Annotated in this window: 219 protein-coding genes, 2 tRNA genes and 2 pseudogenes (1 of these 223 running past the window's edge); 108 read left to right on the top strand and 115 right to left on the bottom strand. The window is 69.6% G+C overall.

The genetic code is table 11. From position 1 onward, the window contains the following. Positions 1 to 283: the 5' portion of an endonuclease domain-containing protein gene (locus tag BR39_RS26270; RefSeq protein ID WP_231499541.1), read on the bottom strand. The gene continues 80 nt to the left of window position 1, outside the view; only the first 283 of its 363 coding nucleotides appear in the window; it begins with the start codon at positions 281 to 283; its stop codon lies beyond the left edge, outside the window. A gap of 242 nt (positions 284 to 525) precedes the next feature. Between BR39_RS26270 and BR39_RS0122125 the strand changes: the two genes are divergently transcribed. Then, positions 526 to 1,113, top strand: a complete 588-nt coding sequence (locus tag BR39_RS0122125) for a hypothetical protein (RefSeq protein WP_029916252.1) — start codon at positions 526 to 528, stop codon at positions 1,111 to 1,113. A gap of 77 nt (positions 1,114 to 1,190) precedes the next feature. Here BR39_RS0122125 and gatA read toward each other — a convergent pair whose 3' ends face one another. Both gatA and gatC read right to left on the bottom strand, forming a co-directional pair. Next, complete coding sequence (gene gatA, locus BR39_RS0122120) at positions 1,191 to 2,663, bottom strand: Asp-tRNA(Asn)/Glu-tRNA(Gln) amidotransferase subunit GatA (RefSeq protein ID WP_029916250.1); 1,473 nt, start codon at positions 2,661 to 2,663, stop codon at positions 1,191 to 1,193. After that, positions 2,663 to 2,950, bottom strand: a complete 288-nt coding sequence (gatC, locus tag BR39_RS0122115) for an Asp-tRNA(Asn)/Glu-tRNA(Gln) amidotransferase subunit GatC (protein WP_029916248.1) — start codon at positions 2,948 to 2,950, stop codon at positions 2,663 to 2,665. Before gatC ends, gatA begins: the two co-directional genes overlap by 1 nt. A gap of 115 nt (positions 2,951 to 3,065) precedes the next feature. Here gatC and ruvX point away from each other — a divergent pair, with 115 nt between their 5' ends. The 10 genes from ruvX (at position 3,066) to BR39_RS0122070 (ending at position 12,418) form a co-directional block, all read left to right on the top strand. After that, complete coding sequence (gene ruvX, locus BR39_RS0122110) at positions 3,066 to 3,551, top strand: Holliday junction resolvase RuvX (protein ID WP_029916246.1); 486 nt, start codon at positions 3,066 to 3,068, stop codon at positions 3,549 to 3,551. Positions 3,552 to 3,624: 73 nt separating this feature from the next. Further along, positions 3,625 to 4,626 (top strand): aspartate carbamoyltransferase catalytic subunit, encoded by a 1,002-nt coding sequence (locus BR39_RS0122105; protein WP_029916244.1) that lies wholly within the window; start codon positions 3,625 to 3,627, stop codon positions 4,624 to 4,626. A 154-nt stretch (positions 4,627 to 4,780) separates the two neighbouring features. Next, positions 4,781 to 6,085 carry a dihydroorotase gene (gene pyrC / locus BR39_RS0122100; protein WP_029916241.1) on the top strand — a complete coding sequence of 435 codons (1,305 nt, stop codon included), beginning with the start codon at positions 4,781 to 4,783 and terminating at the stop codon, positions 6,083 to 6,085. A gap of 10 nt (positions 6,086 to 6,095) precedes the next feature. Continuing rightward, positions 6,096 to 6,557, top strand: coding sequence for a hypothetical protein (locus tag BR39_RS25940; protein WP_051696020.1), 462 nt, complete (start codon positions 6,096 to 6,098; stop codon positions 6,555 to 6,557). A 173-nt stretch (positions 6,558 to 6,730) separates the two neighbouring features. Next, positions 6,731 to 7,393 carry a glycerol-3-phosphate 1-O-acyltransferase PlsY gene (plsY, locus tag BR39_RS0122090; protein ID WP_029916237.1) on the top strand — a complete coding sequence of 221 codons (663 nt, stop codon included), beginning with the start codon at positions 6,731 to 6,733 and terminating at the stop codon, positions 7,391 to 7,393. After that, the gene (dprA, locus tag BR39_RS0122085; protein WP_029916235.1) at positions 7,393 to 8,493 is read left to right on the top strand and encodes a DNA-processing protein DprA; all 1,101 of its coding nucleotides are present in this window, start codon (positions 7,393 to 7,395) and stop codon (positions 8,491 to 8,493) included. Before plsY ends, dprA begins: the two co-directional genes overlap by 1 nt. A 27-nt stretch (positions 8,494 to 8,520) precedes the next feature. Further along, entirely contained in the window at positions 8,521 to 8,760 is a 240-nt protein-coding gene (locus BR39_RS27490; protein WP_081916952.1) for a DUF4160 domain-containing protein, read from the top strand. After that, positions 8,753 to 9,160: a DUF2442 domain-containing protein gene (locus tag BR39_RS0122080; protein ID WP_029916233.1), complete on the top strand. Its 408-nt coding sequence runs from the start codon at positions 8,753 to 8,755 to the stop codon at positions 9,158 to 9,160. Before BR39_RS27490 ends, BR39_RS0122080 begins: the two co-directional genes overlap by 8 nt. A gap of 163 nt (positions 9,161 to 9,323) precedes the next feature. Then, positions 9,324 to 11,999, top strand: coding sequence for a type I DNA topoisomerase (topA, locus tag BR39_RS0122075; protein ID WP_029916231.1), 2,676 nt, complete (start codon positions 9,324 to 9,326; stop codon positions 11,997 to 11,999). A 50-nt stretch (positions 12,000 to 12,049) separates the two neighbouring features. Then, positions 12,050 to 12,418 carry a hypothetical protein gene (locus BR39_RS0122070; RefSeq protein ID WP_029916230.1) on the top strand — a complete coding sequence of 123 codons (369 nt, stop codon included), beginning with the start codon at positions 12,050 to 12,052 and terminating at the stop codon, positions 12,416 to 12,418. 42 nt (positions 12,419 to 12,460) lie between these two features. Here BR39_RS0122070 and BR39_RS0122065 read toward each other — a convergent pair whose 3' ends face one another. Further along, entirely contained in the window at positions 12,461 to 13,210 is a 750-nt protein-coding gene (locus tag BR39_RS0122065; protein WP_029916229.1) for a glucose 1-dehydrogenase, read from the bottom strand. A 114-nt stretch (positions 13,211 to 13,324) separates the two neighbouring features. Then, entirely contained in the window at positions 13,325 to 13,627 is a 303-nt protein-coding gene (locus BR39_RS0122060; RefSeq protein ID WP_081916951.1) for a helix-turn-helix transcriptional regulator, read from the bottom strand. 77 nt (positions 13,628 to 13,704) lie between these two features. Here BR39_RS0122060 and rnr point away from each other — a divergent pair, with 77 nt between their 5' ends. Beyond that, positions 13,705 to 16,026, top strand: a complete 2,322-nt coding sequence (rnr, locus tag BR39_RS0122055) for a ribonuclease R (protein ID WP_029916227.1) — start codon at positions 13,705 to 13,707, stop codon at positions 16,024 to 16,026. A 3-nt stretch (positions 16,027 to 16,029) separates the two neighbouring features. After that, complete coding sequence (locus tag BR39_RS0122050; protein WP_029916226.1) at positions 16,030 to 16,221, top strand: hypothetical protein; 192 nt, start codon at positions 16,030 to 16,032, stop codon at positions 16,219 to 16,221. A 127-nt stretch (positions 16,222 to 16,348) separates the two neighbouring features. Here BR39_RS0122050 and BR39_RS0122045 read toward each other — a convergent pair whose 3' ends face one another. After that, the gene (locus BR39_RS0122045) at positions 16,349 to 17,398 is read right to left on the bottom strand and encodes an SGNH/GDSL hydrolase family protein (RefSeq protein ID WP_231499540.1); all 1,050 of its coding nucleotides are present in this window, start codon (positions 17,396 to 17,398) and stop codon (positions 16,349 to 16,351) included. Positions 17,399 to 17,448: 50 nt separating this feature from the next. Continuing rightward, positions 17,449 to 18,744 carry an amidohydrolase gene (locus BR39_RS0122040; protein WP_029916223.1) on the bottom strand — a complete coding sequence of 432 codons (1,296 nt, stop codon included), beginning with the start codon at positions 18,742 to 18,744 and terminating at the stop codon, positions 17,449 to 17,451. Positions 18,745 to 18,915: 171 nt separating this feature from the next. Between BR39_RS0122040 and BR39_RS0122035 the strand changes: the two genes are divergently transcribed. The 4 genes from BR39_RS0122035 (at position 18,916) to BR39_RS0122020 (ending at position 21,253) form a co-directional block, all read left to right on the top strand. Next, complete coding sequence (locus tag BR39_RS0122035; protein WP_029916220.1) at positions 18,916 to 19,644, top strand: NUDIX hydrolase; 729 nt, start codon at positions 18,916 to 18,918, stop codon at positions 19,642 to 19,644. A gap of 21 nt (positions 19,645 to 19,665) precedes the next feature. Beyond that, positions 19,666 to 20,115: a DUF6265 family protein gene (locus BR39_RS0122030; protein ID WP_029916218.1), complete on the top strand. Its 450-nt coding sequence runs from the start codon at positions 19,666 to 19,668 to the stop codon at positions 20,113 to 20,115. 81 nt (positions 20,116 to 20,196) lie between these two features. Beyond that, a complete protein-coding gene (rpmG, locus tag BR39_RS0122025; protein ID WP_010920317.1) occupies positions 20,197 to 20,364 on the top strand; it encodes a 50S ribosomal protein L33 in 168 nt (55 codons plus the stop codon). A gap of 103 nt (positions 20,365 to 20,467) precedes the next feature. Continuing rightward, a complete protein-coding gene (locus tag BR39_RS0122020) occupies positions 20,468 to 21,253 on the top strand; it encodes a glutaminyl-peptide cyclotransferase (RefSeq protein WP_029916215.1) in 786 nt (261 codons plus the stop codon). An 86-nt stretch (positions 21,254 to 21,339) separates the two neighbouring features. On the opposite strand, the gene BR39_RS0122015 is transcribed toward BR39_RS0122020, so the two are convergent. Further along, complete coding sequence (locus BR39_RS0122015) at positions 21,340 to 22,704, bottom strand: PleD family two-component system response regulator (RefSeq protein WP_029916213.1); 1,365 nt, start codon at positions 22,702 to 22,704, stop codon at positions 21,340 to 21,342. A 3-nt stretch (positions 22,705 to 22,707) separates the two neighbouring features. Beyond that, positions 22,708 to 23,076 (bottom strand): cell-cycle response regulator DivK, encoded by a 369-nt coding sequence (gene divK, locus BR39_RS0122010; protein WP_029916211.1) that lies wholly within the window; start codon positions 23,074 to 23,076, stop codon positions 22,708 to 22,710. A gap of 123 nt (positions 23,077 to 23,199) precedes the next feature. Between divK and BR39_RS0122005 the strand changes: the two genes are divergently transcribed. From BR39_RS0122005 to BR39_RS0121995, 3 genes are all read left to right on the top strand, one after another. After that, on the top strand, positions 23,200 to 23,847 hold the full coding sequence (locus BR39_RS0122005) for a hypothetical protein (RefSeq protein ID WP_029916205.1): 648 nt from the start codon (positions 23,200 to 23,202) through the stop codon (positions 23,845 to 23,847). Next, entirely contained in the window at positions 23,844 to 25,127 is a 1,284-nt protein-coding gene (locus BR39_RS0122000) for a DNA polymerase IV (protein WP_029916203.1), read from the top strand. The genes BR39_RS0122005 and BR39_RS0122000 overlap by 4 nt, the downstream gene beginning before the upstream one ends. 100 nt (positions 25,128 to 25,227) lie before the next feature. Then, entirely contained in the window at positions 25,228 to 25,707 is a 480-nt protein-coding gene (locus tag BR39_RS0121995; RefSeq protein WP_081916950.1) for a DUF3224 domain-containing protein, read from the top strand. A 12-nt stretch (positions 25,708 to 25,719) separates the two neighbouring features. Here BR39_RS0121995 and rodA read toward each other — a convergent pair whose 3' ends face one another. The 6 genes from rodA to BR39_RS0121965 all read right to left on the bottom strand — a co-directional run bounded on the left by rodA (position 25,720) and on the right by BR39_RS0121965 (position 32,905). Then, positions 25,720 to 26,877: a rod shape-determining protein RodA gene (gene rodA / locus BR39_RS0121990; RefSeq protein ID WP_029916199.1), complete on the bottom strand. Its 1,158-nt coding sequence runs from the start codon at positions 26,875 to 26,877 to the stop codon at positions 25,720 to 25,722. Then, positions 26,874 to 28,931, bottom strand: coding sequence for a penicillin-binding protein 2 (gene mrdA / locus BR39_RS0121985; RefSeq protein WP_029916197.1), 2,058 nt, complete (start codon positions 28,929 to 28,931; stop codon positions 26,874 to 26,876). Before mrdA ends, rodA begins: the two co-directional genes overlap by 4 nt. 4 nt (positions 28,932 to 28,935) lie before the next feature. Beyond that, on the bottom strand, positions 28,936 to 29,445 hold the full coding sequence (locus BR39_RS0121980) for a hypothetical protein (RefSeq protein ID WP_029916195.1): 510 nt from the start codon (positions 29,443 to 29,445) through the stop codon (positions 28,936 to 28,938). A gap of 1 nt (position 29,446) precedes the next feature. Next, positions 29,447 to 30,556 carry a rod shape-determining protein MreC gene (mreC, locus tag BR39_RS0121975; RefSeq protein WP_029916194.1) on the bottom strand — a complete coding sequence of 370 codons (1,110 nt, stop codon included), beginning with the start codon at positions 30,554 to 30,556 and terminating at the stop codon, positions 29,447 to 29,449. 48 nt (positions 30,557 to 30,604) lie between these two features. Next, positions 30,605 to 31,648, bottom strand: coding sequence for a rod shape-determining protein (locus BR39_RS0121970; protein ID WP_004623009.1), 1,044 nt, complete (start codon positions 31,646 to 31,648; stop codon positions 30,605 to 30,607). Positions 31,649 to 32,020: 372 nt separating this feature from the next. Beyond that, positions 32,021 to 32,905 (bottom strand): DMT family transporter, encoded by an 885-nt coding sequence (locus BR39_RS0121965; protein WP_029916193.1) that lies wholly within the window; start codon positions 32,903 to 32,905, stop codon positions 32,021 to 32,023. A 127-nt stretch (positions 32,906 to 33,032) separates the two neighbouring features. On the opposite strand from BR39_RS0121965, the gene BR39_RS0121960 reads away from it, so the two are divergent. Continuing rightward, positions 33,033 to 33,506, top strand: coding sequence for a hypothetical protein (locus tag BR39_RS0121960; protein WP_029916192.1), 474 nt, complete (start codon positions 33,033 to 33,035; stop codon positions 33,504 to 33,506). Between the two features lie 63 nt (positions 33,507 to 33,569). Here the strand turns inward: BR39_RS0121960 and BR39_RS0121955 are convergent, their stop codons facing one another. Both BR39_RS0121955 and BR39_RS0121950 read right to left on the bottom strand, forming a co-directional pair. Further along, positions 33,570 to 35,144 (bottom strand): 2-isopropylmalate synthase, encoded by a 1,575-nt coding sequence (locus tag BR39_RS0121955; RefSeq protein ID WP_029916191.1) that lies wholly within the window; start codon positions 35,142 to 35,144, stop codon positions 33,570 to 33,572. A 320-nt stretch (positions 35,145 to 35,464) separates the two neighbouring features. Next, a pseudogene (locus BR39_RS0121950) lies at positions 35,465 to 36,183 on the bottom strand (TVP38/TMEM64 family protein); the annotation flags it as partial. A gap of 234 nt (positions 36,184 to 36,417) precedes the next feature. Here BR39_RS0121950 and BR39_RS0121945 point away from each other — a divergent pair. The 3 genes from BR39_RS0121945 to BR39_RS0121935 all read left to right on the top strand — a co-directional run bounded on the left by BR39_RS0121945 (position 36,418) and on the right by BR39_RS0121935 (position 38,545). Then, positions 36,418 to 37,083, top strand: coding sequence for a ParA family protein (locus BR39_RS0121945; RefSeq protein ID WP_029916188.1), 666 nt, complete (start codon positions 36,418 to 36,420; stop codon positions 37,081 to 37,083). 188 nt (positions 37,084 to 37,271) lie between these two features. Continuing rightward, entirely contained in the window at positions 37,272 to 37,940 is a 669-nt protein-coding gene (locus BR39_RS0121940) for an AAA family ATPase (protein WP_337687675.1), read from the top strand. A 62-nt stretch (positions 37,941 to 38,002) separates the two neighbouring features. Further along, positions 38,003 to 38,545 carry an NADPH-dependent FMN reductase gene (locus BR39_RS0121935; RefSeq protein ID WP_029916183.1) on the top strand — a complete coding sequence of 181 codons (543 nt, stop codon included), beginning with the start codon at positions 38,003 to 38,005 and terminating at the stop codon, positions 38,543 to 38,545. Between the two features lie 2 nt (positions 38,546 to 38,547). On the opposite strand, the gene BR39_RS0121930 is transcribed toward BR39_RS0121935, so the two are convergent. Next, positions 38,548 to 39,144 carry a carbohydrate binding domain-containing protein gene (locus BR39_RS0121930; RefSeq protein WP_029916181.1) on the bottom strand — a complete coding sequence of 199 codons (597 nt, stop codon included), beginning with the start codon at positions 39,142 to 39,144 and terminating at the stop codon, positions 38,548 to 38,550. A gap of 261 nt (positions 39,145 to 39,405) precedes the next feature. Here BR39_RS0121930 and BR39_RS0121925 point away from each other — a divergent pair, with 261 nt between their 5' ends. From BR39_RS0121925 to BR39_RS0121890, 7 genes are all read left to right on the top strand, one after another. Then, entirely contained in the window at positions 39,406 to 40,608 is a 1,203-nt protein-coding gene (locus tag BR39_RS0121925) for a pyridoxal phosphate-dependent aminotransferase (RefSeq protein WP_029916179.1), read from the top strand. Between the two features lie 123 nt (positions 40,609 to 40,731). Further along, on the top strand, positions 40,732 to 40,872 hold the full coding sequence (locus BR39_RS26840; protein ID WP_197026746.1) for a hypothetical protein: 141 nt from the start codon (positions 40,732 to 40,734) through the stop codon (positions 40,870 to 40,872). Between the two features lie 92 nt (positions 40,873 to 40,964). Continuing rightward, on the top strand, positions 40,965 to 41,558 hold the full coding sequence (locus BR39_RS0121915; protein WP_051696018.1) for a CAP domain-containing protein: 594 nt from the start codon (positions 40,965 to 40,967) through the stop codon (positions 41,556 to 41,558). An 89-nt stretch (positions 41,559 to 41,647) separates the two neighbouring features. Then, positions 41,648 to 42,580 carry a DUF4019 domain-containing protein gene (locus tag BR39_RS25935; protein WP_231499534.1) on the top strand — a complete coding sequence of 311 codons (933 nt, stop codon included), beginning with the start codon at positions 41,648 to 41,650 and terminating at the stop codon, positions 42,578 to 42,580. A 120-nt stretch (positions 42,581 to 42,700) separates the two neighbouring features. Then, complete coding sequence (locus BR39_RS0121900; RefSeq protein ID WP_029916175.1) at positions 42,701 to 44,830, top strand: TonB-dependent siderophore receptor; 2,130 nt, start codon at positions 42,701 to 42,703, stop codon at positions 44,828 to 44,830. A gap of 2 nt (positions 44,831 to 44,832) precedes the next feature. Further along, the gene (locus BR39_RS0121895) at positions 44,833 to 45,423 is read left to right on the top strand and encodes a hypothetical protein (RefSeq protein ID WP_029916173.1); all 591 of its coding nucleotides are present in this window, start codon (positions 44,833 to 44,835) and stop codon (positions 45,421 to 45,423) included. A gap of 10 nt (positions 45,424 to 45,433) precedes the next feature. Next, the gene (locus BR39_RS0121890; protein WP_051696014.1) at positions 45,434 to 46,930 is read left to right on the top strand and encodes a PepSY domain-containing protein; all 1,497 of its coding nucleotides are present in this window, start codon (positions 45,434 to 45,436) and stop codon (positions 46,928 to 46,930) included. A 10-nt stretch (positions 46,931 to 46,940) separates the two neighbouring features. On the opposite strand, the gene BR39_RS0121885 is transcribed toward BR39_RS0121890, so the two are convergent. Next, complete coding sequence (locus tag BR39_RS0121885; protein WP_029916169.1) at positions 46,941 to 47,582, bottom strand: glutathione S-transferase family protein; 642 nt, start codon at positions 47,580 to 47,582, stop codon at positions 46,941 to 46,943. Between the two features lie 89 nt (positions 47,583 to 47,671). Further along, a complete protein-coding gene (locus tag BR39_RS0121880; RefSeq protein ID WP_029916167.1) occupies positions 47,672 to 47,908 on the bottom strand; it encodes a DUF2171 domain-containing protein in 237 nt (78 codons plus the stop codon). A 178-nt stretch (positions 47,909 to 48,086) separates the two neighbouring features. On the opposite strand from BR39_RS0121880, the gene BR39_RS0121875 reads away from it, so the two are divergent. Both BR39_RS0121875 and BR39_RS26260 read left to right on the top strand, forming a co-directional pair. Further along, positions 48,087 to 49,091, top strand: coding sequence for a DUF6807 family protein (locus BR39_RS0121875; RefSeq protein WP_029916165.1), 1,005 nt, complete (start codon positions 48,087 to 48,089; stop codon positions 49,089 to 49,091). A gap of 3 nt (positions 49,092 to 49,094) precedes the next feature. Then, positions 49,095 to 49,271 (top strand): DUF4169 family protein, encoded by a 177-nt coding sequence (locus BR39_RS26260; protein ID WP_081916948.1) that lies wholly within the window; start codon positions 49,095 to 49,097, stop codon positions 49,269 to 49,271. A gap of 206 nt (positions 49,272 to 49,477) precedes the next feature. Here the strand turns inward: BR39_RS26260 and BR39_RS0121865 are convergent, their stop codons facing one another. Both BR39_RS0121865 and BR39_RS26630 read right to left on the bottom strand, forming a co-directional pair. Further along, a complete protein-coding gene (locus tag BR39_RS0121865; RefSeq protein ID WP_081916947.1) occupies positions 49,478 to 50,689 on the bottom strand; it encodes a PQQ-binding-like beta-propeller repeat protein in 1,212 nt (403 codons plus the stop codon). A gap of 95 nt (positions 50,690 to 50,784) precedes the next feature. Continuing rightward, the gene (locus BR39_RS26630; RefSeq protein ID WP_156035867.1) at positions 50,785 to 50,946 is read right to left on the bottom strand and encodes a hypothetical protein; all 162 of its coding nucleotides are present in this window, start codon (positions 50,944 to 50,946) and stop codon (positions 50,785 to 50,787) included. A 95-nt stretch (positions 50,947 to 51,041) separates the two neighbouring features. Between BR39_RS26630 and BR39_RS0121855 the strand changes: the two genes are divergently transcribed. After that, positions 51,042 to 51,959 carry a LysR substrate-binding domain-containing protein gene (locus tag BR39_RS0121855; protein WP_029916160.1) on the top strand — a complete coding sequence of 306 codons (918 nt, stop codon included), beginning with the start codon at positions 51,042 to 51,044 and terminating at the stop codon, positions 51,957 to 51,959. Here BR39_RS0121855 and modA read toward each other — a convergent pair. The 3 genes from modA to BR39_RS0121840 form a co-directional block, all read right to left on the bottom strand. Further along, positions 51,956 to 52,720 carry a molybdate ABC transporter substrate-binding protein gene (gene modA / locus BR39_RS0121850; RefSeq protein ID WP_029916159.1) on the bottom strand — a complete coding sequence of 255 codons (765 nt, stop codon included), beginning with the start codon at positions 52,718 to 52,720 and terminating at the stop codon, positions 51,956 to 51,958. The genes BR39_RS0121855 and modA overlap by 4 nt on opposite strands. 125 nt (positions 52,721 to 52,845) lie before the next feature. Beyond that, positions 52,846 to 53,238: a nuclear transport factor 2 family protein gene (locus BR39_RS0121845; protein WP_029916153.1), complete on the bottom strand. Its 393-nt coding sequence runs from the start codon at positions 53,236 to 53,238 to the stop codon at positions 52,846 to 52,848. A gap of 8 nt (positions 53,239 to 53,246) precedes the next feature. Further along, the gene (locus BR39_RS0121840; RefSeq protein WP_231499533.1) at positions 53,247 to 53,981 is read right to left on the bottom strand and encodes a ubiquinone biosynthesis protein COQ4; all 735 of its coding nucleotides are present in this window, start codon (positions 53,979 to 53,981) and stop codon (positions 53,247 to 53,249) included. 159 nt (positions 53,982 to 54,140) lie between these two features. Here BR39_RS0121840 and BR39_RS0121835 point away from each other — a divergent pair, with 159 nt between their 5' ends. Further along, complete coding sequence (locus BR39_RS0121835) at positions 54,141 to 54,368, top strand: ribbon-helix-helix domain-containing protein (protein WP_029916149.1); 228 nt, start codon at positions 54,141 to 54,143, stop codon at positions 54,366 to 54,368. Here BR39_RS0121835 and BR39_RS0121830 read toward each other — a convergent pair. Both BR39_RS0121830 and BR39_RS0121825 read right to left on the bottom strand, forming a co-directional pair. After that, on the bottom strand, positions 54,365 to 54,598 hold the full coding sequence (locus BR39_RS0121830; protein ID WP_029916147.1) for a hypothetical protein: 234 nt from the start codon (positions 54,596 to 54,598) through the stop codon (positions 54,365 to 54,367). The two genes, BR39_RS0121835 and BR39_RS0121830, sit on opposite strands and share 4 nt — an antisense overlap. Before the next feature lie 12 nt (positions 54,599 to 54,610). Then, positions 54,611 to 54,811 (bottom strand): hypothetical protein, encoded by a 201-nt coding sequence (locus tag BR39_RS0121825; RefSeq protein ID WP_029916145.1) that lies wholly within the window; start codon positions 54,809 to 54,811, stop codon positions 54,611 to 54,613. Between the two features lie 122 nt (positions 54,812 to 54,933). Between BR39_RS0121825 and BR39_RS0121820 the strand changes: the two genes are divergently transcribed. The 4 genes from BR39_RS0121820 to BR39_RS0121805 all read left to right on the top strand — a co-directional run bounded on the left by BR39_RS0121820 (position 54,934) and on the right by BR39_RS0121805 (position 59,563). After that, positions 54,934 to 57,327, top strand: coding sequence for an ATP-dependent helicase (locus BR39_RS0121820; protein WP_029916142.1), 2,394 nt, complete (start codon positions 54,934 to 54,936; stop codon positions 57,325 to 57,327). 84 nt (positions 57,328 to 57,411) lie between these two features. Further along, positions 57,412 to 57,840 (top strand): hypothetical protein, encoded by a 429-nt coding sequence (locus tag BR39_RS0121815; RefSeq protein WP_029916140.1) that lies wholly within the window; start codon positions 57,412 to 57,414, stop codon positions 57,838 to 57,840. A gap of 64 nt (positions 57,841 to 57,904) precedes the next feature. Continuing rightward, on the top strand, positions 57,905 to 58,654 hold the full coding sequence (locus BR39_RS0121810; protein WP_029916139.1) for a DNA polymerase III subunit epsilon: 750 nt from the start codon (positions 57,905 to 57,907) through the stop codon (positions 58,652 to 58,654). Between the two features lie 72 nt (positions 58,655 to 58,726). Then, the gene (locus tag BR39_RS0121805; RefSeq protein WP_029916137.1) at positions 58,727 to 59,563 is read left to right on the top strand and encodes an AraC family transcriptional regulator; all 837 of its coding nucleotides are present in this window, start codon (positions 58,727 to 58,729) and stop codon (positions 59,561 to 59,563) included. 146 nt (positions 59,564 to 59,709) lie between these two features. Here the strand turns inward: BR39_RS0121805 and BR39_RS0121800 are convergent, their stop codons facing one another. From BR39_RS0121800 to BR39_RS0121785, 4 genes are all read right to left on the bottom strand, one after another. After that, entirely contained in the window at positions 59,710 to 60,267 is a 558-nt protein-coding gene (locus BR39_RS0121800; RefSeq protein WP_304413051.1) for a sugar O-acetyltransferase, read from the bottom strand. Between the two features lie 72 nt (positions 60,268 to 60,339). Next, positions 60,340 to 60,606 (bottom strand): DNA-binding transcriptional regulator, encoded by a 267-nt coding sequence (locus tag BR39_RS0121795; protein ID WP_029916135.1) that lies wholly within the window; start codon positions 60,604 to 60,606, stop codon positions 60,340 to 60,342. 92 nt (positions 60,607 to 60,698) lie between these two features. Continuing rightward, positions 60,699 to 61,169 carry a hypothetical protein gene (locus BR39_RS0121790; protein ID WP_035018860.1) on the bottom strand — a complete coding sequence of 157 codons (471 nt, stop codon included), beginning with the start codon at positions 61,167 to 61,169 and terminating at the stop codon, positions 60,699 to 60,701. A gap of 91 nt (positions 61,170 to 61,260) precedes the next feature. After that, on the bottom strand, positions 61,261 to 64,077 hold the full coding sequence (locus BR39_RS0121785; protein ID WP_029916132.1) for an ATP-dependent DNA helicase: 2,817 nt from the start codon (positions 64,075 to 64,077) through the stop codon (positions 61,261 to 61,263). 104 nt (positions 64,078 to 64,181) lie between these two features. Here BR39_RS0121785 and BR39_RS0121780 point away from each other — a divergent pair, with 104 nt between their 5' ends. Then, complete coding sequence (locus BR39_RS0121780; protein ID WP_029916130.1) at positions 64,182 to 64,955, top strand: SIMPL domain-containing protein; 774 nt, start codon at positions 64,182 to 64,184, stop codon at positions 64,953 to 64,955. Positions 64,956 to 64,965: 10 nt separating this feature from the next. Here the strand turns inward: BR39_RS0121780 and BR39_RS0121775 are convergent, their stop codons facing one another. Beyond that, positions 64,966 to 65,904 carry a tetratricopeptide repeat protein gene (locus BR39_RS0121775; protein WP_197026745.1) on the bottom strand — a complete coding sequence of 313 codons (939 nt, stop codon included), beginning with the start codon at positions 65,902 to 65,904 and terminating at the stop codon, positions 64,966 to 64,968. 161 nt (positions 65,905 to 66,065) lie between these two features. On the opposite strand from BR39_RS0121775, the gene BR39_RS0121770 reads away from it, so the two are divergent. The 3 genes from BR39_RS0121770 (at position 66,066) to BR39_RS0121760 (ending at position 69,908) form a co-directional block, all read left to right on the top strand. Continuing rightward, positions 66,066 to 68,633 (top strand): ligase-associated DNA damage response DEXH box helicase, encoded by a 2,568-nt coding sequence (locus BR39_RS0121770; protein WP_029916126.1) that lies wholly within the window; start codon positions 66,066 to 66,068, stop codon positions 68,631 to 68,633. Between the two features lie 25 nt (positions 68,634 to 68,658). Next, on the top strand, positions 68,659 to 69,363 hold the full coding sequence (gene pdeM / locus BR39_RS0121765; protein WP_035018889.1) for a ligase-associated DNA damage response endonuclease PdeM: 705 nt from the start codon (positions 68,659 to 68,661) through the stop codon (positions 69,361 to 69,363). A 68-nt stretch (positions 69,364 to 69,431) separates the two neighbouring features. Beyond that, the gene (locus BR39_RS0121760) at positions 69,432 to 69,908 is read left to right on the top strand and encodes a hypothetical protein (RefSeq protein WP_029916122.1); all 477 of its coding nucleotides are present in this window, start codon (positions 69,432 to 69,434) and stop codon (positions 69,906 to 69,908) included. On the opposite strand, the gene BR39_RS0121755 is transcribed toward BR39_RS0121760, so the two are convergent. After that, complete coding sequence (locus tag BR39_RS0121755) at positions 69,909 to 70,388, bottom strand: DUF3429 domain-containing protein (RefSeq protein WP_029916120.1); 480 nt, start codon at positions 70,386 to 70,388, stop codon at positions 69,909 to 69,911. Between the two features lie 172 nt (positions 70,389 to 70,560). After that, the gene (locus BR39_RS27395; protein WP_304413050.1) at positions 70,561 to 73,470 is read right to left on the bottom strand and encodes a peptidoglycan-binding protein; all 2,910 of its coding nucleotides are present in this window, start codon (positions 73,468 to 73,470) and stop codon (positions 70,561 to 70,563) included. A gap of 297 nt (positions 73,471 to 73,767) precedes the next feature. Here BR39_RS27395 and BR39_RS0121745 point away from each other — a divergent pair, with 297 nt between their 5' ends. After that, positions 73,768 to 73,980, top strand: a complete 213-nt coding sequence (locus tag BR39_RS0121745) for a hypothetical protein (RefSeq protein ID WP_029916117.1) — start codon at positions 73,768 to 73,770, stop codon at positions 73,978 to 73,980. Here BR39_RS0121745 and BR39_RS0121740 read toward each other — a convergent pair. Next, positions 73,940 to 75,613 (bottom strand): bifunctional lysylphosphatidylglycerol flippase/synthetase MprF, encoded by a 1,674-nt coding sequence (locus tag BR39_RS0121740; protein ID WP_029916116.1) that lies wholly within the window; start codon positions 75,611 to 75,613, stop codon positions 73,940 to 73,942. The genes BR39_RS0121745 and BR39_RS0121740 overlap by 41 nt on opposite strands. Before the next feature lie 207 nt (positions 75,614 to 75,820). Here BR39_RS0121740 and BR39_RS0121735 point away from each other — a divergent pair, with 207 nt between their 5' ends. The 6 genes from BR39_RS0121735 (at position 75,821) to BR39_RS0121710 (ending at position 80,669) form a co-directional block, all read left to right on the top strand. Continuing rightward, positions 75,821 to 77,026, top strand: coding sequence for an acyl-CoA dehydrogenase family protein (locus BR39_RS0121735; protein WP_029916115.1), 1,206 nt, complete (start codon positions 75,821 to 75,823; stop codon positions 77,024 to 77,026). Between the two features lie 4 nt (positions 77,027 to 77,030). After that, a complete protein-coding gene (locus BR39_RS0121730) occupies positions 77,031 to 77,657 on the top strand; it encodes a 2-hydroxychromene-2-carboxylate isomerase (protein ID WP_029916114.1) in 627 nt (208 codons plus the stop codon). 1 nt (position 77,658) lies between these two features. Further along, positions 77,659 to 78,792, top strand: a complete 1,134-nt coding sequence (locus BR39_RS0121725; protein ID WP_029916113.1) for an acyl-CoA dehydrogenase family protein — start codon at positions 77,659 to 77,661, stop codon at positions 78,790 to 78,792. A 66-nt stretch (positions 78,793 to 78,858) separates the two neighbouring features. Then, complete coding sequence (locus BR39_RS0121720; RefSeq protein WP_029916112.1) at positions 78,859 to 79,359, top strand: pyridoxamine 5'-phosphate oxidase family protein; 501 nt, start codon at positions 78,859 to 78,861, stop codon at positions 79,357 to 79,359. Positions 79,360 to 79,593: 234 nt separating this feature from the next. Then, the gene (locus BR39_RS0121715) at positions 79,594 to 80,328 is read left to right on the top strand and encodes a Crp/Fnr family transcriptional regulator (protein WP_231499532.1); all 735 of its coding nucleotides are present in this window, start codon (positions 79,594 to 79,596) and stop codon (positions 80,326 to 80,328) included. Positions 80,329 to 80,366: 38 nt separating this feature from the next. Beyond that, a complete protein-coding gene (locus BR39_RS0121710) occupies positions 80,367 to 80,669 on the top strand; it encodes a hypothetical protein (RefSeq protein WP_029916110.1) in 303 nt (100 codons plus the stop codon). A 42-nt stretch (positions 80,670 to 80,711) separates the two neighbouring features. Here BR39_RS0121710 and pyk read toward each other — a convergent pair whose 3' ends face one another. From pyk to BR39_RS0121675, 7 genes are all read right to left on the bottom strand, one after another. After that, entirely contained in the window at positions 80,712 to 82,142 is a 1,431-nt protein-coding gene (pyk, locus tag BR39_RS0121705) for a pyruvate kinase (protein ID WP_029916108.1), read from the bottom strand. Positions 82,143 to 82,398: 256 nt separating this feature from the next. After that, positions 82,399 to 83,418 (bottom strand): LacI family DNA-binding transcriptional regulator, encoded by a 1,020-nt coding sequence (locus tag BR39_RS0121700; protein ID WP_029916106.1) that lies wholly within the window; start codon positions 83,416 to 83,418, stop codon positions 82,399 to 82,401. Between the two features lie 146 nt (positions 83,419 to 83,564). After that, complete coding sequence (gene glk / locus BR39_RS0121695; RefSeq protein WP_029916104.1) at positions 83,565 to 84,554, bottom strand: glucokinase; 990 nt, start codon at positions 84,552 to 84,554, stop codon at positions 83,565 to 83,567. Between the two features lie 13 nt (positions 84,555 to 84,567). After that, on the bottom strand, positions 84,568 to 86,382 hold the full coding sequence (edd, locus tag BR39_RS0121690; protein WP_029916102.1) for a phosphogluconate dehydratase: 1,815 nt from the start codon (positions 86,380 to 86,382) through the stop codon (positions 84,568 to 84,570). A 4-nt stretch (positions 86,383 to 86,386) separates the two neighbouring features. After that, positions 86,387 to 87,079: a 6-phosphogluconolactonase gene (pgl, locus tag BR39_RS0121685; protein WP_029916099.1), complete on the bottom strand. Its 693-nt coding sequence runs from the start codon at positions 87,077 to 87,079 to the stop codon at positions 86,387 to 86,389. 11 nt (positions 87,080 to 87,090) lie between these two features. Beyond that, positions 87,091 to 88,554: a glucose-6-phosphate dehydrogenase gene (gene zwf / locus BR39_RS0121680; RefSeq protein ID WP_029916098.1), complete on the bottom strand. Its 1,464-nt coding sequence runs from the start codon at positions 88,552 to 88,554 to the stop codon at positions 87,091 to 87,093. 242 nt (positions 88,555 to 88,796) lie between these two features. Further along, positions 88,797 to 89,099 carry a hypothetical protein gene (locus BR39_RS0121675; RefSeq protein ID WP_029916097.1) on the bottom strand — a complete coding sequence of 101 codons (303 nt, stop codon included), beginning with the start codon at positions 89,097 to 89,099 and terminating at the stop codon, positions 88,797 to 88,799. Between the two features lie 175 nt (positions 89,100 to 89,274). On the opposite strand from BR39_RS0121675, the gene BR39_RS0121670 reads away from it, so the two are divergent. Then, positions 89,275 to 90,138 carry a sigma-70 family RNA polymerase sigma factor gene (locus BR39_RS0121670; RefSeq protein ID WP_029916096.1) on the top strand — a complete coding sequence of 288 codons (864 nt, stop codon included), beginning with the start codon at positions 89,275 to 89,277 and terminating at the stop codon, positions 90,136 to 90,138. 19 nt (positions 90,139 to 90,157) lie between these two features. Here BR39_RS0121670 and BR39_RS0121665 read toward each other — a convergent pair whose 3' ends face one another. The 6 genes from BR39_RS0121665 to fliL form a co-directional block, all read right to left on the bottom strand. Next, positions 90,158 to 90,565 carry a hypothetical protein gene (locus BR39_RS0121665; protein WP_029916094.1) on the bottom strand — a complete coding sequence of 136 codons (408 nt, stop codon included), beginning with the start codon at positions 90,563 to 90,565 and terminating at the stop codon, positions 90,158 to 90,160. A gap of 70 nt (positions 90,566 to 90,635) precedes the next feature. Next, positions 90,636 to 93,560, bottom strand: a complete 2,925-nt coding sequence (locus BR39_RS0121660; RefSeq protein WP_029916092.1) for an endoglucanase — start codon at positions 93,558 to 93,560, stop codon at positions 90,636 to 90,638. Between the two features lie 21 nt (positions 93,561 to 93,581). Further along, positions 93,582 to 94,355: a MotE family protein gene (locus tag BR39_RS0121655; protein ID WP_029916090.1), complete on the bottom strand. Its 774-nt coding sequence runs from the start codon at positions 94,353 to 94,355 to the stop codon at positions 93,582 to 93,584. Beyond that, the gene (locus BR39_RS0121650) at positions 94,352 to 94,975 is read right to left on the bottom strand and encodes a DUF6468 domain-containing protein (RefSeq protein ID WP_029916087.1); all 624 of its coding nucleotides are present in this window, start codon (positions 94,973 to 94,975) and stop codon (positions 94,352 to 94,354) included. The genes BR39_RS0121655 and BR39_RS0121650 overlap by 4 nt, the downstream gene beginning before the upstream one ends. After that, the gene (gene fliM / locus BR39_RS0121645) at positions 94,972 to 96,108 is read right to left on the bottom strand and encodes a flagellar motor switch protein FliM (protein ID WP_029916085.1); all 1,137 of its coding nucleotides are present in this window, start codon (positions 96,106 to 96,108) and stop codon (positions 94,972 to 94,974) included. The genes BR39_RS0121650 and fliM overlap by 4 nt, the downstream gene beginning before the upstream one ends. A gap of 27 nt (positions 96,109 to 96,135) precedes the next feature. Next, positions 96,136 to 96,750, bottom strand: a complete 615-nt coding sequence (fliL, locus tag BR39_RS0121640; RefSeq protein WP_029916084.1) for a flagellar basal body-associated protein FliL — start codon at positions 96,748 to 96,750, stop codon at positions 96,136 to 96,138. Between the two features lie 224 nt (positions 96,751 to 96,974). Here fliL and flgF point away from each other — a divergent pair, with 224 nt between their 5' ends. From flgF to BR39_RS0121615, 5 genes are all read left to right on the top strand, one after another. Next, positions 96,975 to 97,712 (top strand): flagellar basal-body rod protein FlgF, encoded by a 738-nt coding sequence (gene flgF / locus BR39_RS0121635; protein WP_029916083.1) that lies wholly within the window; start codon positions 96,975 to 96,977, stop codon positions 97,710 to 97,712. A 12-nt stretch (positions 97,713 to 97,724) separates the two neighbouring features. Beyond that, positions 97,725 to 98,513 carry a flagellar basal-body rod protein FlgG gene (gene flgG, locus BR39_RS0121630; protein WP_029916082.1) on the top strand — a complete coding sequence of 263 codons (789 nt, stop codon included), beginning with the start codon at positions 97,725 to 97,727 and terminating at the stop codon, positions 98,511 to 98,513. 4 nt (positions 98,514 to 98,517) lie between these two features. After that, on the top strand, positions 98,518 to 99,279 hold the full coding sequence (gene flgA, locus BR39_RS0121625; protein WP_029916081.1) for a flagellar basal body P-ring formation chaperone FlgA: 762 nt from the start codon (positions 98,518 to 98,520) through the stop codon (positions 99,277 to 99,279). Positions 99,280 to 99,293: 14 nt separating this feature from the next. After that, positions 99,294 to 100,010, top strand: coding sequence for a flagellar basal body L-ring protein FlgH (gene flgH, locus BR39_RS0121620; RefSeq protein ID WP_029916080.1), 717 nt, complete (start codon positions 99,294 to 99,296; stop codon positions 100,008 to 100,010). Positions 100,011 to 100,139: 129 nt separating this feature from the next. Continuing rightward, complete coding sequence (locus BR39_RS0121615; protein ID WP_029916079.1) at positions 100,140 to 100,649, top strand: hypothetical protein; 510 nt, start codon at positions 100,140 to 100,142, stop codon at positions 100,647 to 100,649. A gap of 233 nt (positions 100,650 to 100,882) precedes the next feature. Here BR39_RS0121615 and BR39_RS0121610 read toward each other — a convergent pair whose 3' ends face one another. After that, positions 100,883 to 102,760 carry a hypothetical protein gene (locus BR39_RS0121610; RefSeq protein WP_029916077.1) on the bottom strand — a complete coding sequence of 626 codons (1,878 nt, stop codon included), beginning with the start codon at positions 102,758 to 102,760 and terminating at the stop codon, positions 100,883 to 100,885. Positions 102,761 to 102,942: 182 nt separating this feature from the next. After that, positions 102,943 to 104,154, bottom strand: a complete 1,212-nt coding sequence (gene manD, locus BR39_RS0121605; protein ID WP_029916075.1) for a D-mannonate dehydratase ManD — start codon at positions 104,152 to 104,154, stop codon at positions 102,943 to 102,945. 146 nt (positions 104,155 to 104,300) lie between these two features. Here manD and BR39_RS0121600 point away from each other — a divergent pair, with 146 nt between their 5' ends. From BR39_RS0121600 to BR39_RS0121585, 4 genes are all read left to right on the top strand, one after another. Beyond that, positions 104,301 to 105,062 carry a FadR/GntR family transcriptional regulator gene (locus BR39_RS0121600; protein WP_029916073.1) on the top strand — a complete coding sequence of 254 codons (762 nt, stop codon included), beginning with the start codon at positions 104,301 to 104,303 and terminating at the stop codon, positions 105,060 to 105,062. Between the two features lie 340 nt (positions 105,063 to 105,402). Continuing rightward, the gene (locus BR39_RS0121595; protein ID WP_029916071.1) at positions 105,403 to 106,548 is read left to right on the top strand and encodes a glycoside hydrolase family 105 protein; all 1,146 of its coding nucleotides are present in this window, start codon (positions 105,403 to 105,405) and stop codon (positions 106,546 to 106,548) included. A gap of 49 nt (positions 106,549 to 106,597) precedes the next feature. Then, positions 106,598 to 107,041: a thioredoxin TrxC gene (trxC, locus tag BR39_RS0121590; RefSeq protein WP_029916069.1), complete on the top strand. Its 444-nt coding sequence runs from the start codon at positions 106,598 to 106,600 to the stop codon at positions 107,039 to 107,041. A gap of 73 nt (positions 107,042 to 107,114) precedes the next feature. Then, positions 107,115 to 108,458 (top strand): sorbosone dehydrogenase family protein, encoded by a 1,344-nt coding sequence (locus BR39_RS0121585; RefSeq protein WP_029916067.1) that lies wholly within the window; start codon positions 107,115 to 107,117, stop codon positions 108,456 to 108,458. Between the two features lie 61 nt (positions 108,459 to 108,519). On the opposite strand, the gene BR39_RS26835 is transcribed toward BR39_RS0121585, so the two are convergent. Genes BR39_RS26835 through BR39_RS0121570 form a run of 3 tightly spaced genes read right to left on the bottom strand, consistent with a single transcriptional unit; the run spans position 108,520 to position 110,461 of the window. Further along, positions 108,520 to 108,666: a hypothetical protein gene (locus BR39_RS26835; RefSeq protein ID WP_197026744.1), complete on the bottom strand. Its 147-nt coding sequence runs from the start codon at positions 108,664 to 108,666 to the stop codon at positions 108,520 to 108,522. A gap of 48 nt (positions 108,667 to 108,714) precedes the next feature. Then, the gene (locus BR39_RS26625) at positions 108,715 to 109,023 is read right to left on the bottom strand and encodes a hypothetical protein (RefSeq protein WP_156035864.1); all 309 of its coding nucleotides are present in this window, start codon (positions 109,021 to 109,023) and stop codon (positions 108,715 to 108,717) included. Positions 109,024 to 109,081: 58 nt separating this feature from the next. Continuing rightward, positions 109,082 to 110,461, bottom strand: coding sequence for a dicarboxylate/amino acid:cation symporter (locus BR39_RS0121570; protein ID WP_029916061.1), 1,380 nt, complete (start codon positions 110,459 to 110,461; stop codon positions 109,082 to 109,084). A gap of 536 nt (positions 110,462 to 110,997) precedes the next feature. Here BR39_RS0121570 and BR39_RS0121560 point away from each other — a divergent pair. Next, positions 110,998 to 111,255, top strand: coding sequence for a GlsB/YeaQ/YmgE family stress response membrane protein (locus BR39_RS0121560; protein WP_028040338.1), 258 nt, complete (start codon positions 110,998 to 111,000; stop codon positions 111,253 to 111,255). A 79-nt stretch (positions 111,256 to 111,334) separates the two neighbouring features. On the opposite strand, the gene BR39_RS0121555 is transcribed toward BR39_RS0121560, so the two are convergent. The 3 genes from BR39_RS0121555 to BR39_RS0121545 form a co-directional block, all read right to left on the bottom strand. Next, positions 111,335 to 111,847, bottom strand: coding sequence for a CinA family protein (locus tag BR39_RS0121555; protein WP_029916058.1), 513 nt, complete (start codon positions 111,845 to 111,847; stop codon positions 111,335 to 111,337). 46 nt (positions 111,848 to 111,893) lie between these two features. Then, a complete protein-coding gene (locus BR39_RS0121550; RefSeq protein ID WP_029916056.1) occupies positions 111,894 to 112,424 on the bottom strand; it encodes a hemerythrin domain-containing protein in 531 nt (176 codons plus the stop codon). Between the two features lie 219 nt (positions 112,425 to 112,643). After that, a complete protein-coding gene (locus BR39_RS0121545; RefSeq protein ID WP_051696011.1) occupies positions 112,644 to 114,008 on the bottom strand; it encodes a sugar MFS transporter in 1,365 nt (454 codons plus the stop codon). Between the two features lie 196 nt (positions 114,009 to 114,204). Between BR39_RS0121545 and BR39_RS0121540 the strand changes: the two genes are divergently transcribed. Next, the gene (locus tag BR39_RS0121540; RefSeq protein ID WP_029916054.1) at positions 114,205 to 114,384 is read left to right on the top strand and encodes a hypothetical protein; all 180 of its coding nucleotides are present in this window, start codon (positions 114,205 to 114,207) and stop codon (positions 114,382 to 114,384) included. 5 nt (positions 114,385 to 114,389) lie between these two features. Here BR39_RS0121540 and BR39_RS0121535 read toward each other — a convergent pair whose 3' ends face one another. The 3 genes from BR39_RS0121535 to BR39_RS0121525 all read right to left on the bottom strand — a co-directional run bounded on the left by BR39_RS0121535 (position 114,390) and on the right by BR39_RS0121525 (position 118,504). Beyond that, complete coding sequence (locus BR39_RS0121535) at positions 114,390 to 115,739, bottom strand: FAD-dependent oxidoreductase (RefSeq protein WP_035018850.1); 1,350 nt, start codon at positions 115,737 to 115,739, stop codon at positions 114,390 to 114,392. A gap of 117 nt (positions 115,740 to 115,856) precedes the next feature. Further along, positions 115,857 to 118,037, bottom strand: a complete 2,181-nt coding sequence (locus tag BR39_RS0121530; RefSeq protein ID WP_029916052.1) for a xanthine dehydrogenase family protein molybdopterin-binding subunit — start codon at positions 118,035 to 118,037, stop codon at positions 115,857 to 115,859. A gap of 2 nt (positions 118,038 to 118,039) precedes the next feature. Next, complete coding sequence (locus tag BR39_RS0121525; RefSeq protein WP_029916050.1) at positions 118,040 to 118,504, bottom strand: (2Fe-2S)-binding protein; 465 nt, start codon at positions 118,502 to 118,504, stop codon at positions 118,040 to 118,042. Between the two features lie 203 nt (positions 118,505 to 118,707). Here BR39_RS0121525 and BR39_RS0121520 point away from each other — a divergent pair, with 203 nt between their 5' ends. The 5 genes from BR39_RS0121520 to BR39_RS0121500 all read left to right on the top strand — a co-directional run bounded on the left by BR39_RS0121520 (position 118,708) and on the right by BR39_RS0121500 (position 122,524). Further along, complete coding sequence (locus tag BR39_RS0121520) at positions 118,708 to 119,352, top strand: DUF47 domain-containing protein (RefSeq protein WP_029916049.1); 645 nt, start codon at positions 118,708 to 118,710, stop codon at positions 119,350 to 119,352. Beyond that, a complete protein-coding gene (locus BR39_RS0121515; RefSeq protein ID WP_029916047.1) occupies positions 119,352 to 120,353 on the top strand; it encodes an inorganic phosphate transporter in 1,002 nt (333 codons plus the stop codon). The genes BR39_RS0121520 and BR39_RS0121515 overlap by 1 nt, the downstream gene beginning before the upstream one ends. Beyond that, a complete protein-coding gene (locus BR39_RS0121510) occupies positions 120,350 to 120,919 on the top strand; it encodes an NUDIX hydrolase (RefSeq protein WP_029916044.1) in 570 nt (189 codons plus the stop codon). Before BR39_RS0121515 ends, BR39_RS0121510 begins: the two co-directional genes overlap by 4 nt. Positions 120,920 to 120,994: 75 nt before the next feature. Further along, positions 120,995 to 121,723, top strand: a complete 729-nt coding sequence (gene nth / locus BR39_RS0121505; protein WP_029916042.1) for an endonuclease III — start codon at positions 120,995 to 120,997, stop codon at positions 121,721 to 121,723. A gap of 63 nt (positions 121,724 to 121,786) precedes the next feature. Then, positions 121,787 to 122,524: a DUF72 domain-containing protein gene (locus BR39_RS0121500; protein WP_029916040.1), complete on the top strand. Its 738-nt coding sequence runs from the start codon at positions 121,787 to 121,789 to the stop codon at positions 122,522 to 122,524. On the opposite strand, the gene BR39_RS0121495 is transcribed toward BR39_RS0121500, so the two are convergent. The 6 genes from BR39_RS0121495 to BR39_RS0121470 form a co-directional block, all read right to left on the bottom strand. Continuing rightward, positions 122,499 to 123,470 (bottom strand): M15 family metallopeptidase, encoded by a 972-nt coding sequence (locus BR39_RS0121495; RefSeq protein WP_081916946.1) that lies wholly within the window; start codon positions 123,468 to 123,470, stop codon positions 122,499 to 122,501. The genes BR39_RS0121500 and BR39_RS0121495 overlap by 26 nt on opposite strands. A gap of 28 nt (positions 123,471 to 123,498) precedes the next feature. Further along, positions 123,499 to 124,995, bottom strand: a complete 1,497-nt coding sequence (locus BR39_RS0121490; RefSeq protein ID WP_029916037.1) for a CoA-acylating methylmalonate-semialdehyde dehydrogenase — start codon at positions 124,993 to 124,995, stop codon at positions 123,499 to 123,501. Positions 124,996 to 125,091: 96 nt separating this feature from the next. Then, positions 125,092 to 125,613: a flavin reductase family protein gene (locus BR39_RS0121485; protein WP_029916036.1), complete on the bottom strand. Its 522-nt coding sequence runs from the start codon at positions 125,611 to 125,613 to the stop codon at positions 125,092 to 125,094. 788 nt (positions 125,614 to 126,401) lie between these two features. After that, positions 126,402 to 127,664 (bottom strand): RNA polymerase sigma factor, encoded by a 1,263-nt coding sequence (locus tag BR39_RS27390; protein WP_029916035.1) that lies wholly within the window; start codon positions 127,662 to 127,664, stop codon positions 126,402 to 126,404. A gap of 43 nt (positions 127,665 to 127,707) precedes the next feature. Continuing rightward, on the bottom strand, positions 127,708 to 128,067 hold the full coding sequence (locus BR39_RS0121475) for a YciI family protein (RefSeq protein WP_029916034.1): 360 nt from the start codon (positions 128,065 to 128,067) through the stop codon (positions 127,708 to 127,710). Positions 128,068 to 128,175: 108 nt separating this feature from the next. Next, positions 128,176 to 128,763, bottom strand: coding sequence for a CDP-alcohol phosphatidyltransferase family protein (locus tag BR39_RS0121470; protein WP_029916033.1), 588 nt, complete (start codon positions 128,761 to 128,763; stop codon positions 128,176 to 128,178). 349 nt (positions 128,764 to 129,112) lie between these two features. Between BR39_RS0121470 and BR39_RS0121465 the strand changes: the two genes are divergently transcribed. Then, complete coding sequence (locus BR39_RS0121465) at positions 129,113 to 130,027, top strand: serine protease (protein WP_156035863.1); 915 nt, start codon at positions 129,113 to 129,115, stop codon at positions 130,025 to 130,027. 7 nt (positions 130,028 to 130,034) lie between these two features. Here the strand turns inward: BR39_RS0121465 and BR39_RS25930 are convergent, their stop codons facing one another. From BR39_RS25930 to BR39_RS0121440, 5 genes are all read right to left on the bottom strand, one after another. Continuing rightward, on the bottom strand, positions 130,035 to 130,586 hold the full coding sequence (locus tag BR39_RS25930; RefSeq protein WP_051696007.1) for a hypothetical protein: 552 nt from the start codon (positions 130,584 to 130,586) through the stop codon (positions 130,035 to 130,037). Further along, positions 130,580 to 131,152 carry a hypothetical protein gene (locus BR39_RS0121455; protein WP_029916028.1) on the bottom strand — a complete coding sequence of 191 codons (573 nt, stop codon included), beginning with the start codon at positions 131,150 to 131,152 and terminating at the stop codon, positions 130,580 to 130,582. The genes BR39_RS25930 and BR39_RS0121455 overlap by 7 nt, the downstream gene beginning before the upstream one ends. Before the next feature lie 94 nt (positions 131,153 to 131,246). Beyond that, on the bottom strand, positions 131,247 to 132,404 hold the full coding sequence (locus BR39_RS0121450) for a glutathionylspermidine synthase family protein (protein WP_029916026.1): 1,158 nt from the start codon (positions 132,402 to 132,404) through the stop codon (positions 131,247 to 131,249). Positions 132,405 to 132,587: 183 nt separating this feature from the next. Then, the gene (locus tag BR39_RS0121445; protein ID WP_029916024.1) at positions 132,588 to 133,310 is read right to left on the bottom strand and encodes a PspA/IM30 family protein; all 723 of its coding nucleotides are present in this window, start codon (positions 133,308 to 133,310) and stop codon (positions 132,588 to 132,590) included. 30 nt (positions 133,311 to 133,340) lie between these two features. Beyond that, positions 133,341 to 133,778: a YjfI family protein gene (locus tag BR39_RS0121440; protein ID WP_029916022.1), complete on the bottom strand. Its 438-nt coding sequence runs from the start codon at positions 133,776 to 133,778 to the stop codon at positions 133,341 to 133,343. Between the two features lie 178 nt (positions 133,779 to 133,956). On the opposite strand from BR39_RS0121440, the gene BR39_RS0121435 reads away from it, so the two are divergent. Genes BR39_RS0121435 through BR39_RS0121425 form a run of 3 tightly spaced genes read left to right on the top strand, consistent with a single transcriptional unit; the run spans position 133,957 to position 135,665 of the window. Further along, entirely contained in the window at positions 133,957 to 134,598 is a 642-nt protein-coding gene (locus BR39_RS0121435) for a YjfK family protein (protein WP_029916021.1), read from the top strand. Between the two features lie 21 nt (positions 134,599 to 134,619). Then, on the top strand, positions 134,620 to 135,030 hold the full coding sequence (locus BR39_RS0121430; protein WP_029916019.1) for a DUF350 domain-containing protein: 411 nt from the start codon (positions 134,620 to 134,622) through the stop codon (positions 135,028 to 135,030). Positions 135,031 to 135,038: 8 nt separating this feature from the next. Next, entirely contained in the window at positions 135,039 to 135,665 is a 627-nt protein-coding gene (locus BR39_RS0121425; RefSeq protein WP_029916018.1) for a DUF1190 domain-containing protein, read from the top strand. A gap of 97 nt (positions 135,666 to 135,762) precedes the next feature. On the opposite strand, the gene BR39_RS0121420 is transcribed toward BR39_RS0121425, so the two are convergent. Next, a complete protein-coding gene (locus BR39_RS0121420) occupies positions 135,763 to 136,473 on the bottom strand; it encodes a class I SAM-dependent methyltransferase (protein WP_231499531.1) in 711 nt (236 codons plus the stop codon). A gap of 202 nt (positions 136,474 to 136,675) precedes the next feature. Next, a complete protein-coding gene (locus tag BR39_RS0121415; RefSeq protein WP_029916016.1) occupies positions 136,676 to 138,169 on the bottom strand; it encodes an amino acid permease in 1,494 nt (497 codons plus the stop codon). 258 nt (positions 138,170 to 138,427) lie between these two features. Here BR39_RS0121415 and BR39_RS0121405 point away from each other — a divergent pair, with 258 nt between their 5' ends. Next, positions 138,428 to 140,047 (top strand): GMC family oxidoreductase, encoded by a 1,620-nt coding sequence (locus BR39_RS0121405; RefSeq protein WP_029916015.1) that lies wholly within the window; start codon positions 138,428 to 138,430, stop codon positions 140,045 to 140,047. Here BR39_RS0121405 and BR39_RS0121400 read toward each other — a convergent pair. Beyond that, the gene (locus BR39_RS0121400; RefSeq protein WP_029916014.1) at positions 140,044 to 140,874 is read right to left on the bottom strand and encodes a DUF2306 domain-containing protein; all 831 of its coding nucleotides are present in this window, start codon (positions 140,872 to 140,874) and stop codon (positions 140,044 to 140,046) included. The genes BR39_RS0121405 and BR39_RS0121400 overlap by 4 nt on opposite strands. Positions 140,875 to 141,030: 156 nt before the next feature. Between BR39_RS0121400 and BR39_RS0121395 the strand changes: the two genes are divergently transcribed. Continuing rightward, complete coding sequence (locus BR39_RS0121395; RefSeq protein WP_051696005.1) at positions 141,031 to 142,029, top strand: AraC family transcriptional regulator; 999 nt, start codon at positions 141,031 to 141,033, stop codon at positions 142,027 to 142,029. Between the two features lie 39 nt (positions 142,030 to 142,068). After that, positions 142,069 to 142,773 (top strand): DUF2185 domain-containing protein, encoded by a 705-nt coding sequence (locus BR39_RS0121390; RefSeq protein ID WP_051696003.1) that lies wholly within the window; start codon positions 142,069 to 142,071, stop codon positions 142,771 to 142,773. 81 nt (positions 142,774 to 142,854) lie between these two features. Here the strand turns inward: BR39_RS0121390 and alaS are convergent, their stop codons facing one another. Both alaS and recA read right to left on the bottom strand, forming a co-directional pair. Further along, positions 142,855 to 145,503, bottom strand: a complete 2,649-nt coding sequence (gene alaS / locus BR39_RS0121385) for an alanine--tRNA ligase (protein WP_029916010.1) — start codon at positions 145,501 to 145,503, stop codon at positions 142,855 to 142,857. A gap of 456 nt (positions 145,504 to 145,959) precedes the next feature. Then, positions 145,960 to 147,033: a recombinase RecA gene (gene recA / locus BR39_RS0121380; protein ID WP_029916009.1), complete on the bottom strand. Its 1,074-nt coding sequence runs from the start codon at positions 147,031 to 147,033 to the stop codon at positions 145,960 to 145,962. A 286-nt stretch (positions 147,034 to 147,319) separates the two neighbouring features. On the opposite strand from recA, the gene BR39_RS0121375 reads away from it, so the two are divergent. Beyond that, complete coding sequence (locus BR39_RS0121375; RefSeq protein ID WP_029916007.1) at positions 147,320 to 148,924, top strand: EAL domain-containing protein; 1,605 nt, start codon at positions 147,320 to 147,322, stop codon at positions 148,922 to 148,924. 143 nt (positions 148,925 to 149,067) lie between these two features. Here the strand turns inward: BR39_RS0121375 and BR39_RS0121370 are convergent, their stop codons facing one another. Together BR39_RS0121370 and BR39_RS0121365 are read right to left on the bottom strand one after the other, a co-directional pair. Then, the gene (locus BR39_RS0121370) at positions 149,068 to 150,894 is read right to left on the bottom strand and encodes a DUF885 family protein (protein WP_029916004.1); all 1,827 of its coding nucleotides are present in this window, start codon (positions 150,892 to 150,894) and stop codon (positions 149,068 to 149,070) included. A gap of 142 nt (positions 150,895 to 151,036) precedes the next feature. Beyond that, positions 151,037 to 151,414, bottom strand: coding sequence for a DUF4440 domain-containing protein (locus BR39_RS0121365; RefSeq protein WP_029916003.1), 378 nt, complete (start codon positions 151,412 to 151,414; stop codon positions 151,037 to 151,039). A gap of 77 nt (positions 151,415 to 151,491) precedes the next feature. On the opposite strand from BR39_RS0121365, the gene BR39_RS0121360 reads away from it, so the two are divergent. After that, positions 151,492 to 152,010: a GNAT family N-acetyltransferase gene (locus BR39_RS0121360; RefSeq protein WP_029916000.1), complete on the top strand. Its 519-nt coding sequence runs from the start codon at positions 151,492 to 151,494 to the stop codon at positions 152,008 to 152,010. A gap of 5 nt (positions 152,011 to 152,015) precedes the next feature. Here the strand turns inward: BR39_RS0121360 and BR39_RS0121355 are convergent, their stop codons facing one another. From BR39_RS0121355 to BR39_RS0121345, 3 genes are all read right to left on the bottom strand, one after another. Beyond that, positions 152,016 to 152,447 (bottom strand): hypothetical protein, encoded by a 432-nt coding sequence (locus tag BR39_RS0121355; RefSeq protein ID WP_035018844.1) that lies wholly within the window; start codon positions 152,445 to 152,447, stop codon positions 152,016 to 152,018. A gap of 106 nt (positions 152,448 to 152,553) precedes the next feature. Then, the gene (gene cckA / locus BR39_RS0121350; RefSeq protein WP_035018879.1) at positions 152,554 to 154,653 is read right to left on the bottom strand and encodes a cell cycle histidine kinase CckA; all 2,100 of its coding nucleotides are present in this window, start codon (positions 154,651 to 154,653) and stop codon (positions 152,554 to 152,556) included. A 150-nt stretch (positions 154,654 to 154,803) separates the two neighbouring features. Continuing rightward, positions 154,804 to 155,241: a MarR family winged helix-turn-helix transcriptional regulator gene (locus tag BR39_RS0121345; RefSeq protein ID WP_029915994.1), complete on the bottom strand. Its 438-nt coding sequence runs from the start codon at positions 155,239 to 155,241 to the stop codon at positions 154,804 to 154,806. An 82-nt stretch (positions 155,242 to 155,323) separates the two neighbouring features. On the opposite strand from BR39_RS0121345, the gene BR39_RS0121340 reads away from it, so the two are divergent. Beyond that, complete coding sequence (locus BR39_RS0121340) at positions 155,324 to 155,677, top strand: hypothetical protein (protein ID WP_029915992.1); 354 nt, start codon at positions 155,324 to 155,326, stop codon at positions 155,675 to 155,677. Between the two features lie 109 nt (positions 155,678 to 155,786). Continuing rightward, positions 155,787 to 157,199 (top strand): glycoside hydrolase family 28 protein, encoded by a 1,413-nt coding sequence (locus tag BR39_RS0121335; RefSeq protein WP_081916945.1) that lies wholly within the window; start codon positions 155,787 to 155,789, stop codon positions 157,197 to 157,199. Positions 157,200 to 157,346: 147 nt separating this feature from the next. Here the strand turns inward: BR39_RS0121335 and flhB are convergent, their stop codons facing one another. From flhB to BR39_RS0121285, 10 genes are all read right to left on the bottom strand, one after another. After that, the gene (gene flhB, locus BR39_RS0121330) at positions 157,347 to 158,429 is read right to left on the bottom strand and encodes a flagellar biosynthesis protein FlhB (protein WP_029915988.1); all 1,083 of its coding nucleotides are present in this window, start codon (positions 158,427 to 158,429) and stop codon (positions 157,347 to 157,349) included. Between the two features lie 12 nt (positions 158,430 to 158,441). Further along, a complete protein-coding gene (fliR, locus tag BR39_RS0121325) occupies positions 158,442 to 159,197 on the bottom strand; it encodes a flagellar biosynthetic protein FliR (protein ID WP_029915986.1) in 756 nt (251 codons plus the stop codon). A gap of 9 nt (positions 159,198 to 159,206) precedes the next feature. Then, positions 159,207 to 159,470: a flagellar biosynthesis protein FliQ gene (gene fliQ, locus BR39_RS0121320; RefSeq protein ID WP_029915984.1), complete on the bottom strand. Its 264-nt coding sequence runs from the start codon at positions 159,468 to 159,470 to the stop codon at positions 159,207 to 159,209. Positions 159,471 to 159,744: 274 nt separating this feature from the next. Beyond that, on the bottom strand, positions 159,745 to 160,236 hold the full coding sequence (locus BR39_RS0121315; protein WP_029915982.1) for a RidA family protein: 492 nt from the start codon (positions 160,234 to 160,236) through the stop codon (positions 159,745 to 159,747). A gap of 61 nt (positions 160,237 to 160,297) precedes the next feature. Beyond that, positions 160,298 to 160,690 carry a cytochrome c gene (locus tag BR39_RS0121310; RefSeq protein ID WP_029915981.1) on the bottom strand — a complete coding sequence of 131 codons (393 nt, stop codon included), beginning with the start codon at positions 160,688 to 160,690 and terminating at the stop codon, positions 160,298 to 160,300. Positions 160,691 to 160,731: 41 nt separating this feature from the next. Continuing rightward, positions 160,732 to 162,336: a flavin monoamine oxidase family protein gene (locus BR39_RS0121305; protein WP_029915979.1), complete on the bottom strand. Its 1,605-nt coding sequence runs from the start codon at positions 162,334 to 162,336 to the stop codon at positions 160,732 to 160,734. A 303-nt stretch (positions 162,337 to 162,639) separates the two neighbouring features. Then, positions 162,640 to 165,072 carry a TonB-dependent siderophore receptor gene (locus BR39_RS0121300; RefSeq protein WP_231499530.1) on the bottom strand — a complete coding sequence of 811 codons (2,433 nt, stop codon included), beginning with the start codon at positions 165,070 to 165,072 and terminating at the stop codon, positions 162,640 to 162,642. 472 nt (positions 165,073 to 165,544) lie between these two features. Then, positions 165,545 to 168,106: a family 20 glycosylhydrolase gene (locus BR39_RS0121295; RefSeq protein ID WP_029915975.1), complete on the bottom strand. Its 2,562-nt coding sequence runs from the start codon at positions 168,104 to 168,106 to the stop codon at positions 165,545 to 165,547. Positions 168,107 to 168,198: 92 nt separating this feature from the next. Continuing rightward, entirely contained in the window at positions 168,199 to 169,875 is a 1,677-nt protein-coding gene (locus BR39_RS0121290; RefSeq protein ID WP_029915973.1) for an alkaline phosphatase family protein, read from the bottom strand. A gap of 66 nt (positions 169,876 to 169,941) precedes the next feature. After that, positions 169,942 to 170,304, bottom strand: coding sequence for a VOC family protein (locus tag BR39_RS0121285; RefSeq protein ID WP_029915971.1), 363 nt, complete (start codon positions 170,302 to 170,304; stop codon positions 169,942 to 169,944). 135 nt (positions 170,305 to 170,439) lie between these two features. Between BR39_RS0121285 and BR39_RS0121280 the strand changes: the two genes are divergently transcribed. Further along, positions 170,440 to 170,913, top strand: a complete 474-nt coding sequence (locus tag BR39_RS0121280; RefSeq protein WP_029915969.1) for an Lrp/AsnC family transcriptional regulator — start codon at positions 170,440 to 170,442, stop codon at positions 170,911 to 170,913. Between the two features lie 88 nt (positions 170,914 to 171,001). Here the strand turns inward: BR39_RS0121280 and BR39_RS27385 are convergent, their stop codons facing one another. Both BR39_RS27385 and BR39_RS0121270 read right to left on the bottom strand, forming a co-directional pair. Continuing rightward, positions 171,002 to 172,546, bottom strand: coding sequence for a glycine betaine ABC transporter substrate-binding protein (locus BR39_RS27385; RefSeq protein ID WP_029915967.1), 1,545 nt, complete (start codon positions 172,544 to 172,546; stop codon positions 171,002 to 171,004). Next, positions 172,539 to 173,303 (bottom strand): ABC transporter ATP-binding protein, encoded by a 765-nt coding sequence (locus tag BR39_RS0121270; protein ID WP_029915965.1) that lies wholly within the window; start codon positions 173,301 to 173,303, stop codon positions 172,539 to 172,541. Before BR39_RS0121270 ends, BR39_RS27385 begins: the two co-directional genes overlap by 8 nt. A gap of 136 nt (positions 173,304 to 173,439) precedes the next feature. Between BR39_RS0121270 and BR39_RS0121265 the strand changes: the two genes are divergently transcribed. The 3 genes from BR39_RS0121265 (at position 173,440) to BR39_RS0121255 (ending at position 176,143) form a co-directional block, all read left to right on the top strand. Next, a complete protein-coding gene (locus BR39_RS0121265) occupies positions 173,440 to 173,706 on the top strand; it encodes a hypothetical protein (protein WP_029915964.1) in 267 nt (88 codons plus the stop codon). 270 nt (positions 173,707 to 173,976) lie between these two features. Next, positions 173,977 to 175,797 (top strand): hypothetical protein, encoded by a 1,821-nt coding sequence (locus BR39_RS0121260; RefSeq protein WP_051696002.1) that lies wholly within the window; start codon positions 173,977 to 173,979, stop codon positions 175,795 to 175,797. 61 nt (positions 175,798 to 175,858) lie between these two features. After that, a complete protein-coding gene (locus tag BR39_RS0121255; protein ID WP_029915956.1) occupies positions 175,859 to 176,143 on the top strand; it encodes a hypothetical protein in 285 nt (94 codons plus the stop codon). Between the two features lie 42 nt (positions 176,144 to 176,185). Here BR39_RS0121255 and fliE read toward each other — a convergent pair whose 3' ends face one another. The 3 genes from fliE to flgB form a co-directional block, all read right to left on the bottom strand. Then, positions 176,186 to 176,494, bottom strand: coding sequence for a flagellar hook-basal body complex protein FliE (fliE, locus tag BR39_RS0121250; RefSeq protein ID WP_029915954.1), 309 nt, complete (start codon positions 176,492 to 176,494; stop codon positions 176,186 to 176,188). 12 nt (positions 176,495 to 176,506) lie between these two features. Beyond that, positions 176,507 to 176,926 carry a flagellar basal body rod protein FlgC gene (flgC, locus tag BR39_RS0121245; RefSeq protein ID WP_029915952.1) on the bottom strand — a complete coding sequence of 140 codons (420 nt, stop codon included), beginning with the start codon at positions 176,924 to 176,926 and terminating at the stop codon, positions 176,507 to 176,509. Positions 176,927 to 177,025: 99 nt separating this feature from the next. Further along, on the bottom strand, positions 177,026 to 177,475 hold the full coding sequence (flgB, locus tag BR39_RS0121240; protein WP_029915951.1) for a flagellar basal body rod protein FlgB: 450 nt from the start codon (positions 177,473 to 177,475) through the stop codon (positions 177,026 to 177,028). A gap of 142 nt (positions 177,476 to 177,617) precedes the next feature. Between flgB and BR39_RS0121235 the strand changes: the two genes are divergently transcribed. From BR39_RS0121235 to BR39_RS0121225, 3 genes are read left to right on the top strand one after another with little or no spacing between them, the layout of a single operon-like run. Further along, entirely contained in the window at positions 177,618 to 177,959 is a 342-nt protein-coding gene (locus BR39_RS0121235) for a flagellar biosynthetic protein FliO (protein ID WP_029915949.1), read from the top strand. After that, positions 177,959 to 178,759, top strand: a complete 801-nt coding sequence (gene fliP / locus BR39_RS0121230; protein WP_029915948.1) for a flagellar type III secretion system pore protein FliP — start codon at positions 177,959 to 177,961, stop codon at positions 178,757 to 178,759. Before BR39_RS0121235 ends, fliP begins: the two co-directional genes overlap by 1 nt. Positions 178,760 to 178,791: 32 nt before the next feature. Further along, positions 178,792 to 179,703, top strand: a complete 912-nt coding sequence (locus tag BR39_RS0121225; protein ID WP_029915945.1) for a ribokinase — start codon at positions 178,792 to 178,794, stop codon at positions 179,701 to 179,703. 4 nt (positions 179,704 to 179,707) lie between these two features. Here the strand turns inward: BR39_RS0121225 and BR39_RS0121220 are convergent, their stop codons facing one another. Together BR39_RS0121220 and BR39_RS0121215 are read right to left on the bottom strand one after the other, a co-directional pair. Next, positions 179,708 to 180,814 carry an endonuclease/exonuclease/phosphatase family protein gene (locus tag BR39_RS0121220; RefSeq protein WP_051696001.1) on the bottom strand — a complete coding sequence of 369 codons (1,107 nt, stop codon included), beginning with the start codon at positions 180,812 to 180,814 and terminating at the stop codon, positions 179,708 to 179,710. Positions 180,815 to 181,021: 207 nt separating this feature from the next. Further along, positions 181,022 to 181,795 carry a LuxR family transcriptional regulator gene (locus tag BR39_RS0121215; protein WP_029915942.1) on the bottom strand — a complete coding sequence of 258 codons (774 nt, stop codon included), beginning with the start codon at positions 181,793 to 181,795 and terminating at the stop codon, positions 181,022 to 181,024. A 93-nt stretch (positions 181,796 to 181,888) separates the two neighbouring features. On the opposite strand from BR39_RS0121215, the gene BR39_RS0121210 reads away from it, so the two are divergent. Next, positions 181,889 to 183,091 (top strand): acyl-CoA dehydrogenase family protein, encoded by a 1,203-nt coding sequence (locus BR39_RS0121210; RefSeq protein WP_029915940.1) that lies wholly within the window; start codon positions 181,889 to 181,891, stop codon positions 183,089 to 183,091. A gap of 120 nt (positions 183,092 to 183,211) precedes the next feature. Then, entirely contained in the window at positions 183,212 to 185,647 is a 2,436-nt protein-coding gene (locus tag BR39_RS0121205; protein ID WP_029915938.1) for a TonB-dependent receptor, read from the top strand. A gap of 77 nt (positions 185,648 to 185,724) precedes the next feature. Here the strand turns inward: BR39_RS0121205 and BR39_RS25925 are convergent, their stop codons facing one another. From BR39_RS25925 to BR39_RS0121180, 5 genes are all read right to left on the bottom strand, one after another. Next, positions 185,725 to 186,987, bottom strand: coding sequence for a calcium-binding protein (locus BR39_RS25925; protein WP_051696000.1), 1,263 nt, complete (start codon positions 186,985 to 186,987; stop codon positions 185,725 to 185,727). An 88-nt stretch (positions 186,988 to 187,075) separates the two neighbouring features. After that, the gene (locus BR39_RS0121195) at positions 187,076 to 187,357 is read right to left on the bottom strand and encodes a DUF5985 family protein (protein WP_029915934.1); all 282 of its coding nucleotides are present in this window, start codon (positions 187,355 to 187,357) and stop codon (positions 187,076 to 187,078) included. Continuing rightward, positions 187,354 to 187,623 carry a DUF5985 family protein gene (locus BR39_RS0121190; protein ID WP_029915931.1) on the bottom strand — a complete coding sequence of 90 codons (270 nt, stop codon included), beginning with the start codon at positions 187,621 to 187,623 and terminating at the stop codon, positions 187,354 to 187,356. Before BR39_RS0121190 ends, BR39_RS0121195 begins: the two co-directional genes overlap by 4 nt. Further along, complete coding sequence (locus tag BR39_RS0121185; protein WP_029915928.1) at positions 187,620 to 187,994, bottom strand: hypothetical protein; 375 nt, start codon at positions 187,992 to 187,994, stop codon at positions 187,620 to 187,622. The genes BR39_RS0121190 and BR39_RS0121185 overlap by 4 nt, the downstream gene beginning before the upstream one ends. Before the next feature lie 114 nt (positions 187,995 to 188,108). Then, positions 188,109 to 188,627 carry a PAS domain-containing protein gene (locus tag BR39_RS0121180; RefSeq protein ID WP_156035870.1) on the bottom strand — a complete coding sequence of 173 codons (519 nt, stop codon included), beginning with the start codon at positions 188,625 to 188,627 and terminating at the stop codon, positions 188,109 to 188,111. Positions 188,628 to 188,993: 366 nt separating this feature from the next. Between BR39_RS0121180 and BR39_RS0121175 the strand changes: the two genes are divergently transcribed. Further along, a complete protein-coding gene (locus BR39_RS0121175; protein WP_051695998.1) occupies positions 188,994 to 189,407 on the top strand; it encodes a hypothetical protein in 414 nt (137 codons plus the stop codon). 8 nt (positions 189,408 to 189,415) lie between these two features. Then, the gene (locus tag BR39_RS0121170; RefSeq protein ID WP_029915921.1) at positions 189,416 to 190,426 is read left to right on the top strand and encodes a 2-hydroxyacid dehydrogenase; all 1,011 of its coding nucleotides are present in this window, start codon (positions 189,416 to 189,418) and stop codon (positions 190,424 to 190,426) included. 4 nt (positions 190,427 to 190,430) lie between these two features. Here BR39_RS0121170 and BR39_RS0121165 read toward each other — a convergent pair whose 3' ends face one another. The 3 genes from BR39_RS0121165 to BR39_RS0121155 form a co-directional block, all read right to left on the bottom strand. Beyond that, complete coding sequence (locus tag BR39_RS0121165) at positions 190,431 to 190,850, bottom strand: MucR family transcriptional regulator (RefSeq protein WP_029915919.1); 420 nt, start codon at positions 190,848 to 190,850, stop codon at positions 190,431 to 190,433. A 216-nt stretch (positions 190,851 to 191,066) separates the two neighbouring features. Next, the gene (locus tag BR39_RS0121160; protein ID WP_029915917.1) at positions 191,067 to 192,287 is read right to left on the bottom strand and encodes a DUF2336 domain-containing protein; all 1,221 of its coding nucleotides are present in this window, start codon (positions 192,285 to 192,287) and stop codon (positions 191,067 to 191,069) included. Positions 192,288 to 192,412: 125 nt separating this feature from the next. Further along, positions 192,413 to 193,891 (bottom strand): methyl-accepting chemotaxis protein, encoded by a 1,479-nt coding sequence (locus BR39_RS0121155; RefSeq protein ID WP_029915915.1) that lies wholly within the window; start codon positions 193,889 to 193,891, stop codon positions 192,413 to 192,415. Positions 193,892 to 194,036: 145 nt separating this feature from the next. Here BR39_RS0121155 and BR39_RS0121150 point away from each other — a divergent pair, with 145 nt between their 5' ends. The 4 genes from BR39_RS0121150 (at position 194,037) to BR39_RS0121135 (ending at position 196,124) form a co-directional block, all read left to right on the top strand. Beyond that, the gene (locus tag BR39_RS0121150; RefSeq protein ID WP_029915913.1) at positions 194,037 to 194,381 is read left to right on the top strand and encodes a helix-turn-helix transcriptional regulator; all 345 of its coding nucleotides are present in this window, start codon (positions 194,037 to 194,039) and stop codon (positions 194,379 to 194,381) included. 31 nt (positions 194,382 to 194,412) lie between these two features. Beyond that, positions 194,413 to 194,892: an SRPBCC family protein gene (locus tag BR39_RS0121145; protein WP_029915911.1), complete on the top strand. Its 480-nt coding sequence runs from the start codon at positions 194,413 to 194,415 to the stop codon at positions 194,890 to 194,892. A gap of 23 nt (positions 194,893 to 194,915) precedes the next feature. Then, on the top strand, positions 194,916 to 195,590 hold the full coding sequence (locus BR39_RS0121140; protein ID WP_029915909.1) for a DNA alkylation repair protein: 675 nt from the start codon (positions 194,916 to 194,918) through the stop codon (positions 195,588 to 195,590). Between the two features lie 111 nt (positions 195,591 to 195,701). Further along, positions 195,702 to 196,124 carry a hypothetical protein gene (locus tag BR39_RS0121135; RefSeq protein WP_051695997.1) on the top strand — a complete coding sequence of 141 codons (423 nt, stop codon included), beginning with the start codon at positions 195,702 to 195,704 and terminating at the stop codon, positions 196,122 to 196,124. 196 nt (positions 196,125 to 196,320) lie between these two features. Here the strand turns inward: BR39_RS0121135 and BR39_RS0121130 are convergent, their stop codons facing one another. The 6 genes from BR39_RS0121130 to BR39_RS0121105 form a co-directional block, all read right to left on the bottom strand. Then, on the bottom strand, positions 196,321 to 196,761 hold the full coding sequence (locus BR39_RS0121130) for an AprI/Inh family metalloprotease inhibitor (RefSeq protein ID WP_029915905.1): 441 nt from the start codon (positions 196,759 to 196,761) through the stop codon (positions 196,321 to 196,323). A gap of 246 nt (positions 196,762 to 197,007) precedes the next feature. Next, positions 197,008 to 198,039, bottom strand: coding sequence for a hypothetical protein (locus BR39_RS0121125; RefSeq protein ID WP_197026743.1), 1,032 nt, complete (start codon positions 198,037 to 198,039; stop codon positions 197,008 to 197,010). After that, the gene (locus BR39_RS0121120; protein ID WP_029915900.1) at positions 197,922 to 198,842 is read right to left on the bottom strand and encodes a glycosyltransferase family 2 protein; all 921 of its coding nucleotides are present in this window, start codon (positions 198,840 to 198,842) and stop codon (positions 197,922 to 197,924) included. The genes BR39_RS0121125 and BR39_RS0121120 overlap by 118 nt, the downstream gene beginning before the upstream one ends. Before the next feature lie 24 nt (positions 198,843 to 198,866). Continuing rightward, positions 198,867 to 200,003 (bottom strand): GNAT family N-acetyltransferase, encoded by a 1,137-nt coding sequence (locus BR39_RS0121115; protein ID WP_029915898.1) that lies wholly within the window; start codon positions 200,001 to 200,003, stop codon positions 198,867 to 198,869. 89 nt (positions 200,004 to 200,092) lie between these two features. After that, positions 200,093 to 200,587: a GAF domain-containing protein gene (locus tag BR39_RS0121110; RefSeq protein WP_029915896.1), complete on the bottom strand. Its 495-nt coding sequence runs from the start codon at positions 200,585 to 200,587 to the stop codon at positions 200,093 to 200,095. A 289-nt stretch (positions 200,588 to 200,876) separates the two neighbouring features. Further along, positions 200,877 to 201,761 carry a crotonase/enoyl-CoA hydratase family protein gene (locus BR39_RS0121105; protein ID WP_029915894.1) on the bottom strand — a complete coding sequence of 295 codons (885 nt, stop codon included), beginning with the start codon at positions 201,759 to 201,761 and terminating at the stop codon, positions 200,877 to 200,879. Between the two features lie 166 nt (positions 201,762 to 201,927). On the opposite strand from BR39_RS0121105, the gene BR39_RS0121100 reads away from it, so the two are divergent. The 8 genes from BR39_RS0121100 to BR39_RS0121065 all read left to right on the top strand — a co-directional run bounded on the left by BR39_RS0121100 (position 201,928) and on the right by BR39_RS0121065 (position 208,085). After that, positions 201,928 to 203,598: a GMC family oxidoreductase gene (locus tag BR39_RS0121100; protein ID WP_029915892.1), complete on the top strand. Its 1,671-nt coding sequence runs from the start codon at positions 201,928 to 201,930 to the stop codon at positions 203,596 to 203,598. Continuing rightward, on the top strand, positions 203,598 to 205,136 hold the full coding sequence (locus BR39_RS0121095) for an acyl-CoA synthetase (RefSeq protein ID WP_029915890.1): 1,539 nt from the start codon (positions 203,598 to 203,600) through the stop codon (positions 205,134 to 205,136). The genes BR39_RS0121100 and BR39_RS0121095 overlap by 1 nt, the downstream gene beginning before the upstream one ends. 123 nt (positions 205,137 to 205,259) lie before the next feature. Next, entirely contained in the window at positions 205,260 to 205,694 is a 435-nt protein-coding gene (locus tag BR39_RS0121090) for a hypothetical protein (RefSeq protein WP_029915889.1), read from the top strand. Further along, complete coding sequence (locus BR39_RS0121085) at positions 205,691 to 206,371, top strand: HTTM domain-containing protein (RefSeq protein WP_029915886.1); 681 nt, start codon at positions 205,691 to 205,693, stop codon at positions 206,369 to 206,371. The genes BR39_RS0121090 and BR39_RS0121085 overlap by 4 nt, the downstream gene beginning before the upstream one ends. An 81-nt stretch (positions 206,372 to 206,452) precedes the next feature. Then, positions 206,453 to 206,902, top strand: coding sequence for a MaoC family dehydratase (locus tag BR39_RS0121080; RefSeq protein ID WP_029915884.1), 450 nt, complete (start codon positions 206,453 to 206,455; stop codon positions 206,900 to 206,902). Positions 206,903 to 206,992: 90 nt separating this feature from the next. Beyond that, entirely contained in the window at positions 206,993 to 207,310 is a 318-nt protein-coding gene (locus tag BR39_RS0121075) for a DUF1272 domain-containing protein (RefSeq protein WP_029915882.1), read from the top strand. A gap of 13 nt (positions 207,311 to 207,323) precedes the next feature. Next, entirely contained in the window at positions 207,324 to 207,797 is a 474-nt protein-coding gene (locus BR39_RS0121070; protein WP_029915881.1) for an OsmC family protein, read from the top strand. 27 nt (positions 207,798 to 207,824) lie between these two features. Continuing rightward, positions 207,825 to 208,085, top strand: coding sequence for a hypothetical protein (locus BR39_RS0121065; RefSeq protein WP_156035861.1), 261 nt, complete (start codon positions 207,825 to 207,827; stop codon positions 208,083 to 208,085). Positions 208,086 to 208,175: 90 nt separating this feature from the next. On the opposite strand, the pseudogene BR39_RS26620 reads toward BR39_RS0121065, so the two are convergent. After that, positions 208,176 to 208,357, bottom strand: a pseudogene (locus tag BR39_RS26620) (CsbD family protein); the annotation flags it as partial. 99 nt (positions 208,358 to 208,456) lie between these two features. Then, positions 208,457 to 209,311: a serine protease gene (locus BR39_RS0121055; RefSeq protein ID WP_029915875.1), complete on the bottom strand. Its 855-nt coding sequence runs from the start codon at positions 209,309 to 209,311 to the stop codon at positions 208,457 to 208,459. 106 nt (positions 209,312 to 209,417) lie between these two features. On the opposite strand from BR39_RS0121055, the gene BR39_RS0121050 reads away from it, so the two are divergent. From BR39_RS0121050 to BR39_RS0121030, 5 genes are all read left to right on the top strand, one after another. Further along, on the top strand, positions 209,418 to 211,625 hold the full coding sequence (locus BR39_RS0121050) for a S9 family peptidase (protein WP_029915872.1): 2,208 nt from the start codon (positions 209,418 to 209,420) through the stop codon (positions 211,623 to 211,625). Further along, entirely contained in the window at positions 211,622 to 212,173 is a 552-nt protein-coding gene (locus tag BR39_RS0121045; RefSeq protein ID WP_029915870.1) for a GNAT family N-acetyltransferase, read from the top strand. Before BR39_RS0121050 ends, BR39_RS0121045 begins: the two co-directional genes overlap by 4 nt. An 83-nt stretch (positions 212,174 to 212,256) precedes the next feature. After that, positions 212,257 to 212,604, top strand: a complete 348-nt coding sequence (locus tag BR39_RS0121040; RefSeq protein WP_029915868.1) for a hypothetical protein — start codon at positions 212,257 to 212,259, stop codon at positions 212,602 to 212,604. Positions 212,605 to 212,665: 61 nt separating this feature from the next. Further along, positions 212,666 to 213,979 carry a hypothetical protein gene (locus BR39_RS0121035; protein WP_029915866.1) on the top strand — a complete coding sequence of 438 codons (1,314 nt, stop codon included), beginning with the start codon at positions 212,666 to 212,668 and terminating at the stop codon, positions 213,977 to 213,979. Positions 213,980 to 214,038: 59 nt separating this feature from the next. Continuing rightward, on the top strand, positions 214,039 to 214,806 hold the full coding sequence (locus tag BR39_RS0121030) for a hypothetical protein (protein ID WP_029915864.1): 768 nt from the start codon (positions 214,039 to 214,041) through the stop codon (positions 214,804 to 214,806). 79 nt (positions 214,807 to 214,885) lie between these two features. On the opposite strand, the gene BR39_RS0121025 is transcribed toward BR39_RS0121030, so the two are convergent. After that, entirely contained in the window at positions 214,886 to 215,314 is a 429-nt protein-coding gene (locus BR39_RS0121025) for a MucR family transcriptional regulator (protein WP_012285398.1), read from the bottom strand. A 600-nt stretch (positions 215,315 to 215,914) separates the two neighbouring features. Continuing rightward, positions 215,915 to 215,988 (bottom strand) — tRNA-Gln (locus BR39_RS0121020). A gap of 151 nt (positions 215,989 to 216,139) precedes the next feature. On the opposite strand from BR39_RS0121020, the gene BR39_RS0121015 reads away from it, so the two are divergent. After that, positions 216,140 to 216,216 (top strand) — tRNA-Pro (locus BR39_RS0121015). A 189-nt stretch (positions 216,217 to 216,405) separates the two neighbouring features. Next, positions 216,406 to 218,193, top strand: coding sequence for a signal peptide peptidase SppA (gene sppA / locus BR39_RS0121010; RefSeq protein ID WP_029915862.1), 1,788 nt, complete (start codon positions 216,406 to 216,408; stop codon positions 218,191 to 218,193). The last annotated feature ends 449 nt before the right edge of the window (positions 218,194 to 218,642 follow it).

Genomic DNA, 218,642 nt, shown 5'->3' with positions numbered 1-218,642 from the left:
GACAAATCACGTCCATGACCGCGTCAATATCCTCATGCACCGCACGGGTCGTGAAGCGCAAGGTTTGGAAGCCGGAGCGATGGAAAACTTGGTCACGGCGAGCGTCGTGATTCAATTGTTCCAGCTCCTCGTGATGAGGCCCGTCGATTTCGACAACCAGCCTTCGGCTCAGACAGATGAAGTCGGGATAGTAGCCCAGCAAGGGCGCGTGTCGTCGAAAGTGGAAACCTTCGGTTCGCAGGGCGCGCAGTCGCACCCACAAGCGAACCGCCTGTCCGCTCATCGCCTTCCGCAGCGCCCGTGCTCGGCCAACGCTCATGGCGTGATCCCCCACCCGACCCGCTTCGCGGGCCACCCTCCCCGCAAGGGGAGGGACAGACAGGAATTGGGCGCTGAGACCGCCGTTCGCGCAATCCTCAAAAATGACCACTTCTAGGCAACACCGAGGTCATTCCTGGCCAACCGGAACCAGTGACAAACCCTCCCGTTGACTCCCCCGAAGCGAACAACTCGCAGGAGGAAATCATGGCTGTTCTGAACCTCGACGCCAGCGAACCTTATGTCGCGCCCGCGACCAGCGCCGACTCCTCGGCTCTGTTTCCCAGCGCGCCTATCTATGCTCGTACGCCCACGAAGAAGTCTTCGCGGAACCTGCCGCTGATCGTCGGCCTGCCGGTGCTGGCGATCGCCGCGGGCGGCCTGGCCTGGGGGCTGATGAGCAACCCGGCCCAGACCCCGACCACCGACGAGGCGGCGCCCGCCAAGGTGGCCGAGGCCCAGCCGCTGCCGACCACCGCGGCGCCGGCTCCGATGCCGACCCCGGCTCCGGTGGAGGCAAAGGCCGCCGCGCCGACCCAGGTCGCCCGCGCCGAGACCACCGCCCCGCCGCGCGTGACCGCCCCGGCCAAGCGCGCCGCCGCCCCGGCCCGCCGCGCGGCGCCGGCGACCGCGCCCGACGCCGAGTCGGCCTCGTCCAACGTCAGCGCGACCGTCCCCGCGCCGGTCGCCGCGCCGGCGCCGACGCCGGTGATCGCGGCCCCGGCAGCCCCGGTGGTCGCGGCTCCGGCGCCTGCGCCGGCCACGACCCCGGCCACGCCCGACGCGCCGATGTAGCGGCGGCCTAGGGCCCAAAAGCAAAGGGCGGCTCCTCGCGGAGCCGCCCTTTTTCGTTTCCGTCTAGCGGCGGCGGATCACCACCACTTGTCGGCCTTGGCCTTGAAGCCCGCGGCCTTCTCGATGGCCCCGGCCACCGAGAACACCGTGCCTTCGTCCAGCGGCTTGCCGATGATCTGCAGCCCCAGCGGCAGGCCGTTGGCGTCGAGGCCGGCCGGCAGCGACAGTCCCGGCAGGCCCGCCAGGTTCGTCGTCACCGTGAACACGTCGTTCAGGTACATGGCGATCGGGTCGTTGCTGTTCTCGCCCAGGCCGAACGCCGCCGACGGGGCGGTCGGGGTCAGGATGGCGTCGACCTTCTGCCAGGCGTTGTCGAAGTCCTCGGCGATGCGGCGGCGCACCTTCAGGGCCTTCAGGTAGTAGGCGTCGTAATAGCCGGCCGACAGCACGTAGGTGCCGATCAGGATGCGGCGCTTGACCTCGTCGCCGAAGCCGGCGGCGCGGGTGTTCTCGTAGACCTCGGTCAGGTTGCCGCCCTCGGCCCGCAGGCCGTAGCGCATGCCGTCGTAGCGGGCGAGGTTCGACGAGGCCTCGGCCGGGGCCACGATGTAGTAGGCCGGCAGGGCGTACTTGGTGTGCGGCAGGCTGATCTCGACGATCTCGCAGCCGGCCTCCTTCAGCCATTCGATCCCGTCGGCCCACAGCTTCTCGATCTCGGCCGGCATGCCGTCGACGCGGTATTCCTTGGGAACGCCGATCCGCAGGCCCTTGACCGACTTGCCGACGAAGGCGGCGAAGTCCGGAACCGGGACGTCCAGGCTGGTGGAGTCCTTCGGGTCATGGCCCGACATCGACCTCAGCAGGATCGCGGCGTCCTCGACGGTCTTGGCGATCGGGCCGGCCTGGTCCAGCGAGCTGGCGAAGGCCACCGTGCCCCAGCGCGAGCAGCGGCCGTAGGTCGGCTTGATGCCCACGGTGCCGGTGAACGAGGCGGGCTGGCGGATCGAACCGCCGGTGTCGGTGGCGGTGGCGCCCAGGCACAGGTCGGCGGCCACGGCCGCGGCGCTGCCGCCCGAGCTGCCGCCCGGGGTCAGGGCCTGGTTCGAGCCCGACTTGCGCCAGGGATTGACCACGGGGCCGTAGGCGCTGGTCTCGTTCGACGAGCCCATGGCGAACTCGTCGAGGTTCAGCTTGCCCAGCATCACCGCGCCGTCGCGCCACAGCTGGCTGGTGACGGTCGACTCGTATTCCGGCACGAACGGCTCGAGAATCCGCGAGGCGGCCGTGGTCGGCGTGCCCTCGGTGCAGAACAGGTCCTTGATGCCCAGCGGGATGCCGTCCAGCGGACGGCCCGCGCCAAGAGCTCTGCGGGCGTCCGAGGCGGCGGCCATCGACAGGGCCTGCTCGGGCGTCTCGAACAGGAAGGCGTTCAGGCCGCGCGCGGCCTCGACGGCCTCGATGTGGGCCGTGGTCAGCTCGACCGAGGTGAACTCGCCCGCTTCCAGGCCGTCCAGCGCGCCCTTCAGGGTGAGAGAGGTCAGCGCGCTCATTATTCGACCACCTTGGGGACCACGAAGAAACCGCCCACCGACTTGGGGGCGTTGGAGGTGACCACCTCGGCGTCGCCGCCCATGGTCACCACGTCGTCGCGCAGCGGCAGGCCGGCGTGCACGACGCTGGTCAGCGGCTCGACGCCGTCGGTGTCGACCTCGGCCAGCTGCTCGATCCACGTCATGATGCCGTTGAGCTCCTGGGCCAGGGCCTCGATGCGCTCTTCGGGTTCGGCGATGCGCGCGAGCCGCGCGACCTTCCGCACGGTGGCGGCGTCAATGGCCATGGGGGCCTCCTGAATTCCAAGCGCGTGGGTTAGCCGTGCGAGGGGCGCTTTGACAAGCGTTCCCTTGTTCGCGGTTCTCTTGTCGGGGGAGCGCTTCCCCGTGATATGAGGACGAATGCCCGTTCTCGACATCGCCGAATTCGCCGCCGCCATCCCCGACTACAAGCCGATCGTCGGTCTGGACCCTGGCGAGAAGACCATCGGCGTGGCCGTGTCCGACGTCACCCTGACCGTCGCCAGCCCCCTGGCCACCATCGCCCGGGCCAAGTTCACCCAGGACGCCGAGACCCTGTTCAAGCTGATGGACGGCCGCAAGGCGGCGGGGATCGTCATCGGCCTGCCGATCAACATGGACGGCACCGAGGGGGTGCGCTGCCAGTCGAACCGCGCCCTGGGCCGCAACCTGCTGCGCCTGCGCCCCGACCTGCCGATCACCTTCTGGGACGAGCGCCTGTCGACGGCGGCGGTGACCCGCGTGCTGATCGACGAGCACGACGTCAACCGCAAGCGCCGCGGCGAGGTCGTCGACAAGATGGCCGCCGGCTGGATCCTGCAGGGCGCGCTGGAGCGGATGCGGGGAATCCGCGAGGCGTCTTCCTAAGCCCTCTCCCAGAGGAGAGGGTTTCACGCACCGCCCTTCCCCGCGACGCCAAACCCGCCTATGACGCGCACTCATGACGGCAAAACCCCCGCCCCGTGAGCCCGCCGATCCGATCGAGACGATCCGTCAGCGCATCTTCTCGTTCCCCCGCCGCCACTTCCTGTCGGCCGGCGACCTGAACGCCCCGCAGGCGACCGACCTGCTGGACCTGGCCGACGCCTTCGTCGACTTCAATCGCCAGACGTCCCGCTCCCTCGACATCCTCAAGGGGCGGACGCTGATGAACCTGTTCTTCGAGAACAGCACCCGCACCCAGAGTTCGTTCGAGATCGCCGGCAAGCGCCTGGGCGCCGACGTGGTCAACATGAGCCCGCGCACCTCGTCGATCACCAAGGGCGAGACCCTGATCGACACGGCCGTCACCCTGAACGCCATGCGCCCCGACCTGCTGGTGGTGCGCCACGCCTCGTCGGGCGCCGCCTCGCTGCTCAGCCAGAAGGTCAGCGGCAGCGTGATCAACGCCGGCGACGGCCAGCACGAGCACCCCACCCAGGCGGTGCTGGACTCCCTGTCGATCCGCCGCGCCTTCGGCCGGGTCTCGGGCCTGACGGTGGCCATTTGCGGCGACGTGCTGCACAGCCGCGTGGCCCGCTCGAACGTGGCCCTGCTGCACACCCTGGGCGCCAGCGTCCGCCTGGTCGGCCCGCCCACCCTGATGCCGGCCCAGGCCGAGCGCTGGGGCGTGACCGTCCATCACGACATGAAGGCCGGCATCGCCGGGGCCGACGTGGTGATGATGCTTCGCCTGCAGCTGGAGCGCATGCAGGGGGCCTTCGTGCCCTCGACCCGCGAGTACTTCCGCTTCTACGGCCTGGACCGCGAGAAGCTGGCCCGCGCCGCGCCCAAGGCCAAGGTCATGCACCCGGGCCCGATGAACCGAGGCGTCGAGATCGACTCCGACGTCGCCGACGATCCCGAGATCAGCCTGATCCAGGACCAGGTCGAGATGGGCGTCGCCGCCCGCATGGCCGTCCTGGCCTCCCTTGCGCATCGACTTGAGGAGCATGGGAAGTGAGATCCCTTCCTTTATTTTCCGCTCATCCCGGCGAATGCCGGGACCCAGATCCCAAGGCCGAGGGGATGATTGGAAGAACTCGGCGTTCATGGAACCCGCCTCAAAGCCATTCCATCTGGGTCCCGGCATTCGCCGGGATGAGCGGAGGTTTTTGATGACCGGTTCATCGCCTCCCCTCGCCCTGATCAACGCCCGCCTGGTCGATCCCGAGAGCGGCTATGACGGCCCCGGCGGCGTCATCGTCTCCGAGGGCGTGATCTCCGACGTCGCCAAGGGCCGCGAGTTCGGCAAGCTTTCCAAGGACGTCCGCGTCGTCGACTGCGGCGGGGCCATGCTGGCCCCCGGCCTGATCGACCTGCGGGTCAAGACCGGCGAGCCCGGCGCCGAGACCAAGGAGACCCTGGCCAGCGCCGCCAAGGCCGCGGCGGCCGGCGGGGTGACCAGCTTCGTCGTCCAGCCCGACACCGACCCGGCCGTGGACGACCCCAGCGTGGTCGACTTCATCCTGCGCCGCTCGCGCGACATCGACGCCGCCCGCATCCTGTGCGCCGGGGCCGCGACCAAGGGGCTGAAGGGCGAGCAGATGGCCGAGATTGGCCTGATGCGCGAGGCCGGCTGCGTCTATGTGACCGACGCCGACAAGCCGATCGTCGACAGCAAGGTCATGCAGCGCATCCTGACCTACGCCAAGGGCTTCGACACCCTGCTGGCCCACCGGCCGATGGACCCCTGGCTGGCCAAGGGCGGCGCGGCGACCGGCGGCGAGTTCGCCGGCCGCATGGGCCTGCCCTCGATCTCGCCGATGGCCGAGCGGATCATGCTGGAGCGCGACGTCGCCCTGCTGGAGGCCACCGGCGGCCGCCTGCTGGTCGACCAGGTCACCAGCGCCCAGGCCCTGGAGACCCTGGCCCGCGCCAAGCAGAAGGGCCTGAGGGTCCACGCCAGCGTGTCGATCAACCACCTGTCGTTCAACGAACTGGACATCGGCGACTACCGCAGCTTCGCCAAGGTCACCCCGCCCCTGCGCGGCGAGGACGACCGCCAGGCGCTGATCGAGGCGCTGGCTAGCGGTCTGATTGACATCGTCGTCAGCGCCCACGCCCCGGCCCCGGCCGAGGACAAGCGCCTGCCCTATGACGAGGCCGCCCCCGGCGCCGTGGGCCTGGAGACCCTGCTGCCGGCCCTGCTGAGCCTCTATCACGACGAGCGCCTGCCGCTGGTCGACCTGATCCGCACCGTCACCCTGGCCCCGGCCGGCCTGATCGGCCTGCAGTCGGGCCGCATCGCCCCCGGCGCCCCGGCCGACCTGGTGCTGTGCGACCTGGACGCCCCGCTGATCATCGACGCCGGCAAGCTGCTGTCGAAGTCCAAGAACTCGCCGTTCGACGGGCGGAGGCTGCAGGGCCAGGTGCTGATGACGATCGTCGACGGCCGCGTGGTGCATCGGGCGGAGGGGTAGCCTAACCAGGATGGCCGATCCGCTCGAAGACCGGAAGAACATGGGGGCCTTGAGAGGCGCGAAGGGCTTCTACGTGATCGCCCTTTTTGTCGTGCTCGGACCGCTAGTTGGCTACGTCTCCATGCTTCCTTGGGATTTGCTGAGCGGCGAGGACTCGTTGGCTCGGCGACTTCTGGCCTCGCCGTGGCTGCTCCTGGGAGTGTCGCTCTACAGCTATCTCTTCGGCGGCTTGCCGGCGCTTCTGACGGGCCTGGCGGCGGTCCATCTTTTCGAGGACCTGAGAGCGCCTTGGTTCATATTGGCCTGTGGCGTCGCCGGCGCCGTGGCGACAGGTCTTGTCTGCATCGCGCCTCTTCTCAGCGCCCCCGTCCAAATGGCGCCGCTACTCGCCATAGGCGGGGTGTCGGGCCTGGTTTGCGGTGCCTTGGCGACCCCACTACGCAATCGGGTCGAGAAACCAAGGCTGGACTGACGAGATCAGTGCGCGCCCAGACTGGGCGAGCAAACCCCTTCAACATCAACGCCGCCCCGAAAACGCTAGAGCCCTCGCCCCGAGCGCCGCTATAAAACCCGAAACCGGCGTTTTCGCCCTTGCCATGCGCCCGTCTCGCCGGGCAGCTTCACCACATCCATAGGTCGCATTCCGTGCAAGATCTCGCCCAAGCCGTCTACCTGACCCTCGGCCTCACGATCCTCGGCGGTTATCTGCTGGGCTCGATCCCGTTCGGGCTGATCGCCACGCGGCTGGGCGGGGCCGGCGACATCCGGCAGATCGGCTCGGGCAACATCGGCGCGACCAACGTGCTGCGCTCGGGCCGCAAGGACCTGGCGGCCATCACCCTGATCGGCGACGCCGGCAAGGGGATCGTGGCGGTGCTGCTGGCCCGCTGGCTGAGCCACGGGAACCCGGCGATCATCGCCCTGGCCGGCGGCGCGGCCTTCACCGGCCACCTGTTCCCCGTCTGGCTGAAGTTCAAGGGCGGCAAGGGCGTGGCCACCTTCTACGGCGTGCTGCTGTCGGCCTGCTGGCCGGTGGGCCTGCTGGCCGCCGTCACCTGGCTGGCCGTGGCCGCCCTGTTCCGCATCAGCTCGCTGGCCGCCCTGGTCGCCGCCGCCCTGGCCGCGCCCTTCGCCCTGGCCACCGACCAGGCGGCGCCGTTCACGGTGCTGTGCCTGTTCATGGCCGTGCTGATCTTCATCCGCCACAAGGACAACATCAGCCGGCTGCTGAAGGGCCAGGAGCCCCGCATCGGCAAGAAGAAGACGGCTGAAGAGCCGCCGACCCCAGACACAGACTTGGCCGGCTGATGACGCGGGGCCTCTCGGACACAGAGCGCCTGGCCTGGCTCAGGCTGGCGCGCACCGAGACGGTCGGCCCCGTCGCCTTCGACCATCTGATCTCGCGCTTCGGCTCGCCCGAGCGGGCCCTGGCCGCCCTGCCCGACCTGGCCCGTCGCGCCGGCCGCGCCACGCCCCTGCGTCCGCCGCCCGAGTCCGAGATCCTCCAGGAGCTGGAAAGCGGCGCCCGCCTCGGCGCGCGGCTGATCTGCGCCTGCGAGCCCGACTACCCGCCCCGCCTGGCCGCCCTGGACCCGCCGCCGCCGGTGCTGTGGGCCCTGGGCCGCGCCGAGCTCCTGTCCCAGCCCAGCCTGGCCATCGTCGGGGCGCGGATCGCCTCGGCCGGCGGCCAGCGCTTCGCGCGCCAACTGGCCGCCGAGCTGGGCCGGCACGGCTATGTGGTGGTGTCGGGCCTGGCCCGCGGCGTCGACGGCGCGGCCCACGAGGGCGCCCTGGCCACCGGCACGATCGCCGTGCTGGGCGGCGGGGTCAGCGACATCTACCCGCCCGAGCACGCCGCCCTGCACGCCCGCATCGCCGGCGAAGGCGGCTGCGTGGTCAGCGAGAGCGCCCCCGACCGCCGGGCCATCGCCAAGGATTTCCCGCGCCGCAACCGCATCATCTCGGGCCTGTCCCTGGGCGTGATCGTCGTCGAGGCCGAGCTGAAGTCCGGCTCGCTGATCACCGCCCGCCTGGCCGCCGAACAGGGCCGCGACGTCTTCGCCGTGCCCGGCTCGCCGCTCGATCCCCGCGCCAAGGGCCCCAACGACCTGATCCGCCAGGGCGCGATCCTGTGCGAGGGCGTCGATGACGTGCTGCGCTCGCTGTCGGGCCAGGCCCACCTGCGCGAGCGCGAACGGCCCTACGTTCCCGAGGACGAGGGCGCCGAAGTCGACCACGACGCCCTGCGCGAGGACCTGGCCCGCCTGCTCTCCCCCACCCCGGTTTCCCGCGACGAACTGGTCCGCGCCACCAGGGCCCCGACCTCGGCGGTGATGGCGGCCCTGGTCGAACTGGCCCTGGCCGAACGGGCCGAACTGCTGCCGGGCGGGATGGTGGCGGGAACTTGAAAACCGAACGTGATGGGTTAAATTGAGATGGTCACCGTCCACCGAGCGTCGGGGATGAGGGTCGTCATCTATCTGGAGGACCATCCTCCGGCTCATGTTCACGTGTTCGGAGATGGAGAAGCAAAGATCGAACTCCTGGGTCCCGACGAAGAGCCAAGAGTGGTTTGGACCAAAGGCATGAACCGAGCCGAGGCCCGCCGAGCCCTGGCGATTATCCGCGCGCAGCGGGACGACCTGCTACTGCGATGGAACGAACTTCATGGCTGACCCAACCGACGCTGAACTCGACGCAGCCGCAGCGCTTGGCGAGCAACTCGCCTTGACCGAACCCAGAGCCGCTTCCGCCCGCTACGACCGGGCGACGGGACGTATCCTCATCGAGCTGACCAACGGTTCTGCCTTCGCCTTTCCCGCGCGCCTGGGGCAGGGGCTCGAAAACGCCACCGACGAACAATTGGCCCAGGTCGTCATCCTTGGCGCCGGTTACGGCCTGCACTGGGAAGACTTGGACGTCGATCTGTCGATTCCCGGTCTGGCCGCCGGGGTCTTCGGCACGAAGGCCCATATGGCCCGGATCGCCGGTCGCGGCACGTCTCCCGCCAAGGCCGCCGCCGCCCGCGCCAATGGGGCCAAGGGCGGTCGCCCCCGCAAGACCGCCAGCCGCTGAGCGACGCCCAAATATTCCTCTCTCTATAGAGAGAGCCGGGAACCAAATGCGCGGTCGGCCACGGCCGCCGTTGACAGACCCCTGGGGACGCCCCCACTTTCCGGCCCTCGCCGCCTCGGTTCGCCCTGGAGGACGAACCCTTTTCCCAGGCATCAAGGTCCTAATGAACGTCGTCGTCGTCGAGAGCCCGGCCAAGGCCAAGACCATCAACAAGTACCTCGGGTCCGACTACAAGGTTCTCGCCTCGTACGGTCACATCCGGGACTTGCCGTCGAAGGACGGTTCGGTCGAGCCGGACAACGACTTCGCCATGAGCTGGGAGGTCGACGGCAAGGCCACCAAGCGCGTGTCCGACATCGTCGACGCCCTGAAGGGGGCCGACCGCCTGATCCTGGCCACCGACCCCGACCGCGAAGGGGAAGCCATCAGCTGGCACGTGCTGGAGGTGCTGCAGAAGAAGAAGGCGCTGAAGGACAAGGCCGTCCAGCGCGTCACCTTCAACGCCATCACCAAGGCGTCCGTCCTCGACGCCATGGCCAATCCGCGCGACATCGACATGGAGCTGGTCGAGGCCTACCTCGCCCGCCGCGCCCTGGACTACCTGGTCGGCTTCACCCTCTCGCCCGTGCTGTGGCGCAAGCTGCCCGGCAGCCGCTCGGCCGGCCGCGTGCAGTCGGTCTGCCTGCGCCTGATCGTCGACCGCGAGCTGGAGATCGAGCGCTTCAAGACCCAGGAATACTGGACCGTCGAGGCCGACGTCACGGCCGGCGCCGAGCCGTTCCTGGCCCGCCTGGCCAAGCACGAGGGCAAGAAGCTCACCAAGTTCGACCTGGCCAACGAAGGCTCGGCCCTGGCCGCCAAGGCCGCCGTGCAGAAGGCCGTGTTCAAGGTCGCCGCCGTCGAGAAGAAGCCCGGCAAGCGCTCGCCCGCCCCGCCCTTCACCACCTCGACGCTTCAACAAGAAGCCGCCCGCAAGCTGGGCTTCTCGGCCCAACGCACCATGCAGGCCGCCCAGAAGCTGTACGAAGGCATCGACATCGGCGGCGAGACCGTCGGCCTGATCACCTACATGCGGACCGACGGCGTGTCGGTCGAGCCCGAGGGCATCGCCGAGGCGCGCAGCGTGATCGGCAACGTCTACGGCGAGACCTACGTCCCCGAAACCCCCCGCTACTACAAGGCCAAGGCCAAGAACGCCCAGGAGGCCCACGAAGCCATCCGTCCGACCAGCCTGCGCCGCAACCCCGGCTCGCTGCGCCTGGAGCCCGACCTGGGCCGCCTGTACGAGCTGATCTGGAAGCGGATGATCGCCTCCCAGATGGAGAGCGCCCGCATCGAGCGCACGACGGTCGACCTGGAGAGCGCCGACGGCCAGACCGGCCTGCGCGCCACGGGCCAGGTCGTGCTGTTCCCCGGCTACCTGGCCGTCTACGAGGAAGGCCGCGACGACGAAGGCGACGAGGACAGCGCCCGCCTGCCGGCCATCGAGGAAGGCGCCGCCGCCAAGGTGCTGGACGCCCGCGCCGACCAGCACTTCACCGAGCCGCCGCCGCGCTACTCGGAAGCCAGCCTCGTCAAGAAGATGGAAGAGCTGGGCATCGGCCGCCCCTCGACCTACGCCTCGGTCCTGACCGTGCTGCGCGACCGCGCCTATGTCCGCATGGAGAAGCAGCGCTTCATCCCCGAGGACAAGGGCCGGCTGGTCACCGCGTTCCTCGAGCAGTTCTTCCGCCGCTACGTGGAGTACGACTTCACCGCCGCCCTGGAAGAGCAGCTGGACCTGGTGTCGGACGGCAAGCTGGACTGGAAGCAGTTCCTGCGCGACTTCTGGAAGGACTTCGCGGCCGCCGTCGGCGAGATCGCCGAGCTGCGCACCACCAACGTCCTGGACGCCCTGAACGAGGCCCTGGGCCCGCACATCTTCCCCGACAAGGGCGACGGATCGAACCCGCGCGCCTGCCCGACCTGCGGCACGGGGCAACTGTCGCTGAAGACCGGCAAGTTCGGGGCCTTCATCGGCTGCTCGAACTATCCGGAATGCCGCTACACCCGCCAGCTGGCCACCAGCGGCGAGGGCGAAGGCGAGGCCGAGACGGCCGACAAGGAGCTGGGGATCAATCCCGAGACCGGCCGCGCTGTGTGGCTGAAGAACGGCCGCTTCGGCCCCTATGTCGAGGAACTGGCGGCGGCCGACAGCGGCGACAAGCCCAAGCGCTCCAGCCTGCCTAAGGGCTGGACGGCGGCGGCGGTCGACCTGGAGAAGGCCCTGCGCCTGCTGTCCCTGCCCCGCGAGGTCGGCAAGCACCCGGACGACGGCAAGGTCATCACGGCGGGCCTCGGACGCTTCGGGCCGTTCGTGCTGCACGACGGCACCTACGCCAACCTGGAGAACCCGGAAGACGTCTTCGACATCGGCCTGAACCGCGCCGTCAGCCTGCTGGCCGACAAGCGGGCCGGCGGCGGGCGTCCGCAGCGCGGCCAGGCGGCCGCTCTGGCCGAGCTGGGCAACCACCCGGAAGACGGTAAGCCGGTCCGCGTGCTGTCGGGCCGCTTCGGCCCCTACATCAAGCACGGCGACACCAACGCCAACGTGCCCAAGGGCGCCGATCCGGCGGCCCTGACCCTGGAAGAAGCGGTGGCCCTGATCGCCGACCGCGTCGCCAAGGGCGGCGGCAAGAAGCCGGCGAAGAAAGCGGCGGCGAAGAAGGCTCCGGCCAAGGCGAAAGCCGCGACCGACGGCGAGGCTCCGGCCAAGAAGGCCCCCGCCAAGAAGCCGGCCGCGAAGAAGCCCGCGGCGGCCAAGAAGCCCGCCGCCAAGAAGGCCAAAGCCGAGGCGTGACGCGCCTCGGCGCCCTTGGTCGGGGGAAAATTGGGGGTTAAGCTCAGTCCATGACGTCGCTCGAACGCCCCCTGCCGCTGCCCCTCGTGGTCGTGATCCTGTCGGCCGTCAGCGTCGGCGGCTTCGTGTTCGGCCTCAAGGGCGCCCTGGACAAGACCGACCACCAGGCGGTCTCGACCGCGCCCCTGGCCGAGGTCTCGGGCGTGCCGGTGCGCGACGCCACCCCGGCGGTCGCCGAGGCCGCCCCGCCCCCGCCGCCCGTCGTCGAGAAGCCCAAGCCGGTCGAGGAGGTCGCGGAGACCCCCGCCGATGAGGCGCCGGTCGTAGAGACCCCGCCCGCGACGCCGGCTCCCGTCGAGAAGAAGCCCGAACCGCCGCCGGCCCAGGCCACGCCGCAGCGGATCGAGGACCTGTACTGAAGGCCGCGCCGAGCGGACGCTCGGCGCGCCTCCACCGGCCGGCTAGCGGTTGCCGCCGGCCACGGCGATGATCTCGCCGGTGATCCAGAAGCTCTCGGGCGAGGCCAGGAAGACCGCCACCGGCGCGATGTCGGACGGCTGGCCCATGCGGCCCAGCGGGGTCTGGGCGACCATCTGGGTCTCGAGATCGCTGCCGATGATGCCCATGGCGTGGGTGCCTTCGGTCTCGACCGCGCCGGGCGAGAGGCTGTTGACCCGGATCTTGCGCGGACCCAGCTCCTTGGCCAGCACGCGGGTGATGGAGTCCACCGAGGCCTTGGTGGCCGTGTAGACCGAGGCGGTCGGGATATCGACCGTGGTCGCCGCCGAGCTGATGTTGATCACGCTGCCGCCGTCCGGACCGAAGCGCTTGGCCGCTTCCCGGGTGGCCAGCAGGACGCCCAGGACGTTGGTGTCGAACTGGCGGCGGTACTCGGCCTCGGTCACCTCCTCGATCGGCGCGAAGGCGTAGACGCCCGCGTTGTTGACCAGGATGTCGACGCCGCCGAACGCCTTCTGGGTTTCGTCGAACAGGCGCACGATGTCCCCGTCCTTGCCCACCGAACCCTGGACGGCGATGGCCTTGCCGCCGGCGGCGATGATCTCGGCCACCACCTTGTCGGCGCCCTCGCGGCTGGAGGCGTAGTTGACGGCCACCGCCGCGCCTTCCGCGGCCAGGGCCTTGGCGATGGCGGCCCCGATGCCCTTGGACGCGCCCGTGACGACGGCGGTCTTGCCTGAAAGCTTGCTCATGATCTCTCTCCGTTCGGCCGTTGGCCGGTCGCCTTAAGCGGCGAACGCTTCGATACTTAGATATGTATCGAAGTGATTCAACGGACGGGGCCGCGAGTTTTTTCGCGGGCGGAGTCAGATTTCGGCGAGCTGGGCCAGATAGGCGTTCAGGACGTCGCGCTGCAGGACCAGGAAGGCGAACTTGCCCTGGCGGCAGATGCGGATCAGCCCCGCCGTCTCCAGTTCCTTCATGTGGTGCGAGAAGGTGGCGGCGCTGACGGCGACATGCTGGGCCACCGCGCCGCACGGCGTGGGCTCGCTGGCGGCGCCGACTTCCTTGAGGATCTGGCGGCGGCGCGGTTCGGCCAAGGCCTTGGCGATCAGGTTCACCTGGCGTTCGTCCAGCACGATGCGCGGCGCGTCTTCCATGTCCCTCATATGCGATGCGCCCGCGCCGGAAGCAAATGGCCCCGGGGAGTGACGACATCGGGACCTCGACGCGCTAGACGTGCGTCATGGCCAAACCCCGTACGCCCAAGTCCTCCAAGTTCCCCGCCGCGTCGAAGAGCGCGAAGCCGCCCGCCGGCCTGCCGGATCGCGAGACCCTGCTGGCCTTCCTGCGCGACGCCGGCGAGAGCGGCAAGGCCGACATCGCCCGCCACTTCGGCCTGAAGGGCGCCGACCGCCGGGCCCTGCGCGAGATGCTGCGGGCCATGGAAGCCGACGGCAGCCTGGGCAAGCGCGGCCGCAAGGGCTTCGCCCAGGCCGGCGCCCTGCCCCCGGTCGGCGTGGTCGACGTGGTGGAGCGCGACGCCGACGGCGACCTCTATGTGCGCCTGACCAAGGATTCCGACGACACGCCCCAGGTCCGCCTGGCGCCCGGCAAGGGCGAGGCGGCCGGCGGCGCGCCGGGGATGGGCGACCGTCTGCTGGTCCGCTTCGAGACGCTGGAGAACGGCGAGACCGAGGCCCGGCTGATCAAGCGCCTGGGCCAGAGCGCCCACAAGATCCTGGGCGTGGTGCGCAAGGCGCGTCGCGAGACCCGCATCGAGCCGGTCGACCGCAAGTCCAAGGAAAGCCTGCTGATCGACAACCAGGCCGCCGCCGACCTCAAGGAGGGCGACCTGGTCCTGGCCCAGGTCAGCGGCGCCGGCTCGCGCTACGGACCCAAGTTCGGCAAGATCCTGGAGGTGCTGGGCAGCGAGGACGACCCGCGCGCCGCCTCGCTGATCGCCATCCACAGCCACGGCATCCCGACCGGCTTCTCGGAAGAAGCCGAGGCCGAGGCCAAGGCCGCCCAGCCGCCGACCCTGCAGGGCCGCGACGACCTGCGCGACCTGCCGTTCGTGACCATCGATCCGGTGGACGCCCGCGACCACGACGACGCCGTCTACGCCCATCCCGATCCGGACGCCTCGAACGTCGGCGGCTGGATCGTCTGGGTGGCCATCGCCGACGTGGCGGCCTATGTGCGCCCCGGCTCGGCCCTGGACCGCGACGCCCGCGAGAAGGGCAACAGCGTCTACTTCCCCGACCGGGTGGAGCCGATGCTGCCCGAGACCCTGTCCAACGGCCTGTGCTCGCTCCGCGAGGGCGAGAACCGCGCGACCCTGGCCGTGCGGATGGTGTTCGACGCCGGCGGCCGCAAGAAGGGCCACAAGTTCGTGCGCGGCCTGATGCGTTCGGCCGCCAAGCTGTCCTACGAGCAGGCCCAGGCCGCCATCGACGGCGTGCCCCCGCCCGCCGGCCAGGACCCCGACAAGGCCGGACCGCTGCTGGACCCGATCCTGAGGCCCCTGTGGGCCGCCTTCCGCCTGATGGGCAAGGGTCGCGAGGCCCGCTCGCCCCTGGCCATCGAGAGCGACGAGCGCCGGATCGTCATCAAGGAGGGCGAGATCCAGTCGATCACCCGCCGCGCCAGCCTGGAAGCGCACAAGCTGATCGAGGAGATGATGATCCAGGCCAACGTCTCGGCCGCCGAGACGCTGGAAGCCAAGCGCATGCCGCTGATCTACCGCGTCCACGACACGCCCAGCGACGAGAAGGTGATGAACCTGGGCGAGTTCCTGCAGACGCTGGAAATCCCCTGGTCCAAGGGCCAGGCCCCGACGACGGCGCGGTTCAACAAGCTGCTGGACGACACCCGCGAGAGCCCGCACGCGGCGATCATCAACGAGGTGGTCCTGCGCACCCAGATGCAGGCCCACTACTCGGCCGACAACATGGGCCACTTCGGCCTGAACCTGGCCCGCTACGCCCACTTCACCAGCCCGATCCGCCGCTATGCCGACCTGATCGTGCACCGGGCCCTGATCCGTGCCCTGGGCCTGGGCGACGACGGCCTGACCGACCAGGACATCGCCCAGATCAAGGACACCGCCGAGGTCATCACCCACGCCGAGCGCCGGGCCATGGCGGCCGAGCGCGACGCCACCGACCGCTACATCGCCGCCTTCCTGGCCGACCGGGTGGGCGCGACCTTCACCGGCCGGATCACCGGCGTCACCCGCTTCGGCCTGTTCGTGAAGCTGGACGAAACCGGGGCCGACGGCCTGGTGCCGGTCTCGACCCTGGGCGAGGAGTATTTCGTCCACGACGACCGCATGCACGCCCTGGTCGGCGAGCGCACCGGCAAGCGCTTCCCCCTGGGCCTGGCGGTCGAGGTGCGGCTGCGCGAGGCCACGCCCGTGACCGGCGGCCTGGTGTTCGAGATGCTGACGGACGCGCTGCCGCGCGATCCGAAGGCGCCGCAACCCCGACTGGGCGTGCGGGCGCGGACGCCGGTCAAGCCGCGCGGCGGCCTGCCGAAGGGCGTCCGGCGCGGGAAGCGGCGGTAGGGTATGGCTCGGTCGAGCTACATTTGCGGCTTCTGCGGCTCGGATATCGCATCCGATGACATCGCGTTGTCGCTCGCGATCAGCGGCTTGAACGTCGAGGACGGAGCGACGCAAGGCATCGTGGTTCACGGCGCTTGTCTCGCGGAACGACTGCACCCCTCCGTGCCGTTCATCGCCGAGGCCTTTGAGGACTAAGGCGCGCCTTTTTCGTTGTCATCCCGGAAAGCGCGCAGCGCTTGTCCGGGACCCAGGTGAACCGCAAGACCTCAGTCCAGTCCCCTGGGTCCCGGACAGCCTCTGCGAGGCTTCCGGGATGACAACCTTAGTGTGCTGAAAACGCCGGAACCGCCTTCGCCGCTTCCTCCAGCCGATCCGCCATCATCCTCTGGTCGGCCACAGACGGGTGCCAGTCGCACGCCCCCAGGTCCATGCCGGTGATCCGCACCGGGGTCGCCAGGCCGGGCGTCGTCGCGTCCACCGTCTTGGCCACCGCCTCGACGTCGGCGGCGAAGCTGTCGCCGGCGATCAGCAGGAAGCGCGCCTGAGGCTGACGCTTGGCCAGGTCGCCGATGAAGCGGACATAGGCCTGGCGGTAGTCGGCGTGCAGGGCCTCGGCGTCCGCCCAGGCCTCGCCGGGCGCGACGGGCGTCGAGAAGTCGTTGGTGCCCAGACCGATCACGATCAGGTCGGGCCGCCAGGCCTCGGCCGGATCGACGACCGGCGCCGCCTCGCCCGGGATCATCCGCGGATAGAGCGCCGGCAAGGTCTGGCCCGGCGCCGCGCCGCCGTAGTTGCGCACCACGCCCCGTCCGGAGAACGCGACGATGCGGTAATCGGCGTCCAGCCGGCGCGCCAGCAGCGGACCGAAGGTCAGGCTGGTGTCGGTCTGGTCGTGAATCTCGGCCTGGGTGCAGCTGTGCTTGGTCGCCCGCACGCCGTAACCGACGGTGTGGGAGTCGCCGATGAACTCGATCCTGCGCGCGCGGACCGGCGGCGGCAGGGCCTGGCCGCGCTTGCCGACGGTGAAGCCCAGGAACCGCGCCGAACCGGTCTGGCTCTCGGTCAGCTTGTCGACCCGCACCACGTGCTCGCCCGGTCCCAGGTCGTCGTAGGTCAGGTGCGCGACGCCCGGCATGGCCACCTCGTTGCGGACCTTGCCGTCGATGCTGACGGCCAGCACCTCGAGCTGCGGATCGATCGCCACCTCAACGGACCGCCCCGTGAAGCGCCCCTCGAAATAGACGCCGGGCCAGCCGAAGGCGTAGACGCCGTCGGGCTGGGCCACGACCCGCCCGCCGATGTTGGGCGTCAGGGCGGTCTGGGCCGAGACGGGGCTCGCCAGGCACAGGGCCGCGACGGCGGCCAGGAACACGTATCTCAAGCGGATCTCCTCGAAGCGCCCCAAGACGCCGATTCCAGGCGCTACTTCCGGGCCAGATAGTCCAGCGCCAGCAGCACCTCGGCCTTCACCCCGGTCTCGAACACCGCCTCGTCGACGTCGAAATAGGGCGAGTGGTTGGCCGAGGCCGTGGCGGCGGGCACGTTGGCCGGGCGGCCGCCCAGCTGGATGAACACGGCCGGCACCTTCTCGCCGTAGCGCGAGAAGTCCTCGGCCCCGGTGACCAGGGCCGCCTGGTCGTCGACCTTGCCCGGCGAGGCCTGCTCCAGCACCGGCTTGACCCAGGCCGACAGGGCCGGGTCGTTGCGGGTGACCGGATAGGGCTGGGTGAACACCGCCTGGGCCTTGGCGCCATAGCGGTCGCCGATGGCGGCCACGGCCTTCTCGACCTTGTCGATCACCTCGGCCCGGCGCTCGGGATTGAAGGTGCGCAGGGTGCCGGTCATGGTCAGGTCTTCGGGGATGATGTTGTTGCGCACCCCCATGTTGATGGTCGCCACGGTCAGGACGGTGGGCGAGGCGCCGACGTCCACCTGGCGCGCGGCGATCTGGTTGAAGGCCTGGACGATGTCGGCGGCGACGCTGGCCATGTCGACGCCGGCCCAGGGCCGCGCCCCGTGGGTCTGCTTGCCCTTGACCGTGATGGTCAGGCGGTCGGAGCCCGCATAGAAGCCGCCGGTCCGGTAGTTCAGGGCGTGGGCGTCGCCGGGGCCGATGTGCAGGCCGAAGATGGCGTCGACCTTGGGATGGTCCAGGGCCCCGTCCCGGATCATCAGGCCCGCCCCGCCCTCCTCGCCGGCCTGGGAGCCCTCCTCGGCCGGCTGGAACAGCACCACGACGGTCCCTGGGATGTCGGCCTTCATGCCGGCCAGCACGGTCGCCGCGCCCAGCAGCATGGCCACGTGGGTGTCGTGGCCGCAGGCGTGCATGACCGGCAGGGTCCGGCCCTCCCACTGGGCCGTGGCCTTGGAGGCGAACGGCAGGCCGGTCTTCTCCTCGACCGGCAGGGCGTCCATGTCGGCGCGCAGGGCTACGACCTTGCCGGGCTTGCCGCCCTTCAGCACCCCGACCACGCCGGTGCGGCCCACGCCCTCGCGGACCTCGAAGCCCAGGGCGCGCAGTTCCTTGGCCACCAGGGCCGCCGTGCGGACCTCCTGGTTCCCCAGCTCGGGATGTTCGTGGATGTCGCGCCGCCAGGCCACGGCCTTGGGCTGGACGGCCTTGGCGGCGGCGGCCACCTGGGCGGTCGAGGGGGCGGCCATGGCCGGCGCGGCCGATAGCGCGGCGATCAGAGCCAGCGCCGAAACCCTTGCGAACATGCCATCCCTCGATTTCTGAAATCCCCGGAGGAGCTTGAGACGGTTTGGGGACACGCCGCAAGGGCATGTCCCCGTCTCGAGCTGGGGACATGCCCTCGGGCGTGTCCCCAAAGCACTCCTTGCCCCTACGGACGGCTGGCGTCCGCCCGAGTCGGGTCTAAGCTCCTCCGCATGGACGAGCCGATCGACGCCAAATTCGACACCCGCAACGACGGCGACGTCCGCGATCCGGCCGCCGGCGTGCTGAAGCCGCGCCACGCCGCCACCCTGATCGTCGTGCGCGACGATGGGGAGAAGCCCCGCATCCTGATGGGTCGCCGCAACCGGGGCCTGGCCTTCATGGCCGACAAGTGGGTGTTCCCCGGCGGCCGCGTCGACCGCGCCGACTACGCCGCGCCCTCGGCCAGCGAGCTGCCCCCCGACACGACCGCGCGCCTGGGCCTGGAACCCCGCCACGCCAACCCCGCCCGCCTGGCCCGCGCCCTGGCCCTGGCGGCGGTGCGCGAGACCTTCGAGGAGACCGGCCTGCTGCTGGCCAAGGAAGCCCCGGCAAGACCCGCCGGCGGCGCCTGGCGGCCGTTCCTGGCCCAGGGGGCCCTGCCCGACCTGGCGCCGCTGGCCTTCGTGGCCCGGGCCATCACCCCGCCCTATCGCACCCGCCGCTTCGACGCCCGGTTCTTCATGGCCCCAGCCAGCGCCCTGCTGAGCCTGGAGCGCCAGCCCGACTGCGGCGAGCTGGACGAGATCGGCTGGTTCGACTTCGACCAGGCCCGCGAACTGGACCTGCCCAACATCACCCGCTTCGTGGTCCACGAGGTGGCCCAGCGCCTGGCCGACCCTGGACGCCCGGCCCCGTTCATGCGCTTCCTGCGCGGGGCGCGGCAGTTGAGTTATCTCTAGAGCGCCCTTACGAGGCCGCCCATGCTCGCTCTAGCCCTCGCCGCCGCCCTCGCCGGCCCGTCCGCGACCATCGACCAGATGGCCTGGCTGAAGGGCTGCTGGATCCAGACCAAGCCGAACGGCGGCGTCGTCGAGGAACTGTGGATGCCCCCCGGAGGCGGCGTGATGCTGGGCCTGGGCCGCACGACGCGCGACGGCAAGCTGCGCGAGTACGAATACACCCGCATCGTCGAGGCCGACGGATCGCTGGCCTACATGGCCGAGCCCTCGGGCCAGGAGAAGGCGACCTTCCCGCTCAAGAGCCTGTCGGCGGACGAGGCGGTGTTCGAGAACCCGGCCCACGACTTCCCCCAGCGGGTGATCTATCGTCGCCTGGGGCCCGACGCCGTGACCGGCCGGATCGAGGGCCAGATGGGCGGCCAGGCCAGGAGCGTCGATTTCCCGTACAAACGATGCGCGACCGGCAATTGACTTTGGCGCGCCGCTGAGTATGTTCCGCGCCTCTTAATTCGACCGCGTAGGGACCTGCGCGACCATCGCAGGGATTCGACCATGGCCAAACCGGCTTCCATCAAGATCCGCCTGAACTCGACGGCGGACACCGGCTTCTTCTACGTGACCAAGAAGAACGCCCGCACCAAGACCGAGAAGATGGTGCTGAAGAAGTACGATCCGGTCATCCGCAAGCACGTCGAATTCCGCGAAGGCAAGATCAAGTAGGTCTGCCGACCCTTCGTGATGCGACAAGACGCCCGGCCGCAAGGTCGGGCGTTTTTCGTTCAGTCGTCTTGTTTTCGCCGTCAGGGAAAGGCCTAGCTGGGCCATGCGTCGACTCCCGCTTCAGGCCCTCCGGCTGGCCGCTCTCTTGCTTGTTGGCGCTGGTTCGCCGCTGGCTCACGCCCATGCCGCCACGCCGGTCTACGGCTACGAGGTGGTGCGCACCTATCCCCACGATCCCAACGCCTTCACCGAGGGGCTCTTCCTGCGCGACGGGTTCCTGTACGAGAGCACCGGCCTGCAGGGCGCCTCGTCGATCCGCAAGATCGTGCTGGAGACGGGCAGCGTCGAGAACGAGCGCCAGATCTCCAGCCAGTACTTCGGCGAAGGCATCGTCGACTGGAAGGACAAGCTGATCGAGCTGACCTGGAAGGACCAGATCGGCTTCGTCTACGGCATCGACGACTTCGAGACCCGCGGCGAATTCGCCTACCAGGGCGAAGGCTGGGCCCTGACCCGCGACGACAAGCGGCTTATCATGAGCGACGGGACCTCGCGCCTGCGGTTCATCGACCCCGAGACCCTCAAGGAGACCGGCGGCGTCACCGTCACGGACGAAGGCCGGCCGGTGGACCAGCTGAACGAGCTGGAATGGGTCAAGGGCGAGATCCTGGCCAATATCTGGCAGACCGACCGCATCGCCCGCATCGACCCTGCCACGGGCAAGGTGAAGGGCTGGATCGACCTGACCGGCCTGCTGCCGCCCGAGGAGCGGGCCCGGGCCGACGTCCTGAACGGCATCGCCTACGACGCCAAGGCCGACAAGCTGATCGTCACGGGCAAGCTGTGGCCGCGGCTGTACGAGATCAGGCTGGTGGCGCCGAAGCGCTGACGGGGACATGCCCTTGCGGCGTGTCCCCAATTCCAGGCTCAGCGGATGCTGATGGGGACACGCCCGAGGGCATGTCCCCGGCCCTGCTAGGCCGCCTTCCCCACCACGAGGTTCCGGCCGGACTTCTTGGCCTCGTACACCGCCTCGTCGGCCCGCTTCATCAGGGTCTCGGGGGTGTCGTTGGGGCCGCTGCTGGCCGAGACGCCGACCGAGATGGTCACGGTCAGGACCTCCGCGCCCTGGGCGACGTGGAAGGGCGAGCCGGAGACGTGCATGCGGATCCGCTCGGCGATGCGCAGGGCGTCGGCCAGCTGGGTGTCGGGCATGATCACCGTGAACTCCTCGCCGCCGTAGCGGCAAGGCAGGTCGACGGCGCGGACGTTGGAGGCCAGGCGCAGGGCGAACTCGCGCAGCACCTCGTCGCCGACGTCGTGGCCGAAGGTGTCGTTGATCTTCTTGAAGTGGTCGATGTCGATCAGCAGGGCCGAGACCGGGTCGCCGCCCAGGGCCGCGCGTTTGACCAGCGAGTCCAGCTGGCCGGCCATGTAGCGGCGGTTGTGCAGCCCGGTCAGCTGGTCGGTGACGGCCAGCTCCAGGCTGTGGTCCAGGTTCTGGCGCAGATAGTCGGTGTAGCGCTTGCGCTGGATCTGGGTCTTGACCCGGGCCGACAGCTCCTGCGGGTCGATCGGACGCGGCAGGACGTCGTTGATCCCGATCTCCAGCGCCTTGACGATGCGCGGGCGCTCGTCCGGATCGACCATGGCCAGGATCGGCAGGTGGCGGGTGCGCTCGTCCGAACGCAGGCCGGCGGCGAAGCGCAGGCCGTCGAAGCCCTTGGCCGCCGCGTTGATGATCACCAGGTCGACCGGCCCGCCGGCGCTGATCTGGGCCTTGATCGGATCGGATTCGACCACCGGGCGGTGCTCGACCGCCAGCTCGGCGGCCACGCGCTGGGCCTGGCGCTCGTTGTCGTCGACCACCAGCACCCGGCCGCCCAGGCCGTCCAGGCGCGAGGCGGCGCCGGCGATCACGCCCATGCGGCGGCCCGAGGCCTCGCGCTGGCGCAGTTCGTCGAGGACCAGCTTGAAGCGGGTCAGGCTGCGCACCCGGGCGAACAGCATGACGTCGTCGATGGGCTTGGTCAGGAAGTCCGAGGCGCCCGCCTCCAGGCCCTGGATGCGGTCGGCGCGGCCGTCCAGCGCCGTGACCAGCACCACCGGGATGTGGCGGGTGGCGGGGTCTTCCTTGAGTTTCTTGCAGACGGTGAAGCCGTCCATGCCGGGCATCATCACGTCCAGCAGGATCACGTCGGGCAGCTCGCTGGCCGCCAGGGCCAGGGCGGTGGGGCCGTCATAGGCGACCGAGACCTGGTAGTACTCGGCCGTCAGCTTGGCCTCGAGCAGGCGGACATTGGCCTCGATGTCGTCGACGACCAGGATGCGCGCGCTCACGGCCTACCTCTCCAGCAACCGGCGGATGGTGTCCAGGAAGTGCGACACCGAGATGGGCTTGGAGATATAGGCCTCGCACCCGCCCTCACGGATGCGCTCCTCGTCGCCCTTCATGGCGAATGCCGTAACGGCGACGACGGGGATATGTGACAGATCGTCATCCTCCTTGAGCCACTTGGTGACTTCAAGGCCGGAGATCTCGGGCAGCTGGATGTCCATCAGGATCAGGTCCGGACGGTGCTCGCGGGCGATCGACAGCGCCTGCAGCCCCTCGCGGGTCTGCAGGGTCTCGTAACCCTGGGCCTCGAGCAGGTCATGAAAGAGTTTCATGTTCAGCTCGTTATCCTCGACGATGAGGACCTTCTTCGTCATCCTGACCCCGACCATTCCGGTCCGTGGCGATGCGTGAGGGATTCGCGTCGCTTCTGGATTCCAGATCGCACGAATATCCTTAAGCCCGCGCTAATCGCGTTTTACCCCCGCCGACCGTAGATCATGGAACCCTGTTTTTCAGACCTCGAAGCCTGCACGGTGCGCCCTGACGCGCCCCTGGTCATCGTCGATGTGGACGAGGTGCTCGCACGTTTCATGCATGGCTTCGGAACGTTCATCGGGCGCCATGGATTCGAGCTGCGATTCGACCGCTTCGCCCTGTTCCAGAACATCTACCGCCCGGGCGAGACCGAGCACCTGGACCTGATCGCCGGCCGGGCCCTGTTCAACGACTTCTTCCGCGACGGGGCCGACGATCTGCTGCCCGCCGAGGGCGCGGCCGACGCCCTGGCCGACCTGTCGGCCCGCGCCGACGTGGTGATCCTGACCAACGCCCCCGAGCACGGCCGCCAGTCGCGCGCCCGCTGGCTGAAGACCCACGGCTTCGACTATCCGCTGGTGATCAACAGCGGTCCCAAGGGACCGTCGGCGGCGCACCTGTCGCAGCGCACGGCCTCGCCCTCGGTGTTCGTCGACGACCTGCTGCCGCAACTGGATTCGGTGGCCGAGAGCGCGCCGTGGGTCACCCGCTTCCAGATGGTGGCCGACGAGCGCCTGCGTCCTCTCGCCCCCTCCGATCCCGAGCGGCACGCCCGCATCGACCTGTGGCCGGACCTGAAGACGGCCATCGAGCGCACGCTGTTCAAATGAAAGCGCTCTGCCGCGACTGCCTGGCGACGGGCGAGGCCAAGGTCTCGCGCTGTCCGGCCTGCGGTTCGCCGCGCGTGGTGTTCCACGAGGAGCTGGGCCGGCTTTCCATGGCCCACATGGACTGCGACGCCTTCTACGCGTCGGTCGAGAAGCGCGACGACCCGTCCCTGCGCGACAAGCCGGTGATCGTGGGCGGCGGCAAGCGCGGGGTGGTGACGACGGCCTGCTACATCGCCCGCATGAGCGGCCCGCGCTCGGCCATGCCGATGTACAAGGCGCTGAAGCTGTGCCCGCAGGCCGTGGTCATCAAGCCCAACTTCGCCAAGTACAAGCACGAGAGCCGGCGGATCATGGCCAAGCTGGAGGCCCTGACGCCCCTGGTGCAGCCGCTGTCGCTGGACGAGGCCTGGATCGACCTTTCGGGCACCGAACGCCTGCACGGCGCGCCGCCGGCGGTGATGCTGGCGCGGGTGCAGAAGGCGATCGAGGAAGAGGTGAACATCACGGTCTCGATCGGCCTGGCCCCCAACAAGTTCCTGGCCAAGATCGCGTCCGAGCTGGACAAGCCGCGCGGTTTCTCGGTGATCGGGGCGACCGGGATCGAGGCGTTCCTGGCCCCGCGACCGGTGTCGATCCTGCCCGGGGTGGGCCCGGCCACGGTGACCGCCCTCGCCCAGGAGGGCCTGCGCACCGTGGGCGACATCGCCAACGCCGACCTCAAATGGCTGGTCAAGGTGCTGGGCTCGGGCGGCCTGCGCCTGCACCACCTGGCCCACGGGCGCGACACCCGGCTGGTCGATCCCGACCAGGAGCGCAAGACGATCAGCGCCGAGACCACCTTCAACGACGACCTCTACAAGCGCGAGGACCTCGAGGACGAGCTGTGGCCCCTGTGCGAGAAGGTCGCCCGCCAGGCCCGGGCCGGCGGGGTGGCGGGACGGGTGGCGACGCTGAAGCTGCGCACGCCCGACTTCAAGATCCACACCCGCCGCCGCACCCTGCCCGTCCCGACCCAGACCGCCCGCACCCTGTTCCAGGTGGCCCGCGAACTGCTGGCGGCGGAACCCAAGGGCCTGCACTACCGCCTGATCGGCGCGGGCCTGACCGACTTCGTCCCCGCCGAGGGCGCGGCCGACGACTTCTTCGCCGGCGACGAGCGCCGGGCGCTGAAGAGCGAGACGGTCATCGACGGGCTGCGGGGCAAGTTCGGCGCGGCGGCCGTGGTCACGGGACGGGCGCTGAAGGGCGCGGCGCCGGCCAAGACGCCGCCCGAGGAGTGACGCGCCGCCGTTGGCGGGCGGGATCGCGCCGTTCGCAGCATTCCGGTTGAAAGACCCTTGCGGTCCCGCAAGGGTTTCGGCGTCCAACCTGGAGCGCCCGATGATCTTCCGCCACCTGACCTTCGCCGCCCTGGCCGCCGCCGCCCCGGCCGTCTCGTCGCCCGCCCTGGCCGCCACGCCGCATCACGCCACGGGGACCTTCGAGGTCAGGATCGTCCCGGCGACCGAGGACAAGGGCCCTGATGGGGGCTCGACGCTCAGCCGGCTGACCCTGGACAAGACCTATGCCGGCGCCCTGACGGCGACCAGCAAGGGCGAGATGCTGGCGGCCGGCGGGTCGGTGCCGACCTCGGCGGCCTATGTGGCGGTGGAGCGGATCACCGGAACCCTGGACGGCCGCGCCGGCAGCTTCGCCGTCGTCCAGCACGGCTGGATGCAGGGCGACCAGCGGGTGATGGACGTGATGATCGTGCCCGACTCCGGCGGCGGCGCGCTGAAAGGGCTGGCCGGCACGTTCAGGATCGAGATCAAGGACGGCAAGCACTTCTACGTCATGGACTACACGCTGGACGGCCAGTAGCCCCCCGGCCGACTACATCAGCGAGCCCTTGCCGCTGGTCACTTCGGTATAGCGGTGCACCCGCACGGCCTGGACCAGGCCGAAGCCGACCATGACCGTCAGCATGACGGTGCCGCCGTACGACAGCATCGGCATGGGCACGCCCACCACCGGCGCCATGCCCATCACCATCGCGCCGTTGATCAGCACGTAGAGGGCGAAGGTGGCGGTCACACCGGCGGCCGACAGGCGTCCGAAGTGGCTGTGGCTGATCGAGGCGATGCGCAGGGCCATGAAGATCGCCACGCCGTACAGGAACAGCACGCTGACGCAGCCCAGGAAGCCGAACTCCTCGGCCAGGGTGGCGAAGATGAAGTCGGTCTGCTTTTCCGGCAGGAAGTTCAGCTGGCTCTGCGAGCCCAGGCCGAAACCCTTGCCCAGCAGGCCGCCCGAGCCCAGGGCGATCTTGGACTGCATGATGTGGTAGCCGTTGCCCGACGGGTCCTTCTCCGGGTCCATGAAGGTCAGGATCCGGTTGCGCTGGTAGTCGTGCAGCACGAAGAAGATGAACGGCGGCAAGGCGGCCAGGCCGGCCACGATCCCGACGATGATCAGGCGCAGCGATAGGCCGGCCAGCACCATCACCGCCAGGCCCGGCAGGGCGATCAGCACCGCGGTGCCCAGGTCGGGCTGGTGGGCGACCAGCAGGGTCGGCGCGCCGATCAGGGCGGCGGGGATCAGCAGCTTCCACGACAGCCGGGCGCTGTCGGCCGACAGGCCGTGATAGTAGCGGGCCAGGGCCAGGACGACGCCGATCTTCATGATCTCGGACGGCTGGAAGCGCAGCGGCCCGATGGCCAGCCAGCGCTGGGCGCCCAGAGACACGTCGCCGACCGCCTCGACCGCCACCAGCAGCAGCAGGGCCACGCCGTAGATCGGATAGGCCAGGGTGAACCAGACGCGCAGGTCCACCATCGCCAGCAGGATCATCATCACGAAATAGATGCCGAAGCGCAGCAGGTGCTTGTCGGCCCACGGCTCCCACGAGGCGCCGGCGATCGAGAACAGCATCAGCGCGCCGGTGCCGGCGATCAGGCACAGGACCAGACACAGGGTCCAGTCGATCTCCATGAACTTGATGATCGGCCGGTCGCGTTCGCCGGGCCGGCTGAGGCCGCCGCTGAGGGTCATCGGGGAGCTCCAGGGACGGGAGGCGCGGGAACGATAGGCGTGGCGGGGGCCCCACCACTCGGAAATGGCGGCGGCGCGCCCACGGTCGGATCGTCGGGGGCGGCGCCCTCGACCGAACCGTCCGCGGCGGCGTCATCCGGTTCCGGCGGCAGCGGCATGGGACGCTCGATACGGGCGCGGACCTCGGGGTCCTTCAGCAGCGCGACGCGCATCACCTCGCGGGCCCGCGGGGCGCCGGCGGTGGCGCCGCCCAGGCCGCCGTGCTCGATGATGACGGCCACGGCGTAGCGCGGATCGTCGTAGGGAGCGAAGGCCACGAACAGATTGTGGTCCTTCAGCCGCCAGGCGACGTTGGTGCTCTTGCGGTCGGCGACCTTGTCGTAGCTGCGGACCTGGGCCGTGCCGGTCTTGCCGGCCATCTTGACGTCGCCCAGGCCCAGCTGGCTCTGGCGATAGGCCGTGCCGCGCACGTCGTTGGCCACGGCCTCCATGCCGCCGCGCACATAGGCCAGATGCTCGGGCGTGAACGGCAGGTCGGGCACGGCCGCGCCGCTGGGCTGCTCGACGCCGCCGACCGACTTGATCAGGCGCGGATTGAGCGCCTTCTTGCTGTTGGCCAGGCGCGAGGTCATCACCGCCAGCTGCAGGGCGTTGACCAGCAGCGCGCCCTGCCCGATCCCGTAGGACGGCGTCTCGCCCGGAAACCAGATCTGGTTGGCCGGATTCTTCTTGAAGGCCCGCTTCTTCCACTCGCGGTCGGGCACCAGGCCCTTCTTCTGGCCGGGGATGCCGATGTCGAACACCTGGCCGAAGCCCATGGCCCGCGCGGCGCTGGCGATGGCGTCCGGCCCGATCTTCAGGGCCGTCTGGTAGAAGTAGATGTCGCAGCTGTTCTTGATGGCGTCGTGCAGGTTCTGCGAGCCGTGGCCGCGCTTCTCCCAGCACCGCCAGGTGCGGCCGCCATAGTACCAGCTGCCGCCGCAATTGACCCGCACCTCGGGGTCGACCCCGGCGGTCAGGGCGGCCAGGCCCACGGTCGGCTTGAAGGTCGAGCCGGGCGGGAAGTTGCCGGTCAGGGCCTTGTCCAGCAGCGGCTTGCGCTCGTACTCGGCCAGGGCCTTGTACTCGGGGCCGGACAGGCCCTTCACGAAGCGGTTGGCGTCGAAGCTCGGGGCCGAGACCATGGCCAGCAGGTCGCCGTTGCGGATGTCCATCACGACGATGGCGCCGCTCTCGTCGCCCATCACCTCCAGCGCCCGGTTCTGGATATCGGCGTCCAGGGTCAGGCGCACTTCCTTGCCTGGGGTGGGCGGGATGTCGCCCTCGGGGTCCAGGCGGACCACGCGGCCCTGGGCGTCGACCTCGGCCTTGGTGGCGCCGGGGCGGCCGCGCAGCTCGCGGTCCAGGGCCTTCTCCACGCCCTGCTTGCCGATCCGGAAGCCCGGATGGTGCAGCAGGTCCTGGTCGGGCTCGTCCTTGGCCTTCTCCAGGTCGCGGTCCGAGACCTTGGCCACGTAGCCGATCACATGGGCGAAGGCGCCGCCGAACGGATAGACCCGCACCTCGCCCATGTCGGCGGTCACGCCGGGCAGCTCGGGCGCGCGGATGTTGACGCGGGAGAACTCCTCCCAGGTCATGTCCTCCATCACCGCCACCGGGGCCTTCTTCGGCGCGCGGGCGATGTCCTTGATCAGGCGGGCGCGACGGGTGCCGTCGATCGGCACCAGCTTGGCCAGGTCGTCCAGCGTGGCCTCGACGTCGAAGTCCTTGGACTCCTTGCTGACCATCAGCCGGAAGTTCGGGCGGTTCGAGGCCAGGGCCACGCCGTTGCGGTCCAGGATCAGGCCGCGCGGCGGCGGCGTCAGGCGGTAGTTGAACTGGTTGCCTGCCGACAGCTTCTGGTACCGACGGGCCTCGACCAGCTGCAGCTGGGCCAGGCGTCCGCCCAGGGCCAGCAGGCCGCCGCCGGCCAGGCCGCCCATCAGGAACGCCCGGCGGTGGAACACACCCTGACGTTCGTTGACCTCGAAGAAGAAGATTGACGGTTCGCTCATGGCGTCACCGGAACCGAACGTCCGCGTCCTCGAACCGGTCGATCAGCCGGTGGGCGAACGGGAACAACAGGGCCGTGACCAGGAACTGCCAGAACACGGCCAGGAGGCTGGGCATGGCCAGGCTGTCCAGCATGCTGAACAGGAAGCCGCCGGCCATGGCCACGGCGGTGACCCCGGCGAACCAGGCCCACATCATCGGCCGGCTCTGGCCGGTCATCATGTTGCGGCCGGTCAGGGCCGTGGCGTAGGCGATCAGCAGCGACAGGCCCCACAGGCCGGTCGGTCCGCCCCAGAACATGTCCAGGAACAGGCCCAGCAGCAGCAGGGCGAAGGGCGCCAGGATCGAGGGGCGGATCAGGGCCCAGGCGAAGGCCGGGACCATGGCGAACACCGGCTCGGGCAGCTGCAGGCCGAAGATGCGGATCGGTGCGGCGAAGGCGATGGTCGCCAGCACGCAGAACAGCGCGGGCACGCCCAGCCAGCGGCCGGGATGCAGAGGCCGCGCGCCGCCCATCCTAGATCGCCCCGCCGGCCGGCTGGCCCGCGGTCGGCTTCGGCGTCGGCTTCGGCGTCGCGGGTTTCGGGGCCGGGGTGGTCGGCGGCTTGGCGGCGGGCGCGACCGTCGTCGCACCGGGGGCGGCCGGCGGCGTGGAGGTCGCCGGAGCGGTCTGGGCCGGCGGCTTGGCCGGAGCGGTCGCGGTCGGTCCCAGGATCGAGACGTCGGGGTCCTCGGTGGTGACCGGCGGCAGGCTGCGGGTCAGCAGCGCCTTCTGGTCGGCCAGCTGCGAGAAGTCCTTGAACAGCAGGATGCGGACATAGTCGATGGCCGCGTCGTCGGCGAACAGCACCACGCGCCAGCGGCCGTCCAGGCCCTTGACCGCCGCGCCCACCGGCAGGCCGCGCGGCACCACGCCGCCGTCGCCCGAGGTGACGACCCGGTCGCCTTCCTTGATCGGGTCGACGCCGCGCAGATATTCCAGCTTGGGATTGGGGCCGCCGTCGCCGGTCAGGATGGCGCGGGCGTTGGTGCGGTCGATCATCACCGGCGTGCGCGAGGCGATGTCGGTCAACAGCAGCACCCGGCTGGCCCCGTGAGCCACGCCGACCACGCGGCCGACCAGGCCGCGCTCGTTCATCACCGGATTGCCGACCACCACGCCCTTTTCCGAGCCGCTGTCGGCCAGGCGGGTGTTGGCGAACGGTCCGCGGGTGTCGCTGACGACGCGGGCGGCGACCATCGGAATCGGCGGATCGGTGCGCAGGCCCAGCAGCGACTGGTAGCTCTGGTTCTTGTCGACCTCGGCCAAGTACATGTCGCGATAGCCGCGCATCTCCTTCAGCTCGGCCTTCAGCCGGCGGTTCTCGGAGGCGGTGAAGAAGTAGCTGCTGATGAAGTCGACGCCCAGGCCGGTCCAGCGGCCGGGCGCGGCGATCACGCCGCTGACCGGCTTGGACACCGTGTCGACCGTCTGGCGGGTGACGCCATAGGCCTGTTGCTGAAGGGTCTCGCGCCGATCGGCCAGCAGGAACGCCACCGCGATCACGACCGCGACGATCAACGCCACGGCCGCGGTCCACGTCAGCGGCACTTTCAGGTCACCGAGCGGACCTTCGCGAAAGGGCACGTACTAGTTCTCCCGACGCCCCCCGCGGCGTCCAGACTGAATTGACGCCTAGGCGAGAGTCGATTCAAGCACGCCCTTCATCCACTTGGGATGCTCGAGCACCTTGCCGCAGCCCAGGGCCACGCACGACAGCGGATCGTCGGCCACGGTGACCGGCAGGCCGGTGTGGTCGCGGATCTCGGCGTCCAGGCCGCGCAGCAGCGCGCCGCCGCCGGTCAGCATGATGCCCTTGTCGGCGATGTCGCTGGCCAGTTCCGGCGGGGTGGCTTCCAGGGCCACCTTCACGGCCTCGACGATCTGCCCGACCGGTTCGGCCAGGGCGTCGGCGGCCTGCTTTTCCGAGATGCGGACTTCGCGCGGCACGCCCTGCATCAGGTCGCGGCCCTTGACGTCGATCGACAGGCCTTCGCCGTCGGCCGGGGCGCGGGCGGTGCCGATTTCCTTCTTGATGCGCTCGGCGGTCGTCTCGCCGATCAGCAGGTTATGGTGGCGGCGCATGTAGCTGATGATCGCCTCGTCCATCTTGTCGCCGCCGACGCGGACCGAACGCGAATAGACGATGCCCGACAGCGACAGCACGGCCACTTCGGTGGTGCCGCCGCCGATGTCGACGACCATCGAGCCGGTCGGCTCGTGGATGGGCAGGCCGGCGCCGATCGCGGCGGCCATCGGTTCGTCGATCAGGCCCACGCGGCGGGCCGAGGCGTTCAGGCAGCTGTCGTTGATGGCGCGGCGTTCCACGGCGGTGGCGCCCGACGGCACGCACACGATCACCTTGGGGTTCACGAAGCCCTTGCGGTTGTGGACCTTGCGGATGAAGTACTTGATCATCTCCTCGGCGACTTCGAAGTCGGCGATGACGCCGTCGCGCATCGGGCGGATGGCTTCCATGTGGCCCGGCGTGCGGCCCAGCATCTGCTTGGCCTCGATCCCCACGGCGTGGACGATCTTGCGGCCCCCGACATTACGCAGCGCGACCACCGACGGCTCGTTCAAGACGATGCCCTTGCCCTTCATGTAGATGAGGGTGTTGGCGGTGCCCAGGTCGATGGCGATGTCGTTGGAGATGACGCCGAAGAGGGAAGAAAACATTGAAAGCCCTGACTGAGGGATAGGGGGGCGAAGGCGACGGGTCTTTAGAAAGAGAAGATGGCGGTAGGCGGAAACGGAGCCATTTGCGTCGCCGAAGCGACGAAGGCGAAGGGAAAAGATGGCTCCTACTTCAATTCCAAAGGAGGACAACATGATTCCCGCAAAATGCGGGCTTATGTCCCATTGACGAGCGCCTGCCGCACGACGGGAGCGCAGGCTCCCCGCCGCGCCGTCGTCTGACTGCCACAAAGCTGCCGACGAAGCCCGTTTGCCCTGCGAAAGCGTTGAATTCAAGGTCTATTACAGCCCCTGGATCACCTGTTTTCGCAGAACGGCGGCGCCGGGGGTTTCATCCCAGAAACATGGCGTTTTCTAGCCGAGCGCGGCCATGGCCACCCCGGCCGCCGCGATCAGGCCGAAGATCATCTGAACGGCGGTCAGTCTCTCGGCGAACAGGCGGCGTCCCGCGAAGGCCGCGATGGGCGCCTCGACCACCCCGACCGCCCTCACCTGCCCCGCCGGCGCCAGGGCCAGGGCGATGAACCAGCCGGCCGAGGCCGCCGCGCCCCAGAACCCCGCCCCCAGCGACGGCCGCCAGGCCCGGGCCACGGCGACCAGGGCGGCGCGATCGGTGATCGCCAGGAACGCGCCCAGGGCCAGGGTCTGGGCGATCTGCACGGTCATCAGGGTGACCACCGCGGCGAAGATCGGATGGCCGGGCTCCAGGGCGTGGCCGGCCTGGCGGAAGGCGTTCAGGCAGAAACCGAACGCCAGGCCCGACAGCAGGGCGAAGACCGCGCCGCTGACGGGCTTCTCGCCCGACGCGCCGGTGCGGGGCCAGGTGACCACCAGCAGGGCCACGCTGGCCAGGCCCACGCCGGTCCAGCCCAGGGCGCTCAGCTTCTCGCCATAGACCAGCAGGCCCAGCAGGGCGGCCAGGGGGATCGAGCTCTGCTGGACCGCCGTGGCCACCGCGAAGCCGGCGCGGCGCATGGCCACCAGCAGGGCGGCGGTGGCGGCGATCTGGCTGGCCCCGCCCAGCAGGGCCGCCGCCCAGAAGGCCGGGGTCGCGTGCGGCTGCTCGCCCCGCGTCAGGGCGAAGGCGACCGCCACGAACACCGCCGTGAACGGCAGGCCGAACAGGAACCGCACCAGGGTCGCGCCCCAGGGCCCCGTGTCGCCCATGACCGAGCGCTGGGCGGCGTTGCGGGCCACCTGGGCGAACGAGGCCGCGATGGTGATGGGAATCCAGATCATCGGATCATCCTTATGCCGCCCTTATGCGGACGGCGTGTTTCCGAATGGAGGTCTTAGGCCGCTTGGGCGCACACCCTGGCCGTCGGCCCGTCCGGTGACGGGCGCGACCAGTCAGAGGTTCTCGACCATGTCGTCCCATCCGTTCCGTCAGGCCGCGCAGTTCCTGCTCGGCGTTCCGACCGAGGGGATCCACAACACGCTCGGGCGCATGCTCGCCGTCGCCCAGGCCACGCCGCTGTGTTTCGTCGCGGTGACCGGGCCCGAGGCGGGCGAGGCGATGAGCGTGCTCTGGCGCAAGGGCTACGACCGGGTCGAGGCGGCCCGCCGGGCCACCTGCCGCGCGGCCGACGAACAGAGCGACGTGCTGCTGATCGTGGGCTGCTCGACCGTGGCCGACGCGCGCGCCGCCGCGGCCTCGACCCTGACCATGCTCCGCCCGGGCGGGGCGATGGTCATCGACGCCGGCGCGTTCCTGGATCAGGAGCCGCGCCGGGCGCTGTGCGAGGATCTGCGGGCCCTGGGCCTGGAGGTGGAACCCCAGGCCTGCCTGTCGGCGGAGCTGTTGGCGACGCGGCCGTTCTCGAAGCGGGAAGCGGCCTAGAGCCTTCCTTCGGAAGGCTCCACGTCAAGCACTTGGAGCGCGTTCAGCGCGCTCCAGCGGTGGCTAGAAGCCGCTGGCGATCGCCGCTTCCGGCCGGCTCTTTTCCTTGCGCGCCATGAGGTTGTTCAGGGCGTTCACATAGGCCTTGGCCGAGGCGGTCAGGGTGTCGGTGTCGGCCGCCTGCCCCGTGGCGATGCGGCCGTCTTCCTCGAGGCGGACCGAGACCTGGGCCTGGGCGTCGGTGCCTTCGGTCACCGCGTGCACCTGGAACAGGCGCAGGGCGGCGTTGTGCGGCACGATCGCCAGGATCGCGTTGAACACGGCGTCCACCGGACCGTCGCCCGAGGCCTCCGAGGTCTTGGTCTCGCCGTCGACTTCCAGGGTCAGCTCGGCCGACTGGCCGTCGGTGCCGGCCACCACGCGCAGGTGGGTGACGCGGATGCGCTCGGAACCGCGCGCCAGGGCGTCGTCGACCAGGGCGATGATGTCGTCGTCGTAGACGTGCTTCTTGCGGTCGGCCAGGTCCTTGAAGCGGCCGAAGGCCTCCTTCAGGGCGTTCTGGCCCAGCTCGTAGCCCAGGTCCTTCAGCTTGGCGCGGAAGGCGTGGCTGCCCGAATGCTTGCCCATGACCAGGCTGGACGGCGCCTGGCCGACCGATTCCGGGGTCATGATCTCGTAGGTCTCGCGGTTCTTCAGCATCCCGTCCTGGTGGATGCCGCTTTCATGCGCGAAGGCGTTCTTGCCGACGATGGCCTTGTTGTACTGCACCGGGAAGCCGGTGATGGCCGAGACGTAGCGGCTGGCGCGGGTGATGTGGGTGGTGTCGATGCCCGTCTGGAACGGCAGGCGGTCGCCGCGCACCTTCAGGGCCATGACGATCTCTTCCAGGGCGGCGTTTCCGGCCCGCTCGCCCAGGCCGTTGATCGCGCACTCCACCTGGCGCGCCCCGCCCTGCACGCCGGCCAGGCTGTTGGCCACGGCCAGGCCCAGGTCGTTGTGGCAGTGGGTCGAGAAGACCACCCGGTCGGCGCCGTCGACGTTCTCGACCATCCACTTGAACAGGTCGGCGTATTCGGACGGATAGGTGTAGCCGACGGTGTCGGGCAGGTTGATCGTCGTGGCGCCGGCCTTGATGGCGGTCTCGATGGCGCGGCGCAGGAACTGGCGGTCGCTGCGGGTGGCGTCCTCTGCCGACCACTCGACGTCGTCGCGCAGGTTGCGGGCGTGGCCGACCGAGCGGGCGATCACGTCGATGACGGCGTCCGGCTCCATCTGCAGCTTGTGCTTCATGTGCAGGTCGCTGGTGGCGATCACCACGTGGATGCGGCCGCGCTGCGTACCCTTCAGGGCCTCCGCACACCTGTCGATATCCACCTGGTGGGCGCGGCACAGGCCGGCGATGGTGGAGTTCTTGACGATCTTGGCGATCTCGCGGACCGCTTCGAAGTCGCCGTTCGAGGCGATCGGGAAGCCGGCCTCGATGACGTCGACCCCCATCTCCTCGAGGATCTTGGCCAGTTCCAGCTTCTCGTCATGCGACATTGAGGCGCCGGGCGATTGCTCGCCGTCGCGCATGGTGGTGTCGAAAATGACGACGTTGTCGCGCTTTTCAAAAGCGGCGGGCGATACGGAGCTCATGGGATCTACTCGTCGGAAGGTGTCTGCGTGCGGGCGGCGATTGGGTCAGTCATCCCCTGCGCGCCCGGCCACGACGATGCGCGGCCCCTAGAGCGCCCAGGGGTTGGTAAGCCGAAGCGAAAGCAGTTGGCGCGCGACGTTCATGGTTCGCTTTCTACACAGCGCCCCGAAAAGCGGCAAGCATTTTGCGTTAATCGATCAATTCGCCGCATGCGGAGCAAGTTTTCACCCGCACAGGTGGGGCGGCGGGTCAACTCAACCACGACTTGGCGAGGTTCACGCGTCAAACGCCCCGGAGATCGCGCCGAGACGCGCGAACCGCCCTCGCCTAGTCCGCCGCTTCCTCGCGCTTCTTCAGCCAGTTCCGGGCGATCAGGCCGGCGCCGATCCAGACCGCGACGGCGATCACCAGCATCACGATGTGCTGCTTGCCGCCGCCCTTCAGGGCCTGGACGATCGAATTGCCGGCGAAGGCGGTCAGGGCGATCTTCGGGATGATGCCGACGGCGGTCCCGGCGGCGAAGTCGCGGATTTTCATCGGCGTGACGCCGGCCGCCATGTTGACGACGATGAACGGCGCCGAGGGCACCAGGCGCACGATCAGGCTGGCCAGGAAGCCGTTGCGGCCGATCAGCTTCATGAACTTGGCCACGCCGTCGCCAGCCAGGTCCTTCAGCAGCCGCCCCCCGAACGCCCGCCCCAGCCAGAACCCGACCAGGGACGAGACCAGGGTGCCGATCCAGCTGTAGGCGAAACCGGTCCAGGGCCCGAAGGCCACCACCGCCGCCGCGATCAGCACGAACTGGGGCACGCCGATGAAGGCCAGGACCGCGAAGGCGCTGACCGCGACCGGCAGGGCCCAGGGCCCGTGGGCCGCGCCCAGCCACTGCTCGACCGTCACCTCGCCGTTCAGGCCCAGCAGCTGGGCCCCGAACAGGAAGACCACGCCCACCCCGCCGAACAGCACGAACGACACCGCGATCGTGCGCCAGGCCTTGGCGTCCATGTTGGTGAAGAAGTCGATCAGGCGACGAAGCATGCGCCTGCCTCGCCCATGCCCAACGCCCGGTCAAGCACGCCGCGGACGCAAATCGCCCATCGGCCGCTCATTTTCTCGTCAAGCTTCCCGTGGGACGGGTCCGCGGCAAGGTTAAGTTTCCCGCGAGGCGACATTCCCGTTGCGAAGCTGTCGTAAGGCGCGGCTAAGTTATCCACAGGCTCCCGACCTTGCGGAAAGCGCTCTGTACGGGATGCGTTGGGGGGAGCGTCCCACGTGAAGACCCTGGCTGTGATCTCCCGCAAGGGCGGGGCCGGCAAGACGACCCTGTCGATCAATCTGGGCCTCACCGCCCACCTGGCGGGCTGGAAGACCCTGCTGGCCGACCTCGACCCGCAGCGCTCGGCGTCCGACGCCTTGCGGACCCGCGCCGAACCGGGCCCCGGCCTGGCCGAGATCAACGCCGGCAAGCTGTTCCAGACCCGGTCGCAAGCCGTGCACGACGCCTATGACGTGATGCTGATCGACACCCCCGCCGCGCCGGACGCCGACGTGGCCGTGGCGGTCAATTCGGCCGACCTGTGCGTGCTGGTCTGCCGGCCGACCTTCCTCGACATCGCCTCGGTGGCGCGCTCGGCCGAGATGGTCCGGCGCCTGGGCAAGGCGGGGCTGATCGTGCTGAACCAGGCGCCGTCCAGGCGCTCGGGACTGGAGCCGGCCAGCGTGCAGCAGGCCATCGAGGCCCTGCGCTTCTGCGGCCTGCCCATCGCCCCGGTCGGGCTGCGGTCGCGGGCGATCTACCAGCAGGCGATCGCCCGGGGATTGTCGGTCGCCGAGTGGGATCCGCAGGCCCCGGCCGCCCAGGAAATCGACCGCCTGTGGAGCCACGTGGCCGCCCTGCTGGCCCTGGACGGCCGCGGACGCGACGCCCGCGCCGGCTGAACCTGTCGCCGCTGCGGCATTTTCGCAGCACGGCCAATGGTTTGTAGCAATTTTACCGTAAACGCCAGATAATCCGCAGGTTGAAGTTCTGTTTACATCTTGACCATAACACTTGGCCACCTTGGGGAACCTTGCGGCCTCCAGTCGCTCGGTATGGGCAAAGAGTGCACGTCGTGAAGACAATTACTGTGCTTTCCCGAAAGGGCGGATCGGGCAAGACCACCCTGGCCGTCAACCTGGCGCTGATGGCCTATCTGGCCGGTCACAGGGTTCTGCTGGCCGACATGGACCCGCAGCGGTCCGCGTCGGACGCCCTGCGGGCTCGTCCCGCACCGGGGCCGGCCCTGGCCGAGATCACCGCCGGCAAGCTGTTCATGACCAAGTCCAACGCCATGCGCGAGGGCTACGACTACCTGTTCATCGACACCCCCGCCGCGCCGGAGGCCGACGTCGCCCAGGCGGTGAACGTCGCCGACTTCTGCCTGGTCGCGGGTCGCCCTTCGTTCCTCGACCTGGCCCCGATCGTGCGCACCGCCGAAGCGGTCCGGCGCCTGGGCAAGGGCGGGCTGGTAGTGCTGAACCAGGCCCACACCAACCGGCCCGAAGTGGCCCCGGTGGCCTTCCCCGAGATCATGGAGGCCCTGCGGTTCTGCGGCCTGCCGCTGGCCCCGCACGGCCTGCGCTCGCGCGAGGCCTTCCAGAAGGCGATGGCGCAAGGCCGCTGCGTGGCCGAGCACGAGCCGGACAGCCCTGCCGCCCGCGACCTGGAGCGCCTGTGGACCCATGTCGAGGCGCAGGTGAGCGGTCTCGGGAGCAGCCTGGGCGAAACCGCGATGCGGACCGTCCTGACCGCCTGATCCAGCTTTCGTTCCGCGGCGACGCTGACTAGGTTCGCGCCATCAGCGGCGGAGCCTTTTCCATGAAACTTCTCGGCGTCTCCGGCAGCCTGCGGGCCGCCTCGTTCAACACCGCCCTGCTGCGCACCGCCCAGGAATGCGCGCCCGAGGGCGTGACGATCGAGATCTTCCGCCTGCACGACCTGCCGCTGTTCAACCAGGACGTCGAGGACCAGGGCGACCCCGAGCCGGTCACGGCCTGGAAGGACGCCATCCGCGGCGCCGACGCCCTGCTGCTGGCCTGCCCCGAATACAACGGCGGGATCACGGGCGTGCTGAAGAACGCCATCGACTGGGCCTCGCGCGGCTCGCCCTCCGCCCTGGCGGGCAAGACCGCGTGCATCGTCGGCGCCTCGCCGGGCGTCACCGGCACGGTCCGCGGCCAGGACGCCCTGCGCCAGTCGCTGCGCAAGGTCTCGGCCGAGTACTGGCCGCTCAGCGAGATGCTGGTCGGCCAGGCCCACACCAAGATCGAGAACGGCCAGGTGATCGACGAAAAGACCCTGGCCTATCTGGGCCGGCACCTGACGGCGTTCATCGACCACATGCGGGCGGCCGGGAAGTAGCCCTACTTCGCCGCCATCGACGGGTCGTAGTTCGGGCCGAAGTCCAGCACGAACAGCGGGCCCAGCACCACGGTCTGCTTGGCCGAGCCCAGGTGCAGGGCGACGCCCGCCCCGCCCTTGTCGGCGTCCATGCTCGCGCGGCCGCTGACGGTGTAGATCTGCCAGTCGCCGCTGGTGACCGCGACCTTGCCCTCGACGATCCCGCCCCAGGGCTCGGCCGCCTGCTGGACACGCACCGAGGTGATGTTGGCCGTCGCCGGTCCGCCGTCCACCGGCTCGGCCTTGGCCCAGAAGGCGATGGTGACGATGTCGCCCTTGGCGATCTTGCCGTTGACGGCCTGGCCGGCGGCGCTGTCCCAGGGCTTGTCCGGCGTCGGCGACGTGACCTGGACCCGCACGCCGTTCCCGCCGACCACCGCCTTGTCCTTGACCGGCGCGTTGGTCTGGCCGGGTCCGTAGACGTTCCAGGCCACGGACGGCTTGTTGATGGCGTACTTCATGATGCCCTGGGCGGCCGGCTCGGCCGCGCGGGCCGCCGGCGGCGCGGCGGCGGACAGGCTCAGCGCCGCCACGGCGGCCAGGATCGCGATCTTCGTCATGTTTCCCCCTTCATGAGACGCGGCGTGCGTCGATCCCCCGCCGACGGCGGACGATGCTGGTCGTTTCCTCCTGGGCCGCCCGCCGTGCGGCGCGGCCTCTCGTATTTGTATGATAGCGGTACCTTGAGTGTTCGAAACGCGCAAGAACCCCACGCTTTCGGCCCTTTGTTGCGTTGCACCGCGGCAAGCGCGGGCGTAAAGACCGCCGCAATCCTGAAACCGGGCTTTCGAGTCCACGTCCTCCCAGGGGAGTCCTGAACCATGTCGCTCGAGTCCGCCGCCCTGCGGCGCATCGCCCCGTCCGCCACCATCGCGATCAGCGCCAAGGCGCGCGCCCTGAAGGCGGCTGGACGTGACATCATCGCCCTGTCCGCGGGCGAGCCGGACTTCGACACCCCCGACAACATCAAGGACGCCGCCATCGCCGCCATCAAGGCCGGCAAGACCAAGTACACCGACCCGGACGGCATGCCCGAGCTGAAGGCCGCCATCTGCGCCAAGTTCAAGCGCGAGAACGGCCTGGACTACAAGCCGAGCCAGGTCCACGTCGCTCCGGGCGGCAAGCCGGTGATCTACAACGCCCTGGTCGCCACCCTGAACCCGGGCGACGAGGTCATCATCCCCGCCCCGTACTGGGTGTCGTATCCCGACATGACCCTGCTGGCCGGCGGCACGCCCGTCTCGGTCGAGACCACCGCCGAGAGCGGCTTCAAGATCACGCCGGAAGCGCTGGAAGCGGCGATCACGCCCAAGTCCAAGTGGCTGATCATCAACAGCCCGTCCAACCCCTCGGGCGGCGCCTACACGCGCGCCGAGCTGAAGGCCATCGCCGAGGTCCTGCTGCGCCACCCGCAGGTCTGGGTGCTGACCGACGACATGTACGAGCACCTGGTGTTCGACGACTTCGAGTTCACCACCATCGCCCAGGTCGAGCCCAAGCTCTACGACCGTACACTGACGATGAACGGCGTCTCGAAGGGCTATTCGATGACCGGCTGGCGGATCGGCTACGCGGCCGGCCCGGAAGCGCTGATCAAGGCCATGGGCAAGATGATCAGCCAGACCACGTCCAACCCCTGCTCGATCTCGCAGTGGGCGGCGCTGGAGGCCCTGAACGGCCCGCAGGACTTCATCAAGCCGAACGCCAAGCTGTTCCAGGAGCGCCGCGACCTGGTCGTGTCGATGCTGAACCAGGCCACCGGCCTGCACTGCCCCACCCCGGAAGGCGCGTTCTACGTCTATCCGTCGTGCGCCGGCCTGATCGGCAAGACCGCGCCGTCGGGCAAGGTCATCGAGACCGACGAGGACTTCGCCGGCGAACTGCTGGAAGCCGAGGGCGTGGCCGTGGTGCACGGCGCGGCGTTCGGCCTGTCGCCGTTCTTCCGGATCAGCTACGCCACCAGCAACGACGTGCTGGAAGACGCCTGCGCGCGCATCCAGCGCTTCTGCGCCAGCGTGAAATAGGCGCCTGAGCCTCCGCGGCCGTCATTCTCGCCCTCCGGCGAGGATGACGGCTGTAAATCCAATTCGATCCGCGCTACCGTTTCCCCCTGGCCGCGTTCCTAGCGGAACAGGGAGACGCTCGTCATGCCGCGCACGCCCAACTACGCCTTCGAACGTCAGGAACGCGATCGGCTGAAGGCCGAAAAGGCCGCACAGAAGGCCGCCGAAAAGGCCGCCGCCAAGGCCGCCGAAGCCGCTTCCAAGCCGCCGGGCGATCCTCGCTGAGCGAAAGGCTCGCCGCGACATTCCGCGCGACTGCACGCATCGACGGAGCATGCTAGGTCAGACCCGGGGCGTCTGATTCACGGGGAGCGCGCATGCGCATTTCCGGCCGCATGGCCTTCGTCCCGGCGCTCGCCGGCCTGCTTCTGCTTGTCCTGACGCCCGCCGCCCGATCGGCGTCCCTGACCTCCACCCGCCTCGACGAGGCCGTGCTGGACGAGATGAACTTCGCCCGCGCCCGGCCCGCCGAATACGCCCGCGAACTGCGCCGCGAGCTCCGCGACGCCGACGATCCCGCCGCTGTCGCGGACGCCATCGAATTCCTGGAGCGCCAGTCCCCCCTGCCCCCGCTGAAGGGCGACCGGCGCATCGCCGCGGCCGCCTACCAGCACACCGCCGCCCAGGGCGCGCGGGGCGACGTCGGCCACGGCGCGGCCGGCGGCCTGGGCCAGCGCCTGCGCGGCCAGGGCGTCTGGGCCGGCGTGTCGGCCGAGAACATCTCGTACGGCTACGACGATCCCCGCGACGTCGTCCGCCAACTGATCATCGACAGCGGCGTGCCGGGCCGCGGCCACCGCCGCAACATCTTCGCCACCGGCTACCAGCTGGCCGGCGTGGCCTGCGGCCCGCACCGCGCCTACGGCTCCATGTGCGTGATCGACTTCGCCGGCGCCCTGGCCCAGCGCTAGGCGGTCGCGGGGGGAGGACCACGGGCGGTTGCCTCGCCCAACCCACGGTGTAGCTTGGCCTTATGTCCAAGCCTTCGACTGTCCTCCTCGTGACCTTCGCCGCGCTCCTTTCGGCGACGCCGGTCGGGGCCGCACACGCACTGGCTCCGGCTTCCGGCGCGCCCCGTCAGGTCAATGTGAGCTCGGACTCGGCCCCCGGCTGGATCCCGTCCACAGAACAGGAAGACGCGGCGCGCAAGACCGTGACCGCCTTCCTGGCGGCCCTTGATGGCGGCAGGACCCGGGAAGCCTATGGGTTCCTGACCAAGGAGCACCAGAGCCAGCTTCCCTATGACGCGTTTTCCCGTACCGCGGACCGCTTCAGGGCCGACGCGGGCGACGTCGTCGAACGACGCATCACCACTGTCACCTGGAGCAAGGATCCGTCCGCCGCGCCCTATCCCGGCGTCTATGCGGCGATCGACCTGGTCAGCCGCTTCCAGCGGGTGGATCGCCATTGCGGCTATCTGATCCTGCACCAGCCCGCGACCGGCGGCGCGTTCCACGTCATGCGCCAGGAAGACAACTATATCGACAACGCCACCGCCCAGAAGTCTTCGAAAGCCGAACTGGACGCCACCTGGGCGCGCCTGTCGGCCAACTGCCCGAACTTCGCGGCGTCCCAAACCGACGCGCCCCAAGTCAACGCGCCCCTCCCCGAGGCGACCGAAAGCACCATCGGCTACGCCACGGTCGCCGCCGCCCTGGAAGGACTGCACCGGCGCAAGGACATCGAATTCTCGACCCGCGACGGCTGGACAGTCGCCTTCGACGAGGCGTCGAGCGCGGTCTGGTCGTTCGCGCCGCCCGGCCATCCGGCCTATCCCGCGGCGGTGAAACGCCAGGCCGTGGAAGTCGACGGCGGAACGTCGCTGCGGATGCAGGTCCTGTGCGAGGCGGACAAGGCGTCGTGCGACGACCTGGTGCGCTCCTTCCAGGACCTGAACACCCGGATGGAGCAGAGCCTGAAGTCGGGCCGATAAGGGCCGCGACCGCGCGCGCCCATTTATATGACCTTACGTGATGAGAATGACTTGCAACTGAACGAGCCTCACCTTAAGCAGCGCGATTAAGAATAAGTCTCACTAGCGTTTGAGGTGGTCGTGAAGTCCAAAGCCCTGCTGCTCGCCCTGCTGGCGACCGCCGTTCCCCTGTCCGCTATGGCGGCGGAGGCTGCGGCCGACGACAAGACCTCGGTCGAGGGCGTCACCGTCACGGCCCGCGCCCACGACACCGTCGGCTCGACCGCCAGCAAGCTGGCCACCCCGCTGGTCGAGACGCCCCAGTCGGTCTCGATCATCACCGGCGAGAAGATCGACCAGCTGGGCCTGACCTCGCTGAACCAGGCCATGCGCTACGTGGCCGGCGTCACGCCCGAGACCCGCGGCGGCTCGGTCACCCGCTACGACCAGTTCAAGCTGCGCGGCTTCGACGTCACGACCACCTTCCTGGACGGCCTGTCCAGCCAGTATCCGGGCTGGTACGCCGACGCCCAGGTCGACGCCGCCTCGGTCGAGCGCATCGAGATCCTCAAGGGCCCGGCTTCGGTGCTGTACGGCAACTCGCCCCCCGGCGGCCTGCTGAACTTCGTCTCGAAGACCCCCAAGGAGGTCGCCGGCGGCGAGTTCGAGGTCCGCGTCGGCAGCCGCGACCTGGTCGACGCCTCGATCGACACCACCGGCCCGATCGCCGGCGATCCGCGCTACACCTACCGCCTGCTGGCCATCTACCGTCAGGGCGACGGCCAGGCCCAGACCACCGAATATGAGCGCATCCTGGTCGCGCCCTCGTTCACCTGGCGTCCCGACGACGCCACCACCGTGACCGTCCTGGGCCGCTACCAGCACGATCCGAAGTCCAACTCCTACGGTTCGGCCCCGTCCAAGGGCTCGGCCTTCGCCAACCCGCTGGGCCAGCTGGAGCCGGACTTCTACGACGGCGACCCGAACTTCGAGGCCTACAACCGCACCCAGGCCCAGATCGGCTACCTGGCCGAGCACCGGTTCAACGACGTCTTCGCCGTCCACCAGAACCTTCGCTACACCCGAGTCGAGGCCAACTACGAGTCGGTCTACGCGGCCGGCCTGCTGGCCGACAACCGCACCCTGACCCGCGGCACGGCGGCCTCGCTGGAGAGCAACGACGGCTTCGCGGTCGACAACCAGCTGAGCGCCCACTTCGCCACCGGCGTCCTGACCCACGACGTCCTGCTGGGCGTCGACTACCAGCACATGATGGCCAAGGTGCAGTTCGGCCTGGGCACGGCCCCGAACCTGGACATCTTCGCCCCGGTCTACGGCCAGACGATCCTGGATCCGCGCGTGGCGGGTAACGGCTATTACGCCTCCGACAGCCGCATCAAGCAGGAGCAGATCGGCTACTACGCCCAGGACCAGATCAAGTACGGCGCCCTGGTCACGCTGGTCAGCCTGCGCCGCGACGACGTCAAGCAGGAGACCCTGGCCCTGGGCGCCACGCCCTTCCCGACCACGATCGACCAGGGCAAGACCACCGCGCGCGTCGGCGTGCTCTACCACTTCGACAACGGCTTCGCGCCGTACGCCAGCTGGTCACAGTCGTTCGAGCCCCAGGGCCAGACCGACTTCTCCGGCAAGCCGTTCGACCCGGTCACCGGCGACCAGGTCGAGGCCGGTCTGAAGTACGAGTCCCCGGACAAGCGCATCTACGCCACGCTCGCCGCCTTCGAGATCAACCGCAAGAACGCCCTGACCGCCGACCCCGTGCACCCGAACTTCAGCGTCCAGGGCGGCGAACTGCGCTCGCGCGGCGTCGAGTTCGAGGGCCGGGCCAAGCTGACCGACCGCCTGAAGGTGACCGCCGCGGCCACCAAGCTGGACGTCGAGTACACCAAGAGCAATGACGGCCTGCTGGGCCTGACCCCGGTGGGCGTCGCCGAGAAGACCGCCTCGGCCTTCGTCGACTACGACTTCCCCGGCGCGCTGGACGGCCTGGCCGGCGGCCTGGGCGTCCGCTACGTCGGCCCCAGCTGGGGCGACAACATCAACTCGTTCAAGTCGCCCTCCTACACCCTGGTCGACCTGACCCTGAGCTACGAGCTGAGCAAGCTGAGCCCGTCGCTCGAGGGCTGGCAGGCCACCGGCAGCGCCACCAACCTGTTCGACAAGCGCTACGTCTCGTCATGCTACTCGGCCGACTGGTGCTGGTTCGGCGAGCAGCGGACCGTCCAGGTCGGCCTCAAGCGCAGTTGGTAGCCATGACCCCGACGCTCCAGATCGCTCTGGCTTGGACGGCGACCCTGGCGGTCGCCGTCGGCGTCTGGCTGCTGTGGCTGGCCTGGAAGCGCAACCCCAAGCCGCGCGGCGGGCTGATCGCCGGCGGCTGGGCCCTGCTGGTCGTCGCCGCCGCCCTGCTGGGGCCCTGGGCCGGCGGGGACCGCGGCGTGGCGATCTCGACCCTGCTGGTCGCCGTCGCCGCCACCGTCTTGATCGTCGTCAGCGGTCGCTGGACCCTGCCGCACGGCAAGAAGGCCAAGCCGATCCGCGCCACGGCGGGCGGCGCCGACCCCGCCACCGGTCCGGCCACCACCTGGCCCCGCACCGTCGCCACCGTGCTGCTGGCCCTGCCGGTCTCGACCGCCGCGGGCGTCGCCTCCGGCGTCGCCATGGCGCTGTGGACGCCCGGCGCCCCGGCCGACAAGCTTGTCACCGCCGCCTTCGGCGCGCCCCTGGTGCTGGCCGGGGCGATGGTCTGGACCTGCGCCGACCGCAAGCTGCTGCGCACCACGGCGATCCTGGTCGCCTTCACCGCCGTCTGCGCCCTCGCCGTCGTCCTGCGGCCGCACTAGGAAGATCGCCATGGACGCCGCCACGCCGCCCGAAACCGCCGAGAAGACCGAACCGGTAAACCGCCCGTCGATCTGGCCCAAGGTCCCGCCGGCCTTCGTGCGCACCGTGCTGTCGGGCCATTCGGGCCTGGGCCTCGTGGCCGCCGCCCTGATCTACATCGTCTGCCTGTCGGGCACGGTCGCCGTCTTCCTCAACGAGCTGAAGCTGTGGGAAGAACCCGCCGCCCCGACCCAGACCGTCGCCAGCCCGCAGGCCGTCCAGGCCTTCGCCGAGGCCATCACCAAGGCCCATCCCAAGGCCGGCGTCGTCTATATGGGCCTGCCCACGCCGGACATGCCGCGCCTCCACGCCTTCGTCGGCGAGCAGGTGTTCGTCGCCGACGCCCAGGGCCGGATCGCCGGCGAGGCCAGCGCGCCCTGGGCGCATTTCCTCGAGCACCTGCACATCTATCTGCACCTGCCCGAGACGATCGGCCTGATCGTGGTGGGCCTGGTCGGCGCGGCCCTGACCGGCCTGATCGTCTCCGGCTTCCTGGCCCATCCCAAGATCTTCCGCGACGCCTTCGCCTTCCGCTGGGCCGGCGCCAAGCGGCTGTCCCAGGCCGACCTGCACAACCGCCTCAGCGTCTGGGGCGCGCCGTTCCACCTCGTGGTCGCCTGGACCGGAGCCTATATCGGCCTGGCCACCCTGCTGCTGTTCGCGGTGGCCGGGGTGACGACCAAGGGCGACATCGCCAAGGTCACCGCCCCGATCTACGGCGAGGTCCCCAGGGCCGACCCGACCCCGGCTCCCTTCCCCGACCTGGTCGCCACCCTGGCCTGGTTCGACGGCAAGCCGGACCTGAAGCCGACCCTGATCTCGCTGACCGCCCTGGGCACCAGGGGGCAGCTGGTCGAGGTCAACGCCCTGATGCCCAAGCGGCTGATCTACGCCGAGCGCTACACCTTCGACGTCCAGGGCCGCATGACCAGGAAGCTGGGCCTGTCGGACGACGGACTGGGCAAGCAGGTCTTCGCCTCCTCCTATCCGCTGCACTTCGGCTCGTTCGGCGGCCTGCCGGTCAAGATCGCCTACGGCCTGCTGGGCGCGGCCCTGTGCGTGGTCACCAGCAGCGGCGTGACCATCTGGCTGACCCGCCGCCGTGACCGGGGCCGTCCCGCCGAGCGCCTGGAGAAGGCCTGGGCGGCCATCGTCTGGGGTTCGACCGCGACCCTGGCCCTGTCGGCCGCCCTGCAGCTGGCGCTGAAGGTCCCGCCGGTCTGGACGTTCTGGGCGCCGCTGGCCGTGCTGGTCGCCGCCGCCGTGGCGGTCAAGGACGCCCGCTTCTGGATCGTCAGCCTACGGATCGCCACCAGCGCGATCCTGGCGGCGGTCGTCGTCGTCCAGGCCGTGAAGTTCGGCGGACTGGCCTTCGGCGGCGTCTCGCTGGGCGTGAACCTGACCCTGCTGGCCCTGGCGGCGGTGATCGCGCCCTGGCGCAAGCCGCTGGCGCGGGCCGCCGCCTAGCCCGAAAGTCCTAGCCGTCGATCCAGTCCGTCAGCCCCTCGCGGGCATGGACCTCGCGCAGCGACGGCATGGCGCGCATGCGGGCTAGGTAGCGGGCGATGTGGGGCCACTCGGTCGCGGGCCTGGGCATGTTGCGCGACCAGCGCATCAGCATGGTCGCCAGGACGTCCACGGCCGACAACCCTTGGCCCAGCATATGGGGACCATCCTGGCGGGCCAGATGGGCGTCGATACGGTCCCAGATCGCTTCCAGTCGCGCCCGCGACGCGGCCGTGGCCGCCTCGGCCCCGTCCTCGCCCGCCGGCTCGTGCGGATAGAACCAGACGCGGAAGGCCGGCATCACCGTGTTGGCCAGATAGACCATCCATTGCAGATAGGCGGCCCGCCCGGGCGCGCCGACCGCCGGGGCCAGGCCCGCCTCGGCATGACGCTCGGCCAGCAGCATCAGGATCGCCGCCACCTCGCAGACGGGCGCGCCGTCGACGATCAGGGTCGGCACCACGCCGCTGGGATTGAGCTTCAGATAGTCGGGATGCTTCTGGGCGCCGGTGGCCGTGTCGGTCAGGACCAGCTCGAAGGGCGCGCCGATCTCCATCAGCATCCAGTGGACCGCCAGGCTGGCCGTGCCGGGGCTGTAGTAGAGCTGGTACATGCGCGATCCCTCACCCGTTGCGGGCGAGGGATCGGTCAGCGCGGCCAAGCTGTCAATCGGCTTGCCGCGAACGGCTTGCGGCGCGCGACCTAGTGCTTTTCGCGCCAGCGGGCCTTGGCGTCGTCCTTGGTCAGGTTCAGGTGCACGCCGTCCTCGTCGACATGGTCGACCCAGGTGATCGGGATCAGGTGGTGCTTGAGCCCGCCGCCCAGGTCCAGCTTGGCCAGCTCGATCTCGCCGCCGACCACGTGGTCCACGCGGCCGACGTGGCCGCCGTCCGAGCCGACCACTTCCAGATGTTCGCGGAGTTGCGAGGCGTCGATCATGGGGATCCTCCTTTTGATGGACGTTCGGGAGGGCAACGGCCGAGCCCGCAGCGCAGTTTCCAACGGACTTGCGGACGCGAGGTGTTCGCTTTATGTTCTAGTCAAGGTTGCGACTTTGCGCGGGTCGCGTTCCTGGCTATCACTCGGAAGACCACCGTCCCCGCCTGAGGAAACACCGATGATCCGACCGCTCGCCGCCCTGCTCGTCGTGACCGGCGCGACGGCCTGGACGGGAACCGCCTGGGCCCAGGCGGCGGAGGCCGCGCCCGTCGCAGCGGCGGCCGCCCCGGCGGCGCCCGAAACCGCTCCGGCGCCCGCCCCGCCTCCCGTCACGCCCCTGCCCCGCGTGGACGCAGTGTTCGCGGCCGACGGCGTGACCATCACCGACGGCGGCAAGAGCGTCCTGTTCTACCGCACGGCCGCCGCCGATCCCCGCGAGCCGGGGCGGCTGAACTACGTCCACCCGATCTGGGCGCCCGACGGCGCGGTGCTGACCGAGGACCGGCCCGCCGACCACCTGCACCAGCGCGGCGCGTTCTGGAGCTGGCACCAGGTGCTGGTCGACGGGAAAAACGTCGCCGACGGCTGGTTCATGAAGGGCCTGACCTTCAACGTCCGCGAAAAGCGCTTCAAGGGCGACGCGGCCGGCGGCGGGACCCTGGTGGTCAACGCCGACTGGATCGTCAATTCCACGCCCGAGGTGAACTATGTGGCCCGCGAGACCACCAAGGTCCGCGTCTATCCGCTGAAGGACGGCGCGCGGCGCATCGACTTCGACACCGTGATCACCGCCCGCAGCGACACCCTGGCCCTGGGCGGCAGCGACGACGCCAAGGGCTATGGCGGCTTCTCGGTGCGGCTGATCAAGCCCGACCGCCTGAACTTCGGCTCGGGCGGCAAGACCGTGACCCCGGCCGTCGGACCGGTCGAGGCCGGCAAGGCCATGGGCTTCGCCTGGACCGCGGGCGACGGCGCGCCGGCCTGGACGGTGGGCCTGGCCTGCAAGGCCAACGGCGCGCCGATCACCCGCTGGATCCTGCGCAAGGAACTGTCGATGCAGAACTGCGTCTTCCCTGGACGGGCGCCGTTCGTGCTGAAGAAGGGCGAGACCCTGCGCCTGCAGTCGACGCTGATCCTGCGGCCGGCGACGCCGCCCCCCGCTGGACCGAAGAAGAAGGGCTAGGCCATGGCCGAAATCCTCAACCTGAACCAGGCCCGCAAGGCCAAGGCCAAGACCGAAGCCAAGACCAAGGCCGCCGAGAACCGCGCCAAGTTCGGCCGCACCAAGGCCGACAAGACCCTGGACGCGGCCCGGGCGGAGAAGCTGAAGCGGGACCTGGACGGGGCCAAGCGGGAGGATTGAGCATGGGTAGCGCCGTCGCCTTGGCCCGGCCTCCCTTCCTCCGTCATCCCGGGCCCTGTGTCCGGGATCCCGGGTTCAGCTGACGGTGAAGTGAAGTGGCGCGCTGGCGCGCCACGCTCCCGCACTTGCGGCGGATAGCGGGGTCCCGGGCACAAGCCCGGGATGACGAGCTGTTTTTGAGCGTTTTGGAACCGCCCGCCCTCCCCCTACTTCCCCTCCGCCGTCAGCGCGTACAGCGTCCCGTTCTCGGACCCGACATAGATCGCGCCGCCCTCGATCCAGGCCGTGCCGATCAGCCGACCGTCGCTGCCGAAGCCGGACACGGTTTTCCCGTCGGCCAGGTTCAGTTGCCAGAGCAACCCGCCCAGGGTGGCCACGGCCAGGGTCTGGCCGACAACCGCCGGGGAGGAGAAGGCCGGAGCGCCCACCTCGACCCGCCACACCTCCTGGCCGATCTTCAGGTCGACGCACTGGACGACCTTCCAGTCCGAACTGCCGACGCAGGCCTTGCCGTCGATCACGGCCGGCGAGCCGATCACCCATGAGCCCTTGTGCGGCGCGATCCAGGCCGGCTTGCCGGTCTCGGCGTCCAGGGCGTAGAGGCGGTAGTCGCGGCTGCCGAACAGCACCTTGCCGTCGGCCACGGCGGCCGAGGACTGGATCGAGCCGATCTTGAAATCGCTGTTGCCCTCGGTCTGGAACGACCAGGCCAGCATCCCTTCGGCGCGGTCCAGGGCGTACATCGCGCCGTCGAAGCTGCCGACATAGATCCGCTTGCCGTCGGTGGCCGGCGTCGCCCGCACCCGGCCGCGCGTGGCGTAGGTCCAGATCACCCGGCCCGTCCGCGTGTCCAGCGCCCGCACCACCCCGTCGCCGCCGCCGATATAGACGACGCCGTCGGCGACTAGGGGCGACGAGGTCCAGTAGTCCCAGAAGTCGACGCCGGGCTTGTAGTTCATGAACGGCAGGTCGGCGCCGGTCTTGCGGCTCCAGGCCGGCTTTCCGTCGGCTGTCCGCACCGCGTAGATCGTGCCCGCGTCCGATTGGAAATAGGCCAGGCCGTCGGCGATCGCGGCGCTGGCGGTGACCGGAGCGTCGGCGACGAAGCGCCAGCGGGTCTGGCCGGTCGCCGGCTCCACCGCTTGGAAGCCGCCGTCCTTGGCCCCCACATAGAGGACGCCGTCGCACAGGATCGGGCTGGCGACGATCGGGCCGCCCAACGAAACCTTCCAGGCCAGGCCGTCGATATTGGCCGGCGCGGGTCCGGGCTGGACGCCCAGGTGGGCGGGGCCGTTGCGGAACTGGCAGCTGTTGTCTTCGGCGTGGACGACGCCGATCCCGAAGGCCAGGCTGACGCCCAGCGCCGCGATCATCGGCGCCCCCGCCCTGGCCCAGGCGCGGCCACGATCCTGCAACATCGACGTCTCCCCCCGGCGGGCCGGTCGCTCAGCGAGCGCCGCCCTTTCGCGCCACCCATAGCCGAGTCGCGCGCGCCTGGAAGATCGATGTTCGCTCAGCGCGGGGCCATCGGGCGGCGCGATGCGGTCCGCGTGGCCTCGGCCGCCTGCTTTCGCGCCAGGCGGCCCAGCCAAGCGCGCCAAGCCGCGACGATCTCCTGGATCGCCAGCACCCAGCCGAACGTGGCTTCCTTATGGGTCTTGATCGCTTCGTCCATCACCGTCGCCTCCTCAGCGTTACGATGGTGGGAATTTCTCGCGAACATCGTTAGGTGACAAACGCGGCTTCCTTGCCTAATCATAAGCACCACTTATGCCAGACATCCTCGCCAGCCTGCCGCTCAGCGCCATCCGGATCTTCGAGGCCGCCGCGCGCCTGAAGAGCTTCACCCGCGCCGCCGACGAACTGGGCGTCAGCCAGGCCGCCGTCAGCTGGCAGGTGAAGGCCCTGGAGCAGCGCCTGGACCAGCCGCTGTTCACCCGCCTGCCCCGCGAGGTGAGCCTGACCCCGGCCGGCGAGCGGCTGTCGCGCGCCGCCAGCGAGGCGATGAGCGTCCTGCGCACCGCCGTGTCCGACCTGGTCGACGCCGAGGAAGGAATTCTGTCGATCACCACCGTCCAGAGCGTGGGCGGCCAGTGGCTAGCGCCGCGCCTGGGCGGCTTCCAGATCGCCCATCCCCGCATCGCCGTGCGGCTGGACGCCTCAAGCCGGGTGGTCGACCTGCAGCGCGAGCCGTTCGACCTGGCCCTGCGCGCCGGCGGCGGCGACTGGCCCGGCATGGAGGCGCACTTCCTGATCCCCTCGGTCCAGACCGTGCTGTGCACGCCGACGGTGCTGGCCCGGTCGGGCGGAATAAAGCGCCCGGCCGACCTGCTGCACGCCCCGCGCATCGGCTCGCCGGACTTCTGGGTGCGCTGGTTCGAGGCGGCCGATGTCGATCCCCGCGACGATCGCGCCCCGCCGCGCCTGTCGGCCGACGCCCAGGCGCTGGAGGTGGCCAGCGCCCTGGCCGATCAGGGCTTCGCCTTGGGCTCGCCGATCTTCTTCGCCCAGGAGATCGCCCAGGGTCGGCTGATCGCGCCCTTCGACATCACCGCATACTATGGCGGCGGCTACTGGCTGGCCTATCCGGTCGAGCGCCGCCGCGTGCGCAAGATCGCCGCCTTCCGCGACTGGATCCTGGACCAGGCGGCGGCCGATCCGCTGATCGCGCGCTTCGGCGTCCGCTAGCGGCGGACCTGGTAGCCGTAGCGCTTGATGATGGCGACGGCGGCCGGCGATTTCAGGAAGGTCAGGAACGCCCGGGCGGCGGGGTTCTTCTCGCCCGTCTTCAGCAGCACCGCCTGCTGCTCGATCGGCGCGTGGTCGGCGGTCGGCACCAGCCAGCGCGAACCGCCCGGCTCGGCGATCACCTGCGACAGGGCCACGAAGCCCAGTTCGGCGTTGCCGGTGGCCGCGTACTGATAGGCCTGGGTGATCGAGGACCCTTTGACGATCCTGGGCGTCAGGGCGTCGTAGACCTTGAGCTTCTGCATCGTCTGCACCGCCGCCAGGCCGTAGGGCGCGGCGGCGGGATCGGCGATCGAGAGCTTGGCGAACTTGTCGGTCTTCAGCACCGCGCCCTTGTCGTCGACCAGGCCGGGCGTCTTCGAATACAGCACCAGCCGGCCGAAGGCGTAGGTGTAGCGCGTGCCGGGCACGGCCAGCCCCTCCTCCTCAGCCTTCTTCGGGCGGTCGGCGTCGGCCGACAGGAACACCTCGTACGGCGCCCCGTGGGCCATCTGGGTGTAGAACTGGCCGGACGAGCCGAAGCTGAGCGTGGCGGTGTGGCCGGTCTTGGCCTTGAAGGCGGCGGCGATCTCCTTGGCCGGCTCGGTGAAGTTGGCCGCGACGGCCACCTGGGTGTCGGCGGCCAGGGCGGGCGCGGCGCCGAGCGCCAGGGCCGCCCCGAACAGGGCCAGGCCGACGATCTGGAAGCGACGGGTGATCATGCAGAATCTCTCGGAAGGCCGACGCTTGGTGCGTTATGTAGTTGAACTACCGAACGCTGGAAAAGGTCAAGCCTCGGCGACGCTTCGACAGACGCACGCGATATGAGAAATTCTGGACCGGCCCGCTAGCCGCGCAGGAAGCCGTCCACCAGCGCCTGATCGCCGTCATAGACCCAGCACTCGGCCAGCAGGTCGTCCGCGATGCGGTAGACCAGCACGCGGTCCAGCTCGGTGACGACGCCGTCGCGCTCGAACGCCTCGCGGGCGATGACCACGGCCCGCTCGGGACCGGCCGTGACGTCGACGATGCGGACCAGCCTGCGACGGGTCCGGCGGCTGACCTCGGCCAGGGTCGCCAGGGCGGCGGCCAGGCCGACATGGTCGCCGGCCAGCGGATGGTCGCCGAAATAGTGCAGCGTGAAGTCGGGATGGTAGCAGGCGCGCAGGGCCGCCAGGTCGCCGTCCCGCCACGCCTGGGCGTAGCGTTCGGCGACCGCGCGGTTGGCGGCCTCGCTCATCCTTGGGCTCACGCGGCCTCTCTGAAGCGGTCGCGATATTCGGCCGGGATGGCCTGATAGGCGGTGTTGGGCGCGACCTTGTAGGTGCGGCGCGCCTCGTCCAGCGGCATGGCGAACAGGGCCGGATAGTCGACCGCCGGCAGCCAGGCCGCCGCGCGGCCGTTGCGCCAGGCCTCGCGCACGGCCTTGCCGTAGGGCTGGCCCAGTCGGGCCTTCTGGAACTGGCGCGCGCCGGCCAGGGCGATGACCGCGAAGCCCAGGCTGCGGGTCTGGGCGTAGGAGAAGGCCACCACGCAGACCTCGCCCAGGGCGTCCGTGCCGTAGCCGGTCAGCACGTGCCAGACGTCGTGCACGTCGCGCATGCGCCGCGCGTACCAGGCCAGGGGGTGGGCGGCGTCGACGTCGGCCTCGGGCACCTTGCGGCTCTCCTCGGCCAGGCCCTCGGCCGAAAGGCCGCGCGGGGCGATGAACTCGCGATAGGCCGCGCCCACCGTGCCCGGGCCGAACTGGGCCAGCCAGGCCGGGTCCGACAGCCGCTCGGCGAACTCGTCGCGCTCGTAGGCGATGCGGCCGCCCTCGGGCGTGCTCAGCAAACGCGTGTAGCCCCTGGGGATCGCGTTGCCGGCCAGGGCGCGCATGATCTCGAACACCTGGGCGGTGTCCTCCTTGTCGGCGATCAGGCGCCGCACGGCCCGCAGCGCCCGCAGAGGCTGCAGGGTGAAGGCCTGGCGCCCTCGCTTCATCGGTTGGCGGGCCTTTGGCTCACCGAGCACTTGCGCGGCTGCGATCATGAGGCATGCTCCTGCTGACCCGGTAAAGATGACATGGCGTCATTTTTATTCAAGAGGGTTCAGCGACCCCCGATCTGCGACGTGATCCGAGAGCAACAGGGGACAGGCACGATGGGCAGTTTGAAGAAGCGTTCGATCAACCTGGCCGGCCACGCGACCTCCCTGGCCCTGGAGCCCGAGTTCTGGGCCGTGCTGCAGCAGGCGGCCGACGCCGACAGGATCAGCGTCGCCGCCCTGATCCAGCGCATAGACGCCGGACGCGGCGAGCGCCCGCTGGCCTCGGCCTGCCGGGTTTTCGCCCTTCAGCACGCCCAGGGCGCCGACGCCGGAACCGTCTAGCCCTGCTCGACGCCGGGCCCGGGCTTGGGCAGCGGGATCGGCGCCGGATTGGGCGTCCGGGGCAAGGCCGGCCGCTCCGGCAACCGCATCGACAGATCGGTCGTCTTCACGGTCAGCAGACCGGAGCGCCAGCCGCCGATCACCAAGGCGATGATCAGCAGCAGCACCCCCAGCATCGCCAGCCCGGCCACGCCCACGTGCTGTGGGCGGATTTCGTTATGACGGGCCATGGAGCCCCTCCCTTAGCCCGCGGGCTTGGGCGCGTCCGGAACCTTGGGCGCTTCCAGCTGCGGCGCGGAAACGTTGATGTCGACCTTCTTCTTCTGGGTCATGCCGCCTGTAAAGACGAAGTAGGCGATCACCGCCACGACCACCACCAGGGCGCCGATGATGAACGCCATGCCGGCGTTGCCGCCGCCGCCCGTATTGGTTTCTTCAGCCACGTCAGTCTCCTGCGATGTCCATCCCCGCCGAACAAACGGGAGGTGGCGGGCGAGGTTCCGACACAGACGCGGCCGATGGCGCGAGGGCTTAAGCCGGCGGAACTTTGTGCTACATATGTTCCATGTCTTCCGCCTTCGACTCGTCCGACTTCCCCGGTGATCTCCCCGCCCCCCGCATCTCCGACCTGGCCCGCCCGCGCGCGCCGGAGAGCGCGCCCCTGAACTATCTGGAGGGGCTGAACCCCGAACAGCGGGCCGCCGTCGAGGCCACCGAAGGCCCGGTGCTGGTGCTGGCCGGCGCGGGCACGGGCAAGACCCGGGTGCTGACCACCCGCCTGGCCCACATCCTGGCGACGGGCCGCGCCCGGCCGTGGGAGCTGCTGGTCGTCACCTTCACCAACAAGGCCGCCCGCGAGATGCGCGAGCGGATCACCCACATCATCGGCGACGAGGCCGAGGGCCTGCGCTGGCTGGGCACCTTCCACTCGGTGGCCGCCCAGATCCTGCGCCGCCACGCCGAGCTGGTGGGGCTGAAGTCCAGCTACACGATCATCGACACCGACGACCAGGAACGGCTGCTGAAGCAGCTGATCGAGGCCGAGAACATCGACGCCAAGCGCTGGACGCCGCGCGCCCTGTCCGGCCTGATCGACACCTGGAAGAACCGCGGCTGGACGCCCGACCGCGTGCCGCAGAGCGAGGCCGGCGAGTTCGCCAACGGCCGGGGCATCACCCTCTACCGCCAGTACCAGGAGCGGCTGCGCATCCTGAACGCCTGCGACTTCGGTGACCTGCTGCTGCACAACATCACGATCTTCACGGCCAATCCGGACGTGCTGGCCGACTTCCAGCGGCGCTTCCAGTACGTGATGGTCGACGAGTACCAGGACACCAACGTGGCCCAGTACCTGTGGCTGCGGCTGCTGGCCCAGGGCCGGCAGAACGTCTGCTGCGTGGGGGACGACGACCAGTCGATCTACGGCTGGCGCGGGGCCGAGGTCGACAACATCCTGCGCTTCGAGCGCGACTTCCCCGGCGCCAAGGTCATCAAGCTGGAGCGCAACTACCGCTCCACCGAGCACATCCTGGCGGCCGCCTCGGGCCTGATCGACGCCAACAAGAGCCGGCTGGGCAAGACCCTGTGGACCGAGGCCTCGGGCGGCGAGAAGGTCAAGGTCAGCGGCGTCTGGGACGGCGAGGCCGAAAGCCGGATGGTCGCCGACGAGATCGAGAAGGCCAAGCGCGCCGGCCGCAAGTACAGCCACATGGCCATCCTGGTCCGCGCCTCGTTCCAGATGCGGGCCTTCGAAGAGCGGTTCGTGATGCTGCAGATCCCCTACAAGGTGGTCGGCGGCCCGCGGTTCTTCGAGCGCGCTGAAATCCGCGACGCCCACGCCTATCTGCGCCTGATCCAGTCGCCCGACGACGACCTGGCCTTCGAGCGGATCGTCAACGTGCCCAAGCGCGGCATCGGCGACACCTCGGTGCAGAAGCTGCTGCAGATCGCCCGACTGGAGGGCATCTCCACGGTCGAGGCGGCCCGGGTGATCATCGGCGGCGACGACCTGCCCGCCCGCACCCGCACGGCGCTCAGCAACTTCCTGCGCGACCTGGACCGCTGGCGACAGCAGGCCACGGTGATCCCGCACCAGCGCCTGCTGGAGCAGGTGCTGGAGGAGAGCGGCTACACCGACGCCCTGCGCCTGGACAAGGGCCCCACCAGCCAGACCCGGCTGGAGAACCTGAAGGAACTGGTCCAGTCGATGAGCGCCTTCGACACGCTGGAGGCCTATCTCGAGCACGTGTCGCTGGTCATGGACCTGGACAAGGGCGCCGGCGACGACGCGGTCTGGATCATGACCCTGCACTCGGCCAAGGGCCTGGAGTTCCCGCTGGTCTTCCTGCCCGGCTGGGAGGAAGGCGTGTTCCCCAGCCAGCGCAGCATGGACGACAAGGGCGAGAAGGGCCTCGAGGAAGAGCGGCGCCTGGCCTATGTCGGCATCACCCGGGCCCGCGAGGAGGCGCGGATCAGCTTCGTGGCCAACCGCCAGGTCTACGGCCGCTGGACCAGCCAGCTGCCCAGCCGCTTCGTCGACGAACTGCCGCTGGCCCACGTCGATGCGGCGTCCGAGACCGGCTACTACGGCGGCGGTCCCGGCATGCAGCAGACGGTGTCGTCGCGCTGGGACGATCCGGGGACCAGCACCTTCACGGCCGGCAGCTATGACAGCCCGGGCTGGAAGCGGGCCCAGGAACGGGCGTCGGGCTTCAGCGAGCGCGGCTCGACCTGGCGTTCGGGCGGCTCGGCCGCGCGCTCGGCCCCGATCGAGGGCGAGGGCCGGCTGGTGGCGGTCTCGGCCAGCTCGGCGGCCAGCGCCTACAAGCGCGGCGACCGGGTGTTCCACGTCAAGTTCGGCTACGGCAAGGTCACGGGCGTCGAGGGCAACAAGCTGTCGGTGTCGTTCGACAAGGCCGGCGACAAGAAGGTGATCGACAGCTTCGTGGAAAAGGCCTGAGGCGGGGGCGGGTTACGGCTGATTGACGGGCCCCTGGACAGGGCGGAGCGTCACCACAGGTCGAAAACCTCTGGAGGACTCGCCTTGAAATCCGCCGCCCTGATCGCGACCGCGGTCGCCCTGCTGCTGCCCTGCGCGGCCCACGCCGAGGGCAAGGCCTGCGACGGCCTGAAGAACGTCACCTACGCCGGGATCATGCGCGGTCCGTTCGACAGGTTCCCGGACGCCTTCGCGGCTTCCAGCCTGACCTTCGACGCCAGGGGAACCGGCGCGGGGCGCGGCCTGATCGGCTACGACCCGGCCAGCACGGCGGCGGTCCAGAGCCCCTATTCCGGCGTGACCTGCATCGCCGACAGCGACACTTCGGGTAAGCTGAACTTCGGTCCCAGCCTGGGGTCGAACAGCTTCACCGTCCATGACGGCGGGTCGCGGCTCTGGGTGCGGCACGAAATCCCCGGACGGCCGCTGGCGGGCTGGCTGTTCCGTCTGCCCGCCCCTCCGAAGGCGCCCTGAGGCCTGAAACCCGGGATCCGGCGGCGCGCTGGATCGGGCGGTCTCCACGCCCCATATCTTGAGAATGATCCCTCCCCGCATCCGCGTCGTCGACCTGGAGACCGCCGGCGACGGCCCGCACGCCGTCTGCGAGGTCGGCTGGCAGGACGTCACGCAGGACTCGAGCGGCCGCTGGCGGGTCGACGAAGGCCGTGGCTCGCTGCTGGTCAATCCCGGCCGCCCGATCACGCCCGAGACCATGGCGGTCCACCACATCCTCGACGCCGACGTCGCCGGCGCGCCGTATTGGAAAGACGTCGCGGGCGGCGTCCTGAAGCCGGAAGGCGGCGTCCACGCCCTGGCCGCCCACCGCGCGGCGTTCGAACAACGCTACTGCACGCCGAGGTTCACGGGCGGCGCGGCGTGGATCTGCACCTGGAAGTGCGCCCTGCGGGTCTGGCCGCACCTGACCGGCTTCTCCAACCAGATGCTGCGCTACCAGCGCATGCCCGAGGGCCTGGTCCACGAGCTGGGTCTGCCGGCCCACCGGGCCCTGCCAGACGCCTATGTCACGGCCCATCACCTGCGCGACATGCTCGACGCGGCCTCGCTGGAGCAACTCCTGGCCTGGAGCCGCGAGCCCGGCCTGCTGCCACGGGTCCCGACCGGCCCGGAGCGCGGCAAGCCTTGGGACCGTCTCGCCGCCGAAGCCCTCTCGACGCTGGCGCAGGATCGCGATCCGAACATCCGCTTCAGCGCCGAGACCGAACTGCGCCGTCGGGGCGAAGCGCCCGCCGCGGCGGAGGCCGAACCGGCGCAGCGGACTTTGCTCTGAGCGCAATCGCGATCAAATAGGCCGGCGAAGCCCACGCTATCCAGATCGCACGCTTCGTCGCGAGACCCGCCCATGAACCCCGTCGAACAAGCCATCTGGTTCATCGAAAGCCATTTCGCCCAGCCCCTGGACCTGGGCGAGATCGCCCACGCCGGCGGGGTTTCGCGCTTCCACATGTCCCGCGCCTTCGTGGTCGCCACCGGTCGTCCGGTGATCGGCTATCTGCGCGCGCGGCGGCTGACGGAGGCCGCGCGGCAGCTGGCCCAGGGGGCTCCCGACATCCTGTCGGTGGCCCTGGAGGCCGGCTACGGCTCGCACGAGGCGTTCACCCGCGCGTTCCGCGACCAGTTCGGGATCACCCCCGAGCAGGTGCGGGCGGCGCGCGACCTGGACCCCCTCAAGCTCGTGGAGCCCATCGTGCTGGACGCAAGCCTTCGAACCGACCTTCCCCCGCCGCGTATCGAGCAGGGCCGCGCCCTGCTGATCGCCGGCCTGACCGGCCGCTACGGCTGCGAGGGCCCCGGCGGCATCCCCGCCCAGTGGCAGCGCTTCGGCGAGCACATCGGCCACATCCCCGGAGAGATCGGAGACGTCGCCTACGGCGTGGTGCTGAACGGCGACGACCTGGGCAATTTCGACTATGTCAGCGGCGTCGAGGTGGCCGACTTCTCCGACCTGCCGGAGGGCTTCGTCTCGGTGCGGGTCCCGGCCCATCTGTACGCGGTGTTCCACCACGCCGAGCACGTCTCGACCATCCGCCGGACCATGCACACGATCTACACCCAGTGGCTGCCGGAGTCGGACTACGAGCCGGCCGACGCCCCCTTCTTCGAGCGCTACGGGTCGGAGTTCGATCCGCGCACCGGCGACGGCGGGCTGGAGGCGTGGATCCCGGTGAAGCCGAAGTAGTCCCCCTTCAACGCCCCTGAACGGTTGTCATCCCGGAAGCCCCGCAGGGGCTGTCCGGGACCCAGGGGACTGGGCCAGCGCTTTGCGGTTCACCTGGGTCCCGGACAAGCGCTGCGCGCTTTCCGGGATGACAACAGTGAGGAAAGCTACTTGCCCCGCACCCGCGCGGGGTTGCCCACGACGGTCGCGCCCTTGGGCACGTCGCGGGTGACCACGCTGCCGGCCCCGATGATGGCGTCGTCGCCGACCGTCACGCCCGGCAGGATGATCGAGCCGCCGCCGATCCAGACGTTCTCGCCGATCACCACCGGCCGGGAATACTCGATACCGGTGCGGCGCTCGACCGGGTCGCGCGGGTGTTCGGCGGTGTAGATCTGCACGTGCGGCCCGATCGTCGTCGCCGCCCCGATGGTCACCTTGGTGACGTCCAGGATCACGCAGTTGAAGTTGAGGAACACGCCCTCGCCGACCGAGATGTTGTAGCCGTAGTCGCAGTGGAACGGCGGCCGGATGCTGACCCGGTCGCCGACCTCGGCGAACAGTTCCCGCAGCAGGGCGTGGCGTTCCGACGGCGGCAGGTCCAGGGCGTTGTAGCGCCCCATCCAGGCCACAGCCGCCTCGTGGTCGGCCATGATCTCCGGATCGACGGGGCTGTAGAGGTCGCCGGCCAGCATGCGCTGCTTCTGGGTGCGGGCGTCGGTCACGAGGCGAAAGGCTCCTTACTCGCCCCCTCCATGCCAGACGCGGGACCGGACGACAAATCTTGGCCCGGCGTCCTAGTGGCGCTCCAAGGCCTCGCGCACCGTGTCGGGCGCATGGTCGATGACCCGCAGATAGGCCGTCAGGGCCTCGTCGGGCCGCGATTGTCCCAGCTCGAGCGCCGCCAAGAGGTCCAGGGGAATGCAGAAGGCCCGCGCGAACTCGCCCTGCGAGAGGCCGCTTCGCCAGCGCACGCCCTGCACCAGGGCCCGGGCGGAGCGGGCGTGACCGGGATCGGCTTGGTCGTCGACGGCGACGTCGGCGGTGATCTGGGACCTGGTCATGCAACGCTCCTGGCACTTCCCCCCGACGCCAGGGTGTTTAGCCGCGTTCCGTTGCAGGAATTCGACGCGAATGCGTCGGACAGGCGACTCTATCAGGGCTTTTGCGACGCCGCCGCCCTGGCGGGCTGGGAAGCCAGGGCGCGGGCCTTGGCGTCGACGGCCTCGACGCCCTTCAGCGGGTCGCCGGCCGCCTCCAGGATATTGTTGAAGACCTTCAGGTCCTTGGTGCTGATCTTCTGGACGTCCTTGTCCTTGGCCCATTCCAGACCGATCAGCTGGCCCAGGCGGCAGGCCTTGGGCAGAAGGGCCGGCTGTTCGGCGGGACCGCCCTTGACCAGCAGCTTGCCGACGATGTCGTTCCAGTTGGGCGAACCGGGGAAGCAGAAGGTCAGGTGATCGCAGGTCCCGGTCCAGAACCGCTTGTACCAGCGCAGGTGCTCGTCGGTGTCGAACCGCAGGGCGTCGGTCGGCTTGACCACCGTGCGGCAGTCCGCGCGCACGAATTCGCCGGCCCGCGCGACCGGCGCGACACCCAGCGCCGCGACCACCGACAAGGCCGCCAAACCTCTACCCAACGCCACTTTGCAACATCCCGACGACGAACGCCCCGCATATAGGCGGAGCAAGCTTCACTGAAACCCCTCAGGGTTCTGATTAAGAACGATCTTCCGACAAAAATGCGGCGGTGGCCTCGATGGCCTCGACCAGGCTCACCCGCTCGATGGTCACGCCCTCGGGCAGGCCGGAGAACAGCCGCGTCGGGGCGGCGGCGTCCAGCATCACGAACACCCCGCGGTCGTCGGCCCGGCGGATCAGGCGGCCGAAGGCCTGGCTGATCCGCGCGCGTGCGGTGGAGTCGTCATAGCCCTTCCCGCCGAACCGCGCGCGGCGGGCCTTGTGCAGCACGTCCGGACGCGGCCAGGGCACGCGGTCGAAGACCAGCAGGCGCAAGCTGCGCCCCGGCACGTCGATGCCGTCGCGGATCGCGTCGGTGCCCAGCAGGCACGCGTCTTCCTCGGCCCGGAAGATGTCGACCAGCGCCCCGGCCTCAAGCGGATCGACGTGCTGGGCGTAGAGCGCCAGGCCCTGGTCGGCCAGCGGCCCGGCGATCCGCTCGTGCACCGCCTTCAGCCGGCGGATGGCCGTGAACAGGCCCAGCCCGCCGCCGCCGGCCGCCAGGAACAGTTCGCGCATGGCCGCCGAGACCTGGCGCGGATCGTCCTTGCCCACGTCGGTGACCACGAAGGCCCGGGCGTTCTTCTCGTAGTCGAACGGCGAGGCCAGGCGCAGAACCTTGGGGCTCTGCGGCAGGCGCGCGGCGCCCGTGCGCATCTCGGCCAGGGCGAAGGGGTCCTCCAGGGCCGGGTCGGTCAGGGTGGCGCTGGTCACCAGCACGCCGTGGGCGGGGCTGAGGACCGCCGCGCGCAGCGGCTCGGTCGGGTCCACCCAGTGGCGGCGGCAGGCGGCGTCGACGACGCGGCCGTAGAGGAACGTCGCCTCGAACCAGTCGACGAACTCGGGGTCGTCCTCGGCGTCCTCGTCGATGGCTTTCAGGATCGAGCGCCAGGCCGGCAGGGTCATGCGGGCCCGGCGGTCCAGGCCGCGCAACGCGCCCTCGATCCGCGCCCGCTCGCTGGTCGGCAGGGTGTCGGCCTCCTCGTCCAGCACGTCTTCCAGGTGGCGGGCCAGGGCCAGCAGCGGGGCCTCGATGGCCGCCAGGGCCTTGGCCGCCTCGCCGGCCCGCTCGCGGACCAGGTCGATGGCCGGGCGGGCAGCGCATTGCAGCCCCTGCTCGGCCGCGCCGGGACGGTCGGTGACCCGCGCCCGCAGCTGTTCAATCACCGAGACCAGGTAGGTTTCGATGGGCCCGATCGGATTGACCTGGCCGTCGGGCGGGGCGATGCGGCCCGACCAGCCCTCGCCCGGCAGGGCGGCGGCGGCCTGCAGGGCGGCGTTCAGGGCGCCGCGCGCACCCTCGCGCTCGCCGATGATGTCCAGCAGCCGGGCCTCCAGCCCCCTGCCCCGCCGCCCGCGTCCTTCCGGCCCGCGCAGCCAGCGCCGCAGCTCGGCGGCCTCGGCCCCGGACAGGGCGGCCGAGAAGGCGCTGTCGGCGGCGTCGAACAGGTGGTGGCCCTCGTCGAAGACGATGCGCTTCAGCGACGTGGTCTCGTTGTCGCCCTTCAGGCCCCGCGCCGCCCGGGCGCCGTCGAAGGCCGCCTGGCTCAGCACCAGGGCGTGGTTGGCGATGACGATGTCGGCCCGCTTGGAGGCCCGCACGGCCTTCTCGATGAAGCAGACGCGATAGTGCTGGCAGCCGGCGTGGATGCACTCGCCGCGCCGGTCGACCAGGTTGGCGGGCCCCGCCTGGGCCGAGGGGGCGATGGCGAACAGGGTCGGCAGCCAGGCCGGGAAGTCGCCGCCCGTCATGTCGCCGTCGCGGCTGGCGCGGGCCCAGCGGGCCGCCAGCGCCAGGCCGATCAGGTCGCCATTGCCCAGCTGGGCGGTATTGACCTGTTCCTGGAAGTTCAGCAGGCAGATGTAGTTCTCGCGCCCCTTGCGGACCACCGCCTTGCGGGCCCGGACCAGCGGATCGGGATAGATGGACTGGCTCTCGCGCTCGATCTGGCGCTGCAGGGCGCGGGTGTAGGTGCTGACCCACACCGACGGGCCGTTCATCTCGGCCCACACCGAGGCGGGGGCCAGATAGCCCAGGGTCTTGCCGACCCCGGTGCCGGCCTCGGCCAGCATCATTTGCGGCTCGCCCTCGCGGTCGCGGGGGGCGAAGGCGTAGGCGGCCTCGCGGGCGAAGGTGTCCTGGGCCTCGCGCACCTCGTCCAGGCCCGAGCGGTGCAGCAGCTCGCGCAGGCGCTCGCTGGCGCGTTCGGGATCGACGGGACGGCTGCCCGGCTCGCCAGCCGGCGCCTGGTCTTCCCACTCGACGGCGCGGGCCCAGACGTCGAGGCCGGAGCTGCGGAACTGGTTGCCCACCGGGGCCGAGCGCAGCGCGCCGACCACCGCCGGTCCCCACGACCAGCCGGCCCGGGCCAGGGTCTCGGCCACCGCCAGGGCCTCCTCGCGCGACGGCCGGGGCGTCAGACCCAGTTCGTGCAGCAGGGCCGAGGCGGCGTCGCGCAGGGTCTGGGCCTGAGCGGCCGCGCCCTTGGGCTCGGGCAGGCCCAGGGCGGTGGCCAGGCCCACGGCCGAGGGCGCGCAGAAGGTGGCCGGGCGGGTGAAGGCGTACAGCTCCAGCGCATCGAACACCCCTCGCCCGCGGGCCGGAGCCTGCAGGTTCAGCCGCTTGGCGGTCATTGAGGCGTGGGCCACCAGCACCGGGCCGTATTCGAACAGGTCGCGGGCGTCGGGCGTGCGCAGCACCCGCCCCTCGCCCGAGCCGTCGGCCACGCCGGCGCGCGGGCCGGGCAGCACCACCAGGGCGGGGGCGAGATCGAGGGCGGGAATCTGTGCGGTCACGCGCCCTTTTAGCGGATCGGCGACAGAAACGGAACGGGAACAATCCACAGCTTGGCGAAGAGATCAGGCTCTGCCATGGTCACAACCTCAAATGGAGCTTTCGCATGCGTCTTCTGCTTGTCGCCGCCTTGGCCTGCGTCCCCGCCTCGGCCGTCCTCGCCCAGACCCCGGAGCCGACCGGCCCGACCGTCACGGTGATTGGCAACGGCCGCGCCGAGGCGCCGGCCGACTACGCCTGGCTGTCGTTCAACCTGCGCGGCGAAGGCCCCAGCTCACCGGACGCGGTCTCGGCCCTGTCGACCACCCGGGGCAAGCTGGAGGCCAGCCTGGCGGCCCTGGCCAGCAAGCCGACGCTGGACGTGCGCAGCAGCACGCTGTCGATCCGTGAAGTCCGCCCCAAGGCCTGCAACGCCACCAGCTACGGCGCGCCCAGTCTCAGCACCGGCGAGTGCGCGGTGATCGGCAGCGTGGCCACGGTCGGTTTCCAGGTGAAGGTGACCCCGGCCAAACAGGTCGGCGACGTCGCCTCCCTGGCGGCCCAGTTGGGCGGCTCCGACATCAACGTCAGCAATGGCGGACTGATCGACGACCAGCCGCTGGAGGACAAGGCGATGCGTTCGGCCATCGCCGACGCCAAGCGTCAGGCTCAACTGATCGCCGAGAGTTCGGGCGGCAAGCTGGGCCCGCTCGTCCGGATCCAGGATTCCCAGGCGGTCAATATCGGCGCCTTCGGGGCTCCCCCGCCGCCGCCTCCGCCGCCGCCGGCGCGCGCCGAGATCGTCGTCACGGCGTCCAAGCTGGCCGCGCCCCTGACGATGGCTCCGCCGCCTATCACGCGCACGGCGCGGGTGACGGCGGTCTACAGCCTGCTGCCCTAGTCGGGGTCGGTCAGGCGATCGGGGTTTCCGAGGACCCGCCTTCGAGACGCTCGACGGCGTCCTCGGCCATCTCGGCGACCTCGTCGTCCTCACTCTCGGCGGCCAGGCGGTACAGCTGCACCGCCTTGGCGCGGCTGGCCTTCACGCCTTCGCCGTCCTCGTACATCTGGCCCAGATCGTAATAGGCCGTCAGGTTGCCGGCCTTGGCCGACTGGGCGTAGAGGCTGAGCGCCTTCTCGAAATCGACCGGGACGCCCTCGCCGTTGTGATAGGCGGCGGCGACGTTGGCCAGGGCCACCGCCGAACCGCGTTGGGCGGCGTCCACGTACAGCTTCAGGGCCTGGACCTCGTCGACCGGCACGCCGTAGCCCTGCAGGTAGTAGGAGCCCAGGTCGTTGATCGCGTCGACCGAACCGGCGGCGGCGGCCTTGCGCATCCAGGTCACGGCCTGGGTCTCGTCCGTGGGCACGCCCTGTCCCAGCTGGTAGGCCAGGGCCAGCTTGTACATCCCGCCCTCGTCGCCGCCCATGGCCGCGCGCCAGTACCAGCCCAGGGCCTGGGTCAGGTCATCGACGCTGGTCTCGTAGACCAGGCCGGCGTTGTAGGCGCCCAGGGCGTCGCCCTCGGCCGCGGCGGCCTTGTACAGCGACAGGGCCTTGGCCTCGTCCTGGTCCAGGTCGCCGCCTTCGAAATAGAGGTTGCCCAGGGCGATCATGCAGTCGGTGTCGCCGGCCTTGACCCCCTTCTCCAACCAGCGCACGGCGGCGTTGACGTCGCGCTGGTCGCCGTCGGCGTCCAGATAGCTGCTGGCCAGCAGGTCGTAGGCGGCGACGTCCCCGGCCTGGGCGCGGCGGAGGAGCTCGGCCCGGCTCGGCTCGGCGGCCGCGGCGGACGCCGCCGGAAGCGGGGCCGAAAGGGCCGGCGCGCCGATCGCGAGGATCGTCGCCAAGGCCAAGCCTGCAAAGCTGTTGCGAGCCATCGATGCCATCTGCGTCACGCCCCTAACGATCCCGTCCTTCGGGTAGTCTCGCGTACCACCGTTGTCAAAACACCGGAAAGCGGCAGGTAGCCGCATGGAAACGGAACGGGAACATGCTATAGGCGTGGGCAATGCTCGCGGCGACCGCCCTTCCTCCCCGCTTTGAACAGTGGTTCGCCGCGCGCGGCTGGGCGCCCAGGCCGCATCAGCTGGCCATGGTCGAGAAGGGCCGGCAGGGCCGCGACGCCCTGCTGATCGCCCCGACCGGCGGCGGCAAGACCCTGGCCGGCTTCCTGCCCAGCCTGATCGAGCTCTCCGAACGCGCGCCGCGCAACACGCCGGCCGGCGTCCATACCCTCTATATTTCCCCGCTCAAGGCCCTGGCGGTCGACATCGAGCGCAACCTGGCCACGCCGATCCGCGAGATGGGCCTGAACATCGTGGCCGAGAGCCGCACCGGCGACACGGGCGAGGCCCGCAAGCAGCGCCAGCGCCTGCGCCCGCCGGACATCCTGCTGACCACGCCCGAGCAACTGGCCCTGTTCTGCGCCTGGGAAGGCGCGCGCGAGTACTTCGCCGACCTGTCCTGCGTGATCATCGACGAGGCCCACGCCATCTGGCCCAGCAAGCGCGGCGACCTTCTGTCGCTGGGCCTGGCGCGCCTGCAGCGCTTCGCGCCGAACATGCGGCGGGTGGGACTGTCGGCGACGGTGGACGATCCGGACCTGGTGCGGCGGTGGCTGGGCGTGAACCTTCCAGATCCTCCCCCTTTGGGGGAGGTGTCGCGGAGCGACGGAGGGGGTAGCGAGACCGATCTCCAGCAGGCCCCCTCCGGCCCTTCGGGCCACCTCCCCCAAGAGGGGAGGATCTCCCACTCCGTCGACCTCGTCCTGGGCCAGGGCGGCGCCCAGCCGATCGTCGAGGTGCTGGTCTCGGGCGGCCGCGTGCCGTGGGCCGGACACACGGCCGAACACGCCATGGCCGAGATCTACGAGATCATCAAAGGCGCCAGGACCGCCCTGGTCTTCGTCAACACGCGCTTTCAGGCCGAGTTCGCATTCCAGGAGCTGTGGAAACTGAACGACGACGGCCTGGCCATCGCCCTGCACCACGGCAGCCTGGCGGCCGAGCAGCGGCGCAAGGTCGAGGCGGCCATGGCCCGCGGCGAGATCCGGGCCGTGGTCTGCACCTCCACCCTCGACATGGGCATCGACTGGGGCGACGTGGACCTGGTGATCCAGCTGGCCGCGCCCAAGGGGGCCTCGCGGATGGTCCAGCGGATCGGCCGCGCCAACCACCGCCTGGACGAGCCCTCGCGCGCCATCCTGGCTCCGGCCAACCGCTTCGAGTTCCTGGAGTGCCGCGCCGCCGCCGACGCCATCCTGGGCGGGCACCTGGACGGCGAGCCGGCTCGCATCGGTGCGCTGGATGTCCTGGCCCAGCACATCATGGGCTGCGCCTGCTCCGAGCCCTTCGCCCCGACCGAGCTCTATGACGAGGTCCGCGCCGCCGGTCCCTACGCCGACCTGTCGTGGGAGGACTTCGAGACCGTCGTCGACTTCGTCTCGACCGGCGGCTACGCCCTGCGCACCTACGACAAGTTCCGTCGCATCGTGCCGGGCCAGGACGGGCTCTGGCGGGCGCGCAACGCCCAGGCGGTGCTGGCCCATCGGATGAACGTCGGGGCCATCGTCTCGCCCGCCATGATCAATGTCCGCATCGGCGGCGGCAAACGCCCCATGGGCGGCCGCAAGGTCGGCGAGGCCGAGGAAGGCTTCTTCGAGGCCATGACGCCCGGCGACACCTTCGTCTTCGCCGGCCAGGTCTGGCGCTTCAACAGCCTGGTCGGGGCCGACGCCTTCGTCACGCCCGCCCCGGACAAGGACCCGAAGATGCCCAGCTGGGGCGGCTCGAAGTTCCCGCTGTCGACCTATCTGGCCGGTCGCGTGCGGGCGATGATGCACGACGAGCGCGAATGGCCCGCCCTGCCCCCCGACGTTCAGGAGTGGCTGAACTACCAGAAGGTCCGCTCGATCATCCCCGACCAGGACGAGATGCTGCTGGAGACCTTCCCGCACGGCAAGCGCTTCCACCTGGTGTGCTATCCGTTCGAGGGACGCCTGGCCCACACCACCCTGGCCATGCTGCTGACCCGCCGGCTGGACCGGCTGGGCGTCGGGCCGCTGGGCTTCGTGGCCAACGACTACGCGGTGGCCATCTGGTCGCTGAAGCCGATGGACCAGCTGGACCTCGACGAACTGTTCGCCCAGGACATGCTGGGCGACGACCTGGAATCCTGGCTGGACGAGAGCTTCCTGATGAAGCGGGCGTTCAAGGCCTGCGCCCTCATCTCGGGCCTGATCGAGCGCCGCCATCCGGGCATGGAGAAGTCGGGCCGCCAGGTGACCTTCTCCACCGACCTGATCTACGACGTGCTGCGCCGCCACCAGCCCGACCACCTGTTGCTGCGCTGCGCCCGGGCCGATGCGGCGACCGGTTCGCTGGACGTGGCGCGGCTGGGCGACATGCTGGCGCGGATCGGCGGCGGCCGCATCCGCCATGCGCCCCTGGACCACGTTTCGCCCTTCGCCGTGCCGATCATGCTGGAGATCGGCCGCGAACGCGCGCCAGGCGACGCGGCCGGCGAAATGGTGCTGGCCGAGGCCGAGGAAGACCTGATCGCCGAGGCGATGGCATAGTGAGAGTATCTGTTCCGTGACCCAACTGGCGTTCCAGATCGGCGACTGCGGCGGCCTGCGGCTCGAGATCGCGGGGACACGCGCGGTCCTGCGCCACTCCGGCGCCCTGTGGCTGGAGGCCGAGCGCACGATGGTGGTGGCCGACCTGCACTTCGAGAAGGGCAGCAGCTACGCCGCGCGGTTCGGCCAGATGCTGCCGCCCTACGACACCCGCGAGACCCTGGACCGGCTGGAGCGCGAACTGGCGGCGCTGTCGCCGGCCACCCTGGTCTTCCTGGGCGACAGCTTCCACGACGGCGCGGGCGAGGATCGCCTGCCGGAGGATGACCGGGTCCGCATCGCCGCCCTGGCCCTGGGCCGCCGGCTGGTTTGGGCGGTGGGCAACCACGACGAGGACGGACCCCGGACCCTGCCCGGCGACGTGGTCGACGAGGCCCAGCTGGCCGGCCTGACCTTCCGCCACGAGCCCCTGCCCGGCGCCCGGCCCGGCGAGGTGGCGGGGCATCTGCATCCGGCCGCCAAGGTGACCAGCGGCCGGGCCACGGTGCGGCGGCGTTGCTTCGTCACCGACGGGGCGCGCCTGGTCCTGCCGGCGTTCGGGGCGTTCACGGGCGGACTGAACATCCTGGACCCGGCCTTCGCCCCGCTGTTCGGCGGCCCGGCCCTCGCCGCCGCCCTGGGCCCTCGCCGCGTGCACGCGGTGGGCTGGAAGTCGCTGCGGCCCGACTAGCAATCCGACGGATCACCCTCCGCGTCCGGGCGTTTGATCCCCGGGACGTTGGACAATGGAGATTCGTGATGCGACCGATCCTGATCGGCATCGGCGCCGTTCTAGCCCTGTCGCCCTTGGCGACCCCGCAGGCCGCCGTGGCCGGCGAGCCCCCGGTCAAGACCGTGGCCAAGCTCGACGCCAAGGACCCGAAATACGACACCGAGACCTGCAAGGCCTTGCGCGCCAAGGCCATCGACTACGAAGAGCCCAATCTGCTCAAGAAGGCGGTTGGCATGGGCGGCAACGCCGTCGTGCCGTTCGCGGGCACCGTGGCCTCGGCCGCGCTGGGCATGCAGCAGAACACCAAGGAAGAGAAGCTGAGCAAGCAGGTGGCCGCCGCCTGCGTGTCCGACCCGTTGAACGAGGCGACGCCGTTTATCAATGCGCCCAAGGCCAAGGACGAGGCCGCCTCGACGGTCGTGGTCAGCGCCCCGGTGGCCGATGTCGCCACGGGCGCGGCGGCGGACGCGGCGGCGACCGAGGCGGTGGCCACCAACCAGTAGCTAGAGGTGGAGGGCCTGCTCGAGGGCGAAGGCCAGCGAGATGGCCGCGCCGGAGGTCAGCAGGGTGCGCAGGCGCGGACGCCAGGCGGGGCCGTCATGGTTGGTCACGTCCCACAGCCATTGCAGGATGAAGACCAGCAGAAAGCCCGAGAGCTGCCACGCGGGCTCGAACTTCAGGCCGCCCAGCAGCAGGCCGAAGCCGGCCAGGGGGAACAGCAGCGAAAGGCCCAGGGTCAGCCAGCGGGGGCTGGCGCGCTCGATCTCGAGACCGCAGCGCACGCCGCCCAGGTACGACATCATGGCGCTGGAATAGGCCAGCAGGCTGATCAGCGCGACCTGCCGCATGTCGATGGGGCCGTAGCAGAACAGGGCCGAGCAGACGATGAACGGGACCAGGGTGGCTAGGCCGCAAACCCATACGGCGGGGGGCACCGGCACGCGATCCTGCGTATGATCGGCCGTCGCTGCTTCGAACGCCATGTCTACTCCTTCGGGCGCGAGCTCCGACGCGCGCCCTTCCCCCCGGAAGGGACTGACTATTACCGAGGTCAGCCCATAGGTCCACGGACGATATTTGACCACAGGACACAGCCTGTGGATGAGTGCGGACGCTCGCACACCCGGAAGGGTTTGGGAAGCTTGGCCTTTAGGCTCAGCGGGCCCAGGTCGACAGGCGGCTGAGGGTGTCGCCGTCCAGGGCGCCCGACGGCTGCATGTTCTGGTCGCGCTGGTAGGCGGCGATGGCCATCTGCAGGGCCGGCGAGGTCACGCCGTCCTGGGGCCCCTGGTAGTAACCCAGCTTCGACAGCGCGCGCTGGGCGGTGGCCAGGCCGGCGCTGGGGGCGGCGGCCGAAGCCACGGCCTGGACGGGCGCGGCGGCCTGCGAGCGGAAGGCGCTGGCCGAACGCTCGGCGATCCGCTGGCCTTCGGCCGTCAGCTGGGCGCGCAGGGCCATGGCCCGGGCGCGCGAGGCCGTGTCGCCCGACCGCGCGGCGATCAGGTACCACTTGTAGGCTTCGGTCGGGTTCTGGCTGACGCCCCACCCGCCTTCATAGAGCTGGGCCAGGTTGAACTGGCTGTCGACCAGGCCCAGGTCAGAAGCCTTGCGGAACCAGCTGGCGGCCTTGGTCGAGTTCCGTTCGCCGCCCTCGCCCTTGTAGTAGTAGAGGGCCAGGTTGTGCATGGCGCGGGCTTCGCCGGCCGTGGCGGCGCGTTCGGTCCAGCGGCGGGCCTCGCCCAGGTCCTTCTTTACCCCGCCCTCGCCGACCTCGTACATCTTGGCCAGGTAGAACTGGGCGCGCGGCAGGCCCAGGTTGGCGGCCTTGCGCAGGTTTTCCAGGCCGGAGCGGTCCTTGGCCTCGATGCGGCGCACGCCGTCCTCGTAGAGGGCCTGGGCGTTCTCGGCCGGCGGCGAGACGGGCGCGGACTCGATCGGAACGGCCTCGACGGGCGTCGCGGCGCCTGCGGTCAGGGCCACGGCGGCGCGGGCGCCGGCCGGGCTGGTGTCGACCTCGGCCGAGCGGATCTCGCCGCCCGACTTGTTGGCAATGCCCTTGGCCACGCGGTCGGGAAGCGGCCCGCCCGCGCCTTCGGAATTGACGAAGAAGCTGGCCGCGCCCACGCCCAGGCAGGCGGCGGCGGCCGAGACCATCAGGGCGGTCTTCATGCCGCCCTTCTTGGCCTTCTTCTCGGAGCCCTTGGCGCCGAAGCCGGCGAACAGCGAGGTCGCGGGCTTCTTGGCCTTGGTCTTGTCCTTGCCCTTGGCGTCGCCGGCCAGGGCGGCCTGGCGCGCGGCGGCGCGGGCCTGCTCGATCACTTCGCGCGTCGACAGCGGGCGTCCGGCCGCGGCCGGCTCTTCCGGCGCCGAGAAGCCTGAGGCGCCGAACTCGGGGGCCGAGAAGTCGCTGTCGTAGTCGGCTTCCGGCTCGAACGCGGCTTCCGGCTCCAGGGCCGAGGTGAAGCCGTCGGCGGCCTCGAAGTCCTCGTCGCCGAACTCCAGGGCGGGCGGCTCGGCGGTCGGGAAGGCCGGAGCCTCGTAGGCCGGGGCCTCGAAGGCGGCGGGCGCCGCCGTGCGGGCCGGGGTCGAGGTCTGGGCCGGGATGAAGGCGGCCGGCTGGTGGAACACGTCCTCGGGGACGGCCTCGCCGCCGAACGAGAAACGGTCGCCGTCGTCGAACGGCGACGCGGCGGGACGGGCCGGCGGCGCGGCCGCGGCGGCCTGCTCGGCCAGGCGGCGCTGGGCGTCGGCCAGCTTGGTGTCGATCTTCTCGCGCGCTTCCTCCAGCAGGCGCGCGGTGCGCTCCTCGCTCTGGCGGATGCGGTCGACCAGTTCCTGCGACGTGCGCTCGTGGCGCTGGTTCAGGCGGTCGGTGACGCGGGTGACCTGGTCGCCGACGTCGTCGATGGCCAGGGCGTTGCGGCGCTCGGCGTTGCCGATCCGCTCGGCCAGCTTCTCGGTGATGCGGGCGATCTCGGCGCCCAGCTTCTCGAGGGCCTGGGCCTGGACGCTGTCGGCGCGGTTCAGCTTCTGGTCGATGCTGGCGGCGACCTGCTCGATGGCGGCGTTGGCGCGGGCTTCCGAGGTCTGGACCCGGCGGTTCAGGGCGTCGGCCATGCCGACCACCTCGCGGCCCATGCGCTCGATGGCCTGGGCCGAGCGCTGCTCGGCGGCCTGCACGTGGGCGGTCATCTCGCCCAGCTTGCGCTCCATGCGGTCGAAGCGGCCGTCGGCGCTTTCGCGCAGCTTGGCGGCCATCTCCATGCGGGCGGCCTCCATGCGCTGGGTCAGACCGTTGGACAGGTCGTCGAGGCGCTTCTGGACGCCTTCGCCCGGATTGCTGTCCTCGACGGTGCGCAGGCGGCCGTCCAGGGCGGTGAACGAGGTGGTCAGGGCCTGCAGGGCTTCGGCGGTGCGGGCCTCGGCGGCTTCCAGGCGCTGGCCCAGGCGGGCCACGACTTCCTCGACCAGGGCCGACGGATCGCCGGCCCCGACGCCGGCCTGGTTGTCCAGACGCTGTTCCAGGTGGGCGATGGTCTCGCGGGTGCGGGCCTCGCCCTCGTAGAGGTGGCCGGCGACCTTGCCGAGCGCGCCTTCAAGGGCGCGCAGGGCCTCGGCCGAGCGCGGACCGGCGGCCTCGGCCTCGATCCGGCGCAGCCGCTCGGCGGCGCGGGTCTGGTCGGTCTTGATCTCGTCCACCGCGCCCTCGAAGCGGGCGGCCACGGCCACCTGCTCGCGCTCGGCGGCCACCAGGCGCTGCAGGGCGCCGCGCACGGATTCGTCGATGCCGGAGATGGCCTGGGCCGAACGCTTCTCGGCCGCCTCGATGCGGTCGGTCAGGCGGTCCAGGGCGACGGCCACGCGGCCGACCTCATCGGCGGGATGCTCGCGCGCCTCGATGCGCGACGGCGCGCCGCGACGGTCGGTCTCGTAATAGGAGGGGTTGGCGCGGTCGTTGTTGACGGCCAGGGACGGACGGCTGGGCTCGCCGAAAGCTTCCAGGGCGGCGGCGTCGAAACCCTCGCCCTCGATGATCATCCGGTTCAGCCATTCGCCCAGCGTCATGCCGGAGCGACGCGCGAGGTCTTTAGCGACCTCACGGGCCTTGGGGTCGATCCCCTTAACGCTCCATGGCGCGGCGGCCGTCATCCGAATCGTTCCCTATGCACCTGGGAACCAACGCTAGACACCGATTCCTAGCGTGTAAACGCGACCTCAACCGCTACATATAGCAATGGTCAAGATTAACTGTGGATGGTTAACAGGCACACTTCTCCAACGTGTGTACCTAAGATTCGGCTGCACGTGGTTAACGCGCGTTAACGATTTGCATGGCTGATTGTCGCAGGCCATGAGAGGCGAATGGAGCTTCAAACCACCATCGCCGTCGCCGTCGCCGCCCTGCTGTTCGCCGTCTTCTGCGGCTGGCGCGGGGCCCGTCCGATCAATGTTTTAAAGGGCCCGCGCATGATGCCGTGGCGCCCGCTGATGGTGGCCGGCGCCGTCGTGGCCCTGCTGATGGCGGCCCATATCCTCAATCTGCTGGGGATGAAGACGGGCGACCCGCGCTACTAGGTCGCGGCCTTTTCGTCAGTCCGGAGACGCCGCCGGACGACAGCAGGCCGATGTCCGCAAGCAAAAAGGGTATGGCCCACTTGTGAGGCGCGGCAATGTAGCGCGGCTGCCAGACCGGATCGTACTTGTCCTTGTACCGCCGCACGCCCTGGAAATTGTAGATCTCCTCGCCGCGCTCGTAGAGCAGGCGGCCCACGCGCGACATGATCGGCGCCAGCGGGCGATCCTCCAGGCCGGCCAGCGGGGCCACCCCGAACTCGAACGCCTGGTAGCCCTGCTCCTTGCCCCAACCCAGCAGCTCGACGAACAGGTAGTCCATCACGTTCTTGGGCGCGTCGTCGGAATAGCGCATCAGGTCCATCGAGAACGAGACCTTGTTGGCCGTCGTCCAGAGGGTGGCGAAGGCGACGATCTGGTCCTCGACCCGCACCAGGGCGACCGGGAACTCGGCCACGTAGCGCTCGTCGAAGCCGCCCATCGAGAAGCCCTTCTCGCCGCCGGCGTGGTGGGCCAGCCAGGCGTCCGAGATCGTCTTCAGCGTGGGCATGATGGTGTGGACCTGGTCGGCGGGCAGGACCTCGAAGGCCGCCCCGCCCTCCCCGGCCTTGCGCCAGTTGCGCCGCAGGACCTCGCGGCGGCGGCCGGCCAGCGAGAAGGCCTCCAGCGGCACCGCGGCGCTCTCGCCGGTCTTCTGGATGGCCAACCCTAAGTCGACGCTGTCGGGCAGGTCGGCCGGACCCAGGGCGTAGAAGCCGGCGCGAGCGGCGTGGGCGTCGGCCAGTTCGCGGAAGCGCCAGAACAGCTCCATGCGCTCATCGTCGCGCCCGACCGGCGGCCCCATGGCGATCCACGAGCGGCCGCGCACGCCGAACATCAGGAAGCTCTCGCCCGAGACCGAGAACAGGAAACGCTTGTCGCCCAGCAGGGCCAGGTTCGACGGCGGCTCGGCGCTCTCGGCCTTGGCCAGGATGGCGCGGACCCGGTCGAAGTCGGGGTCGGTGTCGTCCACCACCGGCGGCGTGGCGGGGGTGGCGATCAGCCGCCAGACGCCGATGGCCATCAGCACGATGGCGGCCGCGGCCGACGAACGGATGGCCCGGGCCACTTCGCGGTCGCCGATCGTCTTCATCACCGACTGCGAGGCGTATTCGGTGTGGGCGAAGGTCCACCAGCCGCACAGGGCCACCCCCACCAGGGCCGCCGCCGCCGACAGCAGCCAGCCGGGGGTGATCTCCATCCGCGTCAGGGCCGCCTTGCGGGGGAAGGCCTCGTGGAACGGCAGCATGGCCAGCATGATGCCGGTCAGGATCACCGTCTCTTCCCAGTTCAGCCCCTTGAACAGGGCCAGGATCGCGCCGCCGGCCAGGGCGAACAGCGCCGCCCACCAGGCCGCGTCCAGGCGCGAGCGCAGGCCGAAGGCCAGCAGGATCAGGACCAGGCCCAGGATCGACGAGACGAAGTGGCTGACCTCGATCAGCGGCCCGGGCGCGACGGCCACCCAGATCGCGAAGCGGGTCGGCTCGGACGGCGTCGCGCCCGAGGCCAGCAGCAGGATGCCGGCGCAGGCCGCCAGGATGGCCGACAGCGTCGGCGCGACGGCGAGGAAGGCTGGCCTCAGTTGCGGCGCGGACATCAAGACCCCTGATCGGCGAATCCCGGCGGGACACGTCATCGGTGTCCTCTATAGCGCGCCTCCCCTCGAATGGTCGCCCGCCGCGTGACGAACAGGCGTTTGAATCAGCTTGCCCCCGTCGATCCATGGCGTAGTCTGACGACCAAGGAAGCCAAATGGCGGCGCGGAAAAGCGCCGCGAGACACGACGAGACGAGGGAGAACGGCCATGGCGGATTTCGGCGGCGGCGACCTGGACGCCTTCAGGGCCGAGACGCGGTCCTGGCTGGAGGCCAACTACCCCGCGTCCCTGAACGCCCCGATGACCGAGGACGACGCACCCTGGGGCGGCAAGCGGTTCAAGTGGAAGAACCCCGACGCCAAGCTGTGGCTGGACCGCATGGCCGAGCGCGGCTGGACCGCCCCGATGTGGCCCAGGGAATACGGCGGCGGCGGCCTGTCCAAGGCCCAGAACAAGGTGCTGGAGCAGGAGCTGCGCCGCATCAAGGCCCGCCCCGCCCTGATGAGCTTCGGCATCTGGATGCTGGGCCCGGTGCTGCTGGAATACGCCACCGAGGAACAGAAGAAGCGCTTCCTGCCCGAGATCGTGCGCGGCGAGACCCGCTGGTGCCAGGGCTACAGCGAGCCGGGCGCGGGTTCGGATCTCGCGTCTCTCCAGACCAAGTGCGAGGACAAGGGCGACCACTGGCTGATCAACGGCCAGAAGGTGTGGACCAGCTACGCCGACCAGGCCGACTGGATCTTCTGCCTGGTGCGCACCGACACCACCAAGAAGCACGAGGGCATCTCGTTCGTGCTGTTCGACATGACCTCGCCCGGCGTCGAGGCCCGGCCGATCAAGCTGATCAGCGGCTCCTCGCCGTTCTGCGAGACCTTCTTCGACAATGTGAAGGTCCCCAAGGAACAGCTGGTGGGCAAGGTCAACGGCGGCTGGGACATCGCCAAGCGGCTGCTGCAGTACGAGCGCCAGAACATCTCGGCCTCGGGCTTCGGCGGCGGTGGCGGGCTGGACCTGGTCGAGGCGGCCAAGAAGGAGATCGGGGTCGACGCTTTGGGCAAGCTGGCCGATGGCGACCTGCGGGCCCGCATCGCCCATCACCGTATGGACGCCCACGCCTTCATGCTGACCGTGCGCCGCGCCGAGGCGGAGTCCAAGCAGGGTTCGGGCCCCAGCGCCGCCGTCTCGATCATCAAGTACGCCGCCGCCAAGATGAACCAGGAGCGCACCGAGTTGCTGGTCGAGGCCCTGGGCCTGCAGGGCCTGGGCTGGGAGGGCGAAGGCTTCGCCAAGGACGAACTGGCCGTCCCGCGCGCCATGCTGCGCGCCAAGGGCAACTCGATCGAGGGCGGCACCAGCGAGGTGAACCTCAACGTGGTGGCCAAGCGCGTCCTCGGGCTGCTGGACCATCAATAGAGCCATGATCGAGTTCTGGTACGAATTCGGCAGCACCTACAGCTACCCAGCCGCCATGCGCGTCGAGCGCCTGGCCCAGGCGGCGGGCGTGGCCGTGGCCTGGCGACCGTTCCTGCTGGGGCCGCTGTTCCATGACCAGCAGGGCCTGAACGACAGCCCGTTCAACGCCTTCCCGGTCAAGGGCGAGTACATGTGGCGCGACCTGCAGCGGGTCTGCGACCTGGAGGGCCTGCCGCTGGTCCATCCCAGCCAGTTCCCGCGCAACGGGCTGCTGGCCGCGCGCGTCGCCATCGTCGGGCTGGAGGACGGCTGGACGCCGGCCTTCAGCCGCGCGGTCTACCAGGCCAATTTCGTCGACGACCACGACATCTCCAGACCCGAGGTGCTGGCCCCGCTGATCGCCTCGATCGGCGCGGGTCCCGACGAGGTGCTGGCCGCGGCCGCCACCGATCCGATCAAGGCCCGCCTGAAGGACCACGTCCGCCAGGCCCGGGAGCGCGGCCTGTTCGGCGCGCCCTCCTTCGTCACCGCCGACGGCGAGCTCTTCTGGGGCAACGACCGTCTCGAACAGGCCCTGGACTGGGCCGTCCGTCATCAGAACTTTGAACATTCCATTGGGGAGCAAGCCTGACATGGCCGTCCTGACCGAAGAACAGACCATGCTGCGCGACGCCGCCAAAGGCTGGACGCAGGACAGCGCCCCCGTCGCGGCCCTGCGCAAGCTGCGCGACGGCGGCTCCAAGCAGAGCTTCGACCCGGCCGCCTGGAGCGAGATGGGCGCCATGGGCTGGGCCGGGGTGATCGTGCCGGAAGACTTCGACGGCTCGGCCTTCGGCTATCTGGGCCTGGGCCTGATCCTCGAGGAGACCGGTCGCAACCTGGTGGCCTCTCCCCTGCTCTCCACCGCCATGGTCGGCGCTTCGGCCCTGGCGCTGGGCGGCTCGGACGCCCAGAAGGCCGCCTGGCTGCCGAAGATCGCCACGGGCGAGGCGGTGGCCACCCTGGCGATCGACGAGGGCGCGCACCACGCCCCGCTCAACACCACGCTGACAGCGAAGGAAGGCGGCGCCGGCTTCGTCCTGAACGGCTCCAAGACGTTCGTGCTGGACGGCGAGGCCGCCGACCTGCTGATCGTCGCGGCCCGCACCTCGGGCGCGGCCGGCGACAGCGACGGCCTCACCCTGTTCCTCGTGCCGGGCGACGCCAAGGGCGTCACCCGCAAGCATCTGGCCCTGATCGACAGCCGGGGCGCCGCCGAAATCGCCTTCGACAAGGTCGAGGTCGGTGCCGATGCGGTCCTGGGCGAGGTCGGCAAGGGCTGGGCGATCCTGGAGCCGGTGCTGGACCGCGCCTATGCCGGCCTGGCCGCCGAGATGCTGGGCACGGCCACCGCCGCCTTCGAGATCACCCTGGACTACATCAAGACCCGTACCCAGTTCGGCCAAGTGATCGGCACGTTCCAGGCCCTGCAGCACCGCGCCGCCAAGCTGTTCACCGACCTGGAGACCACCCGTTCCTGCGTCGAGGCCGCCCTCGAAGCCGCCGACGCCGGCGGCGACACCCGCCTGCTGGCCTCGCTGGCCAAGGCCAAGGCGTCCGAGGTCCTGCACCTGGCGTCCAACGAGATGGTCCAGATGCACGGCGGCATCGGCATGACCGACGCTCACGACGCCGGCCTCTACATGAAGCGCGCTCGCGTCGCCGAAGCCCTGTTCGGCTCGGCCTCGTTCCACCGCGACCGCTACGCGCGGCTGTCCGGCTTCTAGGCTTAGCCCTAGGAACCGCTGTTCCCCACGACGGTTCTTCCTGCTCCCCGCACAGGAAGAACCGTCATGAGCACCGATCCAAACGACAAGGCCGCCGTCGAGAAACGCCTCTGGAAGGAGCTGGACCACACCCGGTTCGGCATGCTGGGCCTGACGGACAGCCACCAGCACTTCCAGCCGATGACCGCCTTCGCCGAGCCGGAAAGCGGCCAGATCTGGTTCTTCACCAAGGACGACACCGACCTGGCCAAGAGCGCCGGCGGCGGAGCCCAGGCCATGTTCATCGTCCAGGCCAAGGACCAGGACTTCCAGGCCTGCATCGGCGGCGTGCTGTCCACCGCCCGCGATACGGCCCGCATCGACAAGTACTGGAACCCGATGGTCGCGGCCTGGTTTCCGGACGGCAAGGACGACCCGTCCCTGACCCTGCTGCGGCTGGACGCCAAGGACGCCGAGCTGTGGATCTCAAAGGGCGGCGCGATCCGCTTCGCCTGGGAGACCGCCAAGGCCAATCTGACCGACAGCACCCCCGATCTGGGCGACAAGGTCCACGTCAACCTGGGCTGAGGTCGGTTCTCACCGTCCTCGGGAAGCAAAGGTTCCGGATGTTGGAACCCGGCAAAAGTTCAGCCAAACCCCAACCCGGGTACACGGCGCCGCGCTCTCCAACTATTCCTGCAATGTCGGGTTCCCGACGCAATCAATAGCACTTTGGGAACCCCGGATAAGGGTTCTGCATTTGTGTCGGCTACTCGACAACATCGGGCCAGCTTCCAACCTATAGCTTCGAAACTCTACCGCATGCCGGTGATTGATTCGCCCGACGGGACCGCCGCACCCTTGAAAAATCGCCTGCTCGCCGCCCTGCCGTCCGAGGATTTCGGGCTGATCGCGCCCCATCTCACCCACCATGAGTTGGAAAAGGGCCGGCACCTGTGCGATCCGGGCGATCCGATCGAGGTGGTCTACTTCCCCCACGACTGCGTCATCTCGCTGATGACGCTGATGGAGAACGGCGCGGCGATCGAGTCCGCGCCGGTGGGCCGCGAAGGCGCCCTGGGCCTGATGGCCGCCGTGGCGCCGCGCCAGTCGCTGGTGCGGGCCATCGTCCAGGCCCCCGGCTTCGCCTCGCGGATCAACGCCACGGCCCTGCACGAGGCCTGGAGCCGCAGCGCCGCCCTGCGCGACCTGGTCGATCGCCACAACGAAGCGCTGTTCGGCCATGCGATCCAGTCGGTGGCCTGCAACGCCCTGCACGGCGTGGAGGCCCGCTTCTGCCGCTGGCTGCTGTCGTGCCGCGACCGCATCGACGGCGACACCATCAACCTGACCCAGGAATTCCTCGCCGACATGCTGGGCGTCCAGCGCACCACGGTCACGGCGGTGGCCGGCTCGCTGCAGGCCAAGGGCCTGATCCGCTATCGCCGCGGGGTGGTCGACATCCTGGATCGCGCGGGCCTGGAAGCCATCACCTGCGAATGCTACGCCGCCGTGCGGCGCGGCTACGAGCGCCTGCTGCCGCTTCCCTTCGGCTGAAGCCTCCCCATCTCCACCGCGTTGGAGAGGAGGCCCGCATGATCGTCCGCAACTGGCATGGCCGCGTACCCGCGTCGCTGAGCGACCGCTATCTGGCCCTGATGCGCGAGGTCGCCCTGCCCGACTACAAGTCCACGCCCGGCAACCTGGGCGCCTGGTGCCTGACCCGGCCCGAGGGCGAGGTCGTGCACTTCGAGATGCTGACCTTCTGGAGCGATCTGGACGCGATCAAGCGCTTCGCCGGCGAGGACTTCGAGCACGCCAAGTACTACGACTTCGACGCCGAGTTCCTGCTCGAGCAGGAACCCTTCGTGCGGCACTACCAGGCGGTGAGCGAGTAAACTCCGCTCATCCCGGCGAATGCCGAGATGAGCGGCGTCTTGTCAGCGCTTGCGCGTCGGGAACGGCGCGTGGGCCAGGCGCAGCAGATTGGCCGCGCCGGGCGCGCCGAACGGGGTGCCGGCGACGATCAGCACGCGCTCGCCCGGTCCGACCAGGTCCAACTCCACGGCCTTGGCGACGGCGTCCGAGGTGACCACCTCCAGGCTGTCGGGCTGGCCGCTGACGCGGGCCTCCACGCCCCAGACCAGGCACATGCGGCGCACGGCCTCGACGCGGGGCGACAGGGCCAGCACGGGCTGCAGCGGCCGCTCGCGCGACAGGCGGCGGGCGGTGGCGCCGGTGGTGGTGAAGGCCACCAGGCACTTGGTCGAACCGGCCTTGGCGGCCTGGGCCGCGGCCACGACCAGGACGTCGGCGTCCTCGTCGTTATGTGGTTGCTCGGCCTGCATCAACTCGGGCCAGCGCGGATCGCGCTCCACCCGCTCGATGATGCGGCTCATCATCGTCACGGCCTCTTCCGGATAGTCGCCGGCGGCGCTCTCGGCCGACAGCATGACCGCGTCGGCGCCTTCGTAGACCGCGTTGGCCACGTCCGAGGCCTCGGCCCGGGTCGGGGTCGGCGAGCTGGTCATCGACTCCAGCATCTGGGTGGCGACGATCACCGGAATGCCGCGCTCGCGGGCGGCGCGCAGGATGACCTTCTGGGCCACCGGCACCTCTTCCGGGGCCATCTCGACGCCCAGGTCGCCGCGGGCCACCATCACGCCGTCGCACAGGTCGAGGATCGGGCCCAGCACTTCCAGCGCCTGGGGCTTCTCGATCTTGGCCAGGACGGCGGCGCGGCCTTCGACGATGCGGCGCAGCTCGGCCATGTCCTCGGGGGCCTGCACGAACGACAGGGCGATCCAGTCGACGCCCAGGCGCAGGGCGAAGGCCAGATCCTCGCGGTCCTTCGGCGTCAGGGGCGACATCGGGATCACGACGTCCGGCACCGCCACGCCCTTGCGTTCCGACAGCTTGCCGCCGTTGACGACCGTGGTGTTGGCGTAGCCGGGGCCGGCGTCGGTCACCGTCATCCGCAGCTTGCCGTCGTCCAGCAGCAGGGTCGCGCCGGGACGCATGGCCACCAGGATCTCGGGGTGCGGCAGGTGCACCCGCGTCTCGTCGCCCGGCTTGGGGTCGTCGTCGAAGCGGAAGGCCTGACCGGCCTTCAGCGTCACGGGGCCGTCGGCGAACTTGCCCACGCGCAGCTTCGGCCCCTGCAGGTCGGCCAGGATGCCCAGCGGCCGGTCGACCACCTTCTCGGCGGCGCGGATCGCGTCGTACGAGGCCTTGTGGTTCTCGTGGCTGCCGTGGCTGAAGTTCAGGCGGAAGACGTCGGCTCCGGCCTTGGCCAGTCTCACAATCATCTCATGCGAGCTGCTGGCCGGACCGATGGTGGCGACGATGCGGGAGCGGCGCGCGCGGATCATGAAGCTGCTCCGGAGAGGCTAGATTATGCTGCGATGCGGCAAGAAAATGCCGCAAAGCGGAAAGGATTTGCTCAGGGCGAACGTCATTCCCAAATTTCGCGCCTGACAACGTTGTCTAGCGCCAAGGGTTCGGATTCGCCACCGATGACTTAGCGTCAACCACCAAGCCTTTCCACCTTGAAGACCTCTGAACGTCGAGGTCACCCCATTTTAAACGCCTGGAGCGGCTTCCGATCCATGGGGCGCGTGGAAAACCCTAGCCGATGGGGCCGGTGGACTCGCGGACCACCAGTTCGAAATCCAGCAGGCGCGAGGGCGGCGCCCCGTCGCCTTCGGCCTGGGTCGCGCCGCCCAGCAGCAGGTCGGCGGCGGCGGCGGCCATGGCCTGGATCGGCTGGCGCACGGTGGTCAGTTGCGGCCAGACCACCTTGGCGCCCGGCGTGTCGTCGAAGCCGGCCACCGACAGGGTCTGGGGCACTTCCAGGCGCAGGCGGTTGGCCACCGCCATCACGCCCAGGGCCATGTCGTCGTTGGAGGCGAAGATCGCCGTGGGACGGTCGGGGCGGTCCAGCAGCCGCTCGGCCGCCTCGAAGCCCGAGCGGAACGAGAACCAGCCCTGCTCCACATGGTCCTCGCGCACGGCGTGGCCGTGCTCCTTCATCGCCGCCGCATAGCCCTCGTAGCGCAGGTGCGAGGCGCCGTGCTCGGGGTGGCCCTTGATGAAGCCGATGTCGGTATGGCCCAGGCTGATCAGGTGGGCGGTCATCTCGTAGGCGGCGCGCACGTCGTCCATGCGCACGCTGGCCGAACGGCCCAGGTCCTGGTCGGGCGACAGGCGCACATAGGGCACGCCCTCGGCCTCCAGCACGTCCAGCACCGCGGCGTTGTCACAGACGGGCGGGGTCAGGATCACGCCGTCCATGCGCAGGGTGTGCAGCATCGGCTCGACCTGGGCGGCCACGTCGCCGGTGGAGTCCAGCGGCTCGACGATCAGGTGGTAACCCTCCTCGCGGCAGCGGGCGATCGCGCCCAGCTGGACGTCGGTCACATAGGCCGGGCTCGGGTTGTCGAAGAACACGCCGATCAGATAGGCCTTCGACCCCGCCAGGCTGCGGGCCGAGATGTTGGGCCGGTAGTTCAGGGCCGCGACGGCTTCCTGCACCCGCACGCGGGTGTCGTTCTTCACGTTCGGCTCGCGGTTCAGCACCCGCGAAACGGTCTTGATCGATACGCCCGACAGACGGGCGACCTCGTGGATCGTAACCTTGGAACTCAAGACAGCCGGCCTCGCGAAGCGTCGAAAATCGACAAGCGACGCAATAAAGGCATGACAGCCTTGTCAAGGCGAGCCCACTTCACGCGGAAAACTCGCCCCGAGGGATAAGAAACGCGGCTCAAGGGGCGGAAAGCCCCCTTAAGGCCTTACGAAATGGCCGCCTTGCCGTCCGGGGTCATGGCCACGGCCGCCCCGATCAGGGCGGTGTGGGGGTTCATCACCACGTGGGTCGGGATGGCGCGGGTGTAGTCGCTGAGGCGGCCCTTCGACTCGAATCGGCTGCGGAACTCGCCCTTCTCCAGCAGATCGACGATCCGCGGCGCGATGCCGCCGGCGATGAACACCCCGCCCCGGGCGCCCAGGGCCAGGGCCAGGTCGCCGGCCGCCGAACCCAGGATGGCGCAGAAGCGGTCGATGGTGACCTTGCAGCACTCGTCGCCGGCCACGCCGTGCTCGGTGATCTGCTTGGCCGTCAGTTCCTCGGCCTTGCGGCCCTCCACCTCGGCCAGGATGACGTGCAGGTCCTCCATGCCCGGACCCGACAGGATGCGCTCGATCGAGCAGCGGCCGAAACGCTTGTTCAGCGCACGGAGGATCTCGATCTCGACGTCGTCGAACGGCGCGAAGGCGATATGGCCGCCCTCGGTGGTCAGGGGCGTCTCGACGCCGTGGCGGCGCACCATGCCCGCCGCGCCGAAGCCGGTGCCGGGGCCGATGATCGCCAGGTCGCCCTCGCCCGAGGTCTGGTGCGGACCGATCTGGCGCAGGTCCTTGGGCGCCAGACGCGGGGCGGCCAGGGCCTGGGCCGTGAAGTCGTTGATCAGCTTGGCCGAGCGGAAGCCGCCAGCCCGGCGCAGGCTGTCTTCCGACAGCTTCCAGTCGCTGTTGGTGAAGTGCACCGAGCCGTGCTCGATCGGACCGGCGACGGCCACCACCGCCTGGTCGGCGTGCTTGAGGCCCATCTTGGCCAGATAGGCTTCGACCGCGTCCTCGGCCTGACCGTAGTCCTCGCCCTTGTACGAGGTCGGCTCGATCAGCTTGGGGTCGGCCCCGTCGAAATCGACCAGGGCGAACCGCGCGTTGGTTCCGCCGATATCGCCGACCAGGCCAAGCCCGATGGAGTTCAAGCCGCTCATCTTCGTCTTCTTCCTAAGCAAACAGCACGGAGCCGCCGTGGTCGGCCGCGCCGACCCCCGCCCGCATCCAGCCGAACAATTCCCGCCCAAAGCCCGGCTTGGACGCCGGGACGCTCGCCGGCGTGCGAGCGCGAAGAACCGCCTCGTCCACCAGGATTTTCAGTTCGCCCGTGTGGGCGTTCAGGGAGATCACGTCGCCGTCCTGGACATAGGCCAGGGCGCCGCCCTTGGCGGCTTCGGGCGTGACGTGGATGGCCGCCGGGGTCTTGCCCGAAGCCCCCGACATCCGGCCGTCGGTGACCAGGGCCACCTTGAAGCCGCGGTCCAGCAGCACCGAGATCGACGGCGACAGGTTGTGCAGCTCGGGCATGCCGTTGGCCGACGGACCCTGGAAGCGCACCACCACGACCACGTCGCGATCCAGCTCGCCGCGCTTGAAGGCGGCGATGAAGTCTTCCTGTTCCTGGAACACGGCCGCCGGGGCGGTGATCACCTGGTGCTCGGGCTTCACGGCCGAGACCTTGATCACGCCGCGACCCAGGTTGCCGGTCAGCAGGCGCAGGCCGCCTTCCGGGCTGAACGGATCCGAAGCCGGGCGCAGGATGTTGAGGTCCAGCGACTCCTCGGCGCCCTCGCGCCAGGACAGCTCGCCGTCCACCAGGACCGGCTCCTGGGTGTAGCGTGACAGGCCGGGGCCGGCGACGGTCAGGACGTCCTCGTGGGCCAGGCCCGCCTTCAGCAGTTCCCTGACCACGAAGTGGATGCCGCCGGCGGCGTGGAACTGGTTCACGTCGGCCGAGCCGTTCGGATAGACCTTGGCCAGCAGCGGCGTGTTCTTCGAGATGTCGTCCAGGTCTTCCAGCGTCAGGATGATGCCGGCCGCGTGGGCCATGGCCACCAGGTGCAGGGCCAGGTTGGTCGAGCCGCCGGTGGCCATCAGGCCAACCACGCCGTTGACCACGGCCTTCTCGTCGATGATCCGGCCCACGGGCAGCCAGTCGTTGCCCTTGTGGGTGATGGCGGCCACCCGCTTGGCGGCTTCCTTGACCAGGGCCGTGCGCAGCGGGGTGTGCGGATGGACGAAGGCCGAGCCCGGCAGGTGCAGGCCCATCAGCTCCATCAGCATCTGGTTGGTGTTGGCCGTGCCGTAGAAGGTGCAGGTGCCCGGGCCGTGGTAGCTGGCGCTCTCGGCGGCCAGCAGTTCCTCGCGGCCGACCTTGCCCTCGGCGTAGAGGGCGCGGATGCGCGCCTTCTCCGAGTTGGGCAGGCCCGAGGTCATCGGACCGGCGGGGACAAACACCGCCGGCAGGTGGCTGAAGGTCAGGGCGCCGATCAGCAGGCCCGGCACGATCTTGTCGCAGACGCCCAGATACAGCGCGCCGTCGAAGGCGTCGTGGGTCAGGGCGATGCCCGTGGCCATGGCGATCACGTCGCGCGAGAACAGCGACAGCTCCATGCCCGGACGGCCCTGGGTGACGCCGTCGCACATGGCCGGCACGCCGCCGGCGAACTGGGCGGTGGCCCCGACCTCGCGCGCGGCCTCCTTGATCAGCGCCGGATACTCCTCCAGCGGCTGGTGGGCCGACAGCATGTCGTTATAGGCCGAGACGATGCCCAGGTTGGGGGCGTTGACGTCCAGGGCGCGGACCTTGTCCACCGCCGGCGAGGCGGCGAAGGCGTGGGCCCAGTTGGCGCAGCTGAGCTTGGCGCGGCCCGGCTGGGCGGCCGCGGCGGCGTCCAGATTGGCCAGATAGGTCGCGCGGCTGTCGCGGCTGCGCTCGATGATCCGGGCGGTGACTTCGGCGATGACGGGATTCAAGGCGACCATGGTGCTACTCCGCCCACAGGATACGGACCGGGGCGCGGTCCTGGTTCAGGATGGCGGCGATCGGCAGGCTTGGGTCGACCGGGCCTTCGAGCAACGTCTTCTTGGCGCCGCCGGTGATCAGCAGGACGATCAGCGACGACCGGATCAACGCCTGGAAGGTCAGGCTGATCCGGGGCAGGTCCGGCGCCGGCTGGCCGGCCGGCACCGCGATGACGGTGCGCGCCGACTTGGGGTCCAGGCCTTCCGCCAACTTCGGGTTGCCCGGGAACAGCGAGGCGAAGTGGCCGTCGGGGCCCACGCCCAGCAGGGTGACGCCGAACGGCAGGATCGCGGCGACCCCGGCCTCGGCCTTGGCCGCCACCGCGTCCTGGGCGACGCCGTCGAAGAACAGCGGCGCGAAGCCGGCCTTGGCCGCTTCCCCTTGCAGCAGATGCCGGCGGACCAGCCCCTCGTTGCTGCTGGGATCGGTCGGCGGCACGAACCGCTCGTCGGTCAGGGTGACCACGACCTTGTCCCAGGGGACGGTCATGGTCGCCAGCCGGTCATAGACCGGCGCCGGCGTCGAGCCGCCGGTGGCCGCGAACCCGGCCTGGCCGCGCTTGGCCACGGCGTCGGTCAGGGCCGAGGCCAGCACCGAGGCGGCGGCGTCGTACAGCGCCTCGCGGGTCGGGAAGGCCTCGATCTTGGGGAGGGTCATCGTCTCCACGCCTATTCGTTCCAGGCCCGGCCCTGCGGCGAGATCAGCGCGTTGGCGCCGTGCGGGCCCCAGGTGCCGGCGGCGTAGGGCGCCGGTTCGATCTTGGCCTCGGCCCAGGCGGCCGACACGCCGTCCACGAACTTCCAGGCCTGCTCGACCTCGTCGCGGCGCACGAACAGGGTGCGGTCGCCGCGGAACACGTCCAGCAGCAGCTTCTCGTAGGCGATCCGGCGGCGGCTGCCGGCCGAGCTCATGGCCAGGGACAGCGGCAGGGACTGCAGTCGCATGCCCTCTTCCGACAGGCCCGGACGCTTGGTCATCACGGTCAGCGAGATGTCCTCGTCCGGCTGCAGGTCGATGACCAGGCGATTGGCCTTGGTCTCGGCCTGGGCGGCGGCGCCGAAGATGTTGTGCGGCACGGGCTTGAACTGGACGACGATCTGGGTGCGGCGGTCGGGCAGGTTCTTGCCGGTCCGCAGGAAGAACGGCACGCCGGCCCAGCGCCAGTTGTCGATGTCGACCTTCATGGCCACGAAGGTCTCGGTCTTGGAGGCCTTGCCGACCTCTTCCAGATAGCCTTCGCGGGCCGTGCCCTCGACCACGCCGGCCACGTACTGGCCGCGCACCGTGTCGTGGGCGACATTGGCCTTGGTGAAGGGCCGCAGGGACCGCAGCACCTTGACCTTCTCGTCGCGGACGGCGTCCGGATCGAAGCCCGACGGGGCCTCCATGGCCACCAGGCAGAGCAGCTGCAGCAGGTGGTTCTGCAGCATGTCGCGCAGCGCGCCGTACTCGTCGTAATAGGGCCAGCGCTCGCCGACCTTCTCGGTCTCGGCGATGGTGATCTGCACGTGGTCGATGTGCTTGTTGTCCCACAGGGGCTCGAACAGCACGTTGCCGAAGCGCAGGGCGGTCAGGTTCTGGACCGTCTCCTTGCCCAGATAGTGGTCGATGCGGAAGATCTGGCTCTCGTCGACCACCGCGCCGACCGCGCCGTTGATCACGCACGAGCTGGCGAAGTCCTTGCCGATCGGCTTTTCCAGCACCAGCCGGGTCTTCGGACCGGTCAGGTCGGCCGCCTGCAGGGCGGTGCAGACCGAGCCGTACAGGCTGGGCGACAGGGCGAAATAGACCACCAGGTCGCCGTGCTTGCCGACCTTCTCGGCCAGGGCCTTGGCGCCCTCTTCCTTGGTGATGTCGACCGACAGGTAGTCCAGGCGGGCGGCCAGGCGATTCCAGGCCGCTTCCTCGACGGTGGCGCGCTTGCCCAGCTGCTCGCGGACCAGCTTGCGATAGCTGTCGGGGGTGTGGTCGTGACGGGCCAGGCCGATGATCCGCAGGTCATGCGGCAGGAGGCGGTCGACTTCGAGAAAGTACAGCGAAGGCAACAACATACGCAGCGCCAGGTCGCCCGCGCCGCCCAGCAGCACCAGCACTTCTCGACCCGCTTGGTCGGCGTTCGTCTCTTTGGTCAATGCTTCCACCCTATGACAACGTTGTCATGACACGCCCGTCGGAGCAATGCAAGCGGCCTCCGGAAAGTCGGTGTCGACCTTTCGACAGGACCGCGCGCGCGGCGACTAACTAAGGGGTTTGGGGCGCCGCCGCCAGAAGACCAATCGCTTTTCGCGCGCGAAGGTTCACCTCTGGGCAGGCGAAACGCGGCCGCCTCGGCAAGAGGCGACCGCGCGGACAGGGTGGAACGGTGGAATCGCCCCTAGAGGCCGTAGGAGGCCAGCAGCTTCACGCTCAGACGCATCGCATCCGGGGGCGCTTCGCTGCGCTCGTTCACGTCCTTGGCGAACGCCTGGAACGTGGGCAGGTCGATCAGGACGCCGGCGTCGTCCTCGCTGAGATTGACGAACAGGTGGACGAAGTCGACGCCGTCGCGGAACAGCGCGTAGGCGACGTTGTCGGGCCGGACGGTCTTCAGTTCCTCGAAAACCTTGAGCGACAGCGCCTCGTTCTCGTCGGCGCGATCCGGCTTGGCGGCGTAGCGCACCAGTGTAACCCTCTGCATGATCCTTGGTCCTTGGCTTGGAACGGCGCGGGATGCGGCCGTCATGGGCAAAGGACGCGGCGGCGGCCGCGAAGGATTCGGTCGAAAAAAGATTCCCGGGGCCGCGAATCCTTTGGCGCTCACCGGACGTCTTGGGGATGAGGCCGCCGTTCGGGCCGGCGCGGGAGAACGAGACATGGCCGACGGCAACCTGGGCCCCGAGGCGTTCAGCCAGCTGATGGCCGAGCTGCGCCCCAGCCTGCATCGCTACTGCGCGCGCATGGTCGGCTCGGCCTTCGAGGGCGAGGACGTGGTGCAGGAAGCCCTGACCAAGGCGGCGATCGCCTTCCCGTCCGCCGAGCCGATCGAGCGCCCCGACCGCTGGCTGTTCCGCATCGCCCACAACACGGCCCTCGACGCCCTGCGCGCCCGCAAGCGCCAGGCCACCTTCGACGAGGCGTTCGAGGAGATCGTCGACCCGGCCGCGGCCGCCGACGCCCGGGTGGCGGCCACCGCCAGCCTGGCGGTGCTGCTACGCCTGCCCGTCGCCCAGCGTTCGTGCGTGGCGCTGATCGACGTGCTGGGCCACTCGGCGGACGAGACCGCCCAACTGCTGGACCTGACCCTGGCCGCGACCAAGGCCGCCCTGCATCGCGGCCGCGAGCGCCTGAAAGGCCTGGCCGAGGAGGCGGATGCGTCCCCTCCCCGCCTGGACGCCGCCGAGCGCGACCGCCTGCGGGCCTATGCCGACCGCTTCAACGCCCGTGACTTCGACGCCTTGCGCGCCCTGCTCAGCGAGGACGTCCGGCTGGACCTGGCCAATCGCCGCCGCCTGGACGGTCGCACGGACGTGTCGATGTACTTCACGCACTACGGAAACACGACCGGCTGGTGGCTCGAGCCCGGCCTCGCCGAGGGCCGCCCCGCCCTGCTGGTCCGCGCCGCGCCGGGCGCGCCGCTCCGTTACGTCGTGCTGCTGGATTGGCGGGACGGCGAGATCGCCAGAATCCAGGATTACTTCTATGCGCCGTACGTGGCCGAGAGCCTGGCGATCGCGTGACCGGCTAGGGGCTAGGACGCTATCGGGCCATTTCCGACAGGCACAGCTCTTCGCTGACCGCGTCGTTGATCAGGCGGTAGGTCACTGAATAGCGTGGACAGGCGCTTGGCGACGGCGGAGGCTGGTTACGCGTCCGATAATGGGTGTTGGGCACTAGCGGTCGCACGCGCTGGGCCGACAACAAGACGTGGATCGTCGGCTCCCCGTGCTCCACGACGCCATAGTAGAGCCGGTGATAGGCCGCGCGGGGTCCGAAGCCGGTCGAGGCGTACCGCGGATCGGCCTGAAAGCGGTCCAAGGCGGCGTCCGCCTTGGCCACATAGGCGTCGCTTGGTCGCCACGAGCTCCACCACACGAACGACGGTTTGCCGCCGCAGGCGCTCAGCATTATCGCGGCCGCGACGAGCAGCACGGTCTGGAATCTCATGACGCCCCCGACATATCGATCGCAACCAGCCTAGCCAAAGGCGCGATCTCCACAATGGCGGAGGTAGAGCCTAGGCCGGCTTCCTGCTGGCCTGGGCCCGGAAGCGGTCCTTCATCTTGGCCACCCAGCCGTTGAAGGCCTCGTTGTCGGCGGTGACCTTGCTGAAGTCGCTGCTGGACAGGCTGCCTGGGTCGGCGCCGGCCAGGGCCACGCGCAGGCCGTCGGGATTGCGGGCGTTCTCGACGAAGCCGCCGTAGCGCTGACGCAGGCGGCCCAGCGAGGCGTCGTCGTCGGCCAGACTGAAGGCCACGGCCGAGCGCAGCAGCTTGGACTCGTCGGCGGGGCTCAGGATGCCCGGCGTCTTCCAGCGGTCGCCCAGCGAGCGCTCGTACAGCGCGCCGGCCTGGGGCCAGGTGTGCTGCTTCCACGCGATCTCGGCGCGGACGTCCTCGGCGTCGCGGGTCTTGTCGGCCTCGATCACCTCCAGCGCCGCGTCGTAGCGGCCCAGGCCCATCAGGGCGCGGGCGGTGGCCAGGCGGCGCTCGGCGTTGAGGGCCGGCGGCAGGATGGTGGTGCGGGTGGCGTTGATGGTGTCCAGCGCCGTCTCGGGCTTGCGGTCCATCAGGTAGATCCAGGCCAGGTCGGTGGCGACCTGGGCCTTGGGCACGCCGTTCAGGCGGTTGTCGACCTGGTACTTGAGCAGCTTGGCGGCCTCGTCCAGAAGGTCGACATCGACCAGGCGGCGCACCAGGTTGCGGACCATCTGGTCGCCGTCGGCGCCGATCGGGGTCAGGTCCTGGAAGTCGTAGAACAGGCCCACCGCCTGGATCGGCTGCATGCCGTCGGCCAGGCCGTCCAGGAACAGGGCGCGGAAGGCGCCGTTCAGGTCGTTGCGCAGGGCCACGGCCTGCGGCAGGTCGGACTGCACGTTGTTGGCCGAGTGCAGGACCTCCAGCGCCTCGCGATAGCGGCCCTGCTTGATCTGCAGCTGACCCAGGGCGCGGATGGTGTCCAGCTCGACCCCGTCGCCGCGCCAGCGGAAGCGCAGGGCGTCCAGGCCCTTGGCGGCGACGTCGGCGCTGATCTGGTTCTTGGCCAGGCGCAGCTGGATGGCGTGCAGGGTGGCCGGCGCGGCCAGGCGGTCGATGCCGCACTTGGAAATGGCCTGGAACACCGGCAGCGCCCGGGCGTCGTTCTTGGCCTCGAAAGCCTTGGCCAGGGTCAGGCGCAGCTCCAGCTGGTCCTCGACCGGGATGTTGGGCAGCTTCAGGGCCTGGTTGATCAGGCGGATGGCGGTCTCGGGCGCGCCGACGCCCACGGCCGCCTCGGCCTGGGCGCCCAGGAAGCGGGCCTGCCACAGGGCCGGGAACATGTTCAGGGCCCGCGCGCCCTCGACGAACCGCTGGTTGGCGTCGGTCCACTGGCCGGTCTTGCTGGCGATATAGCCGCGCCACAGGGCGGCCGAGGGGTCGTCGGTCAGCACGGGCGATGAGAAGTCGGCCTCGGCCTCGGCGTAGCGGCGCGCCATCACCTTGGCCACGCCGCGCAGTCCGCGGAACTCGCCGTCGCCCATCAGGGTCTGGTGCGCGCGGCCGGCGGCGTTCAGCACGCCGATGGCCTCGAACGACAGGTTCGAGCCGACCAGGAAGCGGGCCAAGGCCATGCGGGCGGCGGTGTCGTCGCCCTTGCCGTCGGGGCCGCCCGCAGCGGGGATCGCGCCCAGCAGGGCGTCGTAGCGGGCGATGAAGCCGCCCGACCCGGTCTTGGACCAGTGCTCGGGATCGATCAGGGCCGGCATCGACATGGCCTGGGGCGCGCCGGCCCCGGCGTCGGCCTGGGCCTGGCCGCTGGACGTCGAGGACAGCAGGAGACCCTTGGGTCGGCCCATGCGCACGATGTCGCCGTCGGCGCTCATCTGCAGGTCGCCGGAATAGCTTTCCACCGCCAGGCCGGTGGCCGACTGCAGCAGGGCCATCTCGACATAGTCGCGGCGCGACGGCAGGCCCTTGGACGGGGCCAGGGCCGTGGCGACGCCGATGCGGTCGCCGACGGCGGGGTCGCCGACCCAGACAATCCTGGTCGTGCCGGCCACGGTGGCGGTCAGGGTGGCGGGGCTGGCGTTGTCGTCGCGGGCCACGTGGACTAGGTCGGGGGCGTCCTGGCTGCCCGCGCCCAGGGCGATCGTCCAGTTGGAGCCGACGCCCTCGGCGTAGAACGGCGCGCCCTGCGGCGTGCTGATGCGCAGCGCCGCGTAGTCGGGGCCCTTGAAGGCCTGGATGTTGCGGTACTGCGGCGTGCTGACGGGCAGCTTGCCGATGTCCAGCCGGGCGGGCGCGTCGAACACCACCCAGACGGCCTCGCCGCGCCGGAACACGGCCGCCCCGGCCGGGTTGGCCCAGTCGAAGCTGAGCTGGACCTGGCCCGAGACCTTGGAGAACTTGACCGGCACGACGCCGCCCGCCGGCATCGGGTTGGGACGCTGGGCGACCACGGGCGCGGCGGCCGCCGGCGCCGGAGCGGGCGCCTGGCGGGCGAACAGGTTGATGAAGTCGTCGCCGTCGGCGTTGCCGGCCCGGAAGTCGGCGTCGTCGCTCAGCGCGACCACGATCTCGACCACGCCGCCGACATGGCGCGCCTGGGCGCCCTTCACCCAGCGCGGCGGACCGACGTTCAGGGACGACAGGTTGGGATTGGCGTCGCGCGGGAAGCGCAGGACGACGGCCGTGCCTTCGCGATGGGCCTGCATGCCGCGCGAGCCGGGGAATTCCAGCCGCGTGAAGTCGGGGGCCTGGGCGATGCGGACCTGGAGGCCGGCGGGCGCGGCCGGAGCCGGCTTGGCGGCGGGCTTGCGCGCGGCCGCCTTGCGGGGCGCGGGCTTATGCTGGGCGGACTTGGAGACGTGACGCGGCGCGGCCGAGATCGACACGCTCGGGGTCGCGACCCCGAGGATGCAGATCGCCGCGACGGTCGATCTCAGGATCCCCCCCAGCTTCATGCCCCCGCTTCCGTTCCTGTCCTATCCGGCCTTCTTGCCGCCGGCCAAGGGCGGCGCGGCCGCCGCCTGGGCCGAGGGATCGGCGGCGGGCTTGTCGGCGGCGGCCAGGGCGGCGCGCTGCTTGGCGATGGCGTCGGCCGACAGGCGGTTGGCCAGGCGCTCGGTCAGGATCTTGGCGTCGCCGGGCGACATGTTGGCCAGGATCATGCTGAGCGTGCGCTCCTTCATCTTCGAGGCGATCGGCAGGCGCACGCTGTCGTCCAGCACGCTCATGCGGGCGGCGGCGTCCTTGGGCTTCATGGCCGAATAGACCAGCACCATGCGGTTGGCCTCGGCTTCCTTCTGGGCGTCGGCCTGGCCCAGCAGGCCCTGGATCTCGCCCTTCATGCCGTTCAGCGCCTTCATCTTGGCGTCGAGCTTGGCCTCGGCGGCGGCCAACAGCTGCAGCTGGACGTCGATGTCCTGCTCGCGCTGGTCCAGCTGGCCGCGGCGCTGACCCAGGCTCTGCAGCACGCGCAGTTCGGCCGGCGACAGGCCGGCTTCCTTGGCCAGTTCGCTGGACGACGGCGCGCAGACCGCCGGAGGCGCGGCCTTGGCGGCGGCGTCCTTGCCGGCGTCGGCGGCCGAGGCGGCCTTTTCACCGTCCTTGGCGTCGGGCTTGGCCACGCCCTCGGCGAAGGCCTTGGCGCCGCTGATCATGTCCGGCAGGGATTTCGCGCCGGCCAGGGCGTTGACGGCCAGCACGCCGACCACGGCGACCCCGACGATCGGCAGGATGCGCGGAACATTTTTCATCGACGGCCCCTAAAGGTCGAACCGGGGCGCGGCGGATCTTCCGGGCCCTCGAACAAGTCATCATCTATCCGCGCCCGTGAACGCGGGGTTTCCTTTGACGCGGAAGGGCGCGCGGCGGAAGGCGGCGGGGCGTCGCGGGGGATGCGGGCCTCGCGGTCCAGCAGCTTCTCGAAGTCCTCGGCCCGCAGGCGGCGTTGGCTTTGCGGCGCCGGCTCGGGTTCGGGTGCGCGCATCGGACGCGGCTCGGCGGCCAAACGTTGTTCGACAGAATGGCGCGGCTCGGCCGACAGACGCCGCTCGACGGCGGCGCGGCCCGTCGCGGCGGGCGGCGGCGTGATCATCGGCTGGTTCAGGCGCTCGTCCAGCTGGGCCGCCAGGGCGTGGGCCTTGGCGATGCGGTCGCCCAGGGTGTCGGCGGCTTCGTCCGTGGCGGCGCGCAGGTCGGCCAGGCCCTGCTCGGCGCGCATGGCGGCGCGGTCGAGGTCGGCCACGGCCTTGGCGAAGCCCTCGTGGCTGTCGCGCAGGGCCTTCAGCCGGCGCTCCAGGCGCATGCCGTAGCCCAGCGCCACCACCAGCAGCACCGCGAGCAGACCGTTGAGGACGATGGCCGTCAGACTCATTTCAGCTTCTGAACCGCCTTCTTGGCCGCCGGGGTCAGGGGCGCGTCGGCGCGCACGGCGATCGAGTGGTTGCGGCGGCCCATGCGTCCGCGGGTCAGCGGGATGGAGCCGGCGCGCAGCTCCACCGGGCTGTCGGGCGTGGCGTTCAGCATCAGGGTGTCGCCCACCTGCAGGTTCAGCACCTTGGACAACGGCAGTTGCTGCTCGTCGAGCACGGCGCGCACCTCCATCTGGGTGGTCCAGAGTTCGGTGGCCAAGTGGCCTTCCCAGATGTTGTCGCGGCCGAACTTCTCGCCCATGAACTGCTGCAGCAGCATCTTCCGGATGGGTTCGAGGGTCGCATAGGGCAGCAGAAGCTCGATTCTGCCGCCGCGGTCTTCCATGTCGATCCGAAGCTTCACAAGAATCGCGGCGTTGGCCGGCCGGGCGATGGCGGCGAAGCGCGGATTGGTCTCCAGGCGGTCCAGGCTGAACGACACCGGATGCAGGGGCTCGAACGCCGCCTTGGCGTCGTGCAGCACCACCTCGACCATCCGCTGCACCAGCACCCGCTCGATGGTGGTGTAGGGACGGCCCTCGATGCGCATGGCCGCGGTGCCGCGACGGCCGCCCAGCAGCACGTCGACGATCGAGTAGATCAGGTTGGAGTCGACCGTCAGCAGGCCGTAGTTGTCCAGCTCCTCGGCCCGGAAGACGGCCAGGATGGCCGGCAGCGGGATCGAGTTCAGATAGTCGCCGAAGCGGATCGAGCTGATGTTGTCGAGGCTGACCTCGACGTTGTCGGACGTGAAGTTCCGCAGGGACGTCGTCATCAACCGCACCAGGCGGTCGAAGACGATTTCCAGCATCGGCAGGCGCTCGTACGAGACCAGCGCCGAGTTGATGATCGCGCGGATGCCGGTGCGGTCGTCGTTGCCGTCGCCGGACATGTCGAAGCCCAGCAGGCTGTCGATCTCGTCCTGGTTCAGGATGCGCTCGGCGCCCATCCCGTCGCCGCCGCCGTCGTCCCAGCCGCCCATGCCGCCGCTGAAGTCGCCAAACTCGTTGCCGCCGGCCTCGCCGCCGAAGTCGTTCGGCGGGTTCTCCGAGGCCCACTGGGCCATCGCGGCCTGATCGTCGATTTCGTCAGCCATGTCGGTTCGCCTCAACCAGCCCGAGGGCTAGTTGATCAGCATCTCCTCGATCAGCACCGCGTTCACGTGGGAAGGCGCGGCGACCAGATTAACGCGACGCAGCAGCTCGGCGCGCAGTTGATAGCTGCCCTGGCTGCCGTTGAGGTCTTCCGGACGCAGTTCGCGCAGGAAGGTCTGGAACATGTCCTGCAGACGCGGGAGGTTCGGCGTCAGGGCCTCGGCCGTCTCCTCGTCGGGCAGTTCGAAGGTCAGCTTCAGCTTCAGGAAGGTCGAGCGGCCGTCCGCGGCCTGCATGTTCACGACGATGTCCGGCAGGGTGTAGAACACCACGCCGTCGGGGCCTTCCTTGATCACCGGCGCGCCGGCGGCCGGAGCCGCGCCTTCGCCGCCGCCGCCATGGCCGCCCTTCTCTTCCTTCTTCTTTTCCTTCTTCTTCGGCTTTTCGTGGCCCTTCTCGGCCGAGGCCTCGGGCTTGGGCTTCAGGAGCAGGAACGTGGTCACCCCGCCGCCGACCAGGACGACGGCCGCCGCGGCCGCGATGATGATCATCATCGGCGGCTTCTTCTTAGCCGGAGCTTCGCCCTCGACAGCGCCCTCTTCGCCTTCCGGGGCGGGAGCATCCTTGGGGGGTTTGTTGGCCACGCGCGCGGTTCCTTGGAATCTACGGGTCTACTCATGCGTGGGACATGGTTAACGATGTCTTTTGAAGGCCATTTCGCCGCAGGCTGAATCTGCCCGGCAGACTCCGTCACCGACGGCCCGTTAACCTTCATATTCGTTGTTTTTACAGAACTTTTCGAGTTGGCACGAGGGTTGCTAGCAGGATTGCGGCGCATTTGTCGCGCCAGCCGTCTCGGTAACCGGTCATGGACAACGCACTTTACGTCGGACTTTCGCGGCAGATGACCCTGCGCCGCGAACTCGACATCGTCGCGAACAACATCGCCAACGCCAACACGACCGGCTTCAAGGTCGAGGAGCTGATGGTCCGCACCGAGCCGGCGAAGCCGGCCCGCACCGCCGGCGGTACGAACCCCGTCAAGTTCGTGCTGGACGACGGCGTGGCGCGCGATTTCAGCCAGGGCGCCCTGACCCAGACGGGCGGCGACTTCGACCTGGCCCTGGAAGGCCAGGGCTTCTTCAAGGTCTCCACCGTCGGCGGCGAGCGCTACACCCGCGACGGCCGTTTCACCATGGCCCCGGACGGCAAGCTGGTCACCCAGAACGGCCAGCCGGTGCTGGACGACGGCGGCGGCGAGATCCTGCTGGACCCGCTGAAGGGCCCCGTCACCATCGCCCGCGACGGCACGGTCAGCCAGGGCGCCGAGCGCGCCGGCAAGATCGCCGTGGTGCGCCCCACCGACCTGGCCGCCTTCCGCAAGGACGGCGACAACCTCTATCGCAACACCACCAACGACACCCCCCAGGCCGCCCCGGACGCCGCGATCCACCAGGGCATGCTTGAGGCCTCCAACGTCCAGTCGATCACCCAGATCACCAAGCTGATCGAGGTCAACCGCGCCTACGAGAGCGTGGCCAAGATGATGGATCAAACCTCGGAACTGTCCCGGTCCGCCGTCGAGCGGATGGGCAAGGTCCAGTAAGGAACTACGAAGATGCAAGCGCTCCGCACCGCCGCCACGGGCATGGCCGCCCAGCAGCTGAACGTCGAGGTCATCTCGAACAACATCGCCAACATGAACACCGTGGGCTTCAAGCGCCAACGGGCCGAGTTCCAGGACCTGATCTACCAGACGATCGAGCGCGCCGGCTCGCAGTCGTCGGGCGACGGCAACGTGGTCCCGACGGGCGTGCAGATCGGCGGCGGCGTGAAGGCCGGCTCGGTCTACCGCATCCACGAGCAGGGCACGCCCACCATGACGAACAACGAGTTCGACGTGGCCATCCAGGGCAAGGGCTTCCTGCAGATCCTGCTGCCCTCGGGCGAGACCGCCTACACCCGCGCCGGCAACTTCTCGACCAACGACCAGGGCCAGCTGGTGACCGAGGACGGCTACACCGTCCAGCCGGGCATCACGATCCCGCAGAACGCCGTCGCCACCACGATCAGCAAGACCGGCCTGGTGCAGGTGAAGCTGGACGGCGACCCGAACCCGCAGACCGTCGGTCAGCTGGAACTGGCCAACTTCATGAACGAAGGCGGCCTGGAAGCCATCGGCGACAACATGTTCATGGAAACCGCGGCCTCGGGCGCGGCCAACATCGCCGCCCCCGGCCAGCCCGGCTTCGGCACCCTGCTGCAGAACTACACCGAAGCGTCGAACGTGGACTCGGTCAGCGAAATCACCGCCCTGATCGTCGCCCAGCGCGCCTACGAGATGAACTCCAAGGTCATCACCACGGCCGACCAGATGCTCCAGGCCACTTCGAACCTGAGGTCGTAAGCTCATGAAAGCGCCCGCCTTTTCTTCGATGATCCTTTCCTCCCTCGCCGCCCTGCTGATCGCCACCCCGGCCCTGGCCGGAACCAGCGTCTCGCTGCGGCCCGACACCACCGACGCCGACGGCAAGATCACCCTGGGCGAGCTGTTCGACGGGGCCGGCGCGGCCTCGAACGTGGTGGTCGCCACCCGCGTGGGCCCCTCGGCCGTGCTGGACGCCGGCGCGGTGCAGATCGCCGCCCGCCGGGCGGGCCTGGACTGGGACAACGCCAACGGCGTGCGCCGGATCATCGTCCGCCAGGGCTCGGACGCCGGCCTGGCCGGCGCGCCGCGCGGCAACGTGGAAGTTCTTGCATACGCCCGCAGCCTGGCGACCGGCGAGATGGTCCAGCCGGAAGACCTGGTCTGGGTGAAGATGGCCGCGGCCCCCTCGGACGCCCCGCGCGACGCCGACGACGTGATCGGCATGACCGTCAAACGCCCGCTGCGCCAGGGCGCGGCCGCCAGCCTGCGCGACGTCTCGACCCCGCAGGTCATCAAGGCGGGCGATATCGTCGCAGTCACCTACGAGGACGACGGCGTGGCCCTGACATTGCAAGGCAAGGCCATGTCGGCGGCGGCCATCGGCGAGAGCCTGATGGTCCAGAACACCGCCAGCAAGAAGATCATCGAGACCGTGGTCACCGGACCCGGCTCGACCGCCGTCGGCCCCCAGGCGATGCGCCTGAAGGCCAACCGTAACAACACGCTGCGCTACGCCGCTCGCTGAGAAGGTCACACACGATGCGCCCCGCCCTCGCCGCCCTCCTGCTGCTCGCCCCGCTCGCCGCCTGCTCGACCGTCACCGAAGCCGTGAAGGGCCCCGAGCTGGCCCCCGTCGGCTATCCGGCCCAGCTGGCCCCGATGACCCAGCAATACGCCGCCCCGCCCCAGGCGGCCTCGGCCAACTCGCTGTGGCGCACCGGCGCGCGCACCTTCTTCAACGACCAGCGCGCCAGCAAGGTCGGCGACATCCTGACCGTCAACATCGACATCGACGACAGCGCCACCACCAAGAACCAGACCTCGACCTCGCGCACCTCGAACAGCAATCTGGGCGTGCCGAACTTCCTGGGCCTGGAATCCAGCCTCGGGAAGATCCTGCCGGGCGGCTACGACCCGGCCAACATGATCAACACCAAGTCGGGCTCGTCCAACGCCGGCGCCGGCGCGGTGAACCGCTCGGAAAAGATCAGCCTGACCATCGCCGCCGTCGTCTCGGGCGTGATGCCCAACGGCAACCTGGTGATCCAGGGCACCCAGGAAGTGCGCACCAACGCCGAGGTCCGCCAGCTGACCGTGGCCGGCATCGTGCGTCCGGAAGACATCTCCTCGGCCAACACCATCAAGCACACCCAGATCGCCGAAGCCCGCATCAGCTACGGCGGCCGCGGCGACATCAGCCGCGTCCAGAAGGTCCCGGGCGGCCAGGCCCTGGTCGAGAAATTCTCGCCGTTCTAAGGGCTTGGCTCCGGCCGCCCCGGGGGCGACTTGGGGCCGACGCCTTGATCGGGCGGGCGCGCGGGGCCAGATTACCCTGCGTCACAGCGCTCGCCCGGACTCGTCGGGCCTGAATCCGGAGCCGACCCCATGAGCAAGACCGCTCGCGCCTTTTCCGCCCTGGTCGGCGCCGCCCTGCTGGCGGTCGCCGTGCCGGTCGTCGCCAACGCCCAGCCGTTCAGCGGCCCGATGGGCGTGACCGGGCGCTGGGCGATCGACCTGCCGCGCTCGAAGTTCAACGCCGCCCTGACCGGCCCGCCGCCGCTGAGCGGCGAGCTGGACGTCACCATCGACGACGGCAAGAGCCTGGCCTGGACGCTGGTCGAGGTCGATGAGGCCGGCGTCGCCGCCCTGCAGTTCGCCCACGCCGTGCTCGACGGCCCCACGACCCAGGCCGTTGTCAACCTGAACCTGGTGACCATCAGTGTGCAGCGCGTCGGCCAGGCCGCCGTCACCGTCACCACTCACGGCGAGCAGGGATCGCGCCGCCAGTCGATGAAGGTCACCCGCACCGACGCCGACACCCTGCTGGTCGAACAGGACATCGACGGCAAACCCGGCCCGCCGGACCAGACGCTGATCCTGACGCGTGTGAAGTAGATCGCCCTGCAGGGAAGGCCCTGCACCGAACCCTTGCCCCCTACGGACCGCTTCGCGGTCGTCTTCCCCCGGAGGGGGAAGAGCGCTGGTGCGAGGCTCCGCCCCCTACGGGGGCGGACAGACCGCGAAGCGGTCAGGTGGGGGCAAGTGGGTGTGATCCCACGCCTCCCCCTCGCCACAAGGGGGAGGGACGGAGTCCTTGGTGGGGACACGCCCAAAGGCATGTCCTCGGCCTACCTGTAGTTCAGCGTCCAGCTGACCGTCAGCGGGCCCGCCTTCGGTCCGCTCGTGCATTCCACCAGGCTTTGGAACGCCCCGGTCGGGGTGCGGTAGGCCTTCTCGTCCTTCAGCGGCCGCGAGGTGCAGCCCAGTCCCGTCACCGTGAAGCGCCGCACGTCGCCCTGGCCGTAGGTCGTGGCCCCGCCCTTGGTGGTCGGCGCCGATGAGAAGCCGGCGAACGACAGGTCCACGGCCTTGATCCCCTGCCCCGCCTTGGGCGTGAAGACGTCCGTGCGGCGGATTTTGCCGGGCTCCAGGACGTAGGTGGTCTTCACCGAAACCCGGTCGTCGGCGATCGGCGCGCTGGTTCCCAGCCTGTCCAGCTGGTCCTGCTCATATGTGACGACGGTCCGCGCCCCCTGCTCCGTCACCTTGACGTTCCGGGCGTAGGCCAGCGGCGTCACGCGCGCGCCGTCGGCCAGGGTCAGGCGCGGCAGCAGTTGCGGGAACTCGCCGTCGGCCACGCCGGCCAGCATGCCGGGCGAGAACGGGATCGGATAATAGGGCGTGTTCTCGTGCTGGCTCTTGCCGCCGTTGACGATCGGCAGGCCGATGACGCGGTCATGGTCACGGAGGGTGACCACCAGCCGGTCGTGCCGGCCGCGCGCGAACCAGGTCACCCGGCGCTTGGGCAGCGTATCGAGCCAGGCGGCGTAGCCCGGGTCGGGCGTCTTGTCCTTGAAGCCCAGCTCGTCCCAGATCGCGCTGGTGTAGATGTGCTGGCGCGCCAGGCTGAGGTTCTCGCCCAGGATCCGGTGCTTGCCGCGATACTCGTCGGTGCGCCGACCGTGCTCCCACAGGTTCACCGAGCCCATCTTGGGATCGAACCAGAAGTCCATGTAGCGGGCCGTGACGCGCGACGAGAAGGCGTAGGCCATCGTCTTTTCCTGGGGCGTCAGCACGTCCAGCTTGGCCGCCGCGGTCAGCACCTCCAGGAAGGCCGTCTCGCCATAGGCCCCTATGCTGCGGCCGTATTCGAAGCCCTCGCCCCGCAGGTTCAGGCGCGGCAGCATCAGGTCGACCGACTTGCGCAGCCAGCCCTTGACCTCCGGGGTCGCCGGCATGCCCGCCTCGATCAGGCGGTGGCTGATCTCGCCGATCAGCAGCACGCTGTAGCGGTCGAACCGCCCGTCGCCGTCGGTCTCGTCGGCGAAGCCGTACTCGCCGGAATATTTGCGGTAGTGGTCGAGCGTCTTCTCCAGCAGGGCCTCGCTGGCCGAGGCGTCCTCCCAGCCCAGCTGGTAGCGCAGCCGCGCCACGCTGAAGGCCACGCCGTAATAGTTGTTGGGCAGGTCGATCAGGGTCAGGTCGTCGGTGCGGACGAAATGGCGCCAGTCCAGCTTGGCCTTCAGCTTGGCCAGGGTCTGGGGCGACACCGCCTGCTCCAGCAGGCCGGCCTGCTGCAGCATGTGCAGGGCCTGGCAGTAATAATAGATGCCCCAGGTGTTGTTGGTGTCGTCCGCCGTCATGTCGGCGATCTGCCGGTAGCCGGCCAGGTAGGTCGCGAACTTCGGATCGTCACGCGGCGTGTCGATCAGCAGGTAGGCGAGACCGATGGCCACCTTGCCCGGCAGGAACTTGTCGTCGGCATCGAACACCCGCACGCCGTCCAGCGTCATGTCGCGCTTCTCGACCATCAGCTTGTCGAGCAGCACGGCCATCTGGGGCAGCAGGCGGGTCTCGACCGTCTGGTTCATCGGCGGGACGGTCGCGTAGGCCTGCCCCCGCCCGCCGGGGTCGGCGACCGACGCCGCGACGGCCAACGCCGGCGATGCGACCGCCGCCAGAGCTGCGGCCAGCAACAGGCGCTTGCGGATGGACTTGAACGACATGGTTTCCCCGCCCTCGTCAGCCTTAGGCGGAGACGATTTCTTATGTGGCCAGGCCATCTAGCTACCCTCGCCACACAAGTTGTCAAGCCAATTGGCGGATACGGGCGACGACGGTCAGACCAATATCAACCCATTGGAAACCTAGAAAATCCGCGCCGCCCCGAGGCGACGCGGAAGAGGCCTCACCAGTTGTACATGGTCCCGTCCTCCAGCCGGTTCACCGGCAGGTAGGCGCGCTTGTAGGGGTATTGCTCGGCCAGGGCCTCGTCGATGTCGACGCCCAGACCCGGCGCCTCGCCCGGATGCAGCAGGCCGTCCTTGAAGCTGTAGGCGTGCGGGAACACCGCGTCGGTCTCGGGCGTGTGGCGCATGTACTCCTGCAGCCCGAAGTTCGGGATCGACATGTCGAAGTGCAGGGCCGCGGCCATGGTCACCGGCGACAGGTCGGTGGCCCCGTGGCAGCCGGTCCGCACGTGGTGCAGGTCCGCGAAGGCGGCGATCTTGCGCAGGTTGGTGATGCCGCCCGCGTGCAGGACCGTGGCCCGCAGATAGTCGATCAGCTGCTCCTGGATCAGGATGTTGGCGTCCCAGACGTGGCTGAAGATCTCGCCCACGGCCAGCGGGGTGGTGGTGTGCTGGCGGATCAGGCGGAAGCCGGCCTGGTTCTCGGCGGGCACCGCATCCTCCAGCCAGAACAGGCGGTAGGGCTCCAGGTCCTTGCCCAGGCGGGCCGCCTCGATCGGCGTCAGGCGGTGATGGACGTCGTGCAGCAGGTGGACGTCGTCGCCCAGCGCCTCGCGCGCGGCCTCGAACAGCTTGGGGGCGTGCTTGAGGTACTTGGCCGTCGACCAGACGTTCTCGCTGGGCAGGTCGGCGTCGGCCGGCTCGTAGAACATCTTGTCGCCCGACACCCCGTAGGTGCTGGCCAGGCCGGGCACGCCGGTCTGCAGGCGGATCGCCTTGTAGCCCATGGCCTTGTACTTCTGGGCCTCGGCGATGGTGTCGGCGATGGTCTCGCCGTTGGCGTGGCCGTAGACGGTGACACCCTCGCGGCAGGCGCCGCCCAGCAGCTGGTACAGCGGCAGGCCGGCCACCTTGGCCTTGATGTCCCACAGCGCCATGTCGACCGCGGCCAGGGCGGTCATGCCCACCGGGCCGCCGCGCCAGTACGAGCCGCGATAGAAGAACTGCCAGATGTCCTCGATCCGGTGGGCGTCGCGGCCGATCAGGCACGGGATCATATGGTCGCGCAGATAGCTGACCACGGCCAGCTCGCGCCCGTTCAGCGTGGCGTCGCCGACGCCGGTGACGCCGTCCGAGGTGGTGATCTTGAGGGTGACGAAGTTGCGCCCCGGGCAGGTGACGATAACCTTGGCGTCGATAATCTTGAGCATGGAGTGTTGGTCTACCTGGGTCGCTTAAGTGGCCTGACCAATCCATAGACAACATATTACAAATGCGCCAGTGCGACGTGGCGTCTTTCGCGACCTTGCTCTAGGCTGCCTTCGGCCCGGCGATGCGCGCGGGGCGGGAAAGTCTCATGACCACGTCGACCGCTGAAACCCGCAAGCTCTACCAACAGGTCGCCAACGCGATCGCCGAATCGATCCGCGAGGGCGCCTTCCAGCCGGGACACCGCCTGCCCTCCGAGCGCGACCTGGCCGAGGAATACAAGGTCAGCCGTCCCACGGTGCGCGAGGCGATGATCGCCCTGGAAATCCGCGGCTTGGTCGAGGCGCGTCACGGTTCGGGCGTCTATGTGACCGAGGCCGCGCCGGTCGAGGCGCCCGCCCCCGAACTGGACATCGGCGCCTTCGAGCTGACCGAGGCCCGCCGCCTGATCGAGGGCGAGTCCTGCGCCCTGGCCGCCACCACCATCACCGACCAGGAACTGATCGACCTGGAGCGGATCCTCGACGACATGGTCGAGGAGAACGAGCACGACGTGCGCGGCGACCTGGCCGACCGCCGGTTCCACGTCACCATCGCCCGCGCCACCCGCAACAGCGCCCTGGTCACCGTGATCGAGAACCTGTGGGACCTGCGCTACAAGTCGCCGCTGTGCCGGGCGATGCTGGAACGCGCCCGCCAGGTGGGCGTGCGGCCGCTGATCGACGACCACCAGGAAATCCTCAGCGCCCTGAAGGCCCGCGACCCCAAGGAAGCCCGCAACGCCATGCGCGAGCATTTGGGCCGGGTGATCGACAACCTGCTGACCGCCACCGAGATCGACGCGATGCAGCAGGCCCGCAGCGAGGTCGCCGCCCGCCGCAACGAGCTGGCGCGCCGCTCGCTGATCTAGGCGCAAATCCCCGCAAGACCTGGGCGAATCGAAGCTGAGAGGATGGGCGGCTGGAGGTAAGGATCCAGCCGCCCGTCGCCGGCCGGCCCCGGGAGGAGGTGCGATGAAGGACAAGTTCATCGCCAGGCCGACGAGGTTCGTCGAACGCCACCATAGCTGAGCCGCGCCTCGATGCAAGCAAATTGGCCTGACCATTTATCGTACAACATCGCTATGTGGCCAGACCGATACCGCTCACACCGCCAAAACCGGCCGTATTGACTTGACCAGCGGCTAAACCGACCTAGCACTGGCCGGCGACGTGGCGGCACAGCCACGCGCCTTGGGGAGAAGCACGTCCATGCGGGCCAGCCTGATCATCGCCCTTTCGGCCCTGGCCCTGACCTCCGGCACGGCGACGGCGGCGCCCGCCGAGCGCCCGGCGGCCGCTCGGACGGCGACCGCCGCCCAGGCCCTGACGATGGGCCGCCAAGTCGCGGCCTGGCAGCTGAGCCACATGGACAAGTTCGACTACACCCACGGCCACCGGGCCACGCCCGATCCGCGCGGCTGGGTGCAGGGCGCCCTGTTCGTCGGCCTGGCCGCCTTCGCCGAGCGGGCCGGCGACCCGGCCCTGGTCCAGGCCGTCCGCGACCACGGCGTCCAGCAGGGCTGGAACCTGGGCCGCCGCTCGCTGCACGCCGACGACCACGTGATCGGCCAGGCCTGGCTTTGGACCTACGCCCGCGACCACGACCCGGCCCAGATCGCGCCGCTGAAGGCCCGCTTCGACGCCATCCTGGCCGATCCGCCCAAGGCCGACCTGACCTTCATCGACGGGACCGAGGACCAGCCCTGCCAGGTCCGCTGGTGCTGGAGCGACGCCCTGTTCATGGGTCCCGCCGCCTGGACCGGCCTGACCCAGGCTGCCGGCGACCCGCGCTACGCCGCCTATGGCGACAAGGAGTTCTGGGCCGCGACCGACTGGCTGCTCGACAAGCAGGAAGGCCTCTACTACCGCGACAGCCGCTATTTCGACCGCCGCGACGACAAGGGCCGCAAGATCTTCTGGAGCCGCGGCAACGGCTGGGTCTATGCCGGGATCGTCGACATCCTGAAGACCCTGCCCGCCGACCATCCCTCGCGGTCGCGCTACGAGGCCCTGTTCCGCCGGATGTCCGACCGGCTGATCACGCTGCAGAAGCCGGACGGCTACTGGCCCCCGTCCCTGCTGGCGCCCGAGAACACCCCGCCCGAGACCAGCGGCACCGGCTTCTTCGTCTACGGCCTGGCCTACGGCCTGAACCACGGGCTGCTGAAGGGGCCCAAGTACGAGACGGCGATGGCCAAGGGCTGGTCGGCCCTGGCCGTCGCGGTCCAGCCCGACGGCAAGCTGGGCTGGGTGCAGCAGATCGGCTACGCCCCCGACCACGTCGAGGCCGACGACACCCAGCTTTACGGCGTGGGCGCGTTCCTTCTGGCGGCGTCCGAGGTCGGCAGGCGATAGAACCCCAAAGACAGAACCGAAGCGTTTCCCGCTTCGTTGAGACAAAGCCATGGCCGAGACCGTCAACATCGTCTGCCCGCATTGCGACGCCACAAACCGCCTGCCGGCCGCGCGCGACGCCAGGGCGGCCAAGTGCGGCCGCTGCGGCCAGCCGCTGTTCACCGGCCAGCCGATCGACCTGACCACCGCCCGCTTCCGCAAGCATGTCGCCAACAGCCAGATCCCCATCGTCGCCGACTTCTGGGCGGCCTGGTGCGGGCCCTGCAAGGCCATCGCCCCGATCTTCGCCAAGTCCGCCGGCGAGCTGGAGCCCCGCGCCCGGTTCGTGAAGATCGATGTCGATGCCGAACCGGCCCTGGCCCAGGCCTACGGCGTGCGCGGCATCCCGGCTCTGTTCCTGTTCAAGGACGGCAAGGTCGCGGCCAACCAGGCCGGCCTGCCCGATCCCGGCTTCTTCCGCCGCTGGCTGGACGAGCACGCTCCCGTAAGCTGAACTGGCGCTACCGGACCCGGGGACGCGGCGGCGCGTTCTTCAGGTCTCCCGCATCCACCGTCGGACGATCGCGATGCTCAAAGAACTCGGCCTAATCGCCCTGCCGCCCCTGGCCCTGCTGCTGTCGAACTGCAGCGCCGGCCCGTCCCTGCCGCCCGAGCAGGGCTATGGGCCCAACCCCGTCCTGCCCGCCGCCAAGAAGCAGGTCATACCGGTGATGAAGATCGCGCCGGCGGTCGGCTGGGCCGACGGCCAGACGCCCGACGCCGCTCCCGGTTTCGTCGCCACCGCCCTGGCCCGGGGCCTGGACCATCCGCGCTGGCTGTACGTGCTGCCCAACGGCGACGTGCTGGTGGCCGAGACCAACGCCCCGCCCAAGCCCGAGGACAGCAAGGGCCTCAAGGGCTGGTTCGAGAAGCAGATCATGGGCAAGGCCGGCGCGACCGTGCCCTCGGCCAACCGGATCACCCTGCTCCGCGACGCCAATAACGACGGCGTGCTGGAAGCCCGCACCGTCTTCCTGTCCGGCCTGAACTCGCCGTTCGGCATGGCCCTGGTGGGGAACACCTTCTACGTCGCCGACAGCGACGCCCTGCTGGCCTTCCCCTACCAGACGGGCCAGACCCGGATCACCGCCGCGCCCCGCAAAGTCGCCGACCTGCCGGCCGGGCCGATCAACCACCACTGGACCAAGAACGTCATCGCCAGTCCGGACGGCGCGAAGCTGTACGTGACCGTCGGCTCCAACAGCAATGTCGGCGAGAACGGCATGGCCGCCGAAGAGCGCCGCGCCGCGATCCTGGAGATCGACCCGGCCACCGGCGCCAGCCGCGTCTTTGCCTCGGGCCTGCGCAATCCCAACGGCATGGGCTGGCAGCCGACCAGCCGCGCCCTGTGGACCAGCGTCAACGAGCGCGACGAGATCGGCAACGACCTGGTCCCCGACTACATGACCTCGGTCAAGGACGGCGGCTTCTACGGCTGGCCCTACAGCTATTACGGCCAGACGGTGGACGCGCGGGTGAAGCCGCAGCGGCCGGACCTGGTGGCCCGGGCGATCAAGCCGGACTACGCCCTGGGCGCCCACACCGCCTCGCTGGGCCTGACCTTCTACGACGCCGACGCCTTCCCGGCCCGCTACAAGGGCGGGGCCTTCGTCGGCCAGCACGGCTCGTGGAACCGCAAGCCCGTCAACGGCTATCGCGTGGCCTTCGTGCCGTTCGCCAACGGCATGCCGTCCGGCCCGGCCGAGCCGTTCCTGACCGGCTTCCTCGACCCCAAGGGCCAGGCCCTGGGCCGTCCGGTGGGCGTGGCGGTTGACCGGTTCGGCGCCCTGCTGGTGGCCGACGACGTCGGCAACACCGTCTGGCGGGTGGCGGCCAACACGCCGCCGCCGGCGCCCAAGCCCGCGCCCTGAGCCGAACGCAAGACGCCCGCCCCTCGCGAGGCGGGCGTCCGACCTAGCCGGTCAGGCTAGATCAGCAGCAAGGACCGCCGTTGCAGCAGGCCGCGCCCAGGGCGCAGCAGGCTTGGACGGCCTTGGTCACGGCGTCGGGCGCGGCGGCGTAGGCGGCCGTGGCCGAGACCAGCAGCATCAGCGCCGCGGTGGAGAAGATACGTTTCATGATGAGTTTCCGATTTTCAGATTGAGGAAGGTCTTCTGAAGTCGGAAGTCACCGTGGAGGGGGCAGGTCCGGCGCCAGGGCCCGTCCCGGCGGCATGGCCGCGGGTTCGGGCGCGATGGCCGGGGCGTCGCGACGGACGGGCTCGGACAAGGCGTGCTCGCGGGCGACGATGACCTGGCAGGCGACCACGCAGGTCTGCGGACAGGCCGACTTGTCGATGTCGCGGCAAGGCGCGTCCGGGCAGCAGTCCATGGGCGCGGCCATGGCGGGGGCCAGCGGACCGGCGACCAGCAGCAGGGCGCCCAGGAGCGCCACGCTCCAGGCCAGCCAGCTCGTTCTGATCGAAGCGCGCGCCATGGCCCAGTTCTAGGTCGGGACGCGCGGCTTGCGAAGTCCCGTCTTCCCTTAAGGGGCCCTAGGCCGCCACGGCCTCGTCGGTCCCCACCTCGCGCGGCGGAGCGTTGAACACCGCCTCGTCCAGGATGCCCTCGCGCTTGGCGACGATGGTCGGGACCAGGGCCTGGCCGGCGACGTTCACGGCCGTGCGGCCCATGTCGAGGATCGGGTCGATGGCCAGCAGCAGGCCCACGCCTTCCAGGGGCAGGCCGAGGGTCGAGAGGGTCAGGGTCAGCATGACCACCGCCCCGGTCAGGCCCGCCGTCGCCGCCGAGCCCAGCACCGAGACGAAGACGATCAGGCCGTAGTCGGTCAGGTGCAGCGGCAGGTGGTAGAACTGGGCGATGAAGATCGCCGCCACGGCCGGATAAATGGCCGCGCAGCCGTCCATCTTGGTGGTCGCGCCCAGCGGCACGGCGAAGGCGGCGTAGGCGCGCGGCACGCCCAGGCGGGTCTCGGTCAGGCTCTCGGTCACCGGCAGGGTCCCGATCGACGAGCGCGAGACGAAGCCTAGCTGGATGGCGGGCCAGGCTCCGGCGAAGAACCGCAGGGGGTTCAGGCCGTTCAGCGCCAGGATCGTCGGGTAGACCACGAACAGCACCAGGGCCAGGCCGATATAGATCGCGCCGGCGAAGGCGCCCAGCTGGCCCAGGGTGGTCCAGCCGTACTGGGCCACGGCGTTGCCCAGCAGGCCGACGGTGCCGATCGGCGTCAGGCGGATCACCCACCACAGCACCTTGCGCACCACGGCCAGGGCCGAGGCGTTGAAGGCCAGGAAGCCCTCGCCCGCCGGCCCGACCTTGATCGCCGCCACCCCGGCCACCAGGGCCAGGACCAGGATCTGCAGCACGTTGAACGAGGCCGTGGTCGTGGCCGCGCCGTCCGTGATCTTGGTCGAGGCCTGCAGGCCCAGGATGTTGGAGGGGACCAGGCCCGTCAGGAAGTCCAGCCACGAGCCGGTCGTGCGCGGGGCGTGGGCGGCGGCCAGGTCGACCACCGCGTGCTCGCCCGGACGTAGCACCAGGCCCAGGGCGATGCCGATGGCCACGGCGATCAAGGCGGTGATCGCGAACCACAGCAGGGTGCGCCAGACCAGGCGCGCGGCGTTCTGCAGCTCGCGCAGATTGGCGATGCTGGCGACGATGGCCGTGAACACCAGCGGCGGCACCAGCACGCGCAGCAGCTGGACGAAGATCGACCCGATCTGATGCAGGGTCTCGGCCAGGCCGTAGCCGGGCTGGCCCTCGGCCGGTCCCAGCGAGCGGGCCAGCAGACCCAGCCCCAGGCCCACGACCATGGCGACCAGCACTTGGACGCCGAAACCGCCGATGAAGCCGCCGGCCTTCCTGGAGGTCGGGTTCGGGGTCGCCGGCGAAGGAGAAGTCTGGACCTGAGCCATCTGGATCCTCGCGAAGGCCCGGTCCGGGCCTTCCAGCATAACGTGACAAGGCCCGGCGGGATCAAACCGCGCGGGCCATCTTGCCCCCGGTTCTGGCGCCGCCGGGTGGAAACGCCCAACCAGAATTCATGGACGCGGGATCAATGCATCTGGATCGACCAGGTTCGCGCAAGACGGCGCCCGGCGTCGGCGTGTCACATGGTCAACGCCCCCTCTCGGCCCCTAGAAGAGGTGTCGGCCGCAGCCTCCAGTATCCAGGGATTTCCAATGAGCCTGTCCTTCCTCGTCGGCGCCATCATCGGCTCGGGCGTCTTCATCCTGCTGGGCCGCGCGCCCGCGCAGAAGCTGGTCGACGCCGTCCAGGCCCGCATCGCCAAACGCTGAAGCTGGTCGAAAGCAACGCGCGAACAGCCCGAAAGTCTTCGTGACGTTTTCATGCCTGAACACGCAGGCGTGTCGGAACGAAAGTCTTGGCGAACGCCTTTATTCCGCATCGGCGCGCGGCTCGCACGCCTTTTGATGCCAAGGAGGCGTACATGTCTATTCTTGCGTGGATCGTGCTCGGCCTCGTGGCCGGTTTCATCGCCAGCAAGCTCGTAAGCCGCACCGGCGGCAGCTTGGTGGTGGACCTGGTGCTCGGGATCGTCGGCGCCGTGGTGGGCGGGTTCCTGTTCAACCAGTTCGGCTCCGCCGGAGTCACCGGTCTGAACCTCTACAGCCTGCTGGTCGCCGTGATCGGCGCGGTCGTCGTCCTGGCGATCTACCACGCGTTCACCGGTCGCCGAGCGCTCTGACGCTTTCGACCGACCTGGAAACAGCGCCTTCGGCTTAGCCGGAGGCGCTTTTCTTTGGTCTGTGCTCCAAAGCGAAGCCTTAGACGTCCACCGCCTGGGCCAGCATCTTGAGCGCCACGCGCAGGCATTCGATGCGCAGCGGGCCACGGCCGATGTCGCCGAGCCGGACCTGCCGATGGTGGGTGTAGCCGCCGCGGCGGGCGCAGGCGAAATGCACCAGGCCCGCCGGCCGCTCGGGGTCGCCGACGTCCTCGGCCCAGCCGGTGATCGAGACCGCCACGTCGGCTTTGGATCGCCGGATCGCGCCTTCGGCCATGGCGATCGCTGTCGGCTGCGACACCGCCCCGCCATGCGGCAGGAACGATCGCGGCACCTCCAGCAGCTCGACCTTGGCGTCGTCGGTATAGACCACGAAGCCCCGCTCGAACGCGTGCGAACACCCCGGCACGTCGGTGAGCAGGGAGGCCAAAAGACCTCCCGTGCAGCTCTCCGCCGTGGCCAGGGTCAGCCCGCGCGCGCAGGCGGCCTCGAGAACCGCCCGAGTCAGTTCGTCGATGTCCGACGGCAGGATCGGATCAAGCACTTCGGCCATGGGCCCCTCCGAAGGCGGGGAAGGCCCTAAGGCCCTCCCCGTGACGTCAGTTCGGCTGTTTGCCGCCCAGTTCGGCCATCAGTTCTTCCTTGCGGGCCTTCATGCGCTTGCCCATCGCCTCGAGGTCTTCGTCGCCCTTCTTGGCCTGGGCGAAGATGCCGCCGGGCTGTTCCTCTTCCTTAACGTGGTGCTTGATGTACTCGCCCAGCACCTTGACCTTGGCGTCGTAATACTCGTCGCCGGGCTTCATCGCCTCGATCTCGGCGATCAGCTTCTTGGCGCCGTCGTGCTCGACATAGGCTTCGTCCAGCATGTCGTCCTCGACCTCGCCGCGCTCCTCCGGATAGAGGATTTCCTCCTCGATCTGGGTGTGTACCTTGAGGGCCAGGGCGATCTTGTTGAACAGGGCCAGCTTCTCGCTGTCCGCTTCCAGCTGCTCGTACTCGTCGAACCAGCCTTCAACCTCGCGGTGATCGGCCTTGAGAAGCGTGATGGCCAGCGGATCGCGGCGGCCGGTGCGGCGCGTGCGGCGGGGCTTGGCGGATTTGGTCGATGAGCTCTTGGCGGAGGTCGCCATGGTGTCTCTCCCTGAAGGCTGGATCGCCTTGGTCAGCGGAGCACAAACACTTCGCATCCAGAGATGTTCCGGAACGCGGGAGGTCACCGTGCAGTATTGCGGGACGCGTCGACTTCTCGACAAACAGTATTCAGAACCGCTCTCAACTAGCGGCGATCCGACATGAAAAAGCCCGGGCGAAGAACGCCCGGGCTCCTTCGACCAGGGGTCGGTTCGGACCTAGTGGGCCGCGACGACCTCTTCCTGGATTTCGTGGACCTTGGCGCCGCGCGCCGCGAACGCGAACCACAGGACGTAGACGTAGCAGACCAGCGGGGCGATGAAGCCCATCGAGATCGAACCGGTCATCTCCTCGATCTTGGCGAAGGCCAGCGGCAGGAACGCGCCGCCCACGATCGCCATGCACAGCAGGCCCGACGTCGCCGAGGTCGGGGCCGACGAGCGCTGCAGGGTCAGGGTGAAGATCGTCGGGAACATGATCGAGTTGAACAGGCCGATCAGCAGGGCCGCGAAGGCCGGGATCAGGCCGCTGGTCACCGGCGCCGAGGCCAGCAGCAGGTTCACCGTGCCGGCGTGAGCGGTCGGGGTCATGTCCTTGGTCAGGATGACCACAAGGGTCAGGGCGATGGCGCCCACGGCCACGAAGGCCAGCAGGGAGTAGTCCTTGATCTTCCGCAGCAGGGCCGAGCCGCCGAAACGGCCGATCATGGCGAAGACCATGTAGAACGTCGTCAGCTTGCCGGCCTGTTCCGACGGGATGTCCAGGATGCGGGTCTGTTCCAGGAACAGCAGAAGGTGCAGCGAGATCGCCACCTCGGCGCCGACATAGAGGAAGATGCCGATCGCGCCCAGGTTCGCCCACTTGGAGGTCAGGGCGGTGAAGGGGTTGACCAGGTGGCCGGTCTTCGGCGCGGCGTCGGTGATCCGCTGGCGGACCAGGAAGATCAGCAGGATGAACAGGGCCAGGCCCACGCCGATGGCGAAGTAGACGTTCGAGACGAAGCCGAGGGCCTGCTCGCGCAGGGCCTGGGTGATCACGATGTCCTTCTTGAAGATGTCGCCCTTGAGCAGGAAGTTCGCGCCGAACCACAGGCCGCAGGCCGCGCCCAGCGAGTTGAAGGCCTGCGACAGGTTCAGCCGGAACGAGGACTCCTCGGGCTTGCCCATCGAGGCGATCAGCGGGTTGGCCGCCACCTGCAGCAGGGTGACGCCCGAGGCCATCACGAACAGGCCCACCAGGAAGACGCCGAAGACGTGCAGCTTGGCCGCCGCGATGGCGATGAAGCAGCCGGCGACGATGCCGCCCAGGCCCACCATCACAGACTTGGCGTAGCCCAGCTTGGAGAGGAACGCCGCCGAAGGCAGCGACATGATCCCGTAGGCGATGAAGAAGGCGAAGCCGGTCAGGCTGGCTTCAACGGGCGACAGCGTGAAGACCGTCTTCATGGTCTTCAGCAGCGGATCCAGGAGGTTGGTGACCAGTGCCCAGATGAAGAATAGCGCGGTGACGTAGACGATGGCCAACGCCACCCCCTGCCCCGACTTGGGCGCCGCTCCGGAAACCGGAGCCCGCGCCGCACCCATACCTGCCATTTTTGTTTCACTCCCTGTCCGACGTTGCGGGACGCGCCATCCACCCCAACGGTGACAACGTTGTCAAGCGTCGAGGCCGAAAACGGCCCGCTCCAAGATCCCGTCGAGACGCCTTCTGGGAACCGATCACCCGATTCGACGGTTGATCGGAAAACTCCGACAAATCCCCGTCGATGGGAAGACCGTGATGTCGATGATCGCCATTCTGCTGACGTCGGGCCTGGTGACCGTGATCGCCGTGATCGGTCTGGCCGACGCCTTCACCCACCTGCTGTGCTGGTCGGCGCGCTCGCTGCGCGAGCCCCGGGCGCTTCGCGTCGCCAGCCCGTCGGCGGACGCGGCCCGCCGCGAACGCCTGGCCGGCTGACGCTTCTAAGCGGCCTTGCGGCTGGGCGCGCTGGAGACGGCCCAGACGTCGTGCGCCGCTTCGCCCGCCAGGATGTTCTCGGCGGTCAGCAGGCCGCTCAGCGTGGCGTGGTCGCGCTCGCCGTCGCGGTGCAGGCCGTTGCGGCCCGCCAGGTGCAGGCTGGGGAACTGCATCTTCAGGTCCAGGCGGATCATGGCCCGGTGCTCGGCGCAGTCCTCGTCCTCGATCGGCAGAACCTTGCGCTGGCGGATCACGCGGGCGTCGCGGACGGCGGTCGGGTCCATCAGCCCCATCACCGCGGCCTCGCGCCAGGCCAGGGCCACCAGGTCGGCGTCGCTGGCCGTCCACAGGCCGTCGCCCTCGAAGCAGAAGTACTCCAGGCCCAGGCAGCTGGCCGCTTCGCCTTCCGGCGCCATGGCTGGCGACCAGGCGCGGTAGTTCTGCACCCGGCCGACCTGCAGGTCGGTGTCGTGGACGTCGATGGCGGTCTCGCGCAGCGGCTGGCGCGTGCGGCCCACCAGGGCCACCGTGATCTGGTCGCGGTACATCAGCTCGCCGGCGTGGAACAGGCTGATCGGCGTCGGCCGCAGCATGCCCATCAGCTCGCGCAGCGGGGCGGTCGAGACCACGTGGTCGGCGGTGCGGACCTCGTGGGCGCCGTCCTCGCGCAGGACCGTCACCGTCCACAGCTTGGCGACGGCGTCGAATTTCAGGGTCTCCACGCGGCGGCCCAGGGCCACCTCGCCGCCCAGGGCCGCGATCTTCCCGGCGCAGGCCCGCCACACCGCCCCGGCGCCGTCGCGCGGATAGCGCAGGCTGGGCGTCGGCTTGGCGGCCGCGCCGCCGCCGGCCGGCATCTGGTCGCTGATCAGGCCCGACACCTTCTCGGCGAAGGGCCGGAACAGCATGGTCGACAGCCGCGCGCCGACGCGGTTGCGGATCTCGTCGGCGAAGGTCCGGGGCGACTTGATCGGGCGGATCTTGGCCAGGCCGAACGAGGCCAGGCAGGCCGCCCCGCCGCGCAGACCCAGATGCGCCAGGGCTTCCAGGGTCTTCAGCGGATAGGCGTAGAAGCGTTCGCGGTGATAGATGCGCGCCGCACGCGGCCGCTCGACGAAGCCGTCCGGCAGCAGCTCGGACCACAGCTCCAGCACCCGCGTGGAGGCCGAGGCGTAGGCCCCGCCGCCCAGGTCGATCCGGAAACCGTGATGCTCGATCGTGCGGCTGGAGCCGCCGACCTCGCGCGGGTCCATCTCCAGGACGGCGACGTCGCGCCCCGCCTTGGCCAGGACATAGGCGGCGGTCAGGCCGGCCGGCCCGGCCCCGATCACCAAGGTTTCGACGTGCTGCCCCATGACGCGATGATCCCCGTTCGAAGACCATGGTCGCGCAATAAGGTTAAGACCGCCCCGCCGGACGTGGTGAACCGGCCTTAAACTTGAGCGTGAGGCGCTATGCCGCGCCCCCGTCTCCTAGGCCAGCTGGTCGCCGATCGGCAGGGTGCGGATGCGCTTGCCGGTCGCCGCGAAGACGGCGTTGACCAGGGCGGCGGGCGACGGCGGCAGGGCCGGCTCGCCCAGGCCGGTCGGCGGGTTGTCGCTGAGCACGAAATGCACCTCGACCTGCGGCGCGTCGGCCAGGCGCAGCATCGGGAAGTCGCCGAAGTTGCTCTGGGCCACGGCGCCGTTCTCGATGGTGATCGCCTGGGCCAGGGCGCCGCCGATCCCGTCGATGACCGAGCCCTGCACCTGCTGCTCGGCGCCGTTCGGGTTGACGATCTGCTTGCCGACGTCGACCGCCGCCCAGGCCTTGCGGACGCTCGCCTTGCCGTCGGCCACCGCGACCTCCATCACCACCGCCACATAGCCCCGGTGGCTGTAGTGGCAGGCCACGCCTAGGCCGACGCCCTTGTCGGTCTTGCGCCCCCAGCCCGAGGCCTCGGCGGCCTTGTCGAGCACGGCGCGCATGCGGCCGGTGTGGAAGCTGTCGCCCTTGCCCGGCTCGCCGATCAGGCGCGGCGCGCCCAGCAGCTTGCGGCGGAACTCCACCGGATCGGCGCCGGCGGCGTAGGCCACCTCGTCGATGAAGCCCTGGTAGACGAAGCCGTAGGCGTTGTTGCCCGGGGCCCGCAGCCAGCCGGTCGGCACGCCCAGCGGCATGACCGACACGTCCTGGGCGTAGTTGTCGACCGCGCCGTACGGGAACTGCGTGCCGCCGATATTGGCGGCGCGGGCGAACTTCGTCCCCTCGCCGAAGGTCACGAAGTGGTTGCGCCAGGCGACCAGCCCGCCCTGGGCGTCCAGCCCCGCCGTCAGCCGGTGGTAGCCGGCCGGGCGGTAGAAGTCGTGCTGCATGTCGTCCTCGCGGGTCCACAGCAGCTTGACCGGCGCGCCGATCGTCTTGGAGATCCACGCCGCCTCGACCATGAAGTCGTTCATCAGCCGCCGGCCGAAGCCGCCGCCGCTGCGGGTGAAGTGGATCGTGATGTCGTCGGGCTTGATCCCCAGGGTCTTGGCCACCAGCTCGCGGCCGTCCTCGGGGTTCTGGGCCGGGGCCCAGATCTCGACCTTGCCGTCCTTGAAGCTGGCCGTGCAGTTCTGCGGCTCCAGGGTGGCGTGGGCGTTGAACGGGTAGCTGTAGTCGGCCTTGACCACCTTGGCCGCGCCCTTCAGGGCGGCGTCGACGTCGCCGACGGTCTTGAGGCTGCGGTGCGGCGGCTGGCCGTGCAGTTCGGCGGCCTTGGCGATGAAGCCCGCGCTGCTCTGGCCGCTGGTCGGATGGTCGGCCCAGGTGACCTCCAGGGCGTTGCGGCCCTTGCGCGCCTGCCACCAGGTGTCGGCCACCACGACCACGCCGCCCAGCAGGCCTTCCAGCTCGGTTCCGCCGTCCACTACGAAGACATGGCGCACGCCCTTGACCGCCTTGGCCGGGGCCAGGTCGACCTTGGCCACCTTGGCGGCGAACACCGGGGCTTTGAGGAAGGTGGCGTACAGCATGCCCGGCACGCGCACGTCGATGCCGTACAGCGGCTTGCCCGTGACGATGGCCGGGGTGTCGGACTGCGGCTGGGCCTTGCCGATGATCCGGTAGGCCTTGGGGTCCTTCAGCGTCAGGGTCTTGGGATCGGGCGGGGTCAAGCCGGCCGCGGCCTGGGCCAGTTCGCCGTAGGACGCGCGGCGCTTGCCGGCCTTGTCGACCACGAAGCCCGGCTCGGTGGCCAGGCCGGCGGCCGGGACGTTCCAGCGCTGGGCGGCCGCCTGGATCAGCAGGGCCCGGCCCACGGCCCCGACCTGGCGCATCGGCTCCCAGTCGTCGGGCGTGGAGGTGCTGCCGCCGGCCGACTGCTCGCCGAACACCTTGGCGTCGATCGGGGCCTGCTCGATGCGGACGGCCGACCAGTCGACGTCCAGCTCCTCGGCGATCAGCATCGGCATCGAGGTCTTGATCCCCTGCCCGATCTCCGGCCGCTTGGCGGCGATGGTCACCACGCCGTCCGGCGCAATGCGGACGAAGGCGCTGAAGGGGTTGGCGGTCGCTTCGCCCTGCGCCCGCACCAGGCCCGGCAGGCTGAACGACAGCAGCAGGCCGCCGCCGGCCGCGGCGCCGGTCTTCAGGAACAGGCGGCGGGAGGGGTTTTCCAGGATCGCGTCCATGCTCACGCCTCCACCTGGCCCGAGGCCGCCTTGATGGCCTTGCGGATGCGGATGTAGGTGGCGCAGCGGCAGAGGTTGCCGTTCATGGCCGCGTCGATCTCGTCGTCGGTGGGCTTGGGCGCGGCGGCCAGCAGGGCCGTGGCCGACATGATCTGGCCGGCCTGGCAGTAGCCGCACTGCGGCACGTCGATGGTCTTCCAGGCTTCCTGGACCTTGGCCCCGACCGGGTCGGCGCCGATCCCCTCGATGGTGGTCACCGCCTTGGCGCCCACCCGGGCCAGCGAGGTGACGCACGAGCGCATGGCCACGCCGTCGATGTGCACCGTGCACGCCCCGCACTGGGCCACGCCGCAGCCGTACTTGGTTCCCACCAGCCCCAGAACGTCGCGCAGCACCCACAGCAGGGGCGTGTCGGGCTCGGCGTCCACCGTGTGGACCTGACCGTTGACCTTCAAGCTTCTCGACATGCCGCTACTCCCGAACCGGTGCGGCGCCAGAGTGCCAAAGGCTTGAGGCCGCGACCAGAGGCCGCGTCGCCGACAAAACTGTCATAAAACCGTCACGTGGAGCTTGAACGCGGCCGCCTTCCGTGGTTCCGCTCCGCGCTTCCGGACGTTCCGTACAAGGACGTGCGCCAAATTCCACGCTTCGAACAGAGGATGAAGCGACCATGCTGGGCTTGTTCCGGGCCGTCATGCCCAAGGAAGACCGCTTCTTCGAGCTGTTCGCGCAGCACGCCGCCACCCTGGTGGCCGGCGCCAAGGCGCTGCGGGACCTGATGGAAGGCGGCGACGGCGTCGAGGCCGCCAGCGCCCGCGTCTACCAGCACGAGGAAGAGGCCGACGAGATCACCCGCCAGGTGATGGGCGCGATCCGCCGCAGCTTCATCACCCCGTTCGACCGCAGCGACATCCAGGACCTGACCACCTCGCTGGACGACGCCATCGACCAGATGCGCAAGACCGCCAAGGTCGTCAGTCTGTTCGAGGTCAAGACCTTCGAGCCGCAGATGCGCGAGATGGCCGCGATCATCGTCCAGGCCGCCGAACTGACCGTCGAGGCCGTGGCCCTGCTGCCCGACATGCGCAAGAACGCCCACCGCCTGACCGAACTGGCCGTCCGCGTGACCCAGATCGAGGAACAGGCCGACCAGATGTACGACCACGGCCGCAAGGCGCTGTTCATGGCCCACCGCAACGGCGACCCGATGACCTTCATCGTCGGCGTCGACATCTACAGCCACCTGGAGAAGGTGGTCGACCGCTTCGAGGACGTGGCCAACCGCATCAGCGGCATCGTGGTCGAGCAGGTCTAGTGGACCCGACCTTCCTCATCCTGGTCGTGCTGGTGGTCGTGGCCCTGGGCTTCGACTTCCTGAACGGCCTGCACGACGCGGCCAACTCGATCGCCACCATCGTCTCGACGCGCGTGCTGTCGGCGAAGTGGGCGGTGCTGTGGGCGGCGTTCTTCAACTTCATCGCCTTCGCGGTGTTCGGCACCAGCGTGGCCAAGATGGTGGGGGCCGGGATCATCGACCCGCACATCATCACCGACCGGCTGATTTTCGGGGCCCTGATGGGCGCCATCGCCTGGAACCTGATCACCTGGTGGGCCGGCATCCCCTCGTCCAGCTCGCACGCCCTGATCGGCGGCTTGGTCGGGGCCTCGGTGGCCAAGGTCGGCGGCCTGGGCGCGGTGCAGTGGGCGGGCCTGGGCAAGACCGCCGCGGCGATCGTCGTCTCGCCCACCCTGGGCTTCCTGCTGGCCCTGCTGCTGGTGCTGGTGGTCTCCTGGACCTTCGTGAAGAGCTCGCCGTTCTTCGCCGACCGGGTCTTCCGCAAGGCCCAGTTCGTCTCGGCGGCCCTCTATTCGCTGGGCCACGGCGGCAACGACGCCCAGAAGACCATGGGCATCATCGCCGCCCTGCTGTTCGCCCACGGCATGAGCGACCAGCCGGGGCACATCCCGTTCTGGGTGGTCATCTCGTGCCAGACCGCCATGGCCCTGGGCACGCTGTTCGGCGGCTGGCGCATCGTCCACACCATGGGCAGCAAAATCACCCGCCTGACGCCGATGCAGGGCTTCTGCGCTGAAACCGGCGGCGCCATTACGTTGTTCTTCTTCACGCACCTTGGCGTTCCGGTCTCGACGACTCACACGATCACGGGCGCTATTGTCGGCGTCGGCGCCTCGCGTCGGGTTTCGGCCGTCCGTTGGGGCGTGGCCAAGAGCATCGTGACCGCCTGGATCGTCACCCTGCCCGCGGCCGGCCTGGTCGCGGCGGCGTTCTACTATCTCGGGTTCTGGATGAAGTGACCGACACGGCGGGCGGGAAGCAGGGGGGCAAGTCCGGACAGCGGCGACGCCAGGTCGCCGCCCTGCCCTGGCGCGTGGACGCGATCGCCGGCCTGCAGGTCCTGCTGGTGTCCTCCCGCGAGACCCGCCGCTGGGTGATCCCCAAGGGCTGGCCCATGAAGGGCAAGACCAACGCCCAGGCCGCCGCCCAGGAAGCCTACGAGGAGGCGGGCCTCGACGGCCGGATCGAGGCCGAGCCTATCGGCGAATATCCCTATCTCAAGCGCCTCAAGAGCGGCGCCGCCCGCCCGGTGACGGTCGACGTCTATCCGCTGGAGGTCACCGGCGAGCACGCGATCTGGCCCGAGAAGGGCCAGAGGACCCTGAAATGGATGTCGCCCGTCGAGGCGGCCCTGGCGGTGCAGGAGCCGGAGCTGCGCGACCTGATCGCCCGCTTCGCCAAGGTCGAGCTGCCGGCCGACGAGCGCCCGGCCCCCGCCCCAGCCCCGACGCCGATGCGCGTGGCGCTGACGCGCCTGCGCCGGCGGATCACCGTGGCCTGGGGGCGCCGGCGCCGCTGGCTCTGAGCACAGGCTGGGGATAACTCGACAAGCCGCTTCGCATTCACTATGTTCTCGTTACGTTCCGTCGCGAGAATCGCCATGCAACTGTCCCTCGACCTGTCGACCTCGCCCCTGGAGGCCATGCGCGACGGGCTGATCAAGACCTTCGGGCCCCAGCGGCCCACCCGGCGGCTCGACCCGGTGTCGCAGCTGGTCAAGTCGTCGATCAGCGGCCGGACCAAGGACGCCGTGTCCTGGGCCGTCTACCACCGCCTCAAGGAACGCTTCGCCACCTGGGAGGAACTGGCCGAGACGCCCGACGCCGAGGTCCAGGCGCTGATCAAGGACGTCACCTTCCCGGACGAGAAGGCCCGCCACCTGCCCCACGCCCTGCGGCTGATCCAGGTGCGCAGCGGTTGGAAGCTGTCGCTGGACCACCTGGCCGAGCTGGAGCTGGACAGCGCCCGCTGGTGGCTGCAGGGGCTGCCGGGCGTCGGGGTCAAGGTCGCCGCCTCGGTGCTGAACTTCAGCCCCCTGAACATGCGGGCCCTGGTGGTCGACACCCACGTCCACCGTGTGGCCACGCGTCTGGGCCTGATCCCCGCCGGCTACGACACCGCCCACGCCTACCGCGCCCTGATGGACATGGTCCCCGACAGCTGGACGGCCGAGGACCTGTACGAGCTACACTGGCTGATGAAGGGCCTGGGCCAGCTGCTGTGTTCGCATCACGCGCCGCGCTGCGGGGCCTGCGCGCTGAAGGCCACCTGCCCGAGGGTCGGGGTGGAGCGCAGCGCCGATATCCTGGCGTGGCGGCCTAGGTCGTAGAACCCTCTTCCAGAGGGAGAGGGTTTCCGGTGAACCTCCGCCTTTCCCGCACGCTCCCCACCCATGCCTCAGGACATCCGCATCGGCACGGCCGGCTGGAGCGCGCCCCGTGACCTCGACGTCTTCCCGGTCGAGGGCACAGGCCTGGAACGCTACGCGGCGGTGTTCGACGCGGTCGAGATCAACTCGTCCTTCTACCGCCCCCACCAGCGCAAGACCTACGAGCGCTGGGCGGCCTCGACGCCGGCCGGGTTCCGGTTCGCGGTGAAGGTCATCCGCACGGTCACCCACGAGCGGAAGCTGGTCGATTGCGCCGAGCCCTTGGCGCGGTTCCTCGACGAATGCGGCGGGCTGGGCGAGAAGCAGGGGCCGCTGCTGATCCAGCTGCCGCCCAGCCTGAGGTTCGACGCCCGGATCGTGGAGCCCTTCCTCACGAACTGGCGCAAAGCGACCAAGGCCGCGACGGTGCTGGAGCCCCGCCATGCCACCTGGTTCGACGCCCCCGCCGAGGCGTTGCTGCGGGCCTTCGAGATCGCCCGGGTCGCCGCCGATCCGGCCGTGGTCCCCGTCGCCGCCGAGCCCGGGGGTTGGCGCGGCCTGACCTATCGCCGCCTGCACGGCTCGCCCGCGATGTATGCGACGTCCTACGATGACGGACGGCTGGAGCCCCTGGCCGCGCGGATCGCCGGCGAGGCCGACGCGGCCCAGGCCTGGTGCGTCTTCGACAACACCCAGTTCGGCGCGGCCACCACCGACGCCCTGAAACTGATGGGCCTTATTTCGCCGCGGCCAGCTCGGTGAAGGTCTTGGTCCCGATCGGATAGCGGCGCCAGTCGTTGAAGTCGAAGTGCCACCACTCCTCGGGATAGACGCTGAACCCCTCGGCCCCCATCGCCTGGCGCAGGACGGCCCGGCGCGCCCGCTGCGCCGTCGTGCCGCCCACGAAGTCGGCGTAGGACCGGGTCGAGAACTCGTCGTAGCGGCCCGGCATCTCGACGGCCTCGCCGGTCTTCAGGTCGTACAGCGTCAGGTCCACCGCGCAGCCGCGGTTGTGCCGCGAGCCCTCGGCCGGGTCGGCGACGAAGACGTGGTCTTCCGGCGGGGTGGCCTCCCAGAACATCCAGGTGACGTACCATGGCCGGTAGGCGTCGTGGATCAGCAGGCCGTAGCCCTTGGCCGCCAGCGCCTTGTGGGCGCGGCCCAGGGCCTGGGCCGCCGGGCGCTGCATATAGGCGGCCGGGCGCTCGTAGAGCGGGATGCCCATGAAGTTGTCCGAACCGGCATACCAGATGTCGAGCTTGATCCCCGGATCGACGGTCGTGACGTCGACCAGGTCGGACGGCAGGCGCTCGCCCGTCTCGACCGGCGGCGTGGCGGCCAGGGCCCGTCGGCGCAGGGCCGCCGGATCGGCGCGGACGGCCTGGTGGATCCGCTCGCGCGTCTCGGCGCCGAAGTCGTGGAAGGCCAGGGCCTTGCCGTCCAGGCGCAGCCCGCCCTTCTCGAGGATCAGCTCGCCGCCGCCCGCGACGGCGTAGCGGTCGCCGCCCAAAGGCGTCAGCCGCGCGGACTTGAAGCCCGCGCCGTCGATGTGCAGCGCCCCGTCCTTCTCGAACAGGGTCAGGGGCGCGGCCTTGTCTCCATACTGGCCGATGGCCGCCCACTCCGCCTTCGTCTGGCCAAAGGCGGCCGGGGCGACAAGCCCGGCCGCGGCGATGGACAGCACCGATCGTCGAACCAAACCCCGCATCGCCGCCCCCCTTTTGGCGCTTCTTCCGCTACTTCATCGTCGGGATGACGAAGGCGCTGTCCTCGACCTCCCCCTCCGGCCACCGCGCGGTGATCGTCTTGACCTTGGTGTAGAACTTCACGCCCTCGACGCCGTGCTGGTTGGTGTCGCCGAACGCGCTGCGCTTCCAGCCGCCGAAGGTGTGGTAGGCCACCGGCACCGGGATCGGCACATTGATGCCGACCATGCCGACATTGACCCGCGCGGCGAACTCGCGCGCCGCCCGGCCGTTGCGGGTGAAGATCGCCACGCCGTTGCCGTACTGGTGCTCGGACGGCAGGGCCAGGGCCTCCTCGAAGCTCTCGGCGCGCACGATCTGCAGCACCGGGCCGAAGATCTCCTCCTGGTAGGTCTTCATGCCCTTCTTGACGCCGTCGAACATCGACGGGCCGATGAAGAAGCCCTTCTCGAAGCCCTGCAGGGCGAAGTCGCGGCCGTCGACCACCAGTTCGGCGCCTTCCTCGACGCCGATCTTGATGTAGTCCGCGATCTTGGCGCGGTGGGCGGCGCTGACCACGGGACCGTAGTGGGCGGCGGCGTCGGTGGAGATGCCGACCTTCAGGGTCTCGATCTCGGCGACCATCCGCTCGCGCAGCTCGTCGCCGGTCTTCTTGCCGACGGGAACGACCACCGGCAGGGCCATGCAGCGCTCGCCGGCCGAGCCGAAGGCCGCGCCCGACAGGTCCTTGACCACCTGGTCCAGGTCGGCGTCGGGCAGGACGATGCCGTGGTTCTTGGCCCCGCCCATGGCCTGGACGCGTTTCCCGTGCGCCGTGCCGGTCTGGTAGACATAGTGGGCGATGTCGGACGAGCCGACGAAGCTGACGGCCTTGATATCCGGATGGGTCAGGATGGCGTCGACGGCGGTCTTGTCGCCGTGCACGACGTTCAGCACCCCGGCGGGGGCGCCCGCCTCCATCATCAGCTCGGCCAGCTTGACCGGCACGGTCGGGTCCTTCTCCGACGGCTTGAGGATGAAGCTGTTGCCCACGGCGATGCTGATGCCGAACATCCACATCGGGATCATGGCCGGGAAGTTGAACGGGGTGATGCCCGCGCAGACGCCCAGCGGCTGGCGCATCGAATAGACGTCGATGCCGGGGCCCGCGCCCTCGGTGTACTCGCCCTTGAGGATGTGGGGGATGCCGCAGGCGAACTCGATCACCTCCAGGCCGCGCTGGATGTCGCCCTTGGAGTCGGCGATCACCTTGCCGTGCTCGGACGACAGGATCTCGGCCAGGGCGTTCATGTCGCGCTCGATCAAGCGCTTGAACTCGAACATCACCCGGGCGCGGCGCTGCGGGTTGGTGGCGGCCCAGCCGATCTGCGCCTTGGCGGCGGCCTGGACGGCGGCGTCCAGCTCGGCGTCGGTGGCCAGGGCCACGCGAGCCTGGATCTCGCCGGTGTTCGGATTGAACACATCGCCGAAGCGGCCGGACGTTCCCTCGAGGGCTTGTCCGTTCACGAAATGGCTGATGGTCCGCATGATACGCTCCCTAGATCTTGTTTTGCGCGTCATTAGCACCCTGCGACCGGGCCGTATCGCGCAAATTCTCCCCACCACAAATCGTGATGAGGGCGGCTATTCCTCCACGTGCACGCGGCGGAACCGGCCCTGCAGATAGACCAGCGGCTCGTGGTCCGGGTCATAGCGCAGCTTCACCACCCGCCCGACATAGACCCGGTGGTCGCCGGCGTCGAAGACCTGATGGGTCACGCATTCGAAATTGGCCATGCAGTCGGGCAGGATCGGGACGCCCGTGCCCCAGGTCTCGGTGTCGATGCCCGCGAAACGGTCACCGTCCTTCTGCACGAACTGGCGGGCCATGGCCTGCTGGTCGGCGTGCAGCACGTTGACCGTGAACCGCTCGGCCGCGTCCAGGATCGCCAGGCTGCGCGAATTGAGGTCGACGCAGACCAGGGCCAGCGGCGGGTCCAGCGACACCGAGGTGAAGGAATTGGCGGTCAGCCCCACCCGGCGGCCGTCCTCGCAGACCGTGGTGACCACGGTCACCCCCGTGGTGAAGCATCCGAAAGCGTGGCGCAGCGCCCGGGCGTCGTGCGCGCCCCCCTCGCCCAGTTCGATCGTGACCGGTTGACTCATTCCCTAACCAGTGAGGCAAACCGGCGTTACGGGCAAGGGTTGGGGAGGCGGACACGGGTCCTCGACCTCGGGCTTTCGCGACGAGCTTCTGGGGAGGCGCGGAGCGGACCGGGCTTCGCCCGGAGACCGTGAGGTTGTGTTTGCGTTTCGGCTTGGCTCGACCGCTCCGCGGAACCGTTCTTCTCAAGGGACGGCGACTGAGGGCCTGTTTCATCCCGGTCGACGTTCCCCCTCGGGCGGGCAGGATCAGGTCGCCCGGAAGGGGCCGTCGGCGACTCCGACTGATCCTGGAACGGGCCGGTTTGAACTTCCCGGCCCCGTCGACCCACCGGTCTTCGCCGAGGTTCGTCTTGCGCCTTGGGACCTTCTGAGCCCCGCCGCCCAAGACCTCCCCCCAGCCAAGGCAAGCGGCCCCGCTCGGTTCCATCCCCATCGCCTGCTTGGGCCGGTACCAAGAGCCCTCCCCGTGATGGTGACCGGTTCAGTATGCGGGCGGTTTGAATGCTGGCGCGTCGGTGAAGCTGCTTTTTCTTCAGGGCGTTGACGTTGCTGGCGTTTTCCTCGCCGCTAGCGGGGATAGACGCGGCTCGATCCCCGCGCCGGGGACATGCTCTCACGGCAAGGCGTCTGAAATCCTGCCAGGGCGATCAGGGTGAGTGCGTGTCCCCACCTTCGCCCCTTGCGTGTCCGGCAAGTCCACGGCCGACTTGGGGGACACGCACTCACTCCGACCTCGGCGCGAAGCCGGCAGGCGCAGCGGAATGAGTGCATGTCCCCGTCAGCGATCGTCAGCGGCGCGCGGCCTCTTCCGCCCGCCGCAGCAGCAGCGCCTTCTCCCGCCCGTTCCCCGCCAGCTCGGCGGCGGCCTCGAACGCCGCGCGGGCCTCCTCGAACCGTCCCAGCTTCAGCAGCAGGTCGCCCCGAACGGCGGGCAGCAGGTGGTAGGCCTTCAGCGCCGGCTCGTCGGCCAGGGCCTCGACGATCGCCAGACCCTCCGCAGGCCCCTGCGCCATGCCCACCGCCACGGCGCGGTTCAGCTGCACCACCGGCGACGGCGCCACCCGGGTCAGCTCGGCGTAGAGGGCGGCGATGCGCAGCCAGTCGGTGTCGGCCGCCGTGGGCGCCTGGGCGTGGCAGGCGATGATCGCCGCCTGCAGGGCGTAGAAGCCGCCGGCCCCGCCCAGGTCCTGGGCCCGCTTCAGCGCCTTCAGCCCTTGCCGGATCTGCAGCAGGTCCCAGAGGCTGCGGTCCTGGTCCAGCATCAGCACCGGCTCGCCCCCGGCGTCGGTCCGCGCCGCCGTGCGCGAGGCGTTCAACTCCATCAGGGCCAGCAGGCCGTGGACCTCGGGCTCGTCCGGCGCGACGGCGGTCAGCACCCGCCCCAGCCGCAGGGCCTCGTTGCACAGCTGCGGCCGCTGCCAGTCCTGGCCCCGCGTGGCCGTGTAGCCCTCGTTGAAGATCAGGTAGACGACCTCCAGCACCGAGGCCAGGCGCGCCGCGCGTTCCGGCCCGCGCGGGGTCTCGTAGGCCAGGCCGGACTCCGACAGGGTGCGCTTGGCCCGCACGATGCGCTGGGCGACCGCGCTCTCGGTCAGCAGGAAGGCGCGGGCGATCTCGTCGGTCGTCAGGCCGCAGACCATCCGCAGGGCCAGGGCCGCCCGCGCCTCGCGCGACAGCAGCGGGTGGCAGGCGGTGAAGACCAGGCGCAGCATCTCGTCGCCGATGTCGTCGTCCAGGGCGGAGTCGAGATCGGGCGCGGCCTGCTGCTCGTGCTCCAGCTCGCGGGCCACCATGCCGTGCTTGCGCTCCAGCATGGGGCCGCGCCGCAGACGGTCCAGGGCCCGCCGCTTGGCCGTGGCCATCAGCCAGGCGCCGGGGCGCTCGGGCACGCCGCTGGTCGGCCACGTCTCGAGCGCGGCCACCAGGGCGTCCTGGGTCAGCTCCTCGGCCAGGGGCACGTCGCGCAGCATCCTCGCCAGGCTGGTGATCAGCCTGGGGTGCTCGACCCGCCAGACGGCGAGGACGGCGCGATGGGCGTCGGCGTCGCTCACGGACGCCGGCGGCGCTTGCCAAGGAATGGGGCCCGGACCGGGGTCAATGCTCGATCATCGGGCGGATCTCGCACGTCCCTTCCCAGCCCGGCTGGTGGTCTTTGTGCAGCTGGAGGAACTCGACCGCCGAGGCGACCGCCTCCTCCTTGCTGGCGAATTCGAACATCGCATAGCCGCCGATCACCTCCTTGGCCTCGACCATCGGGCCGTCCAGCACGGTGAACTTGCCGTCGGCCGACAGGGAGACGCGCGCCCCGGCGTCGATCGGCAGCAGACCGCCGCCGCCCAGCATGCGGCCGGCCTGGATCTCGCGGTTGGCCAGGGTGTTCATCGCCTCGACCAGTTCGGGCGTGGCCTCCGGCGGGCCTGGGGGCTTGGTGACGATCAGGCACATGTAACGCATCGGGGTTTCCTCGCTGGAGCGAACCGGGGGCGCCGTCGCCGCCGGACTGTGTCGCTATTGAGGACGACGAACCAGCCCCGGACGGATCGACAGGGTCGGTGGAGATTTTCAGGCCGCCGAGGCCGCGCGGCGCAGGGCCAGCGCCTGCCCCGCTCCGCGAACGTCGCATCGCCAGGCGGGCAGGATCAGCATGATCGCCCAGGCCTCCAGCTGGGAGGCGACGCCCACCGCGAAGGCGGCCGGCAGCACCCAGCCGCCTGTCCCCGCGACCAGAAGCTGGGTGAGCAGCCCCCACAGGGCCAGGCCGAACAGCTTCGACAGCAGGTGGTGCGGCGAGGCCTCCTTGCCGAAGCGGGCGAAACTGATCGCATGTCCCGTCAGCTCCATCACCGCCAGCACCGCGACCGGCGGCCAGAGCGTCGCGACCAGGCCCGGGTGCAGGACCAGGACGGCGGCGGTCGCGCACAGCCAGAAAACCACGTCCGCGCGGCTGTCGAAGGTGCGAAGGCGATCGGTGACGCAATCCAGCCGCCGGGCGATCACCCCGTCGAAGATGTCGGACAGGACGCCGACGGCCAACAGCACGGCGCAGGCCCAGCGGGCCGGAAGGCCGACCGCCAGGGCCAGGACGAGGATCGCCAGCCCGGCCATGACGCGCAGGACGATCAGGCCGTAGGGAATGGCGCGAAGGGTCATGGGCGGGAGACTAGGGCGGGAAGGCCTCGCGGGTCCACGGCGGGAAGGCCCCGCGCGACCCTGCATTGCAATTTGGCCGCCGCACGTCCTAGCATGGCGCCAGGCCCGTCGCCGGGAGGGTTGATCCCTGGACAAGACACGCGCCTCGTCCTCTCGCCTCAGCGTCGCGGCCCTGGCCGCGGCGGGCCTGCTGCTGTCGGTCGCCCCGGCGGCCCTGGCCGCGACCCCACCGCCCACGCCGGAAGCGCTCCAGGCCCAGATCGACGCCATCAAGGCCAAGCTGCTCAAGCCCGACAAGGACGTCTGGGACAAGCTGACCGCGCTCTCCGGGCTGATCTCCGGCGTCGTGGTGGCCGGCATCGGCTTCTATGCGACCCATATCTACAACCGCCGTCAGACGGCGGCCGAGGAAGCGCGCAAGGCGGCGGAGGAAGGGCGCAAGGACCGCGAGATCCAGTTCGCCGAGGCCCAGACGGTCGAGAAGTTCATCGAACACCTGGCCTCGACCGACGAGCAAAGGCGCAAGGCCGCGCTGATCGCGATCTCGACGCTCGGCAATTCCAAGGTGGCGATCGACCTGGCCGAAGCCTTCAAGGGGCCCGGCGCGACCAGCGCCCTGACCACGATCGCGGCGACCGCTCCGGCCGCCCAGGCCGAACGCGCGGTCCTCGCCCTGCAGGACATCCTCCGCGACCTGAGCGGCCGGGTCGTGACGGTGGAAACGCTCACCAAGAAGGGCGAACTCATCGGCATGGCCAACGGCCTGGTGGTCGACGCCGAGGGGCTGGTGGTGACGGCTGGGCACGTCCTGGACGCCGCGAAGGGCGTCAAGGGCGCGTCCTTCCGGATCGGCCTGCGGCAAGGCGCGACCGCGCCCGCCAAGCTGGTGCGGCGGGACGGCGTCCTGGATCTGGGCCTGCTGCGGATCGACGAGGCGCTGGCCTTGCCGCCGCTGGACCGCACGCCGTCGGACGCGGCGTTCGGGGAGCGCGTGGTGGTGGTCTGGGTCGATCCCAGGAACGGCTATGAAAGCGATCCGGTCCTGGAGGTCGGACGCTTCGCCGAGACCGGTGTCCTGGGGGGCGACGGCGGGGCTTCGTACGCCGGCGTCATCGTCCGCGTGAACGCCGCCCCCGGCATGAGCGGCGCGCCGGCGGTCGACAGCGCCGGACGCCTGCTGGGCCTGGTCCAGGCCTCGGACCAGCAGGGCCTCACGGTCCTGATCCCCGCCAAGGACGTCTTCGCCTTCGCGGCGGAAACGTGAGGCCGGCCTAGCGCTTGGGCTCCGGCTTCCAGCACTTGGCCAGCCGCGCCTCGGTCGCCTCGCCCCATCGCGCCAGGTCTCCCGAATTGGACGACCACTCGACGGTGATCGGCGCGCCGTCCGGCTGGGCGCCGTCCAGGCTCCAGACGGTCTGCAGCGTACCGTCGGCCGTGTAGGCGCGCGGCGGCGCATAGGGCGACAGGCCCAGGACCTCGATCCGCTGCGGGGCCAGGCGCTCCAGGAGCGCCAGGCTGGTCACCAGGTCCGGACAGCTGGCCGCGTCGGTCCAGGCGGGGCCTTCCGCGCCGCTGGCGACCCGCCTGGCCACCCAGCGGCCGCGCGGCGACTGGGGGCGCTGGATGTAGACGGACACCACGCTCCACGCCCCGGTCAGGCTGTGGAGCCGGGTGAAGCCCGCCGTCGGCCCCAGGCCCTCGAGCCTCTCGCCGCGGGCCTTGGCGGCCTCGCGCTCGAAGACGCCGTCGGCGGCCCCGCAGGGCGAGCCGCAGACCAGGGCCGCGAGCATCGCGACGCCCACGAAGGCCAGGGGTCTCAGCAAGGCTGTCCCGCGGGGTTCACTTCGGGTCCGTGCACGGTTTCGGTCCGATTGCGATGATCATAGACGAAGATGACCCAGGTCGGCTTCGGGCCCTCCGGCGGATAGGTGGCGCCGATGATGTACATCAACAACCTGGACCCATCTCCCCCCGCCGCGGTGATATCGGCCCCCAACCGGTCATAGACCGCGTTCCAGTCAGCCGCGGACGGGATCAGCGTTCCGCCGGGGTGGTTGTGGATGATGCCGATGACGTCCTTCGTGGCGATGCCCGTGAAGTTGTACGGCGCGGAACCGGTCCCGATGGCGCCGGTTCCCAGGGCGCCGACGGCGACGCCGTCGCCGGACTTGTAGAGGACCGCCGACTGCTCCCGGTGCCCCAGCTGTTCGCCGCGGCCCTTGGCGGCCAGGTCGAAGCGCCGTTTCGCCTCGGCCGCCGCCGCGTCGGTGTTCCACTCCCAGCGCTCGTCTTCCGCCTGGGGAGGCCGGCCGGGAAAGGGGTTCGCGGTGTTCGTGCGGCGTTGGCCGACGGCGGCGATGGGCTCGAGGCCTGGAGGTGCGTCCGGCATGGGTCTTCTCCTCTCATCAAAGGCCAGAGAATACACAACCCAAAGTTTGTTCGCACCAAAAGGTGGAGCGGCTCGCCACGGGTGGTCGGCGAGCCTACCCCTCGATCACGTGCGGCACGAACCGGGCCAGGTTCTTGGTCACCACGCTGTCGTCCTCGCGGATGCCGATGCCCGCCGGCTCGTTGCCGACCATCCACGCCCCGACCACCGGGCGCTTGCCGTCGAAGTCCGGCGGCGGGTGGTAGGCCTGGACGATCGCGCCCTCCTCGCCGTAGCCCTGGTCGAGCACGGCTTCATCGCCGCCGACGATCTCGACGTTCGCGCCCTCGCGCGAGAACAACGGCTTGCGCACGAACCGTCCGCCCAGGGCGCCGGCTGCCGGGTCGCCCTCGAAATAGGCCTCCAGCAGGTTGGGGTGGCCGCGATGGCGTTCCCACAGCAGCGGCAGGACGCCCTTGTTCGACAGGATCGCCTTCCACGGCGGCTCGATCCAGCGCACCTGGGCGGTCTCCAGATGCGCGGCGTAGGGCTCGCGCAGCATGAACTCCCAGGGATACAGCTTGAACGCCGCCTGCAGGACGAAGCCCTCCAGATCGACGAACTGGCCCTCTTCGTTGAGGCCGATGTTGTCCATGGCCACGAACTTGGGCTCGACGCCCGACTGCAGGGCTAGGTCCTCGAGGAACCGCACGGTCTGGCGGTCCTCGACGGCGTCCTCGTCGCTGGCGAAGTGGACGAAGCCCCCCTTCGGAAAAAGGAGTTTGAACCGGTCGCGCAACGCCTCGAACAGGCTGTTGAACTGGTCGGCGTTGGCTGGGAACGTCCCGTTCGCGATCAGCTCCTCCAGCCACAGCCACTGGAAGGTGGCCGCCTCGAACACGCTGGTCGGGGTGTCGGCGTTGTACTCGTAGAGCTTGGGCTTGGCCTTGCCGTCGTAGCCGAAGTCGAACCGGCCGTAGAGCGAGGGCTGCTTGGCGCGCCAGGAGCCGGCCACCAGGTCGCGATGCGCCTCCGGGATCGCCAGCCGCTCCATCAGCTCCTGGCTGCCGGCGACCTCGTCCACCAGGTCCAGGCACAGGTCGTGGAGCTCGGCCGCGGCCGGCTCCAGGTCCTGCTCCACCTGGTCCAGGGTGAAGGCGTAGGCGACGCTTTCGTCCCAGTACGCCTGGCCCTCGGTGTGGTGATAGACGAACCCGACCGCGTCGGCCTTGGCCTGCCAGTCGGGACGCGGGGTGAGTTTCAGGCGGCGCATCAGGCTTCAATCCATTTCAGCATTGCGGTCGACAGGGCCCGGCGCTTCCAATCCGCTGTCATCCCGGAAGCCTCGCAGAGGCTGTCCGGGATGACAGCGGACTGGGCTGATGCGGTGCGGTTCACCTGGGCCCGGGACAGCGCTGCGCGCTTCCGGGATGACAACCCTTTGAGGACCGGAAACCTACTCGGTCTTGCCGTCCTTCTGCTCGATCTGCAGCGGCGGCGGGGCGGCCAGGCGGGCCAGGACGTCGTCGGCGCTGGACTGGCCCGGCAGGATGCCGGCCAGGCGCAGCTTCTCGTCCAGGTCGGCGCCGGTGCGGCGGTCTTCCAGCTCGCCGGCGGCCTTGATCTTCTCGCCGCGGATCGCCTGGCGCTCCTTGATGCGGGCCAGGCTGTCGGCGGCCGAGCCCAGGGCGGCGCCCGCGCCGGCCCCGCGCGCCGAGACGGCGGCCTGGGCCTTCTGGACGCTCTCGTTGACCTTCACGACCTCGACCTCGCGACGCAGCGTCTCGATGCGGCGGTCGGTGGCGGTGATGGCGGTGTGCAGCTGGTCCTCGGCCGCGCGCATCTCGCCGATCTGCGGCTCCTTCAGCGCGATGTCCTGTTCGAGGTCGGCGATGCGCTGGGCCACCTGGCGGGCCAGGTCCATGTCGCCCTTCTGGACGGCGGCGCGGGCCGAGCCCTCGTACTTGGTCACCTGGTCGCGGAAGCCGGCGACCTCCTTCTCCAGAATGCGGCGGCGCGCCACCAGCGTGGCCATGTCGTCGCGGGCCTTGCCCTGGGCGGCGTCGGCGTCGCGGATCTCCTGGTCCAGGATGCGCAGGGCGTTGGCGTCGACGACGGCGGCGGTGGCTTCGTGCGCGCCCGCGCGGCCCAGGGTGAACAGCTTGTTCCAGATGGACATAGGGGTGGTCTCTCTTGAGGCTCTTATGGGTCAGGCGGCGGGGGAGAAGGAAGCGCGCAGGTCGGAAGCCGCGTCTATGGCGTTCTCGGCCAGCGTGCGCAGCTCGATCAGGATCTCCTCGACCGGCGAGGTGGTCGAGATCTCGCCGAACAGCTCGTAATAGTCGCGCCCGCCCACGGTGCTGATGCCGAAGTTCGACAGCGGCACCAGCTTCTGGGCCTTGAGCAGGAACTCGTTGAAGGCGTGGCGATCCTTCTGCTCGTCGACGGGCCACAGCAGGGTCGAGGCGGCGATCTGCTGGTCGCTGACGCTGACATAGATCTCCAGGTCGCCCTGCCAGTGCATGGTGGCCAGCAGGATCGGCTCGGCGCCTTCCAGCACCCGCACCGTCAGCTCGTCGGCGCCACGCCCCGGCGCTTCGTCGAGCGCGGCCTTCAGGGTGCGGACAGTCCAGGCGGTCTGGCTCATAGGGGCGTGATCCTCTCTGTGGGCCTCTTCAGGCGAGTTCATACTAGATGGGCGGGCGAACGTCAGTCGTCGAGAGCGCGACCTTACGTGGTCGCATGACAAGTTGGTAATCCCGCCGCCCCTTTTGTCGCCGCGGTTCGCGTCGTACATGTGACGCGAGTTTCGCATCGGGTCGTTCATGTTCAGCAAGCTCTTCGGCCGCAAGGACACAGCCCCCGCCTCGGCCCTGCCGGCGATCCGCAACGTCACCCTGGGCCGCACGGTCTGGCTGGACACCCTGGCCTGGCGCCGGCTGGGCGACGACCTGCGCTTCCCGCTGGACCGCGACACGCTCGAGATCACCGCCCAGGGCCTGGTCGACCTGAAGGACGGCGGCTTCGTGCACCGGTTCTACACCGACGACGACGTGATGTTCCAAGCGGTGTCCGACGACCGCGAAGGTCAGCGGGTCAACGACATCACCGTCTTCGTCCCCTGGGACAGCGCCTATCCGGGCGGCCGCGCCGATCGCGACGCCTGGGGCAAGCGGCTGCGGGCCCGCGCCTTCACCGGCCCCGGCCTGCCCGAGTACCAGCGCCTGTGGTTCGGCGACGAGGCCGAGAGCCAGGAGCCGGTCACCTTCTGGGAAGACCTCCACGACGACCGCGACGGGATCCCGGATCGGCGTATCTTCCAGACCTGCATGCTGTTCGGCCGCGACCTGCCCGGCGAGGGCCGCGAGCTGCTGCTGGCCATCGAGCAGGAGAACGAGGACCGCACCGAGGTGTCGTTCGAGATCATGATCGGCGTCCCGCTGGGCGTCGGCGAATTCCGGGCCTAGGGGCCCAAAGGGGGAAAACAGATGGACCTGCACGGATTTGGCGCCAGCGCCCTGGCCTTCGTGGTCGCCTTCGTGGCCGCGGGCCTGTTCACGGTGATCTTCAAGATCGTCTACCAGTGGGTCACGCCCTACAACGAGGCCAAGCTGATCCGCGAGGGCAACGTCGCCGCCGCCCTGGCCCTGGGCGGGGCGCTGGTCGGCTATGTGCTGCCCCTGGCCTCGGCGCTCAGCAACACCGTCACCCTGCTGGAGTTCTGCGCCTGGGCCGCCCTGGCCGGCGTGCTGCAGATCGCCGCCTTCACCCTGGTGCGCGTGGTGGTGATGAAGGACGTGACCGCCCGGATCGAGAAGGGCGAGGTCGCCGCCGGCGTCTACCTGATGAGCATCTCCCTCGTGGTCGGCGTGCTGAACGCCGCCTGCATGACGGCCTGAGGCGCGCCATGACTGTACAAACCTCCCCTCCCCGCCGCCGCCTGCGCTCCAGCGGCCTGGCCCTGACCGGCCTGATGGCCGGCACGGCGATCTCGGTCAGCGCCTGCGACGATCCCGGCACGGCCACCCAGTGGGGCGACCCGCCGTCGGCCTCGCGCGAGATCGACGCCAAGACCTACGCCTCGCTGGACGACTGCAAGACCTCCGGCGACATGACCGCCGCCCAGTGCCAGGCCGCCTACGACCAGGCCCAGAAGGACAGCGCCGCCAACGCCCCGAAGTTCGGCGACCAGCAGAGCTGCGAGGAGCGCTACGGCGTCGACCAGTGCGTGCCGCGCAACAACGGCGGCGGCGGCAGCTTCTTCACCCCGCTGCTGACCGGCTTCATCGTCGGTCAGGCGCTGAACAACATGGGCGGCGGCTATTACGGCGCGCCGATGTACCGCGACCGCAGCGGGACCTATTACGGCGGCTCGGGCTATCCGCTGTCGCGCGACTACGTCACCGGCCGCACCCGCGTGCGCACGGACAGCTTCAACGCGCCGGAGATGCGAGCCCCGGCCCGCGTCCAGAGCCGCAGCTCGGTGATCTCGCGCGGCGGCTTCGGTGGTTCGGGCCGGTCGTTCGGGGGGTGATCCGGGCGGGGTAAGGTTGGGGACACGCAACTCGCGAACGGCGCTCTTGTTCTCCCGGCGCGGCTGACGGCGAGCGCGTGTCCCCCCTCCCCCTCCCCTAAGGCTTCACGAACTTCAGGACGAACTGGTCGGTCTTGCCCCGGATCGACGGGTCGAAGACGCTGGCGGTGTGCGGGTCGGCCGCGCTGTGCAGCAGGGGGCTTTCCCCGGCCAGCTTGAAGCCGGCGGCCTCGACCTCGGACTTCACGGTCGCCATCTCGATGCGGTGCAGCTTGTTCGGCGCGTCCGCCGAGCCCGGCGCGGCGACGTGGTCGACGACCAGGAACACCCCGCCCGGCTTCAGCGACTTGAACACCTCGGCGTTGACCTTGGCGGCGGTGTCGGCGGGGAACGGCGACAGGTGCAGGTCGTGGTAGTTCTGCACGGTGATCACCGCGTCCAGCCCGTCGGGCAGGTCCAGCGCGCCCAGGCTGGCGTCCAGCGGCGTGACGTTCTTGTAGGCGGCGGCCACGGTCTTCAGGTCCTCGCCGTACTGGGCCTTGAACTTGATGAACTCGGCCGGCTGATAGGCGTAGACCGCGCCGGTCGGCCCCACCGCCGGCGACAGGATGCGGGTGAAGTAGCCGCCGCCCATGATCAGGTCGACCACCTTGGCGCCGGGCTTGACGTTGGCCAGGGCCAGCAGCTCGGCCGGGTGGCGCGCGGCGTCCCGGGCGGTGTCGGCGGCGGGCCTGGCCGGATCGGCGAGGGCCGCCGTCAGGTTGGCGGGAGCCTGGGCCAGGCTTGGCGCGGCGACCGCGCCGAGCATGAGGGCGACCGCCACACTCGCGAAGAATGGGGCGGAGATCACGGACCGCGACGTCATGGATTTCCTCACCGTTGTTTCCCCTCGATAGCCTGTCACGGCCATTGGGTGAACATCGATATTCGAAATCGCGATGAGTTTCAGGGGACAAGCTGGGGACAGCTTGCCCCCCGCCCGTCCCCTGAAAGGGCCGCAAACCCTGACGTCAGTGGGTCTCGTAGGCCGCCTTGCCGCCGCTGATCGCGAAGGCCTCTTCCGGCGACAGCACCAGCTTTTTCCGACCGAATAGTGCGAAATAGGCCACGCCCACCGCGAACCAGACCGCCACCCCGATCACCCCGGTGCGGTAGATCGGGTCCTTCAGCTGGTAGAAGATCGTCACCAGCGAGATCACCACCGTCAGACCCGCGCCGGTCAGGCCGAACCGGCTCTTGTAGGGCCGCTCCAGGTCGGGGAACTTGCGGCGCAGCAGGATGAACGACACCCCCTGCGCCACGTAGGACAGCATCGCCCCGAACACCGCCATGTTCAGCAGGGTGCCGCCGATCACCGCCGCGCCCTTCTCGGCGCCCAGGATGAACCAGACCGCCAGCATCACCGCCAGGCCGGCCCCGGAACCGGTCAGCAGGGCCACGTCCGGCGTCTTGCGCACGCCGTGGGTCACCGACAGGGCGCGGGGGAAGTAGCCGGCCCGCGACAGCGAATAGATCTGCCGGCCATAGGCGAAGATGATGGCGTGGAAGCTGGCGATCAGCCCGGCCACCGCGACGGCCGCCAGCACCTTGGCCAGGCCGCCGCCGTAGATCGTGCGGAAGCCCTCCAGGATCGGCTCGCCCGACTTGGCCAGGGCGAAGGTCCCCGGGGCGATGGCGCTGTTCAGCCACAGCACCAGCAGGGCCGAGACGATCAGGGTCGAGATGCCCAGGATGATGCCCTTGGGCAGGTCGCGCTGCGGCGTGTGGCTCTCCTCGGCCGCCAGGGGCAGCTGCTCGATGGCCAGGAACAGCCAGACCGCGAACGGCAGCTGGGCCAGGGCCCCGCCGATCCCGGCCGGCAGGAACGGGCCGTGCCCGTCCTTCAGCTCGGTCCCGCCCGGCCCGACGTTCATGGCGTACTTGGCGAAGTCGGCGTGCGGCAGGGCGCTGACCCAGAACACCGCCAGGCAGGCCAGGGCCAGCAGGGTGATGAACACCGTGAACCGGAACGACATCGCCACCCCGCCGGCGTTCAGCCCCACGAAGATCACGTAGGAGCCGATCCAGTAGAGCGGCTGCACCCAGGCCGGCGTCTCGAAGATGCCGCCCAGGTACGAGCCGATGAAGAAGCAGACGACCGCCGCCGTCAGCACGTATTCGACGTTCTCGCACAGGCCGGTGACGAAGCCGCCCCACGGCCCCATGGCGGCGCGGGCGAAGCTGTAGGCCCCGCCGGTGTGCGGCTGGGCCGCGGCCATCTCGGCGATCGAGAAGGTCAGGCCCAGGTACATGACGGTGATGATCAGGGTGGCCACCAGCATGCCGCCCCAGCCGCCGGTCGCCATGCCCAGGTTCCAGCCCGAGAACTGGCCCGAGATCACCGCCCCCACGCCCAGCGCCCACAGCGAGAACACGCCCGCGTAACGCTTGAGGCCCCGCTTGTCGAAATAGGCGGCGTCGACCTTTTCGTAGGCCACGCCCCCGCCCACGGATTCCTCGCTCATGCCCGTCCCTCCGGCTTGAACATCCCGAGACGAGGTTGCGCCCGTACCGCCGGGACGGCGAGTCTCCGTGATCACGAAATCGGCGCTTCGGAGATCGACGTTCACTATTTCGGCGCGCCTGCCGCAGGAGGCGGCATGTGCGGCTCGACGGCGATCTGGTCCTCAAGCCGTTCATGGCCATCGCCGACGAGACGTATCGACTGTACAGCGATATCCCGGTCTAGCGCCCGAAGCGGCGCGGGCGAAGGATGGGGCGGGATGGCGGGCGAGATCGACCTGGGGACGTTCGACTACGTCGTGGTGGGTGCCGGCTCAGCCGGCTGCGTGCTGGCCAACCGCCTGTCGGCCGATCCGTCGGTCAAGGTGCTGCTGCTCGAGGCGGGCGGCCGGGACGACTGGATCTGGTTCCACATCCCCGTCGGCTACCTGTTCGCCATCGGCCACCCGCGCGCCGACTGGCGGCTGGAGACCGTCCCCCAGCCCGGCCTGGACGGCCGCAGCCTGCCCTATCCGCGCGGCAAGGTGATCGGCGGCTCCTCGTCGATCAACGCCATGATCTACATGCGCGGCCAGGCCCAGGACTATGACGCCTGGCGGCAGAAGGGACTGGTGGGCTGGAGCTGGTCGGACGTCCTGCCCTACTTCCTGCGCCACGAGGACCACATCGCGCCGCCGGGCGATCACCACCGGTCGGGCGGCGAGTACCGGGTGGAGCATCCCCGGGTGCGCTGGGACATCCTGGACGCCATCCGCCGGGCCGGGGAACAGGCCGGCGTCCCGGCGATCGACGACTTCAACGGCGGCGACAATTCCGGCTCGTCCTATTTCCAGGTCAACCAGCGGGCGGGCCGGCGGTGGAGCACCGCCACGGCCTTCCTCAAGCCGGTGCTGACGCGCGGCAACCTGCGGCTGGAGACCGGCGTCGAGGTCCAGCACATCGACCTGGACGGCCGGCGGGTGACCGGCCTGCGGGCGGTGCGCGGCGGCCAGGTCCTGACCGCCCGGGTCGCCGGCGAGCTGATCCTGGCGGCCGGGGCGATCGGCTCGCCGCTGATCCTGCAGCGCTCGGGCGTCGGCGACGCCGAACGGCTGAGGCAGGCCGGCGTCGTGGTGCGGCATCACCTGCCCGGCGTCGGCGCCAACCTGCACGACCACCTGCAGATCCGGCCGGTCTACAAGGTCTCCGGGGTGCGCACCCTGAACACCGACTACGCCAACCTGGTCCGGCGCGCGGGCATGGGCCTCGACTACGCCCTGCGGCGGTCGGGTCCCCTGACCATGGCCCCGTCGCAGCTGGGGATGTTCTGCCGCTCGGACCCCGGCCGCGAGACGCCGAACCTGCAGTTCCACTTCCAGCCGCTCAGCCTGGACCGCTGGGGCGACGGCCTGCACCGGTTCGGGGCGTTCACGGCCAGCGTCTGCAACCTGCGCCCCACCAGCCGTGGCGCCGTCGCCCTGTCGGGTCCGGGCCTGGCCGATCCGCCCCGGATCGATCCCAACTACCTGGCCACCTGGGAGGACCGCGACGTGGCGATCGCCTCGCTGCGCTGGGCCCGCCGGATCGTGAGCCAGCCGGCCCTGGCGCCCTACGCCCCGGAGGAGTTCCGTCCCGGCGCGGCGGCCCGGACGGACGAGGACCTGCTGGCGGCGGCCAAGGCGCTGGGCACGACGATCTTCCACCCCGTCGGCACGGCGGCCATGGGCCCGGCGGGCGACGCCTGGGCCGTGGTCGACGCGCGCCTGCGGGTGCGCGGGCTGCAGGGCCTGAGGGTGGTCGACGCCTCTGTGATGCCGACCATCACCTCGGGCAACACCAACGCCCCCACCGTGATGATCGCCGAGAAGGGCGCGGCGATGATCCTGGAGGACCGCCGCTAGGCCTTCGGCCAGACGTGGGGGAGCCACATGAAGGCGATGGTCCCGAAGACCCCGGCCGCCGTGAAGGCCGAGGCGACCACGACCAGGGCCGCCGCCAGGACCTTGCCGACGCCGCCGGCGCTCCGCTCGACCGCGCCGTACAGCTCCAGGATCGCCAGCGGGATCAGGTAGCTGCCGAAGGTCAGCACCACGTCGGCGGGGCCCGACATGTCGTCGGTCATGCCGACGGGCCCCCGGTTGACGAGGATCCAGCCCATGATCCCGACCCGCAGGAACCAGACCCCGCTGACCACCATGAACGTCCGCAGGGCCCAGCGCCGATGCGCCTCGAACCGCCGCTTGACCGCGTGTCGCCAGGCCAGGCCGGCGAAGACCAGGATGAGCGCGGCGTTGACCAGGATGGCGACGGCCGAGATCACCGACAGGTAGGTTCCCCGGACGACCGCCATCCAGACGCCGCTCAGCGCCAGGAAGACGGCGACGACGAGGAAGGTCCGGCCGGTCCAGCGATGCAGCCTGGGCCATCGGCGGCGCAGGCCGGGGATCATCTGCATCAAGCCGCCCAGCGTCACGACCGAGGCCAGCAGCACGTGGGCGGCGAAGACGGCGTTGCCCGCGTCGTCGCCCTTCACGTAGCCGGTGATCAGGGGCTTGTCGTTCCAGCCGGCGAAATTCCCGGTCGCGGTGCGAACGCCGTAGAAGGCCAGGATGAAGGCGATGAAGGCGCTCTGGCCGAGGGCGGCGACGCTGAACCAGAGGACGCCCGCCCAGCGCAGAGCGGCGGCCCCGATGGTCCGGGGAAACGGGGACGAGGAAGGGATCGACATGGCGGCTCCTGACGCGACCTCGAGGCTGAGGCCGACGGCAGGGATGGCGGCGAGGCGCGCTGCGGGTCTCGCCGATTTGGAATTCGGCGAGAGATATTTTCCGCCGGCCGCGTGGGCCGGTGGACAGGGCCGGGCCCCGAGGGGCACTTTCGCCGCATGACGACCTTCAACGCTTCGATCGCGACCGTGGAGAAAGGCTTCCGACCGTGGCGGCCACGCGGCCGGCTGCAGGTCCATGCGACGATCGCGGCGGCGTCGTTCGTCTGCTACATCCTCGGCCGCCTTCTCGAGGGCGGCGCCGCGATGGCCTTCTCGCTGATCGGCGTCGGCGCCTGCGGCTGGGCCTGGCTGGTGGCCCGCGCCCTATTCGATCCGGCCCCGCGCGACGCGCGATGGGCGCGCGTCGTCGGTCTGGTCCTGGCGCTGAGCGGCGCGCTATCGGTCCTGGCCCCCGCGGGCGGCATGGTCGGGCGCGTCGCCGACAGCCTCTACACGCTCAGCGGCTCGGCCGCCCTGCTGCTGACCTTCGTCGAGCCCTTCCATCGCTACACGCCCGACCTGCCGGTCGGCGAGAAGCGGTTCCGGTTCGCCTTCGTCACGGTCTACGCCGGGCTGGTGGCGGTCTCGGTGCTGGGTCTGCGCGCCGTGGGCGACGGACCCGGCGAGGCGCTACGGGACGACCTGGTCAAGAGCGCCTGCGCCCTGACGGGCCTGGTGGCCGTCCTGGTCGCCGTGCGGTTCCGCCTGGGCCATCCGCTGGCGGCGCGGACCGCCCGCCGCGCCCCGACCGAGGACGACGCGCGCCTGGCCGAGCGCCTTCGGCGGCTGCTGGTCGAGGAAGCTGTCGACAGCCGGCCCGAGCTCAAGATCGGCGACGTCGCCGCGCGGCTGGGCGAGCCCGAGCACCGGGTCTCGCAGTGCATCAGCACGGCGCTGGGCTTCGCCAACTTCAACCGCTGGATCAACCACCACAGGATCGCGCGGGCCAAGGGCATGCTGGCCGCGCCGGACGAGCGGCGGTCGATCCTGGAGATCGCCTTCGCCTGCGGCTTCGCCTCCCTGGGCCCCTTCAACCGCGCCTTCCGCGACGAGGTGGGCACGACTCCGCGGGACTATCGCGCGACGATGCGGGCGGGCGCGACGGCCGCAGGCTAGGTTTGCCGGGCGGCGCTCCACACGCTAACGATCAGCGCCATGAGGACGCTTCTCGACCGCATCCACGACCTGCGACGTCGGCTGTTCGGACGCTATGAACTGGACGATCCACGCCCCATCGCCCGCGAGGCCCCTTACACCTTCCATCTGCCGCCGGAAGATGAATTGCGGGCGTTGGCGGTCGGCGATCACGCCAAGCTGATGTTCCGCGGTGATCCGCCGGGCCGGGAATGGGCGGTGGAGCGCATGTGGGTGCAGATCGTCGAGATCGGACCCGACCACCTTCTCGGCGTCCTCGACAACGTCCCCAACGACATGCCGCAGCTGAAGGTCGGCGCCACGGTGCGCTTCGCCCGCCATCATGTGATCGACATCGACTGGGCCGACCCCGCCAGGGCGCCGGCGCGCGCACCCGAACGCCAGGTCTGGGATCGCTGCATGGTCGATCAGCACGTCGTCGATGGCGACGCCCCTGTCGGCTACCTCTATCGCGAGGAGCCCGATCTGGCCGAAGACGGCGACCGCTTTCCCGACAGCGGCTGGCGCATCCGGGCCGATGAAAGCGGCTTGGCGAAGGGCGAGGTCGAGGCTCGCGGACCGACCTATGTCGCGATCGGCGTCGTGCTGAACCAGGACGACAGCTGGATCCATCTGCTGGACGAGCCGATCGGCTCCGCCTTCCTCCGCGATCCCGACACGGGACTGTTCGTGCGGGAAGAGCGTCGTCAGGAAGATGAGGCCTAGGGAAAGGCGGGCCGGCCCAAACAAAAAGGACGGCCCGGCGGCGAGCCGGACCGTCCTTGTGTCGTGCGCTTCGGACCGGGCTTAGCCGGCCAGAGCGGCCTTGATGGCGTCCAGGCCGTCCTGGGCCTTCGACGCATCGGGCGCGCCGCCCTGGGCGAAGTCGGGCTTGCCGCCGGCGCCCTGGCCGCCCATGGCGATCACGGCGGCCTTGGCCAAGTCGGCGGCGCTGAACTTGCCGGTCAGGTCGGCGGTCACGGCCACGGTGACGGCGGCCTTGCCGTCGGTGGTCCCGACCAGGGCCACGACGCCGGAGGTCAGCTGCTTCTTGAACTCCTCGGCCACGCCGCGCAGCTCCTTGCCGCCGACGCCGTCCAGGACGCGGGCGATCAGGGCCGTGTCGGCGACATCCTCGGGGCCGGCCGCGCCGCCGCCCGAGCCGCCGCCCAGGGCCAGCTGCTTCTTGGCCTCGGCCAGTTGCTTCTCCAGGGCCTTGCGCTCGGCGACCAGGGCGTCGACGCGGGCCAGGACTTCGGCGACCGGGGTCTTGAACTGGTCGGCCAGGGCCTTGGCGACACCCGCCTGGTCCAGCAGGAAGCGGCGGGCCGCCTCGCCGGTCAGGGCCTCGATGCGGCGCACGCCGGCGGCCACGCCCTGCTCGGAGACGATCTTGAACAGGGCGATGTCGCCGGTGCGGGCCACGTGGGTGCCGCCGCACAGCTCGACCGAATAGGCCTTGGCCTCATCCGTCAGCGACTTGCCCAGGGTCAGCACCCGGACGCTGTCGCCGTACTTCTCGCCGAACAGGGCCACGGCGCCGGCCTCGATGGCCTCCTGCGGCGCCATTTCCTTGGTCTCGGCCGGGACGTTCTGGCGGATCACTGCGTTGACCTCGGCCTCGATGCGCTCGATCTCGTCGGCGGTCAGCGGGCCGCCGTGGCTGAAGTCGAAGCGCATGCGGTCGCCGTCGACCATCTGGCCCTTCTGGGCGACGTGCGGGCCCAGCACGTGGTGCAGGGCGGCGTGCACCAGGTGGGCGGCCGAGTGGTTGGAGCGGGTGGTGTGGCGCTTGGCGGCGTCGACCGAGGCCACGACCTGGTCGCCGACCTTCAGCGGGCCGGCCAGCTCGACGCGCTGGACGTGCAGGTCGCCGGCCTGCTTCTGGGTGTCGACCACGCGGCTCTCGACGCCGTTGGCCTCGATCACGCCGGTGTCGCCGGCTTGGCCGCCGCTCTCGGCGTAGAAGCTGGTGCGGTCCAGCAGGACGTCGGCGGTCGTACCGGCCTCGACCGACTGGACGGGCCCGCCGTCGACCAGGATGGCCTTCACCGTCCCGGTGGTCTCGGTGTTGTCGTAGCCGACGAAGTTGGTCGGGCCGTTGGCCTCGCGGATCGGGAACCAGGCGGCGGCCGCGCCCTGCTGGCCCGAGCCGGCCCAGTTGGCGCGCGCCATCGTGCGCTGGCGGTCCATGGCCACGTCGAAGCCGTCGGTGTCGACCGTCAGGCCCTTGGCGCGCACGGCGTCCTGGGTCAGGTCCAGCGGGAAGCCGTAGGTGTCGTAGAGCTTGAAGGCGGTCTCGCCGTCCAGCACCCCGCCGGCCGTCAGGTTGGCGGTGGCCTCGTCCAGCAGGCCCATGCCGCGGCCCAGGGTGACGCGGAAGCGCTCTTCCTCCTGGCGCAGGGTCTCGACGATGGAGGCCTCGGCGCGGCGCAGTTCCGGATAGGCCTGGCCCATCTCGGCCACCAGGGTCGGGGCCAGGCGGTGCATCAGGGGCTCCTGCGCGCCCAGCAGGTAGGCGTGGCGCATGGCCCGGCGCATGATCCGGCGCAGGACGTAGCCGCGGCCTTCGTTCGAGGGCGTGACGCCGTCGGCCAGCAGGAACGAGGACGAGCGCAGGTGGTCGGCGATGACCCGGTGCGACGGGGCCTGGTCGCCCTCGGCCTTGACGCCGGTCAGCTCGACGCTGGCGGCGATCAGGCTCTTGAACAGGTCGATGTCATAGTTGTCGTGCACGCCCTGCAGGACGGCGGCGACGCGCTCCAGGCCCATGCCGGTGTCGATCGAGGGCTTGGGCAGCGAGACGCGCTCGCCGCCGGCCATCTGCTCGAACTGCATGAACACCAGGTTCCAGATCTCGATGAAGCGGTCGCCGTCCTCATCCGGGCTGCCGGGAGGGCCGCCGGGGATCGAGGGGCCGTGGTCGTAGAAGATCTCCGAGCACGGGCCGCAGGGGCCGGTGTCGCCCATCGACCAGAAATTGTCGTTGGTGGCGATGCGGATGATGCGGCTGTCGTCCAGCCCCGCGATCTTCTTCCAGAGGTCCGCCGCCTCGTCGTCGGTGTGGTAGACCGTGACCAGCAGCTTGTCCTTGGCCAGCTTGAACTCGCCGGTCAGCAGGGTCCAGGCGTGGTGGATCGCCTGTTCCTTGAAGTAGTCGCCGAACGAGAAGTTGCCCAGCATCTCGAAGAAGGTGTGGTGGCGGGCGGTGTAGCCGACATTGTCCAGGTCGTTGTGCTTGCCGCCGGCGCGGACGCACTTCTGCGAGCTGACCGCGCGCGGATGGGCCGGGGTCTCGGCGCCCGTGAATACGTTTTTGAACGGCACCATGCCGGCGTTGACGAACAGCAGCGTCGGATCGTTCTGCGGCACCAGCGGCGCCGAGGGCGTGATGGCGTGATCGGCCGCGCCGAAATAGTTCAGGAAGGTGCTGCGGATCTCGTTCAGGCTGGGCATAGGTGTCTCGGATGTTCCGTACGCGTGTCCGGTCGAACCGGAAGTCGGCGCTGCATAGCGCGGTTTCAAGATTTGTGGAAACCAACTCGACGGGTTGAAGGCGGAATGCCGCGCTCGGTGCGGCCGTGTCGCCCCTCCCCCTGTGGGGAAGGACCTTGGCGCACCGACTTGCCCCGCCTGACCGCTTCGCGGTCTGTCCGCCCCCGTGGGGGGCGGAGGCTCGGTTCCGGCGGCCGGCTCAGCCCCCCTCCGTCATCCTGGGCTTCGCCCAGAACGACACCTCCCCCAGAGGGGGAGGACTAACGAAATCGGGCGCCTGGCATGGGGTCCAGGCGCCCGGGTCGCGGCCGGCCGTGGCGGTGTTCACGGCGGGCTATAAGGCGGGGTCGCCCGCTGTGGGCGGCGGCCGCGAAGCTTCCGGTCGGCGGCCCATGGGGGAGCCGCCGCCCGAAAATCCTATTCCTCTGCGTCGTCGTCCTCGGGACCGCCGACCAGCAGCTCTTCCTCGATCTTCCGCGACGACTGGCGGACCGCGGCCTCGATCTCGGCCGACAGGTCCTTGTTGGCCTTCAGGAACTCGCGGACGTTGTCGCGGCCCTGGCCGATGCGCTGGCTGTTGTAGGAGAACCAGGAGCCGGCCTTGTCGATGATCCCGGCCTTGACGCCCAGGTCGATGATCTCGCCCAGCTTGGAGATGCCCTCGCCGTACATGATGTCGAACTCGACCTCGCGGAACGGCGGGGCCACCTTGTTCTTGACCACCTTGACCCGGACGTTGTTGCCGACGATCTCGTCGCGGTTCTTGATCGAACCGGTGCGGCGGATGTCCAGGCGGACCGAGGCGTAGAACTTCAGGGCGTTGCCGCCCGTGGTGGTTTCCGGGCTACCGTACATCACCCCGATCTTGTGACGGATCTGGTTGATGAAGATGACGATGGTGTTGGCCTTGTTGATCGAGGCGGTCAGCTTGCGCAGGGCCTGGCTCATCAGGCGCGCTTGCAGGCCCGGCAGGCTGTCGCCCATCTCGCCTTCGATTTCGGCCTTCGGCGTCAGGGCCGCGACCGAGTCGACGATCACGATGTCGACGGCGCCCGAACGCACCAGGGTGTCGGTGATCTCCAGGGCCTGTTCGCCGTTGTCGGGCTGGGCCACCAGCAGGTTGTCGAGATTGACGCCCAGCTTGTGGGCGTAGCCCGGGTCCAGGGCGTGCTCGGCGTCGACGAAGGCGGCGGTGCCGCCGGCCTTCTGGCATTCGGCCACCACGTGCAGGGCCAGGGTGGTCTTGCCCGAGCTTTCCGGCCCGTAGATCTCGATCACCCGCCCCTTGGGCAGGCCGCCGATGCCCAGGGCGATGTCCAGGCCGAGCGAGCCGGTGGAGATGGCCTCCATCTCGACCTTGCCCTTCTCGCCCAGCTTCATCACCGAGCCCTTGCCGAACGCGCGATCGATCTGGGCCAGAGCCGCCTCGAGGGCGCGTTGCTTGTCGCCGTCTTCTTTGCCCACGAGTTTCAAAGCCGCCTGATTGCTCATTGGAGATATCCGCCCTTATTCCATGATTCCGACAGTCGGATCGGAGGTTCGCGACCGCCGCGCCCACCCGCCTGTGGAATGATTAACGCGTACATGTTTTGTTCCATGTTCGCAACATGTTCTTACTCTAGAGGCAGGGTACGTCAGAACCGGTCGCTTCGAGGGCGGCGCGTGCGACAATTCCTCGCGCCCCGGACCGACGCTGAAAGCGACTGAAAACGCCCCGGCTCAACCCGGCCTTAACGACGCCCCGCGATGCTGTCCCCCTTCCGGGGGACCTAAAGTCTTGTCGATCGATCCGCGCCGCCTTCTGGGCCTGGCCTTCGCCAGCGCCGACCTGCTTCTGGAAGTCGAGAACGGCCGCGTGAGCCTGGCGCTCGGCGCGGCCCAGCGGATCATGGGCCAGGACGAACGGACCCTGACCGGACGCGCCTGGCGCGACCTGTTCACCGCCGCCGACCGCCCGCTGATCGACGCGGCGACCAGCGCCACGGACGACGGCCAGCGACATGGCCCGATCACCGTCCGCATGGCCGGCGGCGCGGCGCGCCACGTGACCCTGGTCCTGCGCGCCCTGCCCGACAACGGCGGCCGGATCTCGGTCTCGGTCACCCCGGCCCCCGCCCCGTCCGGCCAGCTGGACGAGGAAGGCCTGCGCGGCCGCGAGGCCTTCGAGGACATCGCCCGCGGCCTGTTCGAGGCGGCGCACGTCACCGGCCTGGAGCTGGAGCTGGCCATGGTCGACTTCCTGGGCCTGGACGCCGTCCGCCAGCAGCTGTCCCAGCCCGAGGCCCGCGCCCTGGACCTGAAGCTGGCCGGCGCCGTGCGCGCCGAGTCGCACGCCGGCGCCATGGCCACCCGCCTGTCGCCCGACCGCTTCGCCCTGATGCGGGCCAAGCCCGACCATCCCGACGACATGGCCCAGCGCCTGAGCCGCGTCACGTCCGTCCAGGCGCAGGCCCACGTGGCGCCGGTGGACGGCGGCTCGGCCCCGGCCCGAAGCCTCAAGGCCCTGCGCTACGCCCTCGACGACTTCCTGCGCGAGGGCCTGAAGGACGCCCCGCCGCTCAGCCTGTCCGAGGCGATGAACCGTTCGGTCAAGCGCACCCTGTCGCGCGCCGGCGCCCTGGGCCTGGCGGTCAGCCAGCGGCGCTTCACCCTGGCCTACCAGCCGGTGGTCGACCTGAGGACCGGCGCGGCCCACCACCACGAGGCCCTGGTGCGCTTCGAGGACGGCGGCAGCCCGTTCCAACTGATCCGCATGGCCGAGGAATTCGACCTGATCGAGGAGCTGGACCACGCGATCGCCGAGATGGCGGTCAAGCGCCTGGCCGCCGACCGGACCGGCGCGATGAAGCTGGCGATCAACGTCTCGGGCCGCACCATCGTCAACGAGGGCTTCGTCGACCACATCGGCCGCCTGCTGGCCAAGAGCGACATGGCCAAGGGGCGGCTGATCTTCGAGATCACCGAGACCTGCGCCATCGACGACCTGCCGCGCGCCAACCAGCACATCCAGGCCCTGCGCGGCCTGGGCTCGCTGGTCTGCCTGGACGACTTCGGGGCCGGCGCCTCGTCGTTCGCCTATCTGCAGGAACTGAGCCTGGACATCGTCAAGATCGACGGCCGCTACGTGCGGGAGCTGGCCGGCAACGGCCGCGACGGGGCCATGGTCCGGAGGCTGGTCGAGCTGTGCCGCGACCTGAACATCCGCACCGTCGCCGAGATGGTCGAGACCGCCGAGGTCGAGGACGTGGTCCGCAAGGCCGGCGTCGACTTCGCCCAGGGCTGGCTGTTCGGCAAGCCGTCCGACCAGCCGCAGCCGGCGCTGAAGCTGACGCCCGTGACCCCGGCCGCGCGCCGGGCGGGGGTCTCGGAAGGCTGGGGGTAAACGATGACTCCCTCCCCTTCATGGGGAGGGTGGACGCGAAGCGGACGGGTGGGGCCTGCTGACTCGTCTTGCTGACTCAGCATGCCCCACCCACCAGCTTCGCCGGTCCCCCTCCCCACAAGGGGGAGGGAAGATTTCCTGGCCTACTTCCCCGCCTTGGTCTTGGCGATGTAGTCGTCGACCACCTTGTCCAGCACGGTCAGCGGGGTCATGCCCGCCAGGATGCCGGCGTCGTGGAACTGGCGGATGTCGAACTTCTTGCCCAGGGCCTTCTTGGCGCGCTCGCGGGCGCGCAGCCAGGTGATCTTGCCGATCATGTAGCTGCAGGCCTGGCCCGGCCAGACGACATAGCGTTCGATCTCGGTGATCGTGCCGCTCTCCTCGTCGCCCATGGTCTCGGCCATGTACTTCACGGCCTGCTCGCGGCTCCACTTCTTGTAGTGCATGCCGCTGTCGACCACGAGGCGGACGGCGCGGAACAGGGCGTCGTGCAGCATGCCGATGTGGCCGCGCGGGTCGCTCTTGTAGATGCCCATCTCGACGGCCAGCTGCTCGGAATACAGCGCCCAGCCCTCGGCGTAGCCGGAGTTGCCGATCGTCTTGCGCAGCAGCGGCAGGCCCTGCGCCTCGTTCGACAGCGACAGCTGCAGGTGGTGGCCCGGGACGCCCTCGTGCACCGTCAGGGTGGTCAGGGTGTACTTGGCCTGCTCCTTGGTGTCGCGCAGGTTGATCCAGTAGATGCCCGGGCGCTTGCCGTCCAACGAGGGCGAGTTGTAGTAGCCGCCCGGCGCGCCGGCCTCGATGGCCTTGGGCACCCGGCGAATCTCCAGCGGGGCCTTGGGCAGCTGGCCGAAATAGGCCGGCAGCTGCTTCTCGATCCATTGAGCCTTGGCGTTCAGGTCCTTGATCAGCTGTTCCTTGGCCGCGTCGGTGTTCTCGTAGATGTCCTTGCCCAGCTCGGCCATCCGCTCGCCGACCGTGCCCTTGGTCATGCCGATGCTCTTGAACAGCTTGTCGGCCTCGGCGCTGATCGACTTCACCAGGTCCAGGCCCAGCTGGTGGATCTCGTCCGGCGTCAGGGTGGCGGTCGTGTAGTTCTTCAGCGACACGGCGTAGTAGTCGCCGCCGTCCTTCAGGCGCCAGACGCCGGCGTCGTGCGTGGCCTTCGGACGGACGCCCTCCAGCAGGGCGATCTGGCGCTTCAGGGCCGGCAGCACCGAGTTCTCGTAGATCTTGCTGGCCTCGCCGGCCCAGTCGCCGGCGATGGTCTTGGCCTTGGTCCGGCGGGCCACCGACAGCACCAGCGGCGCCTCGGCGGTCGGGGTGTCGGCGAAGGCCTTCATCTGGACCAGGGCCTTGTCGATGATGAAGTCCGGCGGGATCACGCCGTCGGCGTAGTCGCGCTTGGCGATCTCGGACTCCTGGTCCATCAGCCGCGCGAAAGCCTCCATGCGCGACAGATAGGCGTCGGCGTCTTCCTTGGTCTCGATCGAGTGCTGGGTGTCGAGGAAGTCGGGATACGACTGGTAGGCGCCGGTCAGCTGGCTGAGCACGTACGGCGCGCCCGAACCGCCGCCGGCGTAGGTGAATTTGGTGTTGCCCTCGTCCTGCACCGCCAGGGTGAACTCGACGGTGTCGTAGTTGACCACGTCCATGCCGGTCAGGGCCTTGCGGTCGATGGCGCGCAGGTCGGCCAGCTGCTGCTTGGTCTGGGCGACGCCGGCGGCGATCGCGGCCCACGAGCGGTCGGCCAGCTGGGCCTTGGTCCAGGCCAGGTCGCCGACGTCCAACCCCAGGCTGGTGGCCGTCTCGGGCGACTGGCGCAGCTGCTTGGCCATGATGGCGTCGAGCAGGGCGTTGAGCTTGGCGCTCTCGCCCGAGACGGCGGCCTGAGCGAGCGCCAGGCCCGGGGTCGCGGCGGCCAGGCCGACGGCGACGGTGGACAGCAGCATCTGACGGCGGTTTTGCAAGGCGGGGTCCCCTTCCCTCGAAATGTTTGACGCAAAGGCGTAGAGGCCCTTGCCCCTCGCGGCAACGGCGCCGGTATTAATTTCGCGTCATCTTGCGGCGGAGCGCACGTTTCGTGCGGCCGGCGGCCTGGCGCCCAGTCCCTCAGCTCAGCGTCACGAACAGCTCGTTCTCGATCACCCACTGGCCGGTCACCTTGCGCCAGGTGGCCAGGTAGGTCCCGCGGGTGTCCGGGACGCCCCGCGTGGTCCCGACCCAGGTCCCCTGCTCGGCGGCCCGGTCGCCGGCGGCGTCCAGCTCGATGCGGTCGGTGGTGCGGACATAGGCGACGAAGGCCGGGTCGGCGAACTGGGCGGCGAAGGCCTCCAGCATGTCGCGCGCCCCCAGGATCAGCGAGCCGTCGCCGACGATCACCTTGATGTCCGGCGCGAAGAACGGGGCCAGCCGACGGGCGTCCTTGCCGGCGATCAGCTTGTTGGTCAGCTTGCGGCGCGCGGCGATGGCGTCTTGCGGCGTGGTCATGCTCGTATCCGGGCTCTCTGGTCCGTGGCGGGCGGGCCGCCCCGGTATAGGCTGGCGCGTCAACTTCCGGAAAGCCGATGATTCCCCCGACCCTGACCACCGCCCGCCTGACCCTCAGCCCGCCCCAGGCGTCCGACTTCCAGGACAGCGCCGCGATGTGGGGCGACCCGATGGTGACCCGCTTCATCGGCGGGCGAACCTCGACGCTCGAGGAGAGCTGGCAGCGCCTGCTGCGGGCCCGGGGGCTGTGGGCGGTGCTGGGCTACGGCTACTGGGCGGCGCGCGAGACGGCGACCGGCCGCTATGTCGGCGAGATCGGCTTCGCCGACTTCCACCGGGGGATCGAGCCCTCGATCGACGGCGTGCCCGAGATGGGCTGGGCCCTGGCCAGCTGGGCCCACGGCCGAGGCTTCGCCACGGAGGCGATCGCCGGCGCCCTGTCCTGGGCCAAGGGCCAATGGGGCGACGCGCCCGTGGTCTGCATCATCGACCCCGACAACGCCCCGTCCCTGAAGCTGGCCTACAAGATGGGCTTCCTGGAGGTGGCGCGGACCACCTATCGCGAAGCGCCGACGGTCCTGCTGCAGCGGGGGTGATCCCGCTATCGCGTCGCCAGAACCGGCGTCCGGGCCTGGTCCCGCCGGCTCGACCAGGCGCCGAACCCGATGCAGGCCAGGATCCCATAGCTCCAGAGCGCCATGCTCAGCCGGAAGGTGTCGAGGGTCACCCTGAAATCGATCGCGGTGGCCACGTGCGAGGCCACGATGAGCAGGATGAAAGCCGTCGCCACCGCCGTCCAGATGCGGCGGGCGTCGAGCGACGCCCAGGCGAAATAGACCAGGGTGGCGCTGTCGATGCAGAAGATCGCCAGGCCGGCGCCGCCCGGAAGGTGGAGCTTGCTGACCACCAGGGACGCCACCCACGAGGCCAGGAACGAAACGCCGAACCTCCGCGCCGCCCGGTCGCCGGACTTCACGGCGAAGACGGTGGTCCCCACGGCCAGGCCGAGGGAGATCATGGTGTGAAGCTGCAAGCGTCCCCCGACGGCGGCGATATGTCCGCCGGGGCCTTACCTCACGCCGCGCGCGGCCGACAGAAACCCCAGGTCCGGTCGTCCGACGGCGCCCGTTTCACGGCAGCTAGGCCGCCTGCAGCTGCTGCTTGACCCGTTCGGCCAGGGTCTTGATGTCGATGGGCTTGGGCAGGAAGGTCACGCCGGTCTCGCCTTCCAGCAGGTCGCTGAACTCGGCCTCGGCATAGCCGCTGATGAACATCACAGGCGCGTTGCCCAGATAGCCGCGGGCCTTCTTCAGCAGGGTCGGGCCGTCGATGCCGGGCATGATCACGTCGCTGATCAGCAGGTCGATCGTGCCGGCGTTCTCCTCGGCGATGATCAGGGCCTCCTCGCCGTCGCTGGCCTCCAGGACCTCGTAGCCGCGGGCGCGCAGCAGGCGGGCGGCGACGCCGCGCACGGCGTCCTCGTCCTCGACGAACAGGATGCGGCCGGCGCCCGACAGGTCGCGGGCGGCGCGGGGCTTGGCCGCTTCCGGCGCGGCGGCGGCGGCCGCGGCGGCCGCTTCCTGAGCCGGGGTCGGCTCGTGCACGGGCAGGAAGATGCGGAACGCCGCGCCCTCGCCCGGACGGCTGTGGACGTGGATCCAGCCGTCGCTCTGCTTGACGATGCCGTAGACGGTGGCCAGGCCCAGGCCCGTCCCCTCGCCCACCGGCTTGGTGGTGAAGAACGGGTCGAAGATCTTGCCCATCACCTCGGGCGGGATGCCGGGGCCGTCGTCGCTGACCTCGATGAAGGCCTGATCGCCCTCGGCGCCCGGGAAGCCCAGGCTCTGGGCCTCGTCCTGGGTGAGGCGGGCGGTGCGGATGCGCACGACGCCGCCGCCCTTGGCAGCCCGCACCGCGTCGCGGGCGTTGACGGCCAGGTTCATGACGGCGGTCTCGAGCTGGCTCTTGTCGGCCCGCACCTGCGGCAGGTCGCGGCCGTAGTCGGTGATCAGCTTGACGTCCTCGCGCAGCAGGCGGCGCAGCAGGACCTCGAACTCGCTGATCAGCTCGCCCAGTTCCAGCACCTCGCGCTGGACGGTCTGCTTGCGGCTGAAGGCCAGCAGCTTGCGGACCAGGTCGGCGGCGCGAACGCCCGTCTGGCGGATCTCGTTGAGGCCCTCGTACGAGGGATCGCCCACCGGGTGGCGGTGCAGCAGCTCGTCCAGGCGCAGCTGGATGGCGGTCAGCAGGTTGTTGAAGTCGTGGGCCACGCCGCCGGCCAGCTGGCCGATGGCCTGCATCTTCTGGGCCTGGGCCAGCTGAAGCTCCATCTGCTTCTGCTCGGACACGTCGATCAGATAGGCCACCAGCCGCCCGTCGGCGCGGTAGAGATAGAGGTGGGCGATGCGGGTCGGGTCGCGGGCCAGGCGCACCTCGAACGGACCGGCCTTGCCCTCGGCCAGGCGGGTCTCGGCCTCGGCCCGCGAGGGCGGGTCGATCAGGGCGCCGAACAGCGTCCCGGCCGGCACGGCGCCGGCCATGGCGGTCAGGGCCGGATTGGCTTCCAGGATGCGCGAGTTGAACGGGTCCAGCCCGTCCAGCAGGGCCGCGCCGAACGGCGAGGCGCCCGAGAAGGCGTCCAGGGTGCGCGGGGCCGGGGCGGACTGCGAGATCACCGGGGCCGGTGCGGCGGTCGGGACGAAGACCTCCTTCTCGATCACCGTCGGCAGGCGGACCAGCAGGCGGCCGCCGCGCAGGCGGGCGGCCTCGGCGCGACGCTCGTGGCCGCCGATGACCAGCGTCCCGTCGGCGCGCCCTCCTTCTCCCTTGGCCCCTTCGCGGGCCTTGACCAGGGCGGCGAACAGGCCGGCGCCGGCCGCGCCCTTGGGCAGGCGGCGGGCGTCGCCCACGGCCTGGGCCCAGGCGGCGTTGGCGGCCAGGATGCGGCCGTCGGCGGCGGTGAGGGCCGCAGGCTCCGACAGGGCGTCGACGAAGAGCTCGGCGCCCTCGGGCTCGGGATCGGTCACAGCGGTCGAGGCGCGGATGGCCACTAGGCCCAGGATCGCCACGCCGGCGACGCCGCCCAGCAGCAGCAGGCCCGCCAGGGTGGCGGGACCGGCCCGCAGGGCGGGGGCGGCGGCGAAGGCGGCGGCCAGGACGAGGAAGATGGCCGCGCCCCAGATCAGGAGGTCCGGGCGACGCTTCGCGCCGACGGAGTCTGTTGCGCCAAAGTCTTTCATGGGCGTCTCGGTCATGGTCGACCGAAATCCTTCTTCAGCCTTGCGGGCGTCCAGCCCATCGATTCGCGGGATAGAATACCCTTAACCCGCTCGCGGAGCGCGATCCGTGATCGATTCCTGATTCCGTGACCGGATTATGGTCGCCGCGACCTAGTCCGCCACGTGGGCGCGCAGCCGCAAAAGCAGCCCCCGCAACAGGTCGACCTCCGCTCCCGTCAGGTCGCCGCGCAGGCGGGCGTCGAAGCGCTCGGCCGTCTGGCGCAGCTGCAGGAACCGCGCCCGGCCCTCGGGGGTCAGGGCCACCTGGTGGGCCCGGCGGTCGGCCGCGTCGCGGGTGCGGGTGATCAGCCCCTGGGCTTCCAGGCCGTTCAGGTGGTGGGTCAGGGTCGGCCCCTGCACCCCCACGGCCTGGGCCAGCTCCGATTGGGGCTGATGGCCGCCGGGCATCAGCGAGCGCAGCACCAGCCAGGTCGACAGCGAGCCGCCCGCCTCGGTCATGGCGTCGTCGAACGCCCGCGCCACGGCCTTGGAGACCTGGGACAGGACGAAGCCGATCGGCGGGGCGGAAGGCGGGCCCGGAGGGTTCATGATTCGATAGATAGACGTCGAATGATTCGATGTCTATGAATATCGCCACCGCCAGAACGGCGGTCCGCGAAAGGATATCGCCATGACCATCGCCTTGATGCTGCTGCTGTCGCTCCACGTGCTGTCCGCCGTCTTCTGGGCGGGCTCGACCTTCGTGCTGGCCCGGACGGGCGGAAGCGGGATCGACGCCCTGCGTCGTCCACAGTTCGGCGCGGCGGGGGTCGCCATCGTCACCGGGGTCCCGCTGGCCGCCATCCTGCACGGCGGGGCCTTCGGCCGGCAGGAGCAGGTGCTGATGGTCGCCGTGGTCGCCGCCGTCACCGCCCTGGCCGTCCAGATCCTGGACCGCGCCAGCCCCGCCCGCAGCCAGCGCATCGCCGGCGGCCTGCTGATGATCACCATCCTGGGCATGGTCATCGCCCGCTACGTGGCGTGACCGCCGCCCCATTTTTTCGCGCGCGGATTTACAGCGGGGACTGATCGCCCAACACTCCCGAGGAAAGACACCGGTGTCAGAAACCGGCCGTCGCCTCGGGAGGCCCGCCATGACGAAGACCGCGCGCGACGACAGCGCCCCCTCCCCCAGCCGGCGCGCCGTGCTTTCGGCGGCCGGCCTGGGGGCCGCCGCCCTGGCGACCACCGCGACGGCCTCGACCGCCAAGACCGCCGCCAAGTCGACCGGGCTGCGCCTCGACCCGCGCGACTTCGGCGCCAAGGGCGACGGGACGACCAAGGACACGGTCGCCCTGCAGACCGCCCTGGACCGCTGCGCCGTGCTGGGCGGCGGGGTGGTGACGGTGCCGCCCGGCGTCTACCTGACCGGCGCGCTGCGCCTCGGCTCGAACACCACCCTGCTGCTGGACGAGGGCGCGACGCTGCAGGGCTCGCCCGACCTGGCCGACTATCCGGTGGTCCAAGTGCGCTGGGAGGGCCGCTGGACGCCGGGCCATGTCGGCCTGATCTGGGCCCAGGACGCGCGCGGTGTCACCATCGCCGGCAAGGGCCGCATCCTGGGCTCCAAGGCCATCCCCGGCCGGGTCGACAAGGCCAGCGGCCTGCGCCACCCCGCCCTGCTGGAGTTCGTCGAGGTCCAGGGCCTGTCGGTCACCGACGTCTTCACCGAACAGAACGACATGTGGTCGATCCACCCGGTCTATTGCGACGACGTCCTGTTCCGGGGCGTGACGGTCCGGGGCGGGGCCGACGGGATCGACGTCGACTCCTGCCGCCGGGTGGTGATCGAGCGCTGCGACTTCGACACGGTCGACGACTGCATCTCGCTGAAGTCCGGCCGGGGCATGGAGGGCAACCTGATCGGCCGCCCCACCGAGGACGTGCGGATCAGCGACTGCGCGTTCCGCGACCACCGCTGGGCCTGCATCGGCATCGGCAGCGAGACCTCGGGCGGCATCCGCCGGGTGCTGGTCGAGCGCTGCCAATGCCTGGCCGCCTACACCTTCGCCATCTACATCAAGAGCCGGCCCGGGCGCGGGGCGTTCATCGAGGACATCGTCATGCGCGACCTCGACGTCTCGGGCGCCAGGGACGGCTTCCTGCGCCTGAACTTCCTGGACAGCGGCAAGCAGGACCCCTTCCCCGTCGCCGGCCCGGAGGGCGTGCCGACGGTGCGCAACTTCACCTTCGAGCGCATCAAGGTCACCGACGTCCCGGTGCTGGTCCAGGCGACGAACATCCATCCCGACAAGCCGCTGGACGGTTTCACGCTGAGGAACGTCACGGGCTCGGCGGGCAAGGGCATGAGCCTGGCCAACATGAGGAACGTCGTGCTCGACCATGTGGACGTGGCGGTGGCCGAGGGACCGAAGCTGGCGATCAGCAACGTCACGGGCCGGGGCCTGGCGGGCGCCGCGGCGCTGGAGCCGACGGTGCGGCCGGCGGACGTGGTCGCTGCGGAACCGCCGTATCGGCTGGGGATGATGTCGGGGAAGCCGAACTAGTCCGCCCCAACAGTTGTCATCCCGGAAGCGCGGAGCGCTTGTCCGGGATCCAAGGGAACCGCAAAGCATCAGCCCAGTCACCTGGGTCCCGGACAGCCCCTGCGGGGCTTCCGGGATGACAACTTTTGAATGCGATTATCTCGCCGGCTAGTCCGCCCAGGCCCGCTTGCGGTTCTGCTTGTTGCTCATCACGAAGCCGATGACCTTGGCCACGGCCTCGAAGTGTTCGGCGGGAATCTGCTCGTCGATGTCCATGGCGGCGTAGAGGGCGCGGGCCAGGGGCGGGTCTTCCAGCACGTAGACGCCGTTCTCCTCGGCGACGGCGCGGATCTTCAACGCCAGGTCGTCGACGCCCTTGGCCACGCAGATCGGCGCGGCGGTCTCGCCCTGCTCGTACTTCAGCGCCACGGCGTAGTGGGTCGGGTTCATGACGACGACGGTCGCCTTGGGCACGTTGGCCATCATCCGCTGGCGCGAGCGCTGCATGCGGATCTGCTTCTGCTTGCCCTTGACGTGCGGGTCGCCTTCCGACTGCTTCATCTCGTCCTTGACGTCCTGGACGCTCATCCGCATGCGCTTGTTGAAGCGCAGGCGCTGCCAGAACCAGTCGAAGCCGGCGGTGGCGATCAGGAAGATCAGCACCATCCAGAACATCTTCATGCACAGCTTCATGGACAGCGGCACGATCGCCGCCACGTCCATGCCGACCAGGGTGGTGATCTGGGCCGCGTCCGGCTTGATCACGAGCCAGGCGATGATGCCGGTGACGATGAACTTCACGGCCGACTTGGCGAACTGGACGAAGCCGTCCGGACCGAAGATCCGGCCCAGGCCCTTGATCAGGTCCAGCTTCTGGAGGTCGGGCTTGATCTTGTCGGCCGACAGCAGGAAGCCCGTCTGCGCCACGTTGCCCACCACGCCCATCAGGGCCGAGACCACCATCACCAGGACGATGGCCGGCAGGGCGGCCATGATCGCCATCTTGGCGATGGCCCGGATGCCGCCCTCGACGTCCATGGTCCCCGCATGGGCCAGGAAGGGCGTCAGGTTGCCGACCATGTCGCGGGTCAGCCAGCCGCCGGCGATGACCACGACGCCGAACGCGCCCGAGAGCGAGGCCAGTTGCGCGATGTCGGCGGATTTCGGGACGTCGCCTTTGGCGCGAGCGTCCGACAGCTTCTTGGCTGTTGGTTCTTCTGTCTTTGACGCGTCGTCCTGTTCGTCAGCCACGCCCGCGCCTCCCTAGTTGAACACCGACAGGAGTTCCCGATAGCGATCGGTCCACACCATGGCGATGCCGCCGAGCGAAAGGCCCAGCAGGGAAAGGCCCAGGATCACGCTGAGCGGCGAGGTGACGAAGAAGATCTGGAACGACGGCATGACCCGGCCGACCAGGCCGGTCGCCAGGTTGAAGACGATCGAGAACACCAGGACGGGCGCGGCCAGCTGCAGGCCCAGCTTGAACGAGTCCGCCACCGTGCGCACGGCCAGGGTGGCGGCGTCGTTGACGGGCACGGGGCGGCTGAACGGGAACAGGTCGTACGACTTGGCCATCGCCCCGATGAACAGGTGGTGCAGGTCGGTGACCATGATCAGGGTCAGGCCCAGCATCGACAGGAAGGTGGCCACGGCCGTGCTGCTGGGCGCGCCGGCCGGGTTGGTGGTCTGGGCGAAGGACAGCGAGGTCTGGATCGAGATCACCTCGCCCGCCGTGGTCAGCGAGCTGACGAACATCTTCAGGATCAGGCCGATCATCAGGCCGATCAGCACCTCGTGCAGCACCGCCCCGCCGATGGCGCCGACGCTGCTGGGCACCGAGACGATCGACTTGCCCACCAGCGGTGCCAGCAGCATGGCCATCAGCACGGCGAACGACAGGCGGATGCGCTGGGGCACCACGGTCTCGCCGATGCCGGGCATCAGCATGACCATCGCCCCGATCCGGGCGAAGACCAGGCCGCCGGCGTAGACCTGCAGGACTGTGGCGTAGCTGTCCAAGCCCCGCCCCTACATCCCGGCGATCTTGGCGGCGATCTGCCTCATGAAACCGGACATCAGCGCGCCCATCAGCGGCAGGAACAGCAGCAGCGAGACGAAGATGGCGACGATCTTGGGCGCGTAGACCAGGGTGGCTTCCTGGATCTGGGTCAGGGCCTGGAACAGGCCGATGGCCACGCCGACCACCAGGCCGACGATCAGGATCGGCGCGCACAGCTGAAGGGTCAGCCAGATCGCGTCGCGGCCGACATCCAGGACTTCGGCTCCGCTCATCGGATGGCCTCTAACTACGCGGTCAACGCGGGGACTTTAGGTGACTCGCACCTTCCTCCGTCATGGTTAACAGCCCGTTAGGCACAATTAACAGGGGACAGTTGCGCGCGTGGCGAAACGTCGCTCGGGCGGATGGCCTCTTCCCCCTTTGGGGGAAGACGATCGCGAAGCGATCCGTAGGGGGCAAGTGGGTCGTAGGGCCCCGAGGCTCACCGACTTGCCCCCACCTGACCGCTGCGCGGTCTGTCCGCCCCCCGTAGGGGGGCGGAGCGCCTTACTTCGGTTTCCGCGCCGCCTGGACCTCGATCTCGACCAGCATCCCCGGCTGGACCAGCGAGGTGATCTGGCTGGTGATGCGCGAGGGCTTGTTGGGCTGCTCGGGCGTGCCGAAGAAGGTCTTGTAGCTTTCCATCATGCCGGCGAAGTCCATCTTGCCGCCCTTGGCCGGGTCGCCGACCAGCAGCACGCGCATCATCACCACGTCGCCCATGGTCGCGCCCTGCGTCTTGAGCGCCTCCTCGATGCGCTTGAGCACGCCCAGGGTCTGGGTCTTGGTGTCGCCGAAGGTGGCCGTCAGGGCCGGGTCGCCCTTGGGGTCCAGCATCGGCGGGGTCATGCCGCTGACATAGATGGTGTCGTAGCCGGCCGGCACGGTCACCACGCTGGCGATCGGCGAGGTCGGCGAGCCGCCGCGGACGATGTCCTGGGCGTGGGCGGCGGTCCCGGCAAAGGCCAGCGCGGCGGCGGCGAGGATCAGGCGCTTCATGGTCGTCTCCTGTTGATTTGGGTCCGAAAGATCAAAGCCATTCCTCCCACCGCCCGATCGGCTAGTGGGCCTGCAGGCTGGCCGGCTTCTTGGAGGCCTTCAGCTTGGCGCGGGCGGCGGCGACGTCGGCGGCCGTCACCGGCTTGCCCTTGTTGCCCCAGGACGTGCGGATGTAGGTCAGGATCGCCGACAGGTCGGCGTCGTTGATGTCGTCCTTGAAGGCCGGCATGCCGGCGCGGCCCGACAGCACGGTGGCCGTCAGCGGGGCGGCGTCGCCCTGGACGAAGGGGTCGCCGGCCAGGGCCGGGAACGCGCCCTTCACCCCCTTGCCGGTGGTCTGGTGGCAGGCCGAGCAGTTGTCGTTGAACAGCGACTGCGGCGTGGCGGCCAAGGCCGTCGTGGAAGCGGCGGACACGGCCAGCAGGCCGCAAACGAAGGCGATCGAACGACTCATGGAAACTCCCCGAGGAACGGTGACGAAGGCATAGCGCGACTTCACGCCTTGATCACCCGCGCATGGATCTTGCCGATCTGCTGCCAGGCCGACTCGATGGCGCCCGCCTGCCAGCCGCCCAGATAGGTCAGGTGCTCGCCGGCCAGATAGACGCGGCCGTCGGGCTCGGTCAGGACCGGATAGGCGTTCTTGCGCCCCTCCTCGCCCCACTCGGCCCAGCCGCCCAGATTGAACTCGGCCAGGTGCCAGCTGAACGAGAAGGCGTTCTCGAAGTTCTCGGCGTATTCGGGGAAGATCTTCTGGCCGGCCGCCACGGCGAAGGCCGCGCGGTCGGCGGGGCTCTTGGCGCTGATCTTGGCCGCCTCGCCGCCGAACGCGTAGTAGCCCAGCAGCACGCCCTTCTGCCCCTGCCAGCCGGTGGACGGCAGGGTGATCGTGCCGATGCCCGGCATGTCGTTGTAGATGTGGCCGCCGTAGATGAAGTGGTTCTCCTCCCAGAAGCGGGTCTTCATCTGCAGGCCGATCTTGTTGACCGGCGCGTAGGACACGCCCGACATCGCCGCCTTGAACGGCTTGGAGAAGTCGGCGTCGACATTCTTGAGCACGCTGAGCGGGATGGTGCAGACGCAGTAGTCGGCCTCGATCACGTCCTGCTCGCCGAACTTGTCGCGGTAGGTGACCTTCACGCCCTTGTCGGACTGCTTGATCTTCTCGACCACGCACGAGTAGCGGATCATCGACCCGACGTGCTTCTCGAAGCCCTTGGCGATCTGGTCCATGCCGCCGATCGGCTGCAGCATGGTTCGCTGCTGCTCGTAGCCGGCGACCGAGCTCAGCACCCGCCAGGCCTTGGAGTGCAGCACGTCCGTCAGGCTGTAGGGCTTGGACGGCTTGCCCGGGCCCGGATCGACGCCGGCGCCGGGATGGACCTCGAAGCCCCGCCCCTCGGTCCCCGTATAGGCCAGGTCGGTCGGCGACAGCCGCCCCTCGTTGATCATGTAGGCCACGAAGAGGTCGCGGTCCTCGGGCGTCAGCGGCGCGTCGAGCTGGCCCTTGGAGGCGGCCTTGGCGATCAGCTCGGCGGCGTAGCCGCGGGCGTCGGCGGCGATCTCGCCCTTGCGGATCGGCTTGCCGGCCAGCGGGCCGTCGCCCTTCTCGAAATAGACGTAGGCCGCGTCGTTGTCGTTGACGAAGCTCTCCAGCTGCACCCCGAACAGCTTGGTGTAGTGCAAGGTCGAACGGTGGTGGTACGGGATCCGCCACGGGCCGTGGTTGATATAGAGCCCCTCGTCGAACTCGCAGGTCTGGCTGTTGCCGACCAGGTCGGTGTGCTGGAAGCCCTTGCGCGCCGTCTGGCAGCGGCCGCCGGCGAAGGACCGGGCCTCGATCACCTGGACGCTGTAGCCGGCCTTGGTCAGTTCGTAGGCGGCGGTCATGCCGGCCAGGCCCGCGCCCAGCACCACGACCTTGGTTCCCTTGGCGTCGCCTTCCAGCTTGGGCGGGGCGGCCTGGGCCGAGGCGAAACCGAAGCCCAGGGCGTCCATGCCGGCCATCGCCAGCGACACCCCGCCGAAGGCCGCCAAGCCCTCGAAAAACCGTCGCCGCGTCAGAACGCCACCCGACACGACCGTCGATTGATCACCCATACCGTCCCCGATTTTTCTTGTCGCGAAAGGCCGCCTGCGAGCCAGGCGATCGCCTTGGGTATGTCAGACGACGTTGTTTCAACAACAATGCGAAAAACTCGATCTTCTTATGAGAAAGCCCCCGGCGCCCCGCCCTTGGGCGCCTAAAGCCAGGCTTGTGCGGAGAGCGGGCGGCCTGAAATTTCACGCCCGGGAACGCGATTTGACCGATCGGCCGGCGCGCGCCGGAAGGTTTGCCGAAAACGCAGAAAAGCCGGGCGCGAGGCCCGGCTTTTCCTTGGTTTTTCAACCGATAAGGCGCGGTCAGAAGCTGTAGGTGACCTTGCCGTAGTAGTAGCCGCCGTTGATGCCGAAGGGCGAGAACGAGGGATACTGGGTGACGTAGCCGTTGCTGTTGTTCTTCAGGTAGTGCTCGCGCAGCAGCCCGTTGATCCGGTTGGGGTAGTAGTTGAGCAGGTTGTTGGCACCGATCGACACCTTCACGCTGTCCAGGACCTGGTAGCTGAGGTCCAGGTCGGTGATCATCGCCGGCTTGATCTTGGTCTTCATCAGCGCCGACGAACCGCTGTCGGTGCTCAGGCCCGAGGTCTCGCCGTAGAAGGTCTCCTTCAGGTTCATCGCGAACTTGCCCAGGCTCCAGTAGCCGCCGGCGATGACCTTGTACTTGGGCGAGGTGTCTTCCAGGTTGGCGATCGCGATGGCGTCGAACAGGGTCAGCGTCGGGTCCAGGCCCGGCGGGTTCGGCGCGATCTTGGTCACCTCGGTCTTGTTGTAGCTGGCGCTCAGCGACCAATCGACCCGGCCCCAGTCGCCGAAGTCGCTGTAGTAGGTGCCGACGAAGTCGATCCCCTTGGTCTTGGTGTCCAGGCCGTTGACGAACATGTTGGCGCCGACGCTGTAGGTGGCGTTGGTGCGGATCGTCGGGTCGACATTGACGCCGTTGGCCGCCAGGGCCGCGATGACCGCCGGCGAGACGATGCCGTTGGTCACCTTGTTGCCGTTCACGGTGATCACGTTCTCGCCGTACAGCGTGCCCGAGCTGACGATGCGGTTCTTGATTTTGATCTGGTAGGCGTCCAGCGTCATGGTCAGCTTGGGCGCCAGGTGGGTGACCAGGCCGACGCTGATGTTCTCGGACTTCTCGGGCTTGAGGCCGTTGATGCCCAGCAGGGCCGCGCCGGGCGAGTTTGGCGGCAGCTGGCCGCTGATCGAGCTGGGCGAGACGTTGATGCCCGAATAGTAAGACTCCGCCAGGGTCGGGGCGCGGAAGCCGGTGCTGACCGTGCCGCGCACGGCGACGGCCGGCGAGAAGTCGTAGCGGCCCGTCAGCTTGGCGACGGTGGTGTCGCCGAAGTCGCTGAAGTCCTCGTAGCGGACCGCGGCGTCCAGCTTCAGCGGCTCGATCGGGCTGACGGCCAGGTCGACATAGACCGCCTTGTTGTTGCGCTTGTGCTTGCCGGCGTTGACCGGGGCGAAGCCGAAGTACGACTGCGAGCCGCCGCCGTAATAGGTGGCCACCTCGCCGGCCGTGATCTCGTAGCTTTCCTTGCGGTATTCGGCGCCGGCCGCGAAGGTCAGGGGGCCGGCCAGGCCGACGTCGAACTCGTGGCTGACGTCGAGGGTGTTGCTCCACTGGGTGTTGATGAAGCCGCCCGCGTGGATGTCGGTCGGCGTGTAGCCCTTGGCCGTCGTCGTGGAGGTGTCGGCGTAGAGCGAGGCGTTGGCCGTATCCAGCACGTTGACGGAGTCGTCGTCCTTGCCCCAGGTCGAGCTCAGGTCCCAGTTCCAGGCGTTGGTCACGCCGCTGATCCCGCCGGTGATCGCGTAGTCGGTCTCGGTGATCGACTCCTTGGGATCGAAGCCCAGCGGGAACGGGATGTCGGTCGCCATCTTGCCCTTCACGACGTTGGGCAGGCGGTAGTTCTCGTGCGCGGCGCTCCATTTCCGCGCGATGGTGCCGAAGCTGTAGACCTCGATGTCCGGGGTGACCTGGACGCCGCCGTTATAGGCCAGCACGGTCTGGCGGTACTGGGCGTCGCCCGAGATGCGGTTCACGTACGGCCAGTTCGGCGCGTTGATGACCTGCGGATAGCTCTTGGCCGGGCTGTTGGTGGCGCCGGTGTTGTAGGGCGTGTCCACCACGCGCGGGTCGTAGGCCCCGCGGAAGCTGTAGCCGTGGTACTTGGTCTCGCCGGTCAGATTCAGGTACGAGTTCTCGGTCGGCGCCAGGCCGACGTTGATGGCCAGGTCGCCGGTCGTGCCGCCGCCGTCCATGTAGCCGCCGCCGTTGATGATCACCTCACCGCCGGACGTGGCCTTCTTCTGGATGATGTTGATGACGCCGGCGATGGCGTCGGTGCCGTACTGGGCGGCCGCGCCTTCCAGCAGCACTTCGACGTGCTCGACCGAGGCCAGCGGGATGAAGTTCAGGTCCGCGGCGGCGCCGCCCTGATAGGCCCCGCCCAGCACGGCCAGGTTGGCGGTGCCGTGACGGCGCTTGCCGTTCAGCAGGACCAGGGTGTGGTTGGGGCTGACGCCGCGCAGCTTGGCCGACAGGGTCAGGGCGGCGGTGTCACCGCCGAAGGCCTGGGCGTTGAACGACGGCACGTTCTGGGCCAGGGCCTGGATCATGTCCGGCTGGCCGGTCTTCTTGAGCACGTCGCTGCCCAGGACGGTGATCGGCGCGGGGCTGTCGACGGCCTTCATGCCGGTGGTGCGCGTGCCGGTGACGATCACGGCCTCGAGTTCGGCGACGTCGGGAGAAGGTTCCGGAGTGTCGGCTGCATAAGCATTTGCAGCAATGGCGAAAGCGATTCCGACGGTCGAAACTCCCGCGAACAGGATGTTACGCGAACGACTATTCATGTATACCCCCTCGTGCGCCGTCTAGGCGCGATTGTTTTTCTCCTCTCTGACGTTTCCCGATGGTCGTGTTCTTGTCATTGAACGCGAATACAGACGCAACTCACGGCGATGCCGCGATTGAAACAGTTCGTCGAAGCTGAAATTTCTGCAAGCGCCGCGACCGTCACGGGACCGTAACGGGGGCCTTCAGGCCCTCCGGCGCCCCTTTGCACGGCGCCCGCCATGCTTTTTGTGCAGTGCGATGATCAGGATTCCGGCGCCGGGGCGACCTTCGCGTCCCACCGCCGGGGCGGCCGATTTCCACGGACTTTTCCGTAGGCGCACGAGAGGACCCACGGCCCGGTCAGGGGACGAACAGACTCCGCCCCGCATGCTTTCCGTCGGCCGAACGGGCCCGGACCTCGACTCGCCCGGCGACCGGCGCGTCCGGCGCATAGGGCCGCCAGGCGCCGCCCTCGACCCGGTATTCGATCGGTAGGCCGGGGAACTCGACATTGGCCCGCAGCCTGCCGTCCTCGACCACCGCCCCGACCGTGGGGATCCGGTAGGCCACGCCGGCCGCGTCCAGCCGCGCCAGTTCGCGCCCGCCCAGCAGGTTGGCGAAGGCGGCCCAGTCGGCGTCGCGCCGGGCCCGCATCGCGTCGGTGAAGGCGCCGGTCGTGGGATCGTAGCCCTTGCCCGGGACGTAGGGCGTCTCCCAGTTGGCGCCGTGCCAGGCCCGCTCGGCCAGGGCCAGCAGGCGCGGGTACAGCATGTAGTCGACCTGGGCGTCCGAACGGATCGTCTCGCTCCACAGCTGGCCCTGCAGGCCGTTGAAGCGCACGCCGGGCTCCAGCGGGTGGTCGTCCTTCGAGGCCTGGGGCCTGCCGCGCAGGTCGGCCCACAGCTCGGCGTGGGCCGGCAGGTTCTCGGGCATGAAGTCGAACACCTTGCGGGTGTCGGTGGCGCGCGAGGGCCAGTCGTAGCCGCGCTCCTTGGGGTCGGCGGCCTGGGGGCTGTCGAAGTACATCACCTCGGGCGTCGAGATCACCACCTCCCAGCCCTGGTTGGCCTGGACGTGGGCGCTGGCGGGCCCCTCCCCGGCCAGGGCGCCCCAGTTATTGGAGTGGACCTTGGCCGGCATGCGGTCGGGCTTGGCGTGGCCCATGCCGTCGCTCCAGCCGGCCGGCGTCACGCCCTTCTGCGCCAGCAGGGCCGAGACCTTCTCGATGAAGTGGCCGCCCAGGTCGGCTGGCTTGATCCCGGTCTTGGCCTCGTAGGCCGCGCAGGCCGGCGAGGCGCTCCAGGCGCCGGGCGTCTCGTCCGCGCCGATGTGGTAGCGGGTCAGCGGCTGGCCGGCGGCCGCGTGCAGGGCGGCCATCTCGTCCACCACCTTGCCCAGGAAGGCGTAGGCGCTGTCGAGGCACACGTTGATGGTGTTGTCGTCGTAGTGCTGGATGCTGCTGTAGACGCTCTTGTTCTCAGCCTCGCTCAGCAGATAGCGGCCGGCCTCGGCCTCCGGCGCCCCTTCGGCGCGCAGGCGAGCGGCGCGGGCCTCCATCGCCTTGATCGCCGCCCGCGAATGGCCCGGCATGTCGAAGGACGGGATCACCTGGATATGCCGCGCCTGAGCCGCGCGGACGATCTCGATGTAGTCGGCGCGCGTGTAGTAGCCGTTGACTGGCGTCGACGGGTCCGGCCCCGCGCCCAGCTGCGGCAGCAGGCAGGTCCGCTCGCCGGGATCGTGGCAGCGGCGCGAACCGATGTCGGTCAGCTCCGGCAGCCCCGCGATCTCGACCCGCCAGCCTTCGTCGTCGGCCAGATGCAGGTGCAGGCGGTTCAGCTTGTAGGCCGCCATCTGGTCGAGGATCGCCAGGATCTCGGCCTTGGAGTGGAAGTTGCGGGCCACGTCGACATGCAGGCCCCGGAAGTCGAAGCGCGGGGCGTCGTCGACCGTCAGCAGCGGAACCGTTCGCCGGGCGTCCACCAACTGGGCCAGCGAGGCCAGGCCGTTGGCCGCGCCCTCGGGGTCGGAGGCGACGATCTCGATCCCGCTCGTCTTGATCGCCAGCCGATAGCCGCCCAGGGCCAGCTTCTCGTCGGGAACCAGCCGGACCCGCAGCGGGACGCCCCGGGCGCCCTCGCCCGCCCCGGCCTTTGCCAGACGGCCGAGCGCCGCCTCGAGCTCGGCGCGCGGCAGGCCGCCGACCGAGACCTTCACGCCGCGCGACAGGTCCAGCGATCCGCCCTTCGGGTCCGGCCTGGTCCTCAGCGGCGTGGGCAGGACCGCCGTGGCCGGAACGGGCTGGACGCTGGTCCCGGCGGCCGCGTTGACCGCATAGACCCGGGCCGCCGTGGCCCAGACCGTGGCGTCGGCAGCCGAACCGCCGGCCAGCCGGGCCTCGTCGGTGAAGGGGGCCACGAACGGCAGGCTTTCCAGGCCGGTCTCGGGATCGACCACGGGCCGGGTGCTGGCGACGGTCCGCGCCGCCAGCCCGTCGCCGGCCACATAGTAGTTGGGCATCGGGTACAGCTCGGACAGCTGATGGCCCGCCAGCTTCAGGGGGATGCGGACCGGCCGCCCCGGCGCGAAGCCGGCGAAGGCCGCCGTGGGGGTCAGGCGATAGAGGTCGCCGTTGATGTGGCTCAGGGCGAAACCGTCGTTGTCGGCCTGCAGGATCGGGGTGACGCTGCTGAAGTAGATCGACCAGCCGGCGGCGGGAGCCTTGGGCGCCGTCAGGTTCAGCTCGGCCAGATGGCACGACGGCGACGGCGCGCACACGGCGGGGGCCGGACGGTTGTCCAGCACCTGGTAGCGCACCTGCAGCTCGGCCGCGAAGCGGTCCAGCTGATCCTGGGTGGGCTGGGCGTGGGCTGCGGTCGTCACGAGCGTCAGGGCGGTGAGCGCGAACAGGCGTCGTGACATGGAGGCTCCCCGGGGTTTTGGCGTACCGTAACCCTCTCCCGGCGGTCGAGGCTAGGACGGGGACATGCACATGTGCATGTCCCCAGCCGCACTCAGCAGCCCGGTCCCGCCCCCAGCGGCAGGCAGCGCCCGTCCACGTCGGCGGGGACCGGCACGCCCGTCACCGCCGCGATCGTCGGGGCGATGTCGACCGTCTCGATCGGCAGCACCCGCTCGCGGGCCGGGCCGCCCTTCCACCAGAACAGGATCGGCACCCGGCGGTCGTAGTTCCACGGGCTGCCGTGGCTGGCCACGTAGGTCGCGCCCGCCGAGGCCGGGGTCTGGTACGGCTGGAAGGCCACCAGGATGTCGCCCACCCGGCCGGGGTAGGCGCTGCGGCGCATGCGCTCGGCGACGCTGATCTCGTCCGGCGGCGTGCCCTTGGGCGGCGGGGCCATCGTGAACAGGGTGTTGGAGTCGTAGGCGGCGTAGACCTCGGGCCGCTTGGCCAGGACCGCCAGGGCCGCCGTCGTGATCCGGGCGTGGTCGCCGACCGTCGGCGTCTTGCCGTCGGGGCCGACCACGTAGAGCGACTCGATCCCGCCGGCCTGGACCAGCGGATCGTAGGCCAGGGCCAGCTGACCGCGCAGCGTCGCGTTCAGGTCCTTCAGCCACTGGGCGGGCGGCACCCGGCCGGCGTCGTAGCCCTGCTGGGCCAGGCGCTCGGGGAAGTCCGAACCGCCGTGGTCGGCGGCCAGCACGACCAGGACCTGGCCCTTGACCTTGTCGAGGCTGTCGAGGAACACGCCCAGCCGGTCGTCCAGCCGCAGCAGGTGGTCGCACATCTCCGGCCCCTTGGTGCCGAAGCGGTGGCCGATGAAGTCGGTGGCCGACAGGCTGATCGTCAGGACGTCGGTCGCCTCGCCGTCGCCCAGCTTGAACTCGTCGCGCAGGGCCTGGGCCGCGTCGAGCGTGACCCGGTCGGTGTAGGGACTGACCGACAGGTCGTCGGTCGCCGTCGCCTCGTCCTTGGGCGCCGGGCGCGGCAGGGCCGCGCGCCACGACCGGCCGCCGGTGACGTAATCGTCCTCCAGCGCCGCGCAGCGCTTGTCGCCATAGGTCCAGGTGAACGGATGCTTCTTCTGGTCGGCTGTCAGCTTGGCGTTGAACGCCGCCACCGGGGCCAGCTTGGCCTTGGCGTCCTCGCCCGGCGAGACCCAGGTGGTCATGCCGAAGCGGGTCTCCAGCCAGAACACCCCGTCGGCCTTGTGACCGGCCATGTTGATCGCGCCGCGGTCCTTGCCCGACACGGCGTAGACCCGGCTCTTGGGCGACACCGCCTTCAGCCAGTCGCCATAGGCGTCGGCCATCAGCAACTTGGGGCTGGCCAGACGGCCGCCGCCCGACGGGTCGTTGGCCAGGACGACCGACGGATCGGCCAGGCAGTAGGTCTTCTTGCCGGTCGCCAGGTCGTAGAAGTCGTTGGCGACGATGCCGGTCTTGTTTGGATACTTGCCCGTCAGCAGGGTGGAGTGGCCGGGGCAGGTCTCGGTCATGCCGTGCGACTGGAAGCCGCTGGGATAGACCGTCCCCTGCCGCGCCATCCGGCCCAGGCCGCCGTGGAAGTCGGCGCGATACTGCTCGAACAGGCTGGCGCTGAACTGGTCGATCGAGATCACCACCACCAGCTTGGGCTTGGGCGTCTCGACCGGCGCGGCGTGCGCCAGGGGAGCGGCGAGGACGGCGGCGCTGAAGGCCGCGGCGGCGACGGTTTTGGGCAAGCTGAACATGGGCGATCAACAAGCACTGTCACAAAACCGTCGCAAGCCGGAACTGAGCGAACGCTGGGTTTTGCGTCACACCGGCGCGTGGCTGACGAACTCCACCAGCCGGCCGTCCGGATCGTGGGCGAAGCCGGCGTAGTAGTGGGGATGGATCTGCGGCAGCACGGCCGGGACCCGCTCCTGGACGCCGCCGTGCTGGCCGGCCAGGCCCCAGGCGCGGTCGACCGCCGCCCGGTCGGCGGCGACGAAGGCGTAGTGCACGTCGACCGACGGCTCGCCCTCGCAGATCCAGAAGTCGAGCCGGCCGCCGTTCGAGCCGAAGCCCTTCTTGGGACCGTCCACCACCAGGCGATAGCCGGTGGGTTCCAGGACCTGGCGGTAGAAGGCCACGCAGTCGTCCAGGCGGCGGGTGCGGATTTCGAGGTGATCGAGCAAGGGAGCGACCTTTCAGGGGAGCGAAACGACGCCGTGACGTGTAGCCGCGCCGGTCTGTCGTTTGGCGGCGAAGACCGGTCGCAGAACGCGGAAATTCGGCGTTCGCGCGCCTGGATTTGGCGTAGGCTGGCTCCCATGAAACTCGACCGCTTCGACCGCCAGCTGCTCAACCTCGTCCAGGAGGACGCGGGCCGCACCTCCGAGGACCTGGCCCAGCGGGTGGCCCTGTCGCCCTCGGCCGTGCAGCGTCGCCTGCGCAAGCTGAAGGAGGCCGGCGTCATCGTCCGCCAGACCGCCGTGCTGGAGCCGCGCAAGGTGGGACGGCCGACCTTCTTCATCGTCTCGCTGGAGGTCGAGCGCGACCGGCCCGAGCTGCTGACCCAGCTGCGCACCTGGCTGGCGGGCCAGGAGCACGTGCAGCAGGCCTTCTACGTGACCGGCGAGGCCGACTTCATCCTGGTGGTCACCGCCCCCGACACCGAGACGTATGACGCGCTGATGGCGAGGCTGACCATCGAGAACCCCAACGTGCGCAAGTTCACGACCAACGTTGCGCTGGGGGTGGTCAAGCGCGGACTGACGATCCCGGTTTCGCTGGACGAGGACTAGGCCGGGGGCGACACAGGGGACACACACTCGCCCCACCGCTGTGGCCGTCCTGGCGAGACCGTGGGGCGAGTGTATGTCCCCACCTTCGTCACCGAAGCCCCGTCTCCAGCGCCCGCGCCGCCTCGCTCGGCGAAACCTTCCCCGCATCGCGATCCACCGAGAAGTTCGCGCGCTGCATCGCCTCCACCGTGATCGCGCCGTCCAGCCCGGCCAGGGCCTCGCGCAGCCGGCGGTCCTGCGCCCGTCCCGGCGCGATCAGCAGCACCGCGTCGTACGGCGGCAGCGCGCCCTTGGGGTCGCCCAGCACCACCAGGTCGTCGGCGGCGATACGGCCGTCGCTGGAGAAGGCCGAGATCACGTCGGCCTCGCCCGAGCCCAGGGCGCGGTACATGAAGGTCGGCTGGAACTGCCGCTTGGCCTTGAACCTCAGGCCGTAGGTCGTCTCGACGCTGGTCCATTCGGGCCGCGAGAAGAACTCCAGGTCGCCGCCCATGGTCAGCTGCGGGGCCTTGGCGGCCAGGTCGGACAGGGTCCTGATCCCCAGCGCCTGGGCGCGGTCGCGGCGCATGGCCAGGGCGTAGGCGTTCTCGAAGCCCAGCGGGGCCAGCAGCACCACGCCGTCGCGGCGCTTCAGCTCGGCCCGCAGGCCGTCCAGCACGGCGGCCCGGCCGGGGTTGTCCTTGCGGCCCAGGACGTTGGCCCACAACGTGCCGGAATAGTCGACATAGGCGTCGATCTCACCGGCCGCGAGGGCGCGGTAGGCCACCGCCGAGCCCAGATTGATCTTGCGGTCGACCTGGGCGCCCTTCGCCTCCAGCCGGTCGGCCATCAGCTCGGCCAGGATGTACTGCTCGGAGAAGTTCTTGGCCCCGATCACGTAGCGGGCCGGTCGCGGCGCCAGGTCGGCGGCCAGGGGCGCGACAGCGACGGCCAGGCCGACCGCCAGGCCCAGCAGGCCCGCGCCCCACAGCCGGCGGTCGCGCCGCTCGGCCCCGCGCTCGACCAGGCCCAGCAGCTGGTCCACCACCAGGGCCAGGGCCGCCGAGGCGACGCAGCCGGTCAGGACCATCGCCCAGTTCTCGGTCTGCAGCCCCGAGAAGATGTAGTCGCCCAGCGAGGTCTGGCCGACGGGCGTGGAGAGGGTCGCCGCCCCGATGGTCCACACCGCCGCCGTGCGCACGCCGGCCATGATCACCGGCGCGGCCAGGGGCAGCTCCACCCGCCACAGCCGCTGGCCGTCGGTCATGCCCACGCCCCGCGCCGCCTCGACCACCGCCGGGTCCACGCCCGTCAGGCCGGTCACCGTGTTCCGCAGGATCGGCAGCATCGAATAGAGGGTCAGGGCCAGCAGCGACGGCAGGAAGCCCAGGGCCGAGAAGCCGTGGCCGAACGCGCCCTTGGCCAGGTTCGAGAGCAGCAGCAGCAACGGATAGAACAGGGCCAGCAGGGCCAGGCTGGGAATGGTCTGGACCAGTCCGGCCAGGGCCAGGGACGGCCAGCGCAGGCGCGGGCTGCGGGCGGCCAGCACGCCCATCGGCAGGGCGATCAGCAGCCCCAGTCCCAGGGCCGCCGCCGACAGCACGACGTGCCAGGCCAGGCGGCCCGGCAACAGGGAGAGGAGCCCGCTACTCACCGGCGATCTCCCGCATCCGGGCGGCCTGGCGGCGCGGGGCCTGCATCAGGGCCTCGACGGCCGGGTCCGGGTGACCGGCCAGCAGCGCCCGGGGCGTGTCGTCGGCGATGATCCGGCCCTGGCTCATCACCACGATCCGGTCGGCCAGCAGCACGGCCTCGGCGATGTCGTGGGTGACCATCACCGTGGTCAGGGAAAGCTGGTCGTGCAGGCGGCGGACGTCGTCGGCCAGGGCGATGCGGGTCACCGAGTCCAGCGCCCCGAACGGTTCGTCCATCAGCAGGATCGCGGGCCGCGCCGCCAGGGCCCGGGCCACGCCCACCCGCTGGCGCTGGCCGCCGGACAGGGCGGCGGGACGTCGAGCGGCGACCTCGCGCGGCAAGGCGACCAGGTCGAGCAGCTCGGCGGTCCGCGCGCCGATCGCAGCGGCGTCCCAGCCCAGCAGGGTCGGGACGATCCCAATGTTCTCGGCCACGGTCAGGTGCGGGAACAGGCCCACCTCCTGGAAGACGTAGCCGATGCGCCGCCGCAGGGTCGGGCCGTCGAGGTCGGCGGCGGCCGCCCCGTCGATCAGCACCCGGCCGCCGTCGGGCGCGACCAGGCCGTTGATCGTCTTGAGCAGGGTGGTCTTGCCCGCCCCCGACCCGCCGACCAGGGCCACGAACTGGCCCCTGGCGATGGACAGGGAGGCGGGCTGGAGGACGGTCTGGCCGTCATAGGCCTTGCGCACCTGGTCCAGGACGATCGCGTCGGTCATGGGGCTCCGAGAGGGACGTGCTGTCGCAGGGACGTCCTGTCACAGTCAGTCAGAACGCGCGGCATGGGAAGCCTAATGCTTCAGCTGATTCCCGGCGCGCGCGACGCGACGGGGAGCGGCTCCCAGGAGACCCATCATGACCCTCGCCGTCGACGGCCGCCCGTTCCAGGCCTCGCCGTTCGAAGCCCGTGTCCTGCCCGCCCGCAAGCGGGCCCGCGCCGCCCTGGCCCGCCTGCGCTGGGCCGTCGCGGCCATGGTCCTGCTGAACGCGATCGTCTGGGGCGGCATGATCGCCACGGCGCGGGGCGTTATTGACGTGCACCGGCTGGTGGACGAGGCCCAGGCCGTGGCCGCGACCTGGATCGCCGCCCTGCCCCAGGTGAACATCACCATCACCCGCTGAGGCGGGAACCTCACTCGAACCAGTCGTCCAGCGTCGCCCGGGATCCTTCCACGGGGCGGAAACCTGCTGCCCGATCGTCCTCTCCGCATGGACGATCGACGCCGCGGCTTTGGCGAGCCGTAAAAACCCATGACGCGAACAAGGCTTTTTCGCGCGCTCTAGTTGCGCTGCGCCAAAACTCGCCCTAAGACTCCCTCATAGGTCGATATCAATGCACTTGCGTCTTATGGAAGAAATTCCGGGAAGACGAGCTGACCAGGAGCGCCGTCGATGATCCGCCTCTCCTCCCCCAAGACCGCCCCCAAGTCCTTGCTCCGCCTGGCGGCGGTCGCGGCGGGCGCCGTTCTGGCCGGCGGCCTGCTGATGGCCTGCTCGGCCAAGGCGCCGACCGGGGCGGCCAAGGCCGAGCTGGCGACCACGCCGATCAGCATCAGCTCCACGCCGCCCGGCGAGCTCAACCCCAACGGCGGCGGGGCGGCCAAGGCCACCCTCGACCAAGCCGCCGCCTTCGCCTGGCAGGAATTCATCGCCCTGAACTGGCCGGCCAAGATCCAGACCGGCGCGGTCGGCGACCGCGACACGCCCGCCGCCGACTGCCTGTTCGGCGACCCGAACTGCGCCGCCCGTCCGCTGACCTGGCAGACCTTCCGCGGCAAGGCCGAGATCTTCACGGCCGGGGCCACCCAGCCCTACGATCAGATCCCGACCTACGCCGACGTCTACAACTCGCCGATCGCGCCCTGCAACGGCGGCCAGCCGCCCGCCCAGGCGGCCTGGGTCAATCTGGACGAGACCACCGAGATCACCCTGGCGGCCATGTACGCCGGGGTCGGGGTGGCCACGCCCACCCCCGACAACAGCGCCCCGCAGCTGATCCGCTTCATGGCCAAGGCCAACCGGGCCGAGTTCGACTACGTCCAGAAGATCGGGGCGGTGAACGGTCCCTCGCGCGCCCTGCGCACGGCGACGATCAACTACTTCAAGACCCAGGGCGACCCGCCTCCCGGCGGGACCAGCTATGTCAGCCTTCCCAACAACACCATCGAGATCAAGGCCGGCTGGCGGATGCTGAACCCCGCCAAGGAAGACGCGACCCGGTTCCACACCACCAAGGTCCGCTACTACGAGGGCACGGGCGACGCGCTCTGCTACAACGAGGCGACCTGGGGCCTGGTGTCGCTGCACATCATCCAGAAGACCCCCTCGGCGCCCTATTTCATCTACGCGACCTTCGAACAGGCCGACAACATCCTGACCACCGCCGGCAAGCCGGTCGAGGACGCCGACGGCGCCGTCGCCGGCCTGCCGCCCTGCCGGTCGGACCAGAGCGCGCCCTGCCCGACGATCCCGGCCCTGACCTTCAACGACACCGGCACCGTCGCGCCCAGCCAGGTGCCGCCGAACGTCACCCTGAACCCGGCAAACGCCGCCTACTGCACGACCAGCACGTCGCAGCTGCCGCAGAACCAGGCCTACTACCTGAACACCTCGACCCTCACGGCCCTGCCGGTCGGCGGCTTCGTCTGCATCAACTACCGGGCCAACCCGATCCCGCCGGTGATCGTCAACGCCAACAAGACCGCCCACGCGGCGATCGCCGCCTACAACACCGCCAACAAGATCAAGAGCTCGCCGTGGGCCTTCTACAAGCTGGTCAACGTGCAATACACGCCGATCGACAAGACCCAGCCCGGCTTCTACACGGGTAACGATCCGAACACCGACAAGAACCCGGCCAGTTATTACCTGGCCAACATCATGGTCGAGACCAACCGCCCGCTGCAGATCTTCAGCGGCGGCCTGGTCGGCGCCGTGGGCGGGGTCGGCGGCACGGGCGCCAATTCGGACTACGCCTCGCAGTTCGACGAGCCCGGCGGCGGCACCCACAAGAACACCTATTTCCAAACCGTCGGCCACGACATGGGCGGGTGCATGGGCTGCCACGGCAGCCAGGGCCAGAGCCTGGGCGGCGACTTCAGCGTGATCCTGGCGCGCGGCATCGTGGGCACGCCGGAATCCGTGCCGGGCATCTCAAGCTCCGGCGCGCAGGTGGTTCCCAACAAGAACCGCGCACTCGTCTACCGGCGATAGGGCCGACACCCTTCCGCCGAACCATTCTCTCCAGCCATTTCCTTCGAAGGGGAAAGCCATCATGGCCAACGTTCGTGAACTGCTCGCCGCCGGCCTGACCTGCCCGACCAGCGTCAGCTTCGCCACCGATATCGCGCCGCTGTTCAACAGCACCGACATCAGCCACATGAAGAACGTCACCGGCGGCAAGCTGGACCTCAGCAACTATGACAGCGTGGTGATGTGGTCGAGCGCCATCTACGGCAAGGTGCAGTCGGGCGACATGCCGCCCTTCCCCGCGCCCGCCTGGACGGAGGAACAGGTCAACCTGTTCGGCTGCTGGATCCAGCTGGGCTGCAAGCCCTAGGGACGCTTTGGGGGCCTCGTCCTAGCCGAGGCCCGTCGGCCCCTAGATCGGCATCCGCATGATTTCCTGGTAGGCTGAGATCACCTGGTCGCGCACGGCCATCACCGTGTCCAGGCTGGCCTCGGCCGAGGAAATGGCGGTGACCACGTCGATGAGCTCGGCCTTGCCGGCCGCCTGCTGGGCCATCTTGGTTTCGGCCGCGCGGGTCTGGTGCAGGGTGTCGGTCATGGCCGACTTCAGCATCTGGCCGAAGTCCATGGCCTTCTTCGGGGCCTCGGCCCCGCCGATCGACGGCATGGCCATGGAGCCCTGGGCGGCGTAGGCCTTGGCGGCCGCGAGCGCGGTGATCATCGCCTAGGTCCCTTACTTGCGCAGGATGTCGAGCGTGCGCGCTTCCATGGCGCGCGACGTCTCGATGACGTTCATGTTGGCTTCGTAGGCGCGCTGCGCCTCTTTCATGTCCAGCGCCTCGACCAGGGTGTCGACGTTGGGCAGCTTGACGTAGCCCTTGGCGTCGGCGGCCGGGTTGCCGGGATCGTACTCGGTCTTGAAGTCGCTGCGGTCGGGATCGACCGAGGTCATGGCCACGCCCTCGCCGCCGGCCACCTGGGCCGGCTTGAACACCGGCACCTGGCGGCGATAGGGATCGCCGCCGGCCGTGCGGGCCGTCGAATTGGCGTTGGCGATATTCTCGGCGATCACCCGCATGCGGCCCTGCTGGGCCTTCAGGGCGCTGGCGGCGATGGCCATGGTCGCCATCGACTGGGAGCGGATCTCGGTCATCTAGGCGTTCCCCCTTGGAGATTTTTGCAAAAAATCTCCAAACTAAAAGTTGGCGTGTGGCGGACGCCGAAACCGGCGGCCACTTTCGGCTGCCACACGCTAGCTGCCCGGACGGCGCGTGGCCGTCTTCAGCATGGCCATGGACTTCTGGTAGAAACCGACGGCCGCGTCGTAGTTCATGCGCGCGTCGGTCATCTTGAGCATCTGGTCCTCGAGCGTCACCGAATTGCCGTCGAGGGTGGTCTCGCTGTCGGCCTGCTCGGGCGAGCGCCACGGGCTGTACGGCTTGGACGGCGCCATGTGGGCGGCGCTGGTGGCGACCATCTGAACGCCGCTGGTGGCCTGCGACGACACCGGCCCGCCGCGATAGGGCTGGCCGGTCGCCTGCTGGTCCAGCGACGCCTTGAAGCTGTAGGCCTTCAGGTCGCGCGGCTGGTAGTCCGGCGTGTCGGCGTTGGCGACGTTCTGCGCAATGACCTTCTGCCGCTGGGACAGATAGCCCATGCGGCTCTTCAGCATCGCGAACAGGGGAATGTCATCGGGACCCATGCGAGTCATGGTGAAGAAACAGGGTTAATCACGCATTAAGGACCGTGCTGCACACCAAGGGTGCGGCCCCGGGTCGCGCCCTGCGCTATTCTCCTTCGCGACTCATCCGTACTCGTTCAGCCCCTCCTCATTCCCAGGCGTCATGGACATCTTCGAACTGATCCGCGCCGTCGCCGCCCTGGCCATCACCCTGGGCCTGGTGGGGCTGGCCGGCGTGGCGCTGCGCAAGTGGGGACCCGACGCGCTGTCGCGCATGACCGCCCTGCGCAAGGACCGCCGGATGCAGGTGGTCGAGACCCTGGTCCTGGACCCCACCCGCCGCCTGGTGCTGTTCACCCTGGACGGCGAGGAGCGCCTGCTGATGCTGGGCGAGGGCCAACTGCTGAACTGGGTCCCGAAGAAGCCCCGCAAGGCCCCCGCCCCGTCCCGGACGGATTCCGGCAAGCCCGCTTCCAACAAGTCCTCCGCGGAGACCGTGGTCTGATGCGCCGCCTGCTCAAGCTGATCACCGGCGCCGACCCCAAGGACCTTCGCCAGGCCGCGATCATCTCGGTGCTGGCCGGGCTGATCACCGTGATCGGCCCCGCCGTGGCCATGGCCCAGTCGGCGATCAATGTCGACCTGGGCACGGGAGCGGGCCTGTCCGAGCGCGTGGTGCAGATGGTCGGCCTGCTGACCGTGCTGTCGCTGGCACCGTCGATCGTGATCATGACCACCTCGTTCGTGCGGATCGTGGTGGTGCTGGGCCTGCTGCGCACCGCCATCGGCGTCCAGCAGAGCCCGCCCAACCCGGTGCTGATCAGCCTGGCCCTGTTCCTGACCGCCATCGTCATGGGTCCGACCTTCGAGCAGTCCTACGACGCGGGGATCAAGCCGCTGCTGGACAAGCAGATGGAGATGCCCGAGGCCTTCGACGCCGCCGCCCAGCCGGTGAAGGTGTTCATGCTGCGCCAGGTCGACCAGGACGACCTGGCCCTGTTCATCCGCCTGTCCAAGATCGAGCGCCCCAAGACCGCCGTCGAAACCCCGCTGAAGGTGGTGACGCCGGCCTTCATGATCTCGGAGCTGAAGCGCGCCTTCGAGATCGGCTTCCTGCTGTTCATCCCGTTCCTGGTCATCGACCTGGTGGTCGCCAGCGTGCTGATGAGCATGGGCATGATGATGCTGCCCCCCGCGACGGTGAGTCTGCCGTTCAAGCTGATCTTCTTCGTGCTAGTGGACGGCTGGCGCCTGGTCGCCGGCAGCCTGGTCGAGAGCTTCCAGCGCGGGGCCGGCGGCGGCTAGGGCGCTTTCGAGGAATCTAGAGAAGAAGAACTATGGGCGTTTTCGTACTGGGGTCGATCAATCTGGACGCCGTGGCGCGGGTCGACGACCTGCCCCGGCCGGGCGAGACGGTGGCCGGCATCTCGCTGGAACTGTTCCCCGGCGGCAAGGGCGCCAACCAGGCCGTCGCCGCCGCCCGCATGGGCGCGGCCACCCGCCTGATGGGCGCGGTCGGCAAGGAGGACAGCGGCCCCAGCCTGAAGGCCAAGCTGGCCGGCTACGGCGTGCAGGTCTCCGACGTCAGCGAGCTGCCCTCGATCCCGACCGGACAGGCCCACGTCTGGGTCGGGTCCAGCGGCGAGAACATGATCGTCGTCACCAGCGGCGCCAACGCCACCCTGACGCCCCAGCACGTGGCCGCCACGCCGCTGGAGGGCCAGCGCGTGCTGCTCTGCCAGTTGGAGACCCCCGCCCCGGCCATCGAGGCCCTGTTCCGGGCCGGCGTCGCCAAGGGCGCCCTGCGCATCCTGAACGCCGCCCCCGCCCTGCCCCAGGGCGCGGCGCTGTTCCCCCTGACCGACATCCTGATCCTCAACCAGACCGAACTGGCCACCTACGCCCGCCTGGACCACGAGCCCACGCGCCTGGAAGAGGTCAGCCGCGTGGCCCGCAAGCTGATGAGCCGCCCGGACCAGACGGTGATCGTCACCCTCGGCTCGGCCGGCGTGGCCACCGTCCGCCGCGACGAAGCCTTCCTGATCGAGGGCCGCAAGGTCAAGGCCGTGGACACCACCGGGGCCGGCGACTGCTTCTGCGGCGCCCTGGCCGCCAGCCTGGCCGCCGGCATGGACCTGCGCGAGGCGGTCGAACACGCCAACGCCGCCGCCGCCCTCTCGGTCCAGAAGGCCGGCGCCGCGCCCTCGATGCCCAGCCGTCGGGAAGTCGAGCAGTTCCTGGCGGGCTAGGCGCCTACCGCCGCCAAGTCACCTTGACGCCAAGGCCGCTGCGCAGCTGGGGCCGCACCTCGACGGGCGGCCGCGGCGACGCGGCGGCCGTGACCGCCGAATCCCAGCTGAGCCGGTAGCGCACCAGATAGCCGTCGTGATCCGACAGCCGCCGCCCCGTCCCGGAAGCGCCGAACAGCGTCTCGATCCGGATCGGCCGCACGGTCACTGGCCCGGCGCCGGCGAAAGCCTGCAGGTCCTGGGAGCGCAGCCAGGGTCGGGCGGCCGGGTCCCCCAAGGCCTGGCCCTCGCAGGGGTCGGCGACGCGGTTGCAGAATTCGCTGACCACCTGATACGGCCGCTCGGCGGACCGATAGTCGTAGCGGTCCGGGGCGTCGAGCACATTGAAATCGCCGCCGACCAGCAACGGCCGATCGGCGTCGCGATGGGCGTCGATGAAGGCCATCAGCTCTTCGGTCTGCAGGTTGTGGGCCCGCAGCGACCGGGCGATCGGCACCTTGGCGGCGCGACGCGAATTGAGGTGGGTGTTGACGATATCGATCGCGCCGGGCGCGCCCGGAAGCGCCAGGCGCGCCAGCATCACCCCCTTGTTGGCCAGGCAGTCGAAGCCGGCGCAGTAGCGGTAGGGCGTGTCTTCGACCTCCGTGATCGGCGCGTCGCTCAGCACGTGCAGGCCGGCGCCGGTGAACTTGCCCCAGCCCTCGCCGAACGACGGATACCGCACCGTGGCGTAGCGCCGTCCATCCGCCGGCCCCGCTCCCGAAGCCCGCTGGAAGCGGCTGGGTCCGCGCGCCCAGTAGCGGTAGCCGCTGGCCTCGACCAGGTCGCCGATCTCGCCGCGAAAGCCTTCCTGGATCAGCACCACGTCGGGCTGGCGGCCGTCGCGCCGCATCGTCGCCAGCTCGACCCCGATGGCCTTCAGGGCCTTGGCGCGACCCTTGGCCAGGGGCCAGGGCAGGCCCCGGACATTGTAGGTGAGCACGCTGATCTCTGCGCTGTGGGGGGCGGGCGGGACGACCGCGCCACCGCCCGTCGAGGCGCCGAGATCGATCGCGTCGGGGGCCAGGACCGCCACGGCGGGAACCAGGGCCAGAGTCGCCAAAATCATCATTCGCCGCTCCCAGACATGCGGGCCGCTTTGAATGACGAACCAGACCTTTGTCGTCGTTCAAGACGGCGCGTAGTTCAGACGCAGCCGGATGTTTACTGAGCTCTATTGCCGGCGAGGCCTGTTTCCGCTGAATCGGCGACGGCGAGGTGAAGCGGATGCGAAGGTTTTATTTTCGTGGTCGAGCGCCGACGACGGATAGCCGTCCTTCTAGCGCTCCGCGCCCCGGCCCTGGCTGGAGCCCATCGCGCCGATGTAGCCCAGCCCGGTCGCCCGGTGCACGGCCTGGGCGCGGCCGGCCACGCGCAGCTTCAGGGCCGCGTTCTGGACGTGGAAGCGGACGGTCGGGCCCGAGATGCCGATGATCTGGGCGATGTCGGCGTCGGTCTTGCCGGCCGCCGCCCATTTCAGGCACTGGATCTCGCGCTTGGTCAGGCGCACCGGCGGGACGTCGTCGTCCTGGCCGTCGCGATAGGCCGAGACCAGGCGCAGGGCCGCGCCGTGCAGCTGGTCCGAGCGCGCCGCGTAGAGCGCCGGCAGGTCGGCCACCGGCTGGGACGAGGCCCAGACCACCGCCCCGATCACCCCGCCGGTCAGGTGGGCCGGGGCGATGATCGCCGCCTCGACGCCGAAGGTCTTGGCCGCCTCGCCGACCTCGATCGCCTCCAGCCGGACCAGCGGCCGCCAGCTGGAAAAGCGCCCCTGATGGAAGAAGAACGGCTCGGCCGTGCAGCGCGCGGCCAGGATGAACGGCGCCCGCAGGGCGAAGGACCGATCGCGCCAATAGTGCAGCGAGGCGTCCAGCCACTCGAACACGCTCTCTGCCAGCGGCCGACCGTCCTCGCCGACCATCGGTTCGGGATTTGAGATGTCGGCGCTGACGGCCACGTAGGGCAGCCCCATGTCGCGGCCCAGGTCGCGCACGCGCTCGGCCAGGGCCGTCACGCGCGCCAGGCGCTGGATGTCCTGACCGGCGGTCGTCATCGACGTGCTTTCCCTATCGGTTCCGATAGCTTGCGCGCGGCCCTCCCCTCTCCGCAAGTTTCCCCGACGACGTCGGAAGAGGAGCCGGGACGGGTGGATTTGGAGTTGTCGAGCGCCGACCGGGCCTTTCGCGACGCGGTGCGCGCCTTCCTGGACGCCGAGCTGACGCCGGAGCTGCGCCAGGTGGGGCGGCGCATGACCAGCGTGTTCTGCGACAAGGACCACAGCCTGGCCTGGCAGCGCATCCTGCACGCCCGAGGCTGGGCGGCGCCCACCTGGCCGGTCGAATACGGCGGTCCCGGCTGGACCGACATCCAGCGCCACGTCTTCTTCGCCGAATGCGCCCGGGTCGGCGCGCCGCATCTGGCGCCGATGGGGCTACGGATGGTCGCCCCGGCCATCATGCGGTTCGGCACGCCCGAGCAGAAGGCCCGCTACCTGCCGCGCATCCTCTCGGGCGAGGACTATTGGTGCCAGGGCTATTCCGAGCCCGGCGCGGGGTCGGACCTGGCCGGGCTGCGGATGCGGGCGATCCCTGACGGCGAGGACTACGTGCTGGACGGCTCGAAGATCTGGACCACCCACGCCCACTGGGCCACGCACATGTTCTGCCTGGTGCGCACCTCGACCGAGGGCAAGCCCCAGGCCGGCATCACCTTCCTGCTGATCGAGATGGACCGGCCCGGGATCCGGGTCGATCCGATCGTCACCCTGGCCGGCGAGCACGAGGTCAACCAGGTGTTCTTCGACGCCGTCCGCACGCCGAAGGCCGACCGGCTGGGCGAGGAGAACCAGGGCTGGACGGTGGCCAAGCACCTGCTGGAGTTCGAGCGCGGCGGCGGCTACGCGGCCGGCCTCCAGGCAGGGCTTGAACGTCTGCGCTCCCAGGCGGGCGACGAGGCCGGCGACGAGACCGGGAGGCTGCTGGACGACCCGCACCATCGCCGCCGGCTGGCCGAGGCCGAGATCGCGGCCCTGGCCATCGACATGACCGAGCGACGGGTGCTGAGCGCCCTGACCGGCGGCGGCAATCCCGGCCCGGCCTCGTCGATCCTCAAGGCCCAAGGCTCCGAAGCCCTTCAGCGGTTGGACGAGCTGGCGGTGGACGCCCTGGCGACCTACGCCGCGCCGCATCAACCCCAGGCGCGCCTGGCCGGCTCCAACGCCCCGCCGGTGGGGCCCGAGCATGGCCTGACCATCATGGCCCGCTACCTGAACAACCGCGCCGCCTCGATCTACGGCGGCTCCAACGAGATCCAGCGCGACATCATCGCCAAGCTCGTCCTGGGCCTTTGATCAGGCCCGCGAAGGGGGCCGCCCCTATCAATTCCGATAGCTTGTTCCCCCCGGCCGCGACCCGCACGCTCCCATCAGAGCCGGCGTCCGATGCAGGCGCGGCCAGAGGGAGGAATTCGGATGCCAGGTAAATCGCGCCTGTTGCTGACGCTGGGGACGTCGGCCATCGCGCTGCTCGCGGCCATGCCCGCCATCGCGCAAACCCAGGCGCAGTCCAAGAAGGACGACATTCCCACGATCGAGACCCTGGTGGTCACGGCCCAGCGCCGCGAGGAGACCGCCAACAGCGTGGGCATGCCGATCCAGGCGTTCAGCGGCGACACCCTGCAGCAGTTGCGGGTCACCGATCCCAAGGACCTGTCGACCATCGCGCCCAGCTTCACGGTCAGCCAGAGCTACCAGGGCGTGCCGACCTACACCCTGCGGGGCATCGGCTTCAACACGATCAACCTGTCGGCCACCTCGACGGTCGGCACCTATACCGACGAGGTCGCCTACGCCTATCCGTTCATGAACACCGGCCCGATGTTCGACCTGGAGCGGGTCGAGGTGCTGAAGGGCCCGCAGGGTACGCTGTACGGCCGCAACACCACCGCCGGCCTGATCGACTTCGTCACCAACAAGCCCACCGAGATGTTCGAAGCCTCGGTCACGGGCGAGGTCGGCAACTACAAGACCCACAACTTCGAGGGCTATGTCAGCGGCGCCCTGGCGCCCGGCCTGCAGGCCCGCTTCGCCTTCCGCACCGAGGACAGCGACGAAGGCTGGCAGAAGAGCAATACGCGCGACGAGCGCCTGGGCGAGGTCCATCGCGACGGCTGGCGGCTGTCGCTGGCGGCCCAGCCGACCGACAAGGTCGACATCGACTTCTCCTACGCCGGCTGGCGCAACAAGTCCGACACCCTGGCCGCCCAGGCGATCGGCTTCACCCCCGCCACCGCCGCCAGCCCGTTCAACGCCCCGGGCGTGGTCGCCTACGTGGCCTCGCACCAGCCGACCAAGGCCGACCAGGCCGACTGGGCCCCGCTGTCGACCCGCGGGATGGACGTCGGCACGGGCCTGGGCATCGCCGGCCCCGCCCGCGAGGACGACGACTTCGACGCCCTCAAGCTGCGCGTGGGCTGGGAGCTGAGCGACAGGGTCCGGCTGGTCTCGCTGACCAGCTACAACGACCTGTCCCGCAACGCGATCTTCGACTGGAGCGGCGCGCCCTACGAGATTCTGGTCCAAAAGGCCAAGGGCGACATCAAGTCCGCCGCCGAGGAGCTGCACCTCGAGGGGGCCACCGACAAGGGCTCGTGGCTGGTCGGGGCCTATGTGGCCCACGACGACATCCTCGACAGCAACCGCACCCTGCTGGGCCAGAACGCCAATGTCGGGACGATCCGCTTCTTCGGCTCGACCCTGCTGGCCACGCCGTTCAACAGCGGCGGCTACACCGCCCTGCAGATGAGCCAGGCGTTCCGCACCTACGAGGACGTCGGCAACATCGAGACCGACACCTGGAGCGTCTTCGGCAACCTCGACCACAAGCTGACCGAAAGCCTGAAACTGACCCTGGGCCTGCGCTACAGCCAGGACAAGCAGGACTATTACGGCTGCTCGCGCGACTTCAACGGCAACATGCTGCCCAACGTCAACGTCGTGAACCGGGCGCTGTTCTTCACCGCCTACGGCCCGGTCGCGCCGATCAGCCAGGGCCAGTGCAACACCTTCGATCCGGTCAAGAAGAGCTTCGGCCTGGTGACCTCCAAGCTGGACGAGGACAACCTCGCCTGGCGCGTGGCCCTGGACTGGCAGGCCACCGAGGACGTGCTGCTGTTCGGCTCGGTCTCGCGCGGGGCCAAGGCCGGCGCCACCCCGATCAACGCCGCCAACATCTCGACCCAGAACGCCCCGGCGCGGCAGGAAATGCTGACCGCCTACGAGGTGGGCGTGAAGGCCGGCCTGTTCCAGCGCCGGGTCCAGGCTAATGTCAGCGCCTTCTATTACGACTACACCGACAAGCAGCTGTCGGTGTACTTCGCCGACCCGATCTACACCGCCCTCGCCCGCCTGGCCAACGTGCCCGAGGCCGAGGCCCACGGCCTGGACGGCGACATCACCTGGCGCGCTTCGCGGTCCCTCACCTTTATCGCCTCGGCGACTTGGCTGCACACCGAAGTCCAGGGCTACACCGGCATCAACTCCGCCGGTCAGTCCCAGAACTTCGATGGGCGGCCCTTTCTATACAGCCCGAAATTCCAGGGCGGCCTGACGGCCATGTTCGACCATGAGGTCGGCGACGGCCTGCGGCTGAAGGCGGCGCTGAACGGGCGCTGGCAGGGCAAGTCCAGCGCCGACCTGGAGGGCAATCCGCTGTTCGCGATCGACGGCTACGGCTTGGTCAACGGCAGCGTCGGCCTGGCCTCGGACAAGGGCTGGGAGCTGCAGGTCTGGGGCCGCAACCTGACCGACGAGTACTATTGGAGCGCGGTCAGCAGCAACGCCAACACCGTGGTCCGCTTCCCCGGCAAGCCGTCGACCTACGGCGCGACCCTGACCTGGAACTTCTAGGCGGCCAGCACCCCGACAGAGCAAGGCCCGCTCGCGCCGACGGCGCGGGCGGGCCTGATCCGTTCAAGACCGGGACGTCAGAGGATGAGGTCGGTCACCTGGATCGGATCGGGCCCCGTCCCCGCCACGCGCGACAGAAACTCGATGCTCATGTCGGCGGCGAGGTCGGCGTCGACATTGACTTCCAGGTGCCATCCGGAAGCGTAGACCATGCGGGCCTGGCCCGCGGCGGTGAACGCCGCCTCGCCGATGAAGGTGAAGGCCTGGTTGCCGGCCACCAGCGTGTTGGCGTCCAGGATCGCCAGGTTGACCACGTCCAGGCCGCTCGTGAAGTCGACGATGACGTCCGGGGCGGCGGTCGTGGAATCCGACAGCGCCGTATACAGGAAGACGTCCCGGCCGGTCGGCGAGAAGCTGCTGTCGTCGCCGTACAGGGTGTCCTGGCCCGCGCCGCCCAGCAGGATGTCGTCGCCCGCCCCGCCGTACAGTTCGTCGACGCCCGCCCCGCCTTCCAGACGATCGTTGCCTTCCAGACCGCGAAGCTCGTCGTTGCCGTTGTCGCCGTAGAGCTTGTCCGCCCCGAGTCCGCCGTTCAGGCGATCATTCCCGTCGCCGCCGTTCAGGATGTCGTCGTCCGCCTGGCCGAAGAGCGTGTCGTTCTCGGTCCCGCCGTTCAGGGTGTCGTTTCCGGCGCCGCCCTCCAGCCGATCCTCGCCCGCCTGGCCCAGCAGCGTGTCGGCGCCGTCGTCGCCATAGAGCGTGTCGTTATCGGCGCCGCCGTACAGCTGGTCGTCGCCGGCGTCGCCATGGATGGTGTCGTTGTCGGTGTCGCCGCGCAGGATGTCCGCGCCGGCGCCGCCGAAGATCTGGTCCTCGCCGGCCCCGCCATAGACCGTGTCGTTCCCCTCGGCGGCCATGATGTAGTCAGCACCGCCCTCGCCCTTGATCGTGTCGTCGCCGTCCCCGGCGTAGAAACGGTCGTCGCCGGCGCTGCCCGTGAGCTGGTCATTGCCGTACCCGGTCGCGATGTCCAGCGCCTCGAAACCCGTGAAGGCCGCGGTGTGGCCGTTGTAGGTAAGCCGATTGCTGGTCATGATCACCGGCAGGATGTCCATGATCCAGACGTTCAGCAGGTCGAAACCCGCGCCGCCGTCGGCCCGGGCGATCGCCGCGTTGATCTGGACGCTGTCGTCGCCGTCGCCCGCGTTGACGATGTCGTCGAGGAACCTGGCGTCGATCCGGTCGCTGCCGCCCAGGCCGTTGATCGTGTTGCCGCCGGCGCTGTCGCCCGCCAGCCAAAAGGTATCATCGGCTTCGGTGCCGTTGATGACGTAACCCATGTGTAGAAATCCCCCGACGCACAAACGCAGGCCTCGACCTTGCGTTGAACGCCCGGGAATAGCAAGGCGACGCCGGCCGTCGAACGGCTCAGGCGCCGCGTCGCAGGTTCTTGGCCAGCACCGCCACGATGATCAGCACGAAGGCCGCCAGGCGGAACAGGTAGATGCCGCTGCGCTCCTCATGGGGCGTGCCCAGCAGCACCGGCAGGGCGTTGCCCGCCGCCATCAGGCCGAAGGCCGCCGAGAAGGCCAGGAACAGGCCGTCGCCGGTGCGCCGCCAGAACTTCAGGAAGAACAGACCGGCCACCAGGAACCCCGTGGCCAGGGCGCCGGCGATCAGCCCCTCGACCGGCGTGATCGGGAAGCTCATTCGTCCACCTCCCAGATGAAGCCGTACAGCAGCGTGGCGATGGCCAGGCCGGCGGTCAGCTGACGATAGGGCAAGAGGTTCACCTGGGTGATGAAGACCACCAGGTCTGCCACCAGCAGCAGGTTGTTCAGGGCCAGGAAGCCGAAGCTGATCGCGGTCCACAGGAGCAGGCGCGAGCGGCTGCGCAGCCAGGCGCGGGTCAGCAGGCCCGCGCAGGTCATGCTGGCCAGCATGCAGAGGACATAGACGACCGTCGGCCCGCTCATTGGTCTCTACCCTTGAACTTGAAGGCGTCGGCCAGGGACTGGAGGCGCTCGGCCGGGGCCGAGATCCATCGGATCACCGTGACGGGCTTGGTGCGGTAGGCGGTCTCGAGGTCGTCGCAGACCTTGGCCAGGACCGCGGCGGCCGGCTGGTAGCGGAAGCCGCCGCGATCGTCGGCCACCACCAGTCCGGCGTCCACGAAGGCGGTCAAGTTGTCGGTCACCAGGCTGTGGCTGGCCCGCAGGTCGCCGACCAGGTCCTCGATCGACCAGCAGCGCCCGGGATCGTGCTTGAGGCGCAGCAGCAGCTCCAGCGCCCAAACCGAACGCACGTGCTCGCGAATGAACTGAAAGACGTCCCGATCGACGGTCACCCGACCTCTGCCCCCGAACCTCGGCTGGAATCCCAGGCGGGACAATAGGCGGCGAGGCCGGGGGAGCAAGCTGAGCCATGGAAATCGTCGCGTGCGGGGTGCGCGGCGCAGACCTCAAGCGGCGCGGATGCCGCTCTGCTGGTCGCCGACCTGGGACCCGACCACGGCGTCGTAGCCCAGGATCATGTCGACGTCCTTGCCGTTGCGGGCCAGGGGCAGGCGCAGCCACAGGATCGACATGTGCGGCGAGCCCTTCCAGGCCAGGCTGTGCACCCCGACGCCCGGGCGGCGCTCGGTCACGACCTTGTCCAGTTCGCGGCGCCAGTATTCGACGGCGGCGGTGTTGTAGACGTCTTCCAGGGTGCGACCGGTGATCTCGCGGCCATAGACCGAGTAGAGGCCCGTGCCGGCCAGGCGCAGGCGGTAGTCGATCGCGCCGTCCCCCGCGCCATTGGGGTCGCGCTTCACGTCGATCAGGCTGACGGTGGGCAGCATCCGCTTGATGCCCGAAGGGTGCAGGTCGAGGCGCGACGGGAGGCTAGCCCCCCGACGGAGGGACGCCCAGTAGGCGAACATCTCCTGGTGAGCGCGGGCCGCCGTGGCCGATGCGCTCAGCTGCGCGTTCATCTTCAGATTCCTTACCAAGCCGTTGGAATCACGACGATTCACTATGTCTTAAGCACCGAATCGCCGCCAGCGAAAATCACGCCCTACGGCTAAGTTTGTTGAGGTGAGTCAATCCGCAAGCGAAACGTCCCGGGCAAAATCCGGATGCGAAAGCGGCGCGCGGATGGCGCAAGCGATTGTTTGAATTAGGGTTAATGAACGCTCAGACTCAAGCCGCCTCGACGCCTCCGGACGCCGCGATCGACCGCTTTCCAGGCGCCCGCGCTGCCCGTTCGCCAGGCACACGACACAACCTGGAGCATTCAATCCGCCGCCGGGGCCTCGACTGCATGCTATGATTGCGACGCATCCGACAGGGAGCCTGGACCCACCATGCGAAAGCCCGCGCCGATCATCCCCGTCCTGCTAGGGTTCGCCTTGCTGAGCCTGTCTTCGCCGGCCTTGGCTCAAGGTCCCTTCCGGACCGAGCAGGTCCGCTTCGCCAAGGGCGCGTCGTCGGCGGCCGTCAACGGCGCGATCAAGGCCGACGGCGGCGTCAGCTACGCCCTCACCGTGCGGGCCGGCCAGATGCTGAAGGTGTCGCTGCGGACCCGCAACGCCTCGGCCCGGTTCAACGTGATCGCCCCCGGCGTGGACCAGCCCCTGTTCAACGGCTCGAACGCACGCGACTATGCCGGCAAGACGCCCGTCGCCGGGGCCTACAGGATCATCGTCTACATGACCGAGGACGCCGCGATGCGGAACGAGACGGCCGACTACGTCCTGACCATCGGCGTCACCGGCTGAGCCCGCCCATGCGCGTGGCCGTCTTCTCGACCAAGCCTTATGACCGCCGCTTCCTGGACGCGGCCAATCGCGCCTTCGGCCATGACATCCGCTATTTCGAGGCCCGGCTCGACGCCAGCACGGCCGCCCTGGCCGAGGGCTTTCCCGCCGTCTGCGTGTTCGTGAACGACCGGTTGGACGCGGCCGTCCTGGAGGCCCTGGCCAAAGGCGGCGCGCGCCTCGTGGCCCTGCGCTGCGCGGGCTACAACAATGTCGACCTGGAGGCGGCCGAGCGACGGGGCGTCTCCGTCGTCCGCGTGCCCGCCTATTCGCCCGAAGCGGTGGCGGAGTTCACGATCGGCCTGATCCTGGCCCTGGACCGCAACATCCCGCGCGCCTGGACCCGGGTCCGCGACAACAACTTCGCCCTGGACGGCCTGATCGGCCGCAACCTCTCGGGCCGCACGGCGGGCGTGGTCGGCACGGGCCGCATCGGCGCCCTGGTCGCCCGCACCCTGCGGCTGGGCTTCGGCTGCGAGGTGCTGGCCAGCGACCTGGTCGAGGATCCCGAGCTTGTCGCGATCGGGGTGCGCTACGCACCGGTCGACCAGGTGCTGCGCGAAGCCGACCTGATCACCCTGCACTGCCCGCTGACGCCCGGCACCCGCCACCTGATCGACCGCGACCGCCTGGCGGCCGCGCGGCCGGGCGTGATGATCGTCAACACCAGCCGCGGCGCGCTGATCGACACGGCGGCCCTGATCGGCGGCCTGAAGTCGGGCAAGGTCGGCAGCGTCGCCCTGGACGTCTACGAACAGGAGGCGGACCTGTTCTTCGAGGACCTCTCGAACGAGATCGTCCAGGACGACGTCTTCCAGCGCCTGCTGACGTTCCCCAACGTGCTGATCACGGGACACCAGGCCTTCCTGACCGAGGAGGCCCTGTCGGCGATCGCCGAGACCACCCTGGGCAGCCTGGCGGACGCCGAAGCCGGCCGGGCGCTGACCTGTCAGATCACCGCCCGGTCGGTTCGCGGATAAGCGGCTAGGCGCGCCCGCGGCGCGCCGGTTTCCGGCCGCCCTGCCCCAGGCCCATCTGCTTGGCCAGGTCTGAACGCGCCTGGGCGTAGTTCGGCGCGACCATCGGATAGTCCTTCGGCAGGTCCCAGCGGGCCCGGTACTGCTCGGGGCTCAGGTCGTACTTGGTGCGCAGGTGGCGCTTGAGCGACTTGAACTTCCGGCCGTCCTCCAGACAGATCAGATAGTCCGGCGTGATCGAACGCCGCACCGAAACGGCCGGCTCGCGCCCGACATCGGCCGTCTCGGCCTTGCCTCCCACGTTCGACAGAGCCTGGTGCACGCTGCGGATCAGGCCCGGCACGTCGGCCGCCGCGATGGTGTTACCGCCCACATAGGCGGCGACCACTCCGGCCGTGACTTCAATGAGGTCGGACTCTCTGTCCATCTTCTTGTCGCTCCCCCGACTCATACTGGTCCCCCAGGAACCAATGCAGTCTTGGATAGCAGATTATTACACGCGAGCAACATAGACGTGCGGGTATCTACGGTTCTGCGGCGCGTGTGGACTGGTATGACCAATCGCCGACACAGCCTTCAGTTGTCAGAAATCTCTATTCCTGACAGACCATAGTCGCTGAACACACTCAGCGACTACGGTCGATTAGCGTGCGAAATCTCGGGAAAGCGCCAACATGGCCGCCCGCTGAGGCACCGAATACTCGTCCACGGCGGCCTCGTCGCCCTCGCGGATGGCCTTCAGGAGCGCCGGGGTCATGGCCGATGACAGCGACCAGTTCCAGTAGCGCAGCATGGTCTGGGCGCGGTCCACGGCGATGGTGTCGAAGGCCGTCAGCACGCGCTCCAGCGCCGGCGCCACGGCGCCCGAAGCGTCGGTGTCGGGCCGGCGAAGCCCCCGCCACAAAGCCCGCACGGCGCCGCGCGGCAGGCCCGTGGCCTTGCACAGGATCGCCAGCGGCTCGCCGCCCGGATCGGTGAAGATCTTGGCCCCGGTCATCGGCTTGAGGCCCGACAGGTACGAAATCTCCTCGGCCGTTTCACGCGTCATGCCGTTCTGGGCCGCGGCGACCGCGTCCTCCAGGCTGTCGTAGGGGCTCTTGTCGATGGCGGCGCGATTTCGCTGACGCCGTTCGATGAACTGAAGCGCCTTTCGCGACAGCGGGTCCTGCCAGCCCTCGGCCGAGGCCAGGGGGAAGACGTCGCCCACGGCGTCTTGAAGAATCTCGCGCGACACGGCGAACCGCTGCAGGATCGTCCGCCGCGCCTCGGCGTCCGACCACCAGAACATCACATAGGCGTGGCTGGGCCGTAGCTCGGCGCGCTTGAGCAGCAGCGGGATCAGCTGCGGATTGTCGCGCGTGGCCGCAACGATGTTCTCCAGCCCCTGGTGGCTGAAGCGCGCCAGGTCGTTCTTCAGCAGGACCTCGGTGACCCCCGTCTCGTCCATGTCGACCAGGGCGTCGGCCACCACCTCGCTGACCCCGCGCCGCTGGGCGATCAGCCGGCGATGGTCCTGGGTGCTGTTGTAGAGGCAGCTGATCAGGTCGGCGTCGCTGAGCACGGGCGAGTGCTCCAGCAGGGCGCGGGCCACCGGCAGCTCGTCGCGCAGCAGCAGGCGGACCAGGACGCCGGGCATTTCGGTCAGGTTGGCCAGGCGGCGGGCCACCTTCTCGCGCTCGCCCACCACCGCGTCGCGCAGCATCTCGACCAGCAGGTCGGCGGTCATGGCGCGTTCGAAGGCGTTGATGCGGCTGGCGGGCAGGCAGACCACGTCGGCCAGGCGCTTGAGCAGGGCGGCGCGCGAGCGCGGCGTGGCGGCCTGCTCGGGCTCGGGACGGGCGAAGGGGGCGGCGAAATCGTTCATGGTCGTCCTGACGGCGGGCCCGTCGTGCTCAAACCTAGACCTGAACGCCCTTAACGGCGGATGAGCGGCCTAGTCTTATCCCAACTCGGCCGTTCGCCCAAAAGGCGAGCGCACCGGAGCCCTCACTACCCGCCCGGACGCGAGCGCGGCTCGATCTTCAGAGCGTTGGCGCCCTGCACGTAGCGGTCGCGGAAGGCTTCGCGGCGCGGGGCGGCCGGGACTTCGCGGCGCGTCTCGTGACGGGGACGGTATTCGTGGATCTGGGCGCCGACCTGGAAGCCGTCCAGCAGCCGCTCCAGTTCCTCGACCTCGGCGGCCAGGGCGCCGGCGGCCGCGGCCGACTGCTCGACCATGGCGCCGTTCTGGTGGATCACCTGGCCCATCTGGTTGACCGCGGCGTTGACCTCGGCCAGGCCGCCGGCCTGCTCCTTGGACGAGGCGGCGATCTCGCCGACCAGGTCGTTGATCTCGATCACCTGGCCCAGGATCTGGTCCAGGGTCTGACCGGTCTCGCCGACCAGCTTGACGCCCTTGTCGACCTGTTCGCTGGAGGCGCGGATCAGGCCCTTGATCTCCTTGGCGGCGTCGGCCGAGCGCTGGGCCAGGGCCCGCACTTCCTGCGCCACCACCGCGAAACCGCGGCCGGCGTCGCCGGCGCGAGCGGCTTCAACACCCGCGTTCAGGGCCAGCAGGTTGGTCTGGAAGGCGATCTCGTCGATGACGCCGATGATCTGGGTGATCGACTGCGAGGACTTCTCGATGCCGCCCATGGCCTCGACGGCCTCGCGCACCACCTGGCCGCTCTTCTCGGCGTTGGACTTGGCGCTCTGGGTCACGCCGCGCGCCTTCTCGGCGTTGTCCGAGCTCTTGGTCACGGTGGCGGTGATCTGGTCGAGGGCGGCGGCGGTGCGCTCCAGGCCTGCGGCTTGCCGCTCCGTACGTTGCGCCAGGTCCTCGGCGGCGGTCGCGATGTCGCCGCAGCCGGCGCTGAGGCCGCGGGCGGTGTTCAGGATGCCGGCCAGGGTCTGCTGCAGGTTGTCGACGGCGGCGTTGAAGTCGCTGGGGATCTGCCGAGCCTCGGCGGGGAAGGCGTCTTCGCGCACGCGCGCGATCAGGTCGCCCTGGGCCAGCTTCTCGACGCCCTGCCCCATGGCGTTCAGCGCGGTCAGCTGGGTGCGGGCGTAGGTCTCCAGGTCCTGGGTCCGCTTCTGCTGTTCGGCGTCGGCGACAGCGCGCTGGGCGTCCTCGGCGGCGCGGGCCGCCTGCTCGCCGGCCAGCCTGCGCTGGACGCCGTCCAGGCCCTTGGCCAGGTCGCGGACCTGCGCGTCGTCGGTGTCGGGCGAGGCCAGCGGGCGGTCGTACTGGCCCGCGCCCAGGGCGTCGACCGAGCGGCCCAGGCCATCCAGGGCGCGACGCGTAGCGTCACTCCAAGCCAAGAGCCCGATGATCAGGGTCGCGACCAGCGTGGCCATGCCGGCCATGCTGAACGGCGAGACCAGGCCCGGTCCGCCGAACGCCGCCCAGCCCAGCTGGCCCAGGCCCGCGATCAGGCCGAGGACGACGATCAGCCTCCAACCCAGAGGCAGCCGATTGAACCCGCTCATGCTCTCGAATCTCCACGGCCCAGCAGGCCTGGACCGAGAAATGGCGACTGAGTCCTAACGGCTCATTAACCATACCGGAGCCGCGACATTTTGGCGGGGATTGACGGCTGCCTCGATTGAATATAACCATTTAGTTATGGAACTGATGAGTTATGGAAACCCGGCGACGCTGGACGCCACCTTCGCCGCCCTGGCCGATCCGACCCGGCGCGCCATCCTGGCGCGGCTGGCCGACGGCGAGGCCTCGGTCGGCGAACTGGCCGCGCCGTTCTCGATGAGCCAGCCGGCGATCTCCAAGCACCTGAAGGTGCTGGAGAAGGCCGGACTGGTCTCGCGGGGCCGCGACGCCCAGCGCCGTCCGGTGCGGGTCGAGGAAAAGCCCCTGGCCGAGGCCACCGCCTGGCTGGAAGCCTACCGCCGGACGCTGGAGGCCAACTTCCAGCGCCTGGACGCCCTGCTCGACGAACTGAAATCCACCCAGGGGCGCTGAAGCGCCCTCCCTGTTCAGAAGGAAACGGACCATGGCCCAAGACAAGCTGACCTTCGTCACTGCTGGCGATCGCGAGGTGGTGTTCACCCGCGCCTTCGCCGCGTCGCGCGAGATGATCTTCGACTGCCTGACCAAGCCGGAGCTGGTGAAGCGCTGGCTGCTGGGCCCGCCGGGCTGGACCATGCCGGTCTGCGAGATCGACCTGCGGGTGGGCGGCAAGTTCCGCTATGTCTGGCGCAACGAGGACGGCCGCGACATGGGCATGGCCGGCGTCTATCGCGAGATCGCCGCGCCGGAGCGGATCGTCCACAACGAGGCGTTCGACGACAACTGGACCGGCGGCGAGACCACGGTCACCTCCACCCTGAGCGAGGCCGGCGGCCGCACCATCCTGACCACCTCGGTGATCTACGCCAACGAACAGGCGCGCCAGGGCGCCCTGGTCAGCGGCATGACCGACGGCATGGAGTACGGCTACAGCCGTCTCGACGCCCTGCTCGAAACCGTCTGACCGCGGCAACCAGGGGACAGGCCATGGATCAGCGCCTCGCCGACGCCATGGCCGCCCTGCGGTCTGCGGCCACCGCCCACGACCTGGCCAATCTGAACCGGTTCGGCATCGTCGCGCCCACCGCCCTGGGGGTGTCGATGGCCAACTTGCAGAAGATCGCCAAGCGCCTGGACCGCGACCACGACCTGGCCGCCGCCCTGTGGGCCACCGGGGTCTACGAGGCGCGGATGCTGGCCTGCCTGGTCGACGACGTCGAGCAGGTGACGCCCCAGCAGATGGACGCCTGGCGGGCCGGGTTCGACAACTGGGCGATCGTCGACACCGCCTGCTTCAAACTGTTCGACCGCTCGCCCCACGCCTGGGCCAGGATCGCCGCCTGGGCCCCGTTGAACGACGAGTTCGGCCGCCGGGCCGCCTTCGCCCTGCTGGCCTGCCTGGCCCTGCACGGCAAGGACCGCGACGACCAGCCGTTCCTGGACGGCCTGGCGCTGATCGAACGCGCGGCCGGCGATGATCGGAACTTCGTCAAGAAGGCCGTGAACTGGGCGCTGCGGGCGATCGGACTGCGCGAGAGTCCGGTCCTGAAAGCCGCCGCGCTCGAGACCGCCCGCCGCCTGGCCGCCTCGCCCGAGGCCTCGGCGCGGTGGATCGGCAAGGACGCCATGCGGGCGCTGGAGAAGGCGGCGGCGCGGCCCTGATCCGGCCGTTCGCAGCCGCTCCACCGCGCTTCGAAGAAAATCCGACCCGGCGATGTCGTGCCGGGCCCTACCCAAACGTCTTTCCTTCAACAGCTCCCAAGGAGACCGTCGATGAGTGAGCTTGCCCTGCGTACCTCGCCCCTGAGCATCGGCCGGAGCGTGCTGGCCGTGATCGCCGGCTTCCTGGTCGTGGTCGTGCTGTCCACCGCCACCGACGCGGTGCTGCACGCCGCCAAGGTCTATCCGCCGCCGGAACAGGGGATGCACGATCCGCTACTGAACCTGCTGGCCCTGGCCTATCGCAGCGTCTTCACCCTGCTCGGTGGCTGGATCACCGCCAGGCTGGCGCCCAACACCCCGCTGCGCCACGCCTTCATCCTGAGCGTGCTGGGCCTGATCGCCGGTACGGCGGGGGTGATCGCCACCTGGAACCTGGGCCTGGGGCCGCACTGGTACCCGATCCTGCTGGCCGTCACCGGCCTGCCGCTGTGCTGGATCGGCGGCTGGCTGGCCGTGCGGGGGCGAGCGCGATGAGGCTCTCGCGAGGCGGATGGGGCGTGGTGGCGGAGGTCGCAGCCACGCGCCTGCCCCAGTCCGCTCCACCTGTTGTCATCCCGGAAGCGCGCAGCGCTGTCCGGGACCCAGGGGCCGGCGCACTGCGGGTTGCCCTGGGCCCCGGCTCTCCGCTCCGCTACGGCCGGGATGACAACCTCATGGAACATTGAAGACCCTACTTGCCGACGCCCACCTTCGTCGCCTTCTGCAGCAGCAGCCGCTCCCAGTCGCTGCCCTCGGTGGCCCAGACGTCGTCGTCCAGCTTGTGGAACACATAGACGCTGCGCCGCGTGGCGTCGGCCATGACGATGTCGCCGTTCTGGCCCACTCGCCAGGCGTAGAGGTCGTCCCAGCGGGGAACCGCGTCCTTGCAGGCCTTCGGCGCCACCAACTGGAAACCGCCGATCACCCCGGCCGCATTGAACCGGACCGTGCAGACGTCGGCCCCCTCCCCGTCCTTGCCGACGCTCCAGGCGCCGACATAGGCCTTCGGACCGCTGGACAGGGCGTCGTCGGCCGCCTTGGGCGGGGGCTTGGCGGGCTTGAACGGGGCGGCGTGGGCTGAAGGCGCGAAGGATACGGTCGCCAACACGGCGAGCAACAGGATCGGACGCATTGGAGCCCCTCCGTTTTCCGGATCGGACCACGCGGAGCGATGCACGTCCAGCGCGAGGCGCGCTTTTTACTCCCCTTTTCAGCCGTCATCCCGGGCCTTGTGCCCGAGACCCCTGCTTCAGTTCGCACGTGAAGCGCAAGCGGTTCGATAGCGAACCGCCCCACTCGCACTTGCGGGGGACAGAGGGGTCCCGGGCACAAGGCCCGGGATGACGGCCCATAGAAAAGCTAAGGGAAATGCGCGAGCTCAGCCCCGCTCGACCAGCACCCCCGGCCGCGCCGCATCCAGCCCGAACGTCACCGGCAAATGCCGCACGTGCGGGGTCTGCAGGTTCAGGGCCTTGGCCCCGCGCGCCACGGCCAGCTTGCCCAGGGCCGTCGGGCCGAAGCCGTCCTGGATGCGCGGCCGGGCGCCCAGCCGCCGGCGCAGCACGCCGTTGGCGTAGATGACGTTGGCCCGCATCAGGGCCGGCGGCGTCATGAATTCGATCGAGATCGAGACGTTCAGCATCGGGCCGTTCTCGATCCGGTGCGGAGCGTTCTGCCGCCAGGTGACCATGGTCCCGGGCGTCAGGTCATAGGCCTGGGCGCCCGCGTCCCAGGCGGGATCGAAGGCGAACTGCTCGGCCGTCTCCTTCAAGACGATCTTCTCCAGCGCCAGTTCGCCCACATAGGGATCGGCGACCGGATAGACCCAGACCTTCTTCTGTCCGCGGATCTGCCACAGCGAAACCAGCGGCACGTCCAGGTGATAGAAGACCTGGGCGTTTGCGCTGCTGATCAGCATGCCCAGGTCGCGCTTGAAGGTCTTCAGGCCCGGCGCGCGGGCCTCCTTCTCGGCGAAGATCTCGTCGCAGAGGGCGGCATATTCGGGAACGAAGTCGTTGGTCTTGCGCAGGTTCAGCCAGATGCGGCCGGCCTTGGCGGCCTCCAGCAGCTGGTCGCCGGTCAGGTTGCCCGCCGCGCCCTTGCGCCAGGTGGTCCAGGCCTTGGGGTCCTCCCCCATGGTGAAGACGCCCAGGTGCTCGCGCGGATACTGGTCCAGCAGGCGCGCCAGGCCCTCGTCGTCGAACATCGGCCGCTCGTGCAGGCCGTGCTGGAACACCAGGTTCTCGCGGCCGAACGCCTTGGCCTTGTCGTCGGTCCAGTCGCTGATGATGCTCACGACGCGGTCCTTCCGTAGAAGTGGATCTTGAACGGGCCCCACCACAGGGTCTTGCCCAGGCCGCGGGCGGCGCGGTCCAGCCACTCGGCGCGGTCGCCCGCCCGGGTCAGCCACTTGAAGCCGGCCACCAGGCCGAACAGCGCGCTCTGCACGACCCCGACCGCCATCCAGCGGGCCACGCCCACGCGGTCGGGCGGGACGGCGGCGGCGCAGTGCGAGGTCGGGCCCTGGCCGTAGGCGAAGGCGCGGCGGATCGTGTAGTCCAGGCTGAGGCGATCGGGCACGGGGTCTTCCCAGACCCAGGCCGCCGGCTCCCAGGCGAAGCGCGCCCCGCCGGCCTTCATGTGGCCGAACAGCATGTCGTCCTCGCCGCCGATGTGGTTGCGCTCCACGGCGAAGGGCGCGAGCGGGTCGGGCAAGGCGGCGCGGCGCAGCAGGCTGTCGCCGCAGCCGTAATAGTGGTCGATGATCCCGGCCTCGGCGGGACCCAGGCGCGAGAAGAAGCGCTCCAGATAGTCGCGATGGGCGGTGACGCTGGCCGGGGCGCGGGCCCGGACCGGGCCGAACACGACGTCGGCCTGGTAGCGCGCCTGGGCCGCCAGCAGGGCCGCCAGCCAGCCGGCCGGCGCCTCCTCGTCGTCGTCCAGGAAGGCGATCAGGTCGCCGGACGCCTTGGCCATGCCGGCGTTGCGGGCGTGGGCCACGCCGGGGCGCGGCTCGTGGACATAGTGGACCGGAAACGGCGCCTGCCCGGCCAGTTCGGCGACGGTCCCTTGCGCCGACGGCGCCTGGTCGTTGTCCACGACCACCAGCTCCAGGCCGGCGAAATCGACGCCTTCCTGGGCGCACACCGAACGGACCGCGACGGCCAGGCCGTGCGGACGCCGCTGGGTGGGGATCATGACCGTGACGCGCATGCGGACTCCAGGCTTTGGCGGAGCTTAGCCGCCTCGCCTTTGCGCTTGGTTAGCGAAGGCGTCGACCAGACCGCGCACCCGGCCGCCCAGGGTCAGCTCGACGCTGGCGATGGCTTCCATCCGCCGGCTCAGCCGCCCGACCGGCCCCGCGCCGTGCGAGCCGGCCAGGGCCAGGACCCCGTCCAGCGAGCTGGCCACGCGGCCGGCCATGGTCGCGGCCGTGGCCGTGCCGTCGCCGATCCGGACCTGGCTCAGGGCGTAGGCGCCCTTGTAGTGGTCGTGGCCGGGGCCGAGGTCGTAGTGGCGCAGGCCCAACTCGGGCATGGCGGCGATGGCGCGCATGAAGAAGATCTGGCCCGGCGACCATTCGCCATAGGCCGGATTGGTCGAGGCGATCCACGGGTGGTAGACGCCGTCCAGCCGCACGCCGAAATGGCCGGCCACCAGCTGGCCGCCGGCGTAGAGGTTGATCATCAGCCCCTGGAACGGCCCGGTCTGCTTCAGGAACAGGTCCGTCAGCAGGCCGCGCACCCAGTCGGGACGCAGGAAGTCGTGGACGCCGGTGCGCTCCAGCTGCTCGCGCTTCCAGGCGATCAGCTGGTCGAAGGCTTCCTGCGAGCGGTCGGGGGCGACCAATTCGATGGTCCCCATCTCGCGTTCCAGCTTGTTGTCCAGCCGGCGCCAGTTCTTGATCTTCTTGGGGCTGGCCGCGCGGACGGCCTCCAGATAGGCGGCCGCGTCGCCGCCCGCGGTGCCCAGGTCGATGACGTGGGCGGTCTTCTGCTCGGACCGGCCGAACACGCCGTGTGGGTCCACCAGGCCGGAGTACCGATAGGCGGTCAGGTCGGCAGCGCGCAGCACCTCGGCGGCGTCCAGGCGGGCGTCGGCGCGCGAGACCAGGCCGTGATAGTCCGACAGCGGCGAGCCGATGGCCCGGGCCATGGCGCCGGGACGGCGATGATGCGGCAGGAAGCCCACGGTCTCGCCGTCGCGACGGATCACCGCCACCCTGGCGTCGTCGCGCACGGCGCCGACGGCCAGCGCGAAGTCGGGACCCAGCAACGGGCCGGCGAAGGCCGGCTCGGCCGCCGCCATCTCGCGCCACAGCGCCACGTCGGCCTGCGACAGAGCACGGGGATGAAGGGTTTCAACGTCCAGCATTCGACACCTGTCCTAATCCGGTCCGGTTAGGGAATAGTGCAGCTGTCGTTGCAACCAGCGGGCCATCTGTATCGGCCCAGATACGCTTGCTAGGCGAAAGTGGCCTTCAGGATAGTCTCGATGCCGTGCTGATCGACGGTGTCGAAGGCCGCCGGCCGGTCGGAATCGACGTCGAACACCGCCAGCAGGGTCCCCGCCGCGTCGAACACCGGGACGACGATCTCGCTTTGGGACCGGCTGTCGCAGGCGATGTGTCCCGGAAAGGCGTGGACGTCCTCGACCAGCTGGGTCTGGCCCGTGGCCGCCGCCGCGCCGCAGACGCCGCGCCCGAAGGCGATGCGCAGGCAGCCCAGGGTGCCCTGGTAGGGCCCGACCACCAGCTCGCGGTCCTTCAGCGGATCGACCACGTAGAAGCCGGTCCAGAAATAGTGGTCGAAGCTGGACGCCAGCATCGAGGCCACGGTCGCCATGCGCGCGGTCAGGTTGGTCTCGCCATCCAGCACCGAGGCGATCTCGTCGGCCACCTCGGCGTAGCGGGCGGCCTTGTCGGCGGTCAGGGTCTTGTCGTTGAAAGCTTCGGCCATGGGCGGGGATATAGCGCTTTCCAGGGCGGATGCGAGGGGGCGCGTAACCCCTCTCTCTTTGAGAGAGGGAGGGGCCCGCCGCGAAGCGGTGGGAGGGTGAGAGGTTACAATCTCTCAGGATGAAGCTCCGACGAAGACGGCACGTCTCGGCGGCCCCATTGAAGGTGGAAGTCCGGATCGTATCGAAGGCGCTGAACAGCTCTGGGTTTGCCGGTGAGCAGTGAAACCTCTCACCCTCCCACCGCCTGCGGCGGCGGGCCCCTCCCTCTCTCTATGAGAGAGGGTATTTTTACTTGAACGGATGCTCGCCCCATTCCGGCCAGATGTCCGGCAGGTCCTTGGACACCTTGTCCGGATAGACCGGCGGGCGCTTCTCGAGGAACGAGCTGACCCCCTCCTTGGCGTCGCCGGCCGCGCCGCGCGACTGGATGGCGCGGCTGTCGGCCTTGTGGGCCTCCATCGGATGGTCGGCGCCGGCCATGCGCCACAGCAGCTGGCGGGTCAGGGCCACCGAGACCGGGGCGGTGTTGTCGGCAATCTCGCGGGCCAGGGCCCGGGCGGCCGGCAGCAGGTCCTCCGGCGCGTGCAGCGAGCGGACCAGGCCTCGGTCCAGCGCTTCCTGCGCGCCGAACACCCGGCCGGTGTAGCACCACTCCAGCGCCGTCTGCAGGCCGACCAGCCGCGGCAGGAACCAGGACGAGGCGGCCTCGGGCGTGATGCCCCGGCGGGCGAAGACGAAGCCGAACTTGGCGTCGGTCGAGGCCAGGCGGATGTCCATCGGCAGCTGCATGGTCACGCCCACCCCGACGGCCGGGCCGTTCACGGCGGCGATGATCGGCTTGAGGCTCTCGTACATCCTCAGGGTCACCCGGCCGCCGCCGTCGCGATAGACGTCGCCGACCTTGCCCTCCTCGCGCTCCAGGGCCTGGGGCGCGGTGCGGTCGAAGGTCGAGCCGCCGCCCGACAGGTCGGCCCCGGCGCAGAAGGCCCGGCCGGCGCCGGTGACGATCACCGCCCGCACCGCGTCGTCGGCGTCGGTCAGGTCGAACACCTTGATCATCTCCTTCATCATCCGGGCGGTGAAGGCGTTCAGCTTGTCCGGACGGTTCAGGGTGATGGTCGCGATCCCGTCCTCGACGGCGTAGAGCAGGGTCTCGAAGGTCGGCGCGGCCATGATGTTGTTCCTCCAGTTCAGCCGCACTCAAACACGCGTATGAACCGCTCGCAACCGCTTGCGCGCCCTTCCCCAACGACACCCTTGGCGTTCCCGGAAGACCCGCGCATTGTTCGGGTGAACACCGATCACGCGGACCACACGCGGGCGGTGAAGGGAGGATCCGATGACGTCGATCATCGAGGCCGACTACATCATCGTGGGCGCCGGTTCGGCCGGCTGCGTGCTGGCGGCGCGGCTGTCGGAGGACGGCAGGCGCAAGGTGCTGCTGCTGGAAGCCGGCGGCGACGACCGGCCGACCAAGAACCCGTCCCAGTTCATGTCGAACCTGATGATCCACATCCCGGTCGGCTACGCCCAGACCCTGAAGGATCCCAAGGTCAACTGGCTGTACGCCACCGAGCCGGACCCCGGCACCGGCGGCCGCTCGCACGTCTGGCCGCGCGGCAAGGTGCTGGGCGGCTCGTCCTCGATCAACGGCCTGCTCTATATCCGCGGCCAGCAGGCCGACTATGACGGCTGGCGGCAGCTGGGCTGCGAGGGCTGGGCCTGGGACGACGTCTATCCCTACTTCCGCAAGGCCCAGCACCAGGAGCGCGGCGGCTGCGGCGACTGGCACGCCACCGGCGGCCCGCTGAACGTCTCGGACGTCACCGAGACCAACCCGATCTCGGACGCCGTGGTCGAGGCCTGCGTCGAGGCCGGCATCCCGCGCAACGCCGACGTCAACGGCGCCCAGCAGGAGGGCGTGGCCTACTACCAGCTGACGGTGAAGAACGGCCAGCGCTGCTCGGCGGCGGTGGCCTATCTGCATCCGGCCATGAACCGGCCGAACCTCCAGGTCGAGACCAACGCCCTGGGCCGCAAGGTGCTGTTCGAGGGCAAGCGCGCCGTGGGCGTCGAGTTCATCCAGAACGGCATGGTCCGCACCGCCAAGGCGCGGGCCGAGGTCATCCTGGCCGGCGGGGCGATCAATTCGCCGCAGCTGCTGCAGCTGTCGGGCGTGGGTCCGGGCCAGCTGCTGGCCGAGCACGGCGTCCCCGTGGTGCACGACCTGCCGGGCGTCGGCGAGAACCTGCAGGACCATTACGTCACCGGCGCCCGCTTCCGCCTGAAGGCCGGCACGGTGTCGGTCAACGAGCAGAGCAAGGGCGGCCGCCTGGCGGCCGAGGCGCTGAAGTACCTGTTCCAGCGCAAGGGCCTGCTGACCCTGTCGGCGGCCCACATCGCCGCCTTCTGTAAATCTCGGCCCGACCTCGCCGAGCCCGACATCCAGTTCCACATCCTGCCGGCCACGATGGACCTGGAAAAGCTGTTCAACGAACAGAAGATGGAGCTGGAGGGCGCGCCGGGCCTGACCATCGCCCCGTGCCAGCTGCGGCCCGAAAGCCGGGGCCATATCCGCATCAAGTCGGCCGATCCGTCGACCTATCCGGCGATCTTCGCCAACTACCTGTCCGATCCGCTGGACCAGGAGGTCACGGTGGCGGGCCTGAAATGGGCGCGCAAGATCGCCGCCCAGCCGGCCATCGCCCCGCTGATCGACCACGAGATGAACCCCGGCGCGGATTTCGCCAGCGACGCGGCCCTGCTGGAGTTCGCCCGCGCCACGGGCTCGACGATCTACCACCCGGTCGGCACCTGCCAGATGGGCGCGGGACCGATGGCCGTGGTCGACAGCCAGCTGCGGGTGCGGGGTCTCCAGGGCCTGCGCGTGGTCGACGCCTCGGTCATGCCGCGCCTGGTCTCGGGCAACACCAACGCCCCCACCATCATGATCGCCGAAAAGGCCTCGGACATGATCCGCCAGGCCGCCAAGACGGAGATGGCCGCCTGATGCATCCGTTCCATCACGCCCAATCCCAGCCGGACAAGCCCGCCTACGTCATGGCCGGCTCCGACGAGACGGTGACCTACAAGCAGCTGGACGAGCGCTCGAACCAGGGCGCCCAGCTGTTCCGGTCGATGGGGCTGGCGACCGGCGACGTGATCGCCATCCTGATGGACAACCACCCGCGCTTCTTCGAGATCGCCTGGGCCGCCCAGCGCGCCGGGCTCTACTACACCTGCATCTCCACCAAGCTGACGCCGGCCGAGGCCGAGTACATCGTCAAGGACTGCGAGGCCAAGGTCCTGATCGTCAGCCCCGCCCTGGACGCCGTGGCGCAGGCCCTGGCTCCGCTGGTCCCGGGCGTGCGCCTGTTCCGCGTGGACGGCGGCAAGGGTCCCTACGAGGACTTCGAGGCCGCCCGCGCGGCCATGCCCACCACGCCGATCGCCGACGAGACCTCCGGCAGCGACATGCTCTATTCCTCGGGCACCACGGGACGGCCCAAGGGCGTGAAGCCCGCCCTGACCGGTGCCCCGATCGACGCGCCCAACGCCCTGCAGATGATGGCCATGGGCCTGTTCGGCTTCAGCGGCGACAGCGTCTACCTCTCGCCCGCCCCGCTCTACCACGCCGCCCCGCTGCGCTGGTGCATGACCGTGCACAAGCTGGGCGGCACGGTGATCGTCATGGAGAAGTTCGATCCGGAAACCGCCCTGGCCCTGATCGAGAAGCACAAGGTGAGCTGCGGCCAGTTCGTGCCCACCCACTTCGTGCGGATGCTGAAGCTGCCCGAACAGGTCCGCGCCAAGTACGACGTGTCGTCGATCGCCTCGGCCGTGCACGCCGCCGCCCCCTGCCCCGTGCCGGTCAAGGAGCAGATGATCGGCTGGTGGGGTCCGGTGATCTTCGAATACTACGCCGGCACCGAGGGCAACGGCTTCTGCTGGATCAATTCCGACAACTGGCTGGCCCACAAGGGCAGCGTCGGCCAGGCGGTGCTGGGCGAGCTGCGCATCTGCGACGAGGCCGGCGAGCAGGTTCCGACCCGCACCGAGGGGGCCGTCTATTTCGCCAACGGCCCGGCCGTGAACTACCACAACGCCCCGGACAAGACCGCCGAGAGCTACAACCAGCACGGCTGGACCACCCTGGGCGACGTGGGCTGGGTCGACGAGGAGGGCTATCTCTACCTGACCGACCGCAAGAGCTTCATGATCATCTCCGGCGGGGTGAACATCTATCCGCAGGAGATCGAGAACCTGCTGATCACCCACCCCAAGGTGGCCGACGCCGCCGTGGTCGGCGCGCCGCACGAGGAGATGGGCGAGCAGGTGGTGGCGGTGATCCAGCCCCTGGACGCCGGTGTTGACCAGGCCGCCCTGGCCGAGGAACTGATGGCCTTCGCCCGCGCCAACCTCAGCCACGTCAAGTCGCCCAAGCGCATCGACTTCATGGCCGAGCTGCCCCGGCACCCGACCGGCAAGCTCTACAAGCGCCTGATCCGCGACGCCTATTGGGGCAAGGGCGAGAGCCGGATCGTCTGACGCTGGGGACACGCCCTTGGGCGTGTCCCCATCCGGAAGCGCGAGCCTTGGGGACACGCCCAAGGGCGTGTCCCCGGCCGGCGCAGTCTTCGCCCGGGCGCTTGGCTCCGGTAAGGAGGGAACATGCTGAACGCCTTCCGCCTCCTCCTTCCGGCCCTGATCCCGTCGTGGAATTTCTTCGACGTGATCGCGCCGTCGCCGCGCGTCGAATACGCCCTGACCTCGGCCAAGGACGCGGCGCCCGCCGACTGGCGCGAGTTCCGGCCGCGCCCCGAGCGGGTGTCGGTCCCGGCCCTGCTGACCCGCCTGTTCTGGAACCCGCGCTGGAACCAGACCCTGTTCGTGGTCAGCTGCGCCGAGCGGCTGGCGGACAATCCCACCGACCACAGCCAGGACGAGCTCTTCCGGCGCATCGCCGCCGATCTGTCCCCCGACCTGGACGCCGCCCCGTGGCTGTCGTTCCGCCTGGTCTTCCTCAGCCGCCAGGGCGAGGTGATCGAGCGCGAGGTGCTGTACCAGTCGGCCCCGCGCCGTCGCCAGGACATCGCGGTCCGATGATCCTGGAAGCCGCCGCCCGCCTGACCGAGATCCTGCTGGCCCTGGCCTTGATCCAGCAGGGCCTGGAGCACCTGCGCGGCTTCCGCGACGAGCGCCTGCTGTTCGGGGCCCGGACCGTCCTGTGCGTGCTGCTGGTGTTCGGCGTTGCCTCGCCGTGGCCGCTGGTCGGGCTGGCGGGCCTGTCGCTGCTGATCCTCCACCGGTTCCAGGGGCCCTACAACGGCGGCAGCGACCGCATGGGCCTGCTGGCGCTGTGGTGCCTGACCCTGTCGCGCCTGGCGCCCGTCCCGCAGTGGAAGGAGCTGGCCTTCGGCTATCTCGGCGTCCAGCTGGTGCTGTCCTATTTCATCTCCGGCGGGGTGAAGATCGTGAACGCCGACTGGCGCAGCGGCCGCGCCCTGCGCGACGTGTTCCGGTTCTCGGCCTATCCGGTCAGCGAGGCCCTGCGCGGCTGGGCCGACCGGCCGCGCGTGCTGCGCGCCATGTCCTGGGCCGTGATCCTGTTCGAGCTGGCCTTCCCGCTGACCCTGCTGTCGCGCCCGGCCCTGATCGCCGGCCTGGCGGTCGCCGCGCTCTTCCACCTGGCCAACGCCTGCCTGTTCGGCCTGAACCGCTTCTTCTGGACCTGGCTGGCGGTCTATCCGGCGATCCTGTGGCTGCAGGCGCGGCTGTTCTGACGCAGGGGACGCTTGCCCACGAGGCCAGCCCGTGCCACCAACCGAACAACTGTTTACAAGAACGCTCGGGAGCAAAACGCCATGAAGCAAGTCGCCTATGCCGACCTCGCCAGCCTGGTCGGCCAGGAGATCGGGGTCTCCGACTGGGTCGAGGTCAGCCAGGAGCGGGTCAACCTGTTCGCCGAGGCCACCGGCGACCACCAGTGGATCCATGTCGACGTCGAGCGCGCGACCAAGGAGATCGGCGGGCCGATCGCCCACGGCTACCTGACGCTGTCGCTGATCCCGATGCTGGGCGCCGACATCCTGCGGGTGACCGGCGTGACGCGCGGCATCAACTACGGCTGCGACAAGGTGCGGTTCACCGGCATGGTCCGCGTCGGCAAGAAGGTGCGCATGCGCCAGAAGCTGGTGTCGGTCGAGCCCAAGGCCGGCGGCCTGCAGCTGAAGAACGAATGCACCATCGAGATCGAGGGCGAGGAGCGTCCCGCCTGCGTGGCCGAGACGATCTCGATCCTCTACGGGGCCTGACACGGCCCTTCGGCCGAAAACGAGGCTTCTTCGTCATTTCCCCTGGCGGCCGTTCGCGATAGCGGGCGGAACCACCGCCAGGGGATTTGCATGCTCGAGCTTCGACCCAATTGCGAACTCTGCGACCGCGACCTGCCGCCCGACGCGCCGGACGCGCGGATCTGCAGCTACGAATGCACCTATTGCGCCGACTGCGCGGACCAGGTGCTGCGGAACGTCTGCCCCACCTGCGGCGGCGGCCTGACGGCGCGGCCGATCCGCCCCCGGCGAGCCTATCGCGCGCCGGACATTTCACTCGGTTTGGGCTTCCACCCCGCCGGCCAATCCCGCAAACACAGCCGCTGGAACCGCGACGAGGTCGCCGCCATGACCGCGCGGCTCCAGGGCGTCCCGCCCCAAGACCGCTGAAGGAGCACCGCCCATGGCCAAGCAGCACGACTACACCTGCCTGATCGAATGGACCGGCGACCGGGGCGACGGCACGCGGACCTATCGCGGCTATGACCGCACCTGGAACATCGCCACGCCCAGCAAGCCGGTGGTCAACTGCAGCAACGACCCGCTGCTGGGCGGCGACCCGACGCTGCACAATCCCGAGGACCTGCTGCTGTCGTCGCTGAGCGCCTGCCACATGCTGTGGTACCTGCACCTGGCCTCGAACGCCGGGATCGTGGTGAAGGGCTACAAGGACCAGCCGATCGGCGTGGGCGAGAGCACGCCCCACGGCGCGGGCCGCTTCCTGCGGGCGACGCTGAAGCCCCACATCCTGGTCGAGCGCGGCGCGGACCTGGCCAAGGCCGACGCCGTCCACCGCGAGATCCACAAGGTCTGCTTCATCGCCCGCTCTGTGAACTTCCCGGTCGACTACGCGGCGACCTACGAAGAGGTCGACTGACCGGAGGGCCGCCTGCTAGCAGACCGCATGATCTGGAGACTCGTGCTTACGACGCTGGGCGTCCTGTTCTGGCTGCTCCCGCTGATCGGCGGCGCCGGTCGCGCGCGAACCTATGGACCTGATGGCGACCAACTGGCCCTGGTGATCATCCCCGCGGCGATGATGATCCTGACCGTCGGCCTGGGCGCCGCGCCCCGCCGCCTCGTCCAGCCCGCGATGGCCCTGGGTTCAGTCCTGGCCGTGTGCGCCGCCGTGGGATGGATGGCGCTCTGGGGCGCCAGCGTCTGATCGCTCCGTCCAGCGCGGACAGGGCCTGAAACGAAGAAGGCCGCGGGATCGCTCCCGCGGCCTCTTCAGTGGGGTCGATTGGACCAAGCCTAGTGCTTGATCGCGTCGCCGATCTTGTCCTGGGCCTGGCCGACCTTGTTCTGGACGTCGCCCTTGGCCTTCTGGGCCGCGCCCTCGGCTTCGAGACGTTCGTTGTCGGTCAGCTTGCCTGCGGCTTCCTTGACCGCGCCGAGACCCTTGTCGACGGCGCCTTCCACACGATTGGTGCTCATGACTTCGCTCCTGCTGGATTTGAACTCCCGCTAGAAACGGGGGGCCGGGAGCGAAGGTTCCTGTGTCGCCTATCCTACAGTGAGATGGCATACCGAGCCCTACCGGGACACGGCCATCTCGGTGGCCGACACCGCCGCGCCGGCCTGGGTCGCCGCCTGGGTGGACGCCCCGGTCGGCGTGGCGGGCTTGGCCTGGATCAGCGGCGCGCCCGCCGTCTTGTCCAGTTGGGCGACCGTCTCACGGATGTACTTGGCGTGGGTGACGATGCCGATCTCCAGGCGCTCGCCCGACAGCTCGACCTGCTGGGTCAGCATGCCGGCCACGAACTGCACCTCCTGGCTCTCGGTCGAGCCCGGCCGGCGGCGCGCGCCCTCGGCCATGAACACCGGCCCGCCCGAATTGCCGGGGAACACCGAGAAGTCCATCAGGAAGGTCGGGAACACGCTGGCCGGGGCCAGCGGGTACGACGCCACCCGGCCCGACCGCAGGATCGGGAAGCCGGCCGGATTGGCCGACAGGCCGCGCGGGAAGCCCAGGGCCATCATCTCGTCGCCCGGGCCCAGGCCGTACTTGTTGAAGGTGTCGTCCTGGGCCAGCCAGGCCAGGGGGATCGCCGCCTTGGCGAACTCCGGCGGGGCCTCGACCTCGATGGCGGCGACATCGCGGGTGGGATGCTTGACCCACAGCGGGTGGTCGCCGTCGCGGATCTTCAGGGTATGGGGGTCATAGCGCCAGACGCCGTCGGCGCTCTGGATGCGATAGCCGATCTTGGCCGAGACGCCGGGCATCTTGTCGAAGACGTGCCCAGCGGTGACCAGGATGGTGCGGGGGCGGCCGTCGGGAGTCGGGTCCTCGATCAGGAAGCCGGTGCCGACGGTGCGTGACCCGTCGCCCAGCGGCTGTTCCAGCTGCACGGTCGCCTGGATCAAATCGACCGACAGGTCCCAAGCCATCTAAGCCCTCACGCCCCCGGATTCACTCTACACGCGGGTCAGTTTGACCAGCGCCCTCTAGGCGCACAAGTTGGCGTTCTGACGCATCTCGGGGGAAAAACTGACCATGAACCGGCGCAAAATGATGACGAGCGCGGCGGCGGTCATTACGTCGGTGTCGGCAATCCGCCCCGAGAACGCCCTATCCGAGAGCATGATGCCTGAGTCGCCCAAGCCCGTCCCACCCGCCGCCCAGAAGATTCCCAAGCGCATCGAGCAGTTGGACCGTGTCCGGGTCGACGACTACGCCTGGATGAAGGACGACAACTGGCAGAAGGTCCTGCGCGACCCGACCCTGATCAAGGCCGAGGTCAAGGACCACCTGACCGCCGAGAACGCCTATGTGAAGGCCATGCTGGCTTCGACCGAAGCGCTGCAGGCGGCGATGTTCGAGGAGATGAAGGGCCGCATCAAGGAGGACGACGCCTCCGTCCCCGCCCCCGATGGTCCCTGGGAGTACTATTCGCGCTTCAACATCGGCGGCCAGCACCCGATCTTCGCCCGTCGGCCGAAGGGCCAAGGGGGCGAGAAGATCGAGGGCGAGGAGATCCTGCTGGACTGCGACGCCCTGGCCAAGGGCAAGGCCTACAGCCAGGTCAGCGCCGCCGACCACAGCCCGGACCACAGGCTGTTCGCCTATGCCGAGGACGCGCAAGGGTCGGAGGTGCACCACATCTATGTGAAGGACCTGGCCACCGGCGAGGTCCTGAAGGAGCCCGTCGAGAGCAGCACCGGCGACTTCGCCTGGTCGCCGGACTCCAAATGGCTGTTCTGGACCCACCGCGACGACAACGGCCGTTCCGACAAGATCTACCGCCGCCCGGCCCGCGGCGGGCTGAAGGACGACGTCCTGGTCTATGACGAGCCCGACGACGGCTTCTTCGTCAGCGTGGGCACGACCAGCTCGGACGCCTTCATCACCATCAGCGCCGGCGACCACGAGACGTCCGAGACCCTGCTGATCCCGGCCGCCGACCCGACCGCCGCGCCCAAGGTGGTCGAGCCGCGCACCGTGGGCCTGCGCTATTCGGTCGAGCATTGGGACGGCCGGTTCGTCATCCTGACCAACGCCGACGAGGCCATCGACTTCAAGCTGGTCGAGGCCCCGGTCGCCACGCCCGGCCGCGCCCACTGGAAGGACTTCGTCCCGCACAAGCCGGGCCATTTCATCACGGGACTGGCCGCCTATAAGGACCACCTGGTCCGCGTCGAGCGGGTCAACGCCAACACCCGCATCGTCATCACCGACCGGGCCAGCAAGGCCGAGAAGCCGATCGTCATCGACGAGGAGGCCTATGTCCTGAGCCTGGAGGGCGGCTACGAGTTCGACACCCCGGTGATGCGCTATGTCTACCAGTCGCCGACCACGCCCCGGCAGTGGTTCGACTACGACATGGCCACGGGCCAGAAGACCCTGCGCAAGACCCAGGAGATCCCCTCCGGCCACGACCCGGCCCAGTACGTGACCAAGCGGCTCTACGCCAAGGCCCCGGACGGCGCCGAAGTGCCGATCACCGTGCTGATGAAGAAGGACGTCAAGCTGGACGGCGCCGCGCCCCTGCTGCTGTACGGCTACGGCAGCTACGGCATGTCGATGGACCCGTCGTTCTCGATCCGCAACCTCAGCCTGGTGGACCGCGGCTGGATCTGGGCCACGGCCCACATCCGCGGCGGCTCGGAAAAGGGCTATGGCTGGTTCCTGGACGGGCGCAAGTTCAAGAAGAAGAACACCTTCACCGACTTCATCGCCTGCGCCGAGCACCTGCACGGCGCCGGCTACGGGGCCAAGGGCCGCACCGTGGCCTATGGCGGCTCGGCCGGCGGCATGCTGATGGGGGCGATCACCAACCTGCGGCCCGACCTGTGGTCCGGCATCATCGGGGCGGTGCCGTTCGTCGACGTGCTCAACACCATGAGCGACACCAGCCTGCCCCTCACCCCGCCGGAATGGCCCGAATGGGGCAATCCGCTGGAGGACAAGGAGGCCTACGACTACATCGCCAGCTACTCGCCCTACGACAACGTGACCGCCAAGGCCTATCCGGCCGTGCTGGCCACCGGCGGCCTGTCGGACCCGCGCGTCACCTATTGGGAACCCGAGAAGTGGACCGCCCGGCTGCGCGAACATACGACCAGCGGCGCCCCGATCCTGCTCAAGATCAACATGGAGGCCGGCCACGGCGGGGCTTCCGGACGGTTCGACTTCCTCAAGGAGATCGCCCTGGACTATGCGTTCGCCGTCTGGGCGGTCGAGAAGGGTTGGACCAAGGCGTGAGCGTGAAGATTCGTCCCTCGACGGACGCCGACCTGGCGGCCATCACCGCCATCTACGGCTGGAACGTGCTGAACGGCCTGGGCACCTTCGAGGAGGTCCCGCCGGACCAGGCCGAGATGGGCCGCCGCCGCGGGGCCTTCCTGGCCAAGGGCCTGCCCTATCTGGTCGCCGAAGAGGACGGCGTGGTGCTGGGCTACGCCTATGCCGGCCCGTTCCGCCTGCGGGCCGCCTATCGCTACACGGTCGAGGACAGCGTCTATGTCGGCCCCGAGGCCGTGGGCAAGGGCGTGGGCAAGGCCCTGCTGTCGGCCCTGATCGCGGCCTGCGAGGGCCTGGGCCTGCGCCAGATGTGCGCGGTGATCGGCGACAGCGGCAACGCCGCCTCGATCGGCCTGCACGCCGCCCTGGGCTTCGAGCGGAAGGGCGTCTTCCCCGACATGGGCTACAAGTTCGGCCGCTGGGTGGACCTGGTCTGGATGCAGCGCCCCCTGAACGGCGGCGGCTCGCGCGAGCCGGACGCGCCGGGCATGGAGCTGAGCGGGGTATAGACTAGCGACCCCCTCTCTCTTTGAGAGAGGGGTTTGGTGGGCCGGGCCTGGACGCCCCACACCGAACTCCCTACCCTGGCGCCATGCGCGGCCTTCGCACTCTCCTGCTGATCCTCGTCGCGGCGGTCTTCGTCGTCGGCGGGCCGCTGCGCGCCCTGCCCTGCCACGCCGAACCGACCGCGCCGCCGCCGTGCCACGAGATCACCGGCGACATGGCGGACATGGCCCACGACAAGGCCCCGGTCCACAAGAGCCGTCCCGACGCCATGCCGCTGAGCTGCTGCGCCGGCTGCCTGCCCGCCTCGGTCCGCGACGCCGCGCCCGTGCTCGCCCCGGGCGCCGTCGTCCGCATCGCCTTCACGCCGCTGCGCCAGGCCTTCGCCGGCCTGAGCCCCGCGCCCGACCACGCCCCCCCCAGACCCCTCGCCTGAAGCCTTCCGCGCGGCCGCCGCGCGGGTCACTCTCCTTCTCGCTTCAGAAAGGTCGGTCACGATGACCACCCGGACTTTCCGCACGCCTCTGCTCGGCGCCGCCGCCCTCGCCGCGAGCCTCAGCCTCGCCGCCCCCGTGCTCGCCCAGGAGCACGATCACCACGGCATGACGACGCCCATGCCCATGGAAGACCCCGTCTCCGTCGATGCACTCGTCAATCCCACCGGCCGCAGCGGCCCGCTGGGCTACTATCCTATGACCCGCGACGCCTCCGGCACCAGCTGGCAGCCCGACGCCTCCCCGCATGACGGCGTCATGACCTTCACCGAGACCGGCTGGATGCTGATGGGCCACGCCGTGTTCAACGGCGTCTATGACAGCCAGGGCGGCCCGCGCGGCGGCGACAAGGCCTTCCTGGCCGGCATGGTGATGGGCATGGCCCAGCACGACCTCGGCGAGGGCAAGGTGGGCTTCAAGGCCATGCTCAGCCCCGACCCGTTCATGGGCAAGAGCGGCTATCCGCTGCTGCTGGCCACGGGCGAGACGGCCGACGGCGAGCATCCCCTGGTCGACCGCCAGCACCCCCACGACCTGTTCATGGAACTGTCGGCCAGCTACAGCCGATCGCTGGGCGCGGGCTTCAGGGGCTATCTCTATGGCGGCCTGCCGGGCGAGCCCGCCTTCGGTCCGCCCGCCTTCATGCACCGCCAGGCGGCCATGGACAGCCCCGAGGCCCCGATCACCCACCACTGGTTCGACTCGACCCACATCACCTTCGGCGTGGTGACGGCGGGCGTGTCGCGCGACAACTGGAAGGTCGAGGCCAGCGCCTTCCGCGGCCGCGAGCCGGACCAGAACCGCTACGACATCGAGACCGGCCGTCTCGACAGCGTCGCGACCCGCGTCTCGTGGAACCCGACCGAGAACTGGGCCCTGCAGGCCAGTTGGACGCGGATCAACAGCCCCGAGGCGCTGGAGCCCGACGACGACGAGGCCCGCACCTCGCTCAGCGCCCTTTATTCCCGCGACGTCGGCGCGACGGGCTCGGTCAGCGCCACCCTGGCCTGGGCCCGCAAGGACCGCATTCCCGGCGACGCCCTGCAGGCCTGGCTGTTCGAGGGGGCGGTCGCGCCCGACCGGCACTGGACCCTCTTCACCCGCGCCGAGCAGGTGGAGCAGGACGAGCTGGCCGGCCACCACGGCGGCGTGGCCACGGTGCGCAAGCTGTCGGTCGGCGCGATCTACGACGTCCGGCTGTCGGACAGCGTCAAGCTGGGCTTCGGCGGCCTGGCCAGCGCCTTCGATGCGCCCCGCGCGCTGGGCTATGACGATCCGACTGGCGGCATGGCCTTCGTACGGCTGAAGATCGGCTGACGCCTTGACCGCCGCTCAACGCAAGGTTTTCCTGTCGCGAGGCATCGGAGAACTGGACGATGATCGGCGGTCTTTTGGCGATCGGCCTGCTGGCGGCCGCTTCCGGCGACGTCCTGGACGGCGCGAAGCTGCGCGGCGCGATGGAAGTCGCCCGCAAGGCTCCGGCCGCCGACTCGCTGGACGGCCGCCGGTTCCAGGTCGCCATCCCTTTCGTCGACGAGCGCAAGCGGACCATGAAGGTCCTGCAGAGCCCGGCCCGCTGGCGGTACGACTATTCGCGCGGCGAGCTGACGGTGATGATCGGCCTGGGCCAGATCAGCCCGCAGAACTACAGCGGCTTCGCCGCCCAGGGCCTGCCGAAGCTGCCCGCGCTGCAGACGGCCTTCTTCGACGGCGACGAGGTGCGCAGCCAGACCACCGTCCGGACCTTCAGCCGGCTCAGCGCGGTCGAGGAGATCGGCCAGCAGAGCTACGTCACCAACTATGGCCTGGCCATTCCCTATGCCGCCGACGGGGCCTCGGCCCTGCCGCCCCGCTTCCAGCCGTTCATGGTCCACAAGGTGCGCATGGACCAGCAGACCTACCACCGGCTGGTCCGCGGCATGACCCTGGTGCTGGAGGGGCGACTGACCGCCCTGGGCCAGACCCCGGAAGTGTTCTGCGGCGACTATTGGGGGCGGCTGAGCGCGCCCGACACCCATATCGACGACACCGTCAATCTGGTGGTGAAGGCTCGCCAGTGCTTCGTCACGGCCCAGGTCGAGAAGGTCTCGGTGGTGGGCGGCGGCGGCGCGGTGCTGGCGACCTGGGGATCGGCCGCCCCCTGATCCGGCGTCGGCCAAAAGAAAAACCCCCGCCGTCGCCGGCGGGGGTCTTGTTCGTCTTCCGAACCTCTGGAGGGTCGGGTCAGCCTTTGCGGCCGCGCGGGGCCTTGGCCTTGCGGCCGCCTTGGCCCAGGCCCAGGGCCTTGGCCATGGCCGAGCGGGCTTCGCTGTAGGCCGGGGCGGTGGTGGGGTAGTCGTTCGGCAGACCCCACTTGGCCTTGTATTCGGCGACGGTCATGCCGTGCGTGGTCAGGTGACGCTTCAGCGTCTTGTAGGGCTTGCCGTCCTCGAAGCTGATCAGGGCGTCCGGCGTAATGCTGCGACGGATCTGAGCCGGGGTAGCCTTCGTAACGGTTTCGACGGGGGCCGCTTCCGGAGAGCCAATACCAGCCAGAGCGTCGTGAGTCGCCCGGATCAGGGCCGGCAGATCGGAAACCGACGTGCTGTTATTGGCCACATAGTTGGCGACGATCTCGGCGGTGAGCTCGATCAGGGTAGCCTTGTCTTCCACGAGGGTCTCTCCGGTGGGTATTTGACTTGGAAATACACCCGCCTCGTCGAAATACAAGTACTCAATCCGGGTAATCGTGCTTGCAAAGCCCTTAAGCAAAGCGAATCTTGAGAACAGCAACGAGAAAATCGCCTCGCCTCTAAACCATGAGAAGCGCTGGAGGCCTGGTTAGCCGGTCCCTGACCAGCCCTTCCAGACCCATGTTGCTCGAACCAAAGTTTCAGTGTCGCAATGATTCGCGCCCGCCGCAGATCAGACCAAGATCAGCATTCTTTCGATGACGCGCGTTCTCGAAGCTGCGCCTTGGCCTTGTAAAGACAAAGACTTGTCGGCGGCGGGCCGACTTGACCGACGATATGTGATCACAGACGCCGTCTTGAATCTCGACGGCCAAGGTCCGCCTCCGGACGTCGGAACAACTTCAGGCCGGACGTCGCGAACAGCGCTGGCGTTCGACCATCCGTCGTGTCGGAATCGGGGCGTGAGACGCCCAGGCTAATTTCTGTGGAAAACTGCGATTCCAGATCAGGCGGCGGTGCGGCCGTCCGGAAATCGTCTTTGGGGAGCATCGCGGCGGAGGCTGATTCCGCAGAAGAAGCGTGGCTGGGGAACTAGGACTCGAACCTAGAATGACGGTACCAAAAACCGCAGTGTTACCATTACACCATTCCCCAGCAGGAACGGCGGGACCCGTCTGGGCCCGGCGAGGCGGTGGAGATAGCGCAGGAGTCGGACGGATGCAACGCTGCTTTGAACTTCTTTTTTTGAGGTGATTTTTGTCGCTTGCGAGACCGCCGACGCATGTCTATAAGCCGCCCTCCAAGTCGGAGTGTGGCTCAGTCTGGTAGAGCACTGCGTTCGGGACGCAGGGGTCGCAGGTTCAAATCCTGCCACTCCGACCATTCTTTTCCCGAGATTTTCCAAAGCATACGGTACGGCGGTGCCGCCCCCTTCGGGGCGCCCTGCGCCGATCTTCGCGTGCGTTCGCCCCTCGCCCCTCCCCCGTCGGGAACCCAGGTTGCGCGCTGTTCATTTGACCGCGACGCCAGGGGCGCTACTAGCTAGCGCGACAATAGGCAGCAGGACGTCCGATGAAGCAGTTTCTCATGACCGTGGCCGGCGTTTTCGTCGGCTTGGTGTTGTTCCTGGTCGGCGTCCCCTTCCTCCTGATCGTGATGGCGGCCAGCGCCGCCCGTCCCGCCCCCGTCCCCGCCCACACGGTGCTGCAGCTGGACCTGCGCGGCGGCCTCTCGGACCAGGATTCCCAGAACCCCTTCGCGGCCCTCAGCGGCGGCGGCGGCCAGTCGGTTATGTCGATCGTCGAGACGATGCGCCGAGCCGAGACCGACGACAAGGTCGAGGCGGTGCTGGTGCGCCTGCCCGAGGGCGGCATGGCCCCGGCCTCGGCCGACGAGCTGCGCCTGGCCTTCAAGCACTTCCGCGCGGTGGGCAAGAAGCCGATCTTCGCCCACAGCCAGGGTCTGTACCCCTCGGGCCTGGTCACCTCGACCTACATGCTGGGCTCGGCGGCCAGCGAGTTCTGGATGCAGCCCGACAGCTCGCTGCAGGCCGTCGGCGCGTCCAGCGAGGAGATGTTCTTCAAACGCTTCTTCGACAAGTACGGCGTCAAGGCCGACTACGAGCAGCGCTACGAGTACAAGAACGCGGTCAACCCGTACCTCTATAGCGACTATACGCCGGCCCACCGGGAATCGACGCTGTCGTGGATGGGCTCGGTCTATACGACGGCCCTGACCACGGCCGCCCAGGACCGCAAGGTCGATCCGGCCGCCCTGATCAAGACCATCGAGGCCGGCCCCTACAGCGCCGAGGAGGCCAAGGCCAAGGGCCTGATCGACCGCGTCGGCCAGGTGAAGGAAGCCCAGGACGCCATGCTGGCCCGCGCCGGCAAGGGCGCCAAGCTGATGGACTTCGACGACTACGTCTCGCGCTCCAAGCGCCCGCCGATCAAGACCGGCCCGACCATCGCGGTCGTCCAGGCCGAGGGCGCGATCATGACCGGCAGCGGCGACGGCGGCTCGCCGTTCGGCGGCGACTCGACGATCTATTCCGACCAGGTGGCCAAGGCCCTGTACGACGCGATCGAGGACAAGGACGTCAAGGCGATCGTCTTCCGGGTCTCCTCGCCGGGCGGGTCCGACACCGCATCGGAACAGATCCTGGCCGCGGTGAAGGCCGCCAAGAAGGCCAACAAGCCGGTGGTGGTCAGCATGGGCACCTATGCGGCCTCTGGCGGCTACTGGATCAGCTCCGGCGCCTCGGCGATCGTCGCCGAGCCCACCACCCTGACCGGCTCGATCGGCGTGTTCGGCGGCAAGTTCGCCCTGGGCGAGGCCCTGGGGCGGTTCGGCGTCGACGTGAAGCAGGTCCATGTCGGCAGCGACTATTCCGGCGCGTTCGGCACGGGCCAGGAGTTCACCCCCGACCAGCGGGCCCGGTTCGCCGCCTGGATGGACCGCATCTACGCCGGCTTCGTCCACCGCGTGGCCGAGGGCCGCAAGCTGCCCGAGGCCCGGGTGCGCGAGATCGCCAAGGGCCGCGTCTGGACCGGCGTCCAGGCCAAGCAGCTGGGCCTGGTCGACGAGCTGGGCGGCTTCTACGAGGCCGTGGAGAAGGCCAAGAGCCTGGCCGGCATCAAGGGCGAGGTGAAACTCAAGAAGATCGGCGCCTCCAACTCGCCGTTCGAGGCCCTGGAGAAGGTGCTGGGGGTCAGCGAGACCTCGATGCGCACCCTGGCCGCCTCGGCCTGGCTGCTGGGCGACCCGCGCTCGCAGTCGATCATGGACGAGATGGCCAAGGCGCGGCTGCGCTCGACGCCGAGCGGCGCGTCGGTGCTGGCGGACACGCCGGTTCACTAGGCGCGGGCTTCGCGAAGATCGAAGGGCCGTCCGGGCGACCGGGCGGCCCTTTCTCGTGCACCGAACGCTTGCCCCCTACGGACCGCTTCGCGGTCGTCTTCCCCCGGAGGGGGAAGAGCTCGGCGCGCGCGGCTCCGCCCCCTACGGGGGCGGACAGGCGGCGAAGCCGCCAGGTGGGGGCAAGCGGGTGTGATCCCACGCCTGCGGCTGTGAGCGGGTGGGAAGGGTGCGAAGCGCCCGGGCCTCGCCCGGATGATTTGCAGTTTTGAATACCGTTTCGACGAAGTCCGAGCGCTTCGCGCGGAGCCGTTATCCGGAAGCCTTCGGGGCGCCGATTTTTAACCGGCTCCGATGGAGGCCCCCGACGGGCGGGGTGCTGGCCGCACCCCGGACCGCCTGGGCGATTTCAGCCCGGGCCTGTTGCGTCCGCCGATCCCCCGCCGCCTGGG

This window comes from Caulobacter sp. UNC358MFTsu5.1 (genome assembly GCF_000712075.1).
GTDB lineage: Bacteria > Pseudomonadota > Alphaproteobacteria > Caulobacterales > Caulobacteraceae > Caulobacter.
Note: the sequence above shows the minus strand (reverse complement) of the source record. Positions and strands in the feature narration are given on the sequence as shown.

Excerpts from the sequence above, each read along its gene's own strand:
- BR39_RS0121090 (WP_029915889.1), top strand. The coding sequence starts at position 205,260 with ATGCTGAACGCCTTCCGCCTCCTCCTTCCGGCCCTGATCCCGTCGTGG.
- BR39_RS0121295 (WP_029915975.1), bottom strand. The coding sequence starts at position 168,106 with ATGTCACGACGCCTGTTCGCGCTCACCGCCCTGACGCTCGTGACGACC.
- BR39_RS0121335 (WP_081916945.1), top strand. The coding sequence starts at position 155,787 with ATGACGAAGACCGCGCGCGACGACAGCGCCCCCTCCCCCAGCCGGCGC.
- BR39_RS0121425 (WP_029916018.1), top strand. The coding sequence starts at position 135,039 with ATGACTGTACAAACCTCCCCTCCCCGCCGCCGCCTGCGCTCCAGCGGC.
- flgH (WP_029916080.1), top strand. The coding sequence starts at position 99,294 with ATGCGCCCCGCCCTCGCCGCCCTCCTGCTGCTCGCCCCGCTCGCCGCC.
- BR39_RS0121130 (WP_029915905.1), bottom strand. The coding sequence starts at position 196,761 with ATGCGTCCGATCCTGTTGCTCGCCGTGTTGGCGACCGTATCCTTCGCG.
- BR39_RS0121255 (WP_029915956.1), top strand. The coding sequence starts at position 175,859 with ATGGCCAACGTTCGTGAACTGCTCGCCGCCGGCCTGACCTGCCCGACC.
- BR39_RS0121390 (WP_051696003.1), top strand. The coding sequence starts at position 142,069 with ATGAGGACGCTTCTCGACCGCATCCACGACCTGCGACGTCGGCTGTTC.
- divK (WP_029916211.1), bottom strand. The coding sequence starts at position 23,076 with ATGACGAAGAAGGTCCTCATCGTCGAGGATAACGAGCTGAACATGAAA.
- BR39_RS0121725 (WP_029916113.1), top strand. The coding sequence starts at position 77,659 with ATGGCCGTCCTGACCGAAGAACAGACCATGCTGCGCGACGCCGCCAAA.
- BR39_RS0121615 (WP_029916079.1), top strand. The coding sequence starts at position 100,140 with ATGAGCAAGACCGCTCGCGCCTTTTCCGCCCTGGTCGGCGCCGCCCTG.
- ruvX (WP_029916246.1), top strand. The coding sequence starts at position 3,066 with ATGCCCGTTCTCGACATCGCCGAATTCGCCGCCGCCATCCCCGACTAC.
- BR39_RS0121165 (WP_029915919.1), bottom strand. The coding sequence starts at position 190,850 with ATGGACAGAGAGTCCGACCTCATTGAAGTCACGGCCGGAGTGGTCGCC.
- BR39_RS0121315 (WP_029915982.1), bottom strand. The coding sequence starts at position 160,236 with ATGAAGCGCCTGATCCTCGCCGCCGCCGCGCTGGCCTTTGCCGGGACC.
- BR39_RS0121415 (WP_029916016.1), bottom strand. The coding sequence starts at position 138,169 with ATGAGCGAGGAATCCGTGGGCGGGGGCGTGGCCTACGAAAAGGTCGAC.
- BR39_RS0121495 (WP_081916946.1), bottom strand. The coding sequence starts at position 123,470 with ATGCGGGGTTTGGTTCGACGATCGGTGCTGTCCATCGCCGCGGCCGGG.
- BR39_RS0122000 (WP_029916203.1), top strand. The coding sequence starts at position 23,844 with ATGAAAGCGCTCTGCCGCGACTGCCTGGCGACGGGCGAGGCCAAGGTC.
- BR39_RS0121810 (WP_029916139.1), top strand. The coding sequence starts at position 57,905 with ATGATCCCTCCCCGCATCCGCGTCGTCGACCTGGAGACCGCCGGCGAC.
- BR39_RS0121925 (WP_029916179.1), top strand. The coding sequence starts at position 39,406 with ATGTCGCTCGAGTCCGCCGCCCTGCGGCGCATCGCCCCGTCCGCCACC.
- BR39_RS0121520 (WP_029916049.1), top strand. The coding sequence starts at position 118,708 with ATGCTGGGCTTGTTCCGGGCCGTCATGCCCAAGGAAGACCGCTTCTTC.
- BR39_RS0122070 (WP_029916230.1), top strand. The coding sequence starts at position 12,050 with ATGACGTCGCTCGAACGCCCCCTGCCGCTGCCCCTCGTGGTCGTGATC.
- BR39_RS0121145 (WP_029915911.1), top strand. The coding sequence starts at position 194,413 with ATGGCCCAAGACAAGCTGACCTTCGTCACTGCTGGCGATCGCGAGGTG.
- BR39_RS0121115 (WP_029915898.1), bottom strand. The coding sequence starts at position 200,003 with ATGCTGGACGTTGAAACCCTTCATCCCCGTGCTCTGTCGCAGGCCGAC.
- BR39_RS26260 (WP_081916948.1), top strand. The coding sequence starts at position 49,095 with ATGGCCGAAATCCTCAACCTGAACCAGGCCCGCAAGGCCAAGGCCAAG.
- BR39_RS0121965 (WP_029916193.1), bottom strand. The coding sequence starts at position 32,905 with ATGATCTGGATTCCCATCACCATCGCGGCCTCGTTCGCCCAGGTGGCC.
- BR39_RS0121840 (WP_231499533.1), bottom strand. The coding sequence starts at position 53,981 with ATGAAGCGAGGGCGCCAGGCCTTCACCCTGCAGCCTCTGCGGGCGCTG.
- BR39_RS0121075 (WP_029915882.1), top strand. The coding sequence starts at position 206,993 with ATGCTCGAGCTTCGACCCAATTGCGAACTCTGCGACCGCGACCTGCCG.
- BR39_RS0121105 (WP_029915894.1), bottom strand. The coding sequence starts at position 201,761 with ATGGCCGCGCCGACCTTCGAGACCCTGCTCTACGCCGTCGAGGACGGG.
- BR39_RS0121345 (WP_029915994.1), bottom strand. The coding sequence starts at position 155,241 with ATGAACCCTCCGGGCCCGCCTTCCGCCCCGCCGATCGGCTTCGTCCTG.
- pyrC (WP_029916241.1), top strand. The coding sequence starts at position 4,781 with ATGACCGGTTCATCGCCTCCCCTCGCCCTGATCAACGCCCGCCTGGTC.
- BR39_RS0121665 (WP_029916094.1), bottom strand. The coding sequence starts at position 90,565 with ATGAGATTCCAGACCGTGCTGCTCGTCGCGGCCGCGATAATGCTGAGC.
- flgC (WP_029915952.1), bottom strand. The coding sequence starts at position 176,926 with ATGACCGAGATCCGCTCCCAGTCGATGGCGACCATGGCCATCGCCGCC.
- BR39_RS0121270 (WP_029915965.1), bottom strand. The coding sequence starts at position 173,303 with ATGACCGACGCGATCGTCCTGGACCAGGTGCGCAAGGCCTATGACGGC.
- BR39_RS0121435 (WP_029916021.1), top strand. The coding sequence starts at position 133,957 with ATGTTCAGCAAGCTCTTCGGCCGCAAGGACACAGCCCCCGCCTCGGCC.
- BR39_RS0121650 (WP_029916087.1), bottom strand. The coding sequence starts at position 94,975 with ATGAGTCTGACGGCCATCGTCCTCAACGGTCTGCTCGCGGTGCTGCTG.
- BR39_RS0121755 (WP_029916120.1), bottom strand. The coding sequence starts at position 70,388 with ATGGCGTTCGAAGCAGCGACGGCCGATCATACGCAGGATCGCGTGCCG.
- BR39_RS0122105 (WP_029916244.1), top strand. The coding sequence starts at position 3,625 with ATGACGGCAAAACCCCCGCCCCGTGAGCCCGCCGATCCGATCGAGACG.
- BR39_RS0121140 (WP_029915909.1), top strand. The coding sequence starts at position 194,916 with ATGGATCAGCGCCTCGCCGACGCCATGGCCGCCCTGCGGTCTGCGGCC.
- BR39_RS0121595 (WP_029916071.1), top strand. The coding sequence starts at position 105,403 with ATGCGGGCCAGCCTGATCATCGCCCTTTCGGCCCTGGCCCTGACCTCC.
- BR39_RS0121955 (WP_029916191.1), bottom strand. The coding sequence starts at position 35,144 with ATGAGCTCCGTATCGCCCGCCGCTTTTGAAAAGCGCGACAACGTCGTC.
- BR39_RS0121135 (WP_051695997.1), top strand. The coding sequence starts at position 195,702 with ATGAGTGAGCTTGCCCTGCGTACCTCGCCCCTGAGCATCGGCCGGAGC.
- BR39_RS0121795 (WP_029916135.1), bottom strand. The coding sequence starts at position 60,606 with ATGACCAGGTCCCAGATCACCGCCGACGTCGCCGTCGACGACCAAGCC.
- BR39_RS0121265 (WP_029915964.1), top strand. The coding sequence starts at position 173,440 with ATGACCCTCGCCGTCGACGGCCGCCCGTTCCAGGCCTCGCCGTTCGAA.
- BR39_RS26625 (WP_156035864.1), bottom strand. The coding sequence starts at position 109,023 with ATGGCGCGCGCTTCGATCAGAACGAGCTGGCTGGCCTGGAGCGTGGCG.
- BR39_RS0121745 (WP_029916117.1), top strand. The coding sequence starts at position 73,768 with ATGGAGCTTCAAACCACCATCGCCGTCGCCGTCGCCGCCCTGCTGTTC.
- BR39_RS0121740 (WP_029916116.1), bottom strand. The coding sequence starts at position 75,613 with ATGTCCGCGCCGCAACTGAGGCCAGCCTTCCTCGCCGTCGCGCCGACG.
- BR39_RS0121660 (WP_029916092.1), bottom strand. The coding sequence starts at position 93,560 with ATGAAGCTGGGGGGGATCCTGAGATCGACCGTCGCGGCGATCTGCATC.
- BR39_RS0121470 (WP_029916033.1), bottom strand. The coding sequence starts at position 128,763 with ATGACCCTTCGCGCCATTCCCTACGGCCTGATCGTCCTGCGCGTCATG.
- pyk (WP_029916108.1), bottom strand. The coding sequence starts at position 82,142 with ATGATCCGCGCGCGCCGCTCCCGCATCGTCGCCACCATCGGTCCGGCC.
- trxC (WP_029916069.1), top strand. The coding sequence starts at position 106,598 with ATGGCCGAGACCGTCAACATCGTCTGCCCGCATTGCGACGCCACAAAC.
- BR39_RS0121215 (WP_029915942.1), bottom strand. The coding sequence starts at position 181,795 with ATGACGACCGCCGGTCAGGACATCCAGCGCCTGGCGCGCGTGACGGCC.
- BR39_RS0122030 (WP_029916218.1), top strand. The coding sequence starts at position 19,666 with ATGCTCGCTCTAGCCCTCGCCGCCGCCCTCGCCGGCCCGTCCGCGACC.
- BR39_RS0121395 (WP_051696005.1), top strand. The coding sequence starts at position 141,031 with ATGACGACCTTCAACGCTTCGATCGCGACCGTGGAGAAAGGCTTCCGA.
- manD (WP_029916075.1), bottom strand. The coding sequence starts at position 104,154 with ATGCTCAAGATTATCGACGCCAAGGTTATCGTCACCTGCCCGGGGCGC.
- nth (WP_029916042.1), top strand. The coding sequence starts at position 120,995 with ATGCAACTGTCCCTCGACCTGTCGACCTCGCCCCTGGAGGCCATGCGC.
- BR39_RS25940 (WP_051696020.1), top strand. The coding sequence starts at position 6,096 with ATGGCCGATCCGCTCGAAGACCGGAAGAACATGGGGGCCTTGAGAGGC.
- BR39_RS0121915 (WP_051696018.1), top strand. The coding sequence starts at position 40,965 with ATGCGCATTTCCGGCCGCATGGCCTTCGTCCCGGCGCTCGCCGGCCTG.
- dprA (WP_029916235.1), top strand. The coding sequence starts at position 7,393 with ATGACGCGGGGCCTCTCGGACACAGAGCGCCTGGCCTGGCTCAGGCTG.
- BR39_RS0121530 (WP_029916052.1), bottom strand. The coding sequence starts at position 118,037 with ATGGACGCGATCCTGGAAAACCCCTCCCGCCGCCTGTTCCTGAAGACC.
- BR39_RS0121085 (WP_029915886.1), top strand. The coding sequence starts at position 205,691 with ATGATCCTGGAAGCCGCCGCCCGCCTGACCGAGATCCTGCTGGCCCTG.
- BR39_RS0121830 (WP_029916147.1), bottom strand. The coding sequence starts at position 54,598 with ATGGCCCGTCATAACGAAATCCGCCCACAGCACGTGGGCGTGGCCGGG.
- BR39_RS0121400 (WP_029916014.1), bottom strand. The coding sequence starts at position 140,874 with ATGTCGATCCCTTCCTCGTCCCCGTTTCCCCGGACCATCGGGGCCGCC.
- BR39_RS0121235 (WP_029915949.1), top strand. The coding sequence starts at position 177,618 with ATGGACATCTTCGAACTGATCCGCGCCGTCGCCGCCCTGGCCATCACC.
- BR39_RS0121040 (WP_029915868.1), top strand. The coding sequence starts at position 212,257 with ATGCGCGGCCTTCGCACTCTCCTGCTGATCCTCGTCGCGGCGGTCTTC.
- BR39_RS0121500 (WP_029916040.1), top strand. The coding sequence starts at position 121,787 with ATGCCTCAGGACATCCGCATCGGCACGGCCGGCTGGAGCGCGCCCCGT.
- BR39_RS0121450 (WP_029916026.1), bottom strand. The coding sequence starts at position 132,404 with ATGCGCCGCCTGAAACTCACCCCGCGTCCCGACTGGCAGGCCAAGGCC.
- BR39_RS0121670 (WP_029916096.1), top strand. The coding sequence starts at position 89,275 with ATGGCCGACGGCAACCTGGGCCCCGAGGCGTTCAGCCAGCTGATGGCC.
- BR39_RS0121935 (WP_029916183.1), top strand. The coding sequence starts at position 38,003 with ATGAAACTTCTCGGCGTCTCCGGCAGCCTGCGGGCCGCCTCGTTCAAC.
- pgl (WP_029916099.1), bottom strand. The coding sequence starts at position 87,079 with ATGACCCTCCCCAAGATCGAGGCCTTCCCGACCCGCGAGGCGCTGTAC.
- BR39_RS0121050 (WP_029915872.1), top strand. The coding sequence starts at position 209,418 with ATGAACCGGCGCAAAATGATGACGAGCGCGGCGGCGGTCATTACGTCG.
- glk (WP_029916104.1), bottom strand. The coding sequence starts at position 84,554 with ATGAGCGGCTTGAACTCCATCGGGCTTGGCCTGGTCGGCGATATCGGC.
- BR39_RS0121095 (WP_029915890.1), top strand. The coding sequence starts at position 203,598 with ATGCATCCGTTCCATCACGCCCAATCCCAGCCGGACAAGCCCGCCTAC.
- BR39_RS0121070 (WP_029915881.1), top strand. The coding sequence starts at position 207,324 with ATGGCCAAGCAGCACGACTACACCTGCCTGATCGAATGGACCGGCGAC.
- BR39_RS0121120 (WP_029915900.1), bottom strand. The coding sequence starts at position 198,842 with ATGCGCGTCACGGTCATGATCCCCACCCAGCGGCGTCCGCACGGCCTG.
- BR39_RS0121545 (WP_051696011.1), bottom strand. The coding sequence starts at position 114,008 with ATGGGTGCGGCGCGGGCTCCGGTTTCCGGAGCGGCGCCCAAGTCGGGG.
- BR39_RS0121570 (WP_029916061.1), bottom strand. The coding sequence starts at position 110,461 with ATGGCTCAGGTCCAGACTTCTCCTTCGCCGGCGACCCCGAACCCGACC.
- BR39_RS0121960 (WP_029916192.1), top strand. The coding sequence starts at position 33,033 with ATGTCGTCCCATCCGTTCCGTCAGGCCGCGCAGTTCCTGCTCGGCGTT.
- BR39_RS0121655 (WP_029916090.1), bottom strand. The coding sequence starts at position 94,355 with ATGAAAAATGTTCCGCGCATCCTGCCGATCGTCGGGGTCGCCGTGGTC.
- BR39_RS0121360 (WP_029916000.1), top strand. The coding sequence starts at position 151,492 with ATGATTCCCCCGACCCTGACCACCGCCCGCCTGACCCTCAGCCCGCCC.
- BR39_RS0121855 (WP_029916160.1), top strand. The coding sequence starts at position 51,042 with ATGCCAGACATCCTCGCCAGCCTGCCGCTCAGCGCCATCCGGATCTTC.
- topA (WP_029916231.1), top strand. The coding sequence starts at position 9,324 with ATGAACGTCGTCGTCGTCGAGAGCCCGGCCAAGGCCAAGACCATCAAC.
- BR39_RS27395 (WP_304413050.1), bottom strand. The coding sequence starts at position 73,470 with ATGACGCTGGGCGAATGGCTGAACCGGATGATCATCGAGGGCGAGGGT.
- BR39_RS0121835 (WP_029916149.1), top strand. The coding sequence starts at position 54,141 with ATGGGCAGTTTGAAGAAGCGTTCGATCAACCTGGCCGGCCACGCGACC.
- BR39_RS0121175 (WP_051695998.1), top strand. The coding sequence starts at position 188,994 with ATGCGAAAGCCCGCGCCGATCATCCCCGTCCTGCTAGGGTTCGCCTTG.
- BR39_RS0121405 (WP_029916015.1), top strand. The coding sequence starts at position 138,428 with ATGGCGGGCGAGATCGACCTGGGGACGTTCGACTACGTCGTGGTGGGT.
- BR39_RS0121675 (WP_029916097.1), bottom strand. The coding sequence starts at position 89,099 with ATGCAGAGGGTTACACTGGTGCGCTACGCCGCCAAGCCGGATCGCGCC.
- BR39_RS0121160 (WP_029915917.1), bottom strand. The coding sequence starts at position 192,287 with ATGAACGATTTCGCCGCCCCCTTCGCCCGTCCCGAGCCCGAGCAGGCC.
- BR39_RS0121440 (WP_029916022.1), bottom strand. The coding sequence starts at position 133,778 with ATGAGCCAGACCGCCTGGACTGTCCGCACCCTGAAGGCCGCGCTCGAC.
- BR39_RS26630 (WP_156035867.1), bottom strand. The coding sequence starts at position 50,946 with ATGGACGAAGCGATCAAGACCCATAAGGAAGCCACGTTCGGCTGGGTG.
- BR39_RS0121035 (WP_029915866.1), top strand. The coding sequence starts at position 212,666 with ATGACCACCCGGACTTTCCGCACGCCTCTGCTCGGCGCCGCCGCCCTC.
- BR39_RS0121820 (WP_029916142.1), top strand. The coding sequence starts at position 54,934 with ATGTCTTCCGCCTTCGACTCGTCCGACTTCCCCGGTGATCTCCCCGCC.
- BR39_RS0121280 (WP_029915969.1), top strand. The coding sequence starts at position 170,440 with ATGAAACTCGACCGCTTCGACCGCCAGCTGCTCAACCTCGTCCAGGAG.
- BR39_RS0121455 (WP_029916028.1), bottom strand. The coding sequence starts at position 131,152 with ATGCCGGACGCACCTCCAGGCCTCGAGCCCATCGCCGCCGTCGGCCAA.
- BR39_RS0121445 (WP_029916024.1), bottom strand. The coding sequence starts at position 133,310 with ATGTCCATCTGGAACAAGCTGTTCACCCTGGGCCGCGCGGGCGCGCAC.
- BR39_RS0121260 (WP_051696002.1), top strand. The coding sequence starts at position 173,977 with ATGATCCGCCTCTCCTCCCCCAAGACCGCCCCCAAGTCCTTGCTCCGC.
- BR39_RS0121600 (WP_029916073.1), top strand. The coding sequence starts at position 104,301 with ATGACCACGTCGACCGCTGAAACCCGCAAGCTCTACCAACAGGTCGCC.
- BR39_RS0121720 (WP_029916112.1), top strand. The coding sequence starts at position 78,859 with ATGAGCACCGATCCAAACGACAAGGCCGCCGTCGAGAAACGCCTCTGG.
- BR39_RS26840 (WP_197026746.1), top strand. The coding sequence starts at position 40,732 with ATGCCGCGCACGCCCAACTACGCCTTCGAACGTCAGGAACGCGATCGG.
- BR39_RS0122035 (WP_029916220.1), top strand. The coding sequence starts at position 18,916 with ATGGACGAGCCGATCGACGCCAAATTCGACACCCGCAACGACGGCGAC.
- BR39_RS27490 (WP_081916952.1), top strand. The coding sequence starts at position 8,521 with ATGGTCACCGTCCACCGAGCGTCGGGGATGAGGGTCGTCATCTATCTG.
- rodA (WP_029916199.1), bottom strand. The coding sequence starts at position 26,877 with ATGACCCTCAGCGGCGGCCTCAGCCGGCCCGGCGAACGCGACCGGCCG.
- BR39_RS0121100 (WP_029915892.1), top strand. The coding sequence starts at position 201,928 with ATGACGTCGATCATCGAGGCCGACTACATCATCGTGGGCGCCGGTTCG.
- BR39_RS0121055 (WP_029915875.1), bottom strand. The coding sequence starts at position 209,311 with ATGGCTTGGGACCTGTCGGTCGATTTGATCCAGGCGACCGTGCAGCTG.
- fliM (WP_029916085.1), bottom strand. The coding sequence starts at position 96,108 with ATGGCTGACGAAATCGACGATCAGGCCGCGATGGCCCAGTGGGCCTCG.
- BR39_RS0121845 (WP_029916153.1), bottom strand. The coding sequence starts at position 53,238 with ATGAGCGAGGCCGCCAACCGCGCGGTCGCCGAACGCTACGCCCAGGCG.
- BR39_RS0121865 (WP_081916947.1), bottom strand. The coding sequence starts at position 50,689 with ATGTTGCAGGATCGTGGCCGCGCCTGGGCCAGGGCGGGGGCGCCGATG.
- BR39_RS26835 (WP_197026744.1), bottom strand. The coding sequence starts at position 108,666 with ATGAAACGTATCTTCTCCACCGCGGCGCTGATGCTGCTGGTCTCGGCC.
- gatA (WP_029916250.1), bottom strand. The coding sequence starts at position 2,663 with ATGAGCGCGCTGACCTCTCTCACCCTGAAGGGCGCGCTGGACGGCCTG.
- BR39_RS0121610 (WP_029916077.1), bottom strand. The coding sequence starts at position 102,760 with ATGTCGTTCAAGTCCATCCGCAAGCGCCTGTTGCTGGCCGCAGCTCTG.
- BR39_RS0122065 (WP_029916229.1), bottom strand. The coding sequence starts at position 13,210 with ATGAGCAAGCTTTCAGGCAAGACCGCCGTCGTCACGGGCGCGTCCAAG.
- mrdA (WP_029916197.1), bottom strand. The coding sequence starts at position 28,931 with ATGAGCGAACCGTCAATCTTCTTCTTCGAGGTCAACGAACGTCAGGGT.
- BR39_RS0121560 (WP_028040338.1), top strand. The coding sequence starts at position 110,998 with ATGTCTATTCTTGCGTGGATCGTGCTCGGCCTCGTGGCCGGTTTCATC.
- BR39_RS0122040 (WP_029916223.1), bottom strand. The coding sequence starts at position 18,744 with ATGTTCGCAAGGGTTTCGGCGCTGGCTCTGATCGCCGCGCTATCGGCC.
- BR39_RS0121475 (WP_029916034.1), bottom strand. The coding sequence starts at position 128,067 with ATGCGTTACATGTGCCTGATCGTCACCAAGCCCCCAGGCCCGCCGGAG.
- BR39_RS0121885 (WP_029916169.1), bottom strand. The coding sequence starts at position 47,582 with ATGTACCAGCTCTACTACAGCCCCGGCACGGCCAGCCTGGCGGTCCAC.
- BR39_RS0121710 (WP_029916110.1), top strand. The coding sequence starts at position 80,367 with ATGATCGTCCGCAACTGGCATGGCCGCGTACCCGCGTCGCTGAGCGAC.
- recA (WP_029916009.1), bottom strand. The coding sequence starts at position 147,033 with ATGAGCAATCAGGCGGCTTTGAAACTCGTGGGCAAAGAAGACGGCGAC.
- BR39_RS25925 (WP_051696000.1), bottom strand. The coding sequence starts at position 186,987 with ATGGGTTACGTCATCAACGGCACCGAAGCCGATGATACCTTTTGGCTG.
- BR39_RS0121895 (WP_029916173.1), top strand. The coding sequence starts at position 44,833 with ATGACCCCGACGCTCCAGATCGCTCTGGCTTGGACGGCGACCCTGGCG.
- BR39_RS0121780 (WP_029916130.1), top strand. The coding sequence starts at position 64,182 with ATGCGTCTTCTGCTTGTCGCCGCCTTGGCCTGCGTCCCCGCCTCGGCC.
- BR39_RS0121365 (WP_029916003.1), bottom strand. The coding sequence starts at position 151,414 with ATGACCACGCCGCAAGACGCCATCGCCGCGCGCCGCAAGCTGACCAAC.
- BR39_RS0121030 (WP_029915864.1), top strand. The coding sequence starts at position 214,039 with ATGATCGGCGGTCTTTTGGCGATCGGCCTGCTGGCGGCCGCTTCCGGC.
- BR39_RS0122005 (WP_029916205.1), top strand. The coding sequence starts at position 23,200 with ATGGAACCCTGTTTTTCAGACCTCGAAGCCTGCACGGTGCGCCCTGAC.
- BR39_RS0122050 (WP_029916226.1), top strand. The coding sequence starts at position 16,030 with ATGGCTCGGTCGAGCTACATTTGCGGCTTCTGCGGCTCGGATATCGCA.
- BR39_RS0121110 (WP_029915896.1), bottom strand. The coding sequence starts at position 200,587 with ATGGCCGAAGCTTTCAACGACAAGACCCTGACCGCCGACAAGGCCGCC.
- rpmG (WP_010920317.1), top strand. The coding sequence starts at position 20,197 with ATGGCCAAACCGGCTTCCATCAAGATCCGCCTGAACTCGACGGCGGAC.
- BR39_RS0121220 (WP_051696001.1), bottom strand. The coding sequence starts at position 180,814 with ATGATGATTTTGGCGACTCTGGCCCTGGTTCCCGCCGTGGCGGTCCTG.
- BR39_RS0121065 (WP_156035861.1), top strand. The coding sequence starts at position 207,825 with ATGATCTGGAGACTCGTGCTTACGACGCTGGGCGTCCTGTTCTGGCTG.
- BR39_RS0121195 (WP_029915934.1), bottom strand. The coding sequence starts at position 187,357 with ATGAGCTTCCCGATCACGCCGGTCGAGGGGCTGATCGCCGGCGCCCTG.
- BR39_RS0121340 (WP_029915992.1), top strand. The coding sequence starts at position 155,324 with ATGACCATCGCCTTGATGCTGCTGCTGTCGCTCCACGTGCTGTCCGCC.
- BR39_RS0122060 (WP_081916951.1), bottom strand. The coding sequence starts at position 13,627 with ATGAGGGACATGGAAGACGCGCCGCGCATCGTGCTGGACGAACGCCAG.
- BR39_RS0121550 (WP_029916056.1), bottom strand. The coding sequence starts at position 112,424 with ATGGCGACCTCCGCCAAGAGCTCATCGACCAAATCCGCCAAGCCCCGC.
- BR39_RS0121155 (WP_029915915.1), bottom strand. The coding sequence starts at position 193,891 with ATGAGCGGGTTCAATCGGCTGCCTCTGGGTTGGAGGCTGATCGTCGTC.
- sppA (WP_029915862.1), top strand. The coding sequence starts at position 216,406 with ATGAAGCAGTTTCTCATGACCGTGGCCGGCGTTTTCGTCGGCTTGGTG.
- BR39_RS0121805 (WP_029916137.1), top strand. The coding sequence starts at position 58,727 with ATGAACCCCGTCGAACAAGCCATCTGGTTCATCGAAAGCCATTTCGCC.
- BR39_RS0121485 (WP_029916036.1), bottom strand. The coding sequence starts at position 125,613 with ATGAGTCAACCGGTCACGATCGAACTGGGCGAGGGGGGCGCGCACGAC.
- gatC (WP_029916248.1), bottom strand. The coding sequence starts at position 2,950 with ATGGCCATTGACGCCGCCACCGTGCGGAAGGTCGCGCGGCTCGCGCGC.
- BR39_RS0121540 (WP_029916054.1), top strand. The coding sequence starts at position 114,205 with ATGTCGATGATCGCCATTCTGCTGACGTCGGGCCTGGTGACCGTGATC.
- BR39_RS0121290 (WP_029915973.1), bottom strand. The coding sequence starts at position 169,875 with ATGTTCAGCTTGCCCAAAACCGTCGCCGCCGCGGCCTTCAGCGCCGCC.
- BR39_RS0121715 (WP_231499532.1), top strand. The coding sequence starts at position 79,594 with ATGCCGGTGATTGATTCGCCCGACGGGACCGCCGCACCCTTGAAAAAT.
- BR39_RS0121525 (WP_029916050.1), bottom strand. The coding sequence starts at position 118,504 with ATGTCGAGAAGCTTGAAGGTCAACGGTCAGGTCCACACGGTGGACGCC.
- rnr (WP_029916227.1), top strand. The coding sequence starts at position 13,705 with ATGGCCAAACCCCGTACGCCCAAGTCCTCCAAGTTCCCCGCCGCGTCG.
- flgA (WP_029916081.1), top strand. The coding sequence starts at position 98,518 with ATGAAAGCGCCCGCCTTTTCTTCGATGATCCTTTCCTCCCTCGCCGCC.
- BR39_RS0121735 (WP_029916115.1), top strand. The coding sequence starts at position 75,821 with ATGGCGGATTTCGGCGGCGGCGACCTGGACGCCTTCAGGGCCGAGACG.
- BR39_RS0121730 (WP_029916114.1), top strand. The coding sequence starts at position 77,031 with ATGATCGAGTTCTGGTACGAATTCGGCAGCACCTACAGCTACCCAGCC.
- BR39_RS0121970 (WP_004623009.1), bottom strand. The coding sequence starts at position 31,648 with ATGTTTTCTTCCCTCTTCGGCGTCATCTCCAACGACATCGCCATCGAC.
- flgB (WP_029915951.1), bottom strand. The coding sequence starts at position 177,475 with ATGGGTCCCGATGACATTCCCCTGTTCGCGATGCTGAAGAGCCGCATG.
- fliQ (WP_029915984.1), bottom strand. The coding sequence starts at position 159,470 with ATGAGCGGAGCCGAAGTCCTGGATGTCGGCCGCGACGCGATCTGGCTG.
- alaS (WP_029916010.1), bottom strand. The coding sequence starts at position 145,503 with ATGCCCAGCCTGAACGAGATCCGCAGCACCTTCCTGAACTATTTCGGC.
- BR39_RS0121190 (WP_029915931.1), bottom strand. The coding sequence starts at position 187,623 with ATGAGCGGGCCGACGGTCGTCTATGTCCTCTGCATGCTGGCCAGCATG.
- BR39_RS0121205 (WP_029915938.1), top strand. The coding sequence starts at position 183,212 with ATGCCAGGTAAATCGCGCCTGTTGCTGACGCTGGGGACGTCGGCCATC.
- BR39_RS0121490 (WP_029916037.1), bottom strand. The coding sequence starts at position 124,995 with ATGCGGACCATCAGCCATTTCGTGAACGGACAAGCCCTCGAGGGAACG.
- fliE (WP_029915954.1), bottom strand. The coding sequence starts at position 176,494 with ATGATCACCGCGCTCGCGGCCGCCAAGGCCTACGCCGCCCAGGGCTCC.
- edd (WP_029916102.1), bottom strand. The coding sequence starts at position 86,382 with ATGGTCGCCTTGAATCCCGTCATCGCCGAAGTCACCGCCCGGATCATC.
- cckA (WP_035018879.1), bottom strand. The coding sequence starts at position 154,653 with ATGAAAGACTTTGGCGCAACAGACTCCGTCGGCGCGAAGCGTCGCCCG.
- modA (WP_029916159.1), bottom strand. The coding sequence starts at position 52,720 with ATGATCACCCGTCGCTTCCAGATCGTCGGCCTGGCCCTGTTCGGGGCG.
- BR39_RS0121305 (WP_029915979.1), bottom strand. The coding sequence starts at position 162,336 with ATGGGTGATCAATCGACGGTCGTGTCGGGTGGCGTTCTGACGCGGCGA.
- BR39_RS0121310 (WP_029915981.1), bottom strand. The coding sequence starts at position 160,690 with ATGAGTCGTTCGATCGCCTTCGTTTGCGGCCTGCTGGCCGTGTCCGCC.
- BR39_RS0121535 (WP_035018850.1), bottom strand. The coding sequence starts at position 115,739 with ATGGGGCAGCACGTCGAAACCTTGGTGATCGGGGCCGGGCCGGCCGGC.
- BR39_RS0121420 (WP_231499531.1), bottom strand. The coding sequence starts at position 136,473 with ATGCTCGGCGCGGTCGCCGCGCCAAGCCTGGCCCAGGCTCCCGCCAAC.
- BR39_RS0121770 (WP_029916126.1), top strand. The coding sequence starts at position 66,066 with ATGCTCGCGGCGACCGCCCTTCCTCCCCGCTTTGAACAGTGGTTCGCC.
- BR39_RS0121875 (WP_029916165.1), top strand. The coding sequence starts at position 48,087 with ATGATCCGACCGCTCGCCGCCCTGCTCGTCGTGACCGGCGCGACGGCC.
- BR39_RS0122020 (WP_029916215.1), top strand. The coding sequence starts at position 20,468 with ATGCGTCGACTCCCGCTTCAGGCCCTCCGGCTGGCCGCTCTCTTGCTT.
- BR39_RS0121890 (WP_051696014.1), top strand. The coding sequence starts at position 45,434 with ATGGACGCCGCCACGCCGCCCGAAACCGCCGAGAAGACCGAACCGGTA.
- BR39_RS0121150 (WP_029915913.1), top strand. The coding sequence starts at position 194,037 with ATGAGTTATGGAAACCCGGCGACGCTGGACGCCACCTTCGCCGCCCTG.
- BR39_RS0121880 (WP_029916167.1), bottom strand. The coding sequence starts at position 47,908 with ATGATCGACGCCTCGCAACTCCGCGAACATCTGGAAGTGGTCGGCTCG.
- BR39_RS0121995 (WP_081916950.1), top strand. The coding sequence starts at position 25,228 with ATGATCTTCCGCCACCTGACCTTCGCCGCCCTGGCCGCCGCCGCCCCG.
- fliP (WP_029915948.1), top strand. The coding sequence starts at position 177,959 with ATGCGCCGCCTGCTCAAGCTGATCACCGGCGCCGACCCCAAGGACCTT.
- BR39_RS0121930 (WP_029916181.1), bottom strand. The coding sequence starts at position 39,144 with ATGACGAAGATCGCGATCCTGGCCGCCGTGGCGGCGCTGAGCCTGTCC.
- flgF (WP_029916083.1), top strand. The coding sequence starts at position 96,975 with ATGGACAACGCACTTTACGTCGGACTTTCGCGGCAGATGACCCTGCGC.
- flgG (WP_029916082.1), top strand. The coding sequence starts at position 97,725 with ATGCAAGCGCTCCGCACCGCCGCCACGGGCATGGCCGCCCAGCAGCTG.
- BR39_RS0122125 (WP_029916252.1), top strand. The coding sequence starts at position 526 with ATGGCTGTTCTGAACCTCGACGCCAGCGAACCTTATGTCGCGCCCGCG.
- BR39_RS0121170 (WP_029915921.1), top strand. The coding sequence starts at position 189,416 with ATGCGCGTGGCCGTCTTCTCGACCAAGCCTTATGACCGCCGCTTCCTG.
- BR39_RS0121585 (WP_029916067.1), top strand. The coding sequence starts at position 107,115 with ATGCTCAAAGAACTCGGCCTAATCGCCCTGCCGCCCCTGGCCCTGCTG.
- BR39_RS0121225 (WP_029915945.1), top strand. The coding sequence starts at position 178,792 with ATGGGCGTTTTCGTACTGGGGTCGATCAATCTGGACGCCGTGGCGCGG.
- BR39_RS0122080 (WP_029916233.1), top strand. The coding sequence starts at position 8,753 with ATGGCTGACCCAACCGACGCTGAACTCGACGCAGCCGCAGCGCTTGGC.
- BR39_RS0121080 (WP_029915884.1), top strand. The coding sequence starts at position 206,453 with ATGAAGCAAGTCGCCTATGCCGACCTCGCCAGCCTGGTCGGCCAGGAG.
- BR39_RS0121555 (WP_029916058.1), bottom strand. The coding sequence starts at position 111,847 with ATGGCCGAAGTGCTTGATCCGATCCTGCCGTCGGACATCGACGAACTG.
- BR39_RS0121980 (WP_029916195.1), bottom strand. The coding sequence starts at position 29,445 with ATGGGCGGCGCGCGGCCTCTGCATCCCGGCCGCTGGCTGGGCGTGCCC.
- BR39_RS0121760 (WP_029916122.1), top strand. The coding sequence starts at position 69,432 with ATGCGACCGATCCTGATCGGCATCGGCGCCGTTCTAGCCCTGTCGCCC.
- BR39_RS0121430 (WP_029916019.1), top strand. The coding sequence starts at position 134,620 with ATGGACCTGCACGGATTTGGCGCCAGCGCCCTGGCCTTCGTGGTCGCC.